This window comes from Helicobacter sp. 12S02232-10 (assembly GCF_002272895.1).
Taxonomy (GTDB): domain Bacteria; phylum Campylobacterota; class Campylobacteria; order Campylobacterales; family Helicobacteraceae; genus Helicobacter_J.
Genome location: NZ_MLAQ01000005.1, coordinates 1 through 168,188, shown reverse-complemented (window position 1 = coordinate 168,188; position 168,188 = coordinate 1). Strand labels below are relative to the sequence as shown.

The following is a 168,188-nucleotide window of genomic DNA, read 5'->3' as shown; positions in this document are numbered from 1 at the left end:
AAGAAGATATTCAAAATAACCCACAAGAAGCCATTAAAGATTTGTTCCATTCTTTAAATGATTTAGATGATTCAGAACGCTTTGGTGTGATATCTGAAATCTTTGGCAAAAAGATGGCAAATGATATTGGAGCATAGTATTAAAAATGTTAAAACCTATCAATTGAGATTATTTTGACAAAATTATTGAAAATACAATTGAGGATAAGGTAAAACTTGAATTTTAGCTATTCAAACTAAACTAGAGAAGCAACAACTGAATAGAAATACGTCAAGTTTCCGATAAAGATTTATGGTTTGATATTAATGAGAAAGTGTTACATTTAAATCAAATATTCAAAAAAAGTTTTACCAAAATATAAAATCTTAACTGAAATTTTTAAATATTTGCGAGGGATAAATCATAATAATTATTATTACAGGTTTTTCCAAACTCTGCAATTTGTTTTTTAGAAAAGTCACATTGCTTTTGGGCTTAGATGTTGAGTACTTAGATTTTTATTTTATTTATAGTAAAATAATCTTTTTGATTTGAAGGGGTGTTAGCTCAGTTGGGAGAGCGCGACGCTGGCAGCGTCGAGGTCAGGGGTTCGAACCCCCAAGACTCAAATCCCTCCGCCCAGCCTTTGAATTCCATCTCTAATCGGTCATCTTGCACATCAATCCCACAAGTAATAAAAACAATTTCATTAGGAAGAGTCGTTGGCGTGTAATCCTCTCTTCTTGCATACAACTCATTCTCTTCAAATTTAATGCTAGGCGGCTCAAATGTCTCTGCTTTTATTGTATTAGTGAAAACTTGAAACTTATGGATATCTTCTTTAGACTCCAAGAAGTCCTTAACGATGTCTTTAAGTGGGAGGAATGGAGAATAGAGTCCGTTTAAGAAAAATCCGACTTTCTTTTTACCTTTTTGAGTGGCACGCCACTCCCCCTTAATAACTGCTTGATTCTTCTGTTGTTCGCTCCATAAGCTCCCACACTCCACGCAAGCATACCTAACACTCTCTAAATCGTGTTCGCCTTTCTCATCTTGCTCCCATTTGATATTTTCAAAGAGGAGAATTTGTCTGTAACCGCATTCAGGACAAGGCACATAGTAATAACGCTTGTCGCTTCCTTCAAATTCTCTCTCAATCACACTATTATTTTTAATCGTAGGGGTAGAAACCTTAATTATCTTTCTATCATAGTAAGTGTTGGTTCGTTTTTGAGCCAAATCAATACTATGACCCTCTTTAGTATTTTCACACCGATCCACCTCATCAACAATCAATACTTTAATGGGCTTACTTGCAAGTTTAGATGGGGAGTTAGACCCAACTAATGCAAGGTTACCGCCTTTAAAATTCTTAATTAAAATCGTATTATTGGATTCTCTTGCATAAATCAGGTTGCCTAATTCCTTGCAATCTCGAAACATTGGAGCAAGTCGGCGTTTAGAATAATCTTCTGCCATATCTTCTGAGGGTAAAAGGAAGAGAATGGAGCTGGGGTCTTGGTGGATATAATAGCCAATCGTGTTATTTAGGATTTCAGATTTTCCAAGTTGGCTCCCCCACATTAAAACGACTTCTTGAATGTCAGGGTCAGAAATCACATTCATTGGTTCAATTTGATAGCTAAGGGCTTCAAATCTTCCAAAATTTGCTGAACTTTCTTGAGATAGCACCCGATAAGTGTTACTCCACTCTGAGAGTGTGAGGCGGGGTTTAATGAATATGGCGTTAGCAAAGGCAGATTTTAGAGGGGAGGACATCAGGAACCCCAAATATTATCTCTATAGATACCTAAAAGCTCTATGTTTTCTGTGATTTTATAAATAATTGTATAGCCCTTAAAGATGAATTCTCTGATATTTTCTTGATTAAATTTGGCGCTTATTCTACAAGCATAGGGCATAGAGATTGTATTTTGAAGCTTTATCATCAAAGAATTTTTAAAATCAATAGCATTTTGAGGGTTGTTTTTTGCTATAAAAACCAATATTCGACTTAGTTCATATTCAAATCTATCTGTTATTAGCAATTGCATTTTCAATAACCCTATCAAAATATTCCCAATCAAGAGGTTTTAGCACCTCAAGACCCGCATCAATTCTCTCTATCAACTCTTTGATTTCATCAACGGGTTTTTTAAGCTCTACTTTATCCTGAGGCATTTGTTTTAGAATGTCAAAAAAAGCGGGTAAAAAATCATCTTGCACTTTTATGGTTAATTCTTGCATTCAAACTCCTTATTTTTTCTTATTCTATCCAAAATTACTTCCATTTTAAAAACCACTGCTTCACTCTTAACCAATACGCATATACCCGCACGCCTGCATATAATACGATTCGATGATAGGGAGAGACCTTTTTAACTTTCATCGCTTCATTAAAAACTTTATCGCAATAATCCCGATTAACAAGCCCTTTGTGATAGAGTTCGCACAAATAATCGTGGAGGACTGCAGGTTTAGAATGTCTTCCAATGGGACTCACTAAGACCCTAAAGAGAAATGGAACAGAGGCAAAGTCAGATTCAAAGCCCGCAGGCACTTTGATGACCTCATCGTTATTCTCCTCCCGATAATAGTCAAATTCCTCTTTAACTAATAAGTTGCCATTATCTAAGATTTCGCCTTTTAATGGCGTGGTAAAGCTACTCATCTTGATTCTCCTTTGTTAAATCGATTTCCTCCCTCTCTTTTTCTCTATTCTCTTGCACTTCTAAGGCTTTTTGATGATAGATTTCAGGATCTTTCAACTCTTTTAAGACTACTTCGATTTCTTGTGTGATGAAGTTTTGTAAATTTGTAGCAATTTTATGCTTTTGTTTAAGGCGATGGGGGAGGGCATAGAGTTTATTTGAAATCGTAATGGCGATGTCTTCTAATTCTTTTGCAATTTTTTCAATAGGTATGAGTGCGCCGATTTTTTCTTGGTATTGGATTTCTTTTAATTTTTTCTCAATCTTCTCTTTTTCTAAGCGAACCTTACCTAAGTCTGAACCCTCATCAACATTATCGGTTTTATACTTGATATAGCTTTGAAAGTTTGAAGCCAAATCCCAAGAGTCTTTATCTTCTTTTTTAAAGACTTGAATTTTCTCTAAAGAGTAGATATGGCGGGTAGTGATTCCGATATAATCGCTAAGCTCCTTGGTGCTAACTATCATATGGCGACCTTATAGTCTGAATTGATTGTAAGTATGAGTTTATTCTCTTCAAAGCTCACAGCAATATCTTGAATATTAAGTCTGGGTTCATAGAGTCTAATTTGCTCTTGAACTTCTTCAGTAATCGCCAGTCTTGTTTCGGGGGTCAGGGGCTTGTCTATCCAGTCGTAGCTAAGTCCAAAGTTAGGATTAAGTGGGATTGAATATTTTTTAGTTTTAAAGATTCGATTTAAATTCTCATTAATGGAGAGTTTGTAATTTGGAGTTTGGATTGTTTTCATAATGTCGCCTTTACTTTAGTGGATCCTTGTTGATGGGGGGCGCCCGTAAAAGGGCAAATGCTTTGTGTGGTAATGACCCCGCCTCCGCCCCTATCGCCTAGATTGATGCTGTCTGCCTTAATGTCGGCACTCTTACACTCAATAGAGACCTCATCGCTTTGAATGTTTGCTTGTTTGCAATGAATCGTAATGTTGGCTTCTGATTGAATTTCTAAGGTATGGGATTGCGTGTCATAACTCAGGGTTGTGCCATCGGCATAGGTGATAATTTCTTTATCTTGAGATAAATCAGGATTGGGTTTGGGGATTGACCCCATACAAAGAAATAAATCCGATTCTTTGAAATGAAAGATAAGAGCATTTTCACCGACTTGGGGCGGTGTGAAGCAGGATTTAAAAGCGTTAGAAACGCTTAAATAAGTGATAAAATCGGTGTGAGTCCCGCAGATATTCACTTTGATTTGATTGCCCTTTGCTTCGATAATCGGAGCGATGTAGATAGAAATTTCTCCAAACATAGCCCCTCCTTTAACTAATTTTTCCCGTGCCAGTCTGTGCGGTGGCAGTGCCTGCGGTGGTAACCACGATAGTGCTTTGGGTAACAATGTGCTTAATGATTTCTTTGCATAATACTTCAATAAAAGCTTCATTTTCGGTTGTGGAGACAAAGCCTTTGGCTTGGAGTGCGGTTTTAATTTGAGCGCTTAAGATGTCGGAATCCATTGTTGTCCTTGCTTGTCATTTTAAAAATTATAACATTTGGACTTGTAAATAAGAGTTGTTAAAGTAAATGGTTAGTAAGAATAGAATAAAATTATTAAAATTTCTTCTGTTTGTTTCATAAAGTATCACTCTTTTAAAACATTCTAAAGCCATATGAAATCTAAAAAACGCCCATTTCATATCAAAATCACGAAATTTCTAGATGAGTTTTTTTAAATTTGTCAAGGGTAAAAGGGCGTAATCAGGGCATTGTTTGGCTTGTTGCTAAAACATTGAAACGCCGTTTAAATAACGTTTAAAGACCCTTTAAACGCCTTAAGTTTTAAAAGATTAGGGATTGTCTTTAAAATTGATTCAGTCGTAATTTTAAAATTTAATTTCTATATGAATATGAACTGAACTTTTTTGAATCACAAATCTGCGTTTTTCGGGGGCGGGCAACCGCAATAGGTGGGAGTGTGCTAGGAAGGACCCAAACAGGGGGGTCTCCCTCCCATTTGGTTTTATGAATTGGAATGAGAGCCAACTAAAAAAAATAAAAAGTTGCGCTCCATTTGAATGTTAAGATAATCTAGCTTAGAGACTGGTTAAGTTCAATCAATCAATAGTCTATGGTTTGAATTATTGTGTTAGAATAATAATCTTAAGATTGTTAGGGTAAAATGTTTTAGGCAGTTATTAAATCTTCTACCCTCTCATTCTCTTCTTAAGCTTCAGTTGTAATCTCTTTATAAAAAACTCAATATTCTTTTTAGGTTAATTTCTTGCAAATTCTTATTATTTTTTTTCTGCAGTTTCTCTACTAAATTCTTATCATTTTTATACTAGATTTCTATGCAGTTTCTAGCTACAACTAAGAGATGTTTCGTGCAGAACCTCATCTATTGAAATTATGCAGTTTGACAATTCAATAAGAGTCAAAAACAAACGCTTAAGGTTGTTGCGTGCGCGCTTAGAGAGTTTGGAGTCAATTGTTATTAATTGTCGGGAAATCAGGGGGGTTGCAATAGTTAGATTCAGCGGAAAATAAGCAATTCTTTTTTGGAAGTTTGTCGGAAAATGGTTGGCGAAATTTGGTTAAAAAAGAGGGCGGAAATAGGGGGATTTGCAATAGTCAGATTCAGCGGTAATTCAGGTTTAAAAACAGATTGGAATTAGTTTAAAGAATTAATCAATAAAACCGATTTCAAAAGCTCCGCCTATAAGAGAAACGACTCAACAGGTTGAGGTCGCCTTTTTAGTCCAAATAGTTGCTAAAATTGATTAGAATTAGGAAAATAAAAAAAACAAAAGTCCATATCTATGGGGGTTGCAGGCGTGGGTTAGAATCCCTGATTTAATTTGTCGCCAAATTTTAAAAAATGAAAGCCCTTATTTATGGCATTTCATACATTCAGTGGTTTCTATACGGGGATTCGATTTGCGACATATAAAAAATAAACTCCCTGTTTAACGGCTTTACAAGATTTAGGAAAAAATCACTTTTTCTAATGAACCCTTATAAAGCCCGTAATATAGGCACTTTAAGCCCTCTCTAGGAAAAAATTAGGAAAAAAATAAACCTTAAATCCCTTTTTTTAGTGGTTTGTAAGATTCAAATAAGACCCCCCTACGCTCCACCATAATAATATTTCTTTTATTATTTTTTAATCTACAAGGAATTCTGATCAACTGATTTAAAATCAAAAATATCAAATCCAAAGAAAAGAATTACTTTTATCAGATGTCAAGATTGAGTTGATTGGCAAGCAAATTAAATTTTAATATTTTCATTCCGTTATACTACTAAAACAAAGAAAATTATCACAATTAATTTGCCCTCAAGATTTCAAAAAGAAAGAACCCTTATTTATATATATTTTGGAATATATGGCACTTGCAATTTGAATTAAGAAATTCTAACCTCTATTTCTTGGGAATCAGATTCAAGCTTTTTGGCTTTTAAAGCCCTATCTTTAATCAATTTATCATAAAGTTCATTATTTTTTAGGCTAAGGATTTGGAGTGCCATATAAGCAGCGTTAATTGCTCCGGCTTTGCCAATAGCAAGAGTTCCTACAGGCATACCTGCTGGCATTTGAACAGTAGAAAGCAAAGCATCTAAACCATCTAAAGCTCCTCCACTTAAAGGGACACCGATTACAGGTCTGCAAGTTTGAGCTGCTATTGCTCCTGCAAGATGAGCTGCCATTCCTGCTGCTGCGATAAAGACTTGTGCACCTTTTTTTTGAGCTTCTTCAACATACTGCCTTGTTCTGTCTGGACTTCTGTGGGCCGAACTGATAATGACTTCATACTTAATATCAAAACGTTTAAAGATTTCGACACATTCGCTCATAACTCCCCAATCGCTTTTACTTCCCATAATGATTGATACAAAATCCATTTTAGTTCCTTTGGTTTGTTTTGATTCTTAAAAAACTATATGCAGGTAATTTATGAGGTAGCCTTACAGGATTGATATTGCCACTGTGAATTGCATCCAATTCTTTATCATTTTTCAAGATGATTTTATTGAGACAGAGATAATGTTTTCCATTGTATTCATAGATTTTACCGATATCATTAAAAACAGATTTGATTTTGCTCTCTAGGGGTGCAACGATTTCGTAAGTTTTTCCTATTTCAGTCGTGTATTTGCATAAAAAATATTCTCCGCTCTCATCGATTTCTCCATTAACTTGATAATCTCCCTCACTAATAGCGGTTTGATGGTTTTGGGTATCAAGCCTTTCAAAAGGGCGTCTAACGATATAGCCATCGGTGAAACCACGATTTTTAAGCGTGTGCAATTCATTTTGATAAAGCGATGGATTTTGTTCATTGTTGTAATAATCTTCTATTGCCATTCTATAAGTTCTAGCAGTGAGTCCGGCGTAATAAGTTGATTTTGTACGGCCTTCAATTTTTAGGGCATCAATCGCACCAGAGTCTAAAATCTGAGCGATTTGGCTTGCAAGGTTGAGATCTTTGGCATTAAAGATGTGTGTACCAATGCCTTCCTCTTCTTCAAGTCTCATCATAACGCCATTTTCAGGATTTTTCACATAATATTCATAATCAAACCTGCAATCATTTGCACAACTTCCGCGATTAGGAACTCTTCCGTTTTGAAGTGCAGATATGAGACACCTGCCTGAAAATGCAAAACACATACTGCCATGCACAAAAATTTCAATTTCAAGATCGGGCAAATATTTTTTGATTTGTACAGCATCGCTCAAACTTAATTCTCTTGCCGCAACGATTCTTTTGACACCCATTTCATAAAATACCTCAGCGTCCAAAACGTTTAGCACGTTTGCTTGCGTAGAAAGATGGATAGGAATGTGCGGGGCAATTTTTTTACTCAACTTTACAACGCCAGGAGTTGCAACAATGAAAGCATCGGGGTTTAATTCTGTCATTTTAATAATGTGGTCTTCTAAAAGTTTGAGTTGGGAATTGAATGGAAAACCATTGATAGTGACAAATACCTTTTTACCCAAAGAGTGAGCATAATCAATCCCCTCTTTGAAAGTTTCTAAGTCAAAATCTTTACCCGCTCTGTTTCTCAAAGAAAAATGGCTGACTCCTCCATAAACTGCGTCAGCACCATAATTTAAAGCGATTTTTAATTTTGTCAGATTCCCTGCAGGGGAAAGAAGTTGAACTTTTTTGGAGGAAATATTTGGCATTTATTTTTTACCAAATGATGCGATCAATGCCTCAATATCATCTTCACTTGCCATATCTTCTTTGTCGTCTCCAGCAATATAAACGGCAGAACTTACGCGTTTAGAGTCATCAATCTTGCCTTCAAAGAGAGAATTCATATATTGAGCCAAAGCCCTCATCACATTGATGACACGTTCAATTTTTTGACGATGGATATCTTGAAACTGCATAATATCCATCGCTTGCATTGATGCATCGACACAATCATTAGCGTCATCATTAATGGAATTTATTGTTTTTAAGATTTCTTCTGTTTCTTCTAAAGATGTTTTAAAAACTTCTACATTCGGGAATTTTTGTGATAATTTTTTAAAAATTTCGGAATGATTTTTTAGATATTGATTTAAAGGCTTGATGGATTTTATGATTTTTTCTGCATTCGCTCCAATATGATCAAGTTGGTCAAAAATTTGAGTTGCTTTCACTTCGGAATCTTTTGTGACATCATCAAGCTGATGAACGACTTTATGGTCGTCTGTAGGTGGAGGAGGAGGCCATTTTTTATTTGCTTCGACCTTGTAATTTTTAGGATCAACAAAAGCTGCACTCAGGTCATCATCAGTTTTTTGCAAATCTTGTTCTTTGGGTTGAGAAACATCATTAGAGATTTCTTCACTAGTTGTGGCATTCTCTTCTAAACTCGAATTTTCCGACATTATCAAAGCGTCTAATTCTTCTTGGGTCATTATTTCTCCTTGAATTAACTCTATGATTATAAAGTTAATTTCGTATATTTTAGATTAAAAATTCAAGCTTTTGATACCAAAACCCCCTCGATAATATCATCGAGGTCGCCATCAAGAATTGCTTCTACATTACTGTAAGCTGTAGCGCTTCTAGCATCTTTGACTTGCTGATAGGGAGCAAGCACATAGCTTCTAATTTGATGGCCCCAACCGATCTCACTTTTTTCTTCGTTGGCACTTGCGGTATTTTGTTTTTCAAGCTCTAACTCATAAAGTTTAGATTTTAGCATTTTTAAAGCCGTTGCTTTGTTTTTGTGTTGGCTCCTGTCATTTTGGCATTGCACGACGATACCTGTGGGCAAATGTGTAATGCGTATGGCAGATTCTGTTTTATTGACGTGTTGCCCACCTGCTCCGCTTGCCCTGTAAGTATCAATTCTAAGATCTTTTTCTTCTATGACAATATCAATACTATCATCAAGTTCTGGGCTTACCTGAACGCTTGCAAAGCTTGTATGGCGTTTGGCATTGGCATCAAAAGGAGAAATGCGCACAAGACGATGTACGCCATTTTCACTTTTCATATAACCATAGGCATTTTCACCTTTAATAAGGAAAGCAACACCCTTAATTCCAGCCTCCTCGCCATCTTGGTAATCAAGAATTTCTGCTTTAAAACCTCTGCGTTCCGCCCATCTAAGATACATACGGTACAAAATACTGCCCCAATCTTGACTTTCTGTGCCACCTGCACCAGGCTGTATCGTTACAATTGCATTTGCACTATCGTTTTCTCCGCTTAACATCACTTCTATCTCAACTTTTTTAATCTTTGATTCTAAACTTGAAGCCTCCATAAAAAGCAATTCTAAAGTTGTTGTGTCTGCATCTGAAGATGCAAGATCAAAAAGCTCAAGAGCATCTTCTATGGAGGATTTTGCCTGCTCATAAGTTTGAAGCATCCGTTCGATTTTTGCTTTTTCTTTACTGATTTCACCTGCCTTTTTGGCATCGTTCCAAAATTCTGGATTTTGCTGGGTTTGTAAGATATTTTTTAATCTTGCTTGCAGGTCTTGAGGCTTAATGATTTTGGCTATATTTTCGCATTTATTTTTCAATTCTTTGAGTAATTCGCCGTATTCGTATGAATCCATTGATGACCTTTAGCTTTTATGAGATGTTGATTTATGCGAATTCTACAAAAATAATGTATAGTTCAAAATAAAATTTGAAGAAGAAAGTCAGATGTTAATAAAAGTAAAAAAACCTTGTGAAATTTCTGAAAACTTAATCACACCTCAAGAAAACTATGAAAATCGCAGAAAGATACTTAAAGCGATTGGGATTTTAGGAATCGGAAGCGTTTTTGGAATAGATATGCTTGAAGGTTTAGATGCAAAAAGTGTGAAAATAAATAAAAACACCTATCCCTATCAAACGGATTCAAATTATTTTCAAAGCCCTTTGACTCCTTATGAAAAAGCCACTACTTATAATAATTTTTATGAATTTGGTATGCAAAAAGAAGACCCCTATCATCGGGCTAATGTTCTTCAAACAAATCCTTGGAGTGTCGTTATTGATGGGGAGGTACATAGTCCGATAAAAATTTCCTTAGAAGATATTCTTAAAAAAATGCAACTTCAAGAAAGAATCTACCATTTTCGCTGTGTGGAGGCTTGGAGTATGAATATTCCGTGGTTAGGGTTTGAACTTGGCGATTTGCTTAAATTAGTCAAACCCAAAGGAAATGCAAAATTTGTTTTATTTGAGACGGCTGTTCAAAATACAATGCCTGCGATAAAAAATCCTTCTTTAGGAGGCTATATCAAGTTTCCTTATAAAGAGGGATTGAGGCTTGATGAAGCGAACCATAAACTTACAATACTAGCTGTGGGTATGTATGGCAAGACCTTACCTAATCAGAATGGCGCTCCGCTCCGGTTAATAGTGCCTTGGAAATACGGATTTAAAAATATCAAATCAATCATTAGAATAACTTTGGTTGAAAAAATACCAGTTTCTACTTGGACGAGCTTGGATAGTTCTGAATATGGATTTTATGCTAATGTCAATCCTAATGTTGCCCATCCTAGATGGTCACAAGCAAGCGAGCGTTTTATTGGGGATGGATTTGGCTTTAACAAAATCCCTACAGAAATGTTTAACGGGTATGGGGAGGAAGTTGGGAGACTTTATGCGGGGATGGATTTGAGGAAAAATTATTGATTTTTGGAATGCAATTGAGAAATAAAATAAATTCATAATTCTAGTCTTTTGCGAGATTTTTTAAGTTTATTGCGATAGAATGAAATACGATACAAAAACTAAACAAGAGGTTAAAAGAATGTATGTAGATAGTATCATTGAAAAAGTTAAAGCCAAACATCCAAGTCAAAAAGAATTCCATCAGGCGGTTGGAGAAGTTTTAACTTCTCTTTCCCCAGCTATTGAAAAAGATAAAAAATATCAGAAAAATGCAATTTTAGAGCGTTTGGTCGTTCCTGATCGAGAGATTTATTTTCGCGTTACGTGGGTAGATGATCAAGGGCAAGTTCAAGTCAATAGAGGCTATAGAATCGAATTTAATTCTGCAATAGGTCCTTATAAAGGCGGGCTTCGTTTTCATCCTAGTGTCAATGAAAGCATCATTAAATTCTTGGGTTTTGAACAAATATTTAAAAATTCTTTAACAACTTTGGCAATGGGAGGAGGAAAAGGAGGGAGTGATTTTGATCCCAAAGGCAAAAGCGATGGGGAAGTGATGAGATTTTGCCAAGCTTTTATGAATGAATTATACCGTCATATTGGAGCACATACCGATGTACCTGCAGGTGATATTGGGGTTGGAGGGCGTGAAATCGGCTATTTATTTGGTCAATACAGAAAACTCACAAACCGATTTGAAGGAGTATTGACAGGAAAAGGCTTGAATTGGGGAGGTAGCTTGGTAAGACCTGAAGCAACTGGATATGGTTGTGTTTATTTTGCTCAAGAAATGCTCAAAGAACGGAAAGAAAGCCTTGCAGGGAAAGTTTGCACTATTTCAGGGAGCGGAAACGTAGCGATTTATACAGCAGAAAAACTTTATCATTTGGGCGCTAAACCCGTTACTGTAAGCGATTCTAAGGGAATGATTTATGATGATAGCGGTATTGATGTCGCATTGCTCAAAGAACTTAAAGAGGTTAAGAGAGTGAGTTTAGAAGAATATATCAAATTCAGACCTCAGGCTAAATATACAAAAGTCAGTGATTATAAACCTGGAACTAATGGAGTTTGGAATATTCCTTGTTTTGCGGCATTTCCAAGTGCCACAGAAAATGAGATTAACGCCAAAGATGCTGAAACTTTATTGCAAAATGGTTGTAAATGCGTTGCTGAAGGAGCAAATATGCCCTCAACATTAGAAGCGACGGATTTGTTTTTGAAAGCAAAGATTTGCTATGGACCTGGCAAGGCTGCTAATGCCGGAGGTGTTGCAGTCAGTGGATTGGAGATGGCTCAAAATGCAAGTATGCATCCTTGGGATTTTGAAGTCGTGGATAAAAAACTCTATAGTATTATGGAAAGTATTTTTACCAATGCTTCTCAAACAGCTAAAGAGTTTGGCGATCCCACTAATCTTGTTTTAGGAGCAAATATTGCAGGATTTAGAAAAGTTGCAGATGCAATGATTGATCAGGGTGTTTTATAGTCTTGATTTTCTCTTCAATAGAATATTGAAGAGAAAATGTTATTGTGAAATTTATTTTTATAAGTAAAAATTTCTGTGAAAACTTAAAATTTAAACCTTAGATGATTTGATAAATCCTTTGGATATGGAATTGCTTTTAACAAATAAAATAATATAATAAACGCCAATATCACTCAAAGAGGATTATATTAATGCTGGATTGGCAATTTATGATAGACTCCATACCTGCATACGTTAAGGGTTTATACTTGACTTTGGGTATTTCATTTTTTGGAATTGCTTTTTCTATTTTGATAGGATTTTTTATTTCTTTGATTCTTTTTTATCAGGTAAGATTTTTGAAAAATCTTGCAAATTTCTATATCGAGGTGTCTAGAAACACTCCACTACTGATACAGTTGTTTTTTCTTTATTATGGTTTGAGTGAAATAGGTATTGTGTTGAGTGCTTATCATTGCGCAATTGTGGGTCTGGCTTTTTTAGGTGGGAGCTATATGGCTGAAAGCTTTCGTTCAGGATTGAATGCAGTGAGTAATGTGCAGATAGAAGCGGGTTTAAGTTTGGGATTAAATCGTTTTCAGATGATTTATTATGTTATTTTTCCTCAAAGTTTAGCCGTTTCGATGCCTTCAATAGGTGCAAATGCGATTTTCTTATTAAAAGAAACTTCCGTTGTAAGTGCGATTGCTTTGGCTGATGTGATGTTTGTAACAAAAGATTTGATCGGCACTTATTATAAGACGACTGAAGCTTTGCTTATGCTTATAGGAGCATATTTAATCGTTTTACTCCCAATTTCAGCTTTATTTGTAGCACTTGAGCATTATTACAAAAAGAGATCGTGATGGAAGGTTCTTTTATTTTTGAAATTGATACTATAAAGCGCTTGCTTGAAGGAATTTTTATTACGCTTTATATTTCTGTGATTTCAATTCTTTTTTCGATTTTTTGCGGATTGGCAATGGGTTTTACAATGGCCTTTGGATCTTCTTGGATCAGGTTTATCTGTCGTTTTTATCTTGAAAGCATTCGTATTATTCCCATTTTGGCTTGGCTTTTTATTGTATATTTTGGTTTTTCTACATTTTCGGGTCTTCATATTAATGGACAAATTGCAAGCATTATCGTTTTTAGCTTATGGGGAACAGCCGAAATGGGCGACTTAACAAGAGGGGCTTTGACCTCCATACCCAAACATCAATCCCAAAGTGCAAAAGCTTTAGGATTGAATGATCTTTTAATAGCTGTTTTTGTTATCTTTCCTCAGGCTATTGTGCGTTTATTGCCTGCTAGTATTAACCTATTTACAAGAATAATCAAAACCACTTCTTTGGTAGCGCTGATTGGTGTTGTGGATTTACTCAAAGTCGGACAACAGATTATTGAAGTCAATATTCTACGGATTCCAGATGCAAGTTTTTGGGTATATGGGACGATTTTTGCGATTTATTTTTTTCTTTGTTATCCGCTTTCTGTTTTGAGTGCAAAACTTGAATTAAAATATCAATATTAAGAGAGACTTTATATGGAAACGCTTCTGGAAGTAAAAAACCTTAGAAAATTTTATGATAAAAATCACATCGTTTTAAATGGAATTGATTTTAAAATCAAAAAAAGTGAAGTTGTGGTCATACTTGGTTCGAGTGGATGTGGTAAGAGTACTTTTCTGCGATGTTTAAACGGACTTGAAGAGATACAAGGTGGCGAGATTTTTTTTGATGGGAAAATAATCAGTTCTCCAAATACAAATTGGAATTTAATTCGCCAAAAAATTGGAATGGTTTTTCAAAGTTATGATTTATTCCCACATATGAGTGTGATGGAAAATATTTTATTAGGACCCTTGAAAGTTCAAAAACGTCCGAAAAGAAATGTAGAAAAACAGACATTAGAGTTGCTTAAACGCGTTGGGCTTGAAAGCAAGAAAGATGCTTATCCTAAGGAACTTAGCGGAGGACAGAAACAACGGGTTGCAATTGTGCGAGCATTGTGTATGAATCCTGAAATAATGCTTTTTGATGAAGTGACTGCTTCTTTAGATCCTGAAATGGTTAAAGAAGTTTTAGAAGTTATTTTGGAGCTTGCTAAAGAGGGGATGAGTATGATTATTGTAACCCATGAAATGAAATTTGCTAGGGCTGTTGCTGATAGGATTGTTTTTTTTGATCAGGGGGTTGTGGTTGAAGAAAACACTCCTGAGGAGTTTTTTTGTTCCCCAAAATCAGAGCGAGCAAAAAAATTTCTTGATATTTTTGATTTTTTGGGTGGTTTTTAAAATTTTTGTGTTAATGTAGAGATTCAAATTTATTGAAGGAAAAATAATGAAATTTTATAAAGCATTTTCTGTTTTTGGTTTAATGTTAGCTGCTGCATTGTTGATCAATGCATGTTCAAATTCTTCAGAAAAAGAAAAAGATTCTATTGCAAAAATCAAAGAAAGAGGCGTGCTTCGAGTAGGTGTATTTAGTGATAAACCGCCTTTTGGTTTTGTAAATACACAAGGACAATATGAAGGCTTTGATGTTTATATTGCAAAGAGATTGGCGAAAGATTTGCTTGGAGATGAAAAAAAAATCGAATTTATTCCTGTCGAAGCTGCAGCTAGGGTAGAGTTTCTCAAATCAGGTAAGGTTGATATCATTATGGCAAATTTCACAAAGACCAAAGAACGTGAAGAAGTCGTAGATTTCGCAACTCCTTATATGAAAGTCGCTCTTGGAGTGGTTTCAAAAAATGGAAAAATTAAAAATGTCGATGAACTCAAGGGCAAACAATTGATTGTGAATAAAGGAACCACTGCCGATTTTTATTTTTCTAAAAACTATCCAGAGATTAATTTGCTTAAATATGATCAGAATACCGAAGCATTTTTAGCCTTAAAAAATGGAAGAGCAAATGCTTTGGCTCACGACAATACGCTTCTTTTTGCTTGGGCAAAGGAAAATCCGGGATTTGTGGTTTCAATTTCCTCTCTTGGAGATCAAGATGTAATTGCTCCAGCTGTAAAAAAAGGAGATAAAGATCTTTTGGATTGGCTCAATGAGGAAATTAAGGTGCTAACAAAAGAAGGTTTTATGAAACAGGCTTATGATGCTACACTTGCTCCAATTTATGGAACCGATATTAATCCTGCTTCAGTGATCTTTGAATAATTTATTGCTCAATGCTCCCCATTGCTTCGCTTTGGGTATGAGCAATGAGAGGATCAATGATTGTATCCAAATTACCTGTTAGCATTATTTCTTCTAAACTATACAGGGTAACCCCGATACGGTGATCAGTCAGTCTATTTTGAGGATAATTGTAAGTTCTGATTCTTTCGCTTCGATCCCCACTGCCAACCTGAGATTTTCTAGTTTCTGAATTCTGCATTTTTTGTTCTTCTAATTGCGCTTCATAAATTCTAGCTTTAAGGATTTTCATCGCTTTATCTTTATTTTTATGTTGCGATTTTTCATCTTGCATTGAGACGCTGATACCTGTGGGAATGTGCGTAATGCGGACTGCAGAATCTGTAGTATTGACACATTGTCCGCCATGTCCCCCAGCACGAAAAACTTCTACTTTAAGATCGTTTGGATTGAGTGTAATTTCAACATCATCCACTTCAGGCATAATGGCTACGGTAATGGCTGAAGTATGAATTCTTCCTTGAGATTCTGTTTCAGGAACTCTCTGAACCCTGTGCGTGCCTGCTTCATATTTGAGTCTGGAGTAAGCGCCTCCTCCTTTTATCAGGGCGATGATTTCTTTATACCCTCCGAAATTGTTTTCACTTGAACTGATGATTTCTACTTTCCATTTTTTAAGATCTGAATAGCGGCAGTAGGCTCGAAAAAGATCGCCGACAAAAATACCCGCTTCATCTCCCCCAGTTCCAGCTCGCAATTCCAAATAAATATTTTTATTGTCATTAGGATCTTTGGGTATAAGGAGTGTTTTTATTTGTAATTCAAGAGAATTTTTTTCTGTTTCTAAACTTTTAAGTTCTTCTTTGGCAAGCTCATTAAGCTCTTTGTCTTCAAGTAAGAGTTTGTTTTCTTTGATGGATTCTAGAGTGCTGATATATTTTTTTGCTGTTTGGGTAACTTCTTCAATATCGCTTTGTTCTTTACTGAAGGTAGTTAATTTTTTGATATCCTTAATGATTTCAGGATCAAGCAACAGAGTAGAAATTTCATCATAACGCTGAATAATTGGGGTAAGTTTTTGAACGAGCATAGAGTATTCTTAAATAAAATATTTGGATACTAATGGGCTAAAGCCAAATATGGGCTTAAGCTACTTTAAAAGCGATTTTTTTTACAGAAGCGTTTAATCTAGAAACTCTTCTAGAAGCGGTATTTTTCTTGATAATGCCCTTAGTGACAAATTTATGAAGTTCTTTGTTAGCTACTTTGAGACTTTCTTGAGCTTTTGCAATATCATTAGCACTGACTGCTTCTCTGACCGCTTTGATAATATTTTTGATTCGCGTTCTGTAATATCTATTTCTCTCTGTTCTTTTTTCGGTTTGTCTGATTCTTTTTTCCGCAGATTTATGATTCGCCATTGTCTTGGTTAATCCTTTTATAATTTTTCTTAAGGCAAAATTATGCCTAAGTTTTAATTAAATGCAGTTTAAATTTGGAGATGTTGCAATGAAAATTTTTGGAACCGATGGTGTGAGGGGTAGAGCCGGCGTAGATATTACTCCAATGCTTGTGATTAAATTGGGTGCAGCGGCGGGATTGTATTTTCGAAAACATTCGATTACCAACAAGATTTTAGTGGGTAAAGATACTAGACGAAGTGGCTATATGATAGAAAATGCTTTGGTAAGTGCCCTTACGTCAGTAGGTTATGATGTGATTCAAGTCGGTCCAATGCCAACTCCTGCAGTTGCATTTTTGACTGAAGATATGCGTTGTGATGCCGGAATAATGATCAGTGCGAGTCATAACCCTTATGAAGATAACGGTATCAAGTTTTTTGATCGTTTTGGTTATAAATTGGGCGAAAAAGCTGAAATTGAAATTGAAAAATTATTTTATGATGATGCACTGATTGCACGCAGTTACAAAACCGGATCTGAAATAGGAAGCTCCAAACGCATTGATGACGTGGTGGGACGTTATATTATGCATTTAAAAAACTCTTTTCCAAAGGATTTAAATTTGCAGGGCATTCGTGTGGTTGTCGATACGGCTAATGGTGCGGGCTACAAGGTAGCTCCTACCGTATTTGAGGAACTGGGGGCTGATGTAGTTGTGATTAATGATGAACCCAACGGCTACAATATCAACGCACAATGTGGAGCTATGCATCCTCTTGCACTCAGTGATGAGGTAAAGCGTTATCGCGCCGATATCGGTTTTGCACTTGATGGTGATGCTGACCGATTGGTGGTAATTGACAATAAAGGAAATGCTGTTGATGGGGATAAGCTTATTGGTGCATTGGGTATTTATCAACAATCTTTAGGCAGGTTGAGCAATAATAAAGTTGTCGCTACTGTGATGAGTAATTTGGCCTTGGAAGAGTATTTTAAGGAACATAAAATTGATTTAATTCGGTGTAATGTGGGTGATAAATACGTGTGTGATGAAATGCAAAAAAATAACGTGAATTTTGGAGGTGAGCAAAGCGGACATATTATCTTTGGCGACTATGCAAAAACCGGAGATGGTTTGGTGAGTGCCCTTCAGGTAATGGCATTGATGACAAAAAGTAAAAAGAAAAGTGCAGAGATTTTAAATCCTTTTGAACTTTATCCCCAAAAACTCATCAATCTTTCAATCGAACAAAAAAAGCCGCTTGAATCTTTGCAGGGCTATCAAGAATATCTAAAAGAAATACAAAATGCCGGCATCAGGCATTTAGTACGGTATTCTGGCACCGAAAATAAGCTTAGAATTTTATTGGAAGGAAAGGATAAAGCTCTGCTTGAGGCGATGATAAAAGATTTGAGTGAGTTTTTAAAGGAAAAACTTTGTTAAATAAGCAATTGAAAAAGTCTTTTTTGATTTTTGGTTTTGGATTTATTTTGGTTTTTGCCCTTGATCAATGGATAAAATATTTAATATTGGGAGGTTTGCGCTGGGAGAGTGAGGCACTTTCAATCATTCTTGTTTTTAATCGAGGCGTAGCTTTTTCGATGCTTAGTTTTTTGGGTGATTGGCTGAAGTATCTGCAGATTTTTTTAGTCGTCTTGATGGGATTTTTGCTTATACGCCAAAGGGAGTTTTTTATCCGCAATGATTATGTTTTTGGGATTATATTTGGCGCTGGGTTTTCAAATATTTTGGATAGATTCATTCACGGAGGGGTTGTCGATTATATTTATTGGCACTATGGTTTTGAGTTTGCAGTATTTAACTTCGCTGATGCAATGATCGATGTGGGTGTAGGGATTTTGATTTTAAAAATGCTTTTAAGTAAAACCAAATAATCCCTATTGTATAATCGCTCCTCTTGTTTTATACGTTGATGATTTTTAACAGGTCGCGTAGCTCAGTTGGTAGAGCACTACCTTGACATGGTAGTGGTCGTTGGTTCGAATCCAATCGTGGCCACCATAATTCCTTTTTCATTCCATATGCAATCATCATCTATTGATACCCCTTCATCACACATTTTAAAGTTTAATCCTATAGTTTTTATTTCTATATTTATATAGAACCATACATAATGTAAAATAACAAATATGCAAAAATAACATAAAATTTATTGACATCAATCAATTTTTTCTTAGGCAATTTTGATATACTTCTTAAAATTTAAATCTTTATAAGGAAAAATATGCAAACGATTTATCCTTTTATTCTGATCATCCATCTGATTTGTGCCATTATTTTTCTAGGCTATTTGTTTTTTGATATTTTTATTTTTCCAAATATTAAAAAAACATTCGGGAGTGAAATTGCAAAAAAAGCCGCAAGCGCAATTGGAACAAGAGGCACAAAAATTATGCCTTTATGCGTCTTGTTGCTCCTTATAACGGGCGGAATGATGGTGAGTCAATATATCGGCAAAGACAGCGGCTATTTCAGCTCAAACCTCCAAAAACTCCTGATGTTGAAAATAGTTTTTGCATTTAGTATTTTTGCAATGATTATCATTTCCTTAACTTACAAATTCATCCTTAAAAAGCCTAGCCCTATAGGTAAGATCATCCATCCCATAGCACTTTTGCTCGGATTTTTTATCGTTGTTTTGGCAAAAATGATGTTTTATGTATGAAGCCAAATTTTCTAAAACATAGAAAAATTATTGCAAATAAGCAATAAAACCTCTGTAAAATCCGCTCAAATCCTTATAAAAAACACCCTGATAGCCTTGATCTAAAAGATATGTCTCCATACACTCTTTTTGATCATATCCTATCTCACAAGCCAAAAACTTGATTCCCTTTTGCCCACCAAATTCAATAATAGCTTGCAATACTTCATCCCCGTTTTTACCTCCAAATAAAGCCGTATGCGGTTCATATAAAACATTTTCAGACAGCAGATAGTTTTTGGCAATATAAGGAGGGTTTGAAATCAAAAGTTTAGGCAAGGACTTGACCCCTTCAAATAAATCGGTATGCATCAAAGTTATGCGTTCTTTAAGTCTATTGGAAGATGTGGCAAACGCATTGAGATTAATTTGGGCAACTTCAATGGCTAAAGGTGAAATATCTGTAGCAATGATGGATATTTTTGGACATAAAAGTCCCAGCATAATCGAAATGATCCCACTCCCTACGCCTATTTCGCCCACTTCAAAAATCTCTTCAGCTTCAATGAGAGCTTGAGCTTTTTGAACTAAAATTTCTGTTTCAGGTCTTGGAATCAAGACTCTTTTATCCACATAAAAACTCTCGCTACAAAAACTCACTTTTTGAATGATATACTCTATAGGTTCGCCTTGAGTTCGTCTATAAACACATTCCATAAATTTATCAAATTCATTTTTTTTTATCTCGCGATCACTCCAAGCGTGCAACCATTCTCTTGTCGAATCCAATACAAAGCTCAAAAGCAACTCAGCCTCTAAACCAACTCGAATGTTGCTATCAAATTTAGAATGCAAAAGCTCTTTTTTAGCATACTCAAGAGCTTTAAGAATATTCAACTCATTTCTCCATATGATAATCCAAAGCTTCTAGTCTCTTTAATAGCGGCGGATGGGTATAATAGAAAAATATATAGGCAGGATGAGAACAAGGGAATGCCTTATTTTCATTTACGATGCGAATCAAGGCCTCAGCCAAACAATATTTACTTGTAAGCTTTGCTCCAAATTCATCGGCTCTATATTCGGCTTTTCGACTGAAATAACCTATAATTGGCATCATTAAAAATGAAATCACAGGAACGATGAGAATTAAAAATGTAATCGTTACAGCAGGATTTGCAGAAACTCCCATTGACTCAAAAAATGTTTCAGGCAAATTTCCTGCAATAAAAAAAACGATAAATAAAAGAATCCCGATGATGAAAATATTTTTAAAAATATCCTTGTGCTTAAAATGCCCCAATTCGTGACCTAAAATCGAAAGCAACCCCTCCTGAGAAACCTTTTCAAGCAAAGTATCAAATAATACAACTCGCTTAGACTTCCCTAAGCCCCCAAAATAGGCATTCAATCTCCCATCTCGCTTACTAGCATCCATCACGAAAATCCCACTACTTTTAAAACCAACTTTTTGCATCATTGCCTCTATTTTTTCTCGCAAAAGATTGTCATTAAGCGGTGTAAATTTATTGAAAATCGGAGCAATCAACATCGGGTACAAAACATTTACCAAAATCGTAAAAATAAAAAGTAAAAAAAAGCCCTCAAGCCACCAATAAGAGAATCTTTTTATCACTTCAAGCAATAAAAATACCAATGTTCCTCCAATGAATATCAACATTGCAAAGCTTTTTAAAGCGTCTTTAAAAAACAATCCCAAAGTATTTTTACTGAAGCCGAATTTTTTATCCAAAACCATCGTCGTATAAAAACTCGTTGGCAAAGAAATGATAAACCCTACACTCAAAAACACCAACACAAAAGCCAAAGAACTTATCCTCTCTGAAAATCCCAATGTTTCAAAAATACCCTGAAGCAACCAAAACCCAACGCTAATCCAAAATAAAAAGACAAAAAGTTCGACAATATTTTGAACCATAGAAACTTTTAACTTTTCTAAGGAATATCTGCCCGCTTCACAATAGTCTTTCGCAGATAAAATTACAGGCGTTTGCTTTAACCTAAATTCAATATGTCTGAACTGCAAATAAGCCAACACAAGGCTTGGGAGCGTGTAAAAAATAATAAATATCAATCCCGATAAATAAAGCATCTCATCACCCAATATTTTTTAAAATTTTTAAAATGGGACGAATTCTACATTAAAAGCATAAATCTATCCGAAATTAAATCACTTTTAACTCCATTTTGATTAAGATATCGAAAAAATATTTGGGAACAACGATGAAACAAACAAAATATATATTCGTCACAGGAGGCGTATTAAGCTCTCTTGGAAAGGGTATTTCTTCCTCTTCAATCGCAACGCTGCTAAAACATTCGGGGCATCAGGTTTCCATTTTAAAAATCGATCCCTATATCAATGTAGATCCTGGCACAATGAGTCCCTTAGAGCACGGGGAAGTATTTGTCACTTTTGATGGGGCTGAAACTGACCTTGACATTGGACATTATGAGAGATTTTTGAATAAAGATTTCTCCAAGCAAAACAACTTTACAACAGGGCAAATCTATCTCTCTGTCATCGAAAATGAAAGACATGGTAAATATCTAGGAAAAACCATTCAAATCGTACCTCATATTGTAGATGAAATAAAAAACAGAATCAAGATCGCAGGCTCAGGGAGTGATTTTTTGGTCGTTGAGCTAGGGGGAACGGTTGGAGATATGGAAGGAATGCCCTATTTGGAAGCGATGAGACAAATGAAGCACGAACTTGGAAATGATCTTGTCATTAGTATTCACGTAACGCTTATCCCTCTAATCAAGGCAGCCGGAGAGTTAAAAACAAAACCGACACAACATTCTGTCCAAGAACTCAGGCGTATCGGCATTTCTCCACAAATTATTTTAGCGCGTTGCGAAAAACCTTTAAGCAAAGAATTGAAAAAAAAGCTTGCCTTGAGTTGCGATGTAGATGATGATAGCGTGATTGTGGCTGAAGATGCCGAAAGTATTTATAAATGCCCGATCAATTTCTTAAAAGAGGATATTCTCACCCCGATTGCAAGACGCTTCAAGCTCGGTGAGTTAAAACCAAAAATGGATGAATGGGATATATTGGTCAAAAAAATCATTTCCCCTAAAGACTCCATCACCATTGGCTTTGTCGGCAAATACCTCACTCTCAAAGAATCCTATAAATCCCTCACAGAAGCCCTTACACACGCAGGAGCAAATACCGATACGCGTGTAAATATAAAATGGATAGACAGCGAAAATCTCTCTTTAGAGACTCTTTTTACTCTTGATGATGTCGATGGCATACTCATTCCAGGTGGATTTGGGGAAAGAGGCGTAAAAGGCAAAATTGAAGCTATCAAATATGCAAGGGAAAAAAAGATACCTTTCTTAGGGATTTGTTTGGGAATGCAGCTTTCTATTGTCGAGTTTGCTAGAAATGTATTGGGAATCAAAGACGCTGACTCCACAGAGTTTCAGCCCGATACAAAAAATCCTTTTATCTACTTGATTGAAGACTTTATTGACCAACAGGGAAAAGAACAAATTCGCACCCATCAATCACCTATGGGGGGGACGATGAGACTAGGCGAATACGAATGCAAAATCAAACAAGGCACAAAACTATCCAAAGCCTATAGTGAACGACCTATCATCAAAGAGCGTCACCGACACCGATATGAAGCCAATCCCAAATATAGAAAAGATCTTGAAAAAAACGGGATGATTATCAGCGGGGAATCTTCAAATGGACTGATCGAAGCTGTAGAAATTAGCAATCATCCATTTTTCGTCGGTGTGCAGTTCCATCCTGAATTTACCTCAAGGTTACAAAACCCCAACCCTATTATCTTAGAATTCGTTAAAAAATCTTTGGAATTTCAAAACAAATGAATTTCTTGAGCAAACAGGAAGTGGAAAATATTTTAGCCCAAAGATTTAAAGACGATGCATTTACATCTCTCAAACAACTCCCCCACCCTTATGAATTCAAAGATGCTCAAATTGCTGCTACCATCATATCAGAAGGCATAAAAAACAATCGAAAAATCTTAGTTGTGGGAGATTATGATGTTGATGGCATCACATCTTGCGTAATTATGATGCGATTTTTTGATATCATCGGCTATCAAAACATCAGCTATATTATTCCCAATCGCTTTAGCGACGGTTATGGAATCAGCAAAACTATTGTGGAAAAAAATCCCGCCGACATTGTCATTACCGTTGATAATGGCATCAGTGCATTTGAAACTGGGGAATATTGCAAAAAAAATAAAATTTCTTTTATCATTACCGATCATCATACCCTTAAAGACATTCTTCCTGAAGCTGATGCAATCATTAATCCCCAACAAACTGATTGTAATTTTCCTCAAAAAGAAGTTTGTGGTGCCACATTGTCTTGGTATTTATGCAATGCTATCAAGATAAAAATGGGATTAGAGATCTCTTTGGTTTCATTGCTTGATTTAGTCTGTATTGCAACGATTGCTGATATGATGCCACTTGTAAAAATCAATAAACTTTTGGTTAAAACAGGTCTGAAAAAATTTATCGAATCTGATGCAATTCCTAATCAAATACTCAAAAACGGATTGAAAACAAAAAACATTACCGCTCAAGACATTGCCTACTCTATAGCCCCTCTCATCAACAGCGCTGGTAGAATGGGGGATGGAAATCTGGCCGCAAAATTTTTCCTTGAAAAAGATAAAGAAATCGCACAAAAACTATATCAAGACTTAAACAGACTCAATCAAGAGAGAAAAATGACTGCTCAAAATATTTTGGAACTCGCCAAAAATACCTCCTTAGTCGGAAAAAACTGCGTGATTGCCTATGGAAAAGATTGGCACGAGGGAGTGTTAGGTATTGTTGCAGCAAATCTTTCTCAAAACTACAATAGACCTGCAATCGTATTGAATCAAAAAGACGACAAACTCAAAGGAAGTGCTCGTAGCTATGGAAATATCAATTTGATTGAAGCACTCAATGCTCATTCAAGATTTTTTACACAATTTGGAGGACACGCCAAAGCCATCGGACTTCAGTTAGAACAAAAGAACTTAGAGCCATTCTTTGAGGCTCTCAAGGATTTTGAAATGCCTGAAACTGAAGAAAAAGAGCCGAATGAAAATCTGGGGATTTTGAACCCCGATGATATTGATAATGAACTCCTGAAAATACTTGAACAATTTGAACCTTATGGACAGGGAAATCCGCAACCTGGCTTCATATGCAACAATTTAAGAATCGCTTCAAGTAAAGTGCTCAAATCGCTTCATCAGCAGTTAGAGTTCAATATTTCTTACCGCAAACAAAAAGCGATGTCATTTTTTTGCGAAACATTTTACAAAGAAAATGAACAAGTCAATATCAGCTTTCATCTCCAAAGAGATAGTTTTAGCGGAGCTCCTTTAATGATTTTAAAAACTATCACAAAATGCCTTTTATAACCAAAAATTTTACATTAAATTCTCCAAAGAAAGCTTTTTTATTTGTAATGGAAGCCTTAGGATGTTCGCAAAAAGAAGCCCAAAGACATTTAGATAAGCAGCGTCTCAAACAAAATACCTTGCCCGTTCATAAATCCCAAATAATAGCAGGAAGCGTTGAACTCACTTACTTCAAACCCGTCTCTATGAATCTCAAGCCGATTTTTATAACTCCATTTTTTGCCGTTTATGACAAGCCTTCCAAAATGCTTGTCCACCCGAAGGGATATTTTGAGCATTTCAGTCTTTGTGATGCCATCAAATCAGAATTTGGGCAAGAGGCAAATCCTATCCACAGACTTGATTATGAAACAAGTGGGTTGATTATGATCAGTAGAAAAAAATGCTATGAAGCCTCACTCAAAGAACTCTTTGCAAAAAAACAAGTCCAAAAAGAATATCTTGCTTTTGTGAAAGGAAAAATATGTACGCCTCAAACGATTGATCTCCCTATCTGTGTCCCTCAAAATGCAGATAAACATAAAGATTTAAGTATTCGTTGCACAATAGCTTCTGATGGAAAAAAATCCATTACAAAAATTTTTCCTCTTTTTTATGATGAAAAAATAGATTCCACGCTTTTAAAAGTTATCCCTATCACAGGCAGGACACATCAAATCCGAATCCATTTGAGTCATATCGGACATAGCATCATCGGAGAATCCCTTTATGGCGTCGATGATAATACAGCTAGGAACTACCTTGAGAGAAAAAAGGAACACGAAGATAAAAACCCCCTCTTAATGCTCCATTCTCAAAGCTTAAGTTTCACTTACAAGAATTTACACTACCATATAAAAAGCTTTCATATGCCAAAAATAGACTTATATCAAAAATAGAAAAATCCGTAAAAACTTATCAATCTTCGCAGATTAAACCATTAATCTGCGAATTTTAATGATTTAAGTTTATAAAATCTTTTTTAAAGCAGTTTCTATCGGGAGTCTATTGTCAGGCTCTACAAGTCTCTCTCCAACTTCTTTGCCATCTTTATAAAAAATAAGAGTGGGAATCCTCCGGACACCAAGCTCATCTTTTAAAGCTTCTTCAGCATCAATATTGATCTTGAAAATTTTGACTTTTCCATCATATTCTTTGGCCAAAGCTCCCATAATAGGCTCAATTCTACGACAGTCTGGACACCAGTCTGCACCAAAATCAACAATAACAGAACCCGCCTTAACCTCATTCTCAAATTTGGAACGATCGATAAGTTCAACCATAATAATTCTCCTTTAAGTAAAAAATTTAACCAATAGAAATCCCCCGATGATCAGAATAACAAATAATATCAACGCAAGCGCAAACGCTTTTCCCCCAGAAGTGATAAATTTCTTTAAATCTACCTGCAATCCCAGTGCAACCATCGCAAATACCAAGCAAACATTACAAAGATACCTAAGAGCATCCATAATCTTAATTAAAACTTCTTCTGAAATAATCCCATCAGAAAGTTTAAAAATATAAGAATTCAACAAAACGACTCCCAAAAATCCAAAAGCGAACCAAGGAATATGTAATTTTCTATGATTTCCTCCGTGAGAATTATGTGCTGCCAAATAAGAGACGATTAAAAGCAACGGTACCAATAAAATCACACGAATCATTTTAATTGTTACTGCTACACTTTCAGCTTCTGGAGAAACAGAACTTGCAGCACCTGCAACATTGGCTACTTCGTGTAAAGTAGCGCCGATATAAATGCCTTCTTGAATGGGGGTTAAAGGAATAATCCCGATATTATAAAATATCGGATATAAAAACATCGCAATAATTCCAAAAACCACTACGGTTCCAACTGCAACGACTCCTTTATAAGGCTCAGATTTAATCGAAGATTCCAAAGCCAATACTGCTGCAGCCCCGCATACCGCACTTCCTCCACTCACAAGCATCGCAATATCTCTATCAAGACCAAGTTTTATCCCTATATAAGTTCCCAATACAAAAATAACTGCAACAACCACAAATGCGATGATAATAGGAGATGCTCCAAGATTTGTGATTTCACTCAAAGTAACATTAAATCCATAAAGGATGATGCCCAATCTTAAAAGTTTTTTAGCACTGAAATTGACACCTTTTTCAGTAGAACTTTTTGCTCTCCTAAAAATAGAAGATGCCAGTGTTCCTACAATAACGCCTATCAATAAAGGAGAAAAATGCATAAGTTTAATAAAATCAATACCAGAAAAATACAATGCGGCAAATGATATAACCCCTACAAGCATAATCCCATTAAAATAACTACTTACAATCGCGATACTTTTGGCATTTAACATCTTATTGCCTTTCTCATAAAGTGTTGTTTAAGTGCATTTTACTACAACAAGCAATAAAAATCACTCTGAATTTAAAAATTCTTGAAAAAACTAAAAAATCAGTTTTTTTTCAAATGTTTAGAAATTGCAGACGAAACCTTTTTATTATTCTTGCTTAAATCAGATTTGATTGTTTCGGAATTTTTACAAGCCTGCTCATTCCCCAAAGAACACGCCTTATCAAAATAAGTCACCGCTTTCTTTATATCCTTAGGAATGTCTTTACCTTCAGCGTATAAAAATGCAACGTTTGAGCAAGCCACATCTACCCCCAAATCACAAGCTCGTTTTGAATAAGCCAATGTATTTGGAATATCCTTATATTTTGTGAAATACAGATCGCTAGCATTGAAACAGCCTGCCCCATTACCCAACTCACAAGCCCTTTGACATAGAGGTAAAGCGCGATCGCCCTGAGCATCATCTTTATAAAATACGCAAGCATCTAAGCATCCATAAGCACTATTTAAATCACAAGCCTTTGAAAACATATCTGCACTAAGATCTAAATCTTGCTCGACACCTTCGGCATTTTTATACATCACCCCGATACTATAGCAAGCCTGTCCAAATCCCTTTTCACAAGAATCTTTAAACTTACCCATCGCCTTTTTATAATCTTTTTTATCTCTATCAATAACCCCTAGATTATAGCATCCTGTAGGATTGCCCCCATCACAAGATTTTTTAAACAAAGTTTTTGCCGCACCGATATCTTTTTTAATATCTTGCCCTAAAGCATATTTCGCGCCCAAATTTGCACAACTTTCCAAATCTCCAGCAGCACAATCTGTTTTTAAGGATTGAACTTCTTGGGTATCATTTTCTTTTATTTTAGTAGGATCACTACAGCCATAAAAAATTACCCCTAATAATAACGAAACAAAAATCAGTTTTTTCATAATTCTTCCTTATTCAAATATTATAATTCTAGAATTATGCTTATTTTTTGCTTAGAAAAAAATTTTAATCACCCTTATCCATAAATTTATGGAGTAATTTATATTCATCTTTATTTAAAAATCTTGTTTTTCCTACCGGCAAAGCATTCAAACAAACCCATCCGTAACGAATGCGTCGCAAATCTAAAACATCTTTTTTAAAATAAGCAAAAAATCTTCGCAATTCTCTGTTTTTTCCTTCTTTGATTGAAACCTTAAGTTTGGAAAAATTTTTTTCATTTTTTATGATCTCATATTTGGCAAAAGGAGCAAATTCCATTTGTCTGATTTTATTTTTAGGATGGGCTCCTGCCTGTGCATTCTCAAGATAAATCCCCTCTGTCATAGCCTGTATGATTTCTTGAGTGATATTGCCCTTAACCTTGATAATATATTCGCGCTCCAAAGAACTTTCCATTAAAGACTGGGCAACTTTCTTACTATCAGTGAGCAATATAACCCCTTCTGAAGCAAAATCAAGTCTGCCCACAGGAACAAAACAAGCATATTTTTCTCCTAAAGAATCATAAATCACTCTCCTGCCTCGATCATCTTTTTTGCTGACAATCTCACCTTTAGGCTTATGATAAACCACAACCGTATATAAATCATTTTTTTGTGGTTTTATATATTTTCCATCAATAAATACCCTTTGATTATCCTTGAGAATGGTTTTAAAATCTGCTTTAGTCTTTTCAACATTCACTCTACCTTGTTCGATCAAGACATCGGCTTCTCTGCGCGAATATTTTGTATGGTGGGAAATAAACTGATTGAGTCTCACGAAATATCCATCCATTCAAGATCGCAAAAACTTTGTTTGATTTTGCCGCTGACTTTCAAACTACTTACAAACATATATTTTCTTTGCCCATCTTCAATCACAACCCGAAGTTCGCGTTCACCTTCAAATTTTTGTGCTTCAGATTTAATCTTTTCAAAAAAACTACCATCAATGCTCTTCTTTAAAACCACAGCTAAGGGGCAAGTTGCATCATTAAGTTCTTGGGGCTTCATATCAATAGGAATGATTTCTTCTTGAGGATCTTGGATTTGAGGGGTTTTGTATTTTATTTTCGTATTTTGCCCCTTTGCGTCTTCAAGATTCATAATCTCAAGCAAACGAAGCTGTACATTTCCCTCACGCTCTTCAATCTTGCATTTAAAAGCTAGAGGTTTAGAAAGATCAAAACTTTCAAGTTCTTGAAGATGTTTTTCAAAAAGCATCAAATCAATCTTTCCATAAAAATCCAAAATATCAGCCGTTCCATAAGGTTTTCCAGTTTTTTTCCCAATCTTTTTCTTGACATCTAAAACCTTCCCGACAATCATTATATTAGAACCGATTTCTAAGGAATTTAATTCTGTGCTTTTGGCCACACCCTTAATCGCTTTGATTTCTTTTTGAAAGTCGTCTAAAGGATGACCCGAAACATAAATGCCTAAGCACTCATACTCATAATCAAGCAAAGTTTTAACATCATATTCAAAAATATGAGTCAGATTTAACGCTACAGGCTGAGCATCATCTTGAGCATCTCCAAATAAAGAACCTGCCATCATTTCTTTGATCTTGTTTTTAGCTCTGCCTGCATCGCAAATCGCATCTATATTTTGAAGCATTGTTGCTCTAGTATAACCCAATCCATCAAGACTGCCCGTTTTTATCAAAGGCTCTAAGATTCTTTTGGTGAGTTTTGTAAAATCCACTCTTGAAATAAAATCTTCCAAGTTTTTAAATTCGCCCTCACTTTCCCTGACTTCAATGATATTTTTCAACGGACCTTCCCCTGCTCCTTTAATCGCGCCCAAACCAAAAATAATTTTTTTAATTGTCTTGCTGTCTTTGACCTCAAAATCACCCACGCCAAAATTCAGTGCTGAAGTATTGACGTGAGGAGGAACAAGTTCAATACCCAAAAGTTTCACCTCATCGATATATTTTGCCACCGATTCAATCTTATCTGACTCGCTTGTAAGCATTGCAGCCATAAATTCGTGTTCGTAATAAGTCTTCAAATAAGCAGTCTGAAACGTTACCATCGCATAAGCTGCCGAATGGGATTTATTAAACCCATAGCCTGCAAATTTGACAATGAGTTCCCAAAGCTCTTCAGCTTTATTCTTATCAAATCCTTTGGCTTGAGCACCCATAGCAAACTTGACTTTATTGTCAGCCATAATTTGGGCGTCTTTTTTCCCCATTGCCCGACGTATCAAATCAGCTTCCCCTAAAGAAAAACCTCCGATGGTTTGGACGATTTGCATCACTTGTTCTTGATAGACAATCGTGCCATAGGTAGGCTTAAGGATGGGTTCAAGCTCAGGGAACATATAGGTGATAGGCTCTAACCCGTGCTTGCGATTGACAAAATCATCAACCATTCCTGATTCCATCGGACCGGGTCGTCCTAAGGCAATGATTGCAATAATATCTTCAAATGTTGAAGGTTTCAAACGTTTATTGAGACCTTGAAACATACCAGATTCGATTTGAAATATACCAACAGTATTACCGCTTTGTATCGTTTTATAAACTTCAGGATCATCTGTATCAATCGTTAAAAAATCTAATTCTTTCTGATATCTTTTAACGATGAGTTTGAGTGCATCATCTATGACTGTTAGAGTTTTGAGTCCAAGAAAGTCAAATTTGATTAAATCGACAGGCTCAAGATATTTCATTGAATATTGCGTGACAATTGCTCCACCAGTTTTATCACCGGTATAAAGCGGGGTCTTATGCCACAATTCCCTTTCGCTATCAAGTACAAGCGCAGCAGCGTGCTTGCCAGCATTGCGATTGAGTCCTTCAAGCATCAAAGAAAAATCCCAGACTTTCTTGGCTAAAGGATTTTCTTGAGTGAGTTCTGAAATTTTAGGCTCAAGCTCCCAAGCTCCATCTATCCATTTCCCATCTTTTTCCTCATATCCTTGAAGCGTGATACCCAATTTATCAGGAATCAGTTTTGCCATATCATCAGCTTCTCTATAAGGCATATTCAATACACGTGCAACATCTCTAATAACGCCTTTGGCAAGCATCTTGCCAAAAGTAATGACTTGAGCCACGTTATACTTACCATATTTTTCAATCATATATTCAATAATTTCCCCACGCCGCCTCTGACAAAAATCTGTGTCAATATCAGGCATCGAAACCCGCTCAGGGTTTAAAAATCTCTCAAAAAGAAGATCATATTTTAAAGGATCAATATTGGTAATCTTAAGACAAAATGCTACCAAGCTCCCTGCTGCGCTCCCCCTGCCTGGACCTACTGGGATACCGTTTTCTTTAGCGTGCCTTATAAAATCCCATACAATGAGCATATAACCCGGAAATTTCATACTATTAATGACTTCAATCTCTCTTTCAAGTCTGTCTTTGTAGAGTTGATGACGCTCTTGAGGGATAATCTTGAGTCTTTCTACTAAACCTTCTCGGGCTTTATGAGCAAAATAGCTTGCATCATCTGTTATATCTAACCCTTCTGCTTTGGCATATTCTTGTGTGAATTTGAATCTTGGCGGGGTAGGAGGATTGTTTTTTTCATCCTTGAGGTCAATTTCAAGATTGCATTTATCAGCAATTTCTTGGGTATTTGCCAAAGCTTCGGGAATATCGGCAAAGAGTCTCGCCATTTCTTGAGGAGATTTTACATAAAATTCTTTTACTGAATGTTTGAGTCTGTTTTGATCATCAAGAGTTTTTGCCATCGCCACACACATTGCTACTTCTTGAGCACTCGCATCATCTTGATCAGTATAATGGGTATCATTTGTAGCAATCAGTTTAATCCCTGTTTCTAAAGAAAGTCTGATTAATTGCTCATCAATAAAGCTCTGATCGGCAATCCCGTGACGCATAATCTCAATATAAAAATCATCTCCAAAAATATCTTGATATTCAAGTGCTACTTCTTTGGCGGTATCATAACCCTTAGCTCCGATTTTTACATTTCTAGGATTATTGGTATTGAGTTGCCAACTTACCTCACCTTGCAAGCACGCCGAAGAGCAAATCAGACCTGCAGAATGCTCGCGCAAAATCTTTTTATTGATTCTAGGATAATAGTAAAAGCCTTCAATAAAAGCCATTGAGCTTAAATACATTAGATTTTTATAACCTTCTTGATTTTTAGCATACAAACAAAGATGGAAGCGTTGTTTGGACTCTTTGCTACCCAAATCTGAAGCATTATGCAGATACGTCTCAATACCGATGATGGGCTTGATACCTTCTTTTTTCATCGTCGTATAAAAATCAATTGCTCCAAACATATTTCCGTGATCGGTCATACTCACGCTTTTCATTCCAAGTGCTTTGATTTTTTTGGCCAAAGCCTTGATTTTATTCGCTCCATCAAGCAAAGAATATTCGGTATGTAAGTGCAAGTGTGTATAACTCATAAAATTCCTTAAATTTACTTTGATATTTTTATCAAAACCCAAAAGAAAAGCAGAAATTTATTATAAAAATATTATCCTTTAGATTTGATTTACTCTGCAATAAAACTTTGCCAATCTGAATTTATATTGCACGCTAAACAAAATTATCTCAATTCCAACATTAATTATAAGAATCTTTCTTTATATTTTAATAAATTTAAAACCAAAACTTAATAACTGTTTTATAAAAAATATTTTTTAATTAATAAATCTTACTTATTAGATTTTTCTGTTTTAGATATAATTTAGGATACAAAACTAAACCAAACAGAAGGAAAAACAATGAGAAAACTCGCAATTATAGGAAGTATTATTGCATTTTGTGCGATTAATGCCTTTGGAGAAAGCAATCAAGAATTGATTCAAAAAGCTAAAGGAGTAGGTTTAGAGCCTATCCCTACTGGAAAGGCTTTGAAAGATTATCAACTTAAAAAAGCTACAGATACGGACCTAGCAACAGGCTATAAACCAAAAATGACTCAAGCTCAAATCGAATTAGGCAAAAAGCTTTATTTTGATCCTAGAATTTCAAGCTCAAACCTCATTTCCTGCAACACTTGCCACAATCTTGCATTGGGAGGCGTTGATGTTGTCCCAGCAGCAATCGGTGAAAAATGGCAGCCAAATACCCATCATTTAAATTCTCCAACTGTCTTTAACTCCGTATTCAATTCAGTGCAATTTTGGGATGGAAGGGCAAAACACCTAGGCGATCAAGCCCAAGGACCAATTCAAAATCCTGTAGAAATGGCTGCAAGCCCTAAACTTGTTGTAGAAAAAATCACTTCTATGCCTGCTTATGTGGATGAATTCAAAAAAGCCTACGGAAACAAAGTAAAAATTGACTTCAAACTCATTGCTGACACTATTGCGATGTTTGAAGAAACTCTTGTTACTCCAAGCCGCTATGATGATTTTCTTAAAGGAAACCCCAAAGCACTCAGTAAAGATGAACAAGAGGGGTTAAATATCTTTATTGACAAAGGATGTACAGCCTGCCATACCGGCATCAATCTTGGTGGCAGTATGCAACCATTTGGTGTTGTAAAACCATACAAATTTGCAAGCATAGGAAATTTTAAAGGCGATGCCAATGGTATGGTAAAAGTCCCCACTCTAAGAAATATAACTGAAACAATGCCTTATTTTCATAATGGTCAATATTGGGATGTCAAAGATGCTATCAAAGAAATGGGAGCAATCCAGCTAGGCATTACCATCAGCGATGATGAAGCTAAAAAAATACAAACTTTCTTCCAATCTCTCACAGGCACAAAACCTGAAATTATTTACCCTACCCTGCCTCCGGTTACAGATAAAACTCCAAAACCTGTTTTTTAAACAAAAGAGTGATCCTTCAAAGGATCAACTCCTCTTATTTAACGGGTTCAAATACAGAACCTTTAGCACGGTATAAAGTATTTACATATTGGACTTGATTGTCATTGATGAGTTCTGAAAAAAACTTATTGATTTTAGTATCCTGAAAATCAAAAAACATTTCCACTCCGATTGCTGTAGAATAATTCACCCAATCATAACGCAAATCACTACTAAGTAAAGCGCCATATTCAATCAATTTTTGATCAGTGCTTCCAATTGCATTCACAATATAAAAATTTTGACGATCCTTAGGTTGCACAAGCATTAAAATGGAAGGATTGTAGTTGATTTGAACCGAAAGGATTTTGGAAGGTTTTTTATTAGAAAACCCCAATTGAGAAAGCATTAAACCACTTTTAACTACAGGAGTATTTAAAACCACAACGCTTTTTTCCAAAAAATCTTCTTGAGTTTTGAGATTTTTGGCAAATGTCGCAGCTTGTTGGGATGAAACGATATCTTTATATACAATATTGGGATCCAAGCTATCTAAAATATCGCCCAAAATCAGTCCTACAGGGCTATCATCGTCATATTCGACAATAGAGGCACTAGCTGCCAAAGTTGTAATCACTTGCATTTGAGCATAATAATCAATCCCCCCAAAATAAAGGTTTGGAGGTAATTTCAGGTTTTTATCAAGTTGATTTTTATTTATAGTGGGGATATAGGTTGGAAGACTGACATAAGTGTCTTGAATAAAATTTTCAACTCCTGCTTGTGTGAGGACTGCAACCACAAACTGATATTTTTCTTGTTTGATTTTATCATAAGTCTCACTTAAATTTAAAGAATCTTCACTCCCGCTGTCAAAAACTTTAAAATCAAAATCCCCGCCGCGCGTCATCAAATAAGCCAAAATAGTATCAATGCTTGCAACAGAATAACGTCCAACAATTTTCTTAGGAATCAAAAGCGCAATCTTAATCTTAGAATTTTTTTGATCTTGATATACCGAGCTTTGCATAAAAGAATCAATTTCAGATAAAGCAACTGCTAAGTTTGCCCTAAGTTCTATATTTTGGGTGTCATTTTTAAATTTTGCCACAAATGAAAATAATTTGCCATCAGCATAAAGTTTTTCCAAACATTTTTCATCACATTTCTTAATATCAATATCGACTACCTCTTGTTTGGGCAAAGGCAATGGAGAAATGATATAGCTTTTTGCAAAAAGCCCTGTATGCAAAAAAGTAGCTAAAATGCCAATATAAATTCGTTTATTTTTCAAAATATCCCCTTGCAAGTAAAAAATGTTTCATTGCCTCTTTTTTTAAAGAAGGATTTTTGAGTAACTGATTCAAAGAATAAGTTGCTAAAAAAGCCTTGCCATTCTGAGTAAAAATACTGCCTGCACAATCCTCAAAATTCAAACCAAGTAAATGTGCCAACACACAATCTCCCATTAATATTATAATTTTAGTATATTTAGACAGGATTTGCTCATTCAAATACTGCTTACAGATTAAAATTTCTTCATCAGATACTTTAAGATTACTATCATCACATTTAACCAAAGATAAAACGCCATATTCTTGAGATTTTAATGCAAAAACATTTTGAGCAATGTCTTGAAGCATTTTTGAGCTTTTATTTTCCAAAAATGCGCCAAAAGCATTCACTAAAGGCAGTTGTGTAACAAAAATAATTTTAGGCTCAGAAGGTAAAATTCCAAAAGCAGGCTTGGAGCTTTTACTTCGATCACAAAGTGCGCAGTGAGAAACCATATCATATAAAGAAGTTTTGGGCATTGTCAAACTTTCTTCAAAAGGCTTCAGATTGATATTTTCAATATACTTGCCCCCAAACATCTTTTGATAATATAAAAATTTAAGATGAAGAATTTTTTGAATATCACGCATTAAAATTGCTTAAATTCATTCAACTTTTATTTTTCTTATACATATGTGGATTGATCATATTTTGGGGTTTGAAAATTTCATCCAGCTGCTCCTTATTCAATAATCCCCTCTCTAGCGCTATCTCATAAACGCTTTTTCCGGTAGCAAGAGATTCTTTAGCAATAGAAGCAGAGTTTTCATACCCGATATAAGGATTGAGGGCAGTAACAATCCCAATGCTATTGAGTACAAAATTTTTACATATGTCCTCATTGGCACTAATCCCATCAATGCATTTATTAGCAAGCGTAAGCATTGCGCGATTGAGCATCACAATCGAGTTAAACAAACTATAAGCAATGACAGGTTCAAACACATTTAATTGCAATTGCCCGCCCTCAGCAGCCATTGTAACAGTAATGTCATTCCCTATCACAGCAAAGCAAACTTGATTAACGACTTCTGGGATAACGGGATTCACCTTGCCAGGCATAATCGAACTTCCAGGTTGCATTTTAGGTAGATTGATCTCATTTAAACCTGCCCTCGGACCTGAACTAAGCAACCTTAAATCATTGCATATTTTAGAAAGTTTGACTGAAACCCTTTTAAGCACACCGCTAATTTGCACATAAGCACCCGTACTTTGAGTTGCTTCTATCAAATCCGTAGCCGTAACAAAAGGCCTACCTGTAACTTCTTGTATTTTTTGCTCCACTATATTTTTATAATCAGGATGAGAATTAATCCCTGTACCAATCGCAGTTCCGCCAAGATTGATAACTCGAATCCAATTTCTAGCATCCAAAACACGTTCGATATCTTTATTGATCATCAATTCAAAAGCCTTGAATTCTTGACCTAAAGTCATCGGAACGGCATCTTGAAGTTGGGTTCTGCCCATCTTTAAGACATCTTTAAATTCTTCAGCTTTTTTCGAAAAAGAATCTTTAAGAATTCGCATTGATTCAGTTAAGCCACTCAATCTCTCATATAAAGCGATTCTAAGAGCTGTCGGATAAGCGTCATTAGTGGATTGAGAAAGATTGACGTGATCATTAGGATGACAATAATGGTATTCGCCTTTTTTATGCCCCATCATTTCAAGAGCAATATTTGCAATGACTTCATTTGCATTCATATTTGTGCTGGTTCCTGCTCCGCCTTGAATCATATCGACGACAAATTGATCGTGGTATTCTCCGGCTAATATCCTGTCACAAGCCTTACAAATAGCTTCTTTGATCCCTGCATCCAATAATCCAAGCTCATAATTAGCCAAAGCCGCAGCTTTTTTAACCTGAGCAAGCGCATTAATAAAAATAGGAAAATCAGAAAGCTTTTCATTAGTAATATGAAAATTTTCAACTGCTCGAAAAGTCTGTATCCCATAATAAACATCATTATCAATTTCTAATTCTCCAATAAAATCGTGTTCTTTTCTAGTAGACATCTAAACTCCTGATATATTTTTTAATAATTTAAACACACAGATAGATTATAATCAAAGAAATCCAATAAAAATTTTATTTTTCTTTCAAGCGTGTGATTTGAGCCCCTAAAGCTGACAATTTTTCCTCAAGCCTTTCATAGCCCCTATCAAGATGGTAAATTCTATGGATTTGGGTTTGCCCCAAAGCAACTAGAGCGGCCAAAACAAGTGCAGAAGAAGCACGCAAATCTGTGGCCATTACATCTGCCCCGATAAGCGTTTCACCTCCAGTAATTTTTGCCACATTTCCCCTTAGGGTAATATTTGCCCCCAACCTCTGAAGTTCGCTCACGTGCATAAAACGATTTTCAAACAATCGCTCTTCAATTGAACTACTTCCATCACACTGGGTTGCCAAAGCCATAAACTGAGCTTGCAAATCGGTAGGAAAGCCCGGATATTCAGTGGTAATAATCTCAAATGCCTTCCTTTTGGAAGCAGGTGTTATTTTCAAAGTATTTTCTTTAGCTTCTATGCCAAAGCCAATTTCAGAAAGTTTGTTTGTAACCGCCTCAAGATGGAGTGGCAAAACATTTTTGAGAAGAATCGAAGAATTTGTGATTGCCCCTGCGCAAAGATATGTTCCTGCTTCGATTCGATCAGGAATCACAGAAATTTCTTCAAATTTTAGCAACTCTCTATCTGTACCGCGTACAAAAAGTTCATTACTCCCAATTCCTTGAATTTCAACCCCTGCTTTTTTAAGAATTTCGCAAAGCTGGATAACTTCAGGCTCCTTAGCAGCATTAATAATTTTGGTCTCTCCTTTTGCTAAAGCTGCTGCCATCAAGACATTTTCAGTACCTGTCACTGTGATTTTGTCAAATATAATATCGCTTCCCTTCAAGCCATTTGGAGCTTTAGCAACGATATAGCCACCTTCTATGGATATATCTGCTCCCATTTTCTCCATTGCTTTGATATGCAAATCCACAGGTCTAGCTCCAATGGCACAACCACCAGGCAAGCTCACTTCGCATTTTCCAAATCTAGCCAACAAAGGTCCTAAAACCAAAATCGAAGCCCTCATCTTACGAACAATATCATAAATGGCTTTGGTATGGATAATCCTATCAGAACGAATCAAGATTTCATTAGGAGAAACCCATTCAATCTCAGATCCCAAATGCTCCAAAAGCTTAGCCAAAGTTTTCACATCAGCAACATTGGGTAAATTACGGATTCTCAAAAGATTCTCGCACAATAAAGCACTTGCCAAAATAGGTAAGGCTGAATTTTTAGCTCCCGATATTTCAACTTCACCCCCCAAAGCTCTACCACCTTTGATCTGCAAATAATCCATCATTTCACCTTTTTTCTATTTTTTAATGCCAACCCTACTGTATTAGCAATTTCTTGTCCAATCTCTTCATTCGCCTCTTCAAGATCTTGCCCAAATTTTGCTACGTAATCGATTTCAAAATGCTCTGAAGATGCAATCTTTCCCACAATATCTAGCCAATGTTTTAAATCCGCTTTATCCGAAGGGGGGATTTTAAAATTCTTTAAAAATTTTTCCAAAATCCCTTCAAGATCTCCTTTATTTTTAATCCCAGCAAGCAAATTCTCAATGTCTTTAAGAGTGATGGGTTTTGGCGGGGAAGGCGACTTTTGAAGCATTACCCATACAAACCCCATTGCTATAATAGGCAAAGCAAATAAAACAGCTACGACCCAGAAAAATATAAAAAACCAAATATCATACATTTTAAACTCTACTGATGAAACGCTTCATAAAAATCATTTGTAGCCTTGACAAACCCATCAATATTCCCACAATCATAACGTTTGCCTTCAAACTTATAGGCAAGAACTCTCCCAGCCTTAGCCTGTTCCAACAATGCATCAGTAATTTGAATCTCCCCTTTCTTTCCGGGTTTGGTAACCCTTAAGATATTGAAAATATCTGGTGTCAGGATATATCTGCCAATCACTGCCAAATTACTTGGGGTTTCTTCCTTGTTAGGTTTTTCAATCATATTTGAAATTCGATAGACCCCCTTTTCAATTTCTTCTCCTTCAATGATCCCATATTTATCCACATCTGAGATATGCACCTCTTCAATTGCCACAATAGAACAATGATATTTTTTATACAAATTTACCATTTGAGAAAGAATGCCTCTACCATTGGGATTCGAACATAAATCATCTGCAAGAATTACTGCAAATGCTTCCTGCCCTATTAATGTTTCGCCCGTAAGAATGGCGTGACCAAGCCCTTTCATCTCATTTTGACGGGTATAGGAAAAAGTACAAGTCTGAATGAGTGCGCGAATCTCATTCAAATAAGACTCTTTATCTGTCCCTCTAATTTGGTGTTCAAGCTCATAACTAATATCAAAATGATCTTCAATACTCCTTTTTCCCCTACCTGTTACAATGGCCATCGTGCGACAACCAGCTTCAAGTGCTTCTTCAACTCCATATTGAATCAGAGGTTTATTTACAATGGGTAACATCTCTTTTGGCATTGCCTTTGTTGCCGGCAAAAATCTTGTTCCATAGCCTGCTGCAGGAAAAAGACATTTATTAATCATTTTTTCTCCTTCGTATAAATAATGGTCTGTTTCAAAAATTTTTCCAAGTCGATCTGATGACCGAAAAGCTCTTGATAAACCACATAATTAGCCATTACTTTCATCCCATAAAATCTAGATTCTTCATAGGGCAAAAGCTCCATACTCAACCACGGCTCATATTTTCTCCCCTTTAAAAATAACTCATTTTTAGCCAACAACCTCCTTAAAAATCCCGGACCGCCGTTATAAGCATAAGAAACAAATAAAGGGTGTTTAAATTCTTCTTTAAGATGATTGAGATAATAATTACCAAACTCCAAAGCAGTTTGAGGATCAAACATATCTGACAATTCAATATGCTTAATGCGCATTTCTTTGGCAAAAGGAAGGACATTAAAAGGCATAATCTGCATAATTCCTAAAGCATAAGAACGCGATATGAGCGCAGGAAGCAAATGACTTTCTTGTCTAGCAATCGCATACACCATTGATTTTTCATCATCATCTCTCCAAGAAAGCAATTTCTCATAAGGCGTAATAAAGTAATTGATTTTATATTTTGTCGCTCGATTGAGGAAAAACACCAAATGTGGGAGCGTCTTCTCATACCTAAAGTAATTCAAAACTTCCGCATACTCTTTTTCATCATTTATAGCAAAAATATTATCCCTTAAAACTTGCCATTCAAATGGATCTTTAACATTAAAATCAGGATTTTTAGAACTAATATCTTCAAAACTCGAGACAATCTGATACTTAGGTACAGAACCGATTTTCTGATTGGCATAAATCGAAAAAATATCCACAAATTGACTTTGGCTTAACTCTTCCAAGAAAATTTTGTTTTTGGTAATGAGGTATCTCCAAAACAAAGCTCGATCCCTCATAAACGGATCAATGGCCGCTTTTTGAGAACGTTCAAAATATAAAAGTGCTTTTTTATCTCGCTTCTGCAAAAGCTCATTGATCCCCAAGAGAAAAAATGTATTGGTATCAGATTTTGTAATATTGGCTCTTGCCAAAGATTTTTTAAATACCCCAAAACGCGGATCAAGAATAATATTATGAAGCATTTTATTAAAAACAACATTATTTTGATTGGCCAAAACTTCAATTTTTTTAGGCGAAATAGGATGGGCAAACAATTCAAGTTTTTGAGAATAAGAGATTCCATTAAAAATCATTCCAAAATTTTTTGCAGAGGTTGCAAGCATAGCATTTAAGATATCTTTACTGCGTAGTATTTTTATTTGCTCATAAAGTGCGGGATTGATAGATTTTATTTTTGACATCACCAATGTGGCATCTTTATCTGAAAATTTAAGTACATCTGAAAGCTTCAAACCAAATGCGATACATTCTCCATCTTGATCTTTGAGTTTTTCAAATTCCAGACTTTTGCACAAAATATCTTTTGGCATCTGTGTTGGAACCCCTTTTTTTTCCATTGCTTGCTGAATTCTTGGAATTTTGTTTGCCACAAGATCATAGGCGCGCTTTGCTTCTTCAATCGTAGTTTTATCATTAGATATGAACTGCCAGATATAAAAATCCCTCACAACCCCCTGAGGTTTGCTTTCTAAAAATTTCAACGTAATATCTTTGCCCAAAAGCAACGAACCGAATAAAAAAATTAAAATAACTATTTTTTTCATTACAATTTTTCAGAATAAACCAACAAAATTTTCACTACAGTCAAATCTAAAAACTGCAGGATAATAATAACAACCAACGGAGAAAAATCAATCCCACCATAGATTAAAGGGACCTTACCTTTAAGCTTACGATAAAGGGGGTCTGTAAGCTTAAAAAGAACCTGCACGATTGGATTATAAGGATCAGGACGTACCCAACTTACCAAAGCTGCTATAATCACTACCCAAGTATATAAGGTAATCAGAGTATGCAAAATAGTCGCAATTGCACTCAAAATACTGCCCAAAATCATTTTTCTCCTTTTATGCGCAAAATATCTTTAAAATAAAATCTCAAATATGGATAAAGCTCATTCAAATCAACTCCGTGAGATTCACCTGTGAGCAATATACGAAGTGGCTTGAAAAATTTTTTACCCTTAAGGGCGCTTCTTTTCATCGCTTCATTTTTAAAAGATTCGTATTCAATAAAGCTCTCTCCTTGCATACTCATTCCCCAAAGCACTTCAAAAAGCTTTAAACATTCTTCTTTAAAACTCTCTCCTTCATATGTAACATCAATATCTTTAGGAGAAAAAATCAAACCTAATTTTTCCCTGATTTCATTCAGAGTACTTGCTTCTTCCAAATAAAGTTTTCCCAATGCACCGATAGTAATATCTTGAGTTTGGAGTAATAATGAAAATTCACTCTCATTAAGCCTTTTAAGATGTTCTCGATTCACATATCTTAAGCGCTTCAGATCAAATTTTACGGGAGATTTAGCAATATTGGCAATATCAAACCATTCCAAAGCGTCTTTTAATGTAAAAATTTCCACAGGAGTATGATTGCCCATACCAATCAAATAATTTATGATTGCTTGGGGCAAAAATCCTTGCCCCAAAAGCCAACTCACACTTGAGGCACTATCGCGCTTACTCATTTTTTTGCCACTTTCTCCAAGAATAATAGGTAGATGTGCATAGCCAAGCTGCTTTTGATAGTCTAAAGATTTTTGAATCAAAATCTGCTTGGGTGTATTACTCACGTGATCTTCGCCACGCACGATGAAACTAATATCATAAATCATATCATCGCAGGCACAAGCAAAATTATATGTAGGAATCCCATCTTCACGCAAGATGACAAAGCTATCAAGTTCATTGGGATAAAATTCCAACCTACCTTTAATCTCATCATAAAAAGAGATGGGCTCAAAAGAACCTCGAAGCCTTACAACCGGTTTGGGATTATCTTTTTTTTGAATTTCAGCCCAAGCATCATCGTATCTAAAAGGAATGCGTAAATCAAGAGCTTCTTGTTTTTTTTTCTCTAAAAACTCTTTGGTGCAATAGCAATAAAATGCTTTATCGTGCTTTATCAGATAGTCTGCAAAATTTCTATGGCGTTCAAAATTATGACTCTGATAAACAAGTTCATCCCACAAAAGCCCAAACAAATTCAAGATTGAAAGTATTTCTGTATCTTTTCCCTCAATGTTTCTAGAAAAATCCGTATCTTCAATACGAATTAGGAATTTTTCTCCTTTCTGCTTGGCAATAATATAATTAAAAATTGCGGCACGAAGATTGCCAATATGCATATCTCCGGTCGGAGAAGGAGCAAAACGAAGCATAGACTAACCCTTTTTTGGCTATTTTCGTGCTATTTTACCAAAATAGTGCCAATTCAAAACATTTTTAAAAAATCTTTAGCGTTAAAGCTTTCATAAGAAGAAGGAGCAGAAACATCTGGTTCAAATACCCTTTGATCCGAAACTTGAACACTTACAAATTCAAGGGCTTTACTGATATCTGCCCTTTTATCTTCAAGATAAGCAATAACACCCTCATATCCCTCATTTGCAACCAAAGACATTGGATTTGAAACCTCAACCTCGATAGCTTTGGAATGAATTTCAACGCTCAATACCGCATCAAATAATTCCGTTCCCATAAATGAAGAGTTTTGTATGATTTCGCACATTTCTTTTGAAACAATGCCTTCTAGAGATTTAAGATCAGATGTTTTGATTTCGCCTTCCACAAGCATTCTTTGAGATAATGAAATCAATTTTGCAAGAGCAGCATCTAAAATTTGCACAGCACCTATAAATTCATTTGCACTCTTAACATCTTCACCAAATTTTCGTATTTTTTTGGATTTTCCCAAAGAATTCGGATCGATATCCTCGCCCTGAATTTTATCCATACCGACCAAGTGTTTTTTAAAAGTCGCAAGCATATCTTTATCAAACATATTTTGCCTTTCTAGACCTAGATTTAAGAAATTCAAAAGCACATTTTGTTCCACCACTTTTAGGTATAATATGAGCCAAAAACAATTTAAGGGAAGCTCTTTGAAAAGACTGTTATTATCTGTAAGTCTGTTTTTTATCGTAGGATTGGCTAAGCCTTTAGCTCCTATCAATTTTGATGTTATCAAGCTCCAAACAAATCCAAATTCGCCAACTCTTTTGCTTATGGGCGGGATTCAAGGAGATGAACCCGGAGGATTTAATGCCACAAATATTTTCTTGATGCACTATAAAATACTAGATGGAAACGTATGGGTTGTCCCTGTTTTGAATAAACATTCAATGCTTTTAAATCATCGAGGAATTTATGATGATATGAATCGTAAATTTGCAACCCTGTCCTCAAGCGATCCGGAATATCCCATTATCAAGCACATTAAAGAGCTTATCACTTCTGAAGAAGTAAATGCAATCCTCCATCTTCACGATGGCAGTGGATTTTATCGTCCAGTATATGAAAACGCTTTGCTAGGACCAAATCGATGGGGAAACTGCTCAATCATTGATCAAGAAAAACTTAATGGAATTAAATATGGCGATCTTGAAGAAATAGTAGCTCAAATGATTGGTCATATCAATCAAAAACTGCTCAAACCTATCCATAAATACCACATTCGAGATACCCATACTGCAAAAGGCGATAAGGAAATGGAAAAAGCCCTGACTTATTTTGCAATCAAAAACAACAAACCCGCATTCGCAAACGAAGCTAGCAAAGAGCTCCCGCTTGAACAAAGGGTTTATTATCACTTGCTTGCAATTGAAGGACTACTGGAACAATTGGGTATTTCATATGAAAAAGATTTTAATCTGAACCCAAAAAATCTTTATTATTTAATCAATGACAAAACATTAGATGTAACCGTTGATGAAAATATCATTCTGCCCCTATATGGTTTGAGACCTACTTTAAATTACTTTCCCCTACCTAAGGGTATTCAAACATCTGAAATACCTCTTGTTTCCAAAGCCAAAATTATCGGATTGCTCCCAAAAAATAATCAAATATGGCTCAAATATGGCAATAAACTGATGACTAAAATTAATCCTGATTATATGGAGTTTGACAACTCACTTAAAGAAATAACACTCAAGGTTGATGGGAAAGAAAAAAACTTTGCCGTTCCAAGCATTATAGAAGTCAAGGAAAATTTTGAAATATTACCCTTAGAGGGATATCGGGTCAATGTTATCGGGTATGTCATTCCCGGCGATAAATCACTTAAGCCCAATGAAAGCGGGATTATAATCCACAAAAAAGAGTGCATTCCAAAATTCTCCATTGATAAAGCCGGAAAAATTTTTAGAGCTGAAATATACAAAGGCGATAAATTCAGCGGTATGGTATTGATAAAATTTCTATAGTGTGTAAAGCTTATTTTTGGATTTAATCTTAAAATATATTTGTTTTACATTATTATGATAAAGTCAATTGTCCAACTTTAAAAAAGGGAAGAAGGACCACAGGATAGCAATTTTTGCGAATCGAATCCTTTTTAGCCCAACTCTTAAGAGTTGCAGTTTTATCATTTAACAGACAAATAAACCTGCTTCGTTGTACAAGATAAATTTATTATAAATTAATAACTGATTTTATCATCATTTCTCATAGAATTTAAAACAATTTTCTCTCCAAAAACTCATCAAAAGCATCAATAAATTTTGCATTCTGCTTGATCTCTTTACTTAAAAAGAATGGCAGAGAATAAAGAATGAGATTTTTATCAACCTCTACTTGCATTTGTGCATTTTTAATCGTTTCTAAAAATTCTTCTTTCCAAGCATCTTGTATTTTTAAATGTTCTCCCTTTGCTTCGAAAAAACATTCAACACTCAAAAACTTATCGTTCTCGCCCTTCTTTTTTCCAAAGAAAATAAAATCAGGTTCAAATCCATATCCATAAGTATTTAGTTCATCTTTGCGATTATCAAATAGCTTAAACTCTTCAAAACCATCATTTCTCACGATAAACCATTGGGAAAAAATTGTATTTATAACATCTTTATTTCCCTCAATAAAATATAAAAATTCTTTTTCTAAATCACTATCAAGGCTCAAATCATTATAATAAAGCCAATCATAATTCACATAAGCAATCTTATCTTCTGATCTAAAAAGCACGCGATTACCTAGATTTAATTTATGAGTTTCAAATGGCGTCACTTCATATTCTTGCTTAATGCTTTGTTTGATAGCTTTAAAATTCTCTAAGACAAATTTTGCAATTTCTAGATTATTTTCTTGGTTGAATTCTTGCTTTTTTGAGAAGCAAACATCAATATTTTTCAAATATTTTTCAATAAATTCATTTTTGCTCTCAAAATCAAAATTTCCATTAAGCTCTTCAAAGCTTAGTTCTAGAATATTCATTGCTTTAAGAAAAAATCTTGAAGGAATATGCGTTCCTAGTTTTGCAAGTTTTTGAAAATCATATTCTTCTTTGATCTTCTCAAATCGTTCTTCACTCTCCTTGATATCCTTTGAGAAAAACGGAATTTTTAAACTCCTTATTTTTTGTTCCATTTCCTCTCGTGTAATCTCAAAGTTTTTTAAATCTTGCTTTTTAATTCTTCTATTTTTTTCTTACTTAATTTAAAAATAATAAAATACCATTGATATTTATAGTGATTTGTAAAATTTTTGAAACGGCATTAAATGAAGCTGTGGCGGAGAGAGAGGGATTCGAACCCTCGAAGGCTTGCACCTTACACGCGTTCCAGGCGTGCTCCTTCAACCGCTCGGACATCTCCCCATATTGTTTAAAGATTGCGATTGTAACGTATTTATTCTAAAACCTCTCTAAAAATAACCCCATCAATTCCCATTTTTGCCAACTGCTCAATTTCTTCCTCATCTTCAATCACATACAAGATTTTAGAATCCATCAAATAAGTTTCGGCAATTTTTTGATAAACTTCGGGCGATTTTTCAAGAATAATATAAAGAGGCTTCAAAGAAGCATAAATAACAAAATCCGTGATATTATCGACCCTAAGAGCATATTTTATATTATTTTCAATGCAATGATGAGACAAAACATAGCCTTTATCTTCATTAGCCTCAAACCATACAATTGAAGAATTATCCGTCAAAGCGATTCCATCAAACCCAACTATCTTTTTAAATTTTGGATAAGCAATTCCGCGATGCCCAATGATGATCATTTTTTCTCCTTTTGATTCAGGCATTTTCTTGAACAAAAATATTTTCCGTTGCTCAAAATCGCTTCCTTAGAAGAAACATAAGTCCCACATTCACAACACTCCACCATCAACTCATCATCTTGGGAATTTTTGGATTTTCGACTTGTTTTTCTAAAGAAAAAATACCATATCACCACACCAATTAGAATTAACGGAATTAAAAATCTCATCACACATCCTTCCTATAAAAATAAACCCTATTTCCCCTAAAAATACATTCTTTTTCTTGATATGAAATTTCCTTACTTAAACAGCTGCCTTTATAAAACAAATAACATCCGTTTTTTTTTAAAAATTTTCTACCTCTCTCAATCAAATCCTTACTATTCATCACCGCCCTGGAAGTGATTAAATCCACATTGACAATATCTGAAGAGTTTAAATCTTCAATCAAACACTTTTTTATCTCAATATCAAGCCCTAATTGAAGGCTAGCATAACGTAAAAAAGCTGCTCGTTTTGCTCGAGGCTCCACTAAAATAAATCGAAGTGCGGGCTTACATATCGCCAAAGGAAGTGCTGGGAATCCTGCTCCGCTACCAATATCAAGGCAAGAATCAAAATCATCTATAAAATGCAACGGATAAATCGAGTCAAAAATATTTTCATAAACTTCCTCTAAACACTTTGCACCACTTAGACTATGAATTTTATTCCATTCCAATAAAAGATAGGCATAATTTTTAAAACGTTCCTTTGCCTCTTCTTCTAAAGAAAAATCTAAAAATTCCTCCATCATAGAATCAACATCCCATCTCCATAAGAATAAAACCGATAAGATTTTTTAATCGCAATTTCATAAAGCTCACGACACTTCTTTAGACCTGTCATTGAAGCTACAAGCATAATTAAGCTTGACTTTGGCAAATGAAAATTTGTCAAAAGATGATTTGCATACAAGACCGGATTACCTGGATGTAAAAAAATATCGCACTCAGTATGTAAATCATTTTTTCTATCCACATTTTTTAAACGCTTATAATATTCAATACTTCTCAAAGCAGTCGTTCCTACACATAAAATCTCATTAGCTTGATCTATTTTTTCCATCGCTTGGACGGGGATCAAAAGACTTTCGGTATGAATCTTATGTTCCCTAATATCTGCAGCCTCAACCCCTGCAAAAGTTCCCGCACCAATATGAAGTGTCAAAAAACAATACGAAAAATCCTTTTTTAAACGCTCCATACTCGAAAGTGAAAAATGTAAAGACGCTGTCGGGGCAGCAATTGATCCGTAATTTTTAGCAAATACACTCTGATATTCGACCAAATCAAGCTCTTCATCGGTTCGCTTGATATAAGGCGGGATCGGCACGTGCCCAAATTTTTCAAGCATATCTAAAGTTTGACCCAAATCCAATCTTTTCCCCTCTCTAAAAAATGCGACACCACGATAACCTTCATCAAACATTTCCTCAACAATGCATTCATACCCTTCTTCCAAAATGATTTTAGACCCCTCTTTGATCCTGCCTTTAATTTGAACTAAAAATCTATTTTCAAAACTTTGGCAATGGAACAAAATCTCTATGCCGCCCCCGCTTTCTTTATGCCCATAAATCCTAGCCTTGATGACTTTGGTATCATTAAGGACAATCAAAGCCTCTTTGGGGATAAAATCAAAAATATGGTAAAAATCACTATGAGTAACTTTATCTCTTTTTCTGTCATAGACCAAGAGTTTTGCGCTTTCTTTAGGAGATGCAGGATAGGTTGCAATCAACTCTTTAGGCAAAGCATAATCATAGCTTTGGAGCACAAAATCATTTTCCATATCCCCTACTCTTGCACTTCTTCTTTTTGAGATTTGGGAGCAGGATTGACAATTTTGGCGATTAAAATAGAGAGGACATAAAGCCCGATTAAAGGGAGTGCCATAAATACTTGAGAAATAACATCAGGAGGCGTGATAACAGCTGCCAAAATGAAAATAATCACAATTGCATATTTAAAATAACTTTTTAAAGTAGCATCTGTGATCAAGCCTATTTTTGCTAAAAAATAGGCTAATACAGGTAACTCAAAAGCAACTCCAAAACCAATCACTAATCGGGTAAAAAAAGTAACATAGCTTGAAGCTGAAATATTGGCCTCAAACATTTCATTCCCAAACATCAAAATATATTTAATCGTGAAAGGAAATACAACATAATAAGAAAATGCAGCGCCTGCTACAAACATAAATGTCCCAAAAAATACAAAAGGCAAAACAATCTTTTTCTCATTTTTATACAAACCTGGAGCGACAAAAAGCCACAATTGCCAAAAGATAATAGGAATAGAGATGGCAAGAGCGGCAAAAAAACTCACTTTCATTGCTACAATAACACCTTCTGCGGGCGAAATCTGTACAAGCATACCTTTGATCTGTTGATTATCAAAAGCTACTTTCAAAGGAGCTTTGATCCACTCAAAAATATGAGTCCAAAAACTGAAGCATATCAAAAAAGCTACTAAGAGCGTTGCTACCGAAATCATCAGTCTTTTGCGAAGGTCTTGAATATGGGGTTTCAAATCTTCAAACATAACCTAGCTCTCCTTTGGAGTTTTCAGTGATCTTTTAAATCCTGCGCTTTTTGCACTTTTTGGAGTTACACTACGAGTTTTAGTGACTTCAGATTTTTCAATCTTTGTAGAGCGACTTTTAACAGGTGCTTTTTTTTCCAAATGTTCTTCGGTATTCTTTGGCTTTCTGCCACGCTTCTTGGGTGTTTTTTCTTGAGTGGAGACATCTTGGAGAACAAGTTCAGATTTAGAATCTTTAGGCAAAATAGCCGTTTGCTCTTGGTTTTTATGCTCCTTGAATACTTCATCAATCTCTTTGAGCTGGATATCTTTGGTTATTCCATCAACGCTTGATTCAAAATGACTTTTATACTCAAGGGCTTCTTTTTTAATTTCACTGATTTGGAGTTCCTTATCAAAAGTTTCTTTTGCGTCATTAAGTGTTTTTTTTACCGCTTTAAAAAACTTCACAACATCCACCATCGCTTGAGGAAGTTTTTCAGGTCCCAAAAAAATAACTGCGACAATCAAAATAACCAAAATTTCAAAAATACCCATACCAAACATTTATACACCCTACATTAAGGCAATATTTCAATACGACCTTTGAGATATTGTATAATAAAAACCCTAAACCTTTACTTTGAAATCAAAAGTTTAATAAAATCGCAGCTTTGACATTTTAATACAACACGACATTGGAATACAACATAACAAAACAAAGAGAAAAATAAAATCCTTGATCTGAGACCTGATTCAAGCATATTCCAAAAGCTATCAAATTGAAATCTGCAAATAAAATTTACTTCAGGAATTAAAGTCCATTTGGAGATATTTGATGCGTTAAAAATTGCCATTTCATATGCATTTTTAGGTATAATTTCAATAAGTTTCAAACACAGCAAAGGTACGGAATTTATGATAGACATAAAAATTTTACTCAATGACTTTGATTTTGTAAGCAAAAAACTTCAAAGCAGAAAAATAGATCTTTCCCTTCTTGAGGATTTAAAAAATATCGCCTTTGCTTACAAAACAAAAAAACAAGAACTTGAGCGACTCCAAGCCCACCAAAACAAAACTTCCAAGCTTTTTGCAGAATATAAAAAAGAAGGCAAAGACATCCAAGTCCTTAAAAACGATCTAGAAATCAATAAGCAAAATATCTCAAATCTTGAAAAAGAGGTCGATGTACTTGAAGAAAAATTAAATCATCTGCTTTTAAACATTCCAAATTTACCTGATTCTCAAACACCTGTAGGGAATGATGAAAATGCCAACGTTGAAATCAAAAAAATACTTCTGCCAAAAAAATTTGACTTCATTCCAAAAGAACATTGGGAATTAGCACAAAAAAACGGATGGATTGATTTTGAAGCAGGTGTTAAACTTGCCAAAAGTCGTTTTTCTGTTCTTAGAGGAATGGGAGCTAGACTCAATCGAGCGTTGATTAATTTTATGCTTGACTACAACCAAAAGGCTGGATTTGAAATGGTCGTAACTCCTGTCATTGTAAATAAAGAAATGCTTTTTGGAACTGGCCAGCTTCCAAAATTTGAAGAAGATATGTTTAAAGTAAGTGGGGATTTTGAAGAATCAGATCAAAAACCCGGTGAAAAATCAAAAGGTCACGAACTTTATCTGATCTCAACTTCAGAAATTACCTTAACCAACCTCTACAATGACACCATCATTCCCCTTGAAGATCTCCCCATTATGCTTACTGCTCAAACCCCCTGTTTCCGAAAAGAAGCTGGAAGCGCAGGCAAAGATACACGCGGGATAATCCGCCAACATCAATTCGATAAAGTCGAACTTGTTGCAATCACTCACCCTCAAGAAAGTCAAAAAATGCAGCAAAAAATGATTGAAACTGCAAGCAATATTCTTTGTGAGTTGGGATTACCTCACAGGCTTATGCAGCTATGTAGTGGCGATCTAGGCTTTAGTGCAAGCAACACAGTCGATATAGAAGTATGGTTGCCAGGGCAAAATTGTTACCGAGAAATTAGTTCCATCTCAAATACTTTAGACTTTCAAGCCCGAAGGGCCAAAATCCGCTTCAAAGAAGACAAAAAAAATTCTTTGGCTCATACACTCAACGGCTCCTCTTTAGCAGTTGGCAGAACACTTGTAGCCATTATGGAGAATTATCAAACCAAAGATGGGAATATAGAAATCCCGCAGGCATTACAGAAATATCTTTAACTGAGATCTTATGGCAAAGAAACAAATATCCGATCCCATTACTCAAGGTATCAATTCGATAACAGATGCAGATATTCCAAAATCTGCTTCTCCTTCAAAATTAATAGACAAGCTCAAATTAAAACTGCAAAACTTCTTCAATAATGAAAAAATACAATCTTTAAAAGATTTTATCTCTGTCAAATATGCCAAAATCAAACAAAACAAAAAAATATTCTTCTCTACAATCAGTATCGTAGCCGTATTGATTGTAGCAACAATCATTTTAATTATTGTTTCAATTCTTCCAAGCCATCCAAGCACTCAAAACATCCCAGCAAAAAATAAGAATTCAAAAATAGAAACGCCCCTCCCTCAAATTCCAAAACTTGAGACCAAAATACCTGAAATTAGCGACAAAAGCCTTGACAATCTGATTAAAAAAGCTAACATTCTCTATAATAACGGAGAAAAAACAGAAGCGTTAAATATCTTTAGCAACATCGCTTCCTTTTCCCAATCCATTGCCAACCACAACCTTGGAGTTATCAAGCTCAAAGAAAAAAACTACGCTGATTCCATCGCTTCATTTGACAATTCTATTTCATCAGGAGAAAATATCAGCGTCAGCGCAATCGATGCGATGGTAAGCGCCTATTACCTAAAACGCATCGATCTGTATAATTATTATTTAAAACTCGTCAATTCCCATATATCAGATTCTGATCACGAACCATTTTATTCTTATCTATACGGACTGGCTCAATACTACAATGGCTACTATTTTGAGGCTTTATCCCCACTGTTAAATCCCAATTCTGAAAGCTTCAAAGAGCAAAATCATCGCCTTGCTTCCAAAATATTCCTAGTATTTAACGACGACTACAACGCTTTAGCGCATCTGCAAGAAATTGCTGCTCCAAAAGATTATAAATCTTTAGGTCTTTTATATGCTAGAGTTGGGGAATATGGCAAAGCAAAGAGTTACTTATATAAATATTTAAATGCCAATTCAGATGACCTTGAAGCTTTATTGGCAATCCAAATCATTGATTTGAAACTAGGAAACTTTGCTGCAGCTGCAAGTGCGCTTGAATCAATAGCAAGCAACAAAGATGTGGCCAAAAAAGCTATGGAAACCTATCCAATCAAAGTTATCTTGAATCCTTCCTTATTTGATGTCAATCTTGCCCAAGAGGAGTTTTGGCATCGCAGTTTTGAAATTCAAGAAAAAATCCCCTATAAAATTATCTTTTATTACGCTCCTTTCCGCGTTTTTGATGTCCAAGAGGCTTTAAAAATGATCAGGGAAGGGGGAGTGTTTTCAGATATCAGAAATATTGAAGAAGCAAAAAATACGCTAGTTCGAGGAGGAACGATCTCAACTATCAACAAAAATATAGCCAAAGCTCTCATTGAACTCAATAAAAACAATATTCGAGACGCATTAAAATATCTTAAAATTTCAGCTAAATCAAATCCCAATCACGCTGTGCTTCATTATAATATAGGTTTAATTTATGCACAGATGGAAGACTTTCAAAATGCTTACAATCACTTTCTAAGAGCCTATCACCTCAACAGCTACGATATCACTTCAGGTCTGTTTGCAATTATAGCTGGCGATTTTATTTATCAAGATACAACCCGAATTATGCACCAAATATCTCAAGATTTTGAAAGCATTCCTTTCAAATCCCAAACTCAAAAAAAATTCCTTTCCTCATTCATAGGCTATCTAAACAATAATATTGATGATGATATGGATTGGATAGAGCAGGCTCAAAAAAAATTTCCGATTTATTACGCCCTAAAAGCAGCTTATGGCATTAGAAATAAAAATAAAACAGCTCTTCTTGAGACATTTTCAAAACTCAAATCCATCTATCCTAAAGACGTCGTTTCAAATGTTTTATATGAACTAGCCCATAGTTATGACACCAATCTCAAGCAAGTTGCCCTCAAACTCCATAATTTATTCCTCTCTGATAAGCTTGATTTAAGTAGTGTCTATTACGGTCCAGCTTTCACAAGAGAACTTTATGTTTATATCGGATTTATCACAGGATCCCTTGAAAATCAAGAAAGAGATTTAGAGCAAAAATTAATTTCTCAAACCGATACTCCAAATGGCATTCTTCAAACAATGGCCTTAATCAATATTTACCAGCATAAATTTGAAAAAGCCTATACTCTTTATAATACTTTAATTGAGAATCTTAAAGAAAATGACGCTCAAACAAAATTTTTTGCTGCTGTAAGTGCCATTGGAGCAAATCATCCTGAAAATGCTGTATTATTACTCCAACTTGCCAAGATGGACTCTCCAACTAATTATGAAAGCCGTTATGCACTAGGTCTTCTTTACCAAGAAATAGGGAATTTTAAAGCTGCTGCCGCTCATTATAATTACATTTCTGTGGCAAACTTCAAATCAGAATTTTTTGATTTCGATATTGATACGAAAAACTCAAAGGCAGCTCAAAACAATGAATAAGCAGGCTTTAGATCACCTCAATCCCTCTCAACTCCAAGCAGTTGAGCATATTGATGGTCCTATGCTTATTCTTGCAGGAGCAGGAAGCGGGAAAACCAAAACGCTTACAACTCGCTTGGCTTATTTGATTGATGAAGTCGGCATTCCCTCAAATACGACCTTGACTTTAACCTTTACAAATAAAGCGGCTTCAGAGATGAGGGAGCGGGCATTAAAACTGATTGAAAACAACACAAATCATCCCCCTCTACTATGCACTTTTCATAAATTTGGGCTTTTATTTTTGAAATTCCATATCCATTATTTAGGGCGAGAACCAAATTTCATTTTAATTGATAGCGATGATAAAAAAAAGATTTTAAAAACTCTTGATACAAACCTCCCTATAGGATATATTGAATCCCAAATTTCTCGAATGAAAAATTCGCTCACCTCTCCTGAAGATGCCTTAATTGCAGCACAAGACAGACATCAAAAATTCATCGCTGAAACCTATAAAAAGTATGTTCATTACTTAGAAACAAAAAATATGGTAGATTTTGATGATCTTTTAAGCTTAAGCTATAAAATTTTAGATGATAATCCTGATTTGGCTAAAGAAACTAGCAATCGCTATCGATACATTATGGTTGATGAATATCAGGATACAAACTATTTACAATATTGCCTGCTTCAAAAACTTTGCTCTGCACATCAAAATCTTTGTGTTGTAGGAGACGACGATCAAAGTATCTATGGATGGAGAGGTGCTGATATTGCCAATATCTTAGAATTCAAAGATAATTTTGAAAATGTAAAAATTATCAAATTGGAACAAAATTATCGCTCAAGTACGCAAATTCTAAGCATAGCAAACTCTCTGATCGCACACAATGCCTCAAGGTTGGGCAAAGAACTCCAAAGCATCAAAGGAAATGGGAAAGAAATCACTCTTTTTCACTCTGCAGATGAAACCGAAGAAAGCAATAAAATTTCTAAAGAAATTAAAAAATTATTAGATCTTGGCACAAATCCTGATGAAATCGCAATACTCTTTAGACTCAATGCACTCTCAAGAAGCATCGAAGAAGGATTAAACCGAGCTAAAATCCCTTATAAACTCATTGGGGCTATGCGCTTTTATGAACGTGCTGAAATCAAAGATATTTTAGCCTACCTACGATTCATCATCAATCCAAACGATGATTTTTCACTTTCTAGAATCATTAACAAGCCCAAAAGAGGCATAGGAAAAATCACTCAGGAAAAAATTTTTCAAATCGCTCAAGACCACAATGCATCAGTTTATCAGGCTTTCAAATCTGACTATCTTGAAAAAACAATCAATGAAAAAACGCTCCAAACCCTCATAGATTTTTTTTCAACCATTCAAGATTTAAGAGAATATCTCTCTATCTCTGTGCTTAAATTTATTGATGAATTCATCTCTCAAATTAATTTGAGTGGCGAGATTGAAAATTCCAACGAATCTATTGATCGAGTTTCTAACATTGAAGAATTTTACGGAATGTTTCGCGACTACATCATTCAATCTCCGATGAATTCTCTGCAAGACTTTCTAAATGACCTATCCTTAAGTAGCGATGCCGATACTCAAGGTGAGGGTTATATTTCGTGTATGAGTGTTCATTCTGCTAAAGGACTTGAATTTAAATATGTCTTTATCGTAGGCTTTGAAGAAGGTTTTTTTCCTCTAATTCGAGAAGAAGGTGATATCGAGGAAGAAAGAAGGCTTGGCTATGTCGCTTTTACAAGGGCTAAAGACGAACTTTATATTTCCTTTGTAAAATCCAGATTCTACAAAGGAAAACGCACTGAACTTGAAAAATCTAGATTTCTTCAAGAAGCTGGTTTGATGGGAAAAAAACAAGAGATTTCAAATGAAACAGGGTTTCAAAAAGGGGATTTAATTTCACATAAAATCTTTGGTTCAGGAAGAGTCATAAGCATTGATGGAAGCGGTAAAAATGCCAAGCTTAAGATTAATTTTGGCGGGCTTCAAAGAGATATTCTTGCTTCTTTTGTTCAAAAAGAAAAGATAAATGATTAAAACACTTTTGTTATTTTCACTATTATTTTCCAGTCTATGGGCATCACAAAATATGATACAAATCAAAGACTATTTAAATAACGCCTATCAGAAGCAATATAAAAATTATGGTATCGAGATTACAAATATTTCTATAACCCTTCCTTCAAATATTTCTATAGACAATTATCAAATCCACTCCCTGAGTCTTGATTCAAAATACTTGAATAAAAAGAATGGTGCCCTAATTTTAAACGCTTCAATCAAAAATTCCTTGTTAAAAATTCCTGTTGAATATCAAATAGAGGCTTCCATCATTGTTTATCGAGCCGCATCTCCAATCAAAAAATTCCAAGATATCAATGACGCCAACACTCTAAAAGATAAAATTTCTTTAGACAAAATCACCCAAATCCCAATCACAAGTCTTCAAGTCAATCAGATAAGTGCAAAATCCTATATCCCTACAAACGCCATCATCACGCTTGATAAAATTCAAGCAAAAATCTTAATCCGTAAAAATGATGCTTTTATCGGTATCATCAAAGACAATCATATCAATTTGGAAACGACACTAATTGCCAAAGAAAATGGCTCAAAAGATCAAATCATTAATGCCATCAATCCCGAAACCAAAAAAATTATCCGCGTCAAGGTGATCAATGAGGGCAAAGGAGAAATATTATGAAAATGATTGTAGGCATCAGCGGAGCGAGCGGAGTCAGCTTGGCAATTCGATTTATCAGGTACATTCCAAAAGAGATTGAGCTTTTTGTAATCATCTCTGAAAGTGCTAAAGTCGTAGCCCAAAAAGAAATAGAAAATGAAATAGAAGCCGCTCTTGATTCCATCATCAAAGATGGTAGGAAAATGTTTTTATTCGATGAAGATGAAATCGGAGCCAACATCGCTTCAGGAAGCTTTGGCGTCAATGCTATGGCAATTATTCCCACAAGTATGGATATGTTGGCAAAAATTTCTTGTGGCATTGCTGATGAACTGATTTCAAGGTGTGCAAGCGTGATGATCAAAGAACATAAAAAACTTTTGATTGCTCCAAGAGAATTGCCACTTTCTGCCATTGCCCTAGAAAATATGCTCAAACTTTCACGCTTAAATATTATCATTGCACCGCCCATAATGGGCTATTATGCTAAAACAAAGGATTTGACTTCTATGGAAAATTTCATTATAGGGAAATGGTTGGACGCTTTAGAAATCCAAAACAATCTTTACCCAAGATGGGGAATGCACCAATGAAAAAAATCGCTATTTATCCAGGCACTTTTGATCCAGTTACCAACGGACATTTAGATATTATCAAACGAAGCGTGGAGCTTTTTGATAAAGTCATTATCGCTATTGCCAAATCAAGTTCCAAACATCCTATGTTTAGCCTCCAAGATCGTAAAAAAATGATGGAGCTTGCCACAAGCCATCTTACCAATATAGAATGCGTTTGTTTTCAAAATCTTTTGGCCAACTTTGCCAAAGATAACGGAGCCAAGCTTATCATTAGGGGTCTGCGCGTAGTGAGTGATTTTGAATACGAACTCCAAATGGGCTATGCTAACGCATCTTTAAATGAAGAATTGGACACCATTTATTTTATGCCTACTTTAAAAAATGCTTTTATTAGCTCTTCAATTGTTCGAAGTATTTTAGAACACAATGGCAAAGTATCCCATTTAATCCCAGAAGTAGCTTACCAACACATACTCAAATTAAAAGGGCAAAAATAATGTATGTTGCACTAGAAGGAATCGATACTTGTGGAAAATCCACACAAATCTCACTGCTTCAAAAAACTTACCCCGATGCTATCTTTACCAAAGAACCTGGAGGAAGTAAGATAGGGATACAAATTCGAGAGATGATTTTAAGAGAAAATAACGTTTTTCATCAAAAAAATTCACTTCATTCGCAAAATTATGGTCATTACAATGGAGATAATCAAATTGATCATAAAACAGAATTTTTATTATTTCTTGCTGATCGCGCCGAACATACCGCAAAAATCATCATTCCCAATCAAGATAAAATCATCTTTTCAGATAGAAGCATTGTATCGGGTATCGCTTATGCAAAACAAATCCCCCAAGCAAAAGAATTGAATCTATTTGCCACAAATTCAATCGTTCCTGATTTGATCATTATGCTAAAAATTAATCCTGACACCCTTGCTTTCCGACTCTCACAAAAATCTAACGACTTTATCGAATCTAGAGGCATTCCCTATCTCCTTGAAATTCAAAATAATATTGAAGCCACCGCAAAAGATTTGGGATGTGAGCTTGTAATCATACAAGCTGCTCAAAGCAAAGATTCCATTCACACTCAAATCAAAAAAATCATTGATTCAAAACAATGAAATGTGTCGTTTGTGGCAAAATTTCATTCAATCCGATTTGCTCAAGATGTTTTTTTGAAATAAAAATCACCCCAACAATGCGGGTTATTGAAGGGGTAAGCATTTACAGTTTTTATAATTATAGTGATGTCTCAATTCTCATCAAAAGCAAATATTATGTTTTTGGAAGCAGAATTTTAAAAATTCTTTCTGCAAAAGCGAGTGATTATTTCTTCAACTCTCATCTAAAATCCTCACTTTGGAAAGAAACTAATCTCTATGGAATAGGTATTGATGATTGTGTCAGGAGTTACTATTCCCATACTGCAGTGATTCTCAAAGAATTTTGCCGTTATGGATTTAAGCCTGATTATGGAAAACTTCAAGCAAAAAATAATCTCCAATACGCTGGAAAATCACTTCAATACCGCCGCCAAAATCCAAAAAATCTATTTTTTAAGGGGAGTCATTCCAAGAATTTTTTCATCATCGACGACATCATCACTACAGGAACAACGATGAGCGAAGCGATAAGAGAGGTAGAAAAATCAGGCTCAAGAGTATTTTTCTGTATTGCCTTATGCAATGCAGAAAACTAAAAAGAATAACCTATTTCAAATCCATAGACAATCGTATTATTTTCTGGCTCCACAAAATAGTCGGCAAGCATCCCACCCTTATATGCTGCTAAAACATTGGATTTACCTATCCCCCAATAATCAAATGTTCCTTGAATAAATAAAAAAGTTTTTTTGGTCACAAAAAACTCTGCGCCCAATGTGATCCTAGAACCACTGCCATTGGCTTGGATAAAATGCAAGTTATTGTCATAACCAATATCCCTAAATGCAGATGTATTGCTCCCTAGAAGCATTGCACGAAGTTCCCCATCAAGCTTAAACCTGATTTTCTTATTCAAACGTACTTTGATTCTTGCACCAATGGGCATATAAAAATAAGATTGTTTCCTTGAATAAGCGCTGGTGTCCCTGATTTGGTTATTCAAATACCGGTAACCCATCCCGAGATAGAGACTAAAATATTCATCTATTCCATCTCCAAAAATAGTCAGTCCTACCCGATAAGCAATACTTAAATAATAATCGTTTGATTTTGCAATCAAAGGTATTGTTGTTTTTTGACCCAAAAAATCAGTCATTTGAATGGCCCCATTATAAGTATTCTTACCGATATCTGTGGCATAATAAAATTCAAGATCTGATTTTATAAAAGAATTAAATTTAATTCCCCCTACAGCTCCAATGGTATACATAGGTCCAGAGATAGACATCACGCTAGGTTCTTTATAAGAATAATGCTGAAATCCTGTTTTTAAATAGCCATAGGGCTCAAATCCAAACAGGCTATTTGTAAAATCCTCAGCATTTAAAGCTAGACCAAAAAATAAAAATATGCGAATGAATCTGAACTTATTTTTCAATTTCTTTCTCTAAACCTTCCACTCTGTCATTCAAAATATGCATTTCCTTGCTCATTTGCGCAGTGGCTGTTATTTGATTGAGCAGAACATAAATATTAATCATTGTCAAAAGAACTGCAAACATACCGATAAAAATAACAATTCTAACAGCTTTCCTTGCTGCATTCAAAGCAAGATCTGCCTTTTCAAACTCAGTCATCATTTTCCTTGTAAAATTTTAAAATTATAAAATACATTCTTAAGCAAAATTGCAAGCCCCATTCCAATCACTGATACAACCACAATACAAGCACCCACACTCAAATCATAAATATAAGAAATAAAAAAACCACTCCACATAAAAATCAATGACAATACCCACGAAAACAACATCTGAAATTTTAAAGAAGATACAAACATTGTTGCAATATAAGCAGGTATGGATAAAATTGAAAGCACCAATATCAAGCCAGCTGCACTCATACTCATCACCACACCCAAAGAAACTAGAACAAAAATAACAATATTAAAAATCTGTACATTAATCTTTTTTAATTGACAAAATTCGCTATCATAAAAAATACTCAAAAGCTCTCGATAATAAAATATTACAAAAATAAGCAAGACAATATCAAATATAGCAATACTGAGGATATCATTTGGAGCAACAGCAATAATAGAACCAAAAAGATAACTCGTAAGATCACTCCCATAACCAGGAGTCAGATCAATCAAAATAATCCCGATTGCCATCCCAAGAGCCCAACTTGCAGCGATAAATGTATCGATCTTATCCTTATATTTAAGTGTTGCATAAACCATCAGTAATGCCATTAACACGCCTGCAAGTGAAGCACCTAAAGTCGCATTAAAACCAAAAAACAAGGCAACCCCTACCCCACCAAAAGCACTATGAGCAACTCCTCCGGTCAAAAATACTGTTTTATTTGAAACAACAATGGAACCGATAATTCCTGCACAAATGCTGATCAAAAAAGAGGCGATCAATGCATTTTGAATAAAGGAATAAGACAAAAGCTCCATCATTTGAATAACGCTTTATTTATAAATTTTCAAGCTCTTCAGGAGAAAGATCTTTATAAAATCTTTCCAAATCAAATTTGACACCCAAATAAGCTGCAATTTCTTGGGAGTCATTCAAGGCATTTTGAAGACAGCTTGTCGCTCCAGGAGAAGGAGTCATATTGAAAGTAATCCCCTTGCCCGTAGAAATTTTTTTCTCCCCAAGTTCAAGCTTTCTTTTTGCTCGATCTAAAACCTGTGGTCTCACTTCTCCAAAACCTTGGGCATATTCCAAATCTTCCAATTTTAATGATGGGATAATTTTTTGTGCATCTTTAAGGAATTTTCTTTTTCCAAAAAATGGCATTTCAAAAATCATATTTTTAAATACATAATCACGAATCTCTTTATCAGAGAATAAATCAAGTGCAATTTTAAAAACTTCTTTATTTAAATCCATTTTTAAAAGTTCCATACTAATGCCTCCAAGCCAATGCTTATTCCTCTCTAATTTTGGCATTGTAAGGGCTGTGGGTCCGATTCTTGTCTTACCCTTGATCGCTACATCAGGATCCCCATGAACGGCTGCAAATGGAAGTTTTGGATTTTGAACCGTATAAACTTTGCCTCTTAATAAATCAGGGACAAAATAAAAACTTCCTGCGACAGGCAAACAACCCAAATCCATCCCATATCCCATCGACTGAGCTAATGGGAGGGAATAAGAACCAGCATTAACCAATACAAATTTAGCATAAATTTCATCAGAATTTTCAGATATCAAGGCATAGCCATCTGCACGAGGCTCTATTTTTTTAACCCGAAAATTCAAAAATACTTCATTATTTGGATTGAGTTTTTTGGATTCTTCGACAAAATTCTCACTTAAAAGCCCAAAATTCATTGCACACCAATCTTTCTTAAATCCTGATCCGACTACATTCTCACTTCTGTCTGTACCATCTGCACGCAAAATGACCTTAGGTTCAAGCTCTTTGATTTTATTTTTGTCAAAAAACTCTAGATTAGGAAAAATTTCCTTAAAACTTTCGTGACGCTCTGTCATAAACCTACATTCGTTTTCCCCTACCCCGATCGCCATTTTTTGATTCTCAAAAATCACTTTATTTTGTAAATTTTTATTCAAAGCATAATGTCTAACCTTATAGGCAGAAAGCTTAACTTTTTTAGCCTTTTCAACTGTGTAATTCGTTTCAATCGAACCATCGTGAATTGTTTGGGAATTTGCTTTTGCGCTTGAACTTACTTTTGCAAGTCGATCGCATTTTTCAACAATGGCAATCTTTTTAATATCACTATATTCACTCATCGCATAAAAAGCTGCGCAACCAGACACGCCTCCCCCAATAATGACAACATCAAATTCATTTTCCATTTTTACTCCTCAAATTGCAAATTTATCAAGCAGATCAACCTCACATATATGCCCGTCTGTATCCAGATTTATTTTTGGAATTTTATGCACCACCACTTCTCTATTTACATAAAGAACTCTTGATGCATATCCCAAAAGTATAGATAGGTCATGGCTTATTACAATTATAGTATGATTGAGGTTAAACGTCTTTAATATTTTATAAATTTCTTTTTGCGCCTTAATATCAATACTTGAAGTTGGCTCATCCAAAATGATCAGTTTCGGATTGCCACAAAGCGCACGAGCTATCAAAACCCTTTGCCTTTGCCCACCTGAAAGATTAGAAATTCTTTTGTAGGCCAAATGGAGCACCCCTAATCTTTCAAGCATATCAAGTGCAGCAAAAGTTTCTTCTTTTCCCATTCTACACCCAAAAAGCTTCCGCTTTAAAAATCCCATTTTTACAACATCAATAGCCTGTATCGGAAAATCGCTGTTAATAGTAGTATCTTGTGGTACATAACCGATCAAGCTTTGGGGGTTAAAAATAGAACGATTGGGATAAAAAACGCCACCTTTATTGGGCTTATTTAAACCAAGCAAAATTTTAATTAAAGTCGTTTTACCCCCACCATTTGGACCAATCACTGCTAAAAAATCACTTTCATCTACAGAGAAATTTACATTTTTTAAAACATACTCTTTGCCATAACGATAGAATAAATCCTTACATTCAAGAAGTTTGCAACTCAATGATTTTTCCCTTGCGTAGCGATTGTACGACATATATATAAAATGTTGTTTTCCCAATCTTCTTTTAAAGGATCAAGCTCTAAAATTTTAAGTTTCAAATCATTGGCTAAAGAAGTGATGTGTTGTTTAGAAAATTGAGGCTGTATATAAATGACTTGAATATGTTTTTGAGTAATAAGTTTCCTCAATGCAACCATCTGTTTTGTCTTTGGGGATTTGCCTTCATTTTCAAGGGTAATCTCTTTCAAACCATATTCTCTTGCTAAATAACCAAAAGCAGGATGATAGACGACAAAAACTTTCTGAGCCCCGTTTTCAGAAAATATAGCCTCCACTTCAGAATCAAGATGATCAATCTCCTTTAAAAATTTCTCTAAATTTTTTTTATAAATCAAATTCCTTGAGGGATCAATCTCAGATAGAGCTTCATAAATTCTATGGGCTTGAATTTTGGAAAGCTTAACGGACATCCAAATATGTGGATCGTGCCCTTTATGGTGTTTTTGCGTGTGATCATCTTCTGAATGTTCCAAAAGATTCAATCCTTTGGACAAATCTAGAAATTTCATCGACGGATTCACGCCCATAAAACGATCTTTCCACACTCTCTCAAATTCCATTCCAACCCCTAAATAAATAGAAGCATCCTTGATTTGCCCAATCTGACTTGGAAGCGGTTCATAAGTTTCAGGGCTCCTGCCATCAGGAACCATAGCAATAGCATTCGCATAATCCCCAGCAATTTTTTTAACAAAATAAATTTGTGGGATCACGCTCACAATTACATTTATTTTACCCGCTCCCCAAGAAAATCCCAAAAAAATAAGGATAAAGATTAGAACTCTCACTATTGCCCTTCAGATAAATCGACGCTTAAAGCGTAATCATATAAATCAGACATTCCTAAAACCCTGTCAATCAGCATTTTAGATCTAGAAAAAATGCCATTTTTCTCTTTTCCAACCCAAAGGGTTGTGATCACAACCCCACCAAGTATATTTTGCTGTTTTGAAAACATCTTTGAAGTAGAAATACTCCAAGCACTATGGGCTACCATAGCTTTGCCTTTGTAGGTTCCGATATAAAGCATAATATGCCCCTTCAACCACAAAATTGTCGCAAATGGGGTAGCGTGTTTAATGATATATTGCTCTTTTTCTTTGGCGCTGTATTGGCTCAAATCAATCATATTATTTGCATATTTAACCTGCGATGCGGAATTTCTAGGTAATAATATCCCAAAATTTGCAAAGCTATCCCTTGTGAATGCTGAACAATCTCGATTTTCAAGTATCCCTCCCCAACCATATCTTTGCCCCATCATCGCATTGATGACTCCGGCCATAGAATCAGCATCTATCTTTTTGGGAAAAGCACTAAAATCCGAATCATTAATCTCTGGTGGAATCAATAGTGCATAACCATCGATATTTTTTTTATAAACATAAACTTTTTTAACGTTGCTTTTTTCGACTTTTGTCTTATCAGCAGGTTTGATCGCAAAAATCTCTCCAATACGTGCTTGGGTCAAAAATTCCCCTTTAGAATTATACAAAGGGATTTTATCTCTGTTAGGAACAACATAATTCTTTAATGACAATAAATAATCAATATCTTTTTGATGTATTTTGGCAATATCACTTGATTTTACCCAACCATACACAAAACTGCTTTGAATATGAACCCACTCTTTAGAAAGATCATAATGGGTAATCAAAACAGGCGTCCCTTGAAATATCAAAGAATTTTGCCACCGATCAAAAGGATATCCGCTTGGAGAGTTGTATCGAGGTTTTTCACTTGGAACAGCACGAACGCTAGTATCAGTTGTAATAATGGCTTTAATCGAAGCACTGGGATAATTCTGTATATCCATATCTTTATAAATCTCAGTTGTATATTCAAGAGGATTTTTTTTAAGATTTTCGCCATAACCAGGATTTTTAAGCAAAGAGGGTGCTACCCAAAACACTTCATCTTTATTCTGATCGACTTTCATACTTGTCCAAGGAGAAAACCAAACTTTCAAATAATTCTCTTTCAAATCCTGTAAAACCTTTGGAGATAAGCTGATATTCTCTCCTTGTTGGATATAAAAACTTGCATCTTGAGGTAATGACAAATCTGCCAAAGGAGCATCTTTGCTTGCGCACCCTATAATCAAAAATGTCAAAATTGCTAATAAAAAGATCTTCATATTGCACCAAAAATTTCTTGATAATTTTGCTCATTAAAACCTATAATAACTTTATTGCCATCAAATTGATCAATAATGGGACGCTTAAGTAATAACGGATTTTCATAACAATACTCTATCTTGCCATTCAAATCCAATTCCATATTTTTAAGTCCCAATCGCTTATAAGTAGTGCCTTTAGAATTCAAAACAATATCAATTCCTTTAATCTGAACCCATTTTTTTATATCATCCAAACTAGGTTTGAGAATTTTTAAATCTATAAATTCATAAGAAATATTTCTAGCATCAAGAAAATTTCGTGCTTTCTGAACGCTACCACAATTTTTAATTCCATATAATCTCATTCTGATTAACCTTTGTCAAAATTCTAGCATTTTTTATTCAACAGATACTTTAAAATATTGTTGTATTAAATGCTTTACTCCCTTTTCAATCATATTATAAACACATTCAAAACCCTCATTATTTTTATAGTGATAAGGATCAGGAACATCAGCATTTTCTAGTCCAAACTCACCCAGTTTGCGAATCTTTGAACGATCAAATCCCATTTCAAGCAAATCTCTGACATTGGCTTGATCCATTGCAACAATAATATCAAATACGCTGTCTTCATACACGCTCACTTTCCGACTCCTAAAACCAGAAATATCAATGTGGTGTTTTTTAGCAACCAAAATTGAACCCTCACAAGGAGTCTCACCATTATGCCATCCAGAAGTTCCTGCCGAATCTATGCTTGCTACCAAGCCAAACTTTGAAACATAATGCTTTGCTATCGCTTCTGCCAAAGGCGAGCGACATATATTTCCTAGACATACAAATAAAATATTCATTTCCTACATTTTCCCTAAAATTTTAATGCCAAAATTCCATAAAATGGAGCTATTTTCAAGTATAATACAAAAATTTATATTAAATTTCAAAGGATACCAACGGTGGAAGATACGCCTCAAATTGCTCAAATGCAAACTTATTTGTTTCCATTTTTGGCTTCGGCAATATTTTTACTCCTTCATTTGATTGTTTATCGGGGTTTATTCTATCAATTAAGCAACTTAAAAATAATTCGAAATTTTTTAAAACTTTTCACATTTTTAAACTTCTGTGGCACTGTGGCTTATATGTTTTTAAGACAATTCCCACTTGTTCCACAATGGCTCTACCTGCTTATCTCAATCTCAATCGGTGTTGTATTTTCATTATTTGTCTCTACGATTATTTACCAATTTCTAAATATTTTTATACACTTCATTACAAGCAAAAATAAACGAACGGCTTATCGCAACTACTTACAACGAATCGTCATTGTTCTCTCAATGATTTATATCGGTTATGGAATCTATAATGGCGAATCTAATCCGATTTTAAAAAAAATCTCCATTCCTCTTGCTAACCTTAGCTCACCCTTAAAAATTGTGCAATTAAGCGATACCCATATCGGCGGTCTTATTGAAGAAAGTCGCGTTAAAAAAATGGTTGAACTCGTAAATGATCAAGATCCTGATCTTATTGTGCTTACTGGGGATATTGTGGATACAAAATTAAAAAATGTCCTCAAAGCAGTTGATGAACTAAAAAATCTCAAAGCAACTTATGGAGTTTATTATGTATTAGGGAATCACGAATATTTACACGATATTTATAATATCATTCAAAAAATGAAAGATTTAGGTTTCCACGTTCTCATCAATCAAAACTCCCTAATTTCTAAAAATGGAATTCCCCTAATCAATATTGCAGGAAATGCCGATCTAATGGGCAACCGTATGGGCTATTTGCAACCTAATATTGATAAAACTTTCGAAGGTATCCAAAGCAATATCCCTACAATCTTGCTTTCACACCAACCAAAAATTATTGAAAAAATAAAGGATAAACCTGTTGATATTATCCTAAGTGGTCACACTCACGGCGGACAAATTTTTCCTTTTAGTTTAGCTGTTTTACTGCAACAACCTTTTTTAATGGGACTGCATAAAATTGAAAATGACCGCTTTTTATACATCAATCAAGGAACTGGATTTTGGGGACCCCCTATGAGAGTGGGCTCACATTCAGAAATTACACTGATCAATCTATTTCCAAAACCATAAAACTTTCATTCTTTAATAATTTCTAAAGCTTTCAAAAAACTCAAACGATCTAACTGCATTCCTGATGTCATATTTTTAAGTGTGATGGTCTTTGTTGCGTATTCTTCATCTCCAATCACAACTACAAATTCGTGTCCCCTGCTATCAGCATAACTAAATTGTTTTTTAAGCTTATTGATTTCGGGATAAACCTCTGTAGCAACTTGACTATGCCGAAAAGATTCAGCAAGTTTATGTGCAAAACCAAAATAGGATTCACTCATACAGATAATCAAAACCCTCGCGCTAGTTGATTTTGCACTCAAAAGTCCAAGTTCATCAAGACCTGCTAAAAGCCTATCAATCCCTATGGAAGCTCCCACGCCGCTCATATTTTCTTTCGAAAAAGTTCGTGTAAGATTATCATATCTTCCTCCTGAGCATACGCTTCCAAGATTCTTTAAGCGGTTTAAAGTAGTTTCATAAACGATGCCTGTATAATAACCCAATCCTCTAGCAATTGAAAAATTGACCCGATAAGTATCGGGATCCATTTCTAGTTCTGCGAAAATTTCAAAGAGTTTTTCAAGCTCTCCAATCCCTTTTTTAAGTGCATCATTCCAATCTTTGAGATACCTTATCTCTGAAAAAAACTCATCGCTCGCACCAATTTGTTTGATCCCCATAACATTAAGCAAACCTTCTATCTTTTTATCAGGGATGCATAATTCTTTTTTTAATTCCTCACAAACACCATCTTTGCCTATTTTGTCTAATTTATCAATAACTCTCAATGTAGTGTCAATATTTTTTTTATCCTCTATCCCAAAATACTTACAAATTCCATTTAAGATTTCTCGATGGTTGAGCCAAACTGTGAATTCTTCAATATCCAAAGAAACCATCGAAGCATAAATAACTTGGATAATCTCGGCATCGCAAGCAATGCAATGGCTACCGATAAAATCAAAATCACATTGGGTAAATTCACGATACCTTCCTCTTTGTGCTCTCTCCCCGCGAAAAACATTCCCGATCACATAGCGCTTAAAGGGCAAACCCACCTCATTGTGATATTGCGAAATAAATCGTGCCAAAGGCACGGTTTGATCAAATCGCAATGCAACATCTCTGCCCCCGTGATCTTTAAACCGATAAAGCTCTTTTTGTATCTCTTCACTTCCTTGTTTGACCAAAATATCAGCATATTCTAAATGAGGGGTCTCAATCGGGACAAACCCAAAACTCTCAAACACCTGAGATACTTTTGCCAATAACCTTGCTTTTGCCATCGCCTCTTTGGGCAATCTGTCTTTAAATCCGCTTAAAGTTCTAGGAACAACCAACATCCTTGAGTTTCTCCAAATTTTTAATCAGTGCTTGAATTTTAGCCACTTTAGTGTAAAATTCAGTTTAATTTAAACTCAAAAAGAGACCTTCAATGAAGATTTTACTGCGTCTGCCAAACTGGCTGGGCGATGCCGTGATGGCAACCCCTGCATTCGAAATGCTTAAAGACAAATTCCCAGAAGCTTCTTTTAGTATTATAGGAACACAAGCAGTATGCTCTTTATTTGAGAAAGATCCACGCATCAGTTCATTTTTTATCGATGAAACGAAAAAATCAAAATGTCGGATTTTAGCCACTTATAAATTTGCTAAAAAGATTGGAAAATATGACATTGCCATTACTTTTACTAACAATATTTATTCAGCAATGCTTCTATTTTGGACAAAGACTCCTTTGAAAATCGGCTATGCAAAAAATTTTCGTTCATTTTTTCTAAGCCATCCCATAAAATTTCAATCAGGTATCCATCAGGTATTATCCTATTGCAACCTCTTGATGCCTTTATTAAACCAAACTCAAAGCCAAATTGCCCATAATGCCCCAAGCCTCAAATTGATTGCCTCCAAAAACAAGTATTTTTCTCAAACAAAAGTAAAAATAGGCATCAATCCTGGTGCAGCATTTGGAAGTGCAAAAAGATGGCTCAAAGAATATTTTGCCGAAACAATCTTGTCTCTAATACAAAAAGACTATGAAATTGTCTTATTTGGAAACCAAAGCGATATAAACGCAACCAAAGATATTATTGAAATCGTGAAGAAACTTTCCACCCACCAAGAAACAATCAAAAATATCATCGATTTAACAGGTCAAACCACGATTTCCTCACTAATAGACAATATCGCCACCCTTGATTTATTCATTACCAATGATAGCGGTCCGATGCATATCGCAACAGCACTCCAAATTCCTCTCATTGCAATATTTGGTCCCACAAATGATCAAGAAACCTCTCCGTGGAAACACCAAAATGCCATCATTTTAAACAAAAAACTCAAATGCGCCCCGTGCAAAAAAAGAACCTGCCCGCTAAAACATCAAAATTGTATGAAACTCATCACGCCTGATGAAGTGATTGCACAAGCTAACAAACTTCTCAATAGGAATAAACGATGAAAATTGATTTTACAAACTCAAGCCCTCTGACCAAATATAAAATACTCAGCAACTCCATCACGCCAAGACCGATAGCTTGGGTCAGCACGATGGATGAAAACGGGGTGATCAATCTTGCCCCTTTTAGTTTTTTTGCTCCCATCAGTTCTGATCCGATTGTGTTTTCCATCTGTATTATGCCCAAAAGCGATGGTTCACCCAAAGATACACTTAAAAATATTATCAAAACTAAAAAAGCTACGATTTGTATGTGTGATGAAAAAAATCTAAAATCTTTAAATCAAACCTCTGCAGAACTCGAATATGGAGTAAGCGAAGCGATAAAATTTCAAATCGAACTTGAAGTTGCAGAAAGTAGCTATCCTCCCATAATTAAGGGAAGTCCGCTTGCTTTTATGTGCAATCTTTATGAGATATTAAAAATAGGCGAAAACTCCAAACCAATTCTTCTTGAAGCTTCAAAGTGCTTTATTGATGACAAAATCTATCGACAAGATCTCAACTTTACTCTAAAAAATGTTGGTAGAGTTGGGAAATATTATCAACTTCCAAGCTCTTTGATAGATTCTAAAAGTCTTTGATCAAGCCGCCATTGATCCTTGAGCAACATAATCAATCATTTCTAGCTTTTGTACAAGTCGGCTAATCAAGCCTTTCATTTCCATACTTAAACGATCATTTCTTATAATTTTGTTGAATTCATCAAAGCTTAATTTTGGACTTTCCTTTGCCAAAAAATCCACAGCTATCATATCGTTATTATTAATGATATTTTCATTTTTAAGCACTTGTGCCATTGAAACAAAAGAATTTAAATCTTTAAGCCCGCCTCGAACCTGATCTTTTATTGCAACTATATGGGCATATTCTTCAGAAGGTGAAAAAACATCTTTAGGCATTCGATCATTGACAATCCCATCAGAGGAGTTTTTCTCAATGTTATTGGCAACAGATGGAGAAGGTAAAATATTTTGGTGATAACGACTAGAAAAAATATCTCTTAAGCTACTATGATTATTTTGAATATCCATCACTCTCTCCTTAAAAACGATATTCTAAGGAGAAGCAAAAATTATGCCATCATAAAGGCGTTTCCTTATGGCTTAACAGATTATAGGCAAACCGAATTTCACACAACTTTTTAAAAGATTCGGTTGCAAAACTTTTATTTAAATTTTTAACATCTAAAATATTTTGCTTAGCAGACAAAACTAAGTCTTTAAATTTCTCTTCCAATTCCTGTTGCGAAAAATCCTCTTGCATTCCAAAAATTTCTAAAGCTTTGGAACGATCCATTGTTATTTCTAAACCATTTTGGGCATCAAAATCATCATAAATCTTATTAAAATCTTCATTGCTCAACTCTAAAAAAGCAGCGACATCAATAATATTTTCTTTTTCTTCTTCATTTAATTTACCATCGGCATAAGCTAATGCAAATAAAAATTCCACAAATTTCAAACGTTTTTTATATTCTCCATAAGTAACTTGTAAAAAATCCTTGCATAATCGCTCAAGACTATCAAGATCTTTGGAGTTATAAATTTCCTTTAAATTCTCTGCAGCATTCTCCACACCAGACATTTGAAGACCCATATCTTTAAAAGTTGCATTGATCAAGATTTCTCTCATCATTGATTGATTATCCTGATTTAATGTTTTGGAAATAATAGCAACCATAATCCCAAATTCAGTTTTTCTGATTTTATCAAAAGGATTCATTTGAATATAGGGATCTTGAGATAAATCATACTCTTGGGTCTCAGACCTTAAATCTTTAGACTGAACTGAAATAGGATTTTTGAGATACTCCTGTAACGTGACATAAAGATAATAGACAACAACCCCTGCCAATATTAGTAAAATAATATCCATATTCTTCCTTTAATGATTTTTAAGTTTATTTTTCAATTCTCTTTTTCTTTTTTCTTCACGCTCCAAATTGGCTTTATGCAAACGAAGTTGCTCTTCTTTTTGTTTTGCCTCCAAGGCCAATCTGCGTTCGCGTTTCTTTTTAAGCTGCTGCATATAGTCTTCCCGTTTCTCTGGAGATTGGAATTCAATCGGTTTCATCAGTAAAATAAAAAGCATAAAAATAAATAAAACCAATGCAATTACAGCCGAATTCTCTCCGCCTATATGATACCAGACACCTCCAATGAAAGAAGCTGCCAAGACTTTTAAAAATATCTTCATAAGATAACCTTGATAAAAAAGCCAGACATATGATAAATTATATAAAATTAACCTTATTTTTATGCAAATGCAACCCAATTTTTCTATAATCTTTCTCACCCATAGAAATCAAAACAAGTTGGGGTAAAAATAACGTAGGAACAGGGTCAAAATCCCTTTCATAAAGTTTGGATGCCTTTTTAGAGTAAGTATCAAACATTTCAAACTGCCCCATTGAAGCACTCAATAAAAAATCAATTCCACAATCAATAGCTTCATATCTGATAGCACCAGATTGTTTCAATGCAGAAACCCGATTCACTTCAAACAAATGCGCATAAGATTCGTTCTGAAAGGTTGTTTGGTATCTCTTTAAAGAAATTTTTTCAAAAAAACCATCATAGCAAAGCTTGCCTACCGCACTTGAAAAAGAACCCGCAAAAAGCACGGTACCAAAACCATTAAATCCCTGTGCAACATTCCATATAAATTCATTTACAATCATCTCATTGAGATACTTTATCTCTATGTTGCGATCATAACTCAAAGCATATTCCTTGAGTTTTTCGTTGATGCTCTCAACCAAGGCATCATCTGAATTTAAAATTTTCTTAGCATATGCTGCGTTAGCATAAGCATCTTCATCACATAGAAGTAAAATAGCCCCATTCTTGTGTGCAAGAGCCATATTGTAAGCATTGGCAAACAAAAATTTTTCATAGTCACAAAAATGTCCCCAATACCCTCCATCAAAACAGAAATTTAAATCCAAAGTTTCTAGTCCGATTTTTCCCAACAATTCGCGCGCACTGATAATAAGAGGTTCAAAATTCCACCCTTTTTCATAACCGTTAAAAATTGCATAAGTCGGCTTTTTAGTGGCTTTTTGGGAATTTTGATTAGAAGGAAAATAATATTTTGAATCGATATCTCGAGAAAAACTACTCCATTCATTCCCCGCAAAAGGACATTTTGAAGCCTGTGTAAGCATTTTTTGAATTTCAAATATTTCCTTGTCTATTGCATCGTTTTCAGGATGAACAAAACGCTTCACGCTCACAAAATTCATCACACCATTTTTTGCGTCTGCAATACTTTTAAGCAATCTTTTAGCCTCTTTTGGATGACGCCCAAAAAGCCATCTCACATAAAGAAAAAATCCATCTCCGTAATAATCAGGGTTCCTTTGAGGAGAAATAAAATTAATATTTATAAATTTTAAAAATTCTGCTTTTTCTGTCGAAGTTAAAAAATCTCCCGCTTGAAAAAAAGCGCTATAGAAGCTTAAAACTGCTTGCTTATCAATTAACAAATCTTTAAAAGCATATTTAATGGAAATTGGCTCTAAAATCCATTCTTTGCCAAACCTCTCCACTAAATCATCAACCTTTAAATCATCAAAAACTGCTATACCATTTATTTTTAAAGCAATATCTTTATCGTATTCAAAATCTCTTAAAGACAATGAACCTAAAATTTTTGATAATAAAAAATTCTCTTCATAATCAAAATCACATTTTTCATAGAAAGGGTTGTAATCTTTTTTAGCATCAAATCTAAAAACACTCAAGTGAAGTTTATGAATACTCATTTAACAATCCTTCATAAAAAAATTAAGCTTTAGACTTTTTTGATTTTACCACAAAATAAAAGAAAATATTTTGTTTATATTTAACTTTTTCCATTCTTTTGAAGAGCTTTCATTATTTCTCTATTTTGTGGATTGGATAAAATAGCCTCCATAGAATCCTGCATAGCCTCTTCATCAGAATTTCCAAAGACTGAACTCATATCATAGCGATTAAACAACACAATATTTTCATCTTTTCCGTCTTTTATAATGACTTGAATGATGCCTTCTAAACGAACGCTTACGACACTTCCTATATTATTTTTACCAAAACCGGCCTCAAATTCAATGCCATCTTCAAAAACCCTAAGGCTCTCAAAAGTATAGCCCGCCAAAACAAACAGTACAAAAGGTCCGAATTTTTCAAGAATTTCTTTTGGAAGTAAGGGCTCAAAACTCACTTTGGACAAGTCGCACAAAATACAAAAATTCAGATTATTCTGAGCCAAAAAACTTATATTCTCAAAACAATGCTTGTTGCTTAACTGATTATATTCCCCTAAAACACTCATTAAGCACCCAGCCTTTCAAATTCTTTAAGCATCCGTTCAACTTCACCCATTCCAATCTTCCAAAACTTTTCATCTTCAATGTCAAATCCAAATGCCCTAACCATATCTTTAGGGCTTTGACTACCTCCCTTACTCAAAAAGTCGATATAAATTGCAACAAAGTTTTTATTACGCCCGCTTTTATAAAGCCCAAACAAAGCCAAGACAAGCAATTGTCCATAACTATAAGCATAGCAATAAAAAGGAGAATGAATAAAATGGGGGATATAACTCCACCATCTATCATAATTTTTTGTTAATTTCAGGCTTTTTCCAAACATTTTTTTATTTTCTTCCCGCCAAATCCTATCAAAATCCTCAGCCTTGAGTTCATCTTCTTCCTGATGGATCCTGCGTTCAAAATTTGTCATTACCGTCTGTCTGAAAAGCGTTGAAAAAATATCTTCCAATTTGCTCGCATAAATGGCGCGGAGCTCTACATCAGAAAGATCACGCTTCAAACTCTCAAATAAAAGCATTTCAGCAAACACTGAAGCGGTTTCTGCCGTGGTTAAAGGAGTATCCATATTTAAATATCCCACACCTTTACTTAATTCCTGATGAACCATATGCCCAAATTCGTGCGCAATGGTAAAGGCATCTCGCCTATTACCCGTAAAATTAAGCAAAACATAAGGATGAGCGCTTGGCACCGCTCCGTGACTGAAAGCACCTCCTCGCTTTCCCTCTCTAGGATGGGAATCTACCCAGCCTTTTTCAATTGCCTTTGAAGCAATCTGATGGAACAAGGGAGAAAAGTCTTTAAAAGCTTTCAAAACCCATTCCAAAGACTCTCCATACCCGACTTGAATATTTTCACCTAAAATAGGTGCATAACGATCATAATCTTTAAGCTTATGGCCCAAAAGTTCAGATTTGATTTCATAATAACGATGCACCAAAGAAAAATTTCCATTCACGATTTCAATCATACTATCAACGCTTTTTTGAGTAATCTGATTGTCAATATGCCGAAACGATTCTTTTTTCTCATAATGGCGTAGTTTTGTAGCAATATGCAAATCTTTGCGCACCATATTTAAAATATAGGTCAATAAAAAACTCGACTCCTTAAGTGCGACACTAAAAGACTTTTGAGCTTTTTTTCTTGTCTTTCTGTCTCTATGGTGCAAAAGAGCCAAAACTTCCTCTTCACTCAAATTCTGTTTTTTATAAGCGACTTTCAAAGAGGATAGATATTCATCAAATAATCTTGAAAAAGCCCCTACTCCAACAGGCGATGTAGCCAAAAGCACTTTTTCTTCAGGTAACGAAAGCTGATGGGTTTTTTTCTCTTTAAGATTCTGCAAATAATGAGCGTATTTTCCATTTTTTTGAATCAATTCCTTCTGCTTTTTTGAATCCAACTCACAAAATTCGATTTCAAAAAATACAATATGTTCCTCAATTCCATTAACAATCAACTCATATTTTGCATAAAAATCCCCTTTTGAAGTATCAGAGGCAAAAACCAAAAAAACATAAGTCATTGCCTTAGAAATGCTCTCCACTATGCTTTCATATTCTTCAAGTGCCTTTTTAAAGTCCAAAACAGAAAGCAAGCCCAAATGGGTTGCGTATTTCTTTTCATATGCTTTAGCCTTTTTATTTGTCTTTGAAAGATGGCTTTCAAGCTCTGCTACATTTTTAAAAAGAGCGCTTAAATCCCATCTGTGTTCAATTTCTTCAGTCATACTTATGTTCCTTTCGCATTCAGGGCATATTGAGCCAACAAAGTCGCTATTTCACGCTTGCTGTTAATGCTATTGACATTGAGCCTACTCAATTCCTCTTCTTCTATTTTACAATCTACTTTTGCAATCAGATTAACACCGGGAGCAATGCCTAAAATTCTATCACAAATAGCCTTGATAATGCTCGTATTATCAACTGTAATAATGACGCACTTTGCAGACTCTAACTTAAGTTTTTCCAAAAAGCTTTCTTGAGCGATATTTCCAAAGATAACATTATCCTTAGCTTTTTCACCAAGCTCAACTTGGGCAATATTATAATCTACAGCAATATATCTGGCATTATTTTGCTTTAAAATATCCACAACTTCCGATCCATATGTTCCATAGCCTACGACGATAATATGATCTTGAAGCGGGATAGGGATTTGAACTTTTTGATCCTTTTGAAACCCGTGATTTAAATGTTTTGCAAGAATATAATCTGAAATCGGATTGATATATTTAAGGATAAATGGAGTGATGAGCATAGAAAAAATCACCATCAAAACCAAAAACTGATGGATATCTGCAGGGATGATTTCAATGATTCCTTTTTCTTGCAAATACCCTAAAATACCACCTTGATTTTCATAGTTAAAAAGATCGCTTATATTTGCATTCAAAAACACGACGAAAGAAAACTCCCCGATTTGAGAAAGAGATAAGGCGGTTTTAATAGAACTTTGAGAGCTCCTAAAAATTTTAAGAATCCAATAAATCAAAGCAATCTTCAAAACCATCGTCGCAGAAAGCAAAAGCACGATAGCAAAAAATTGATCAAATAGAAAAGGTAAATTGATTTGCATTCCAACAGTAACAAAAAACAATCCAAGCAATATATCCCTAAAATGCGATAAATCTGCTTCTACTTGATACTTATAACGAGATTTTGAAATCGCCATCCCAGCAATAAAAGCCCCCAAAGACATCGAAAAGCCAAAAAAATGACTGACGCTTGCTGCCCCAAGTACAATCAGTAAAATAGTCCCCATAAATAGTTCAGGAAGCCTGCTATTGGCAGATAAATTAAGTATTCGAGTAGCAAAATGCCTTCCGGGTAACAAAAGAATTACCAAAACAATAAAACCAGAGATAAGTGTCTTAAGCAACAAATTTCCCAAGCTTGAACCTTCATTGCTCAATAATGCCAAAATCAATAAAATCGGGATGACAGCAATGTCTTGCATAATCAAAATTCCCACAACACTTCTTCCTGCAACCGTGTTGAGCTGTTTATTTTCTTCAAAATACTTCAAAACGATGGCTGTAGAAGAAAGCGAAAACGCCATTCCAACAACTAATGAGGAAACCAACGAAAGTCCAAAGAGATAATAACTCAGCGTAAAAAACAGCAATGTCGTTACCATTACCTGCAAAATACCAAAAAGCAAAACCTCTTGTTTCATTGCACGCAATCGATCAAAACTAAACTCAAGACCGATCATAAACATCAAAAACACAATACCGAGATCAGCAATGCTTGATAAAACTTCAGAACCCTCTATCCCAAAAAGATATACAATTGCCACACCTGTGAGGATATACCCGATAATCACAGGCATATCAAATCTTTTCAAAAATAAATTGATGACAATCGATATTCCAAGACCAGCAACCGTAACATAAAATACCTCTTCTATGATAACCCCCCTTAAAAACTAGAATATAATCTTTACTTTTCTGTTATAATGTCTGATAAAAATTGCAATCATACTACAAAAGGTAGCAAATGGATTGTTCGTTATTATATACAATCACTATGGATATGCTTGAACAAGGCTGTGCAAGATCAAAAAATTTAATTGATTTCAACCAAAATATTATTGCAAATTTGTCTCTTGAGATTAAAAAAATACTCCAAGACCATTCTACTGATCCCAATAATAAAAACTATCAGGAATGTGTCCGAAAAAGCATTGCAGATTTTTATAGAAAAAATGGAATGAATACTTTTGTTTATTTTGACAAAAATAATAATATCCAAGTCTCTGCAACGATTAAAGATCCTGTTAATAACCTTTGTGTTTTTTTCCTGAGTAAATGGATTCAAGAAAGTAAAAATAAATTCAAATCTCAAACTTTAGATGATAACGAAACTCTCTCTCAAGAAGATTTCAGCTTGATTTTACAATACGCCAAAACTTGCGTGGATTCTAATAATGACCTCCTTTTTAGAGACATCGTTAGAAATGCCATTAAAAAAACTTTTAATCTGACAACAAGAGACGGACTATTTTTTTCAAAACTTGGCGTTTATTTCAAAATTTTTGACTTTAAGTTTGTAAAAATCAGCAACGAAATTCGAAGTGTCCAAAAACTAAGCACTGCAAGGCTTCTTGATGATGAAGACAGACTTAAAATCAACGCTTGCCTTAAAAAAATCAATCTAGAAGACCTGATTTCAGAAAATGTCAGCTATGTCTTAAACACCAAAATGAACCTAGAAAACGTCTCTAATATTGATTTTTCTAAAAATTTCTTATTTCTAGTAACTCAAGAACTAAGAATACATCTAGAAAAAATTCTTGATGGTAAAATTCCAGGCATTCTACAAACCTGCTTTGCAGAAGAAAAAATTCGCTCCCGTAAAAATCTGATTTATGAGAAAGTATCAAACAAATTACTCGAAATGCTTTATAATAATTCCAATGGAGCAAGGGATTTTATCGATTTTTACCAGGGTCAAACCATCCATATTGATGGTCAAGAAATTTCTATTCCTATTATTATTGACACTAGAGGCGAAAAATGGAGCTTGGAAAAAATAGAAAACACGGCTGTACAAAAATTTGAAATTCAAATCAAAATAAACTCCTTGCAAGATCAAGCAGATAAAGCCGGACAAACAGCTCTCAATCTAGAAACTGATATCAACGAAATACAAAATGAAATTTCAATTAAAAACAAAATTTTAAGCGAAACCGATTTAATTTATGAGAAAAAAAAGAAAGAACTTCAAAACCTAAAAACTGATGAGATGATTCAAAAAGAAACTATCAGCATCAGCCTAGCAAAATATCTTGAAGAAAAAAAATCTTTGCTCAATGAGATAGAAACCCTTAGCAAAGAAATTGAAGATACCCGAAGCAAAAAACTCAAGTTCATACAAGAACAAAAAAATATCCAACAAGCCATAGAAAAAGAAAATGAAGAAAACCAAATAAAATTTATCCAATACAATATGCTTGTAAATGCTCTCTCAAATGCAATCGGAGGCGTAAAACTTGAATCCTGATATCAAAAAAATTCACAGCAAAAGCCTCCAACTCCAAACAAAAATGCTGATTGCTACTATCACGATTGGATTTCTGCTTGTATGTATCACTTCATTTTTGGCTTTAAGCGGATTAAAATACGATTATGAGACAAATTTTCCCGCTCCGATCAAAGAAATCCAAAAACTAAAGCAAATTCAAGATTTTTATATCATTGACATTATGAATTATGTCAATCAAAAAACGGATATTTCTTCGAATGAAAACCTTATGCTTAACGTATGGAATGAATACAAACTCCTCAGAAAACCCAAAAAAAATTTTCTGCGACAAGTCAAACAATTTTATCAAAAAAAAATTTCTAAAAAATCCTATACGCAAATGCAGGAATACCGACAATACGAGTTTGAAGAAATACAAAAAGTCGATCGCATTATCAAGACGACTAATGATCTGCTTACAAAGCTTTATCACAAAAAATCCAAACATTACCAAGAAGATATCAAAATCCTCATTAGTCTAAGCGTAGAGATAAATAAAGCCATTTCAAATATCGTTGGGTTGCGTTTAAAAATCTCGATGCTCAAAAATTCAACTACTAATGTTTTTTATAAAATCACGCTCGTTGTACTGATGGTTTTTATGTTTATTGTCATTTTTATGACTTTATTTTTATCCAACCTTGTTTTAAACTATATCAAAAATACAAATCAAGAACTCGAAAAAGCTATCAATCAAAAAACCAAAGAACTCAAAGAAATAAATCGTAATCTTCAAAAGACTATTGAACACGAAGTTGAGCAATCGCGCAAAAAAGATCAAATTATGTACCAACAAGCCCGTTTAGCCGCAATGGGAGAAATGATTCAAAACATTGCTCATCAATGGAGGCAGCCGCTAAACTCACTTCTTATTTTGATTCAAAGTTTTAAAATCAAATTCAACAGCGGCAAACTCGATAAGCATTTTATTGATACTCAAACTGAAGATGCTCTTAGAATTGCTAAAAATATGTCAGCTACGATAGAAAATTTCAGGAATTTTTTCCACTTAAATAAAGATAAAGGCGAATTTTCACTTGCCAAAGCCATTCAAGATTCGATTAAAATCGTTAATCCAACTTTAAGACAAAAAAATATTACCGTTTATACCGATATTGAAAATGACATTCAGCTTTACCAACACGAAAATGTATTTACGCAAGTGATTTTAAATCTGATTAAAAACACTTACGATGCGATATTGGAACAAAATATCAATAACGGTGTATGTGAAATTGGATTAAATGTCAAAGGCACTACCGCCTTTATTTCCATCAAAGATAATGCAGGAGGTGTAAAATCAGAAAACATCAATAAGATATTTGAACCCTACTTTACTACAAAGCACAAATCAGTAGGAACAGGAATTGGTCTTTATATGACAAAACAAATCATAGAAAGACAAATGTATGGAACAATTTCGGTATCCAATTCAAATTGGACAAGTAAAATTTCAGTAGAAAGTTATTATGGAGCAATTTTTTTGATAGAATTACCTGTAAAACAAAATCAACAAAAGGATAACCATGGATAAGTATGAGAATTTAAAAAACCTCACCGTTTTATATGTAGAAGATGACGAAGATACGCAACGCATCACATCAATCGTGCTTGAAGACTATGTAGGCAGGCTTATTTTAGCAAAAAATGGTCAGGAAGCCCTCAATATTTTTGACACTCACAATATTGATGTTGTCTTAACAGATATTTTGATGCCAAAACTCAACGGCATTGAGTTGATTAAATCCATTAGAAATGGAAAAACCAACCCCCACTGCCCTGTTCTTATTACAACAGCACACACCGAAGTTCCTTATCTTCTTGATGCCATCAGTTTGAAAGTAGATGGTTATATCCTCAAGCCATTGGACGTTGATGAGTTGTTAAATGCTTTACAAAAAGCTATGCTTCCAAAACTCCAAGCCCTTGAACTTGAATCAAAAAATCTTCTTATCAATGCTATCTCTGCATTCGTAGGCGGCAAAAAAATAGAAATTATCAAATTTTTGCTTGAAAACTGCGATGAAGACCACGTATATTATGGTTCTTATGAAGATATCATCTCTCACTTGAATGTTTCAAAACCCACTATTGTAAAAACCTTTAAACAACTTATTGAAGTGGGACTTTTGATCAAAATCAAAAACAAGGTCTATAAAATCCACCCTGACATAACTATCAAAGATAATTAATTACCGAGAAATTATTGACTTTAATGCCAAGGTTTGTATAAAATACAGACCTTACATTCAAAAAACTCCAAAATATCCAAATCTAAATGCATTGCACTTTGATTAGGGGAAATTTCCAAGGATAAAAATGGCTACAGAACAAAATTCCAATGTTTCAAAAACCCGAACCCATACTCCCGTAGATGGCTATCGTATTGAAGAACTTCGTACAAAACCGATGGAAAAACTCATCGAAATCGCCAATAAATTGGAAATAGAAAACCCGCAGGAATACAAACGCCAAGATTTAATGTTTGAAATTTTAAAAACCCAAGTCAGTCAGGGCGGCTACATTCTCTTTACGGGAATTTTAGAGACGACAAACGAAGGATACGGATTTTTAAGAGGAATCGATGAAGCCTTTACCGATAGTCAAAACGATACGTATGTAAGTCAATCTCAAATCAGACGTTTTGCATTAAGAAATGGAGATGTAGTAACCGGACAAGTTCGTTCCCCAAAAGATCAAGAAAGATATTATGCACTTCTTAAAATTGAAGCTGTCAATTATCTTTCTTTAGAAGAAATAAAAAATCGTCCCCTTTTTGACAACTTAACCCCGCTTTTTCCGACAGAGCAAATCAAACTTGAGTATGAACCCACAAAAGTTACAGGTAGAATGCTTGATTTATTCAGCCCAATTGGAAAAGGTCAAAGAGCCTTGATTGTTGCCCCCCCTCGAACCGGAAAAACTGAATTGATGAAAGAACTAGCACACGGTATTACCTACAACCATCCCGAAATAGAACTTATCGTCCTCTTAGTAGATGAGCGCCCCGAAGAAGTTACTGATATGCAAAGAAGCGTAAAGGGGCAAGTATTTAGCTCTACTTTTGATCTCCCTTCAGCCAACCATATTCGAGTCGCCGAATTAGTCTTAGAGAGGGCTAAGCGCCGCATAGAGATGGGAAAAGACGTCGTGATTTTACTTGACTCCATCACTCGTTTGGCTAGAGCCTATAATGCCATCACCCCTTCAAGCGGAAAGGTTCTTAGTGGGGGAGTCGATGCCAATGCATTGCATAAACCAAAAAGATTTTTTGGAGCGGCAAGAAATATTGAGCAAGGCGGTAGTCTCACAATCATTGCAACAGCCCTAATTGAAACAGGATCAAGAATGGATGAAGTCATTTTTGAAGAGTTTAAGGGAACGGGCAACAGCGAAATCGTCCTAGCTAGAAATATTGCAGACAGAAGAATCTATCCGGCTTTTGACATTTTAAAATCAGGAACAAGAAAAGATGATCTTCTCTTAGGAAAAGACAAGCTCACAAAAGTATGGATGCTTAGAAATGTTATGCAACAAATGGATGATATTGAAGCTTTAACCTTTATCTATTCAAAAATGCAAAAGACAAAAGATAATGAAGAATTTCTCAATATGATGAATGAAAAAGATTGATTTCTTGAAAGCAGGTGTATTTGATAGTGGTGTTGGCGGTCTAACTGTTCTTAAAAGCATTTTGAACGCCAATATGTTTGATGAAATTATCTATTATGGTGATACTGCTAGGGTTCCTTACGGGGTTAAAGACAAACAAACCATCATTAATTTTTCACTTGAAGCGTTGGATTTTTTTGCTCCCCATCACATTGACATTCTAATCATTGCGTGCAATACTGCTAGCGCTTATGCGTTGGAAGAAATGAAAGAAAAAAGCCCCATTCCTGTCGTAGGAGTTATAGAGCCTGGCATTCAAGCCGTAAAAAATAAAATAACTGATAAAGACGCTTCTATTTTAGTCATCGCCACTAAAGCCACGATTTCTTCAAAAATGTATCAAGATAAACTTCACGCTTGCGGTTATACCCAAATTCAAAGTTTAGCTACAGGGCTTTTTGTTCCTATTGTTGAAGAAGGAATCAAAGATGGAGAAATTTTAGAAGCAACTATGCGCTATTATTTTTCATCCGTTTCCAAACCTCCTGAAGCTATTATTTTGGGTTGCACGCATTTCCCTCTTATAGCGCCTGCCATTGATGTTTTTTTCAAACACAAAAGCACATTGATTCATTCTGGCAATGCAATCGTTGATTACCTGCAAAAAAACTACGGCATTGCTCAAAAACAGATAAAAAAACAAGCAAAACTAAGTTTTTATGCCTCAAGTAATGTTTCCTCTTTAAAAGAAACTGCTCAAAAATGGCTCTCGTATCTCTAAAATTCATTTCTCTTGTTATATAAAAATTATTAATTATTATTCTTATCATTAATTAATAAAAATAATTATATAATAAATTATAATTTTGTATATAATTTATTAATCTTTTTTGATAAAAATTAAACATATAGATGAAAAGGAACAAAAAATGATCAAGGCTATTTTAATTGGTGGAATATTTTTTGTCGTAATATTCTTATTATTACCAAATAATGAGAATTTGAACAATCTAGGCGTAAAGATTATCGGTTTATATTTTTTAGCAGGAATGATCTATCTTCCGCTCACAATTTTATGGATATTTTTTAGCATCAATAAAACGCCACTTGAAAGTATCGACCATTTGATTTATGAAAAATGGCTTAAAAAAATCATTCTGAAAAAAGACTCAAAAAAGAAATTCTATGGACCTGAACCAAAAACAAAAGAGGTCCTAGAAACAACCAAAAACAGGCAGGATTAATTGCCTGTTTTATTTTTAACTTCTTTGAGAGCTTTTTCATACTGATCTATATTTTTATCGCTGAGTTCTTTATCAATCTTTTTCATAGTTTTAGCATAGATTTGATTCAAGATTTTTTTGATGCCATCATCATAACTATCTTCAGAAACTGAATGCACGACTTTTTTAGTCATAAAACCACCCGAATTGGTTGCAACAGGCTTAATATAATGGGTTTTAGCGTGAAGTTTAGAAAGATCAATGTTAAAAGTATGTAAAATATCCAAACTCATAGGTTCAAAAAATTCCAATCTTAAAAATCCTGAAGATGTATCCACGCCCTCTTGGTCCAGATTTTTTGTATTCGCCTCTACTTTTAACTTGGTATCTTCCAAAACATCAATATGACCACTGATTGCAAGTGCCAAATACCCAGCTTTTTTATCTTGAGTGCTTAAGGTGTTTTTATCTGCGACATTAATGACTTGATACCCTTCTGCCTTAAACATCTCTTCAACTTGAGATTTTAAAGATTTTTCAAACTTTTCCCTATAATTCGGACTAATATTTTTACTAAAAATAATTTTTGGCTCAATTAATATCAAACTACGATTGGTTTTACCCTGAGGCTCTCTCTTAAATTGGTAATTAAAGTTTAAACTCACTCCATTTTTGGTAGGTACAGATGTTGCGCAACCTGCCAAGACAATTGAAACTCCAGCTATCAAAGCTAATGTTGTATTTTTCATTTGAACTCCTTTATTTTTTAATATGATAACCACTTTTTTAAAATCGTTTGATTTGATATTATAATTCAAAACAAGTAATTACTTTATTCTTCCTATTCATTCCTCAATCAATATGAATTAATAAATCACTTCCATCCTGCAAAAATACGATTAAAACTTAGCAATTTTTAAATATTTTATATAATTATAATAATAATTATAATAATATAGATTTTTGTCATTATTTTAAAGGATTTTCTTATTAAAAATAAAATTTTTATCAATATGAAAATGTGTCAAAAAAATATTTATTTTCTTCTATTTTTAAGCGTCTTTTCAAATGCTGAAATGCAGGAATACCAATTAAATAAATCCATCGTCTCAACTTCAAAATCCTCTCAAGAACTCAAAGACACTCCTGCCTCAATCTCTGTAATTACCAAAGAACAGCTTGAAGCTAAACCTGTAAATGATATCGGGCAAGCTGTATCTTTAGTGCCAGGCGTCAGTATTGATATGGATAGAGGTCAAAACGGCGCTTACCCTATCTCCATTCGCGGTATGCCTGCAGGATATACGCTTATTTTGATTGATGGAAAAAGGCAAGATGTCTCTGCAGGAGCATTTCCTAATGCTTACAGCGACTGGATATTTTCAGGTTTTCTCCCGCCTGTAGCAATGATTGAACGCATAGAAGTTATCAGAGGACCGATGAGTACCCTATATGGAAGCGATGCAATTGGCGGGGTCATCAATATCATCACCAAAAAAAATTTACAGGAATGGGGCTCAAGTTTTTTGGTTGAAACCACGATTGAAGAACAAAAATACTTTGGCAATATCTATTCGGGGAATTTCTATGCGCGGAATGGAATGGTATCGCGCATTTGTGCCTTATAGAAATCTAACCCTCCCTCAAGACCCCAAAAGCTATATTGAAGGCAAGATTTCTCCAGAAACCAATAATTATAATGTAGGCGGGCGACTTTCTTACAAGCCCGATGAGAAAAACTATTTATATTTTGATGCCATTTACGCCGACCAATGGATCAATAATACAAGGCCTGATATTTATCGTCTGAGTGCTGATAAAAATATTCACGCCCGTAGGAATAATCTCATTTTGACCCACTTAGGAAGCTATGCATTTGGAAAAACCAACACTTCCATCCAATACAATGCCACACATTTGATCAGTAAGCCTGTAAATTTAAAAATAAATCCTGCATACAAAGAATTCAGAGGTGATGATATTATTGTGAATGCCAAGCTTGTCACAACAAAAAAAGAGATAGGAAAATTCACATTTGGCGGGCGTTACAGATTCAGAAGCATTGCTAATAATATCGTAGCCTCTAATCATTTTTTCTACCGAAATGATATGAGTTTATTCATCGAAAACGAATCAGCCATTGCAAATAGTTTATTTTTAACTCTTAGCATTAGAGAAAATTATGATCCTGCTTTTGGCTTTAATACTTCTCCTAGTGCTTATCTTGTCTATAATGCAAGCGACTCTCTTACGTTTAAAGGCGGGATTTCCACAGGCTACAAAACACCCGATGCCAATCAACTTACCGATGGCATCTATGACTATAGCAAGAGTGGGAAGGCTATTTATGGAAACCCGAATTTAAAACCTGAAAATTCGATGAATATTGAATTTTCCATCTTGAATGAAACAACTCATACAAATGTCGGACTTATTGGATTTTACAACCTCTTTAATAATAAAATTACGTCTTCAGGAACCTTACCTCAAAACGCTCCTTTACCCAAAGGGATTTGCCAAAATCCTAAAGGCTGTCAATATAGCATCAACGCTGGCAATGCCAAAACTTATGGTACAGAATTCTTTTTTAGCCTCAAAACCATCGATATCAGTTTTGGAAAAATTGATTTTGATTTTAACTATACATTTACACGCTCTTTAATCACTTCAGGCAGCAAAAAAGGACTTCCCTTGACTAATGTCCCAAAACACAATATGAATGCCACCTTGAAATATTCATTTTCAAAAATCGGTTTTTATCTCAGAAGCGAATACAAGGCCAAACAGCTATATGTAAAAAGTGGAATTGCCACACTCAAAGATCTGCAAAACTTTCGAACTACCCACCCCCATCTTGGAATCTATTATAAACCTTATTTTTTACTTCATTTGGGAGGAAACTACGACTTCACAAAAAGCATTCGTTTAAACTTTGGTATCTACAATCTATTAAATCACAATTTCGTAGATTACACAAAAGAAACAGAAAAAGGAAAGGCAAAATGGTTTAACAACTATGCGTATATCCATCAAGGCAGACGCTATTTTGTCAGTTTAAATATGGATTTTTAGGGATTTAAATAAAAATAATCGCTTTGATTATTCTATCTTAGCAACTACTATGTGCAATTGCCTAATCCCCATTCTCAAAATTAAAAAGAGTTTATGCACACTTCAATATAAAAAATTCAATCAACCCATTCAAGGAAATTTAAATCCTTTATATTTTGAATTTTATTTTCTAACAATACCATTTGAGTATATTTTTTGAAATTAATTAATGCAAATACCTTTAATTTTCCTTCCCATCTCAAATTTCAGACAGAAAAAGGAATTTCTAAAAAATATAAGAAATAAAAGCATAAAACCTTTGATAATCAATTCCATAGAGGTCTCTTCCTCTCTCTCTAGTTATGCTCAATAAATCAAGTCCATTACTGACTGCACTGTCATCAAATTTAGTCTGGGCAGATCGATTGGTTAGCGAACCAGTCACATAGCGAACACCGATATTGACAACATTGCTGATTTTATAGCCAAGACCCCCACCATAAATAAGCCCATCATAATTGGTTGAAACAGTTGGGTTCGCCCCGCGTCCTGCTGCAGCATAGGTGTCTTTCATAAACAACCACGTATATCCTGCCAATCCCACAACATAGAAGCCTTTATACTCGAGTCCGACCATTAGCGGAAGCTGGACACCCCATCCTGCTACGCCTTCAGTTTCTTTTGTTTCCAAATCTCGATGATCGCTCAATATATTAGATTTACCCCGAGACATCAGATAAATAGGAAAACTCAATTCAGTTCCTGCCATCAAGCTCATTCCTCCAAATAATGATTCAATACTACGAATATAAGTACTGTAAGCTAAATCTGCAGAAACATACTGAGATTTTCCAAGCATCGTATAAGAACTTCCGATACTTCCCTCGTTAAAGAGATACCATCTCCTGACTGATCCAGTGCTTTTGGTACCACTGACAATCGAACCTTTTGTGAATTGGTTTAAAATAGCGTTTCGATTCTTTTGAACACTTTGAAGGGTGTGCCTTGGATTATTTGGTGTTGCTCCAACGGATATAGAAGCAAATAAGACCGATAATCCCGTAAGGATAAAAAACATTTTTTTCATTGAATATCTCCTTATAAAGAGTTTTTAGCATTCGATAGTATAAAATCGGCAAAAAATTAGATATATTTAGAATTTTTAAAAAACTATATCAAAAAAAGGAAAATATTTTGGATTCTAAACAATGGTTAGCCCTAAAAGCATCAGCAGGTAGCGGGAAAACATTTGCGCTCGCAATGAGATATATCAGCCTGCTCTTAAGAGGTGCAAATCCCAATGAAATTCTCACGCTTACTTTCACCAAAAAAGCTGCTTCAGAAATGAAAAAACGTATCAATGAAAATCTTATCACTCTCAAAAATGGATACAACGCCCAAATCCTCATCGCCGAACTCAAAAATTATGGTGTTTCAGAAGAAAAGATTCAAAAAAATATCGTTCAAATACATCAAAATTTTTTAAGAGCAAACACAAAGATTATGACAATTGATTCATTCCTAAATTTCATTCTAAAAAAATTCTGCTGGTATGTAGGAGTGAGCAATCGATACAAAATCGAATTTGAAGACAAAGAAAAAATTTATGAAGATTTTCTCCAATCTCTTACAGAAAATGATTTTAAAGATTTTTTAAATTTCTGCATCTTTAAAGACTTCAACCCAAAAACACTATTGGATTTGATTTTTCGGCTTGACTTAGGACATTTTAAACTCCAAGACTATCTCCAAGAGCTAAAAGATGTTCCAAAAGATTTTGAGATTTTAAATGCCGCTCAAAAAATCAAAAATATCATTTGTCTAAATGAAAAAGCTTCAGACAGGGCAAAAAATGCCATCAAAACCGAAAATATAAAAGAACTCACAAAAAATCTCAAATGGCTTGAAGAAAAAAGCGATTATCATTATTTTAAAAAACTCCAATTGGAATCTTTAAACCCCGAATTTGAAGCACTTCAAGAATCTCTCAAAAAATATTTTGATTATCAAGAGCAATTATTTTTCAAACAGCTTTTAAAGTTTTTAAAACTCTATAAAAAAAGTAGAAAAAATACCACCAATGCCCTAAGTTTTGACTCCATAACACTCAAAACCTACGAACTCCTTCAAAATCATTTTGAACGTGATTTTTTCTATTTCAGACTTGATGACAAAATCACACATATCCTCATTGATGAATTTCAAGATACTAGCACCATCCAATACAAAATCCTCAAGCCCCTCATTGATGAAATTTATGCTGGAGAAGGACGCTTTGAAGATCGAAGTATATTTTTTGTAGGGGATACCAAACAAAGCATTTATCGATTCAGAGGCAGTAACAGCGAACTCTTTGATGAAGCTTCCAAACATATCGAACAAAAAAATCTCGAATACAACTACAGAAGTTCCGAATCTGTAATTTCATATGTCAATCAAATCTTTGAACCCAAAATCGCCTCTTATGTCCCTCAAAAATTCCCGCCTAATAAAAACGCTTCCACGAAAGGATATGTAAAAATATGCCAAGCCCAAGAAGATATTTTCAAAGAGGTTTTAAAAAATCTTGAAATTCTTCTTGAACATAATATTCCTGCTGAAAAAATTGCTATCTTATGCTTTGGCAATGATGATGTTTTAAACCTAAAAGATTATTTATTGAGTCAAAACGCCAAACTCCAAATCATTACTGAAGCCAATATGAAACTGACCCACCAAAATGAATCAAAAATCATTCTACATTCCATAGCCTTTTCAAAAACCAATCTTGAAATCCATAAAAAATCCGCCTTAAAGCTTGCTGGATTAGAGTTGGAAACAAATATAGAAATGCCTGTTCAAACCCCCTCCAAAACGCCTCAAAAATTTATTTTAGAAGTAATGGAAACTTTTGGACTTTATGGCAAAGCTGCACAAAAAATGCTTGAAATCTCTTTTGATTATGAAAATTTAGATGATTTTATCAATAGCATTGAACGCCTTGAAATTGATTTTGCTCCAGAATTTAAAAAAGGGTTGCAAATAATGACCATCCATAAATCCAAAGGTCTTGAGTTCGAATACGTCATTTTATGCGATCGCATCAAATCCCAAAAACCTGACACAAATAAACTTATCTTTGAATATGCAGGCATTGATCTTAAAAAAATATTTTTCAAACAACAAGAACGCGAAAAAACTGATCCTGTTTATAAAAATGCTTTGGACAAAGAAAAAGAATTGCAAGAAAAAGAGAAAATCAACGTTTTATACGTTGCTTTTACACGTGCTAAAGAAGGGTTGGTTGTCATTTTCCAAGAACAAAAAAGTGCTTTTAAAGAACTTGATCTTTCCCCTTGTGAATTTGGGAACTTACAAAATCTTCCCCATCAAAAATCTGAAGAAATTAAAATAGCCCCAATCGTAGTTGAACAAAAAAAATTTGGCAAGCAAGAAGATTTCATCAAGCAAGATGAAAACCCACAAGCTCCTATCCAATTAGATTTACTCTTTGGGGAAGCGTTACACAAAGCGCTTGAATATGGTTTGGGATATGGGATTAAAAATGAAAATATCTTACAGATTTTAAACAACCAATTCGGTTACCACCTGCCACAAACAAGCATCACGCATATCCTTGATCTCATAGGAAATCTTAAAAAAAATGATATGTTTAAAACAATAATCAGCGAAGGTTTGGTAAAATCGGAGGTTTCTTATCTTTATCACAACGCTCTTAACCGAATTGATGGGATTGTCTTGGATAAAAATGGCACTATTATCGTGCTTGATTACAAAAGTGGGATTAAAGATAAAGAAAAGCATAAAGAACAAGTAAAAAAATATCTTGAATTCAGCAAAACCCAATTTGGTCAAAGTCAAATTAAAGCATATATTTTATACGTACGCGAAAAAATAGAGTTTATCCCCGTGACATAGCTTATTAAGGAAAGCAATGGAAGAAATACTAAAGATTGTCAAAGAAGATCAAAAATCTCAAAACTCAGCTCACTACATCAAAGACAGGCTCCAAAAAGGGCTTCATACTTTTATCGGGCACGAATCTTTCGGCGGTCTGTTGCTTTTCTTTTGTGTCGTGCTTGCCCTGATTGTAGCAAACTCCGAATTTTCTAATATTTATTTTGGGATTTGGCAGCTTGAATTTGGAGGATTTATTGGAAATAAAAATAGCGGAATTACATTCCTAAGCCTTATCAATGATATTTTAATGTCATTTTTCTTCCTGATGGTCGGATTAGAGATGAAACGTGAGGTTTTATATGGAGAACTGGCTGGCTTTAAAAAAGTCGGATTTTCAGTATTTGGAGCTTTAGGAGGAATGGTTATTCCGATTTTAATTTATGTTTTCTTCAATTACAACACCCCTTCAGAACACGGATTTGGGGTAGCTATGAGTACAGATACTGCATTTGCACTAGGTGTGATTTTGCTTTTGGGCAAACGTGTCCCTTCTGTAATCAAAATCTTTCTAGTTACGCTCGCAGTCGCTGATGATTTGGGTGCAATCAGCGTTATTGCCCTATTTTACACCAACACGCTCAATCTAGGTTGGCTATATGTCTCTCTTGGACTTATTTGCGTACTTATCTATCTGAATTACACCGATACAAAATACCTCTCAAGTTATATGGGTGTAGGAGTTTTGCTCTGGATTGCAGTTCATAATAGCGGTATTCACGCAACAGTAGCAGCTGTAATTTTAGCTCTGAGCATCCCAGGAAGATCCAATATTACCAAAACGTATTTTATGAATATGATGGAAGAATGGAATAAAATCAATTTTATGACCAACAATGGCAGAGAAATACACACCGAACAAGATGAAGAGAAATTGGGATTTTTCGCCTCATCTTGGAAAAACATTAAAAATTTCATCAAATCCAGCGAAGATGCCGAAAAAAAAATAGATATGGAAAAAATCAGCCAACAAGTCCATATGCTCGATACTATTGCGAAGTATTCCAAATACGCCCAAAATCCTCTAATTCGAATCGAAGTAGCTCTTCAGCCTTTGTGTGCCTATTTTATTGTTCCTCTTTTTGCATTTGCAAATGCAGGGGTAAGAATCAACTCAAGTGTCGAATTCAATATTGATGGGATTTTTTGGGGAACAATTTTGGGACTTGTGGTTGGAAAACCCATCGGAATCATTCTTTTTACTTATCTAAGTGAGAAATTCAATCTTTCAATTCGCCCCAAAGGACTTAGCTATGGCCATATCCTTGCAGCCGGTTCGCTAGCTGGAATCGGATTTACAATGTCAATGTTTGTAGCCAATCTTGCTTATAGCAATCCCGCTGCAATAGACGTATCAAAAATTTCAATATTATGTGCCTCTCTGATATCTGTTATATTGGGAGTTATCTTGATGTTTTTAAGTACAAAATCAAATAAAAGGATAGATGATGAATAATTTGGAAAAATCTGCCCAAGTCAGCCTTGCAAATGTTTTTTTAAATTTTATCAAAAGCGAATCTTTCGGAGGAATTTTTTTATTTATCAGTGCAGTTTTAGCAATGATTGTAGCAAACTCTCCTCTAAGCTCATATTATTTTGAATTTTGGCACACGGATTTTGGTTTTCGCCTTGGTGAATATTTTATTGGATTTTCAATCCACGATTGGATCAATGATGTTTTGATGGCACTATTCTTTTTGATGGTAGGATTGGAAATCAAACGTGAAATCCTCTTTGGAGAGTTGGCAGGGTTTAAAAAAGCTGCCTTTCCTGCAATCGCAGCCATTGGAGGAATGATTGTTCCAGGACTTATCTACTATGCTCTAAATGCAGGTACGGATTCTTATCACGGCTTTGGTATCCCAATGGCAACTGACATTGCATTCGCACTAGGTGTGATTTTACTTTTGGGAAAAAAAGTTCCCATAGCATTGAAAGTATTCTTAGTTACGCTCGCAGTCGCTGATGATTTGGGTGCAATCGCAGTCATTGCAATTTTTTATACAACGGGGCTAAAACTGGGTTGGCTCATAGGCGCAGCAGCTATTATAGCAATCTTGATTGCTATGAACAAAATAGGGATTAAAAATCTCATTCCTTACCTAATTTTAGGTATTTTTCTCTGGTTTGCTATCCATAACAGCGGCATTCACGCCACCATTGCCGCAGTCATCTTAGCCTTTACAATCCCCATCAAACCTGCAAAACAAAGAAAAAATTTTTCAAATTTAATTAAAAATCTCGGCGAATCTTTTCGACTCAAAACGCAAGAAACTCAAAACTTACTCAATGAAGAACAAATCAACATTCTATATTCGATTCGAAGCGAAACAAAATCCATTCAAAGCCCGCTGGGAAGACTAGAGCATATGCTACAACCTTGGAGTGCTTATTTCATTATGCCTCTCTTTGCATTTGCTAATGCTGGGGTAAATATCGGAGGCGAAATCCACTTTGATATCGATCATATTCTCTTAGGGGTCATTTTAGGTCTTGTAATCGGAAAACCTTTAGGTATTTTTATCGTCACTTTTCTTTGTGAAAAATTAGGGATAGCCGCAAGACCCCAAGGAGTCAGCTGGGGACATATCTTGGGAGCAGGAATGCTTGCTGGGATTGGATTTACAATGTCAATGTTTGTTTCAAATCTCGCATTTTCCCATCCTGAATCAATGGAGGTATCAAAAATAGCCATTTTATTGGGATCACTCACTTCAGGAATTATTGGAGTGATTTATCTGACCCTCCTTGGCAGTTTTAAAGCTAAAGAAAATTAAATGAAAAAATGATAAAATACGCCCAAATTTCAATGCAAAAGGATATTTATGCAAAATTACAAAGAACTCCTAACATCAGTATTGCCTCTTGTGGTGCTGTTTGCAATCTTTTATTTTTTTATCATTCGACCCCAAAGAGTGCAACAAAAAAAACATAAAGAAATGCTTACAAATCTTCAAAAAGGGGATAAAATCGTAGCTCAAGGTGGTTTTATCTGTGAAGTTATCAAGCCTGAAGATACTTTTTTTACCGTAAAGATCAACGATGAAACCATAGTAAAACTAGCCAAAGAATACGTTGCTTACAAACTTGATGATACAAATTCGAAGTAATTTTATATGAAACAAATACTCAACCCAAGATTGGTGATTTTTATTCTTGCTATCATCTTTGGGGTCGGTTTATCTTTGCCCTCTCTTTTTCATATCAAAGGTCCCCAAATTAGTCTTGGACTCGATCTGCAAGGAGGTCTAAATCTTCTTTTGGGCGTTAAAACGCAAGAAGCTATCAAAAGTAAATATTCTTCCATCGCCTCTTCCATCAACTATGAAGCCAAAAAATCAAATATTTTGCTTGATGGCATTCATTCTGATAGTGAAAGTGTGACTTTTGATCTAATAGATACTGATGAAGCTAGTAATCTCTCTGATATATTAAACAAACTTGATGGGATCAAAATCGAATCCAATAACAATCACTATATCATCACCTTAACCCCACTCGAAGAAGAGACTATTAAAAAAAATGCGATTTCTCAAGCCATAGGAACTATTCGTAATCGACTCGATCAATTTGGTCTAGCAGAACCAAGCGTCACCCAACAAGGAAAAGAAGATATTTTAGTCCAACTTCCCGGAATAAAAACTGCTGAAGAAGAGCAAAGAGCTAGGGATCTCATTTCAAAATCTGCGCATTTACAGATGATGGCTGTTGATGAAGAGAGAAATGCACGGGTACAAACAATGACAGATTTGGAAGCTCAAAAATATGGCGATGTGATTTTACCTTTTGCAAACACTGCAGAAGGTGGGGAGAAAATTCTTCTCAAAGCCGTTCCGATTCTAGATGGAAATATGCTTACAGATGCTAAAGTCGTTTATGATCAAAACCATCAGCCTGTAGTCAGCTTTAGCCTAGATTCTCAAGGAGCTAAGATTTTTGCGGACTTTTCGGGAGCCAATGTCAATAAAAGAATGGCCATTGTTTTAGATGGAAAAGTTTATTCTGCTCCTGTAATTCGGGAGCGAATAGGCGGGGGAAGCGGACAAATCAGTGGGGGATTCAGCGTAGAACAGGCAAGTGATTTGGCTATCGCTTTAAGAAGTGGGGCATTATTGGCTCCTATGCAAGTCTTAGAAAAAAGAAGTGTGGGTCCAAGTCTAGGTCAAGATAGCATTAAAGCTTCAATGATAGCCCTTGCAAGTGGTTTCATACTAGTTGTAGGCTTTATGATTGTTTATTACTCAATGGCAGGAGTGATTGCTTCTGTAGCGTTGATTGTAAATTTGTTTTTAATCATTGCAGTAATGGCAATTTTTGGAGCAACACTCACGCTTCCAGGAATGGCAGGAATCGTATTAACCGTTGGAATGGCTGTAGATGCCAATATTATTATCAATGAACGTATCAGAGAAGCTCTGAAAGCAGGAGAAAATATTGTTAGGGCGGTTCATTTAGGCTATATCAATGCCTCTAGGGCTATTTTTGACTCTAACATCACTTCTTTAATCGCCTCAATCTTGTTGTATGCTTATGGAACTGGAGCTATCAAAGGATTTGCGATTACTACAGGAATTGGGATCATTGCCTCAATCATCACAGCAATCATTGGTACGCAAGGTTTTTATCAAGCCATCCTTCCAAAAATTTCCAAAACCAAACACCTTTATTTTTGGTTTGGGATCAATAAAAAGGACTAAAATGGAAATTTTCAAAAAAGTCAAGATTTTAGATTTTGTAAAGTATTCCAAATACGGGCTTATTCTTTCTATTTTTCTCACCATCGGCGCATTTGTTCTTTTATTTACCAAAGGCTTTACTCCCGGTATTGATTTTGCTGGTGGCAGTGCCGCTCAAATCAGATACGAACAGAATGCTCCGATTGAAAAAGTCAGACATCTTCTTGAAGCAAACCCTCAATTTAAAGGTGTTCAAGTCAGTGAATTTGGCTCTAAAAACGAAATCTTAGTTAGGATTCCCTATACCCAAACAAGTGCAGACGGCAATCTTGGATCTGAAATTACAAAGCTTTTGGAATCCACAGGAAAATTTGAGATTCGCAAACTTGATACAGTAGGTCCAAAGGTTGGAAACGAATTGAAGCAAAAAGGCATTTTATCCCTTTTGCTTGCCACTTTGGCAATAATGATTTATGTAAGCTTTCGCTATGAATGGCGTTTTGCCCTAGCAGGTATCGTGGCTTTAATCCACGATGTCATCATCACCGCAGCCTCCGTAATCGTTTTTGATATTGATCTGAATCTAGAAGTGATTGCTGCATTGCTGACTTTAATCGGGTATTCTATCAATGATACAATCATTGTATTTGACAGGATCAGAGAAAAAATGCTCACACAGCGCACAAATAATATAGAAGAAGTCATTAACGATGCAATTTCAAGCACCCTTTCACGAACTCTATTAACTTCTCTAACTGTATTTTTCGTGGTTTTGACACTTTATTTGTTTGGGGGTGAAATTATCGTAGGTTTCTCTTTACCAATGCTTATAGGCGTAGTTTTTGGGACTTATAGTTCAATGTTTGTAGCACCAAAATTAGCAATCATTTTTGGGTTTGATATACAGAAATATCACGCCAAAGAAATAAAAAAAGCCAAAAAAGCTCAAGAAAAAAAACAACTGCGACAAATGTATGAAAAAGGTCGAGTTTAAGGAGAATATATGGATTGGGGTAAAGTAATTTTCATTTTTTTTAGTCTGGGAAGCCTGACTTCTACGGCGGGATTTTTATGGGATCCTAACATTGTGGTTTTATTCATTGCGCTAGCTTTAAATCTTATTTCGACAACTTTAAAAATCGGCGTAAAAAAACAACTCTCTTCCGAACTTTTGGCAAGTTCGCTCGTGGCAGACTTTCATTTAATCCCTGCCTTTATCTTTCTGCAAGTTTTAGATAATCTGAATATCGCCTACGTGCTTATTATAGGTGCTTTGATTGCAAATATTTTTTCTCTAGCTCTCTTGCTTATAGAAAGTGCAAAAACAAACGATTCAGACTATTAGGAGAATAAATGGATACGCCGTATGAACCGCTTGAAATAGAAAAAAAATGGCAGGAATTTTGGAAGAAACAACATACTCACGAACCCTCAGATGATTTTTCCAAGCCCAAAAAATATATTTTAAGTATGTTGCCCTATCCTAGTGGCGCGATTCATATGGGACACGTGAGAAACTATTGTATCGGTGATGCAATAGCCCGATTTTACAGAAAAAACAATTACAACGTCTTGCATCCGATGGGATTTGATGCCTTTGGTATGCCTGCTGAAAATGCTGCCATTAAACACAAAACACACCCCAAAAAATGGACTTATAGCAATATTGAAAATATGAGGAAAGAACTCTCGAGCTTAGGATTTTCTTTCAGTGCTGATAGAGAATTTGCAACTTGTGATAAAAACTATACCAAATGGGAACAAAAATTTTTCATTGATATGTGGGAAAAAGGTTTGATCTATCGAAAAAAAGCCTACTTAAACTGGTGCCCCAATGATAAAACCGTATTAGCAAACGAACAAGTTATTGATGGAAAATGTTGGCGCTGCGATACAGAAGTAGTTCAAAAGGAAATGGATCAATATTATTTTAAAATCACTGATTATGCTGAGGAACTTTTAAACGATCTAGAAATGCTTGAAGGCAAATGGCCATCCCAAGTCTTATTGATGCAAAAAAATTGGATTGGCAAATCAAGAGGTTTGAGCTTTAGCTTCAAATTGAATGAAAAAAGCCAAGCCCTCGCCTTAACTAAAGAAATAGAAGTTTTTACAACCAGACCCGATACAATCTATGGAGTCACTTACTGCGCTTTAGCACCTGAACACCCCATTGTTAAAAATTTACTCGAAAAAAATATTTTAGACCAAGAAAAAGTTTCCAAAATTATCAAAATGCAAAATGCAAGCGCAAGAGAAAGATCTATGAGCGAGAAAGAAGGCGTGGATTTGGGTATTTGGGTTATTCACCCCCTCACGCAAGAAAAACTACCCGTATGGGTAGCAAATTTTGTCTTGATGGACTATGGAAGTGGAGCAGTAATGAGTGTACCCGCACACGATGAAAGAGATTTTTTATTTGCAAAAAAATACAACCTTGCAATCAAAGAAGTCCTTGAACCCTCTGATTCAAATCAATCCCAACTCCCATATATCGGGGAAGGAAAACTTAAAAACAGCGGTGAGTTTAATGGTCTTATTGCCCAAGAAGCACGGGATAAAATCATTTCGTATTTTGAAAATTCAAATCTTGGAAAAGCCATCATCAATTACAGATTGAAGGATTGGGGTATCTCGCGACAACGATATTGGGGAGCACCTATCCCGCTTGTCCGTTGTCAAAATTGTGGTCTTGTTCCTGAAAATGAAAAAAATCTCCCAGTATCCCTACCCGAAGACATTACAATTGATGGAGAGGGAAATCCTTTAGATAAGCACCCCTTATGGAAACACTGCAAATGCCCTCAATGCGGAGGAAATGCAATCAGAGAAACAGACACTATGGATACTTTTGTGGAATCAAGTTGGTACTTTTTGCGATATACAACCCCGCGAAATTTATGGGATAAGCAAGCCTTTGATCCTAAATCTTTGGAATATTGGATGGATGTAGATGAATATATCGGGGGTATTGAACACGCAATTTTACATTTACTATACGCTAGATTTTTTACAAAAGCCCTCAGAGATCTAGGATATATAAAATCGAATGAACCTTTTTTGAATCTACTTACACAAGGAATGGTACTTAAAGACGGAGCAAAAATGAGCAAATCCAAAGGTAATATCGTCGATCCAAACAATATTATCCTTAAATATGGAGCAGATACAGCTAGATTATTCATTTTATTTGCCGCACCCCCAACCCGTGAGCTTGAATGGAACGATAGTGCCATAGAAGGGGGATATCGGTTTATCAAACGTCTTTGGGAAAAAAGTAAAAATGTCACTCCCTGTCAAAACATTCCCCAAATCAAACAAGATGAACTTGATGAAAAAGAAAAGATAGCAAGAAGAAAGGTTTATGAAGCACTGATTAAATCAAATGATATTTTCGACAAAAAACAAAGCGGTTACGCATTCAATACACTTATTGCCTCTTGTATGGAAGCTTTAAACGCATTAGGAACACAAACCAATCCTTTAATATGGACGGAGGGATATTTTATCTTGCTCAATGTCCTTGAACCCATTATTCCCCATCTTTGTTGGGAACTTAGCCAAAAATACTTCAATCTCAAAAATATGTCTCAAATCTCTACCAATCAAGAAGCGCTTGAAATACAAAAAATAACCTTAGCTATCACCATCAACGGAAAAAAACGTGGCGAAATTCAAGTCGCTCCCGACACGAATGAAAAAGAAATTTTGGAAACCTCTAAAATTGCTGTCCAAAAATGGCTTCAAGATGCTTGTATTGCAAAAGAAATCGTTATTCCAGGCAAAATCATAAATTTTGTCATTAAATAATGAAAAAAATTATTTTTATCAGTGTCCTCATTTTATTGAACGCTTGTGGGTATCTTCCAGCTGCTTACTATGCTCAAAAAGTTTTGGGGGACAGTATTTATGTAAAACTCATTGTCAATCTCCCCAACCCAGAAAACTCAGTGCAATTTAAAGACTCTTTGAATAGAGCTGTGATTTCAAGATTTCAAAATAGACTCGCCTCACAAAAAGAAGCTGACTCAATCATTACGATTGAAATCACAAACGTAACCGATACTTCCATAGCCACTAATGAACAAGGTTTTACAACTTTTTATCGTGCTACTGTATTTGTAACCTTTACCTATACAAATAAAAAAGGTGTTTCTAAATCTTTCAAAAACAACGGCTACTACGATTATGCCGTATCCTTAGAAAATCCTCTCATTACATATGATAATCGCTATTATGCCATTGAGCAGGCAACTGATCAAACTATAGACAAATTCATAACACAAGTTTCCTATCAGGGTAAATAAGTATAATATTATCAACATATTAAATTCACTAGGAAACTTGATGTTAGACTTTAAATCTCGAATTGAAATAATTTTTAAAAAAATTGACAGATTCTCCAATCTCTCTCAAACAGAATATGTTGAACTTGTTAGTAAAGAACTTCGAAGGCAAAGCTTCTTCATTGAAGAAGAGAATTGGCTTGAAAAATACGCGAGTTTGCTGAGTCCAAACATCAAAAATCTTTTTGAATATAACATCCATACTAGAGATGAGTTTATCCGACGTTTGATTATGTATCTCAACATTGCCGATAACTCTTCAAGCATATCAAATTTCCCAGATCAAACCAATATTCTTTCAGCCATCCTTATAAAAATTCTTTACGAGGTTTCAAGCGAACGCCTTAAACAAGAAAAACCAAATCTTTTTGCTCAAAAAAATCCAAAAAATTCTGAAGAAATGGAACAATTAATCAATGCTTGGAGTGAAGTCGTTCAAGATGAAGAGCATTTAAAAATTCAAAAACAAATTTCTTTAATCATTGCCAAACTAATCCAACCTTGCATTTTAGACTTCAATACAGAAATCAAAGAAATTGTTCAACTTTTAAATACAACCCCTCAATCCATTACCGACTCAAGTGTCTTAAAAACGTTGGAGGAAATCTCAGAACATCGAGATAAAGACTGCAAGCTTTTAAGAAGAAGCAGCAAGGAAATTGGGAAAAATGCTAGCGAAGTCCTGATGGAAATAGAAAACGCAATCTTAGACAACAATGAACACATTAAAGAAATTGCAAAAATCAGAAAATCCATAGTAAAGAGAGAAGAAAATTTTGAACAAGAAAAGGAAACCTTGATAGACATCGCAGATATTTTACACAAAAAAATTATCAATATCAATTCAATATTGAAAAATAAAGAGGAAAAAATAAAACATCTTTATGATGAAATCAATACCCTTTCTCTTTATATCAAAACTATCGAAGAACAATCCAAAATGGACAGCTTAACTGAAGTATATAACAGAAAGCATATCGATAATATTGCCGAAATATGCGAAAGACAATTTCAAACCGACTCAATCAATTATTCAATTTTGTTTTTTGACATCGATAACTTTAAGAATATCAACGACATTTATGGCCACACTGCGGGGGATAAACTGCTTGCAATCTTTAGCAAAATACTCAAAAAAAATTGCAGAGGGAGCGATATTGAGGGAGATATGGAGGGGATGAATTCTTAATCTTAATGCCTGGAACAGATTTGGAAAAAGCCAAAGAATTTGCCAAACGCATTTGCAAAACCATAGAAAAAAGTAATTTTGTCTTTAAAAATAAAAAAATCAAAATCACTATAAGCATCGGAATGACTGATAGAATTTCCCATAAAAGCAAATATGATATGATTGATTGTGCAGATAAATTTCTCTATAAAGCCAAAAATATGGGGAGAAATCGAGTCGAATGGGAATAATTAGCTTAAAAAAATTTTTAGAATCCAAAGGAGCCGAATACGCTCCATTTAACCCTCAAAGAGCAAAGATTATCCACGAAAATCTTATCCCTCATTTGAAAGACAACTCAAGAAAAATTCATATTGTCGGAACAAATGGCAAAGGAAGCACGGGTAGATTCATTACTCTTGGTCTTTTGCAGGCAGGCAAAAACGTATTGCATTTCACTTCCCCACATTTGTTTGATTTTAACGAACGCTTTTATAAAAATGGGCATATCATTTCTGATGGAGAGCTTGAAGAAGCACATAGATTTTTACAACAATTTGATTTTATCCAATCTTGCAGTTACTTTGAATACGCAACATTTCTTGCAGAAGTTTTATCTCAAGATAGCGATTTTTTAGTTCTTGAAGCCGGACTTGGAGGCGAATACGATTCAACAAGCTGCTTGAAACGTGAAATTTCAGTTTTTACACCCATCGGTTTAGATCACCAAGAAATCCTAGGCAATACGATTGAGCAAATTGCGCTTACGAAACTCAACTCAATGTCCCCTATTGCGTTTCTAGCCCATCAACCCTCATTGATTGTAGAAGAAATTGCCAAATCTGTCGCCCTAAAATATAATGCCAAGCTCCATATCATCCCTAAAATACTTTCTGAAGAAACACTTTTTTATGCCTCTAAGCACAATCTAGCAAATTTTTTAGCCCAAAACTTCCAAACCGCTTCAAATGTTCTTAATTATCTCGGATACAAAATCAATCCAAATTCATTTCCAAAACTTGATTTAATGGGCAGATGCCAAAAAATCGCCCCTAATATCACTCTTGATGTAGGTCATAACGAGCAAGCTGCCCAAGAACTCTTAAAAGTTTTTAGCCATAAAAAAATAATCCTAGTGTATAATACCTACAAACAAAAAGACGCAAAAGCTATACTTAAGATATTGATGCCCATCATAAAAAAAATCTTGATTATAGAAGTTCAAAATGACAGAATTATGGAAGAAGACAAACTCAAAAGTATCATTCAATCTTTAGGCATAACTTTTGATCGCTTCTGTCAAAAAGACATCTCAGAAAAGGAAGAGTATTTAGTCTTTGGGTCTTTTAGCGTAACTAAACAATTTCTAGAGGAGAAGGCGTGCAGGACAAACTTGTCATTACCATCGTAGATGAATCTGGTTCTAAACAATTTCGCCTGCCAAAAAACGCAAAAAAAATCATTATCCTATTTTGCATCTTCTTAAGCATTATTATTCTTTCAAGCATCTTATTGATGAAATTTTTAATGCAAAAAATTGACGAAATTGCTCTCAATAAAAATATAGCCCTCTCAGAATATAAATATATTTACCAAAAAAATAATCTACTCAAAGACCAAATCAAACAAAAAAGCCAAGAACTAACGATTGTGAGTCAAAAAATCGGTGATTTGGAAAATATTGTCGATCTGAAAAAAAATACCGATAAAGAACCTTCCGTGTATGAAAAAATTGATTTAGATGATCTTTCTTCTTCTCAAAAAAACCTTATTTTAAGTCTCATTCCAAATGGAGAACCCCTAACCTCATATACATCTAAAAATTCAAGTTCTCAAAGACTGCATCCGGTTAAAAACATCAAAGGAGTTCCCACAGGCTACGACTTCAGTGCACCTGAAGGAACCCCTGTTTATGCGACTGCTGATGGAGTTATTGATCTCATTCGTAACAATTCCAACATCGGTTATGGAAATTTAGTTAAAATCACCCATTCTTTTGGATTTAGCTCTATTTATGCCCATTTGGAAAAATCCGTAGTCAAAAAAGGCGATTTTGTCCAAAAAGGACAAATCATCGGTTATAGCGGACATAGTGGGAATTCTAATGGAAACACTCTTTATTATGAAGTCAGATTTTTGGGAAAAATCCTAAATCCTGCCATTTATACTGCTTGGAATGCAAATAATTTTGAAGAAGTATTCAATAATGATTCTTCAATAGATTGGAAAAATCTTTTTTGGGCTATTGGAGATATTATCCAGCTCCAAAGCTACAAGCTTAGTTATCAAATGAATGATCTACCATATTTGGATGAGAAAAAATGATTCTAGATAAAAGATTGGTTCTGATGGTCACAGATCAAAATGGTAGCCGTCATATCAATGTCAGTATGATTTTTCGCCAACTCAGTCTTTATTTCTTGCTTTTTATTCTGGGAATTGTTCTGTTTTTAGGCATCTCTATCAGCGCTTTTAATTCAGAAATCAAAGATATCAACGCCAAAAGTATTTTGATAGGCGAACAATATCAAAGGATGATTAAAAAAAATTCTTATTTGAATGAACAAATCAATCAACGCCTTGAAGAAATTGCACTTGCCGGAGATAGGATCAATGATTTGGAAGGTGTTATCGGGGTCAATAAAGAAGAATATGAATCAGAAAAAAATGACGATCTTCTGACACGCATCGATTTAGCTAGCATCACAGGAGCACAAAAAGCGTTTGTAATGAAATTCATTCCCAATGGCCGACCTCTGGATCACTACCGCAGAATTTCGGCAGAATTTGGAAATAGAATGCATCCTATTTTGCATATTCTTCACAAACATACAGGTTTAGACTTCAGCGCCCAAATCAATACGCCCGTCTATTCTACGGCTGATGGCGTTGTGGATTTTGCGGCAAATGGTTGGAATGGAGGTTATGGGAAACTTGTAAAAATTTCTCATTCTTTTGGATTTAAAACTTACTATGCTCATCTCAATAATATTGCAGTTAAAAGCGGGGAGTTTGTAAAAAAAGGTCAAATTATTGCCTATAGCGGAAATTCAGGAGTGAGTACAGGACCTCACTTGCATTATGAAGTTCGCTTTTTAAACCAACCTCTCAATCCGATTAATTTTGTAAAATGGGATATGAAAAATTTTGACTCTATATTTGAAAAAGAAAGGAAAATCGCATGGCAATCTTTGCTAACGACAATAAACAACCTAATGGGACAGGAAAAATGGGACCAGCAACAATTATCGCTCAAGGAACAAAATTAAAAGGTGAAATTCACATCGATTGTCATTTACACATTGATGGAGAATTTGAAGGCAACATCCATTCAAAAAACACCGTTATGATTGGTAAAACTGGTCTTGTAAGTGGAGAAATCTATGCACAAAAGCTTATTGTAAGCGGTAAATTCAATGGAACTACAGAATCTGAAGTTGTTGAAATTCTTCCTTTGGGACGCATTGATGGCAAAATCATCAGTTCTGAACTTGTGATTGAACGAAAAGGTATTTTTATGGGGGAAAGCAAAACCAAACAAAATGCAATGGAAAAACCTCAAAAAATCTCAAATAAATTGAACAATGATACAATCTAGCCTTTATCACGCTTTTTTAAAAGGCTTTAAAAACACTCTTTTAATCACAAAAGATCTTAAAGAAGCTGCCCAAGCCTATGAGGTCGCCAAATATTTTAAAGGTTCTTTTACGCCCATTTTACTGCCTGAACTTCGGGCAAAAATGGGCGATGATATGCGATCGTTTTCAAGTGAATTTATGGAACTTCTTTCAAAACTGCGTGACTTTTATACTTCACCAAACCCACTTTTGATTGCTCCGATTTCTACCTTACTCTACCCGCTTCCAAGCATAGAACTTCTTAAAACCTTTGAACTCAAAAAAAACACTTCGATTCAAATTTCAGAATTAAAAAAGAAACTTTTTTATTATGGATATGAAAATGTTGATATTGTAGAAATGGAAGGCGAAGTGAGTTTTCGAGGCGATATTATGGATATTTTCATTCCTTCTTCCAAGCCTTATCGAATCAGCTTTTTTGATGCAGAATGCGAAAGTATTCGTGTCTTTGACCCAAGCACTCAAATCAGCGTTCAAGAAGAACAAGATTACTGCAACATTCCCCCTGCAATTTTTAGCCTTGATGAAGAGAAATTTCAATCTTTAAATGAGCAAGTTACCCAATCAGAATTCAATACTTTTAGCAAAGATATCGCCTCATTGGGTTTTTGGTATCTTCAAGAATACGGGATCAACTTTATCAAAACTTACGATGCCATCATCACTCAAGAAGCCCTTAGAGAAGCTGAAGAAATCTATGCCCTTGAAGAGTCTTCCCCTTTAAAATTGCAAGATTTCCAAGCTTTGAAGATCTTAAGCACTCCTGATGATGGGAGCATAGATATTGCTACTGATATAAAAAATCTAAACTCCATCATTGCGCTAAATGCAAACAAAAAAATCACGATTCTTACAAAAAATCAAGAATTTTTAAAAAATCTCGGGCTTGATGGCGACAAATTTGAAAGTGTGCTATCTGAATGCGTTATCAATATTTCTACACCCAAAGAACTCATCATTTCTCTAAACACTTATCCCAAACCTCAAAAGCACAAAAAATCCCGTCTAGGACTTGATGAGCTCAATATCGGGGAATATATCGTTCATAACGACTATGGGATTGGTATATTTAAAGGGATCATTCAAGCAAACATTCTTGGAAGTATGAGAGATTTTATCCGCATTGATTATCAAGGGGAAGACAGACTTTTATTGCCAGTAGAAAATCTCCACCTCATAGATCGATACATAGCTGGTAGCGGAAATGTGCCTATTGTCGATAGACTAGGCAAAGGAAGTTTTGCAAAGCTGAAAGAAAAAGTTAAAGTCAAATTATTTGAAATTGCTGACAATATCATCAAGCTTGCCGCCAAACGCAATCTGATTGAAGGCAAAAAAATTAACACCAATCTCCCTGAAATAGAAATGTTCAAAAATTCGTGTGATTTTACACTCACACCCGATCAAGAAAAAGCTATCGCAGACATTTTTACAGATATTTCAAGCGGAAGGGCGATGGATAGACTTCTAAGCGGGGATGTGGGTTTTGGTAAAACTGAAGTTGCCATCAATGCAATGTTTGCCGTTTATAAAAACGGCTATCAATCTGCTCTCATTGTCCCCACAACCCTATTATGCAACCAACATTTCAATACTCTCAAAAATAGATTTGAACCTTTTGGGATTAAAGTTGCCAAGCTTGATCGCTTCATCAAACCCACACAAAAAAATCAAATCCTCAAAGGATTATTAGAAGGAAGTATTGATGTGATCGTAGGAACGCATTCTCTTTTAAATACGCGTTTTAAAAATCTCGCTTTGATGATTGTAGATGAAGAACATAAATTTGGGGTGAAGCAAAAAGAAACCATCAAAGAATTGAGCAAAGACTTACATTTTTTAAGTATGTCTGCAACACCCATTCCCCGAACGCTTAATATGGCGCTTTCTCAAATCAAAGGAATGAGTACGCTTTTAACCCCTCCGATTGAAAAAATACCAAATAAAACATTTTTAAAAGAAAAAACTCCTGCTCTCTTAAAAGAAATCATTCACAGAGAACTCAGACGAAACGGACAAATTTTTTATATTCACAACAATATCGCCACCATCACAAAAGCCAAAGAAGCGATTGAAGAATTAATCCCGAAATTAAAAATAGCCATTCTGCATTCTCAAATCGACTCCAAAGAAACCGAAAATATTATGATTGATTTCTCTGAAGGAAAATATCAAATGCTTTTATGCACATCCATCATCGAATCAGGCATCCATCTTCCAAACGCCAATACAATCATTGTCGATGGAGCTGATAAATTCGGTTTAGCAGACTTGCACCAACTCAGAGGACGCGTGGGACGTGGCAACAAGGAGGGCTTTTGCTATTTCTTAATCAATGATAAAAAATCCATCACACAACAAGCAAGCAAACGTCTCTTAGCTTTGGAAAAAAACTCTTATTTGGGGAGTGGGGCATCAATTGCTTATCACGATCTTGAAATCAGAGGGGGCGGGAATTTACTTGGACAAGATCAAAGCGGTCATATCAAAAATATCGGATATGGACTTTATCTGCGAATGCTTGAAGAAGCCATCAACCAGCTCAGTGGCAACCAATCTCAAACAAATGCTGGTGTCGAATTAAAATTAGGCGTAAGTGGTTACCTCAACCCTGAATTAATTCCAAGCGATCGCCTCAGGCTTGAACTTTACAGAAGACTTTCATTATGCAAAGAAATTTCACAAGTCTATGAAATCGAAGAAGAAATCCAAGATAGATTCGGGAAACTTGATGCGATGAGCTTACAATTTCTCCAAATCATTACCATCAAAATCTTGGCAAATTCTCTTCAGATTAAAACGCTTTCAAACTACGCCCAAAATATTTCAATCATTGATGCACAAGATACAAAAGAATGCATCCAAGCCCCAAGCAAAGACGATGATGATATTTTAAATGCGATTTTAGAGCATTTGAGAAAAAAACAGGCAAAATCGAACTCTTAAGTAAATCGCCATAGCCTTATAAAAATTTTTATTATCTAAAAATATTTTTAGATAACTCCTTATATACCTTTTCTATCTTCAAACAAACTATTAATTTACCTTTCAGCAAAAATATGTTTTAATTTTTAAAATTTATACATAAAGGTTTCAAATGAATAAAAATTTACGCTTAAAATCCATCAACTTCACGGAGGGGGGGGGGGCATTATAAGCGTTTTTTAAAGTTCTTTTTACTTGCAGGCATATTGGCATCTTATCATCCAATGATGGCAGATTCAATCCTTCAAGACACTTTCATCAACCTAAATGGAACTACCATCGGGGATCAATATCTAGACTTTTCAAAAAACTCAAACATCACGCTTTTTTTCAACACACAAGAAAATTCACTCCCTAATAGTATCGGAAATATCGGTTATCCAAACTTGGCATATTGGAATAATGGAGGCATTATCACTGGAAATATCGATAATGCTTCTCATATCGGAAATATTGACCTTCAAAATACCGGACCTTCAGGGCTTACAATACACACAGTTGGCACACAGGAAAATCCTGCAAGCATTGGTACCATAACCAGCAATTACAATTCAGTCCTTACCCTCAATATGGAGCATACCCGATTTGCGGGTTTTACAGGATATCCAAATATTTCAGGAAATCCAGAAGTAGCAAATTTCAATTCTCTTACCATCAATGCCAAAGACTCCATTATTGAGAACAATACCAAAGATATCGACCGTGTTCAAGCAACAAATTCCGCTATAACCTTAGACCATTCGATCTGGAAACAGAAAATTAATTTCTACTACTATGAAGATAAAAATTTTATCGCATTAAAAAATCACTCTGTAATGGCACTAGGATCATCATCATACACTAATGACTTTGTCAGTTGCAATTTTATCATCGGTGCAGATGAGAACGATACCAATACCCTAAGACTCCAAAATAATGCCAAAGTCAATTTCTTAAAAGAGAGCACCATCAATGGCAAACTGCTTTTAGAAGGCTTTATTGCAGAAAATCATTCTCCAAGCCTCACTCTAATGGGTTTAGATCTAACCCTAGCAAGCGGATCTGATTATACAGGGACTTTGAAAATGCTTGACTCCTCAGCTTCTATTTACGATTCAAATCCTAAACTTGGCTCCACGCTTTCTCTATCTGAAAACGTGCGGCTTGCATTAACGCCTGATTCTATGATTAATACTTTAAAAGGGAGCTATGCAGAAGGTGAGAATGCCTTTAAAAATGCAAATACTTTTATCACCTTCGCCGATCCATCTGATCCAAGCAGATACCATATGATTCCAAGCAATGCTTTGCAACACACCTCCTATTATGGCGTGACTAATATCGAAAATTTAGATAACTTCAATGGCGGGATTTTTATTTTTGCCATCGGGGATAAAGACGCACAAGGTTACCACTCTGATAAAATCATCATCAATGCTGCGACCAACTCAAGCAATAATATCTTAGCACCCAAACCACTCCCTAATGCCAAACTCCCTGAAGATTTTCTGTATGATCATAAAATCCTGATTGCTTCAGTAAAAAATGTGGTTAATAATTCTTTAAGTGCATATAATGCAAATGTTTTCAAAACTGGATTGCAAAGTGTTCAAGATGGACTTTTGATCTACACTTATGATATTGAAGCCACTCAAGAGACAACCCCACAGACAACAACAATAACAACAAGTTCCGAAAAAAAGAAGCCCATCATAATAGATTCTACTCTAAAGTCCGAGCAAGAAAAACAAGGGCACTACACTAGTAGTAGTTTCTCAACATACAGCAATTACTACCTGACTGACTTGAATGGTGCAACAGCAACAAAAGATACCACCAACATTACATACAAGCCAAAGAATATACAAAATCAAGACACTCAAGATTTACAATCCCAAACACCCACAACATCTCAATCCCAAACCAAACCAAACAGCACCCAAAATCAAGACACTCAAGGAACTCAATCAAAGCAAAACACTCAAATCCAATCCCAAACACCCACAACATCTCAATCCCAATTCATCAAACAGGCAATCGCACCTACTGCACAAGCAAGTGCGATTGCCTCGGTTGTTTCTAGCTATTCCTTATTTCTATCTAATATCAATGACTTAAACAAACGCTTGGGAGAACTCAGAAATAACCCGAAATCCAAAGGGTTCTGGGCAAGAATATTTAATGGAATGAATACTTCAAACTACGCACAAGAACTTAAGAATTATTATTTTAATGTACAAGGGGGTTATGATGATTCCTTTGATTATAAAGATTCTAAGGCATACTTCGGATGGGCACTCTCTTATGGGCATAGCAATCTTAAAAGTTCTGCCACAAACGCAAAAGCGACCCCAGAGACTTCAGACATTAGCCTCAAAGGGAATTCCAATCTCATAGAATTCGGGATATATTATGCCTATGTTTCCAATCAAGGATTCTATTCAGACACAATCTTCAAAGGATCTTATATCAACAATACGATTACCTTAGAAAATAATCAAGACATTGGAACAAAAAATAATGGCATTTTAAACACCCATACACTCTCATTAGGAGAGGAATTAGGGTATAGATGGAATTTTTTGCTTCAAGAAAAACAAACCTCTAAACATTCCTTTTATATAGAACCTTCTATAGAAATGATATTGGGCTATGTGCAAGGGAATCGATTTGATGAAACAGACAAAAACGCTCGCAGTATTCAAGCCCATCTTCCTGATATTTTGGCTCTTAGAGGCAGAATCGGTGCAAATTTAGGCTATAGCTTAAAAACCCTCAAACATCAAAGCGATTTTAGAATCGGGATGTCCTATATAGGGGATAAAGCATTTAATGGGACTATCGATCTAAGCTCTGATGTATTAAATGCAGAATCCATCGTTATTCCTGCCAATCATATGGGGATTGTTTCTTTAGGGATAAATACGACCTTGAACGAATCCTTTCGAGCATATCTAGATTTAGAAGCAGGTTTTGGTGGAAAACATTTCAATCAAAATTATTTAATATCTTTGGGAGGTCGATGGGGATTTTAACAAATCCCTCAGATAATGCATAAAATATATCGAGTCAATTCAATAGACTCGATATATTAGGAATGTCGTTATGACTACAAAGAGTTTGAATAAAAGAAAGCTTATTGCATTCCTCTGTTTTAGCAATACAGCTTCTAAAAACTTTGCTTTATAATAGAATGTCTGCTAAAACACAGAGTGGAGAAACTTAAATCTTAAAAGGATTTTCAACTACTTTTTTTCTATCCACAATATAAGGGATCAAAGCCATATGTCTTGCTCGCTTAATTGCAACTTCAACGCGTTCTTGCCATTTTTTTGTATTTCCAGTCAGTCGTCTTGGCATAATCTTGTATCTTTCAGATAAAGAATGCTTTAGCATTTCAATGTCTTTATAATCGATAAATTCGATTTTTGCCTCAGTGTATTTGCAGTATCTTTTTGAATATTTTTTGCGTTCCATTTTTTATCTCCTAAAAAGGTATTTCATCTTCATCAATATTGATTTCAGGAATATTTTGCTCATACTTTTGAGCATTCATTCCACCTTGTGCGTTTTCTTTTGGTGAATAATTATTTTGGACAGGTTGAGCAGGAGAAGCTTTGGGAGAACCCTGTGTATAACTTGGTTCATAGGGTTGGTAAGCATCATCTTGAGAGGCAGAAGTTTTAGTATCAAGCATTTGCATAGACTCTGCAGTAATGGTATGTCTGCTTTTTTTAGCCCCGCTTTGATCTACCCAGCTCTCAAGAGTCAATCTGCCTTCAATCAAAATTTTTGAACCCTTGTGCAAATACTGATTAGCAACCTCTGCTGCTCTCCCAAAAAGTTTCACATCAATAAAACAAACTTCATCACCTTGTGTGCCATCTTGCTTTTTATACCTACGATTGCTTGCAAGCCCTAATGTTGCCAAAGCTGATCCGCTTGGTAAATATCGAAGCTCTACATCACGAGTTAGGTTTCCTACCATAATGACCTTATTATACATTTGATTCCCTTTGGCTTATTCTGCCTTTGGCTCGCTTGATGTTTGTGGAACTTCAGCTTCCGTCTCAGGCTTTGATTTTTCTCTTACAAGCTTTGGCTCTGGCTTTTTATTTGCCCTATCTACCAATGTTTGCCAAGATTTCTGCTCTTTTTTACTCTCGTATTTGATGACAATAAAGCGTAAAATATCCTCATTGATTCGATAAAGCCTTTCAAGCTCCAAAATCAAGCTAGGTTGTGCTTTAAAATAAATAACAAAATAATATCCGCGCTTATTTTTCTTGATCTCATAAGCAAGATTTCTCATTCCCATATCCAAGCAGGTTTCAATCATACCATCATTTTTAGTAATGGCTTCTTTGTAAAAATCAATCTTGGATTTGATTTCCTCTTCAACCAAAGTCGGCTTGAGGATAAACATTGTTTCATAATGTTTCATAAATTCTCCTTGTGGTTTAAAGCCCTTTTATATAAAATTCCAAAAAAGAGCAAGGTTTTCTTTCAAAAAATAAAAAGAAACTCTATTTTATCTGATATATGCTTGTAATTTTATTAAAAAATGCAGACTTGCATTTTTTTCACCCCTCATAGTCGCATTGCGCCATTTTCCAAATAACTCAAAAATACGCCTATACCCCTCCTCCTTAATGCGAATGGATCTAGAAGCAAGTTTTTCAACCATCATTTGAGGCGGAGCAAACCCTAAAATATCCTTAGCATTAGGCGATCCGTGACTTTTGATATAAGCAAAAAATAAAAACAACTGATAAAAATATCTCTCAAACTCACGCAAAAGTTGCAACTCTTCAAGCCCTTCTTCCTGTATTTTTTCATAAATTTCAAAAATATCTTTTTTGTTAAAAATCGCATCATAAAGATCATCAATACTCACACTACCAAGCCCATAAGAGAGCTTTTGAATATCTTCGAAAGTAATGGGAGAATCTAAAATACAAAATTTCTCCAATTCATTATAAGCAATCCCCAAATCATTATTTTGCATCCCTAAAATAACCCCCAATAAACGCTCTTCTATTGTCAAATTCAAAGCACTTGCCCTTTCTTTTAGCAATGCAATCGATTCGCGAAAATTCGGCGTAAAAAATCTTACTTCAATACCCAAAGAACCTAGAGAAGAATTTTTAAAGCTTGCACTAAGAGCCTTAAAATCCTGAGCATATTCTGCATTTGATCGCGACTCTGAACGATAAAATTCAATGATTAAAGCATTCTCTTGATTGCGAATCAATGCGTGAAGCATTTCATCTATTTCTTTTTTGGAGAGTTTTTTATCTAGTTTTAAAACGACTAAACTGACATCTCCAAACAAAGAGCTTTGCCCCAATATAGCCATCACTGCCTTAAAATCGTAATCGCTGTAATAAAATGTCGTTTTATTTGAAGATTCTGTAATTTTAAGTGCAATTTTATCGGAATAATATTTGATCAAAAATTCTGACTCCCCATAAAGCAACGTAGCTCTAGGAAGAGATTTTTGCAAAAATAAATCCAAATCCTTTTTATACATCAAGCTTTCCTAAATCCTGCCAAATATTTTTCCGCTAGCAATATCAACATCTATAATTTCTATTTGCACTCCATCAAGCTTCTTGGCTTCTATATTGTAATCTTGCACAACAATTCTTGCACCTATAATCCCCTCAATCAAAGAAACAAGCAAAGGATGATTTTCATCCATAACAATCCCCTTCAGTCTGATACCTATATTTTTTAAAGCCCATCTAGCATATTTACGATCTTTAAAATCCATCTCTATTTTTGCACTTTGTCTTTCTTGCTCATTTAAAAGTGCGCAAGAAATTCGAGTGCTTGATGCCAAATAAGCAAGCTTCTTTTCAGATTTTTTAGAGTCTGAAATGATTTGTTTGAGCATTCTATGCAAAATCAAATCACTATAGCGACGAATCGGGGAAGTAAAATGGCTATATGTTTCAAAACCTAAGCCAAAATGCCCGATATTGCAAGAAGAATAGAGTGCCTGAGACTGAGCTTTGATAATCATTTTATCAATCTGTTTTTGCATATCTTTTTTTGCAGCCTGTTTTTGGATAGAGCTGATACATTGGTGCAAATCTTTAGAAGCAGGAATAGAAAATCCCAAAGATTTCAATTCAAAAAAAAGCTCGCTTATACGATCTTGTGGAGGTCTATCGTGGATACGATAAATTCCACCCTCATTTAAATGTTCCTCCAAAAGTTGCGCTGATTGTCTGTTTGCCAAAAGCATTGCTTCTTCAACAATCATATGCGAGGGACCTGAATATAAAATATCCACATTTTGCAAAAACCCTTTAGAATCCAATTTTAATCGCAACTCATCATTAAAAAATTCATAGCCTTTCTTTAATCGCTTTGAGCGAAGCTTTTGAGCAATGGGGACAAAATCCAAAATGCTTTTTTTAACCCCTTTATCCATAGAAATTTCTTCTCCTGCAAGCAATCTATCCACATCGGTATAGCTAATATTTTTATGATTAGAGATCATTCCCTCAAACAAAGAAGCTTCCAAAACTTCAGCACTTCTCCTATGCAAACGCAACCGCCAAATGAAGGCAAGACGGATTTCATTCTCTTTGAGCGAACAAATATTTTCACTCAAATTTTTAGGGAGCATCGGGTAACTTTTATGTGGAAAATAAACGCTAAAACCCCTTTCTCTTGCGTCCATATCCAACGAAGAATCCACACTCACATATTCACTCACATCAGCGATTGCTATATAAAGACAAGAAGTCTTAGAATCAAAATAAATCGCATCATCGTGATCTTTGGCATCATCAGGATCGATCGTACAAAAAGGCAAACAGGTCAAATCCTTCCGTTCAGGAAACATTTCAGAATCCACCTTTTTACCAAAACTTTCTGCCATTATAATCGACTCTGCAGAAAAATCTGGTTTGCGACCAAAAAGAGATAAAGAAATCTTTTCATCTGTGAGCGGATCTTCCAAAGCTCCAAGAATCTCTACAATCTCTTTAGTGCGTAAATCCATACTGATGACGCAAAATCGTGGTAAAGCAAGCAAAGATTTTTGAGAAACTTTTAATTTGATGGGTTTGGCGTGAGGATTTTTAAGTTCTATAGCAAGAATTTCGCCTTTAATCTTTTTTAAATAACATAAAATTCGATTGTCTTGGGCTTGAAGCAAGGAAATAAATTCTGCCATCAATCTGCCTTTGAACCTGACAATCTTACAAAGCACAATGTCATTTTGAGAGATACCTTTTGGCAGTCTCTTGATGATCCAATCTTTTTTATCTCTGCCATCAAAGACGCAAAAAAAAGCTCTCCCTCCTCTTGAAATATCGACTTTTCCGACTAGATTACCTTCTTTAAAAGAATAAATTCCATTGTTTTTTTCGATAAGTCCTTTTTTTTGCAGATTATCAATGAATGCCCCGTATTTTTTGGGAATGATTTTTATTCCATAGGCAAGCTGAAAAAGAAATTCTTTCATTTATAAAATAAATTTCATCTTTTTGGCAATTGATTGGCGCGGAACCCGATGGGCGCAAAATAACTCAAAAGCCAAAACAGCTTGTTCAATCAACATATCTTTACCATCTTTACAAGAAATACCCGAAGTTTTTGCAAGCTCCAAAAATGGCGTAGAAATTCCATAAATTAAATCATAAGCCATTTTTGAAAATTTAAACAGATGAGAAAGCTTCTCAAGAGGCAGAGGCAAAAAAATATCTTTAAGTCCTGCAGGTGTCGCATTAACGATCAAATCAAAAGCTCTTGGTAAAAACTCATCGGTCTCATAGCACTCAAAACCTTCTTTAATAAAAGACTCCAGACGCTTTTTTGAGCGATTCACTAAGCTTGTCTCAATCCCCTTATGCCTTAAAATATAAGCAAGCGCCTTTGCACTCCCGCCTGCCCCAATGATAAGGGCATTTTTAAAGCCATAAGAAACAATCGTTTGATAAAATCCCTCCGCATCGGTATTGTAACCTACCAATTGCCCATCCTCAAGCACAAGAGTATTTACAGAACCGATTTCTTTAGCAATGCCTCTAACCATATCGCTTTGATAGTAAGCATCTTCTTTAAAAGGAACGGTGACATTAGCCCCATACAAACCCAAATCAAAAAAAGTCTGCCTCAAAGCTTTGGAATCTGATAGCAAATGCCTGCCATAAAATCCAGAAAAACCTATTTCTGAAGCAAGAGTTAAAAAGGTAAAATTATGGATCAATGGAGATTTAGAATGCTCTATAGGATTCCCGAAAACACAAAACTGCTTCAATGGTTATCCTGCTTTTTAAGCAAACTAAACGATACCCAGCCATTCTTGATTTTTGCCCAACCATCTTTAACATATTCAACTTCAATAGTATTTCCTGCAACAAGCTTACCCATAATTTTTGAAGAAAGACTAGGTTCAGAGCGAATATTTACACTCTTGGGAACTACGACATAGGTTTCTAAAATACTGACATTTTTGGAATTCTCAAGAGGATTCTCTTGTTTGAGTAACTTTAAAAGCACCCAACCATCTTTGACTTTTGCCCAGCCCTCCGTTGCAAATTCGACCTCAACTTTTTGATTTTGGAAAAGTTTCCCTACAATACCTGACAAAGTATTGGGAGATTGGCGGATATTGATGACTTTAGGCAAAACAATATACATTTCAGTTTTAGTATCTGCACTTAAAATATTAGGATTTTGAATCGGGAGAGAAGCTTCTTCAGATACATCTGATTGAAGATTTTGTCCGTTTTCATCTGTCTTTAAAGACTGCTTAGAATCCTCAACAAGCGGTTTAACAACTTTTTCTTCAGTATCTTGTGCGATAATCTTGCTTACGGGTTCTGAGACAGAAAAACGATCCTGATCATTTGTCCCCACAAAAATAATATAATACAGACCGAACCCAAAAAATAAAGCCAAAACAGGCACTGTATATAATTTAAAAAAAGACTTGATATTCATTATGCCCGATTTATTCCCATTATATTAATTTTACTCCATTTCCATAATTGACAACTTCGCCTATCTGATACCCGTCTGTATTTTCACAGATATAAGATAAATTTTGCTTTGGAATGATCCCTATCATTCCAACCCCCATATTAAAAACCCTATAAGCTTCTTTTTCTTCAAGATTTTCTTTTAGTATATCAAAAATTGGCAAAGTTTTAATAAGACCTTTACTAATCTCTGCACCCAATCCCTCAGGCAACGCTCTAGGTAAATTCTCAAGAATACCCCCTCCTGTGATATGAGCAAGAGCATAGATTTTATCTTTGATTTTTCCATAAATATCAGTATAAATCCTTGTAGGGGTTAAAAGAGTTTCAATCAAAGGTTTGCCACAAAATTGATCTTGGAACTTCATCTTAAGATCCTCAAACAAAATCTTTCTGACCAAAGAATATCCATTGCTGTGTATGCCATTACTGGGGAAGGCAATCAAAATATCGCCAGAGCGTATCTGCTCCCCTTTTTTTAGATCAGATTTTTCTGCAATACCTACAGCAAACCCACATAAATCAAAATCTTTTCCGTGATACATTCCAGGCATTTCAGCAGTTTCTCCTCCAATGAGTGCGCAACCTGCTATCTTACACCCTTGTGCAATCCCTTTTATCACCTCAACAGCGCGATGATTATCGAGCTTCCCACTCGCATAATAATCCAAAAAAAACATTGGAGAAGCAAAGTTGCAAATCAAATCATTCACACACATTGCAACCAAATCAATCCCAACACTCCCAAGTCTATCTGAATCAATTGCAAGCCTCAGTTTTGTTCCCACTCCATCAGTAGCTGCCAAAATAACAGGTTCTTTAATACCTGTGGGCAATGCATAAGCACCTGCAAAAGAACCGATACCTCCGATTACGTTTTGATTAAAAGTAGCTTTCACATAAGGTTTGATCGCTTCTACAAAAGCATTACCCGCATCAATATCAACCCCGGAATCTTTGTAGGTCGTTTTACCCATTATTTTTCCTTAATGTTTATAAATACCATTTATTATATCTTTAATGGGCTCAAAACCGGCTTATTTATCCTAAAAGACTCTTAAAATCTAATGAAATTTGGGCGTATTCCAAAGATGCGCATAGTCCTAGAACAACAATTCTTTGGAATATCAAAACAAATTAAGCCATCCCTTTGTTTTTGTATCATTAATAAAGCAAAATATCAAATAGGTAAAACCCGAATATTTTTATCTAAATTTTCCTGCAAAACATTTTCAATTGCAAATAATGTTCCTGTCGATGCACTTGCACACCCATTGCAAGCACCCATATAACGGATATATATATCAATATACCCATCACTAGTATCTTTAATATCAATAATCTCCATATTGCCACCATCCATCATCAACATTGGTCTAACCGTGTCATCAATTGTTTTATCAACAGCTTTGACTTTTTGCACCATTGTCATTTCTTTGAATGGAAGCTCACCACTAGCAGATTTTTGGATATTTTCTTTGAGTTTCTCTGCTTCCATTTCTGCCCTGACATCTCTTAGAATATCAACCAAATAATATTTTCGCTCTTCGTGACCACCGGGCTTTATACAGCTTTTACAAAAAGCACCAGCCTTGGTATAATTTGTAATCTCCTCAACCGTTTTAAGATCATTGAGCTTGATAACTTCTCTAATGGTACTTAAACTTACACGCGCGCATTCACAAACAATAATCTCATTTTCAAAATCCTCTTCATTCTTGCCCAAATAAATGCCTGCAGCTTTTTTAATGACATCATAAGCCATTACCGAACAGTGCATTTTTTGCCCTGGTACTGCAGGAGTATCAGGATCATCTCTTAAGGCGTGTTCAACATCTAAATTAGTAATCTTAACAGCATCTTGGACTTTTTTGCCCAAACAAAGTTCAGCCATCATATCTGAACTTGCTATCGCTGTCCCACAACCAAAACTTTTAAACTTCGCATCAATGATCACATCATTTTTATCTACAAGCCAATACAACCTGACTGCATCGCCACAAGCTTCCGCCCCATAATCAGCAACAACCAATTTTGCATCTTTAACTTTTGCATCATCTTCTGTAAGGACTCCCAAATGTGTGGGATTATCCATCCTTTGACTGACCTTATTTGAATACGCATCCCACAATGCGCCTCCGATTAAATCATTCTTTGCCATTGTTCTTCCTTTGCAAATAACTATTTATTCTTTGTATTAAGCCCCATAAGAGCTTGAAATATTTCTTAATCTTTGAATTGCTTTTTTAAAAACTTCAATCGTATAATCAATCTCTTCCTCAGTATTAAAACGACTTAAAGAGAGTCTTATGGCCGTATGAGCAAGTTCTTTGTCCGCACCGATGGCAACCATCACGGGATTAGCCTCAAGATCTTCGCTCGCACACGCACTCCCTGTAGAAGCAGCGATACCAGCTTTATTTAAATCCCAAAGCATTGCTTCTCCCTCAATACCTCGCACACTTATAAGTGTCGTATTGGGGACACGATGCAAACGATCGCCAATCACAAAAACATCATCCATTTCAAGTAAAGCATCTTCAAGCTTATTGCGCAAACGCCCGATCACTTCTTTTTCATAATCCAAGAAATCGCAGGCTAATTTCATTGCCTCTCCCATTCCGATAATATAAGGAACATTCAGTGTCCCACTACGTCTCCCACGCATATGCTCTCCGCCGTGTAACAACGGAGTAAGAGGGACTCCTGATCGGATATAAAGAGCACCTATGCCCTTAGGTCCGTGAAATTTATGGGCTGAAAAAGACAAGAAATCCACATTTGCCCGCACCACATCTACAGGTATCTTTCCGATAGCCTGAACAGCATCAGTATGAAAAAGCACACCTTTTTCCTTGCAAATTGCTCCGATTTCTTCGATGGGAAAAATCAATCCTGTTTCATTATTTGCCCACATAATACTGACCAAAGCTGTCTTTGGAGTAATGGCCTCTCTGACTTGCTCAGCAGAAATAATACCATTTTGACTGATGGGCAAATAAGTGACTTCCACTCCCAAAGTTTCTAAAAATTTGCAAGTTGCCCCTACAGCAGGATGTTCGACTTCTGTAGTAACAATATGATTTTTTTTGCCTGTGTAAATTTCATCAAAATACACACCTTTTAACACCCAGTTATTGCTTTCAGTTGCACAAGAAGTAACGATAATATCATCTTCGTTGCGCGCGTTGATTCCTTCATAAAGCTTATCAAACGCATCAGCAATCGCAGGATGAATCTCTGTCCCAAATTTATGCAGCGAATTGGGATTGCCGTAGTGATCACAAAAGTAAGGATCCATAAGAGCCTTTACTTTTGGATCGACCATAGTTGTTGCATTATTGTCCAGATAAATCCGTCTTTGCATTTTCATCTCCTAAATAAATATAACGATTGCAAAACAAAACTTATAATTGTTCGATTTTTTTAAGGTGTTTTGTTTGGCAGAATCTACAAATAAAAATCTTTCAAAAAGTTTAAATTATATTAAGGAAAGAATTTTACATCATATTTATTAACTTTTGCACACTCTCTCCATAGGGTATATTTTCATTTTCATCTTGAGTAATAAAATCCTCCATTAGGCTTTTTTTCTCCATCGCTTCATCCAATTCAGCATCAAAACCTTTTTGATAAGATCCAATGCGAATGAGGATTTCATTTTCTTTCAAAAGAGCATAAAAACGACGAAATTTTCTTGCGGCCTCTTTGTGTTTATCATCAATGATTTCCCCACTAAGCCTAGAGGCAGAATTTAGCACATTAATCGGGGGAAAAATACCATAATCAGTCAGCTCTCTGCTTAAGACAATATGCCCATCCAAAATACTCCTAGCCTGATCAGCAATCGGATCAGAAAGATCATCACCCTCCACCAAAACCGTAAAAAAAGCTGTGATCGAACCTTTTCCTTCCTCTTTCCCTGCTCTCTCCATCAGTTGCGGCAATAAGGCAAGTACTGAAGGCGGGTAACCCTTACTTGTCGGGGGCTCTCCAAGTGCTAATCCGATTTCTCGTTGTGCCATTGCAAAGCGGGTTATTGAATCCATCATAAAAAGCACATCTCTACCTTGATTTTTAAAATACTCTGCGACCGTCATCGCACAAAATGCCCCATATTTACGCATCAAAGCCGAATCATCACTTGTAGCCACAATCAAAACCGTATCTTTCAAATCCCCGTTTAGATTTTTTCGGATAAATTCAGGAACCTCCCTGCCCCTTTCTCCAATCAGGGCAATTACTTTAACAGGAGCAAGGCAGCCTTTAACAATCATCCCCATTAAAGTCGATTTTCCCACTCCGCTGCCGGCAAAAATACCCATTTTCTGACCCTTACCACAAGTAAGAAGTCCATCAATGCTTTTAACTCCTACGCTAAAAACCTCATCAATAAGCCCTCGTTTCATCGGCTTGATTGGCGGGGCGATCACAGAGGCAAAAGAAACATCTTCTAAAGGCCCTTGTTCATCAATAGGATTTCCTAAAGGATCAAGAACTCTGCCTAACAAATTTTCTCCCACAGGAAAAACTAAACCTTTCTTCTGAAGCACAACCTTATCCCCAGTCTTATAACCATCGATAAAAGAAAAGGGTGTAAATCCAAATGTATCAACCTCGCTTATTGTTACCATTCCTAGGCATTCTACCCCATCAAAACGCTCAATTTTTACAATATCTCCTACTGATGGCGTGAGACCATCGGCATAGACGATATTAGGAGATATTTTTCTGATTGTGCCATATCTTGGTGAAAGATTGATATTTTGACTTAATTTTACTCTGAGTTTTTCAAGCGACATAAAGACCCTTAGGATTTTGCTTTTTTATTAAAGGATTTTTTGTTAGAATACAGAAATTATACTTTAATTTGCTAAGGAATTCTATGGATTTAGAAACAAAAAAAATAAACTCCGCAAATGCGTCGGTAAATGCCAAGCTGCTTTTAAAAGACCTCGAAAGCAAACTCAACAAAGTAGCGACTAAAATATCTAAAACACTCAAATTAGATGGATTCCGAAAAGGAAAGGTTCCTTTAAATATCATAAAAACTAGATACAAAGACAACATAGAGCAAGATGCTCAAAAAGAAGCTGTGGAAGAAATCCTCCAAGCTGCCCTCAAAGAATTAGGCATTGATTCTAAAGACGTTATCGGCGATCCTATCATTACAAAATTTGATAAAAAAGACGACTTCATTGATCTGGAAATCAAAATAAGCCTCAAACCTGAACTGAAGCTTGATGCAGTTCCTTTGTGCATTCCTGATGTGAAGTTAAAAGAGATTGAAGAAAAGCAAATCAAAGAAAGATTAGAAGAAATTGCCAAAGCAAAAGCACCCTTGATTGAAGCCAAAAAAGAAAAAGAACTTGCAGAAAATGATATTGCCAACATCAACTTTGAAGGCTTTATCAATGGCGAAGCTTTTGAAGGTGGAAAAGCCGAAAATTTTGATCTGACAATCGGAAGTGGTCAGTTCATACCTGGATTTGAAAAAGCCCTCATCGGATTAAAAAGCGGAGAAGAAAAAGAAATTCACGTCACGTTTCCAGAAAGTTATCAAGCAGAGAATTTAGCGGGAAAACCTGCGATTTTTAAAGTCAAACTAAACAAAATCCAAGTCAAAGATAAGACAAAAATTGATGAAGAATTCATAAAATCCCTATTACCTGAAGAAAAAAATCCATCTATAGAACTTCTGAATAAAAAAATCAAAGAACAGCTTGCCCTTGAAGAAAAAACAAAGCTTTATAATGAAGAGCTTAAAGAACAATTGATTGAGAATCTTGACAAAAAGATTCATTTCGATCTTCCAGACTTAATCATAGAGCAAGAAATGGATTTGCTTTTTAGGAATTCATTAAATATCCTTGATCCCAAAGAACTTGAAGAGCTTAAATCAGACCCTAAGAAAGCTCAGGAAAAACGCGAAAGCTTCCGAGAAGATGCTAAAAAAAGCGTAAAAATAACCTTTATCGTGGATGCTCTAGCCAAACAAGAAAACATTAGCGTCGAAGATAACGAAGTATTTCAAACTATCTATTATGAGTCAATGATGAATCGCCAGAATCCAAAAGATGTCATTGAATACTACAAACAAAATAATATGCTTCCAGCCATAAAAATGGCAATGGTGGAAGACAAGATACTTGCTCATCTTTTAGATAAAAAGTTTGAAGAAACTTCAAAAACAAAATCTTCAAAAGAGGCGACTACTCCAGAATCTCCCTCTTCAAAGACACAAAAATCTGTTAAAAAACCAAAACCCAAGGCGGAGTAATGAATTATATTCCTTATGTAATCGAAAAAACCGGTAGAGGAGAGAGAAGTTATGATATTTACTCACGACTTCTTAAAGATCGTATCATTCTCTTAAGCGGAGAAATCGATGATGCAGTGGCCTCTTCTATAGTAGCGCAGCTGTTATTTTTAGAGGCTGAAGACCCTGAAAAAGATATTAATCTTTACATCAATTCTCCTGGAGGTGTCATCACAAGTGCATTCAGTATTTATGACACGATGAATTATATCCGCCCCGACATTTGCACAATCTGTATCGGACAAGCCGCTTCAGCAGGTGCTTTTCTTTTAAGTTGTGGGACAAAAGGCAAAAGATATTCATTGCCTCACTCTAGGATTATGATCCATCAACCTCTAGGAGGGGCTCAAGGGCAAGCCACAGATATTGAAATTCAAGCCAAAGAAATCTTACGTCTTAAAAGTATTTTGAATGAAATTATGGCTAAAAATACTTCTCAGACACTCAAAAAAATCTCTCAAGATACCGAAAGAGATTTTTTTATGAGCGCACAAGAAGCCAAAGAATATGGTATTATTGATAAAGTTCTTGAAAAAAGTCTAAAATGAAATTGAAGAGGCTCTAATGGGAAAAATAAAAGAAGAAACCCCTGAATTTGGAAGCAATATTTTCTTTGGAAAACTAGATCCTGAAATTCCCCAATCAAATGAAAATAATAGTGAATATATTCTTGAGGATCAAGTAGCAGGAAAAGCAAACGAAATTGCCCAAGATACCTTAAAAAAGCTTGAAGAAGAAGATCTTCCTCCACTTCCAGCAAATTATCAGCTTTATTTTGAACGCTTGCTTGAAAAAGAAGAATCTTCTTTTAAAGAAAAAATTCAAAACGTTATGGATCTCCAATCCATTGGCGAAGATCGTGCTATTTCTTTTGAAAAAAATATGGAAGATGGGTTTAAAAATATCAAACAAATCCTAGATATCATTGCAGTGCTTTATAAAAACTTACAATTAATGCAAACTATCACTGATAAACACACCAAAAATATTGAAAAAATTGATAACAAAATAGCTCTTTCAAATGCTATTGCTATTTTTGTAAAAGATATTGACAAAATCAATTCCATCACTTCATCACAGCTCTCTCAAATCAAAGATCTTTATCAAAAAACTGCTAAAGTTATTTCAGATATCAACCAAAATACAATTTATGATTCGCGTTTTGGAATTTATAACAAACGCTATTTTATAAGCTTGATTGAAAAAGAAACCAAACTAATGGAGGAATTTACCCATTCCTCAAGTGTTTTAGTAATGGCATTATCTAAAAAAATCCAACAAGACATTGACAAAAAATCAACCCAAATGATTCTGCTCAAAAATATTGCAAAATTACTTTTAAAAACTTCAAGAAGAAGCGATATTATCGGGTATCTTGGAGATGGAATATTTGGTATCGGATTAAAATACTCTGACCTTGAAAGTGCCATAAAAGCAGCAGATAGATTCATTAACTCCGTAAGAACAACAAACATATTTTTGGGAGATAGAGATATTTCCCTAAATGTCTCTGTAGGAATTGCCAAAATTTCTCCCCAAAGAAATTCTGAAGAATCCTTAAATTCAGCTCTTTCTGCCTTAACAATGGCTCTTGATGAGAAGATGGATTATAAAATTTTTCCACAGGATGAGGAATAATGGCTATTTTAGAAGTTCTAAAATATCCCAATCCAACACTCAGAAAAATATCCCAAGAAGTCAAAAATTTTGATGAAGATTTACATCGCCTTTTAGATAATATGTATGAAACAATGAATTCAAAAAATGGGGTCGGACTTGCTGCCATTCAAGTAGGAGTCCAAAAACGAGTGCTTCTTATCAATATCCCTAGAGATGATAATGAACAATATCAAGAAGATCTCCTTGAAATCATCAATCCTGTATTTTTGAAAAAAGAAGGCTCTCTAAAATGGAACGAAGGTTGTTTATCTATACCTGAGTTTTATGAAGAAATTGATCGATTTGAAAAAATTACCCTTGCTTATCAAGATCGCTTCGGAAATAAAAAAATACTTCAGGGTGAAGGTCTTTTAAGCATTGCTATCCAGCACGAAATCGACCATCTTAATGGGATTTTATTCGTTGATAAACTTCCTATCTTGAAACGCAAAAAATTTGAAAAAGAACTCAAAAAAATCCAAAAGGAATCCAAATAATCTCTCAAAAAGCATTCAAAAATGGTTAATAAAATTTTATGCGCTACTAAGTCTGGAATATCTGCAAAAATTGTCGAAGTCGAAGTAACGTTTAGTCGATCGCTTCCTGGATTTGTAATTTCAGGTCTTGTAAATAATGCCATTCAAGAAGCAAGACAAAGAATCCATTCAGCCCTCCAAAATAACGGCTTCTCTTTCCCTCCCTTAAAAATCATTGTCAATCTATCGCCATCAGATCTCCCTAAAAATGGCAGTCATTTCGATCTACCAATTGCAATTTTAATCGTCTTACAAAAAGAAAACATTGCACCTAAAAAATGGTTTGCATTTGGCGAACTAGGTCTTGATGGCAAAATAAAATACAACGACAATATCTATCCTCTACTTCTTGACATAGCTCTTTTATCACCACAAGCAAACGTGATTGTGCCAAAAGGAGGCAAAGATTTGTTTTGCTTGATTCCAAATTTAAATTTCTATTATGCCGATCATATTAACGAAGCCTTAGAGATCATCAAACAAGAAGATCCAGTCCCTGATACCTATTCTAAAGATTTGGGTTTTGCCTCCTTTGAAATTAAAAACGAACGCTACTATTATCCAAATGATTTTGAACTTGACTTTTCTGAAGTCAAAGGTCAAAAAATTGCCAAAAGAGCAGCCTTAATAGCTGCAAGCGGTTTTCATAACATCATTTTTGAAGGCAGTCCGGGATGTGGCAAAAGTATGATTGCAAAACGAATGAAATATATCTTGCCCCCACTCACAATCAAAGATATGATCAACTCTGTCAAACTCCAAACTCTTAGCGGGCAAGAAGCTTGCTATAGTCCCTTACGAAGCTTTAGAAATCCCCATCAAAACGCTTCAAAATCAAGCATCTTAGGTTCTGCAACCCAAACAGATTCTAAACCTGGGGAAATCGCTTTAGCACACAATGGAATTTTATTTTTTGACGAACTGCCTCATTTTAAAAAAGATATTCTTGAGTCTCTGCGCGAACCATTGGAAAATAATCAGCTTATTGTCTCTAGAGTTCATAGTAAAATCCAATATGACACTTCTTTTCTCTTCATAGGGGCGCAAAATCCCTGTCCCTGCGGAAATCTCTTAAGCAAGCACAAAACTTGTCGCTGCCAAGATAAAGAAATTATCTCTTATAAAAATCGTTTGAGCGAGCCCTTTATGGATCGGATTGATTTATTTGTCCAAATGAATGAAACGGAAGAAAATGCCAAACCAAGCATTTCTTCCAAAGAAATGCAACAACAAGTTTTTAATGCTTTCAAAATCCAAATATTGCGAGGACAAAAAAATCTTAATGGTAAATTAGATGAAAAAGAAATCAATCGCTTCTGTGTGCTTGAATCTGATGCTCAAAATCTTCTTTCTCAAGCAATTTCTCGATTTGGATTTTCAGAACGCTCCGTAAATAAAATCAAAAAGCTTTCTAGGACGATTGCAGATTTGGAAAATAATGAAACGATTAAAAAAAATCATATTCTTGAAGCTTTAAGCTACAGAAGATCTTGATAATTCTAGTCATATTTCCAACAATCCTAAACTTTTTTGATTGAAAATTTAAAGCAATAAGTTTATATTGTTTTAAACAAATTTGTGTTAAATTGACGACTTAATATGATAGTATAATAATAGTTATCATTTTTTTGAGGTTAAAATGCAAAAGTATTACATCCAAGATATAGGTTGCGTAGATAGTGCTGAAAAAATAGAACGCGAACTCCAAAAGTTGCCCTATGTTAAAAGCGTTCGAGTTTCTTTTAGCACAAATACTCTTTTTTTAGAAACTAGTGATTTTGAAAAAACGCGAGATTTTCTTAAAAAACTCAATCTTGAAATTTCTCCTATCCAAGAAAAAGTCGAGTCGAAAAAAATCAGTTTTTTGCCTATCATCAGTATTATTGTTTTATTTTTTGCAGGAATTCTTCTACTCCACTTTTCAGACTTGAAATCTCTGCATATCCTCGCTTATATTTTACTTGGAGGCGTTTATCTTTACTCTGGAAAAGAAGTTTTTTTAGGGGCTTATCATAATTTTAAAAGAGGACAAATTTTTGATGAAAATGTATTGATGCTCTCAGCCACAATCGCAGCCTTTTTTATCGGAGCTTATGAGGAAGCAGTATCAGTAATGGTATTTTTTGCCGCAGGAGAATTTTTACAAGATTTTGCTGTCTCTCGATCAAAAAATTCTATCAAAGCCCTCCTTGATGTAGCCCCAAATGTTGCTTATATCAAACAAAATGACAAAATCATTCAAACAACTCCACAGCAACTCAAAATCAATGATATTTTAATCGTAAAAGCAGGTGAAAAAATACCTACAGATGGCATCGTATTGAAAGGAAAAAGCACCCTAGATCAAAGAGCCCTTACAGGAGAATCTATCCCCTTAAGCGTTAAAGCTGGCAAAAAAGTCTTAGGGGGAAGTATCAATCTTGATGGTATGCTTGAAATTTCGGTAGAAAAACTTTATGAAGACTCTTCAGTAGCAAAAATCATTGAACTCGTTCAAACTGCTGCAAACAAAAAATCTCGGACTGAAAAATTCATCACGGTATTTGCCAAATACTATACCCCAATAGTATTTTTCATTGCCATACTAGTGGCAATACTTCCCCCATTAGCTGGATATGGAAGTTTTAATGATTGGATTTATCGGGGGTTAGTTGTTTTAATGGTAAGTTGTCCGTGTGCTTTAGTGATTTCAATACCTTTGGGTTATTTTGGAGGGATTGGTGCAGCAAGCAAAAATGGGATTCTTATCAAAGGTGCCAATAATTTGGAAACTTTAGCTCAAGTAAAAAATATTGCTTTTGATAAAACTGGTACGCTGACAAAAGGAGTATTTAAAGTTACTGAAATAGTTCCTGAGAAAGGATTTTCAAAAGAAGACATTCTAAAATATGCAAATTGCTCCCAAGCCCTCTCCAATCATCCCATTGCCATCTCCATTAAAGCAGCCTATAAAGATCATCACGTTCATCATATAGAAGAATATGAAGAAATAAGCGGGCACGGAATTAAAGCAAAATGCAATGCAGATCTTATTATTGCAGGCAATGATAAGATTTTACACAAATTCGACATTCCCCATAATCAATGTGACATTGAAGGCACTGTCGTTCATATTGCTACAAACGGAAAATATATCGGGCATATTATCATTTCTGATGAACTCAAAGATGACACCCAAAAAGGCATTCAAGAACTAAAAGATCTAGGAATTGAAAATATATGCATTTTAAGTGGGGACAACAACTATGCGACCAAAAAAGTAGCTGATATGTTGCATTGCGGCTATTATGCCAATCTTTTACCTGAAGAAAAAGCCCAAAAGTTTGAAGAATTCAAAAAATCACATCAGGGAAAAACAATCTTTGTAGGCGATGGCATCAACGATGCTCCGACTTTAGCAAGTGCAGATGCAGGTATCAGTATGGGTAGCGCAAGTGATGTGAGCAAAGAAAGCGCAGATATTATCATCACTAACAATTCAATCACATCAGTCGCAAAAGCATTTAAAATCGCCAAAAAAACAAAAAAAATCATCTGGCAAAACATTATTTTTGCCTTAGGTGTGAAAACAATTTTTATCGTGCTGGGACTTTTTGGTTTAGCAACGTTATGGGAAGCTGTTTTTGGTGATGTCGGAGTTGCTTTGATTGCATTGGCAAACGCTATGAGGGCAATGCGAGTTTAAAGCCAATATTAAAATTTAAAGCCCTGAAAGCATTCTAATTTTAACCTTTTTGACTCACAAGAGGTATTTGCGACTTTTATTGATCAGCACATACAACTAAGAGCCCATAAAACAATCGAAACAAAATTCTAAAATCTATGTATCAAAATTACTCATTAATACCCTAAAATGTTTATAAACTATCGATTATAATAACATTTTTCAAGTTTAATGGCAAAATAGCGTAAAGATTTTATGTTATGTAAATTTTACATAATAGGATAAGTCAATTCAGGAAGTTTATAATGTCTCAAATCTATCAACCAACAGATAACGCTTACCAAAACCAACGAAAAATAAAATAAAGAATATACGATGGAAGTTCCCCACCAAATTCAAATCGAAAGTAAAATCGTTCAAGCAAGAATTTTATATTATGATTTTTTTAGCGGTTTGTTTTTATTCGAACTCCTTAAAAACCGTCAGGAATTGTTAAAAAAACAAATTTCAATTTTAAAAAATTTTGCTCTCAAAGAAAGTGATTTAGAAAACTTCCTGTTTTTAGAAAATGAGCTTCTAAAAAATGGTATTAAAAATTTTCTTTCAGAATTTACCCTCCTTTTTTCTCTACCCTTTTCAAATGAAGAAAAAAAACCCGTTTATCTGTACATTTCTCACTATCAAGAAAACTGCATAGGAGGAAAAAGTCTTGTGGCAGTCAAAGAAATTATCAAAAAAAGTCATTATTTCTTAAACGATGAACTCCTTAAGGAAAGTGAAGAAAATTTAGGATTTTTGTTTGTAGCAATGCGACGCTTTTTAGAAGAAAAAGAAATTGATTTAGCCAAAGAATTATTTATTCAATGCATTTATCCGATAAAAAATCCTATTTGCAAGGCCATTGCCCAAAGAAAAGATTGCTTTTTGTACACCCGTATCAACGACATTTTAGAGGAATTTTTAAATTTAGAGGAAAGCATATTTTCAAACTGACCCCATCACAAGGCTAAAAATTTAGCCTTGTGATGGGGTCAGCCCAAAATCAAAACAAGGGGATAAATTTGGAAGAAGAAAACAAAAAAAACTCTCGTCGCGAATTTCTCAAAACAACCACAAAAGCAGGAGCTGTAAGTATCATTGGAGGTTTGGCAATCAGTGCTTGCAGTGACAAAGAAAATAAGCAAGATGGGGTAGTGGAAGGGAAATCAAATAAAGAAGAAATTTTATACCAAGGGAATACGAAATATTGGAAAGAATATTATTGCGTAGCTAAATAATCAAATCTAAACAAAAAGGAAAAAAATGAGCGAAACAAACAATAAACGTCAAAATCGTCGCGCTTTTTTAAAAATGTCAGCTTTAGCAGGTGTGGCAGGTATATCTCAAGCTTTGGGAAATGACACTAAAGATCTCTTAAAAAAAGCTTCTGAACAAAAATTGAGCGAAGCTTACCCAGGTTCTCAAAAAATCAAAACAATCTGTACCCACTGCTCGGTAGGCTGTGGCATTATTGCTGAAGTCAAAGATGGGGTTTGGGTCAGGCAAGAAGTTGCCCAAGATCACCCAGTAAGTCAAGGAGGGCATTGTTGTAAAGGCGCAGATATGATCGATCGGGTAAGGAGCGAAACTAGACTGCGCTATCCCATCGAAAAAGTCAATGGAAAATGGGAACGAACGGATTGGGATTCTGCAATGGGAAAAATAGCTTCTCAACTCAAAGATATCCGAGAAAAAAATGGTCCTGATAGCGTTATGTTTATCGGCTCAGCAAAAGTAAGTAATGAACAAAGTTACTACATCCGTAAATTTGCCGCTTTTTTTGGAACTAATAATATCGATCATCAAGCTAGAATCTGACACAGCCCTACAGTCGCCGGTGTGGCGAATACATTTGGGTATGGCGGGATGACCAACCATTTAGGAGATATGCAATTTTCTAAATTTATCCTCATTATTGGGGCAAACCCCGCTGTCAATCACCCTGTGGGAATGGTGCATATTCTCAGAGCAAAAGAAGCCGGAGCACGCATTGTATGTGTGGATCCCCACTTTAGCAAAACTGCTGCAAAAGCCGATGAATTTGTGCGTATCAGAAGCGGAACAGATGTAGCATTTATTTATGGAATGATTAATTACATCGTTTCCAATAAACTTTATGATGAAAAGTATCTCAAAGAGAGAGTTTATGGGTATGAAGAAATCTTTAAAGAAGCTCAAAAATATCCGCTTGAAGTCGTAGAAAACATTACAGGGATCCCTGCAACAACGATTCAAAAAGTCGCAAGAGAAATGGCCCAAGCCAAACCTGCTGCCTTGATTTGGAATCAAGGGCTTACCCAACATACTGTAGGTACGAACAATACTCGTATAATGCCTATCTTGCAACTTATTTTAGGCAATATAGGCAAAAATGGCGGGGGTGTCAATATCCTCCGAGGTCACGATAATGTCCAAGGGGCTTCAGATATGGGCAATCTCTCAGATTCCTTACCTGGATACTACGGGCTTGCAGAAAATTCTTGGCGACATTTTTGCCAACACTGGCACGTGGATTATGAATGGATGCAAAGCCGATTTGCCTCAAAAGAAATGATGGAAAAAACAGGCTATGCCCTTTCTACTTGGAGATTTGGCGTTTTAGACGAGCAAAATTTTTCCAATAATAATGGCACACCCATTAAGGCTCTTGTAGTTATTGGCAACGGGATTTCTACCACTTCCTTGCTAGACAAAACAAAAGCAGCTCTAGACAAACTTGATCTTGTTGTGTTTATCGATCCTTATGTCAATGACGTCGCAGTCATTACAGACAGAACAGATAATCTGTTTTTACTTCCCGCAGCCTCTCAAATGGAAACAAGCGGTTCAGTAGCAGCGACTAATCGAGCATATCAATGGCGATATCAAGTCATAAAGCCTATGTTTGAATGCAGGCAAGATCAAGATATTTTATTTGATTTAGCCCAAAGATTAGGATTTAAAGAAGAATTCCAACGCTCTTTATATGAAATCGCTAAAAAAGATGGGAGAGAGAAATTTATTTGGCCTGATGATGCCACAACTGAAATGGCTCAAAGTATTCGTAGCATAGGACTACAAGGAATGAATCCCAAACGTTTGAAACAACATTGCGACAATTGGCATATGTTTGACAAAATAACTCTTATTGGTATGGGACCTATGAAAGATGAATATTATGGACTTCCTTGGCCTTGCTGGAGTGAAAAACACCCTGGCACACCCGTAATGTATAACGACAATATTCCTGTAATGCAAGGAGGAATGGGCTTCAGAGTTAATTGGGGAGTTAAGGCTCCCGATGGAACCAATATGCTCTCTCCTAAAAAACTCCCTGGTGCAAAAATTGCAGGACATCCTGCCATTAATGCCGATAATATAGAAAAAGTTTTGAACATCACCCTTACCCCTAAAGAAAAGGAAGCTGTAAAAGGGACATCTTTTTCTACCGGCACTACAAATATCCTTGTAGAAAAATCCTTGCAAGCAGGTATTTGCCCCTATGGCAATGGCAAAGCAAGAATGATCGTATGGAATTGGTATGATAAAATCCCTATCCACAGAGAACCATTGCACACTTATCGACCCGATCTGATAGCAAAATATCCAAGCTTCCCTGATAAAAAAGACAATTTTAGGGCAAATTTAAAATATATTTCGCGTCAAAAAGAAAAAGATTGGAAAAAAGATTACCCGCTCAATATGCTTACAGGAAGACTTGTTGCGCATATGGGAACAGGAACAGAAACTAGGAGTGCAAAGTATTTGGCCGAGCTTTATCACGAAATGTTTGTCGAAATCCATCCTAATACCGCGCTTAACTTGGGGATTCAAGATGGCGATATGGTTTGGGTACACGGGACTAGTGGCACAAAAATTCTAGTCAAAGCCAAATATTCCTACCGCGTAGATGAAAACAATGTTTTCTTGCCTCAAAATTTTTCAGGCGTTTATGAAGGTAAAAATCTAATCGAACGCTATCCTGAAGGAACAAAACCTTATGCAATCGGAGAGTGCGCATCAATGGTAACAAGCTATGGTTTTGATTACAATACGGCGTGCCCTGAAACCAAATGCGGTCTATGTCGCATAGAAAAAGCTTAAGGAGGTAATATGAGCAATACTGCTTCAAATCCGCAAGGATTTCAAATTCCCGATCATTCCCGCATTAAATTTTATTGCGACGACAATCGTTGCATTGATTGTCACGGGTGTGATGTAGCCTGCAAAGAAGCACATCATTTGCCTGTTGGCATAAGTCGCAGACGGGTTGTTACTCTCAATGAAGGCATTGTAGGAAAAGAAAAATCTATCTCAATCGCCTGTATGCACTGTGCAGATGCTCCGTGTGCAAAAGTTTGTCCTGTAGATTGCTTTTATATTAGAGCTGACGGGATCGTATTACACAATAAAGAAACATGCATTGGGTGTGGGTATTGCCTCTATGCCTGTCCTTTTGGCGCACCTCAATTCCCAACTAACGATGTATTTGGTTCAAGAGGTTCGATGGATAAATGTACTTTCTGTGCCGGAGGTCCCGCCCCCACACATAGCCAAAAAGAATTTGAACTCTATGGACAAAATCGAATTGCAGAGGGAAAAGTGCCTGCTTGTGCAGCGATGTGTTCAACCAAAGCGCTATTGGCTGGAAGCTCTAAAGAAGTCAGTGGCATTATTAGAGAAAGAGCCCTCAATCGTGGAAATGGGACGCCAAAAGTTCCCTATACTTGGAGCAAAGCTTATGGAGACACATTTTAGGAGAAGCTTATGAATATTTCTAAAACTTTTTTAAAGGGAGCTTTGGGATTGCTTCTCCTGTTTGGTTTGAACTCCCAAATCGCCTTAGGGAAAGAAAACGCCCAAAAGCCAGTGAATTTTAATTACAATACAAAAATCTATGGAACCCATCAAATTGAAGCCATCAAAAATTGGGGAATTAATTCCCCTACTTCAGGCGTCGTTAGTGGTTCAGTGATGCAAATGCAAGGCATGAATATAGGCGTACTTGAAAATGGAGAAAAAATCACAGGCATTCGGGGAATAAAAGGTTTAGGACAGATTTTTACGATTTTACAAAATAAGTTCTTTGCCCCGATATTTGCAGGCGTAATCATTGTGGTGATTCTGGCATTTTTTGGACATTATAAAATCGTAGGAAAAAAGAGATTCCAACACGGCAAAAAATTTAAAGTATTCTCCAACTATAACATCTTGGTACATTGGGGAGCAGCCGTTCCTTTTATGGTCATCTGTCTCACGGGATTGATGATGATTTTTGGAGATAAGCTTGGTGGAGGGTATCCCATCAGGCTTGCCAAAAATATTCATTTCTTTGCTACCTTTGTTTTTATTCTTTTTGGAGTGCTGATGTTTTTAATGTGGTTAAAACCCGCCTTATTTAAACTTTATGATCTTGGATGGTTCAAGATGATGGGGGGTTATCTCTCCACTTCAAAAACTCCTGTTCCCGCAGGCAAATTCAACGCGGGGCAAAAAATATGGTTCTGGCTTGCCACGATTGGGGGGTTCATTATGGCAGGAACCGGTCTTATTATGCATTTCTTTTATGGAGATATTAATTTTTTAAGACTCACTGCTATCATTCATAATGTATTGGGATTTGGAATCATTGCAATGCTCATTACCCATATCTATATGGCTTTATTTGCCATAGAAGGAGCTATTGAGTCAATACTAGATGGAAATATGGGGGAAGAGGAACTAGCTATTATGCACGGGTTTTATTACCAGGAGCTGACAGGTGGCAGATAGCAAACCTTTTACAAAAACAATTCCTTATACACTTATAGACAAAACAAACAATCGCGCCATACTCAAAGAAGACGCCATTGTAGCTGAAGAAAGAATTGCTCTGTATTTAAACGGAACAAAAATCATTTCCACAATGAGTATCCCCAAAGATCAAGATGCCCACGCTGTAGGTTTCCTCCTAAGCGAAGGCGTGATTGAAAGCGTAGAAGATATTAAAAATATTTCTATTGCCTCCGATGGGTTAAGCGTGCATATCGAATCAAAAATCAAAGCAGAAAATCTTCAAAATCTCTATCACGAAAAAACTCTGACTTCAGGATGTTGTGTAGGTGTAACGGGAAATTTTGAAGGAAAAATCATTGAAAAATTCATTGCCACACAAATGGAAGTTCCTATCTCAAAAATTTGGAAATATCTTGATGACTTTGAAAAAGGCAATCTGTTATTTCATACGACAGGTTGCGTCCATCAAGCCATTTTGAGATTTGATAACGATATGCAAATCAATGCCGAAGACATCGGCAGACACAATGCCATTGATAAAGCAATCGGAAAAGCAAAACTTCAAGGAATCCAAACTTCTGAAGCTATTTTATTGGTGAGTGGGAGACTTTCAATGGAAATGGTCATTAAAGCTGCAATGCACAATATACCCATTTTAATTTCAAGAGCTGCAGCGACACATTTGGGAATAAAAACAGCTCAAATGCTAGGTATCACTTTGATTGGTTTTGCTAGAAACAATAAACTCAATATTTATACTCACCCCTCTAGAATTCTTTTGAAAGATAATTTTTTCCAAAAACACCAATCAAATACTATGGAAATACCTCATAATTTATAATATTAAAGAGAAATTAGGGATTCTTATAGGGATTTTGGGTTATCAATCAAAAAAATATATAATTCTCCAAAGAGACAACAAAAGGTTAAGCAATGGATTTTTGTGATTTTTTACTCATAGATAACACCTCTCAGTCTGAATCTATGCGTCCGCTATTACAAGAATGGCTTCATTTTTCATCCTCACCAAATATTTATGCTATCGTATCAAATAACCCAAAAAATTGTGATATTTACGCCCCTGAAATCAATTGGTATCTTAAAAATTCTAAAGCCCCTCTAGAAATCAAAGCTCAAAATCTCAAGAGAATGTATTTTTCACGAATGAGTCGTTATGAATATGGAAGCGATAAAGATTTTTATACTAAGGTCTCTCCTACTCTGTTGATAATCGGAAAAAACTCCGAAGCAAAAGAATTTTTAGATTTTGTCCAAAACTATGAAAAAATATCTTATGAAGTAGGTTTGATCGATCCAAAAAATATTCTTTCTATTTCCGGGAATTTAGGAGCATTTGAAGCTAAAATCAAGATTGGGGAAGAAATGGGAAAAATTTCTTTTGCTCAAGCTGTGATTTTTTATGAAGATGATGATTTAACCCGTTTTATGGGGATTGAAAAAGCAAGCGAATTTGAAGATGAAAAAGCGTTGCTTGAAAAACTTGATTCACGCATAGGGACATACGAATATAAAACAACCATTTCCTATCAAAGCCAAAACTGCCAATACCACCATCGACGACCTGATAAAAAAGGTGATGGTTATTGCCATAAATGCGCAAATGTCTGTCCCACGTTCGGAGTGAGTAAAAATGATTCTCTTATGGAGTTGAGTTTCTCGCAAATTGATTGTATCGGATGTGGGGAATGTGTCGCTGTCTGCCCAAGCGGATCAATTGAATATGCACCTTTTAATATGCAATCTTTTAATGAAACACTCAAACATTATCAAAATACCCAAATACTTTTGATCGCCCAATCCTCTTTAAATGAACTTAAAGATTTTGAAATTCCCGACCACATTTCACCTTTAATTTTAAATCAAGAAAATTTTCTTTCTGAAGCCCATATTCTTGCGCTCTTACAAGAAAGTGGCAGTTCGTGTGTTTATTACTCTCAAAATCTCTTCTCTTCATCACACGAAGCAATCAAACTCATCAATGATATTTATCACAATATTTATCAAAAAACAGGCTTTTATGTCGCTAAAAGTCTTCCTGAACTTAATATGGCTATACATTCTTTAGAAAAAATACAAACCTACACTTACTCCCCCAATGCAGATGAATACAAAAGAAAACATTTTGCCGAACGCTTAAGGTTTGCAGTCAAAAATAAGGATTACGGACAGGTTAAAAGCGGAGCAAGTGGCAAACTCATTCGATACGGACGGATTGATGTCAAAGAAGAATTATGTACATTATGTATGAGCTGCGTGGGAGCGTGTAATGTAGAAAGTTTAAGCGCCAACTCTTCAAATTTTACTCTACAATTTAATCCCTCTCTTTGCACCACTTGTGGATATTGCGTCGATTCCTGTCCTGAAAAAGCTATTTCTTTGGAACTTTCGGGTATTAGTTTAAATTCTACTTGGTTTGAAAATCAAATAATGGCTCAAGACAAGATGTTTGCCTGCATTGAATGCGGAAAAGAATTTGCAACAAAAAAATCTATCGAAAAAGTAAAATCAATGATGACTCCCTTGTTTGGAAATGATAAGGCAAAACTTAAAACGTTGGAATGTTGCGCGGATTGCAAAGTAAAAATAATGTTTGAAGAAAATTTTCAGACAACAACCTGATAAGATAGCATTGTGTAATAAAATCTACAAAGGTATCGCCACCTTAGGGTAAATCTACCGAAATATTGTTGGCAAAAAGCTCTCCGTAAGTAGTTTTTAAAGACACTTGCTCATAAAATTCCAAAAGCGTTCGACGAGTTTTAATACACTCAAGTAGTATTGACAAAATCTTAGGAGAGTCCGTTCTTAAAATATGCTTGGGGGTCTGAGACATTGAAGTAAAATAGCGGTGCAATCTATCAATGAGAACTTGATTACAAATTTCAACAATCAAAGAATCAATAGGCATTTTAAAAAACAAAATCTTTTGCTTGGGATTGATAGAAATATATGCCGTATCCATCCCATAAAGCTTCGTAGAATGAGAATCAAACAAGTATAAACCTTTATTATAGTTGTCATTAAAGGTATCATAAACAAGCTTTAATATTTGGATTTTTTGCTCCATCGTATAAGGATTCCCGATAGGCGAAAAAGCAAACTTCAATAACGATTCAATACTATACCACTCAATCGAGCGAAAACCATATTCCAAAATATGATCGCTGCGAATTAAACGAAGTTTTTTTGCCAAATCAGAAGTGGAAACTTTATAAGGAGAATCAATGATTTTATCACGATAAGCAGGACCAGGAAATCTAGGATGAATAACAAATCTCTCTTCCCTTTCTTTATCTAAAATATAAGCAAGCCCCCCCTCATACCCCTCATCAATGATTCTAACTTGTTCTTCTGGAACCTTATTGAGTAATTCTTCAAATTCTTCATTAGAGCAATCCCAAATATTTTTAGGATATCTGAAAAAAGTGCAAATTGCATTCTTGACTTGAATAGATGGCTCTTTTGAAGTTGTCTTATCTATCCAAGAAGTTAGCGTTCTGCGATCCTTGCCAATAACTGAAGAAAATTTTGAAATACTCATACCATAGCGATTATAAATTGCAATAAGTCTTTCAATTCCGTTTTTTATCCCCATATCGATTCCTAAAATGCACAATTTTTATACAATTTAATCATTTTTGTGTAAAAATTATATAAATATCCTTCAAAATCGTCCAAAAATAATCCCAACTCAAATAGTAGAATATTCGCATACCCCTAAAAAAAGGAGGCGACAAAATGTCAGACTATGAAACGATTTACAAAGAATCCATACAAAACCCTGAATCTTTTTGGGCAGAGGCTGCAAAAAAGGTCCATTGGTATCATAAATGGGATAAAGTGCTTGATGTTATGAACGACCACTATAGATGGTTTGTAGGAGGCTGTATGAACAGCTGCTACAATGCTCTTGATCTTCATATAGAAAATGGCAGAGGCGATCAGCTTGCTCTTATTTATGATTCTCCAGTAACTGATACAAAAAAAACTTTCACTTACAAAGAACTCCGAAAAAGAGTGGCCAAAACCGCAGGCATCTTAATCAATAAAGGCGTGGTTAAAGGTGATAGAGTCATTATTTATATGCCTATGATCCCTGAAGCCCTCATTGCAATGCTCGCTTGTGCGCGTATCGGAGCGATTCATTCAGTCGTTTTTGGAGGATTTGCAGCTCACGAACTAGCAGCAAGAATAGAAGATGCCAAACCACGCATTATCATCAGTGCTTCTTGCGGGATTGAAGTGAGTCGGATGATTAAATACAAACCGATTCTAGATGAAGCTATCAAAAAATCAAGTCATAAACCCACCACTTGTCTGATTTGGCAAAGACCCCAAGAAAGGGCAAATATGCTTCCGTGGAGGGATATAGATTGGGAGATTGAAGAAGAAAAAACAGATCCGGTTGAATGTGTTCCCGTTGATGCAACCGACCCACTTTATATTCTTTATACATCTGGCACGACTGGAAAACCAAAAGGCGTTGTCAGGAGTAATGGCGGTCATTCAGTGGCAATGAAATGGTCAATGGATAATATTTATAATGCCAAACCTGGCGACGTGTTTTGGGCAGCAAGTGATGTAGGTTGGGTCGTGGGACACAGCTATATCGTCTATGCTCCATTGATGAATGGATGCACCACAATCGTATATGAAGGAAAACCAGTAAAAACTCCCGATCCTGGAGCATTTTGGCGCGTATGCGAGGAATATAAAGTCAATATCCTCTTTTCAGCCCCGACTGCTTTTAGAGCGATCAAAAAAGAAGATCCAAAGGCTGAATGGATAAAAAAATACGACTTAAAAAATCTCAAAGCAATTTTTGTAGCAGGTGAGCGATGCGATAGCGATACGCTAAAATGGATCCAAACCATAACAAAAAAACCCGTTATTGACCATTGGTGGCAAACAGAAACAGGATGGGCAATCGCTGCTAACCCTATAGGACTTGAGCAAATGCCTATCAAACCCGGATCGCCCACTAAACCTATGCCTGGATTTAATCTAAAAGTCTTAGACGATGAAGGGAAAGAGTGTAAAAATGGAAAACTCGGCAATCTTGTAATTAAACTTCCCTTGCCTCCGGCTTGTCTGATGACTATATGGGGAGATGATGCCCGTTATAAACGTGCTTACCTCAACCATTACAAAGGTTATTATTTAACTGGGGACAGCGGCTATATTGATAAAGATGGCTATGTTTTTGTGATGGGTCGAATGGATGGGGTCATCAATGTTGCAGGTCACAGGCTTTCTACAGGCGGAATGGAAGAAGCTATATCCAAACATCCTGATGTGGCTGAATGTGCAGTAATCGGAGTTAATGACGCTTTAAAAGGAGAAATTCCGATGGCTTTTGTAGTTCTTAAAGATGGCATAATCAGAGATAAAGAAGCCATTAGCGATGGAGTCAGGCAAATTGTACGTGAAGAAATTGGGGCAATTTCTAGCCTCCATCTCGTCGCAGTAGTCAATCGTCTTCCTAAAACTAGAAGCGGAAAAATTTTACGTGCCACTATGAGAAAAATGGCTGATGGAGAAGAATGGAAAACTCCCAGCACCATCGAAGATGAAAGTGTATTGAGTGAAATCCAAAAAGCCATTGAATCATTGGGTTACCCATTAAATATTAAGGAGAAAAAATGATAAGCGCAGGAAAAAAATTTAGAATTGCTATCAAAGAAAATAACCCTTTGCAAATCTTAGGTGTTATAAACGCATACAGTGCAATGCAAGCTGAAAAATCAGGAGCAAAAGCCCTTTATCTTAGCGGAGCTGGAGTAGCAAACGCAAGTATTGGTCTTCCCGATCTTGGGATGACAAATCTAGAAGATGTCTGCATTGATGTAAGACGGATCACCTCAGCATCATCATTACCATTATTGGTAGATGCAGACACAGGCTGGGGAGGAGCTTTTAACATTTCAAGAACCATTAAAGAATTGACCAAATCAGGAGCTGCAGGCTGCCACATAGAAGATCAAGTCGCCCAAAAACGATGCGGTCACAGACCCAACAAAGAGCTTGTAAGTCAAGAAGAAATGTGCGATCGGATTAAAGCTGCAATAGATGGAAAAACAGATCCCGACTTCGTTGTGATGGCAAGAACTGATGCCCACGCAAGCGAAGGCCAACAAGCTGCTATAGAAAGGGCTTTAGCTTACACAGAAGCTGGAGCGGATATGATTTTTGCCGAAGCCATCCACACTCTTGAAGAATATAAACAATTTACAAATTCCATAAAAGTACCTGTACTAGCAAATATTACAGAATTTGGAAAAACGCCTTATTTTACAACCCAAGAATTAAAAAACGTAGGCATTTCAATGGTTCTTTATCCTTTATCTGCGTTTCGAGCGATGAATAAAGCTGCGTTAAATGTTTTCCAAGACATTTTAAAAAATGGAACCCAAAAAAATAGCATAAGTTCAATGCAAACTCGGGATGAACTTTATGAAATGCTAAATTATCACGATTTTGAAAAAAAGCTTGATCGATTATTTAAAAAATAAGGAGTCTGATATGGAAACAAAGAAAAAAGTTGGGGGACTTGCTGGCATCATTGCGGGAAAATCTGCAATCTGCACAGTAGGCACAGGTCACGGATTAAATTACAGAGGTTATGACATTTATGAATTAGCTGCCTTGTCAGAATTTGAGGAAGTGGCATATCTTTTAATTTTTGGCAACCTCCCAAAAAAAAGTGAATTGCAAACTTTTAAGCACAAACTTAAGGCCGCACGCGCCCTTCCAAATGCACTCAAAGAAGGGCTCAAACTCATTCCCAAAGATGCTCATCCAATGGATGTTATGCGAACAGGTTGTTCATTATTAGGCTGTGTGGAAAAAGAAAAGCCTGATTTTAGTAATCAAGAAGATATTGCCATCAGGCTTCTTGGTATCTTTCCCTCAATCCTAGCTTTTTGGCACCACTATCATTTGAATCAAACAGAGATCGATACACAAAGCGAGCAAGATTGCATTGCAGGATATTTCTTGGAAAAACTCCATTTAAAACCCCCAAAAGAACTTTGGATTAAAGCAATGAATGTCAGCTTAATCCTTTATGCAGAACACGAATTCAACGCCTCTACATTCACAGCGCGAATCGTAACCTCAACCCTTTCAGACACCTATTCAGCTATCACAGCAGCAATCGGAGCTTTAAGGGGTCCTCTACACGGAGGAGCTAACGAGGCTGCAATGGATCTTATCGCAGAATTCTCCACACCTGAAGAAGCATTTAAAGGAGTGCAAAAAAAACTTGCTCAAAAAGCCAAAATTATGGGCTTTGGTCATCGTGTCTATGTCAAAGCCGACCCTAGAAATGTAGTGATTAAAGAATGGAGCAAAAAACTTGCTCAAGATGTTGGAAACAAAATCATCTATCCAATTTCAGAAGCAATAGAAAAACTAATGTGGGAAGAGAAAAAACTTTTTCCAAACCTTGATTTTTATAGTGCCTCAACTTACCATTTTATGGGCATTCCAACAGCCTACTTTACGCCGATTTTTATTATGAGCAGAACAGCAGGATGGCTCTCTCACATTTTTGAGCAAAGACAAGATAATAGACTCATTCGCCCAAGCTCAGAATATATAGGTCCTGAAAATAGACCTTATGTCCCCATAGAAAAAAGATAAATAACAAAAGGAGATTTTATGAATAATAAAGATATGGGAGTTCTTGAAACCAAAAGACCTGACTTTGATCCGCTTTTATCAGAAATAGCAGAATATGCTTTAAATTTTAAAATTACTTCAAAAGAAGCATACGAAACAGCTGGATATTGCTTAATGGATACCTTAGGATGTGGGCTTTTAGCCCTTAAATTCCCTCAATGCACCAAGCTTTTAGGGCCGGTTGTAGAAGGAGCTGAATTCAGACCTTTGGGAACAAAGATTCCAGGTACAAGCTACCAACTTGATCCCGAACGCGGTGCCTTTAACATCGGAGCAATGGTAAGATGGTTGGATTTTAATGATACTTGGCTTGCAAGCGAATGGGGACATCCTTCTGACAATTTGGGTGCAATTTGGGCAGTTAGTGATTATGTGAGTCGAAAAAATATCTCTGAGGGCAAACCCCCCTTAAAAGTCAAAGATGTGCTTACAGCAATGATAAAAGCCCACGAAATTCAAGGAGTTTTAGCTCTTGAAAACTGCTTCAATAAAGTCGGGCTTGACCACGTTTTACTTGTAAGAATTGCTTCAAGTGCAATTTCGTGCGCACTTCTTGGAGGGAGCTTTGAAGAAATTCGCAATGCCCTTTCTCAAGCATTCATAGATGGCGGAGCGCTTAGAACCTACCGCCACGCCCCCAATACAGGTTCAAGAAAATCTTGGGCAGCAGGAGATGCAAGTTCAAGAGGGGTAAATCTAGCTTTAAAATCCATCAGTGGAGAAATGGGATATCCAAGTGCATTGAGTGCTAAATTTTGGGGGTTTGAAGATGTCAAAATGAGAGGTTCTAAACTCAGCATTCCTCAAGCTTTTGGAAGCTATGTAATGGAAAACGTTCTTTTCAAAATCAGTTTTCCAGCTGAATTCCACGCCCAAACCGCTGTTGAGGCGGCTTTAAAACTTTATGAAGAAGCCAAAGACAAGCTTGAAGACATTGAAAAAATCATCATCACAACCCAAGAATCTGCTCACCGTATCATTAACAAAGTCGGACCTTTAAGCAACCCTGCTGACAGGGATCATTGTATCCAATATATGGTTGCAGTACCTTTGATTTATGGTTCTTTAAATGCTGAACATTATGAAGACTCTTTTGCCAAAGATCCAAGAATTGATTCTCTTAGAAATAAAATGGAAGTAGTCGTAGATGATCGCTACACCAAAGAATATTTAGAACAAGATAAACGCTCTATTGCCAACGCCGTGCAAATTTTTTATAAAGATGGCTCAAAAAGCCAAAAAGTTGAGGTTGAATACCCCATCGGACATCGCAGAAGAAGAAAAGAAGGTATCCCGCTTCTAATTGAAAAATTCAATGCCAATCTTGCTACAAGACTAAGCCCGAAAAAATGCACTCAAATCAAAAATCTCTGTGCTTCTAAGACGGATTTAGAAAATACACCTTTTAATGAGTTTAGCGATCTGTTTTCATTGTAAAATTTTCTTTTTCAAAACTGATCAAAAATCACCAAACATTACAAGTCGCACAACATTACGCGTGCGACATCTCTAAACTAATCCCCAAAAATCCGAAAATATGTTAAACTAAAACTTATAGGAGTCGGGATTGAAAGAGATAAATAGTGCAAAAAAAGACATTACACTGATTGGGATTTTAGGATCTAGTGCAAGTGGAAAATCTGCCCTTGCACTAGAAATTGCTGAATGCATCAATGCTGAAATTTTTTCTTTAGATTCGCTTGGAATTTATCGCCAAATCAATATTGCTTCAGCTAAACCCAAGCAACACGAACTTGCCCGCATCAAGCACTATGGCATAAACGAACTTGACATCACCGAACACAACAATGCCATCATATTCAAAACTCTTTTGGAAAACGCCATTCAAAAAACTTCAAAAAAAACTCTACTCATTACAGGGGGCAGCAGCTTTTATCTCAAATCCATCATTGAGGGGCTAAGCCCTATGCCTCAAATCAATGATGAACAAAAACAAAAGTTGCAAGACTTCATCAAAACACAAAAAGACCCACACCAATTCTTATCTGAAATCGACCCACTTTATTCCCTTGCTATCAAGCCTAATGACAGCTACCGTATCCATAAGGCCTTAGAAATTTTTTTCAGCACCCAAACACCTCCAAGCCTATATTTCAAAAACAATCCCAAAATCCCTTTTTCATATCCTATAAAACTCTATTCCATAGCAATTCCAAAAGAAGCCCTAAGGGAAAATATCAAGATACGAAGTGCAAAAATGATTCAAGAAGGCATTATCGAAGAAATCGCTTGTTTGATTCAAAAATACCCTAGAGATTCCCAACCTTTTAAAGCCATTGGTCCTAAAGAATGCATCTCTTATTTGGATGGAAATATCTCTATCAAAGCGCTTGAAGAAGAGATTTGTATCCATACAAACCAACTTGCCAAACGCCAAAGTACCTTTAACAGAACGCAGTTTCAAAATATTTCACATTTAAGCCCTAAAGAAATCTTTAACGCCATTTGCCAAAATACAAGATAAGTAATGATTAAATCTGTGTAAAATCGCTAATTCAAACTCGCAAGCTCACCTTTAAAAATCCCTTTTAATGTGCGTATCAAGAGCCACAATATTGTCAGCGTTACCACAACTAGAAAAAACAATGCCAAACTATGCAAAAAAACATTGTTAAATTCTTTGGCGACCTTCAATACAGAGATAAGCAATGCACTCATAGGAAAACTTACCGCCCACCAAGTCACGCGAAACGGACAACATTTTGTTATAGCAAAATGTTGGGGCAAAAGGACGAAAAAAATAAACAACCCTAGAAAAAACAATGCCAAAGCAAATAAATCAATTTCTCCAACAATACTTACATAGGCTGAAAAACCCACTGAAAAAGGAGCTACCAAAATCATCAAAGAAGGCATTAACTTATCAGGGAGCTTATCAAATAACAAAATCCGAGACAAAATAAGTGTAATAATAGGGACTGCAAAAAACAACCCTATCGACAAAGACAAAACATTCAAATAATAAATCCCCTCCCCGCTACCAAAAAGATTGGAAGCTAAAGGAATATCCAAAGTTCCAACTACAGGAATTATCCACGCTGGTGTAACATACCCCATCTCTTGCTTGGAACAAATCCAAAAACTCACAATATGCCAAGAAAAAACCAACATCAAAACCGCACCCACACCCCACATAACCATAGCAACAAGCGGGACATAAGAATAAATAACGATAGGTAAAAGCAAAAGTGAAATAATAAAAGTTCCAAAAAAACTTCTCAAAAGAGGGTTTTTAAACTCTGAGGAAAAGCCTTCAAAATTCGTAATGATCTTAAGCCCATACGCAATCACTAAAGCCACAAAAACCAAAACGGCTATTAAAACGATTATTTGAGACACAACAAAAGGTATCCCGTATAAGACTGAAGCCAACTCCCACGCAATTCCCAAACCGCTCAATCCCATAACACTCCCAAACAAACTGATGGGCAGATAGCTAAATAAGCCTTTTCTTTCCTCTGACATTTCATTTTCCTCATCAATACTTTCAATAATTTTTAAACGATAAATATTATCCAAAATACCGATAAATAAAATACAAAATTATTTTATCGCGCTTTTGCTATACTTTAAAAATACACAAAAACACTCAAAGGAAGATGATGTATGCACTATTAAGCGTCAGTGACAAAGAAGGGATTATCCCATTTGCAAAAGGTCTTTGCCAACTTGGTTATGAAATTTTAAGCACAGGTGGCACACTCAAAATGCTTTTAGAAAACTCCGTGCCTGCTACAGATGTCAGCGTTTATACACAAAGTCCCGAGCTTTTTGAAGGTAGGGTTAAAACCCTCCACCCCAAAATACACGGCGGAATCTTACAACGCAGAAATGACCCCAATGATACAAAAGAAGCTCAAAGACACAATATTGCACCGATTGATATTGTTTGTGTGAATCTCTATCCTTTCAAAGAGACTATAGAAAAAACCGATAATTTTGAAACCATCATCGAAAATATTGATATCGGGGGTCCTTCGATGATCCGAGCAAGTGCTAAAAATTTCCAAGATGTATTAGTCATCACCGATAAAAATGATTATGATAGCGTTCTGCAAATGCTTGCAACCAATAAAAATACGCTTGAATTCAGACGTAAAATGATGATTAAAGCCTTTGAGCACACAGCTCAATATGATTGTGTGATTGCAAATTATATGAATGAACGCTTCCATTGTAAAATGGGTCAAAAAGTCTTCATATCAGGCGATCAAGTCTGTCAAACCCGATACGGCGAAAATCCTCATCAAAAAGGAGCTTTATATGAATTTGGAAACTTCTATAAAAACACTCTTAAAATCCTCAAAGGAGAAGCAAGTTTTAATAATTTCACCGACATTAATGCCGCAATAAAAATCGCTACAAGCTTTGGAGATTCCTTGACAGTATGCATTATCAAACACGGAAACCCCTGCGGATTTGCCATCAAAGAAAATCTTTTTGAAAGCTACGTAAATGCTCTAAAATGCGATCCTATCAGTGCCTATGGAGGCGTAGTGGCGATTAATGGAGTTATAGATAAGGCATTGGCTGAAGAAATCAATAAAACTTTTATAGAAGTCTTAGTAGCAGCTGATTTTACGCCTGAAGCGTTAAAAATATTTGAATCCAAAAAAAGAATGAAAATTTTTATGTGCGGGGATAAAAACAAAAAATTGGCATTCCCTAAAGACAGCATTGACTTCAAACACATCGAAGGCGGATTTGTTTATCAAGAAGCCGATAAAATCAAAGATTCAGAAATCTCTCAAGCTAAATTAGTAAGCAAAACCCCTGCAACAAAAGAACAATTCCAAGATATGCAGATTGCTTATAAAATAGCAGCCTTAACCAAATCAAATTGCGTTGTTTATGTCAAAGACTGCGTGCTTTTAGCCATTGGTATGGGGATGACAAGTCGCGTAGATGCTGCTAAAAGCGCGCTTATTAAAGCAAAAGATATGGGGCTGTCTGTCGTTGGATCATCTCTTGCCTCTGAAGCATTTTTTCCTTTTCGCGATAGTATTGATATGGCAGCGCTTGCTGGTATTAAAGCGATCATTGAACCTGGTGGAAGTATCCGAGATGATGCAGTGATAGAAAGTGCAAATGAACATCATATTGCCTTGTATTTTAGCGGTGTCAGGCATTTTTTACACTGATTTTCAGATAATTTTTTAGCTCGAATAAGAATAAAAAAGTTTAAGTTTGATGCATTTGCAAATCATTAATCATTATCAACTAACCTTAAAAACCAAATTTTTTAAAAAATAAAGGAGAATAGAATGAAAAAATCTGTAGCAAGTATTTTTATAATCGCTTTTTTTGGAATGATGGCAAACGCCGCTACTATCGATACAACAAAAGCAGAAACTTCTTGGACGGCATACAAAACAGCTCAAAAAACAGCTGTAAGCGGAACATTTAAGGATATCCAATACAAGTTCGGTAAAAAACAAGACAGCATTGCAGGAGCACTTGAGGGTGCTACTGCAACCATCGATCCGATGAAAGTAGATTTACACGATGATACCAAAAACAAAAATGTAAAAGATTTCTTTTTCTCTCAGTTTAAAAAAGGTGGCATTAAAGTCACATTTAAAGACGTTATGGAGGGAAAAGATCAAGGCACGATTTTAGCAATTGTAAGAATGAATGGAAAAAGTGTAAAAGTCCCTATGCAATACACCATTACTGATGGAAAGCTCACAGCTCAAGGCGTGCTTGATATTATGGAATTTTCACTCAATGACGCATTTAAAAAATTAGCAACTGGTTGCCATAAACTTCACGAAGGGCTTACTTGGTCTCAAGTAGGTATCAGCTTCAGCGCTCCAATCAAAAAATAAGCTTCCTAAGACGTTGGGACTTCCCAACGCACTTCAAAAAAACAACTTCAAAAATCAAACAAAGCGATATAATACGCTCATTAATCAAAACAGGAGAAAACATTGGGTTTGTTGCATAGTATCAATGACTTTAACGAAGCAAAGCAAGTTATTCCGGGGGGTGTCAATTCTCCTGTCAGAGCTTTTAAAAGCGTAGGAGGAACACCGCCGTTTATCATAAAAGGTCAAAATTGCTATCTTTTTGATGTTGATGATAACCGATACATCGACTTTGTCCAAAGCTGGGGACCTCTCATATTCGGGCATTGTGATCCTGATATTCAAACAAGTGTCTCTATAGCCATTCAAAACGGATTAAGTTTTGGAGCACCTACTGAGATGGAAACCACGCTTGCCAAAGAAATCATTTCTGTTTATGAGGGTATAGAAAAAATCCGTCTAGTAAATAGCGGGACTGAAGCAACAATGAGTGCCATCAGATTAGCAAGGGCTTATAGCGGTAAAGATGATATCATTAAATTTGATGGGTGTTATCACGGACATAGCGATGCGCTTTTAGTCAGTGCAGGCAGTGGGTGTGCTACTTTTGGCACACCATCTTCTCCGGGCGTCCCAAAAGACTTTAGCAAACATACCTTTGTAGCAAAATACAATGATATTGAATCAGTAAAGTCTTGCTTTCAAGATGGCAATATCGGTTGCGTGATCATTGAACCAATTGCGGGAAATATGGGATTAGTGCCTGCAAGGATTGATTTTTTAAAAGATCTCAGACATTTATGTGATGAATTTGGTGCAGTATTGATATTTGATGAAGTGATGAGCGGCTTTAGAGCTTCTTTAAAAGGAGTTCAAGGATATTGTGATATCGTGCCTGATATGGCGACATTTGGCAAAGTTATCGGGGGAGGAATGCCATTGGCAGCATTTGGCGGTAAAGATGAAATAATGAATCTACTCTCCCCGCTTGGAGGCGTTTATCAAGCTGGAACCCTAAGCGGAAATCCTATTGCCGTCTCTGCAGGATTGACTTCGATTTGCAAAATCAAACAAAATCCTCAAATTTATTCCTATCTCGAAAAACTCGCCCAAAGACTAATGGAAGGGTTTAAAAATGCAGCTCACACTTATGGGATAAATCTACAAACCTGCGTACGTGGCAGTATGTTTGGATTTTTCTTCAATAAAACAAAAGTAGAAAATTTTGAAGACGCTCAAAAAAGCGATACAAAAATGTTTGCACAATTTCACGCAAAAATGCTTGAAAAAGGTGTTTATCTAGCTTGTTCTCAGTTTGAAACCGGATTTATTTGTACAGCAATGAATGAAGCTGTTATTGATACAGCTATCAAAAGCGCAGAAAAAAGTTTTGATGAGATTTCCAAAGGTATTTAATGGAAAAAGAACCCAAATTTAAAAAAATCCTTAGTGGAGCAAATGATTTAAGCTTGGGCATTTCTATCGTCGTAGCCGTTTTGATTGGTGTGGGGTTAGGATGGGGTTTGCAAAAACTTACAGGGATCATCTGGTTATTTTGGGTAGGAGTGGCTTGGGGCGTAGGCGCTGCGATTTTAAATATCTATAAAGCCTATAAGAGAGCAAAAAAAGAATTTGATGACTTGAGTAAAGATCCCAAATATGCTTACAAAAACAAAAGTGAGTCTGATGGGCTGTAAATATCGTTGCATTGTCATTCTTTTGGCATTCAATGCCATATTTGCCATAGTAAGCCTAATTTTTTGGGGAACTAATGGAGTTATCAATTTTGAAGCAGCATTTTTTAGCTTCTTCTTTGTGCTTTATAGTGCTTATACAAGCTTAAAACACAAAATCAAAAAAGAGATCGATCAAGCTGATTTACCTCAAGAGGAAGAATCAGAAGAAACCCAAAACACCAAAAATCCAAAGACAAAATTTAATTTTTCAAGCTTTGTTTTGGGATTGCAACTTTCTATGGGGTTTTTGAGGATCTTTGCTTATTTTGTCTTGATTGGGGGATTAGTTATTTTGATGACTAAAAATATATTTTTAGTCATTCCCTATATTCTTGGGATCAGCATTTGTCTCATCGGCGTCGTTACACTAAAATATTTATCCCAAAAGAAATAATCCCCTATTTTTCATCACTCTCCCCTGCCTCTTGTTCCATAAAAGACATTAAAGCACCGGTATTAAAATATTTCTCAAAAAATACTTTGAGTTTATCAATAACTTGTTGTTTTTTCTTCTCTCTAGCATTTCCTGAAGAAGCAAATCGCGAAATTGGTGGCAATAAGCCATCAATTCCCGATCCGATGGTTTTGACTTCGCCATCACGGAATGAATTTTCAATAAATTTACGCGTATTTTTGGAATTTAAATTTTCTTCCTTAATAATAGCATCTAAATCCTGATTGCATTGCTCTATTACATAATGACGCCATTCTTCTGCGACATCATCATCAGGATTAAGCGAGTCAATAAAAGCTTGAATCAGTTGTTTTTTACTCCGAAGTTCAGGACTGGCATCAATAGCCTTTACAATGCCACTAAGGACTTCTTTATCCTTGCAATGATCATCGTAATAAGTCTTTACAAGTGTCAAAATATAATCAATATTAATTTCTATTTGTTTAATCAGTTCCACTTCAAACACGACATCATCAGCAATATCTGCAATCTCTCCATCTTCACGCTGACGCTTCCACGCATCGCCTAAATCCTGATATCTGCCTAGATAATCTTGCCAATCGCGTTCAGGTATCAGATCTTTACCTTGAAATTCATCAAAAGAAACAAGAAGATTCCGCATACGCAAAATCGCGCCAAATAGATTGATAAATTTCTTTTGATTTTCTTCTCCAAGGATTTGAGGCTCTGATAAGGGAAAATAATTTGAGAGTTCTTCCACTAATTCCACATAACCGCGAAATTTACGCCCATTCTCTGATTCATAGCCATTATAATAATCCTCAAAATTCCGCATTAAAACAACACCGCCCGCCTCTTTATTGGCAAATAATGAGAGTGCGGCATCTACATTATCTTTCAAATATCGAAAACACACGATATTCCCGAAAGTCTTAATAGAATTAAGAATGCGATTAGTGCGGCTAAATGCTTGTATTAACCCGTGCATTTTCAAATTCTTATCGACCCAAAGCGTATTTAACGTGGTCGCATCAAACCCAGTAAGAAACATATTAACCACGATCAATAAATCTAACTCTTTATTTTTCATTCGTAAAGATACATCTTTGTAATAGTTTTGGAATTTATCAGAAGAAGTATCATAGTTGGTTTGAAACATCTGATTATAATCCTTGATAGCATTTTCTAAAAAATCGCGCGAAGATGGCTCAAGATTAGAAGTATCCTCGGAATTTTCCTCATCTAAAATCCCATCAGCCTCTTCCTCATTTGCCCCATAGCTAAAAATCGTAGCAATCCGTAAATCCAAGCTTGGTTGCTCTTTTATCAAGCGCATAAACTCCCGATAATACGCCCTTGCCATCGGCACAGAAGCAACTGCAAAAATTGAATTAAATCCTTTAATACGTTGTATTTCCTTGACTTCCCTCACAAATTTGCGATCCTTAGATGCAACATCTTTAATATTAGTCAAGGCATTAAATTCATAGCTCTTTTCACCGCGATAGGTTTTTTGATTGAAATGCTCCAAAATATAACGCGTGACTGATTCGATACGCCTAGGATCCATCATTGCCTTTTCACGATCAATATCTTTGACCATCTCATCTGTGATTTTTTCATCCCAACTCTTCATCGTTGAGACATAATCAACACGGAATGGCAAAACGTTTTTATCATTGATAGCATTTATGATAGTATAAGAGTGCAACCGATCTCCAAAGGTCTGATCAGTAGTGAAAAGCCTCGATTTATTTCCTGTATCAGAATTCATCGCAAAAATCGGCGTACCTGTGAAGCCAAAAAGATGGTATTTTTTGAAGTTCTTTGTAATAGCTGTATGCATATCCCCGAACTGACTGCGATGGCACTCATCAAAGATAATCACGATACGTTTATCATAGATGGAATGTGCAGGATTTTTTTTGATAAAAGTCGCAAGCTTTTGAATGGTAGTAATGATAATGTGTGCATTGCTATCCTCAAGCTGTTTTTTTAAAATCGATGTGGAAGTGTTGCTATTAGCAGCGCCTTTTTCAAAGCGGTCGTATTCTTTCATTGTTTGATAATCCAAATCTTTCCGATCCACTACAAACAATACTTTATCAATATAAGAAAGTTGGGAAGCAAGCCTTGCAGTCTTAAAAGAAGTCAGCGTTTTCCCTGAACCTGTGGTATGCCAGACATACCCCCCGCCAGCTATGCTCCCGTATTTTTTATAATTATTTGCGATTTCAATCCGATTCAAAATACGTTCAGTTGCTGTAATCTGATAAGGGCGCATTACCATCAATATATTTTCTGATGTCAAGATACAATATTTAGTCAGCACATTTAAAAGAGAATGTTTCGCAAAAAACGTTTTAGTAAAATCAATCAAATCTGCAATCACAGAATTATTGGCATCTGACCAAAAACAAGTGAATTCAAAACTATTGCTTGTTTTGCTTTTTTTTGAAGGATTGGGAGAAGAGGCATCTTTGATGGCATTAGATCTCGTACTATTGGAATAATACTTTGTACTCGTACCATTTGAAATCACAAAAATTTGGACATACTCATACAGCCCGCACCCCGCCCAAAAAGAATCACGTTGATAACGATTGATTTGATTAAACGCTTCAAGAATCGCAACACCACGCCTTTTTAGCTCAATATGTACCAATGGCAAGCCATTCACAAGAATGCTCACATCATAGCGATTATCATACTTAGCACCATCTTCCTTGCCAATCGTATATTGGTTGATGACTTGAAGACAATTGGCGTGAATATTTTTTTATCAATCAGAGTAATATTTTTAGTAGAGTTGTCATCTCGCCTCAATACTTGGACAAAGTCCTCTTGTATTTTTTTTGATTTTTCTACGATTCCATCATTGGGGTTTGCTAGCGACTCTTTAAAAAATCGCTCCCATTCTGCATCTGTGAAATGATAATTATTCAGCCTTTGGAGTTGTGCGCGAAGATTTAAAATCAAATCTTTTTCTGTAGAAATATTCAAATACTCATAACCCTGCCCGCAAAGCAAAGCGATAAATTCTTTTTCCAATTCCATTTCGCTCTGATAAGAATCAGAGCGTTTTTTTACAGGTTCATATTCGGTAACAACGGTATTTTCTGATGTTTCTGCCACGATATTAAAATACGGCATTGATGGTCTCTCCTTAAATGATTGATGATTGATATTCTTTAAAACTAAGTAACTGATCCCGATAATACTCATATTGTTTTTGACGTGCATTGATTTCAGCAGGCAAACCAATGCAAAGATCATTGCACAAAGCATCAAATCGATCCAAAATCCCAACGATTTTATTTTGGACTTCTATGGGTGGGATGGGGATTGGTAAGTCTTCAATTATACTTCTGTCTATTGTCGGAACTCCTCCAACTCGTTTTTTTGAATAAAAATAATCTTCATAGCCATATAAATAATAATAAAGAAATTTGCTATTTATTTTTTTATGGTGTCCTAACCAAAAAGTTCCATCAGAACACCAAAAATCTTTATCAATAAACTTGACTCCGCCTATACCACCGGTATTTACAATGATAACCGTATTTTTTGGTGCATTAAAATCGTTATATAAACCAAGCGGCGTATCTTTACTGCCGTGATAAACTTCAAATTTACCATTGTCACTCAATTCTTTCTTTGTCAATCTTTTACCGCGATTAACTGCAATATAATATCGAAGCGGTTTATATTCGCCCCCCCCCCCCCGCAATTTTATTTAAAGATTCAAAGCTTAAGAGTTGGTCGCGGTAGTATTCGTATTGCTTTTTTCTAGCTGTAAGTTCTGCTTGAAGTTTAATTTGAAGTTCTGTTGTGAGATCTGTGAATTGATCTAATATATGGACGATTTCATTTTGGACTTCTATGGGTGGGATGGGGATTGGAATATTATTTAAATCCTTTAAATTTAAATTTGGAATCCCTGCACCAACTTGAGAATTCATTAATTTTTTTTCATTGTTTTTAACAACATAATATAAATATTTATAATTAATATTTTCATCGCAATCTAAAATCACAAATAAATGCGCTCCAGCCCAAAATTTAGTGAGTTGAAATTGCACATTTCCTGCAGAGGCACCACCTTGACTTATAGTAATGAGATTTTCTTTAAAATTGTATTCATTCCAATATCCTGAAGGTTTTAATCCTCCATTGATAACAGGATATAAACCCGTATCTAATAGTCTATCTTTGTTTAGTTGAACTCCTTTGACTATTTTAGCGAGCTCTCCTAAAGGCTTATGGGGGGGGGGGCATAACTCCTTTTAATTTATTATTTAAATTCATTTTTTTCCTTTGTATTTTGCTCATAAAATCGCAGATTATAACCTTAAGTCGGTTATCAAATCTTTAAATGCATAGGATTAAAATCAATTTAATGTCTTGATAAATTTGAAAAATTCTTTTTTTAAGGCTCTAGATGATTAGAATATTTTGCAAAATCACAAAAATAGGCTATTCTAACGAATCAAAATCATCTTTTTTAGGACTCAGGAGCAAAAATGACAAAAATAGCGTTTGAAAAATCTACCCCTCTAAAAATTATCTTATTTAGAACCGATAAACTCGGTGATGTTGTCTTGAGTCTTCAATGCATTGAAGCCATCAAAGCCACTTATCCCAACAGCTTCGTTTCCTTTGCACTCCGAAGTTATACCGCCCCTCTTGTAGAAAACAATCCCTTCTTGGATGAAGTTATCCTTATAGATCAATACAGCCGCATCAAACTTATTCAAATTATCAAAGCCAAAAAATTTGATATAAGTGTTTCGCTCTTTGCTTCAAAAATAGCTTGCTATACTGCATTTTTAGCAAGAATCCCTATCCGCATTGGTCCTCTCTCAAAGCCAAGAGATCTGCTTTTTTTTACTCACAGAATGCGACAAGAACGTTCTTCAGGCAAAAAAAATGAAGGACAATACAATTTGGAATTGCTTTCATTACTAGGATGTGGCGATCACTATTTTCCAAAAATCTACCTAACGCCACAAGAAAAAAGTTTGGCACAAGATTATTTATCTCATAAATACGGCTCCAAATCCTATAAAATCATTCTTCTTCATCCTGGAAGCGGTGGCTCTTCAAAAGATTGGAATGCTAAAAATTACCTCTCACTTGCCCAACAAATTCTAAAAAATAATCTTGCTCAAGTTCTTATCAGCGGTTCGCAAAATGAACTGGAAACTTACCTGTCTATGCTGGATGATTTTCCTCTCTTAAATAAAAGTCATTTTTTTGAAAAATCAAAGCCTCTCAGGGAATTTCTTGCCATCATTTCAGAGGCAAGATTATTTTTAAGCAATGGCACAGGACCGCTTCATTGTGCGATTGCACTTGGTGTTCCTACAATCGGCTTTCATACTTTAATGCGTTCTTGCAAACCCGCCAGATGGGGTCCTCTCGCCAAAGATACAAGCATCCATACTGTCATAACGCCTCATCTTCCTTCAGGAGAACCATTGTCTGAATGCATTTCTTGCACCAAAAAATGCCCCTACTACTTATGTATGGATATGATTAGCGTCGAAGAGATTTATCAAACTATTGTTGGAATTTTAAAACCACATTAAGGAAAAAATTGAAGAAAAACCAATTTTTATACAACCTCAAAGGGACTAGCTATCTTTTATACCCGCAATTTTTAGCAAAAACTGCTTTAAAAGCAAAACTTGCAAAAATTGAAAGCCTCAAAGATGAAGAGTTGCAAAATTTAGCCAAGAAAGTTTCTTATTATTGCTCCTTTTGTACTTCTCCTTCAATGCAAATCCCATCAAATCCCTTTCGCATTGAGTTACTCAAAAAAGGATCAAGGTATTTTTTTGACGCTTATGAATATTTAAGATTTTTTCCGAAAGATTTAAATTATATCTTGGCATTTGGGGATATTAATTACGAACTTCCTGCCCCCTCTTTATGCAAATCCCGACCCATAAGCAACGCTTTGAGTAATAATGTACTTTTAAAATTGGACAAACTCCGACATTTTAAATTTTTTACCTCTCCTCCTGCAATTGCTTATGAAGATAAAAAAAATACTCTTTTTTTTCGTGGTGCTTGTTACCAACCCCACAGGCAAGATTTTATGCAAAAATATTTTGGACATCCTATGTGTGATTTAGGACACGTAGGCTCTCCAAAAAAAGAGCTTATCACTTGGCAAAAAGAAAAAATCAGCATAGAAAAACATATGCAGTATAAATTCATTCTTTCTCTTGAAGGAAATGATGTTGCAAGTAATTTAAAATGGATTATGAGTTCAAACTCAATTGCAGTAATGCCAAAACCTAAATTTGAAACGTGGTTTATGGAAGGGACATTGATTGCAAATCAACACTATATAGAAATAAAACCCGATTACAGCGACCTTATAGAAAGATTAGATTATTTTATCACTCACCCCAAAGAGGCTAAAGAGATTATTTATTATGCGAATCTTTATACAAAACAATTCTTGAATAAAACGACTGAAGATCTCATATCCATACTCGTTTTAAGAAAATATTTTTATCTTACCAATCAAATCGAAATATCTGGACTTGAAAAAGAATTATTCAAGAATCAATAGAGATTTCAATAATTTTAAGAGTGCATATCATTTGATTTTTCAGACCTTGAAAAATCAAATGCAAGGGAAGCAAAAATAACCAAAACCATCAAAAAATAATTTCCCTCTCCAAAAGCACTCATAGGCTCAAAAACAAATCCGGCAACAATATAAGAAACCAAAATCCCAAGCATCGAGATAGCTGCAATCCCATCACCCTTTGAAATATTTTTCCAAAAGAAAATTGCTATGCTAATCCAAACCGCAAGCAAAGCCAATAAACCCAATACTCCCTTTCGAGCAAAAGTATTTAAAATTTCATTATGAAATCTGCCGTAACGAGTAAAGTCTGATGGCTCCCTGCGTGATTTTGAAAGTGCTTTAATTTCATATCTTCTATCTAAAATACTCTTAGGACTCAAACCGATAATAGGAGAAAGCCTGATAATAGCAATCGCTTCTTTCCAAAATTCAAAACGTAATCCTACGCTTGTATCATAATCATTTTTTTCATATTGATTAATATCAGAACCAATAGCATCAAATCGTTTCGTTAAAGACTCTCTGGCTTGAGGCACCAACACCATCAAGAGACACAAAGCCAATACAAAATAAGATGAATATTTTAAAATAGCTAATCTCTTTTGCTTGTTACAATAAACCAAAAGTAGTACAATCAGGACAAAGCCTACTCCAAATCCCATAATCACGCCTCTAGTTTCACTAAAAACCATAACAAAACAGCCAAGAATAGCGCTTGCTCCAAAAAAAAGCTTTTTTTGAACAGATCGGACGATAAAAAAATAAGCAAATGCACAAAGTGCCAAAACAGATCCCGCATTTCCAAATGCTGTGATTCCTATATCTAATCCATTCACGCGTTCTATCCCTAAGACAAATCTTTGAAAAAATGCAATCGCTCCGTTTATAAAACAAGCAATACCAATAGAATAAAAAATCATTTTTTGATTTAAAGATACCCTTAAGCCAATCATTAAAACCAAAATAATCGCTGCTACGACATAACCCAAAGGCTGATTAAAAATCCTCAAACCATAGCTTAAACTATCATTTACAAGCATATTAGGGATCGTAGTCAAAAAAACAGCAATAAATGAATAGGCGATAAATTTTATTTGTCTTGGTATATCGTAGAGTTGGTGGGTACAAGCCCAATAAAAAAGCAATGAAACCAACATTAAAACCATAAACACTTGAGACATAGACTTAACAGAAGAGAAGAGAAATACTCCGCAAGCTAGAAGAGTAATAAACTTTTCTAGCCCCTCCTTATTATATTTGAGTTGCAAATCAATTCCTTTATCTGTCTTTGATACCTAGTTCTGTGATTAATTTGGCATATCTTTCATATTGGGTTTTCTTAAGATATTTAAGAAGATGTTTTCTTTGACCCACAAGCTTCAAAAGACCCAATCTACTAGAGTGATCCTTAGGATTTTGCTTTAAATGTTGGGTTAATTCTGAAATTCTTGCACTAAGAATCCCGATCTGAATTTCACAAGAGCCCGTATCTTTCTCACTTCGAGCAAATTTTGAAATGATTTCTTGTTTTTTCGCCGTATCTAAAGCCATAATGACCTCCTGAATGGTAATTTTTATTTAAAGTGCGTATCATACATTAAAAAAGCAAATTTTTACATTAAAAATTGTAGAATCTCAAAAGAATTTTACCCAATAAAGGCATATGCGCAAGTGGCTTCAGAAAGACAAAAAAACGCAATCAAAAAAATCGTTCCGTTTTTTCGACAATTGACCGAATCAAAAGATTTGACGGTTGTCGTATTTGTGATTGCAATACTTGCTATCATCATTGTCCCCCTCCCGCCTTTCTTGTTGGATTTTCTTCTGACGATTTCCATCGCATTATCAGTTTTGATTATTTTAATCGGTTTATACATCACTAAACCGACTGATTTTTCTGCATTTCCAACCTTGCTTTTAATCGTAACACTTTATCGCCTCGCACTCAATGTTGCCACGACTAGAATGATCCTTACTGAAGGCTATAAAGGTCCTGAAGCCGTAAGCGATATCATTGCAGCATTTGGAGAATTTACCGTCGGCGGAAATTATGTTATTGGAACGATTATCTTTACTATCCTTGTGCTTGTCAATTTATTGGTTGTTACTAACGGCTCTACTCGCGTTACAGAAGTTAGAGCAAGATTTGCTCTTGATGCAATGCCTGGAAAACAAATGGCGATTGATGCGGATTTAAATTCAGGATTGATTGATAATGAAGAAGCCAAAAATCGCCGTGCCGCCCTAACTCAAGAAGCCGATTTTTATGGCGCAATGGATGGAGCAAGCAAATTTGTCAAAGGAGATGCAATTGCTTCCATTATCATCACGCTTATCAATATAATCGGCGGTTTTTTGGTGGGGATATTTCAAAAAGATATGAGTATCGCTTATAGTGCTTCCACTTTTACGATTTTAACCATTGGTGATGGCTTAGTCGGTCAAATTCCTGCCCTTATCATTGCTACAGCCACAGGTATTGTAGCGACTAGAACCACGCAAGGAGAAGAAGAGAATTTTGCTTCAAAACTCATCACCCAACTCACCAACAAAAGCAAAACGCTTATTATTGTTGGCTCTATATTGCTTTTATTTGCAACAGTTCCAGGTCTCCCGACTTTTTCACTTGGCTTTGTGGGATGTTTATTTTTGTTTATTGCTTGGCTCATATCGCGTGAGGATAAAAAAAATCTTTTCTCGGCGTTTGAAAAATGGCTTGGAAAAAAAATGGATATGGATCTTTCTTCAAGCGAAGAAGATACTACCCAAGATCCTGCCTTAGCTTCGCATACTCCAGCAACAAAACAACAAAAAACACTTGAAGAAATCAAAAAAGAAGAAGAAAAGGCAATTGATGAAGTTCTTAAAATTGAACTTCTTGAACTTGCACTCGGCTATCAGCTTATCGGACTTGCAGATGTCAAACAAGGTGGCGATTTACTTGAAAGAGTCAGAGGAATCAGAAAAAAAATTGCTGCTGACTATGGATTTTTAATGCCCCAAATCCGCATACGAGATAATCTACAGCTTCCCCCAACCTACTATGAAATCAAACTCAAAGGCATTGTTATCGGCGAAGGAAGCGTTATGCCCGATAAATTCCTAGCGATGAATACGGGTTTTGTAGGCAAAGAGATTGAGGGAATTCCTACCAAAGAGCCCGCCTTTGGAATGGATGCGCTATGGATTGAACCTAAAGACAAAGAAGAAGCAATCATTCAAGGTTATACCATTATTGACCCTTCCACAGTAATTGCAACCCATATGAGTGAGTTAGTCAAAAATTATGCTGAGGAATTCATTACCAAAGATGAAGTAAAATCCCTAATGGACAGACTTGCAAAAGATTATCCTGCCATCATTGATGAAGCTAAAAAAATCCCTACTGGTGTTATCCGATCGGTACTTCAAGAACTTTTGCACGAAAAAATCCCTATTCGAGATATGCTCACCATTCTTGAAACCATCACCGATATAGCCCCATTAGTACAAAATGACGTTGCCATCATCACCGAACAGGTTCGTGCCAAACTTGCACGCGTGATTACAAATATTTTTAAATCTGAAGATGGCAATTTAAAACTTTTGACCTTATCGACAAATTCCGAACAATATCTTTTGGGCAAACTCAAAGAGCAGCCCTCAGGAAAAACGCTTTTGCTAAATGCCAACGAAATGCAAAAACTTATCGAAACTATCAGTGAAGAATCGATGAAAGTGCTTCAAAAAGGTATAGCACCCGTAATTCTGATTGTAGATCCTGAACTCAGACGCCCTTTGGCAAACAAAATGGAACAATTCAAGCTTGATTTAATTGTCCTTAGCCACGCCGAGCTTGATACTAATGCAAAATACGAAGTATTAGGTAATATCAACATTAACTTTAAGGAGTAAAATGCAAGTCCATCATTTATCCCACATTGATCTTGACGGCTACGGCTGTCAGCTCATATCCAGACATTTTTTTCAAAATATTTACTTCTATAATGCCAATTACGGCAAAGAAGTCCTTGCAAGAATTAATGCCATTCTCAATAATATCAATCATTCTTTAGAATCCCGACTTGAAGATAAATTTCATTTCAAAACACATAATAAATTTCTTATCTTAATCACAGATCTTAATCTCTCCTCTTCAGAATCAAGATACCTCCAAGAAAGAGTTGATGAAATGCGTCTTAATGGAAAAGATATACAAATCACTCTACTTGATCACCATATTAGTGGCGAAGAATCCGCAAAAATTTACCATTGGTATTATCTAGACATCAATCGTTGCGCAACCAAAATCACATATGAAACCCTCCAACAAAATTATCCCCTTTTAAAACCTCAAGATAAAGATTGGCTTACTCCGATGGTAGAAATGATCAATTCTGTAGATATTTGGAAAGAAAACGGCTTTGGTTTTGAGTTTGGAAAAGTCGCTATGAGTATGATTTCAAACTCTAACGAACTCAATCGTTTTATGTTTGATACTGAGCATAGAGATTACAAACTGCAATTGCTCAAACAAGCTAAAAATTACCTCCAGCAAGAAAATGGTGAAATTTTATTTGACAATGAAATTTTCAGACTTAAAAAAATCGCACTAGGGGGCAATCCTGATACTTCTACAATGGATAATATTGCTTCAAATGCGCAAGTAAAATTATTATCAGCAAAAAAAGATCAATGCACTCTAGATTGCGGGGATAAAAAAGGATTCTTAAGCTATTCAATGGGGGGCATCAGCGTATTGGCAAATTTATTTTTAAATCAAAATCCCGAATTTGATTTTTATATCGACGTCAATCCTAGAGGAAACGTTAGTATGCGCTCAAATGGAAAATGCGATGTTAGTGCTATGAGCAAAGAGTTTTTTAACGGAGGAGGTCATAAAAATGCTTCCGGCGGAAAAATAGAGGGCTTTAAAGAAAGCTTTTTATATGAAGATATCAAAAGTCAAATCGAACAAATTTTTCAAAACTCAAGAGAAAGGAAGGGAATATGAAACAAAAAATTGATGATATAGAACTTGAAGAGCTTGCCTTAGAAATCATTGATATGCTTGGGGTTGCGCTCCATTTTGCTGGAGTCAAGCCTGAAAATATTCAAAAAGCTATCGATGCTTACTTGGAAGAAATCGATACAATTGATGAAGATAAGCCTTATGGGCAAAAAGAGATGATTGAAGTCATCGAAAGACTAAGAACCAAAAAAAGTTTTTTATTTCAATAAATGCAAATCATTGATTTATGATACTTTTAAACAATACAAGCTATAATTGAAAATTATAAATTTCAATTATGCTACATTTAGTATAAGTTGTATAAAGGAATGTTTTATGGACAGATTAAACCTATGGGGGGGGGGGGCAAAATTCCATTAATGGCACTCATTGTGCCTTGTTATAATGAAGAAAATCTCATTATAGAAAGTCTTAAAACCCTACAAAACAAGCTCTTTGAACTCAAAAATTCAAAGCTCATTGCTCCTGAAAGCTATATTATATGCGTGGATGATGGTAGTGCAGATAAAAGTTTTCTACTCTTGCAAGATTATGCCAAAAACACCCCTTATTGCACAATCATCAAACTCACAAAAAATTATGGACATCAAAAAGCACTTCTTGCCGGACTTAAGTATGCAAACAAGCGATGTGATTGCTGCATTACCATTGATTGCGATCTCCAACAAGACATAGAAAAAATCCCAGAATTTATCGATAAATACAATCAAGGATCTGAAATTGTAATCGGGATTCGCAACGATAGAAAAAGTGATGGTATATTTAAAAAATTCAGTGCCTTAAGCTTTTATCATATAATGAAAATATTTGGCACTCCTATCATACCAAATCACGCTGATTACAGACTTCTAGGCTCTAAAGCTTTAAAAAAATTAATAAAATTTAAAGAAAGCAATATTTTTTTAAGAGGCTTAATTTTAGAACTTGGTTTCAAGACAGATTATCTTTATTTTGATGTCAAACCTCGAACTCTTGGTATCTCAAAATACTCTTTGAGCAAAATGCTTTCTTTGGCAATTGATGGTGTCACAAGTTTTAGCACCCGACCACTTCACTTAATCAGCATCATAGGAATTTTGATTTTTATCATCAGTTTTTTATTAGGAATTTATAGCCTGTATATTGCTCTTTTTACAAATCAAATCATACCAGGTTGGGCATCTATCGCCCTACCCTTATATTTTCTAGGAGGCGTACAGCTTTTGGCGATGGGAGTTATCGGTGAATATATCGGTAAAATCTATTCGGAAACAAAACATCGACCCCTTTATCTAATAGAATCTGTTATTCAAAACAAAAAAAATTTAGAAAACTCAAACCCTATCCATAAAAAATCATCCATCGCAACCCCTAAGGAATAAGATGAAAAATTTATGCGATAAATCCTCTTATCAAGACACTATTATTGAAAATGAGTTGAAAATAAAATGCTTTAAAGATAAAAATAGAAAAAATCGCTGAATTTTATCTTTATGAAATATTCCAATTCTTTTATCTTGTATCTTCTAGTCGGAGGTATCAATACCATTATTGGATTTGGTATTATTTTCCTCTTGATGTTTCTTGGAGTAAATGCGGAATTGTCAAACTTATCAGGTTATGCGTGCGGTTTTATATGCTCATATTTTTTAAATAAATCCATCACTTTTAAATCTAAAAATTCACATAAGAAAGATTTTATTCGATTTTTGATAGTAACAGGAATTATTTATTTAATTAATATTGCTATTTTATTCCTATTATATAGAATATTTTACATTAATCCTTACATTTCTCAAATCATTGCAGGAATTTTCTACACAATAAGTGGCTATTGCTTCAATAAGCTTTGGACATTTAAATCCTTATAATACAATTCTCAAAAAATATAGGAAAATGAAATGAAAAAAACTTTTTTAATCCCTTTATTCTTCCTCTTGATTTGTGGGGGCTGTGCCAGTTATAACATTATTCCTCAAAATATCGATCGTTACGATAAAGGCGTTGAAATTATTGATTCCACCCAACCCGACTCAAAAGTTCAAATAGAAATCTCTCAACACAGACTCGGAGGACTTAGCAATCCCCCGCTTGTAATCTATATAGGCGCGCAGATTTTGAAAGGCGAGGATGTTTTATTTGATACGACCAATCTGAAAGCTTCTCAAAATGGGCAAAATCTCCAAGTTCTAACCTACAGACAAATCTTAGATTCAAATTATGATTTTACGGACATTTTGCAAGAATTCAGCATTCCAACCCCAACCACAGCAGTAAATACAAACATAATTACCCCAATATTTTATTATGGGCGCGGGGGATTTTTAGCATACAATATGCTGTTTAATCCTTTTATCATAGACGATATGCAAGCCCAACAAATGATGCAAGAACAAAGACAAGCCCGTAAAATAATGGCAGCAAATTATCTGAGAAAAACAACTCTAAGCATCGAAGGAAAAGCTAAAGGAGGGTTTGTAGCTATAAGTCCAAAATATATCAAAGCTGGGATGATTCGCTTAAAAATAACCTTAAAAAACGAAACGCATCAATTCGATATCAACATTCAAAAAAGATAAGCAAAATTAGCTCGGCTTAGGGCAAGATTTCCAAAAGGTATAAACTATCTTGATCAAGATTGTAAATACCACCCCTTCAAAAACCGCTGCTAATAAAAATGCGTAATAAGTATTTTGGTTCATAGCCCCCAATTGTAAGCCCAACGCAGCCGTAGCAACCAAAAATGTCAAAGGCATCGAATCGCTTAAAGCAAACAATACGGTATTTTTAGCACTTTTAAAATAGTTTCTAAAAGCAATTGTGGCTGAAAACAAACGTAATAAAATCATCCCAATAACGATAAATGCCCCGTGAACAAGCAAACTTGGGGTATGAAAAACCAAAGACAGATCCAAAGTAGAGCCCACGTGGACAAAAAACAACGGAACAAAAAAACCAAACCCGATATCATTGAGCTTATGCACTAATTCGTGCTTATAAGGGAAAAAGGTCGCTACAATCATACCTGCCAAAAAAGCCCCTAAAACTATTTCCAAATGCAACCACATTACAATGACTATAAGCCCAAAAAATAACATCATACTAAAGCGTATGTCTTGATTATTTTCATCATTATAGGGCATAATGAAAAGCTTCAGATTTGGAAACCACCAAAATAAAATTTTTCCTATTTGAAATAAACCTATGATAACAATTAAAAATAACAACAAAACAGCTAAAGTTTTATAAAGATCAATAGTAAGACCATAAGAATAAGAACCATTTATAATCACCAAAACAGCTATACTGACAAGCTCCCCGACAACTCCGATTTTAAGAGCCAAATCCAACCACGGCATATTTTTCCCGTAATCTTTAATAAGAGCCATAATCATACCCAAACTCATTACAGGAAAAGCTGCTATATAAATAGGAGGAAGTTTTAAAATCAAAACCGCCGATGTTGCCACCACATACAAAACAAGAAAATAAACGCCAGCTTTTTTTAAAAAATCCTTACCAAGCTGTTTGAACCCGCGTAAATCAACCTCCATACCACACAAAAACATTAAAAACAAAAATCCTACTTCAGCAACAACATTAAACCCCTCAGAATGTTTAAAAATTCCAAAATAATAGCCCAAAGCCCCCAACATTATCTCAACAACAACAACGGGTATTTTTGTTATTTTGCTGATATATGGAGCGATCAAAATTAAAATTGCAACAATCGCAAATGTAAATAAATTATCCATTTTTAATAACCGATGTCAAATTTAAGACTTGAAGAATAGCTTGGGGATATAATGAGTATTCTAGAGAATGGATTCTTTTCTCAAAAGATTCAAAACTTTCCCCCGAAATTTTTGGGATAGAATCTTGCAAAATAATTTCTCCGCCGTCCAAAACATCATTCACCCAATGCACACTCACACCTCCTTGCTCATCATCTGAATCATAAGTGTCTTTAATAGCATTTGCTCCCTTGTGCTGAGGCAAAAGCGAGGGATGGATATTAATACACTTGATTTGAGAGGTAAAAACAGGGGTTAAAATACGCATAAATCCTGCCAATATCACTAAATCAGGGCTATATCTTTGAACAAGTCCAAGAAGTGCCTTATCAAATTCTTCTCTGTTTTTAAAATCTTTATGAGGCAAAATCTCACATTTTATGCCTAATTCTCTACACCGAAAAACTCCATAAGCATCAGGATTATTGCTCACGCAAGATGTAATATTTGTAATTACATTTTTTTTAGAGTCTTGAACAAACTCTTTATTATGGAAGCTTTGGATAATATTTTGCATATTGCTTCCATTGCCACTAAAAAGAATCACTAAATTTATTTTTCTCAATTTTTGCCTTGCTGCAAACGTTTTGGGACGCTCATTTTATCATAAAACTTTTAAGCGTTAAAATAATAATCCCCGCTTTTTCCCCCGCTTTTTGACTCTAATCGCACTTCAGTAATTACCATTCCCTTATCAATCGCTTTTACCATATCATAAATCGTTAAAAGCCCAATACTTACACTCATTAGGGCTTCCATTTCTACACCCGTTTTCCCCTCTGTTTTCACAATAGATTTCAATATAAAAGTATAGTTCTCATTATCTTGATCTACCATCACATCCACTCCTGAAATAAACAGAGGATGGCACATCGGAATCAGATCGCTTGTCTTCTTTGCCCCCATAATCGCAGCAATAATGGCAGTTTGTAAAACAGGACCTTTATGAGCGGTATTTTCAATCACAGCTTGATAAGCTTGGGCACTCATCGTGATTTTTCCGGTGGCAATTGCAACTCGTTTTGTTTCATTTTTAAGACTAACATCCACCATTGTCGGGTGATTTTTTTCATTGATATGGCTCAAGTTCATTGATGATTCCTTTTTGTGAGTGTATCAAAATATTTTTTATCATTTTCTTAGCAATCTTCTTTCACCCAATCTCCTTAAATGCCAATAACTGATCCCGATAATACTCATATTGTTTTTGACGTGCATTGATTTCAGCAGGCAAACCAATGCAAAGATCATTGCACAAAGCATCAAATCGATCCAAAATCCCAACGATTTTATTTTGGACTTCTATGGGTGGGATGGGGATTTTTGCTTTTTCAATATTGTCATTATATAATCGTGATATAGTTCCACCTGTTGAAACTTGCCAAGGTTTTAATTTATAACAATAATAAAGCCATTTATTCAATACCTTACTTTCATCATTATCTATCCAAACAATGTTTGAATCCTGATAATATGAAGGTTCGCCATTATATATTACCATCTTTCCTATTGTTCCTGATGCTGAAATAAGTATATCGCCTTTTTTTGGAAAAGAATACTTTTCTCTGTATTCTTCAAATTTTTCTTTCGTAATAAAAGCATTTGCTTTGCCTCCAAATGTTCCAATTTTATAAAATGGTACATCGCCAATAGGACTTGTTTCAGCCTTCATAATTCTTTTACACATAGAGACTTTACCTATTTCCCCTAATTTCTTATATTCCACACCATTAGGAAATTCTGTAAGGAGTTGGTCGCGGTAGTATTCGTATTGCTTTTTTCTAGCTGTAAGTTCTGCTTGAAGTTCTGTTGTGAGATCTGTGAATTGATCTAATATATGGACGATTTTATTTTGGACTTCTATGGGTGGGATGGGGATTTTGATATTTGATACCATTGGAATTGTGAGTTGTGGAATTCCTGACTTAGGAACTTTAAACTTTATGCTTTGAATGCAATAAAACAAATATGAAACATTTAAAAATTCTTTAGGTGTCGCTGAAATTAATCGAATAATTGGGAAAAATGGTTGTTTTCTTAAAAAAGCACTTCCAATTGTTCCCCTACCGGTAATAGTAACACTTGGTTTTATGATTTGAGGGATATCTGTATAACCATATAATCCCTCATTTTCTACTCCATTGCTATATATCGGCACTTTATATACGTCTGTCATTTTCTTGCTCCATCGTTCTTTTGGAACATCCCCTCCTGAACTCAATT

Annotated in this window: 157 protein-coding genes, 3 tRNA genes and 4 pseudogenes; 83 read left to right on the top strand and 81 right to left on the bottom strand. The window is 35.3% G+C overall.

Features of this window, described 5'->3' with window-relative positions:
• The first annotated feature begins 536 nt into the window (after positions 1-536).
• A tRNA-Ala gene (locus BKH41_RS05775) sits at positions 537-607 on the top strand.
• On the opposite strand, the pseudogene BKH41_RS05770 reads toward BKH41_RS05775, so the two are convergent.
• The 12 genes and pseudogenes from BKH41_RS05770 to prfB form a co-directional block, all read right to left on the bottom strand.
• Positions 607-1,758: pseudogene (locus BKH41_RS05770) on the bottom strand (terminase gpA endonuclease subunit); the annotation flags it as partial. The gene BKH41_RS05775 and the pseudogene BKH41_RS05770 overlap by 1 nt on opposite strands.
• Positions 1,758-2,033: a type II toxin-antitoxin system RelE/ParE family toxin gene (locus tag BKH41_RS05765; protein ID WP_095297894.1), complete on the bottom strand. Its 276-nt coding sequence runs from the start codon at positions 2,031-2,033 to the stop codon at positions 1,758-1,760. The pseudogene BKH41_RS05770 and the gene BKH41_RS05765, both read right to left, overlap by 1 nt.
• The gene (locus tag BKH41_RS05760) at positions 2,011-2,226 is read right to left on the bottom strand and encodes a hypothetical protein (RefSeq protein ID WP_095297892.1); all 216 of its coding nucleotides are present in this window, start codon (positions 2,224-2,226) and stop codon (positions 2,011-2,013) included. The genes BKH41_RS05765 and BKH41_RS05760 overlap by 23 nt, the downstream gene beginning before the upstream one ends.
• A gap of 34 nt (positions 2,227-2,260) precedes the next feature.
• Positions 2,261-2,650, bottom strand: coding sequence for a DUF1353 domain-containing protein (locus BKH41_RS05755; RefSeq protein ID WP_095297890.1), 390 nt, complete (start codon positions 2,648-2,650; stop codon positions 2,261-2,263).
• Positions 2,643-3,158, bottom strand: coding sequence for a hypothetical protein (locus tag BKH41_RS05750; RefSeq protein ID WP_095297888.1), 516 nt, complete (start codon positions 3,156-3,158; stop codon positions 2,643-2,645). Before BKH41_RS05750 ends, BKH41_RS05755 begins: the two co-directional genes overlap by 8 nt.
• Positions 3,155-3,439, bottom strand: a complete 285-nt coding sequence (locus BKH41_RS05745; protein WP_095297886.1) for a GPW/gp25 family protein — start codon at positions 3,437-3,439, stop codon at positions 3,155-3,157. The genes BKH41_RS05750 and BKH41_RS05745 overlap by 4 nt, the downstream gene beginning before the upstream one ends.
• Positions 3,436-3,957, bottom strand: a complete 522-nt coding sequence (locus tag BKH41_RS05740) for a phage baseplate assembly protein V (RefSeq protein ID WP_180762748.1) — start codon at positions 3,955-3,957, stop codon at positions 3,436-3,438. The genes BKH41_RS05745 and BKH41_RS05740 overlap by 4 nt, the downstream gene beginning before the upstream one ends.
• Positions 3,958-3,967: 10 nt before the next feature.
• Complete coding sequence (locus BKH41_RS09790) at positions 3,968-4,162, bottom strand: hypothetical protein (protein ID WP_180762747.1); 195 nt, start codon at positions 4,160-4,162, stop codon at positions 3,968-3,970.
• A 1,888-nt stretch (positions 4,163-6,050) separates the two neighbouring features.
• Positions 6,051-6,548, bottom strand: coding sequence for a 5-(carboxyamino)imidazole ribonucleotide mutase (gene purE / locus BKH41_RS05735; protein WP_095297882.1), 498 nt, complete (start codon positions 6,546-6,548; stop codon positions 6,051-6,053).
• A 1-nt stretch (position 6,549) separates the two neighbouring features.
• Positions 6,550-7,839, bottom strand: coding sequence for a peptidase U32 family protein (locus BKH41_RS05730; RefSeq protein ID WP_095297880.1), 1,290 nt, complete (start codon positions 7,837-7,839; stop codon positions 6,550-6,552).
• Positions 7,840-8,565, bottom strand: a complete 726-nt coding sequence (locus tag BKH41_RS05725) for a chemotaxis protein (protein WP_095297878.1) — start codon at positions 8,563-8,565, stop codon at positions 7,840-7,842.
• A gap of 62 nt (positions 8,566-8,627) precedes the next feature.
• Entirely contained in the window at positions 8,628-9,719 is a 1,092-nt protein-coding gene (gene prfB, locus BKH41_RS05720) for a peptide chain release factor 2 (RefSeq protein ID WP_095297876.1), read from the bottom strand.
• Positions 9,720-9,810: 91 nt separating this feature from the next.
• On the opposite strand from prfB, the gene msrP reads away from it, so the two are divergent.
• From msrP to BKH41_RS05690, 6 genes are all read left to right on the top strand, one after another.
• On the top strand, positions 9,811-10,794 hold the full coding sequence (msrP, locus tag BKH41_RS05715; RefSeq protein WP_095297874.1) for a protein-methionine-sulfoxide reductase catalytic subunit MsrP: 984 nt from the start codon (positions 9,811-9,813) through the stop codon (positions 10,792-10,794).
• Positions 10,795-10,912: 118 nt separating this feature from the next.
• Positions 10,913-12,262 (top strand): NADP-specific glutamate dehydrogenase, encoded by a 1,350-nt coding sequence (gdhA, locus tag BKH41_RS05710; RefSeq protein WP_095297872.1) that lies wholly within the window; start codon positions 10,913-10,915, stop codon positions 12,260-12,262.
• A 191-nt stretch (positions 12,263-12,453) separates the two neighbouring features.
• Entirely contained in the window at positions 12,454-13,107 is a 654-nt protein-coding gene (locus tag BKH41_RS05705) for an amino acid ABC transporter permease (protein WP_095297870.1), read from the top strand.
• On the top strand, positions 13,107-13,775 hold the full coding sequence (locus tag BKH41_RS05700) for an amino acid ABC transporter permease (protein ID WP_095297868.1): 669 nt from the start codon (positions 13,107-13,109) through the stop codon (positions 13,773-13,775). The genes BKH41_RS05705 and BKH41_RS05700 overlap by 1 nt, the downstream gene beginning before the upstream one ends.
• A gap of 12 nt (positions 13,776-13,787) precedes the next feature.
• Positions 13,788-14,537, top strand: a complete 750-nt coding sequence (locus tag BKH41_RS05695) for an amino acid ABC transporter ATP-binding protein (protein WP_095297866.1) — start codon at positions 13,788-13,790, stop codon at positions 14,535-14,537.
• A 46-nt stretch (positions 14,538-14,583) separates the two neighbouring features.
• Entirely contained in the window at positions 14,584-15,414 is an 831-nt protein-coding gene (locus BKH41_RS05690; protein ID WP_180762746.1) for a cysteine ABC transporter substrate-binding protein, read from the top strand.
• A 1-nt stretch (position 15,415) separates the two neighbouring features.
• On the opposite strand, the gene prfA is transcribed toward BKH41_RS05690, so the two are convergent.
• Positions 15,416-16,483: a peptide chain release factor 1 gene (prfA, locus tag BKH41_RS05685; protein ID WP_095297861.1), complete on the bottom strand. Its 1,068-nt coding sequence runs from the start codon at positions 16,481-16,483 to the stop codon at positions 15,416-15,418.
• Between the two features lie 55 nt (positions 16,484-16,538).
• A complete protein-coding gene (rpsT, locus tag BKH41_RS05680; protein WP_095297859.1) occupies positions 16,539-16,814 on the bottom strand; it encodes a 30S ribosomal protein S20 in 276 nt (91 codons plus the stop codon).
• 88 nt (positions 16,815-16,902) lie between these two features.
• Here rpsT and glmM point away from each other — a divergent pair, with 88 nt between their 5' ends.
• The 4 genes from glmM (at position 16,903) to BKH41_RS05660 (ending at position 19,483) form a co-directional block, all read left to right on the top strand.
• Positions 16,903-18,240 (top strand): phosphoglucosamine mutase, encoded by a 1,338-nt coding sequence (glmM, locus tag BKH41_RS05675; RefSeq protein WP_095297906.1) that lies wholly within the window; start codon positions 16,903-16,905, stop codon positions 18,238-18,240.
• Positions 18,234-18,692 carry a signal peptidase II gene (gene lspA, locus BKH41_RS05670; RefSeq protein ID WP_095297857.1) on the top strand — a complete coding sequence of 153 codons (459 nt, stop codon included), beginning with the start codon at positions 18,234-18,236 and terminating at the stop codon, positions 18,690-18,692. The genes glmM and lspA overlap by 7 nt, the downstream gene beginning before the upstream one ends.
• 51 nt (positions 18,693-18,743) lie before the next feature.
• Positions 18,744-18,819, top strand: a tRNA-Val gene (locus BKH41_RS05665).
• Between the two features lie 223 nt (positions 18,820-19,042).
• Entirely contained in the window at positions 19,043-19,483 is a 441-nt protein-coding gene (locus BKH41_RS05660) for a copper resistance protein CopD (protein WP_095297855.1), read from the top strand.
• Between the two features lie 27 nt (positions 19,484-19,510).
• Here the strand turns inward: BKH41_RS05660 and BKH41_RS05655 are convergent, their stop codons facing one another.
• Positions 19,511-20,359, bottom strand: a complete 849-nt coding sequence (locus tag BKH41_RS05655) for a HemK/PrmC family methyltransferase (RefSeq protein WP_095297853.1) — start codon at positions 20,357-20,359, stop codon at positions 19,511-19,513.
• Between the two features lies 1 nt (position 20,360).
• Positions 20,361-21,575 carry a M48 family metallopeptidase gene (locus BKH41_RS05650; RefSeq protein WP_095297850.1) on the bottom strand — a complete coding sequence of 405 codons (1,215 nt, stop codon included), beginning with the start codon at positions 21,573-21,575 and terminating at the stop codon, positions 20,361-20,363.
• Between the two features lie 131 nt (positions 21,576-21,706).
• On the opposite strand from BKH41_RS05650, the gene pyrG reads away from it, so the two are divergent.
• From pyrG to BKH41_RS05635, 3 genes are read left to right on the top strand one after another with little or no spacing between them, the layout of a single operon-like run.
• Positions 21,707-23,338 carry a CTP synthase (glutamine hydrolyzing) gene (gene pyrG, locus BKH41_RS05645; RefSeq protein WP_095297848.1) on the top strand — a complete coding sequence of 544 codons (1,632 nt, stop codon included), beginning with the start codon at positions 21,707-21,709 and terminating at the stop codon, positions 23,336-23,338.
• A gap of 20 nt (positions 23,339-23,358) precedes the next feature.
• The gene (recJ, locus tag BKH41_RS05640) at positions 23,359-24,903 is read left to right on the top strand and encodes a single-stranded-DNA-specific exonuclease RecJ (RefSeq protein ID WP_180762745.1); all 1,545 of its coding nucleotides are present in this window, start codon (positions 23,359-23,361) and stop codon (positions 24,901-24,903) included.
• Positions 24,891-25,781: an RluA family pseudouridine synthase gene (locus tag BKH41_RS05635; RefSeq protein ID WP_095297844.1), complete on the top strand. Its 891-nt coding sequence runs from the start codon at positions 24,891-24,893 to the stop codon at positions 25,779-25,781. The genes recJ and BKH41_RS05635 overlap by 13 nt, the downstream gene beginning before the upstream one ends.
• 69 nt (positions 25,782-25,850) lie before the next feature.
• Here BKH41_RS05635 and BKH41_RS05630 read toward each other — a convergent pair whose 3' ends face one another.
• The 5 genes from BKH41_RS05630 to dnaE form a co-directional block, all read right to left on the bottom strand.
• A complete protein-coding gene (locus BKH41_RS05630) occupies positions 25,851-26,165 on the bottom strand; it encodes a thioredoxin family protein (protein ID WP_095297842.1) in 315 nt (104 codons plus the stop codon).
• A gap of 12 nt (positions 26,166-26,177) precedes the next feature.
• Positions 26,178-27,224: a putative sulfate exporter family transporter gene (locus BKH41_RS05625; protein WP_095297840.1), complete on the bottom strand. Its 1,047-nt coding sequence runs from the start codon at positions 27,222-27,224 to the stop codon at positions 26,178-26,180.
• Between the two features lie 98 nt (positions 27,225-27,322).
• Positions 27,323-28,165, bottom strand: a complete 843-nt coding sequence (locus BKH41_RS05620) for a tetratricopeptide repeat protein (RefSeq protein WP_095297838.1) — start codon at positions 28,163-28,165, stop codon at positions 27,323-27,325.
• A 64-nt stretch (positions 28,166-28,229) separates the two neighbouring features.
• A complete protein-coding gene (locus tag BKH41_RS05615; RefSeq protein WP_180762744.1) occupies positions 28,230-29,003 on the bottom strand; it encodes a pseudouridine synthase in 774 nt (257 codons plus the stop codon).
• Positions 28,985-32,614: a DNA polymerase III subunit alpha gene (dnaE, locus tag BKH41_RS05610; protein ID WP_095297834.1), complete on the bottom strand. Its 3,630-nt coding sequence runs from the start codon at positions 32,612-32,614 to the stop codon at positions 28,985-28,987. Before dnaE ends, BKH41_RS05615 begins: the two co-directional genes overlap by 19 nt.
• A 321-nt stretch (positions 32,615-32,935) precedes the next feature.
• Between dnaE and BKH41_RS05605 the strand changes: the two genes are divergently transcribed.
• Positions 32,936-33,994 carry a cytochrome-c peroxidase gene (locus BKH41_RS05605; protein WP_095297832.1) on the top strand — a complete coding sequence of 353 codons (1,059 nt, stop codon included), beginning with the start codon at positions 32,936-32,938 and terminating at the stop codon, positions 33,992-33,994.
• Between the two features lie 34 nt (positions 33,995-34,028).
• Here BKH41_RS05605 and BKH41_RS05600 read toward each other — a convergent pair whose 3' ends face one another.
• The 10 genes from BKH41_RS05600 to BKH41_RS05555 form a co-directional block, all read right to left on the bottom strand.
• The gene (locus BKH41_RS05600) at positions 34,029-35,267 is read right to left on the bottom strand and encodes a hypothetical protein (protein WP_095297830.1); all 1,239 of its coding nucleotides are present in this window, start codon (positions 35,265-35,267) and stop codon (positions 34,029-34,031) included.
• Entirely contained in the window at positions 35,257-35,898 is a 642-nt protein-coding gene (locus BKH41_RS05595; protein ID WP_095297828.1) for a uracil-DNA glycosylase family protein, read from the bottom strand. The genes BKH41_RS05600 and BKH41_RS05595 overlap by 11 nt, the downstream gene beginning before the upstream one ends.
• A 19-nt stretch (positions 35,899-35,917) precedes the next feature.
• Positions 35,918-37,330, bottom strand: coding sequence for an aspartate ammonia-lyase (aspA, locus tag BKH41_RS05590; RefSeq protein ID WP_095297826.1), 1,413 nt, complete (start codon positions 37,328-37,330; stop codon positions 35,918-35,920).
• A 73-nt stretch (positions 37,331-37,403) separates the two neighbouring features.
• Positions 37,404-38,672, bottom strand: a complete 1,269-nt coding sequence (gene murA / locus BKH41_RS05585) for a UDP-N-acetylglucosamine 1-carboxyvinyltransferase (RefSeq protein WP_095297824.1) — start codon at positions 38,670-38,672, stop codon at positions 37,404-37,406.
• Positions 38,672-39,076 (bottom strand): hypothetical protein, encoded by a 405-nt coding sequence (locus tag BKH41_RS05580; RefSeq protein WP_095297822.1) that lies wholly within the window; start codon positions 39,074-39,076, stop codon positions 38,672-38,674. The genes murA and BKH41_RS05580 overlap by 1 nt, the downstream gene beginning before the upstream one ends.
• A gap of 8 nt (positions 39,077-39,084) precedes the next feature.
• Positions 39,085-39,909, bottom strand: coding sequence for a UTP--glucose-1-phosphate uridylyltransferase GalU (gene galU, locus BKH41_RS05575; protein WP_095297820.1), 825 nt, complete (start codon positions 39,907-39,909; stop codon positions 39,085-39,087).
• Positions 39,906-41,483: a lytic transglycosylase domain-containing protein gene (locus tag BKH41_RS05570; protein ID WP_219350019.1), complete on the bottom strand. Its 1,578-nt coding sequence runs from the start codon at positions 41,481-41,483 to the stop codon at positions 39,906-39,908. The genes galU and BKH41_RS05570 overlap by 4 nt, the downstream gene beginning before the upstream one ends.
• Positions 41,484-41,545: 62 nt before the next feature.
• Positions 41,546-41,839, bottom strand: a complete 294-nt coding sequence (locus BKH41_RS05565) for a YggT family protein (protein WP_095297816.1) — start codon at positions 41,837-41,839, stop codon at positions 41,546-41,548.
• Positions 41,836-43,164, bottom strand: coding sequence for a glutamate--tRNA ligase (gltX, locus tag BKH41_RS05560; RefSeq protein WP_095297814.1), 1,329 nt, complete (start codon positions 43,162-43,164; stop codon positions 41,836-41,838). Before gltX ends, BKH41_RS05565 begins: the two co-directional genes overlap by 4 nt.
• A gap of 53 nt (positions 43,165-43,217) precedes the next feature.
• On the bottom strand, positions 43,218-43,787 hold the full coding sequence (locus tag BKH41_RS05555) for a flagellar FLiS export co-chaperone (protein WP_095297812.1): 570 nt from the start codon (positions 43,785-43,787) through the stop codon (positions 43,218-43,220).
• Between the two features lie 100 nt (positions 43,788-43,887).
• Between BKH41_RS05555 and BKH41_RS05550 the strand changes: the two genes are divergently transcribed.
• On the top strand, positions 43,888-45,210 hold the full coding sequence (locus tag BKH41_RS05550; protein ID WP_257875420.1) for a M99 family carboxypeptidase catalytic domain-containing protein: 1,323 nt from the start codon (positions 43,888-43,890) through the stop codon (positions 45,208-45,210).
• 250 nt (positions 45,211-45,460) lie between these two features.
• Here BKH41_RS05550 and BKH41_RS05545 read toward each other — a convergent pair whose 3' ends face one another.
• From BKH41_RS05545 to tatB, 8 genes and pseudogenes are all read right to left on the bottom strand, one after another.
• The gene (locus BKH41_RS05545; RefSeq protein WP_095297808.1) at positions 45,461-46,369 is read right to left on the bottom strand and encodes a hypothetical protein; all 909 of its coding nucleotides are present in this window, start codon (positions 46,367-46,369) and stop codon (positions 45,461-45,463) included.
• Positions 46,370-46,510: 141 nt separating this feature from the next.
• Positions 46,511-46,598, bottom strand: a tRNA-Ser gene (locus BKH41_RS05540).
• A gap of 31 nt (positions 46,599-46,629) precedes the next feature.
• Positions 46,630-47,010 (bottom strand): hypothetical protein, encoded by a 381-nt coding sequence (locus tag BKH41_RS05535; protein WP_095297806.1) that lies wholly within the window; start codon positions 47,008-47,010, stop codon positions 46,630-46,632.
• Positions 47,007-47,219 carry a PP0621 family protein gene (locus BKH41_RS05530; RefSeq protein ID WP_257875419.1) on the bottom strand — a complete coding sequence of 71 codons (213 nt, stop codon included), beginning with the start codon at positions 47,217-47,219 and terminating at the stop codon, positions 47,007-47,009. Before BKH41_RS05530 ends, BKH41_RS05535 begins: the two co-directional genes overlap by 4 nt.
• Complete coding sequence (rsmG, locus tag BKH41_RS05525) at positions 47,219-47,785, bottom strand: 16S rRNA (guanine(527)-N(7))-methyltransferase RsmG (RefSeq protein ID WP_180762753.1); 567 nt, start codon at positions 47,783-47,785, stop codon at positions 47,219-47,221. Before rsmG ends, BKH41_RS05530 begins: the two co-directional genes overlap by 1 nt.
• Positions 47,785-48,825 (bottom strand): tRNA preQ1(34) S-adenosylmethionine ribosyltransferase-isomerase QueA, encoded by a 1,041-nt coding sequence (queA, locus tag BKH41_RS05520; protein WP_095297800.1) that lies wholly within the window; start codon positions 48,823-48,825, stop codon positions 47,785-47,787. The genes rsmG and queA overlap by 1 nt, the downstream gene beginning before the upstream one ends.
• A gap of 5 nt (positions 48,826-48,830) precedes the next feature.
• Positions 48,831-49,577, bottom strand: coding sequence for a twin-arginine translocase subunit TatC (gene tatC, locus BKH41_RS05515; RefSeq protein WP_095297798.1), 747 nt, complete (start codon positions 49,575-49,577; stop codon positions 48,831-48,833).
• Positions 49,578-49,898: 321 nt separating this feature from the next.
• Positions 49,899-50,123 (bottom strand): annotated as a pseudogene (gene tatB / locus BKH41_RS10125) (Sec-independent protein translocase protein TatB); the annotation flags it as partial.
• A 351-nt stretch (positions 50,124-50,474) separates the two neighbouring features.
• Between tatB and serS the strand changes: the two are divergent.
• From serS to BKH41_RS05465, 8 genes are read left to right on the top strand one after another with little or no spacing between them, the layout of a single operon-like run.
• Positions 50,475-51,764 (top strand): serine--tRNA ligase, encoded by a 1,290-nt coding sequence (gene serS, locus BKH41_RS05500; protein ID WP_095297792.1) that lies wholly within the window; start codon positions 50,475-50,477, stop codon positions 51,762-51,764.
• Between the two features lie 10 nt (positions 51,765-51,774).
• Positions 51,775-54,240: a tetratricopeptide repeat protein gene (locus tag BKH41_RS05495; RefSeq protein ID WP_095297790.1), complete on the top strand. Its 2,466-nt coding sequence runs from the start codon at positions 51,775-51,777 to the stop codon at positions 54,238-54,240.
• A complete protein-coding gene (locus BKH41_RS05490) occupies positions 54,233-56,290 on the top strand; it encodes a UvrD-helicase domain-containing protein (protein WP_095297788.1) in 2,058 nt (685 codons plus the stop codon). Before BKH41_RS05495 ends, BKH41_RS05490 begins: the two co-directional genes overlap by 8 nt.
• A complete protein-coding gene (gene flgA, locus BKH41_RS05485) occupies positions 56,283-56,957 on the top strand; it encodes a flagellar basal body P-ring formation chaperone FlgA (RefSeq protein WP_095297786.1) in 675 nt (224 codons plus the stop codon). Before BKH41_RS05490 ends, flgA begins: the two co-directional genes overlap by 8 nt.
• Positions 56,954-57,529: a UbiX family flavin prenyltransferase gene (locus BKH41_RS05480; RefSeq protein WP_095297784.1), complete on the top strand. Its 576-nt coding sequence runs from the start codon at positions 56,954-56,956 to the stop codon at positions 57,527-57,529. Before flgA ends, BKH41_RS05480 begins: the two co-directional genes overlap by 4 nt.
• A complete protein-coding gene (gene coaD / locus BKH41_RS05475; RefSeq protein ID WP_095297782.1) occupies positions 57,526-58,011 on the top strand; it encodes a pantetheine-phosphate adenylyltransferase in 486 nt (161 codons plus the stop codon). The genes BKH41_RS05480 and coaD overlap by 4 nt, the downstream gene beginning before the upstream one ends.
• Entirely contained in the window at positions 58,011-58,640 is a 630-nt protein-coding gene (gene tmk / locus BKH41_RS05470) for a dTMP kinase (RefSeq protein WP_095297780.1), read from the top strand. Before coaD ends, tmk begins: the two co-directional genes overlap by 1 nt.
• Entirely contained in the window at positions 58,637-59,218 is a 582-nt protein-coding gene (locus tag BKH41_RS05465) for a ComF family protein (RefSeq protein WP_095297778.1), read from the top strand. Before tmk ends, BKH41_RS05465 begins: the two co-directional genes overlap by 4 nt.
• Here the strand turns inward: BKH41_RS05465 and BKH41_RS05460 are convergent.
• The 9 genes from BKH41_RS05460 to BKH41_RS05420 are packed head-to-tail and all read right to left on the bottom strand — an operon-like array spanning position 59,215 to position 66,229.
• Entirely contained in the window at positions 59,215-60,060 is an 846-nt protein-coding gene (locus BKH41_RS05460; RefSeq protein WP_095297776.1) for a hypothetical protein, read from the bottom strand. The two genes, BKH41_RS05465 and BKH41_RS05460, sit on opposite strands and share 4 nt — an antisense overlap.
• The gene (locus BKH41_RS05455) at positions 60,050-60,259 is read right to left on the bottom strand and encodes a DUF5408 family protein (RefSeq protein ID WP_095297774.1); all 210 of its coding nucleotides are present in this window, start codon (positions 60,257-60,259) and stop codon (positions 60,050-60,052) included. The genes BKH41_RS05460 and BKH41_RS05455 overlap by 11 nt, the downstream gene beginning before the upstream one ends.
• A complete protein-coding gene (locus tag BKH41_RS05450) occupies positions 60,259-61,086 on the bottom strand; it encodes a metal ABC transporter permease (RefSeq protein WP_095297772.1) in 828 nt (275 codons plus the stop codon). Before BKH41_RS05450 ends, BKH41_RS05455 begins: the two co-directional genes overlap by 1 nt.
• Positions 61,087-61,102: 16 nt before the next feature.
• Complete coding sequence (locus BKH41_RS05445) at positions 61,103-62,458, bottom strand: FAD-dependent oxidoreductase (protein WP_095297770.1); 1,356 nt, start codon at positions 62,456-62,458, stop codon at positions 61,103-61,105.
• A 9-nt stretch (positions 62,459-62,467) separates the two neighbouring features.
• A complete protein-coding gene (locus tag BKH41_RS05440) occupies positions 62,468-63,193 on the bottom strand; it encodes an ABC transporter ATP-binding protein (RefSeq protein WP_257875418.1) in 726 nt (241 codons plus the stop codon).
• Complete coding sequence (locus BKH41_RS05435; protein ID WP_180762743.1) at positions 63,190-64,041, bottom strand: zinc ABC transporter substrate-binding protein; 852 nt, start codon at positions 64,039-64,041, stop codon at positions 63,190-63,192. The genes BKH41_RS05440 and BKH41_RS05435 overlap by 4 nt, the downstream gene beginning before the upstream one ends.
• Positions 64,041-65,390, bottom strand: a complete 1,350-nt coding sequence (locus BKH41_RS05430) for an SH3 domain-containing C40 family peptidase (RefSeq protein WP_095297764.1) — start codon at positions 65,388-65,390, stop codon at positions 64,041-64,043. Before BKH41_RS05430 ends, BKH41_RS05435 begins: the two co-directional genes overlap by 1 nt.
• Positions 65,387-65,737, bottom strand: a complete 351-nt coding sequence (locus BKH41_RS05425; protein ID WP_095297762.1) for an arsenate reductase family protein — start codon at positions 65,735-65,737, stop codon at positions 65,387-65,389. Before BKH41_RS05425 ends, BKH41_RS05430 begins: the two co-directional genes overlap by 4 nt.
• A gap of 33 nt (positions 65,738-65,770) precedes the next feature.
• A complete protein-coding gene (locus BKH41_RS05420) occupies positions 65,771-66,229 on the bottom strand; it encodes a low molecular weight protein-tyrosine-phosphatase (protein ID WP_095297760.1) in 459 nt (152 codons plus the stop codon).
• Between the two features lie 102 nt (positions 66,230-66,331).
• Here BKH41_RS05420 and BKH41_RS05415 point away from each other — a divergent pair, with 102 nt between their 5' ends.
• Positions 66,332-67,489 carry a metallophosphoesterase gene (locus BKH41_RS05415; RefSeq protein WP_095297758.1) on the top strand — a complete coding sequence of 386 codons (1,158 nt, stop codon included), beginning with the start codon at positions 66,332-66,334 and terminating at the stop codon, positions 67,487-67,489.
• A gap of 5 nt (positions 67,490-67,494) precedes the next feature.
• On the opposite strand, the gene hisS is transcribed toward BKH41_RS05415, so the two are convergent.
• Positions 67,495-68,814 carry a histidine--tRNA ligase gene (gene hisS / locus BKH41_RS05410; protein WP_180762752.1) on the bottom strand — a complete coding sequence of 440 codons (1,320 nt, stop codon included), beginning with the start codon at positions 68,812-68,814 and terminating at the stop codon, positions 67,495-67,497.
• 95 nt (positions 68,815-68,909) lie between these two features.
• On the opposite strand from hisS, the gene waaF reads away from it, so the two are divergent.
• Together waaF and BKH41_RS05400 are read left to right on the top strand one after the other, a co-directional pair.
• Positions 68,910-69,935 carry a lipopolysaccharide heptosyltransferase II gene (waaF, locus tag BKH41_RS05405; RefSeq protein ID WP_095297754.1) on the top strand — a complete coding sequence of 342 codons (1,026 nt, stop codon included), beginning with the start codon at positions 68,910-68,912 and terminating at the stop codon, positions 69,933-69,935.
• The gene (locus tag BKH41_RS05400) at positions 69,932-70,516 is read left to right on the top strand and encodes a flavin reductase family protein (RefSeq protein ID WP_095297752.1); all 585 of its coding nucleotides are present in this window, start codon (positions 69,932-69,934) and stop codon (positions 70,514-70,516) included. The genes waaF and BKH41_RS05400 overlap by 4 nt, the downstream gene beginning before the upstream one ends.
• Here the strand turns inward: BKH41_RS05400 and BKH41_RS05395 are convergent, their stop codons facing one another.
• The 7 genes from BKH41_RS05395 to BKH41_RS05365 all read right to left on the bottom strand — a co-directional run bounded on the left by BKH41_RS05395 (position 70,517) and on the right by BKH41_RS05365 (position 77,622).
• Positions 70,517-70,966 (bottom strand): hypothetical protein, encoded by a 450-nt coding sequence (locus BKH41_RS05395; protein ID WP_095297750.1) that lies wholly within the window; start codon positions 70,964-70,966, stop codon positions 70,517-70,519.
• 49 nt (positions 70,967-71,015) lie between these two features.
• On the bottom strand, positions 71,016-71,810 hold the full coding sequence (locus tag BKH41_RS05390; RefSeq protein WP_095297748.1) for a TerB family tellurite resistance protein: 795 nt from the start codon (positions 71,808-71,810) through the stop codon (positions 71,016-71,018).
• 9 nt (positions 71,811-71,819) lie between these two features.
• Positions 71,820-72,131: a hypothetical protein gene (locus BKH41_RS05385; protein WP_095297746.1), complete on the bottom strand. Its 312-nt coding sequence runs from the start codon at positions 72,129-72,131 to the stop codon at positions 71,820-71,822.
• Positions 72,132-72,168: 37 nt separating this feature from the next.
• On the bottom strand, positions 72,169-73,701 hold the full coding sequence (locus BKH41_RS05380; protein WP_095297744.1) for a DUF5644 domain-containing protein: 1,533 nt from the start codon (positions 73,699-73,701) through the stop codon (positions 72,169-72,171).
• 80 nt (positions 73,702-73,781) lie between these two features.
• Positions 73,782-74,252, bottom strand: coding sequence for a hypothetical protein (locus tag BKH41_RS05375; protein ID WP_095297742.1), 471 nt, complete (start codon positions 74,250-74,252; stop codon positions 73,782-73,784).
• Positions 74,252-75,985 carry a M3 family oligoendopeptidase gene (locus BKH41_RS05370; protein WP_095297740.1) on the bottom strand — a complete coding sequence of 578 codons (1,734 nt, stop codon included), beginning with the start codon at positions 75,983-75,985 and terminating at the stop codon, positions 74,252-74,254. The genes BKH41_RS05375 and BKH41_RS05370 overlap by 1 nt, the downstream gene beginning before the upstream one ends.
• A gap of 2 nt (positions 75,986-75,987) precedes the next feature.
• Positions 75,988-77,622: a cation:proton antiporter gene (locus tag BKH41_RS05365; RefSeq protein WP_343286806.1), complete on the bottom strand. Its 1,635-nt coding sequence runs from the start codon at positions 77,620-77,622 to the stop codon at positions 75,988-75,990.
• A 134-nt stretch (positions 77,623-77,756) separates the two neighbouring features.
• Here BKH41_RS05365 and BKH41_RS05360 point away from each other — a divergent pair, with 134 nt between their 5' ends.
• The 6 genes from BKH41_RS05360 (at position 77,757) to BKH41_RS05335 (ending at position 84,139) form a co-directional block, all read left to right on the top strand.
• The gene (locus tag BKH41_RS05360; protein WP_095297738.1) at positions 77,757-79,262 is read left to right on the top strand and encodes a hypothetical protein; all 1,506 of its coding nucleotides are present in this window, start codon (positions 77,757-77,759) and stop codon (positions 79,260-79,262) included.
• Positions 79,252-80,817: a HAMP domain-containing sensor histidine kinase gene (locus BKH41_RS05355; protein WP_095297736.1), complete on the top strand. Its 1,566-nt coding sequence runs from the start codon at positions 79,252-79,254 to the stop codon at positions 80,815-80,817. The genes BKH41_RS05360 and BKH41_RS05355 overlap by 11 nt, the downstream gene beginning before the upstream one ends.
• Positions 80,810-81,475: a response regulator gene (locus tag BKH41_RS05350; protein ID WP_095297734.1), complete on the top strand. Its 666-nt coding sequence runs from the start codon at positions 80,810-80,812 to the stop codon at positions 81,473-81,475. Before BKH41_RS05355 ends, BKH41_RS05350 begins: the two co-directional genes overlap by 8 nt.
• Positions 81,476-81,602: 127 nt before the next feature.
• A complete protein-coding gene (rho, locus tag BKH41_RS05345) occupies positions 81,603-82,916 on the top strand; it encodes a transcription termination factor Rho (RefSeq protein WP_095297732.1) in 1,314 nt (437 codons plus the stop codon).
• A gap of 4 nt (positions 82,917-82,920) precedes the next feature.
• On the top strand, positions 82,921-83,676 hold the full coding sequence (murI, locus tag BKH41_RS05340) for a glutamate racemase (RefSeq protein ID WP_095297904.1): 756 nt from the start codon (positions 82,921-82,923) through the stop codon (positions 83,674-83,676).
• A 148-nt stretch (positions 83,677-83,824) separates the two neighbouring features.
• Entirely contained in the window at positions 83,825-84,139 is a 315-nt protein-coding gene (locus BKH41_RS05335) for a hypothetical protein (RefSeq protein ID WP_095297729.1), read from the top strand.
• Here BKH41_RS05335 and BKH41_RS05330 read toward each other — a convergent pair.
• Positions 84,136-84,867 (bottom strand): HpaA family protein, encoded by a 732-nt coding sequence (locus tag BKH41_RS05330; protein ID WP_095297727.1) that lies wholly within the window; start codon positions 84,865-84,867, stop codon positions 84,136-84,138. The genes BKH41_RS05335 and BKH41_RS05330 overlap by 4 nt on opposite strands.
• Before the next feature lie 327 nt (positions 84,868-85,194).
• On the opposite strand from BKH41_RS05330, the gene BKH41_RS05325 reads away from it, so the two are divergent.
• Positions 85,195-85,746: a TonB-dependent receptor plug domain-containing protein gene (locus BKH41_RS05325; protein ID WP_257875417.1), complete on the top strand. Its 552-nt coding sequence runs from the start codon at positions 85,195-85,197 to the stop codon at positions 85,744-85,746.
• Complete coding sequence (locus tag BKH41_RS05320) at positions 85,706-87,190, top strand: TonB-dependent receptor (RefSeq protein ID WP_180762742.1); 1,485 nt, start codon at positions 85,706-85,708, stop codon at positions 87,188-87,190. The genes BKH41_RS05325 and BKH41_RS05320 overlap by 41 nt, the downstream gene beginning before the upstream one ends.
• 265 nt (positions 87,191-87,455) lie before the next feature.
• On the opposite strand, the gene BKH41_RS05315 is transcribed toward BKH41_RS05320, so the two are convergent.
• Positions 87,456-88,256, bottom strand: a complete 801-nt coding sequence (locus tag BKH41_RS05315; protein ID WP_095297719.1) for a hypothetical protein — start codon at positions 88,254-88,256, stop codon at positions 87,456-87,458.
• A gap of 107 nt (positions 88,257-88,363) precedes the next feature.
• Between BKH41_RS05315 and BKH41_RS05310 the strand changes: the two genes are divergently transcribed.
• The 17 genes from BKH41_RS05310 (at position 88,364) to BKH41_RS05230 (ending at position 110,953) form a co-directional block, all read left to right on the top strand.
• Positions 88,364-91,087, top strand: a complete 2,724-nt coding sequence (locus BKH41_RS05310; RefSeq protein ID WP_180762741.1) for a RecB-like helicase — start codon at positions 88,364-88,366, stop codon at positions 91,085-91,087.
• A 16-nt stretch (positions 91,088-91,103) separates the two neighbouring features.
• Positions 91,104-92,582, top strand: coding sequence for a Na+/H+ antiporter NhaA (nhaA, locus tag BKH41_RS05305; protein WP_095297715.1), 1,479 nt, complete (start codon positions 91,104-91,106; stop codon positions 92,580-92,582).
• Positions 92,575-93,903, top strand: coding sequence for a sodium/proton antiporter NhaA (gene nhaA / locus BKH41_RS05300; protein ID WP_095297713.1), 1,329 nt, complete (start codon positions 92,575-92,577; stop codon positions 93,901-93,903). Before nhaA (BKH41_RS05305) ends, nhaA (BKH41_RS05300) begins: the two co-directional genes overlap by 8 nt.
• A gap of 48 nt (positions 93,904-93,951) precedes the next feature.
• Positions 93,952-94,236, top strand: coding sequence for a preprotein translocase subunit YajC (gene yajC / locus BKH41_RS05295; protein WP_095297711.1), 285 nt, complete (start codon positions 93,952-93,954; stop codon positions 94,234-94,236).
• Between the two features lie 6 nt (positions 94,237-94,242).
• Positions 94,243-95,823 carry a protein translocase subunit SecD gene (gene secD, locus BKH41_RS05290; protein WP_095297709.1) on the top strand — a complete coding sequence of 527 codons (1,581 nt, stop codon included), beginning with the start codon at positions 94,243-94,245 and terminating at the stop codon, positions 95,821-95,823.
• 1 nt (position 95,824) lies between these two features.
• A complete protein-coding gene (gene secF / locus BKH41_RS05285) occupies positions 95,825-96,796 on the top strand; it encodes a protein translocase subunit SecF (RefSeq protein ID WP_095297707.1) in 972 nt (323 codons plus the stop codon).
• A 9-nt stretch (positions 96,797-96,805) separates the two neighbouring features.
• The gene (locus BKH41_RS05280) at positions 96,806-97,147 is read left to right on the top strand and encodes a DUF6394 family protein (protein WP_095297705.1); all 342 of its coding nucleotides are present in this window, start codon (positions 96,806-96,808) and stop codon (positions 97,145-97,147) included.
• 8 nt (positions 97,148-97,155) lie between these two features.
• The gene (leuS, locus tag BKH41_RS05275; protein WP_095297703.1) at positions 97,156-99,612 is read left to right on the top strand and encodes a leucine--tRNA ligase; all 2,457 of its coding nucleotides are present in this window, start codon (positions 97,156-97,158) and stop codon (positions 99,610-99,612) included.
• A complete protein-coding gene (gene lptE / locus BKH41_RS05270; protein WP_095297701.1) occupies positions 99,612-100,109 on the top strand; it encodes an LPS assembly lipoprotein LptE in 498 nt (165 codons plus the stop codon). The genes leuS and lptE overlap by 1 nt, the downstream gene beginning before the upstream one ends.
• A gap of 40 nt (positions 100,110-100,149) precedes the next feature.
• A complete protein-coding gene (locus tag BKH41_RS10225; RefSeq protein WP_095297699.1) occupies positions 100,150-101,337 on the top strand; it encodes a GGDEF domain-containing protein in 1,188 nt (395 codons plus the stop codon).
• 5 nt (positions 101,338-101,342) lie between these two features.
• Complete coding sequence (locus tag BKH41_RS10220; RefSeq protein WP_095297697.1) at positions 101,343-101,567, top strand: diguanylate cyclase; 225 nt, start codon at positions 101,343-101,345, stop codon at positions 101,565-101,567.
• A complete protein-coding gene (locus BKH41_RS05255) occupies positions 101,558-102,727 on the top strand; it encodes a Mur ligase family protein (protein ID WP_095297694.1) in 1,170 nt (389 codons plus the stop codon). The genes BKH41_RS10220 and BKH41_RS05255 overlap by 10 nt, the downstream gene beginning before the upstream one ends.
• Complete coding sequence (locus BKH41_RS05250; RefSeq protein WP_095297692.1) at positions 102,697-103,641, top strand: M23 family metallopeptidase; 945 nt, start codon at positions 102,697-102,699, stop codon at positions 103,639-103,641. The genes BKH41_RS05255 and BKH41_RS05250 overlap by 31 nt, the downstream gene beginning before the upstream one ends.
• Entirely contained in the window at positions 103,638-104,585 is a 948-nt protein-coding gene (locus tag BKH41_RS05245) for a M23 family metallopeptidase (protein ID WP_095297690.1), read from the top strand. Before BKH41_RS05250 ends, BKH41_RS05245 begins: the two co-directional genes overlap by 4 nt.
• A complete protein-coding gene (locus BKH41_RS05240) occupies positions 104,498-104,914 on the top strand; it encodes a polymer-forming cytoskeletal protein (protein WP_095297688.1) in 417 nt (138 codons plus the stop codon). Before BKH41_RS05245 ends, BKH41_RS05240 begins: the two co-directional genes overlap by 88 nt.
• Positions 104,901-107,900 carry a transcription-repair coupling factor gene (gene mfd / locus BKH41_RS05235; protein WP_095297686.1) on the top strand — a complete coding sequence of 1,000 codons (3,000 nt, stop codon included), beginning with the start codon at positions 104,901-104,903 and terminating at the stop codon, positions 107,898-107,900. The genes BKH41_RS05240 and mfd overlap by 14 nt, the downstream gene beginning before the upstream one ends.
• A 245-nt stretch (positions 107,901-108,145) precedes the next feature.
• Positions 108,146-110,953: an autotransporter outer membrane beta-barrel domain-containing protein gene (locus BKH41_RS05230; protein WP_180762740.1), complete on the top strand. Its 2,808-nt coding sequence runs from the start codon at positions 108,146-108,148 to the stop codon at positions 110,951-110,953.
• A 187-nt stretch (positions 110,954-111,140) separates the two neighbouring features.
• On the opposite strand, the gene rpsR is transcribed toward BKH41_RS05230, so the two are convergent.
• The 11 genes from rpsR to fliI all read right to left on the bottom strand — a co-directional run bounded on the left by rpsR (position 111,141) and on the right by fliI (position 121,722).
• A complete protein-coding gene (gene rpsR / locus BKH41_RS05225) occupies positions 111,141-111,395 on the bottom strand; it encodes a 30S ribosomal protein S18 (protein WP_095297682.1) in 255 nt (84 codons plus the stop codon).
• Positions 111,396-111,405: 10 nt separating this feature from the next.
• On the bottom strand, positions 111,406-111,924 hold the full coding sequence (locus BKH41_RS05220) for a single-stranded DNA-binding protein (RefSeq protein WP_095297680.1): 519 nt from the start codon (positions 111,922-111,924) through the stop codon (positions 111,406-111,408).
• Positions 111,925-111,939: 15 nt separating this feature from the next.
• Positions 111,940-112,362, bottom strand: coding sequence for a 30S ribosomal protein S6 (gene rpsF / locus BKH41_RS05215; protein WP_095297678.1), 423 nt, complete (start codon positions 112,360-112,362; stop codon positions 111,940-111,942).
• 87 nt (positions 112,363-112,449) lie between these two features.
• On the bottom strand, positions 112,450-113,451 hold the full coding sequence (gene holA / locus BKH41_RS05210) for a DNA polymerase III subunit delta (protein ID WP_095297676.1): 1,002 nt from the start codon (positions 113,449-113,451) through the stop codon (positions 112,450-112,452).
• A 9-nt stretch (positions 113,452-113,460) separates the two neighbouring features.
• On the bottom strand, positions 113,461-115,401 hold the full coding sequence (locus tag BKH41_RS05205) for a ribonuclease R family protein (protein ID WP_095297674.1): 1,941 nt from the start codon (positions 115,399-115,401) through the stop codon (positions 113,461-113,463).
• Positions 115,402-116,196, bottom strand: a complete 795-nt coding sequence (locus BKH41_RS05200; RefSeq protein WP_095297672.1) for a shikimate dehydrogenase — start codon at positions 116,194-116,196, stop codon at positions 115,402-115,404. It abuts the gene before it with no gap.
• Positions 116,193-116,882: an SH3 domain-containing protein gene (locus tag BKH41_RS05195; RefSeq protein ID WP_095297670.1), complete on the bottom strand. Its 690-nt coding sequence runs from the start codon at positions 116,880-116,882 to the stop codon at positions 116,193-116,195. The genes BKH41_RS05200 and BKH41_RS05195 overlap by 4 nt, the downstream gene beginning before the upstream one ends.
• A gap of 19 nt (positions 116,883-116,901) precedes the next feature.
• Positions 116,902-117,897 carry a phosphoribosylformylglycinamidine cyclo-ligase gene (purM, locus tag BKH41_RS05190; protein WP_095297668.1) on the bottom strand — a complete coding sequence of 332 codons (996 nt, stop codon included), beginning with the start codon at positions 117,895-117,897 and terminating at the stop codon, positions 116,902-116,904.
• Positions 117,898-118,100: 203 nt separating this feature from the next.
• The gene (locus BKH41_RS05185; protein ID WP_095297666.1) at positions 118,101-119,081 is read right to left on the bottom strand and encodes an iron-sulfur cluster assembly scaffold protein; all 981 of its coding nucleotides are present in this window, start codon (positions 119,079-119,081) and stop codon (positions 118,101-118,103) included.
• Positions 119,082-119,117: 36 nt separating this feature from the next.
• On the bottom strand, positions 119,118-120,287 hold the full coding sequence (locus tag BKH41_RS05180) for a NifS family cysteine desulfurase (RefSeq protein ID WP_095297664.1): 1,170 nt from the start codon (positions 120,285-120,287) through the stop codon (positions 119,118-119,120).
• 133 nt (positions 120,288-120,420) lie between these two features.
• Positions 120,421-121,722: a flagellar protein export ATPase FliI gene (gene fliI, locus BKH41_RS05175; RefSeq protein ID WP_095297662.1), complete on the bottom strand. Its 1,302-nt coding sequence runs from the start codon at positions 121,720-121,722 to the stop codon at positions 120,421-120,423.
• 83 nt (positions 121,723-121,805) lie between these two features.
• Between fliI and tig the strand changes: the two genes are divergently transcribed.
• From tig to BKH41_RS05110, 13 genes are all read left to right on the top strand, one after another.
• Positions 121,806-123,200, top strand: coding sequence for a trigger factor (tig, locus tag BKH41_RS05170; protein ID WP_095297660.1), 1,395 nt, complete (start codon positions 121,806-121,808; stop codon positions 123,198-123,200).
• Positions 123,200-123,787, top strand: coding sequence for an ATP-dependent Clp endopeptidase proteolytic subunit ClpP (gene clpP / locus BKH41_RS05165; protein WP_095297658.1), 588 nt, complete (start codon positions 123,200-123,202; stop codon positions 123,785-123,787). The genes tig and clpP overlap by 1 nt, the downstream gene beginning before the upstream one ends.
• 16 nt (positions 123,788-123,803) lie before the next feature.
• Positions 123,804-124,877, top strand: coding sequence for a diguanylate cyclase (locus tag BKH41_RS05160; protein ID WP_095297656.1), 1,074 nt, complete (start codon positions 123,804-123,806; stop codon positions 124,875-124,877).
• A complete protein-coding gene (gene def / locus BKH41_RS05155) occupies positions 124,877-125,395 on the top strand; it encodes a peptide deformylase (protein ID WP_095297654.1) in 519 nt (172 codons plus the stop codon). The genes BKH41_RS05160 and def overlap by 1 nt, the downstream gene beginning before the upstream one ends.
• Before the next feature lie 21 nt (positions 125,396-125,416).
• Positions 125,417-126,928, top strand: a complete 1,512-nt coding sequence (locus tag BKH41_RS05150) for a YifB family Mg chelatase-like AAA ATPase (RefSeq protein ID WP_095297652.1) — start codon at positions 125,417-125,419, stop codon at positions 126,926-126,928.
• Between the two features lie 145 nt (positions 126,929-127,073).
• Positions 127,074-129,119: a heavy metal translocating P-type ATPase gene (locus BKH41_RS05145; RefSeq protein ID WP_095297650.1), complete on the top strand. Its 2,046-nt coding sequence runs from the start codon at positions 127,074-127,076 to the stop codon at positions 129,117-129,119.
• Positions 129,120-129,473: 354 nt separating this feature from the next.
• A complete protein-coding gene (locus tag BKH41_RS05140; protein ID WP_095297648.1) occupies positions 129,474-130,091 on the top strand; it encodes a hypothetical protein in 618 nt (205 codons plus the stop codon).
• 68 nt (positions 130,092-130,159) lie between these two features.
• On the top strand, positions 130,160-130,375 hold the full coding sequence (locus tag BKH41_RS05135) for a hypothetical protein (protein ID WP_257875416.1): 216 nt from the start codon (positions 130,160-130,162) through the stop codon (positions 130,373-130,375).
• Between the two features lie 25 nt (positions 130,376-130,400).
• The gene (locus BKH41_RS05130; protein WP_095297644.1) at positions 130,401-133,220 is read left to right on the top strand and encodes a molybdopterin-dependent oxidoreductase; all 2,820 of its coding nucleotides are present in this window, start codon (positions 130,401-130,403) and stop codon (positions 133,218-133,220) included.
• A 9-nt stretch (positions 133,221-133,229) separates the two neighbouring features.
• Positions 133,230-133,874: a formate dehydrogenase FDH3 subunit beta gene (fdh3B, locus tag BKH41_RS05125; protein WP_095297642.1), complete on the top strand. Its 645-nt coding sequence runs from the start codon at positions 133,230-133,232 to the stop codon at positions 133,872-133,874.
• A 9-nt stretch (positions 133,875-133,883) separates the two neighbouring features.
• A complete protein-coding gene (locus BKH41_RS05120) occupies positions 133,884-134,888 on the top strand; it encodes a formate dehydrogenase subunit gamma (RefSeq protein WP_095297640.1) in 1,005 nt (334 codons plus the stop codon).
• On the top strand, positions 134,878-135,732 hold the full coding sequence (fdhD, locus tag BKH41_RS05115) for a formate dehydrogenase accessory sulfurtransferase FdhD (RefSeq protein ID WP_257875415.1): 855 nt from the start codon (positions 134,878-134,880) through the stop codon (positions 135,730-135,732). The genes BKH41_RS05120 and fdhD overlap by 11 nt, the downstream gene beginning before the upstream one ends.
• Positions 135,733-135,824: 92 nt before the next feature.
• Positions 135,825-137,531: a 4Fe-4S binding protein gene (locus BKH41_RS05110; RefSeq protein ID WP_257875414.1), complete on the top strand. Its 1,707-nt coding sequence runs from the start codon at positions 135,825-135,827 to the stop codon at positions 137,529-137,531.
• Positions 137,532-137,574: 43 nt separating this feature from the next.
• On the opposite strand, the gene BKH41_RS05105 is transcribed toward BKH41_RS05110, so the two are convergent.
• On the bottom strand, positions 137,575-138,507 hold the full coding sequence (locus BKH41_RS05105) for a hypothetical protein (RefSeq protein ID WP_095297638.1): 933 nt from the start codon (positions 138,505-138,507) through the stop codon (positions 137,575-137,577).
• Positions 138,508-138,650: 143 nt separating this feature from the next.
• On the opposite strand from BKH41_RS05105, the gene BKH41_RS05100 reads away from it, so the two are divergent.
• The 5 genes from BKH41_RS05100 to miaA all read left to right on the top strand — a co-directional run bounded on the left by BKH41_RS05100 (position 138,651) and on the right by miaA (position 145,080).
• The gene (locus BKH41_RS05100; RefSeq protein ID WP_095297636.1) at positions 138,651-140,558 is read left to right on the top strand and encodes a propionyl-CoA synthetase; all 1,908 of its coding nucleotides are present in this window, start codon (positions 138,651-138,653) and stop codon (positions 140,556-140,558) included.
• The gene (gene prpB / locus BKH41_RS05095) at positions 140,555-141,424 is read left to right on the top strand and encodes a methylisocitrate lyase (RefSeq protein ID WP_095297633.1); all 870 of its coding nucleotides are present in this window, start codon (positions 140,555-140,557) and stop codon (positions 141,422-141,424) included. Before BKH41_RS05100 ends, prpB begins: the two co-directional genes overlap by 4 nt.
• A gap of 10 nt (positions 141,425-141,434) precedes the next feature.
• Complete coding sequence (prpC, locus tag BKH41_RS05090; RefSeq protein WP_095297631.1) at positions 141,435-142,556, top strand: 2-methylcitrate synthase; 1,122 nt, start codon at positions 141,435-141,437, stop codon at positions 142,554-142,556.
• An 18-nt stretch (positions 142,557-142,574) separates the two neighbouring features.
• On the top strand, positions 142,575-144,032 hold the full coding sequence (gene prpD, locus BKH41_RS05085) for a 2-methylcitrate dehydratase (protein WP_095297629.1): 1,458 nt from the start codon (positions 142,575-142,577) through the stop codon (positions 144,030-144,032).
• Positions 144,033-144,207: 175 nt separating this feature from the next.
• On the top strand, positions 144,208-145,080 hold the full coding sequence (gene miaA / locus BKH41_RS05080) for a tRNA (adenosine(37)-N6)-dimethylallyltransferase MiaA (protein ID WP_257875422.1): 873 nt from the start codon (positions 144,208-144,210) through the stop codon (positions 145,078-145,080).
• 26 nt (positions 145,081-145,106) lie between these two features.
• Here miaA and BKH41_RS05075 read toward each other — a convergent pair whose 3' ends face one another.
• The gene (locus tag BKH41_RS05075; protein ID WP_095297627.1) at positions 145,107-146,081 is read right to left on the bottom strand and encodes an SLAC1 anion channel family protein; all 975 of its coding nucleotides are present in this window, start codon (positions 146,079-146,081) and stop codon (positions 145,107-145,109) included.
• Positions 146,082-146,218: 137 nt separating this feature from the next.
• On the opposite strand from BKH41_RS05075, the gene purH reads away from it, so the two are divergent.
• From purH to BKH41_RS05050, 5 genes are all read left to right on the top strand, one after another.
• Positions 146,219-147,757: a bifunctional phosphoribosylaminoimidazolecarboxamide formyltransferase/IMP cyclohydrolase gene (gene purH / locus BKH41_RS05070; RefSeq protein WP_095297625.1), complete on the top strand. Its 1,539-nt coding sequence runs from the start codon at positions 146,219-146,221 to the stop codon at positions 147,755-147,757.
• A gap of 171 nt (positions 147,758-147,928) precedes the next feature.
• Positions 147,929-148,444, top strand: coding sequence for a YceI family protein (locus BKH41_RS05065; RefSeq protein WP_180762750.1), 516 nt, complete (start codon positions 147,929-147,931; stop codon positions 148,442-148,444).
• Positions 148,445-148,546: 102 nt separating this feature from the next.
• Positions 148,547-149,839 (top strand): glutamate-1-semialdehyde 2,1-aminomutase, encoded by a 1,293-nt coding sequence (gene hemL, locus BKH41_RS05060; protein WP_095297621.1) that lies wholly within the window; start codon positions 148,547-148,549, stop codon positions 149,837-149,839.
• A complete protein-coding gene (locus BKH41_RS05055) occupies positions 149,839-150,120 on the top strand; it encodes an AtpZ/AtpI family protein (RefSeq protein WP_095297619.1) in 282 nt (93 codons plus the stop codon). The genes hemL and BKH41_RS05055 overlap by 1 nt, the downstream gene beginning before the upstream one ends.
• Positions 150,083-150,553 (top strand): hypothetical protein, encoded by a 471-nt coding sequence (locus tag BKH41_RS05050; RefSeq protein ID WP_143428711.1) that lies wholly within the window; start codon positions 150,083-150,085, stop codon positions 150,551-150,553. Before BKH41_RS05055 ends, BKH41_RS05050 begins: the two co-directional genes overlap by 38 nt.
• A 4-nt stretch (positions 150,554-150,557) precedes the next feature.
• On the opposite strand, the gene BKH41_RS10215 is transcribed toward BKH41_RS05050, so the two are convergent.
• From BKH41_RS10215 to BKH41_RS05035, 4 genes and pseudogenes are all read right to left on the bottom strand, one after another.
• Entirely contained in the window at positions 150,558-151,409 is an 852-nt protein-coding gene (locus BKH41_RS10215; RefSeq protein ID WP_343286805.1) for a hypothetical protein, read from the bottom strand.
• A gap of 78 nt (positions 151,410-151,487) precedes the next feature.
• A pseudogene (locus BKH41_RS10210) lies at positions 151,488-153,631 on the bottom strand (type I restriction endonuclease subunit R); the annotation flags it as partial.
• Between the two features lie 109 nt (positions 153,632-153,740).
• Positions 153,741-154,304: a restriction endonuclease subunit S gene (locus tag BKH41_RS05040; protein WP_257875411.1), complete on the bottom strand. Its 564-nt coding sequence runs from the start codon at positions 154,302-154,304 to the stop codon at positions 153,741-153,743.
• Positions 154,279-154,821 (bottom strand): annotated as a pseudogene (locus tag BKH41_RS05035) (restriction endonuclease subunit S); the annotation flags it as partial. The gene BKH41_RS05040 and the pseudogene BKH41_RS05035, both read right to left, overlap by 26 nt.
• A 276-nt stretch (positions 154,822-155,097) precedes the next feature.
• On the opposite strand from BKH41_RS05035, the gene BKH41_RS05030 reads away from it, so the two are divergent.
• Both BKH41_RS05030 and BKH41_RS05025 read left to right on the top strand, forming a co-directional pair.
• Complete coding sequence (locus BKH41_RS05030) at positions 155,098-156,165, top strand: glycosyltransferase family 9 protein (protein WP_095297611.1); 1,068 nt, start codon at positions 155,098-155,100, stop codon at positions 156,163-156,165.
• A gap of 8 nt (positions 156,166-156,173) precedes the next feature.
• Positions 156,174-157,160 (top strand): glycosyl transferase family 90, encoded by a 987-nt coding sequence (locus tag BKH41_RS05025; RefSeq protein WP_095297609.1) that lies wholly within the window; start codon positions 156,174-156,176, stop codon positions 157,158-157,160.
• A gap of 14 nt (positions 157,161-157,174) precedes the next feature.
• Here BKH41_RS05025 and BKH41_RS05020 read toward each other — a convergent pair whose 3' ends face one another.
• Both BKH41_RS05020 and rpsO read right to left on the bottom strand, forming a co-directional pair.
• Positions 157,175-158,449, bottom strand: a complete 1,275-nt coding sequence (locus BKH41_RS05020) for an O-antigen ligase family protein (RefSeq protein ID WP_095297607.1) — start codon at positions 158,447-158,449, stop codon at positions 157,175-157,177.
• Positions 158,450-158,459: 10 nt separating this feature from the next.
• The gene (gene rpsO, locus BKH41_RS05015; protein WP_095297604.1) at positions 158,460-158,732 is read right to left on the bottom strand and encodes a 30S ribosomal protein S15; all 273 of its coding nucleotides are present in this window, start codon (positions 158,730-158,732) and stop codon (positions 158,460-158,462) included.
• A gap of 120 nt (positions 158,733-158,852) precedes the next feature.
• On the opposite strand from rpsO, the gene flhA reads away from it, so the two are divergent.
• The 6 genes from flhA (at position 158,853) to BKH41_RS04985 (ending at position 164,750) form a co-directional block, all read left to right on the top strand.
• Positions 158,853-161,075 carry a flagellar biosynthesis protein FlhA gene (flhA, locus tag BKH41_RS05010; RefSeq protein WP_095297602.1) on the top strand — a complete coding sequence of 741 codons (2,223 nt, stop codon included), beginning with the start codon at positions 158,853-158,855 and terminating at the stop codon, positions 161,073-161,075.
• A gap of 1 nt (position 161,076) precedes the next feature.
• A complete protein-coding gene (locus BKH41_RS05005) occupies positions 161,077-162,174 on the top strand; it encodes a DHHA1 domain-containing protein (protein WP_095297600.1) in 1,098 nt (365 codons plus the stop codon).
• Positions 162,171-162,401 (top strand): hypothetical protein, encoded by a 231-nt coding sequence (locus tag BKH41_RS05000; RefSeq protein ID WP_095297598.1) that lies wholly within the window; start codon positions 162,171-162,173, stop codon positions 162,399-162,401. The genes BKH41_RS05005 and BKH41_RS05000 overlap by 4 nt, the downstream gene beginning before the upstream one ends.
• A 99-nt stretch (positions 162,402-162,500) precedes the next feature.
• Positions 162,501-163,553, top strand: a complete 1,053-nt coding sequence (locus BKH41_RS04995) for a glycosyltransferase family 2 protein (protein ID WP_095297597.1) — start codon at positions 162,501-162,503, stop codon at positions 163,551-163,553.
• Between the two features lie 111 nt (positions 163,554-163,664).
• The gene (locus BKH41_RS04990) at positions 163,665-164,042 is read left to right on the top strand and encodes a GtrA family protein (protein WP_095297596.1); all 378 of its coding nucleotides are present in this window, start codon (positions 163,665-163,667) and stop codon (positions 164,040-164,042) included.
• A gap of 30 nt (positions 164,043-164,072) precedes the next feature.
• The gene (locus tag BKH41_RS04985) at positions 164,073-164,750 is read left to right on the top strand and encodes a hypothetical protein (protein WP_095297594.1); all 678 of its coding nucleotides are present in this window, start codon (positions 164,073-164,075) and stop codon (positions 164,748-164,750) included.
• A gap of 6 nt (positions 164,751-164,756) precedes the next feature.
• Here BKH41_RS04985 and BKH41_RS04980 read toward each other — a convergent pair whose 3' ends face one another.
• The 4 genes from BKH41_RS04980 to BKH41_RS04965 all read right to left on the bottom strand — a co-directional run.
• Positions 164,757-165,926 (bottom strand): cation:proton antiporter, encoded by a 1,170-nt coding sequence (locus BKH41_RS04980; protein ID WP_095297592.1) that lies wholly within the window; start codon positions 165,924-165,926, stop codon positions 164,757-164,759.
• A complete protein-coding gene (gene purN / locus BKH41_RS04975) occupies positions 165,919-166,530 on the bottom strand; it encodes a phosphoribosylglycinamide formyltransferase (RefSeq protein WP_095297590.1) in 612 nt (203 codons plus the stop codon). The genes BKH41_RS04980 and purN overlap by 8 nt, the downstream gene beginning before the upstream one ends.
• A gap of 50 nt (positions 166,531-166,580) precedes the next feature.
• The gene (gene moaC, locus BKH41_RS04970; protein WP_095297588.1) at positions 166,581-167,057 is read right to left on the bottom strand and encodes a cyclic pyranopterin monophosphate synthase MoaC; all 477 of its coding nucleotides are present in this window, start codon (positions 167,055-167,057) and stop codon (positions 166,581-166,583) included.
• A 61-nt stretch (positions 167,058-167,118) separates the two neighbouring features.
• Positions 167,119-168,188 (bottom strand): restriction endonuclease subunit S (locus BKH41_RS04965; protein WP_143428710.1); only part of this gene is annotated, 1,070 nt, incomplete at its 5' end.

Excerpts from the sequence above, each read along its gene's own strand:
- tig (WP_095297660.1), top strand. The coding sequence starts at position 121,806 with ATGGATTTAGAAACAAAAAAAATAAACTCCGCAAATGCGTCGGTAAAT.
- BKH41_RS05335 (WP_095297729.1), top strand. The coding sequence starts at position 83,825 with ATGATCAAGGCTATTTTAATTGGTGGAATATTTTTTGTCGTAATATTC.
- BKH41_RS05330 (WP_095297727.1), bottom strand. The coding sequence starts at position 84,867 with ATGAAAAATACAACATTAGCTTTGATAGCTGGAGTTTCAATTGTCTTG.
- BKH41_RS05320 (WP_180762742.1), top strand. The coding sequence starts at position 85,706 with ATGCGCGGAATGGAATGGTATCGCGCATTTGTGCCTTATAGAAATCTA.
- BKH41_RS05395 (WP_095297750.1), bottom strand. The coding sequence starts at position 70,966 with ATGGATATTCAAAATAATCATAGTAGCTTAAGAGATATTTTTTCTAGT.
- BKH41_RS05185 (WP_095297666.1), bottom strand. The coding sequence starts at position 119,081 with ATGGCAAAGAATGATTTAATCGGAGGCGCATTGTGGGATGCGTATTCA.
- gdhA (WP_095297872.1), top strand. The coding sequence starts at position 10,913 with ATGTATGTAGATAGTATCATTGAAAAAGTTAAAGCCAAACATCCAAGT.
- secD (WP_095297709.1), top strand. The coding sequence starts at position 94,243 with ATGAAACAAATACTCAACCCAAGATTGGTGATTTTTATTCTTGCTATC.
- BKH41_RS05750 (WP_095297888.1), bottom strand. The coding sequence starts at position 3,158 with ATGATAGTTAGCACCAAGGAGCTTAGCGATTATATCGGAATCACTACC.
- BKH41_RS05660 (WP_095297855.1), top strand. The coding sequence starts at position 19,043 with ATGCAAACGATTTATCCTTTTATTCTGATCATCCATCTGATTTGTGCC.
- BKH41_RS05700 (WP_095297868.1), top strand. The coding sequence starts at position 13,107 with ATGGAAGGTTCTTTTATTTTTGAAATTGATACTATAAAGCGCTTGCTT.
- murA (WP_095297824.1), bottom strand. The coding sequence starts at position 38,672 with ATGGATTATTTGCAGATCAAAGGTGGTAGAGCTTTGGGGGGTGAAGTT.
- galU (WP_095297820.1), bottom strand. The coding sequence starts at position 39,909 with ATGATTAATAAATGTCTTTTTCCTGCAGCAGGCTATGGAACAAGATTT.
- lptE (WP_095297701.1), top strand. The coding sequence starts at position 99,612 with ATGAAAAAAATTATTTTTATCAGTGTCCTCATTTTATTGAACGCTTGT.
- rho (WP_095297732.1), top strand. The coding sequence starts at position 81,603 with ATGGCTACAGAACAAAATTCCAATGTTTCAAAAACCCGAACCCATACT.
- glmM (WP_095297906.1), top strand. The coding sequence starts at position 16,903 with ATGAAAATTTTTGGAACCGATGGTGTGAGGGGTAGAGCCGGCGTAGAT.
- BKH41_RS05000 (WP_095297598.1), top strand. The coding sequence starts at position 162,171 with ATGAAACAAAAAATTGATGATATAGAACTTGAAGAGCTTGCCTTAGAA.
- BKH41_RS04990 (WP_095297596.1), top strand. The coding sequence starts at position 163,665 with ATGAAATATTCCAATTCTTTTATCTTGTATCTTCTAGTCGGAGGTATC.
- BKH41_RS05695 (WP_095297866.1), top strand. The coding sequence starts at position 13,788 with ATGGAAACGCTTCTGGAAGTAAAAAACCTTAGAAAATTTTATGATAAA.
- clpP (WP_095297658.1), top strand. The coding sequence starts at position 123,200 with ATGAATTATATTCCTTATGTAATCGAAAAAACCGGTAGAGGAGAGAGA.
- yajC (WP_095297711.1), top strand. The coding sequence starts at position 93,952 with ATGCAAAATTACAAAGAACTCCTAACATCAGTATTGCCTCTTGTGGTG.
- prpB (WP_095297633.1), top strand. The coding sequence starts at position 140,555 with ATGATAAGCGCAGGAAAAAAATTTAGAATTGCTATCAAAGAAAATAAC.
- BKH41_RS05160 (WP_095297656.1), top strand. The coding sequence starts at position 123,804 with ATGGGAAAAATAAAAGAAGAAACCCCTGAATTTGGAAGCAATATTTTC.
- BKH41_RS10215 (WP_343286805.1), bottom strand. The coding sequence starts at position 151,409 with ATGCGGAATTTTGAGGATTATTATAATGGCTATGAATCAGAGAATGGG.
- BKH41_RS05545 (WP_095297808.1), bottom strand. The coding sequence starts at position 46,369 with ATGGAACAAAAAATAAGGAGTTTAAAAATTCCGTTTTTCTCAAAGGAT.
- BKH41_RS05535 (WP_095297806.1), bottom strand. The coding sequence starts at position 47,010 with ATGATCATCATTGGGCATCGCGGAATTGCTTATCCAAAATTTAAAAAG.
- BKH41_RS05315 (WP_095297719.1), bottom strand. The coding sequence starts at position 88,256 with ATGAAAAAAATGTTTTTTATCCTTACGGGATTATCGGTCTTATTTGCT.
- leuS (WP_095297703.1), top strand. The coding sequence starts at position 97,156 with ATGGATACGCCGTATGAACCGCTTGAAATAGAAAAAAAATGGCAGGAA.
- BKH41_RS05240 (WP_095297688.1), top strand. The coding sequence starts at position 104,498 with ATGGCAATCTTTGCTAACGACAATAAACAACCTAATGGGACAGGAAAA.
- BKH41_RS05635 (WP_095297844.1), top strand. The coding sequence starts at position 24,891 with ATGCCTTTTATAACCAAAAATTTTACATTAAATTCTCCAAAGAAAGCT.
- BKH41_RS05605 (WP_095297832.1), top strand. The coding sequence starts at position 32,936 with ATGAGAAAACTCGCAATTATAGGAAGTATTATTGCATTTTGTGCGATT.
- BKH41_RS05555 (WP_095297812.1), bottom strand. The coding sequence starts at position 43,787 with ATGTTTGATAAAGATATGCTTGCGACTTTTAAAAAACACTTGGTCGGT.
- BKH41_RS05220 (WP_095297680.1), bottom strand. The coding sequence starts at position 111,924 with ATGTATAATAAGGTCATTATGGTAGGAAACCTAACTCGTGATGTAGAG.
- nhaA (WP_095297713.1), top strand. The coding sequence starts at position 92,575 with ATGAATAATTTGGAAAAATCTGCCCAAGTCAGCCTTGCAAATGTTTTT.
- BKH41_RS05050 (WP_143428711.1), top strand. The coding sequence starts at position 150,083 with ATGCTTACAAAAACAAAAGTGAGTCTGATGGGCTGTAAATATCGTTGC.
- BKH41_RS05370 (WP_095297740.1), bottom strand. The coding sequence starts at position 75,985 with ATGACTGAAGAAATTGAACACAGATGGGATTTAAGCGCTCTTTTTAAA.
- BKH41_RS05620 (WP_095297838.1), bottom strand. The coding sequence starts at position 28,165 with ATGAAAAAACTGATTTTTGTTTCGTTATTATTAGGGGTAATTTTTTAT.
- queA (WP_095297800.1), bottom strand. The coding sequence starts at position 48,825 with ATGGAAAATGATTTTGTGCTCCAAAGCTATGATTATGCTTTGCCTAAA.
- tatC (WP_095297798.1), bottom strand. The coding sequence starts at position 49,577 with ATGTTTGAAGATTTGAAACCCCATATTCAAGACCTTCGCAAAAGACTG.
- BKH41_RS10220 (WP_095297697.1), top strand. The coding sequence starts at position 101,343 with ATGCCTGGAACAGATTTGGAAAAAGCCAAAGAATTTGCCAAACGCATT.
- BKH41_RS05530 (WP_257875419.1), bottom strand. The coding sequence starts at position 47,219 with ATGAGATTTTTAATTCCGTTAATTCTAATTGGTGTGGTGATATGGTAT.
- BKH41_RS05450 (WP_095297772.1), bottom strand. The coding sequence starts at position 61,086 with ATGATGGAGCTTTTGTCTTATTCCTTTATTCAAAATGCATTGATCGCC.
- BKH41_RS05375 (WP_095297742.1), bottom strand. The coding sequence starts at position 74,252 with ATGAGTGTTTTAGGGGAATATAATCAGTTAAGCAACAAGCATTGTTTT.
- BKH41_RS05255 (WP_095297694.1), top strand. The coding sequence starts at position 101,558 with ATGGGAATAATTAGCTTAAAAAAATTTTTAGAATCCAAAGGAGCCGAA.
- BKH41_RS05615 (WP_180762744.1), bottom strand. The coding sequence starts at position 29,003 with ATGGATGGATATTTCGTGAGACTCAATCAGTTTATTTCCCACCATACA.
- BKH41_RS05625 (WP_095297840.1), bottom strand. The coding sequence starts at position 27,224 with ATGTTAAATGCCAAAAGTATCGCGATTGTAAGTAGTTATTTTAATGGG.
- moaC (WP_095297588.1), bottom strand. The coding sequence starts at position 167,057 with ATGAACTTGAGCCATATCAATGAAAAAAATCACCCGACAATGGTGGAT.
- waaF (WP_095297754.1), top strand. The coding sequence starts at position 68,910 with ATGAAGATTTTACTGCGTCTGCCAAACTGGCTGGGCGATGCCGTGATG.
- BKH41_RS05760 (WP_095297892.1), bottom strand. The coding sequence starts at position 2,226 with ATGCAAGAATTAACCATAAAAGTGCAAGATGATTTTTTACCCGCTTTT.
- purH (WP_095297625.1), top strand. The coding sequence starts at position 146,219 with ATGTATGCACTATTAAGCGTCAGTGACAAAGAAGGGATTATCCCATTT.
- BKH41_RS05385 (WP_095297746.1), bottom strand. The coding sequence starts at position 72,131 with ATGAAGATATTTTTAAAAGTCTTGGCAGCTTCTTTCATTGGAGGTGTC.
- BKH41_RS05580 (WP_095297822.1), bottom strand. The coding sequence starts at position 39,076 with ATGTATGATATTTGGTTTTTTATATTTTTCTGGGTCGTAGCTGTTTTA.
- dnaE (WP_095297834.1), bottom strand. The coding sequence starts at position 32,614 with ATGAGTTATACACACTTGCACTTACATACCGAATATTCTTTGCTTGAT.
- rsmG (WP_180762753.1), bottom strand. The coding sequence starts at position 47,785 with ATGGAGGAATTTTTAGATTTTTCTTTAGAAGAAGAGGCAAAGGAACGT.
- BKH41_RS05565 (WP_095297816.1), bottom strand. The coding sequence starts at position 41,839 with ATGATTTTGGGCAGTATTTTGAGTGCAATTGCGACTATTTTGCATACT.
- BKH41_RS05690 (WP_180762746.1), top strand. The coding sequence starts at position 14,584 with ATGAAATTTTATAAAGCATTTTCTGTTTTTGGTTTAATGTTAGCTGCT.
- flgA (WP_095297786.1), top strand. The coding sequence starts at position 56,283 with ATGATTAAAACACTTTTGTTATTTTCACTATTATTTTCCAGTCTATGG.
- serS (WP_095297792.1), top strand. The coding sequence starts at position 50,475 with ATGATAGACATAAAAATTTTACTCAATGACTTTGATTTTGTAAGCAAA.
- BKH41_RS05755 (WP_095297890.1), bottom strand. The coding sequence starts at position 2,650 with ATGAGTAGCTTTACCACGCCATTAAAAGGCGAAATCTTAGATAATGGC.
- rpsT (WP_095297859.1), bottom strand. The coding sequence starts at position 16,814 with ATGGCGAATCATAAATCTGCGGAAAAAAGAATCAGACAAACCGAAAAA.
- BKH41_RS05730 (WP_095297880.1), bottom strand. The coding sequence starts at position 7,839 with ATGCCAAATATTTCCTCCAAAAAAGTTCAACTTCTTTCCCCTGCAGGG.
- prfA (WP_095297861.1), bottom strand. The coding sequence starts at position 16,483 with ATGCTCGTTCAAAAACTTACCCCAATTATTCAGCGTTATGATGAAATT.
- BKH41_RS05075 (WP_095297627.1), bottom strand. The coding sequence starts at position 146,081 with ATGTCAGAGGAAAGAAAAGGCTTATTTAGCTATCTGCCCATCAGTTTG.
- BKH41_RS05100 (WP_095297636.1), top strand. The coding sequence starts at position 138,651 with ATGTCAGACTATGAAACGATTTACAAAGAATCCATACAAAACCCTGAA.
- gltX (WP_095297814.1), bottom strand. The coding sequence starts at position 43,164 with ATGCTTCGTTTTGCTCCTTCTCCGACCGGAGATATGCATATTGGCAAT.
- BKH41_RS09790 (WP_180762747.1), bottom strand. The coding sequence starts at position 4,162 with ATGGATTCCGACATCTTAAGCGCTCAAATTAAAACCGCACTCCAAGCC.
- msrP (WP_095297874.1), top strand. The coding sequence starts at position 9,811 with ATGTTAATAAAAGTAAAAAAACCTTGTGAAATTTCTGAAAACTTAATC.
- holA (WP_095297676.1), bottom strand. The coding sequence starts at position 113,451 with ATGTATAAAAAGGATTTGGATTTATTTTTGCAAAAATCTCTTCCTAGA.
- BKH41_RS05765 (WP_095297894.1), bottom strand. The coding sequence starts at position 2,033 with ATGCAATTGCTAATAACAGATAGATTTGAATATGAACTAAGTCGAATA.
- BKH41_RS05740 (WP_180762748.1), bottom strand. The coding sequence starts at position 3,957 with ATGTTTGGAGAAATTTCTATCTACATCGCTCCGATTATCGAAGCAAAG.
- BKH41_RS05055 (WP_095297619.1), top strand. The coding sequence starts at position 149,839 with ATGGAAAAAGAACCCAAATTTAAAAAAATCCTTAGTGGAGCAAATGAT.
- fliI (WP_095297662.1), bottom strand. The coding sequence starts at position 121,722 with ATGTCGCTTGAAAAACTCAGAGTAAAATTAAGTCAAAATATCAATCTT.
- BKH41_RS05420 (WP_095297760.1), bottom strand. The coding sequence starts at position 66,229 with ATGAATATTTTATTTGTATGTCTAGGAAATATATGTCGCTCGCCTTTG.
- BKH41_RS05495 (WP_095297790.1), top strand. The coding sequence starts at position 51,775 with ATGGCAAAGAAACAAATATCCGATCCCATTACTCAAGGTATCAATTCG.
- BKH41_RS05465 (WP_095297778.1), top strand. The coding sequence starts at position 58,637 with ATGAAATGTGTCGTTTGTGGCAAAATTTCATTCAATCCGATTTGCTCA.
- BKH41_RS05120 (WP_095297640.1), top strand. The coding sequence starts at position 133,884 with ATGAATATTTCTAAAACTTTTTTAAAGGGAGCTTTGGGATTGCTTCTC.
- BKH41_RS04980 (WP_095297592.1), bottom strand. The coding sequence starts at position 165,926 with ATGGATAATTTATTTACATTTGCGATTGTTGCAATTTTAATTTTGATC.
- prfB (WP_095297876.1), bottom strand. The coding sequence starts at position 9,719 with ATGGATTCATACGAATACGGCGAATTACTCAAAGAATTGAAAAATAAA.
- BKH41_RS05180 (WP_095297664.1), bottom strand. The coding sequence starts at position 120,287 with ATGCAAAGACGGATTTATCTGGACAATAATGCAACAACTATGGTCGAT.
- def (WP_095297654.1), top strand. The coding sequence starts at position 124,877 with ATGGCTATTTTAGAAGTTCTAAAATATCCCAATCCAACACTCAGAAAA.
- BKH41_RS05595 (WP_095297828.1), bottom strand. The coding sequence starts at position 35,898 with ATGCGTGATATTCAAAAAATTCTTCATCTTAAATTTTTATATTATCAA.
- fdh3B (WP_095297642.1), top strand. The coding sequence starts at position 133,230 with ATGAGCAATACTGCTTCAAATCCGCAAGGATTTCAAATTCCCGATCAT.
- mfd (WP_095297686.1), top strand. The coding sequence starts at position 104,901 with ATGATACAATCTAGCCTTTATCACGCTTTTTTAAAAGGCTTTAAAAAC.
- BKH41_RS05490 (WP_095297788.1), top strand. The coding sequence starts at position 54,233 with ATGAATAAGCAGGCTTTAGATCACCTCAATCCCTCTCAACTCCAAGCA.
- BKH41_RS05360 (WP_095297738.1), top strand. The coding sequence starts at position 77,757 with ATGGATTGTTCGTTATTATATACAATCACTATGGATATGCTTGAACAA.
- BKH41_RS05005 (WP_095297600.1), top strand. The coding sequence starts at position 161,077 with ATGCAAGTCCATCATTTATCCCACATTGATCTTGACGGCTACGGCTGT.
- BKH41_RS05705 (WP_095297870.1), top strand. The coding sequence starts at position 12,454 with ATGCTGGATTGGCAATTTATGATAGACTCCATACCTGCATACGTTAAG.
- prpC (WP_095297631.1), top strand. The coding sequence starts at position 141,435 with ATGGAAACAAAGAAAAAAGTTGGGGGACTTGCTGGCATCATTGCGGGA.
- BKH41_RS05445 (WP_095297770.1), bottom strand. The coding sequence starts at position 62,458 with ATGGAAAATGAATTTGATGTTGTCATTATTGGGGGAGGCGTGTCTGGT.
- purM (WP_095297668.1), bottom strand. The coding sequence starts at position 117,897 with ATGGGTAAAACGACCTACAAAGATTCCGGGGTTGATATTGATGCGGGT.
- BKH41_RS05105 (WP_095297638.1), bottom strand. The coding sequence starts at position 138,507 with ATGGGGATAAAAAACGGAATTGAAAGACTTATTGCAATTTATAATCGC.
- BKH41_RS05725 (WP_095297878.1), bottom strand. The coding sequence starts at position 8,565 with ATGACCCAAGAAGAATTAGACGCTTTGATAATGTCGGAAAATTCGAGT.
- BKH41_RS04995 (WP_095297597.1), top strand. The coding sequence starts at position 162,501 with ATGTTTTATGGACAGATTAAACCTATGGGGGGGGGGGGCAAAATTCCA.
- BKH41_RS05745 (WP_095297886.1), bottom strand. The coding sequence starts at position 3,439 with ATGAAAACAATCCAAACTCCAAATTACAAACTCTCCATTAATGAGAAT.
- BKH41_RS05400 (WP_095297752.1), top strand. The coding sequence starts at position 69,932 with ATGAAAATTGATTTTACAAACTCAAGCCCTCTGACCAAATATAAAATA.
- BKH41_RS10225 (WP_095297699.1), top strand. The coding sequence starts at position 100,150 with ATGTTAGACTTTAAATCTCGAATTGAAATAATTTTTAAAAAAATTGAC.
- prpD (WP_095297629.1), top strand. The coding sequence starts at position 142,575 with ATGAATAATAAAGATATGGGAGTTCTTGAAACCAAAAGACCTGACTTT.
- nhaA (WP_095297715.1), top strand. The coding sequence starts at position 91,104 with ATGGAAGAAATACTAAAGATTGTCAAAGAAGATCAAAAATCTCAAAAC.
- BKH41_RS05480 (WP_095297784.1), top strand. The coding sequence starts at position 56,954 with ATGAAAATGATTGTAGGCATCAGCGGAGCGAGCGGAGTCAGCTTGGCA.
- BKH41_RS05280 (WP_095297705.1), top strand. The coding sequence starts at position 96,806 with ATGGATTGGGGTAAAGTAATTTTCATTTTTTTTAGTCTGGGAAGCCTG.
- BKH41_RS05325 (WP_257875417.1), top strand. The coding sequence starts at position 85,195 with ATGCAGGAATACCAATTAAATAAATCCATCGTCTCAACTTCAAAATCC.
- BKH41_RS05630 (WP_095297842.1), bottom strand. The coding sequence starts at position 26,165 with ATGGTTGAACTTATCGATCGTTCCAAATTTGAGAATGAGGTTAAGGCG.
- pyrG (WP_095297848.1), top strand. The coding sequence starts at position 21,707 with ATGAAACAAACAAAATATATATTCGTCACAGGAGGCGTATTAAGCTCT.
- coaD (WP_095297782.1), top strand. The coding sequence starts at position 57,526 with ATGAAAAAAATCGCTATTTATCCAGGCACTTTTGATCCAGTTACCAAC.
- rpsO (WP_095297604.1), bottom strand. The coding sequence starts at position 158,732 with ATGGCTTTAGATACGGCGAAAAAACAAGAAATCATTTCAAAATTTGCT.
- tmk (WP_095297780.1), top strand. The coding sequence starts at position 58,011 with ATGTATGTTGCACTAGAAGGAATCGATACTTGTGGAAAATCCACACAA.
- rpsF (WP_095297678.1), bottom strand. The coding sequence starts at position 112,362 with ATGAAACATTATGAAACAATGTTTATCCTCAAGCCGACTTTGGTTGAA.
- aspA (WP_095297826.1), bottom strand. The coding sequence starts at position 37,330 with ATGTCTACTAGAAAAGAACACGATTTTATTGGAGAATTAGAAATTGAT.
- BKH41_RS05245 (WP_095297690.1), top strand. The coding sequence starts at position 103,638 with ATGATTCTAGATAAAAGATTGGTTCTGATGGTCACAGATCAAAATGGT.
- BKH41_RS05140 (WP_095297648.1), top strand. The coding sequence starts at position 129,474 with ATGGAAGTTCCCCACCAAATTCAAATCGAAAGTAAAATCGTTCAAGCA.
- BKH41_RS05205 (WP_095297674.1), bottom strand. The coding sequence starts at position 115,401 with ATGAAAGAATTTCTTTTTCAGCTTGCCTATGGAATAAAAATCATTCCC.
- BKH41_RS05150 (WP_095297652.1), top strand. The coding sequence starts at position 125,417 with ATGGTTAATAAAATTTTATGCGCTACTAAGTCTGGAATATCTGCAAAA.
- secF (WP_095297707.1), top strand. The coding sequence starts at position 95,825 with ATGGAAATTTTCAAAAAAGTCAAGATTTTAGATTTTGTAAAGTATTCC.
- BKH41_RS05030 (WP_095297611.1), top strand. The coding sequence starts at position 155,098 with ATGACAAAAATAGCGTTTGAAAAATCTACCCCTCTAAAAATTATCTTA.
- BKH41_RS05380 (WP_095297744.1), bottom strand. The coding sequence starts at position 73,701 with ATGAGTATTCATAAACTTCACTTGAGTGTTTTTAGATTTGATGCTAAA.
- BKH41_RS05195 (WP_095297670.1), bottom strand. The coding sequence starts at position 116,882 with ATGAATATCAAGTCTTTTTTTAAATTATATACAGTGCCTGTTTTGGCT.
- BKH41_RS05145 (WP_095297650.1), top strand. The coding sequence starts at position 127,074 with ATGCAAAAGTATTACATCCAAGATATAGGTTGCGTAGATAGTGCTGAA.
- BKH41_RS05425 (WP_095297762.1), bottom strand. The coding sequence starts at position 65,737 with ATGAGATTATATGGAATTAAAAATTGTGGTAGCGTTCAGAAAGCACGA.
- BKH41_RS05065 (WP_180762750.1), top strand. The coding sequence starts at position 147,929 with ATGGCAAACGCCGCTACTATCGATACAACAAAAGCAGAAACTTCTTGG.
- BKH41_RS04985 (WP_095297594.1), top strand. The coding sequence starts at position 164,073 with ATGAAAAAAACTTTTTTAATCCCTTTATTCTTCCTCTTGATTTGTGGG.
- BKH41_RS05650 (WP_095297850.1), bottom strand. The coding sequence starts at position 21,575 with ATGCTTTATTTATCGGGATTGATATTTATTATTTTTTACACGCTCCCA.
- purE (WP_095297882.1), bottom strand. The coding sequence starts at position 6,548 with ATGGATTTTGTATCAATCATTATGGGAAGTAAAAGCGATTGGGGAGTT.
- BKH41_RS05350 (WP_095297734.1), top strand. The coding sequence starts at position 80,810 with ATGGATAAGTATGAGAATTTAAAAAACCTCACCGTTTTATATGTAGAA.
- BKH41_RS05110 (WP_257875414.1), top strand. The coding sequence starts at position 135,825 with ATGGATTTTTGTGATTTTTTACTCATAGATAACACCTCTCAGTCTGAA.
- BKH41_RS05455 (WP_095297774.1), bottom strand. The coding sequence starts at position 60,259 with ATGACTGAGTTTGAAAAGGCAGATCTTGCTTTGAATGCAGCAAGGAAA.
- rpsR (WP_095297682.1), bottom strand. The coding sequence starts at position 111,395 with ATGGAACGCAAAAAATATTCAAAAAGATACTGCAAATACACTGAGGCA.
- BKH41_RS05430 (WP_095297764.1), bottom strand. The coding sequence starts at position 65,390 with ATGAAGATCTTTTTATTAGCAATTTTGACATTTTTGATTATAGGGTGC.
- BKH41_RS05390 (WP_095297748.1), bottom strand. The coding sequence starts at position 71,810 with ATGGATATTATTTTACTAATATTGGCAGGGGTTGTTGTCTATTATCTT.